The following is a 230686-nucleotide window of genomic DNA, read 5'->3' as shown; positions in this document are numbered from 1 at the left end:
GAGCATTTCGGAGAAGCCCTTCCAGCGTGGCAGAACCTGCGCCATGTAGAAACGGGCACTCTCCTGCTTGGCCTGCAGGTAGGGGTCGTCATCACCTTCCGCCGTCAGACGTACCGCCGCATCAGCCTGACGCAGCAACTGCCAGCCACCGCAGACGTAACCCGCCAGCATCATGAAGTTGTAGGCAATGGAGCCAGGCAGCAGTTCATCAGTTTCGGCACCCTTGAGCAGCAGCTCACGGGCGCTCTCCAGACCGGCAACCGCCTCTTCCACCGGCTTCGCCAGCGAGGTCAGCGAGGCATCACAGCGCTTCAGTGACTCTCGCATCTCGGCGATCAGGGCTGCCAGGGCTTCGCCCTTGTCCATCAGCGTCTTGCGACCCACCAGGTCCAGCGCCTGAATGCCGTTGGTACCCTCATAGATCGGCAGGATGCGAGCATCACGGTAATGCTGGGCAGCGCCGGTTTCCTCGATGTACCCCATACCGCCGTGGATCTGTACGCCCAGTGAAGTGACTTCCTGCGCGATTTCAGTACACCAACCCTTGACGATCGGCGTCAGCAACGCAGCACGGGCCTGCTCAACGGCTTTCTCTTCATCGCTTTCAGCCTTGACAGCAAAATCCAGGCTGCCGCAGGCATCATAGGCGATGGCGCGACCGGCTTCGGTCAGCGTTTTCATGGTCATCAGCATGCGACGCACATCAGCGTGGCGGATGATCGGACCCGCTTCCCTGGTACCAACAGCCGGACCCTGAATGCGCTCGAAGGCATACTCCAGCGCCTGCTGGTAGGCACGCTCGGAGATGGACACGCCCTGCAAACCGACGCTCAGACGGGCGTTGTTCATCATGGTGAACATGCAGGCCAGACCGCGGTTCGGCTCACCGACCAGGTAACCGATGGCGTTATCGAAGCCCATGACACAGGTCGCTGAGGCATGGATGCCCATCTTGTGCTCGACAGACAGCGGACCTGCCGAGTTGCGCTCACCAAGCGAACCATCTTCATTGACCATGAACTTGGGCACCAGGAACAGGGAGATGCCACGCACGCCCGGAGGCGCGTCCGGCAGACGGGCCAGAACCAGGTGAATAATGTTCTCGGCCATCTCGTGGTCGCCCCAGGTGATGAAGATCTTCTCACCACTGATGCGGTAGTGATCGCCCTCGGGCTCCGCCTTGGCACGCACGACAGACAGGTCGGAACCGGCATTGGACTCGGTCAGGTTCATGGTGCCGGTCCACTCGCCGCTGACCAGCTGGGGCAGGTACTTGGCTTTCAGTTCATCACTGCCGTTCAGGTCCAGACACTCGACAGCGCCCTGGCTCAGCATCGGGCACAGACCCCAGGCCATGTTGGCCGAATGCCACATCTCCATCACCGGCACCGACAGCAGGAAGGGCAAGCCCTGACCACCGTACTCGGGATCGAACTGCAGCGAGCCCCAGCCACCCTCGGCATACTGCTGGTAGGCACCCTTGAACGACTCGGGACAAATCACTGTGCCATCCTTGAGCTGGACGCCCTGCTGGTCACCTTCCACATTGGTCGGCCCCACCACATCACGGGCCACCCGAGCCGCCTCTTCCAGAATCGCATCCACCATGTCGGCAGACGCATCTTCGAACCCCGGCTTCTGAGCCAGTTCCGGCATGCGCGCGACATGATTCAGGGTCAGCTTCATATCCTTCAGAGGAGCGTTGTAATCAGCCATAGGTTACCTTCCAGACGATCAGTGTTCATGGATGAGCACCAGATCAGTTCAAGCTGGCACTCACAAAAATAAGGGAATACACTTATATTAACACGCAGTTTGGATTTGATAAGTAGGGAAACGTTCATTCGTGTGATTTACCATCCCCTACTTTGGTTATACTCCCACGAAACCTGACGACAAGAGAGTGATTCAATGCAGGAAATGCACGGTTACTACCTGGAAGACCTGGAAGTTGGCATGAGCGCTTCCTATGCCAAGACCATCACCGATGCGGATGTGGTGCTGTTCGCCGGCCTGTCCGGTGACAACAACCCGATTCACATCAATGATGAATACGCCAAAACCACCCCGTTCAAACAGCGTATCGTCCACGGCATGTTCAGCGCCGCGCTGATCTCGACCGTTGCCGGCACCCGCCTGCCGGGTCCGGGCGCCATCTACGTCGATCAGCAGCTGAAGTTCAAGGCACCGGTCCACATCGGTGACACCGCCACCGCCACCCTGACCGTCACTGAAATCGATGAGCGTCGCCGCCGTGTGAAATGCCGCACCGACGTACATGTAGGCGACAAGCTGGTTGCCACTGGCGAAGGTACCTTCATGGTGGATCGCCGCGAAGCCTGATTCGCGGGGCTGAGTCATAGCAGACCAGCTGTTGATAGCCGGCCTTTATTTTGGCAACCGCTCCAACAAGATGACCTCAGGCTTCGAAAACCGAAGCCTGAAGCCGGCCAAATACATCACGTGTTTCTATAGAAGTTTGGCAGCTTTATGCTGAACTGAATCGCCAGAGCCCGGAGTACGAAAGCCACTAAAAACCCGCCAACCAGGTCATAATTGTCCGGCAGTTTTGCAAGGCTGAGCATGTAATATACAAGCGCACCAGCCAGTGCCGTTGTAATGTACAACTCTTCATTCATCAATGTCAGGTTACTGCCACAAAGCACATCGCGGGCGATGCCACCGAAGGTTGCCGTCATGACTCCCATGCATATCGCAATGAGGGCTGGAGCCCCAAACTTGAGTGCGATTTCGGTTCCCACCACGGCAAACAGCGCAAGCCCCACAGCATCCATCCAGACCAGCGCACGCGTCAAAGAAGCCAGCCGGGGTGCAACAAAGTAGGTTATTGCAGCCGCAGTGAGACACACGACAATCCACACCGGGTCACGGACCCAAAAGACTGGCACTTTGCCCAGCAGTACGTCCCTCAGAGTTCCCCCTCCGATCCCCGTCGCCGTCCCGATCAGCATGAAGCCAAGAATATCCATTTTGTGACGCGCCGCATCCAGCGCTCCCGATATGGCAAAAACGGCTACGGCAGCCAGCCCCATGAGGTTCACTATAGCTGTGAAGTCAAACGACATAATCTCTTTTCCTGTCATGGCAGCTAACTGATTTTTCGCAAATAAAGCCACGACTGACGCAGATGCTCATGACGTGACGTCCTTTCATCTATAGCTGAAAGGTACACATGTGCCTAGCCCAAAACCCACTGGGGATATGTCAAACAGACGTAAACCGTCTCTCAATAAAGCAGCTAACTCTCTCCCGGCACTCAAGGAATTATGAGTGATTGGATATATTGTCAAGTCACATGCGCAAAATCACGCTATATTCCGGTGCCTGTCAGCCCCGCGCCTGCTCAAACTTGAGCATCGGATAGCCAACAGGCTGTCTTGACAGTTTGAAGACTCTGACTCGTCTTGAAGGGATAACGCATGAAAATAAAAACACAGTTAACCGCTACATTGACCGTCACCCTGCTATTGCTGTTGGCACTGGCTGCGGGTTCCTATTGGGCCACAAATAGTGTCAGAGCAATCAGTAATTATTATCCAACAGACCTCGTTCCTGCCCTTCGTTATTTCGAGCAGCTCAAGTCAGACACCAGCCGAATTAAACTGGCTGTCTACGAAAAGGACGCAAAGACCCTACAGTCTTTGGGGCCCGAGCTGTCAGAGCGTCTGATCGGATTCGCCAATGCCGCCACGGTTCCGCCTGATGGTCCGTTTTATAATGACTCGCATCTTCGAAATAACCTTCAGATTGTGGGCAGTACCATGAACCATTTTGTTGAAATGGCCATGCAGCAAGACCTCTCCCAATCTCAACTTTCTGCTGGTTTTCTGGAAGCAGAACGCAAACTGGATAGCCTTGAGCAGACCGTAGAGGAAACAATTCAATATTTGATCCATGAAACGACCGGCCTGATCGATGAAGGAATATCCACCATCGTCACCATCATTTTGACTGTCAGTATTCTTGCTGTGATTCTGGCTGCTGGGCTGGGAGGCCTGATCACTCGCAAGCTCGTCGTTGGCATAGATGAACTGTCTCACTCCTTCGCTCGTGTCAGCGCTGGTGATTTGACGGTCAAAGCCAATGAAGCACGCGGGGATGAGTTTGGTGGCCTGGCCATGAACTTCAACCAGTTGGCCTCGAATTTGAGAAATACCATCACGGAACTCAGTCGAGTTGTACATATGCTTGCCGAGTTGAGTCAGGAATTCAGGGTGGCTGGAGAGGCATTTCATGAAAGTGCCGCGGCCACCTGCTCGGAAACCCAGCTGCTCGCCACCGCCATGACACAGATGTCGGCGACCAGCGTCGATGTAGCCAAAAACGCGGAAATCACCTCAGGACAAGCATCTGAAGCCGTGAATCAAGCCAACTTCATTAATCAAATTGTGGCCACTTCTATTCAAGACTCTGAGACACTAGTGTCAAGGATGAATCAGGCAACAACACAAGTGGTTACGTTGAAAGAAAAGGCCTTGTCCATCTCAAGTATTGTCGATGTTATCCAGTCCATTGCCGAACAAACCAACCTGTTGGCCCTGAATGCTGCAATCGAGGCCGCACGAGCAGGAGACCAGGGGCGCGGATTTGCCGTCGTTTCCGATGAAGTAAGAAGCCTTGCCACCCGAACCGCCGACTCTACACAAGAGATCATCCGGGTCATCACAGAGCTGCAGAACCTGTCGGAAACGACTACGAGTAACATCGAGATCAGCTTGAGAGACGTTGAGAGCAACTTTGAAAACAGCAAACAGACTGGCCAGGCGGTAGACGCCATCCTGGCCACCATCAGCACCATATCTGATATGAACCATCAGGTAGCCGCTAACGCAACCGAGCAGAGCCAGGTTGCAGAAGACATGAATGCCAATGTGGTGCATATCAACCAGTTGTCCGAAGACAACACCAAGAGCTCTGAAAAAATCAGCCAGGACATCCTGGCGATAGAAACGCTTTCAAGCGATATCAAAAAACTGGTGAGTGCTTTCCAGGTGTGAAACCGAAAAATTGTGGCCATGGGCCCTAGACGGCTCTTTCAAGGAGCCCGAGTCTAGCCACCCGCTTCGACCGGTTCTGCCAGTGACGCAATAAAAAAGCCGCGACTCACTGGGCCGCGGCTTTTTTATACGGAGTCAGGGATCCCGTTATGCCGTCTCGTTCGCCTGGGTACGCAGTACGAACTTCTGGATCTTGCCGGTGGAGGTTTTCGGCAGGTCGCAGAACACGACACGCTTGGGCGCCTTGAAGCGCGCCATGCTGTCGCGGCAGAATTCGATGATGTCGGCTTCAGAGACATCAGCGCCGGCTTTCAGGGTAACGAAGGCACAGGGCACTTCACCCCATTTCTCGTCCTGCTGAGCCACAACGGCCGCCTCCATCACCTGAGGATGACGGTAGAGCACGTCTTCCACTTCGATGCTGGAGATATTCTCGCCACCGGAGATGATAATGTCCTTGGAGCGATCCTTGATGTCGACATAGCCGTCCTCATGCCACACAGCCAGGTCACCGGAGTGGAACCAGCCCCCTTCGAACGACTTGTCAGTGGTGCTCGGGTTCTTCAGGTAGCCCTTCATCACCAGGTTGCCGCGCATCATGATCTCGCCGATGGTCTTGCCATCCTGAGGCACTGGCTCAAGCGTTTTCGGGTTGGCGACCATCAGGCCTTCCAGCATCGGCGCCTTGACGCCCTGACGGGACTTGAGGCGAGCACGCTCTTCGACCGGCAGGTCATCCCATTTGTCGTGCCAGGCACAAAGGACGCAGGGGCCGTAGGTTTCAGTCAGACCGTAGACATGCGTCACACTGAAGCCCATCTTTTCCATACCTTCGATCACCGCCGCGGGCGGCGCTGCACCGGCGGTCATCACCTTGACCTGGTGCTCGATGCCGGCCTTCAGCTCTTCGGAAGCGTTATTGAGCATGTTCAGCACGATCGGCGCGCCACAGAAGTGATCGACCTTCTCTTCCTTGATCAGGTTGTAGATGTCATCGGCACGAACATGGCGCAGACAAACGCTGACACCGGCGGCCGCTGCGATCGACCAGGGGAAGCACCAGCCGTTGCAGTGGAACATCGGCAGTGTCCACAGGTAAACCGGACCATCGCCCATGTTCCAGGATACGACGTTGCTGATCGCATTCAGGTAGGCACCACGGTGGTGGTAGACCACGCCCTTGGGATCACCGGTAGTACCGGAGGTGTAGTTCAGGGTAATGGCATCCCACTCGTCCGCCGGCAGCGACCAGTCGAATTCGGGGTCACCGCTGGCGATGAAAGCTTCATAATCCATTTCGCCAATCAGTTCGCCGCCCTCGTAGGAGGGATCATCGATATCAATCACGATCGGGTTGATGCGGGCGATCTTGATGGCACGGGAGATGACATCGGAGAACTCGCGGTCCACGATGATCACCTTGGCTTCGCCATGCTGCAGGATGAAGGCGATCGCCTCGGCGTCCAGGCGGATGTTCAGGGCATTGAGCACCGCACCGGCCATCGGCACGCCGAAGTGCGCTTCGAACACTTCCGGCAGGTTTGGCGCCATCACTGCCACTGTGTCACCCTTGCCGATACCGCGCTTGCTCAGCGCGCTGGCCAGACGACGGCAGCGACTGTAGGTTTCAGCCCAGTTGCGGCGGACCTGATGATGCACAACCGCCGTACGCTCCGGATAGACGGCAGCGGTGCGGGCAATGAAACTGAGCGGCGACAAAGTCGCATAGTTGGCCGGGTTCTGCTCAAGACCCAGCATGTAAGGATTATGGTCATTCATTGTCATTATTTATTCCTCTCCACCGACCTGAGGGGGAGCCATCCTCTGTTGATTAGATTCCATCCAACTGCACCCCATCATACGTATTTTCCCTTATTACACAATAGGACCTAATCGTCATACTATTGTCGCCATTCACTGCCTGCCGACGCCGCATAAACCCCACCTGACACGCAGGCACCAAGTACAGAATAAGCAAGGAAACGGCATGCAACCACTGGAGCAGGAACTTAAACAATGCCTGCAGGAGGCCGACCGCTACCGTCTGCTGGCAGAGCAGTCCACCGACATGATCTCGCGGCATACGCCTACCCCCGAGTGGACCTTCATCGACGTCAACCCGGCGATCGAGCGACTGCTGGGTTACAAGGCTGAAGAGATCATTGGCACCCCCGGCTACGACCTCTTCCATCCGGATGATGCCGACAACCTGAAAAAACGTGCCGAATCAGTGCGCTACCGTCGCGGCATGTATACCAATGTCTACCGTTTCCAGCACCGCGACGGCCACTATATCTGGCTGGAAACCACCAGCCGCACCATCCGTGACGACGACGGCACCCCCCAGGAAATCATCTGCGTGTCCCGCGATGTCACTGAACGTGAGCTGGCCCAGCAGGCCACCCGCCGACTGGCGCGTGTCGTAGAAGCTTCGTCGGACCTGATCCTGTTCTGCAACCACCGCACCCTGCAACTGACCTACATGAACGAGACGGCCTATCGGACGTTCGGGGCCGAGCGGGAAAATCTGGCCGTGTTCTACTTGAACCAGATGTTCCCGCAGGAGATTCTGCACAATCTGGTTGAGCCGGCACTGCAGCATGCGGCCCTTTATGGCACCTGGTACGGTAGTATTCCGCTTTACCCGGCCGGCAACCCGGGGCGCATCGCCGAGATCCGCGAAATCATCGCCCACCGCAACCGCGCCGAGAACATGCAGGTGGAGTACTACTCGATCATCGCCCGTGACATCACGCTGAAACGCCAGGCCGAGGAGAAAGCCAAGCGCCAGCAGCTGGAGATGGCACACATGTCGCGACTGCTGTCGGTGGGCGAAATGGCGACCGAGCTGGCACATGAGGTCAACCAGCCACTGGCCACCATTATCAACTACTGCAATGGAACCTTCCGCCGCCTGGATGAAGGCCAGATCACCGAGATCGGCCAGGTCACCCGCGCGATGGAGCTGATCTCGACTCAGGCCAAGCGGGCATCCGAGATCATCAAGCGGATGCGCCGCTTCGTGCGCCGTACCGAGTTCCAGCGCGTTAGCTTCCCGATCAACGAAACCTGTGTCGAGGTCACCCGCTTCCTCAATCAGGAAGCGATCGATCATGATATCCGCTTCGAATTCGAACTGGATGAACAGAACCCCAACATCGAGGCGGACCGGCTCCAGATCGAGCAAGTGTTGCTCAACCTGATCCGCAACGCCATCGAGGCCTACAGCGAGTGTCCTCTCAGTCCAAGGCCGGTTAAAATTCGCACCCGAATCGAAGGACGGCGATTACAGGTGAGCGTGTCGGACCAGGGGCCTGGCATCAATGAAGAACAGCAGAAAACGCTGTTCGACCCCTTTTCCACCACCAAGGAAAACGGCCTCGGTATGGGGCTGTCGATTTCACATACAATTATAGAAAGCCATTCAGGCCGCCTCTGGGTCGAGAGCGACGGTAAAAATGGCACCTCTTTCCATTTTCAACTCCCGCTTAAGGGGCAGGCATGAGCATCAGTAACGCAACGGTTTTCATCATCGACGACGACGCCGACTTCCGCGAGTCGGTTCAGTGGCTGCTGGAATCTACCACCTACACCATCGAGAGCTACGCTTCCGCGCAGGCATTTCTTGACGACTACGACCAGCGCCCGGGCTGCATACTGCTGGACGTGCGCATGCCCGAGATCAGCGGTCTGGCACTGCAGCAGATCATGCAGGAACGCGATATTCGCCTGCCGGTCATCATTCTGACTGGCCACGGCGATGTACCCATGGCCGTCACTGCGATGAAGAACGGTGCCCTGGACTTCCTGGAAAAACCGTTCGATGACGATGTGCTGCTGAAGCTGGTCGACCGTGCCATGCAGGAAGCGCAGCAGCGCTTCAGCCAGCAGAACGAGGAACGTGAACTACGCGAGCTGTACGACACCCTGAGCCGTCGCGAACGCGAGGTAATGGATCTGGTCGTGACCGGCAACTCCAACCGTGAAATCGCCGAAACCCTGGGCATCAGCCCGAAAACGGTGGAAGTGCACCGTTCACGGGTGATGGGCAAGATGCGAGCTGAAAGCCTGGCTCAGCTGGTACAGATGCATAGCCGCCTGGCGCTTTAACTGTGCGCTCAGGCCGCTGATAATACCCCGATACGGCGCAGGAAATCGGTCGTCTGCGCCAACACCTCGGCGGGCTTTTCCAGATGCGGAACATGCCCGCAATCCCCTATGAAATGCGCTTCAGCATGGGCACCAATGGTGGCACAGGCATCGGTCACCTGTTCAGGCACGCCATATTCGTCACGGTCGCCCTGCATGATCAGCGCCGGGCACTGTATCTTCGCCAGCTGCGGCCGCAGATCCATGTTTTCATAGCAGGAGGGGCGCAACCAGGTTTCTGACCAGGCACGGAAGATCAGATCGGTACGCTCGCCGTGATAGCGGGCCAGCCGCTGTGGCAGGTCCGTGGTTTGATAACGTTCCGTTGCCTCGCGAATGCCTGCCAGGGTCAGGTGATCGACGTAGATGTGGGCCGCCAGCGTGATGATGGACACCACCTGTTCAGGACAGCTGGACGCCCCGATCTGGGCGACGGAACCGCCGTCACTGTGACCAAAGAGAATGACCTGCTCCAGACCAAGGCGGTCCAGCAGCTGCGGCAGCCAGACTTCGCCTTCTTCCAGCAGATAGTCATCCGGGCGTGGCAGGGCAATCGGTGTTGAGCGACCATAGCCCCGTCGCTCGTAAATCAGCACATCCAGTCCGGTCGCTTCCGCCAGTAGCTGCGGGAAGCGCTTCCACATATCGATACATCCCAGCGCCTCGTGCAACAGCACGATCACCGGCCGCCCCTCGCCTGACGGCTGACGCCCCCAGCGCAGTTGCAGGCTGACGCCATCGTTGAGTTGAACCTGCTGATCCTGCCACTCGATACTGCTCATGCACCCTCCGGAATTGAGTAGGTGATGGTAGCATGGGCCACCGGCTCGTCGTCACCCGCCGAGCGTACATACACCTCCCCCACTCCGAGTCGCTTGCCCACTTTAAGCATTTCAGCCCGCGCGAGCAGGTCAGCATCGGGACGTGGTTTGCGCAGGAAATTGATATTCAGATTGATCGTCACCGCCAATGCCACTGGACCAATTCGGCTCAGCAAGGCCGCATACAGCGCCACATCAGCCAGTCCCATCATGGTCGGCCCGGATACGGTACCGCCAGGACGCAGGTGATCATCGCCCACCGCCAGACGCATCACAGCCCAGCCATCACCCAGCTCTTCTACCTGCCCGTACTGATCCCCCTGCGGGAAGTGATCCTGCAGGAACAGCCGCATCTCCTCTAAACTCATCACCTGCATCATTTACTCCTTGTTCGCACTGACCACGGCCAGCGTCACCGTCGCTCGCGCCACCAGCTGCCGCTGTGCGTCGTCGACGGCGTAGACATCAGATTCAACTACAATCAGCATCCGCCCCGGCTTGAGCACGCGTGCCTGGCACTCCAGAGCCTGGCCCTTGGCCGCTCGGAGCAGATTGATTTTGAACTCGGCGGTCAACACCCTTTCCCCGGGACCGGTAAGGGTTGCCCCTGCCGTACCCGCCGTATGATCCGCCAGTGTCGCCTGCACGCCGGCGTGAACAAAACCGTCCTGCTGGCGATGCTCGACTTGCAACGGCAAGCGAGTGTGGCATTCACCCGGCTTGAAGTCGCACAGCTGCACCCCCAGCGACCGGATAAAAGGCGCCTCATCAAACACGCGCCGCGTCTCCCGCTCATATTCGGGATTGCGCGGCAAAAACCCCGGCTGCTCGCTCACTGATCCGCCTCCTCCCGTGCCTTGTTGCGCAGGATAAAGCGCTGAATCTTGCCACTGGGAGTCTTGGGAAGTTCCTGCACGAATTCGATCTCACGCGGGAAAGCGTGAGTGGACAGACGATTACGCACCAGCTCCTTAAGCTCATCCGCCAGGTTTTCATCGGCATCGTACTGGGGCTTGGTGACCACGTAGGCCTTGATCACTGCACCGCGCGAACTGTCCGGCTTGCCGACCACGCCCGATTCGGCCACCGCCGGGTGTTCGAGCAGGGTGCTTTCAACATCCGCCGGGCCAACACGATAGCCAGCCGTGGTGATAATGTCGTCGTCACGCCCGGTAAAGGAGAAACTGCCGTCACCGTGACTGATCACCACATCGCCCGTCAGGTAATAACGGTCATGGAAAGGGTCCTTTTCGCCCCAGGTGTAGCCCTGGAAGAAGAACAGCGGCGAGTTGTCTACATCGACTGCCAGCTGACCGGTTTCATCGGCCCCGACCTCTTTGAAATCGCCGTCCAGCGCGACCACGCGATGTCCCGGTAACGAGTAGCCCATGGAACCGACACGGACAGGATGATCCAGTGCGTGGTGGTTACAGCAGGTCATGCCGGTTTCGGTCTGGCCATAGCTGTCCATGACCGGGCAGCCCAGGCGACGGTTTACCCAATTGATCACTTCCGGATTCAGCGGTTCACCAGCACTGTTGGCAACTCTCAGTCCGAGATCCTCGCCCTCCGGCAGCACCTGATCCATCGCCATCAGCAGACGATAGGCGGTCGGTGCGGCGGCCAGGTTGGTGATCCTGTACTTGCGAATCATCGCGTAGGTACTTTCCGGCGTGAAGCCGTTCTCATTGAAATGAGTAGTCGTTCCCAGCAGCAATGGACCCAACACCGCATAATAAAGCCCATAGGCCCAGCCCGGATCTGCCACGTTCCAGTAGCGATCCTCTGGTTGCAGATCGATGGCATAGCGCATGTAGACATAGAAGGACAGCAGGGCACGCGCCGGTACTGCTACCCCCTTGGATTTGCCCACGGTACCAGACGTAAACATCTGCAGGATAGGATCATCCGCCTGTATCAACACCGGCTCAAACTGGTCCGGCTGAGCCTGCATCTGCTGCTGAAAGTCGAGATCCTGGTGACTATCGGCCCCCTTGGCCGTCACCCTGACGATGGGCGGACACTGTTGGACGGCATCAAGCTTGAAACGGTTTTGGTCGTCGGTCACGACCAGGCGGGTATCCGCCTTGTCCAGGCGATACTCGATCGCGCCGGAACCAAAGGCGGTAAACAGGGGCTGGTAGACCGCACCCGCCCTAAGCGTACCCAGGATGACGACCAACAGTTCAGGGGTACGCGGCAGCAGACCGGCGACTCGATCACCCTTGCCTACTCCCTGCTGTTTCAGCAGATTGGCAAAACGCGCAGCTGCCTGCTGCAGGCGGGCGAAGCTCCAACTTTCCGGGGCGCGTTCCACCCCCTCAAAGTTGAGTGCTATACGTTCGGGGTCAGAGGCCCATTTGTCACAGACCTCCTGACAGGCATTGATGCCAACGGACAAGTCACCTGTCAGTGCTTCCTGTGCCAGCCGATCAGCATCAAATTGATCATAGAACGGCTGATAAGCCTGTTTGCTCATTGAGTGCTTCCCTCTTCTTATCTTTATTATCGGAACTGAGGAGCTATGGTTTCCCTTAGGGGATATCCCGAATATATAACCGCTTTTCGTTGACGTAAACCTTCGCCCGGGATTTCATCAAATGCTGAGCTGATTTATGCAGTATGTGAGCAAATGATGTAAAAAGTGGATATTCATCGTCGCCATAACCCGCCAGTATCAGGTATTAGCCTTGGCCTGCTATTTGCAGATCTCGCTTGAATCAAGCTTGGAATGGATGACATGGACAATAACAAGAACCTATCAACTGATCGCCGCGAACTGATTCTGGTCACCAGCCCTTCTGGAGAAATACGTGAAGCCAGCGCGGCTTTGCTGAAACTATTTGGCCAATCCCGAGACGAGCTGGTTGACACTCGCCTGCAGAGCTTACGCCACCCGGATATGCCGGAAGGTCCGATGAAAGATCTCTGGCAAACTATCGCTGCAAAACAACCCTGGATGGGCATGCTGCAGCTGAAAGCCAGTAACGGCGCTTCACTGTGGCTGGACGCCTATGTCATTCCGCTGGTGGAAGACGGCCAGATCATCGAATGCCAGTGTATTCTGCGCCAGCCCTCTAGACTGGCCACTGAGCGGGCCGCCGAAATCTATCGGCTACGCCGTCAGGGCAAAACGCCTCGGGCCCTGCGCTGGCAGACCCCTAGCCTGCAACAGCGCATCCAGCTGTCCTTCTCTCTGGCATTGCTGCCTCTGGTTATTTGCCTCCTGCTGAGTCCGGAGACAACTGCGGCCATGTGGGCGGCGCTGCTGGCCTCCTGGCTACTGGGGCTTGGCTTGACCCATTGGCTGTGTCGTCCGCTAAACAGGCTGATCGGTTATAGCCGCACCCTGGTCAGTCATCCGATCAAGCAGATGATTTATACCGGCACCCATGATGACATCGGCCAGCTGCAACTGGCCGTTCACTTGCTGCAGGCACAACTGGAAGCCGTGCTGACCCGCATGCAATATTCATCCGATGAGGTGATGACCGGAGCTACCGAAACCGTCCAGGTGATGAACCGCACCTGCGAAGAGATCCAGCAGCAACAGGATTCACTGGTTCAGGTCGCCAGTGCGATGAGTCAGATCAACAGCACGATTGAGGAGATGAGCGCCAACACGGCTCAAACGGCCCTGCAAACACAGCAGGCACAGGACAGCTTGCGTCAGGGCCAGCAAGTCGTCACTCATGCAGTTGATAGTATCCGTTCTCTGGACTCATCAATTACCAACACGACCGAAAGGGTCGCAGACCTTCAACAGCACAGCAATTCGATAGGCACAATCACCAAAGTGATCGGAGACATCGCCGAACAGACCAACCTGCTGGCGTTGAATGCCGCCATTGAAGCCGCCCGGGCCGGGGAAAACGGTCGTGGTTTCGCTGTGGTAGCCGATGAAGTCCGGCAACTGGCCCAACGTACTCAGCAATCTACCAGTGAGATTCAGCAGATGATCGCAGCTCTGCAACAGCAGACCGAAGCCATTGTCATAGCCATGCATGACAAGCGTTCACTATCGGAACAGGGGGTCGACCATATTGAAGCGGCCGGTCGCGCCCTGCTTGAGGTGCTGAACTCCATAGAGCAGATCAGTGACATGGCCACCCAGATTGCCAGCGCCAGCGAAGAACAGAACAGCGTGACCCATGAAGTCAGCCAACGCATCCAGCAACTCAGCGACGGGGCTGGCCGCACGGTCGAGGGGGCCAACATGACCCTGGCGCTCAACAATCGCGCCACCCAGCTGGCCGAACGTCAGCGCTCACTGGTCAGCTGCATCCAGCAGGCCTGATGACTGACCAAAGTCAGGCCGGATCACCGGTCTGACTTTGGTTGTATTGCGTTAACGCAACACAGCCGTAAAATATGCGCACTAAAATAACAACAATCGTAACACTGCAAGAGTAAATCATGGCTAAAGTACTGGTCAGCGCCTGCCTTTTGGGCGCTAAAGTGCGTTATGACGGACGCGACAACCTGCTCGACCACCCTGTCCTCAAGCGCTGGCACCAACAGGGACGGCTGGTGGCGGCCTGCCCCGAGACACTCGGAGGCCTGCCAACCCCAAGGGCACCCGCTGAAATTCAGACCCGTTTCCCCATCCTGATCACCACCGATGCCGACGAGGACGTCACACCAGAGTTTCTCAGTGGCGCCGAACAGGCTCTGGACCTGGCACACCAGCACGATTGCTGCTGTGCCCTGATGAAAGCCCGCAGCCCGTCCTGCGGCAACCAGGAGATCTATGACGGCAGCTTCTCCGGCACTCTGACTACCGCACCCGGCGTTGCCGCTGACGAACTGCTGCGCAACGGTATCCCCGTATTCAACGAGCACCAACTGGGCGAACTGATCGACTTCGTCGAACAGCAAGGCGCCGCCGCTTGACGCTGCCCCCCCCATGCCATGCCCCTCCATTTCAGGGGGCCACTTGTTCGACTGACGCTGGCCCCCTAAAATGGGGGCCATTTTCATTATTAGACGGACCCTGGTTCTATGCGAGCAAGCCAATTCCTGATTGCGACCCTGAAAGAGACTCCTTCCGACGCCGAGGTGATCAGCCATCAGCTCATGCTGCGAGCGGGCATGATCCGCAAGGTTGCGGCTGGCCTCTACAGCTGGTTGCCACTGGGCCTGCGCACCCTGCGCAAGGTCGAGCGCATCGTGCGCGAAGAGATGGACGCCGCAGGTGGCCAGGAAGTCCTGATGCCGGCAATTCAGCCGGCTGAGCTGTGGGAAGAATCCGGCCGCTGGGAGCAGTACGGGCCTGAACTGCTGCGCGTCAACGACCGCCACAACCGCGAGTTCTGCGTCGGCCCGACCCATGAAGAAGTGATCACTGATCTGGTCCGCCGCGAAGTGAAGAGCTATAAGCAGCTGCCGGCCAACTTCTACCAGATCCAGACCAAGTTCCGTGACGAGATCCGCCCGCGCTTCGGTGTAATGCGCTCGCGTGAGTTCATCATGAAGGACGCCTACTCCTTCCACAGCGATCACGAATCCCTGGTGGAAACCTACCAGGTGATGCATCAGGCCTACACCAACATCTTTACCCGTCTGGGTCTGGACTTCCGCCCGGTACTGGCGGACACCGGTTCCATTGGCGGTGATGCTTCGCATGAATTCCATGTACTGGCCCAATCCGGCGAGGACGACATCGCCTTCTCCGACAGCAGCGACTACGCGGCCAACGTCGAGTTGGCAGAAGCGCTTCCGCTGGGCGAGCGCCAGGCGGCGTCCGAGGAGATGCGCCTTGTCGACACGCCGAACGCCAAGACCATCGCCGAGTTGGTGGAACAGTTCGAGCTGGCGATCGAGAAGACCGTGAAGACCCTGATCGTAGCGGCCAGTGAAGAGGTCGATGCCGACTTCGTCGCCCTGCTGGTCCGTGGCGATCACGAACTGAACGAGATCAAGGCGGAAAAACTGCCACAGGTGGAAGCGCCGCTGCGCTTCGCCACCGACGACGAGATCCGTCAGGTAATCGGCGCCGGCCCCGGCTCTCTGGGTCCGGTCAACCTGCCGATTCCGTGCATCATCGACCGCAGTGTTGAAACCCTGTCCGACTTCGGCGCCGGTGCCAACATCGACGACAAGCACTACTTCGGCCTCAACTGGGAGCGTGACCTGCCGACTCCGGAAGTCGCCGATATCCGTAACGTAGTTGAAGGCGACCCCAGCCCCTGTGGCCAGGGCAAGATCCAGATCCGTCGCGGCATTGAGGTAGGTCATATCTTCCAGCTCGGCACCAAGTACTCCGAAGCGATGAATGCCACCGTACTGGACGAGAACGGCAAATCGACCGTTATGTCCATGGGCTGCTACGGCATCGGTGTGACCCGTGTGGTTGCCGCTGCCATCGAGCAGAACTACGACGACAAGGGCATCATCTGGCCGCAAGCACTGGCACCATTCAGTGTGGCGCTGGTTCCGCTGAACTATGACAAATCTGAAGAAGTACGCGCCAAGGCTGACGAACTCTATGCTGCCCTGCAGGCTGCGGGTGTAGACGTACTGATGGACGACCGTAAGGAGCGCCCTGGCGTCAAGTTTGCCGACATGGAGCTGATGGGTATCCCGCAGCGCCTGGTCATCTCCGATCGCGGCCTCAAGAACGGCACCCTGGAATACAAGAGCCGTCGCGATGCTGAATCTCAGGACATCCCGGTCGACACCGCACTGGAATTCCTGCGCAGCCAGATGAGCTGATACTGATCTGATGCCCGGATAGCCATATCCGGGCATCAGGCTCACTGTCAAAATACTGATCCTGCTCAGCGACACCTGTGATCTGTTTCATTCCCCCCTCTTCGCACCACCCGAATCCCTGTTACACTCCGGTCAATATGAGCCCCAAGCTTTCGGAGTAGTAATGCCCAAACCGGCCCCCCACCCTTCTGAATGCCAGACTGCCGATCAACTGCAGCATCCACATGACTTTGGCCAGGGTGCCAAGCGCAAGGCTGAGCAACGCGCTACGCTGGTCACCCTGCTGACACTGGTGACCATGCTTGTGGAAGTCGTGGCGGGCATGATTACCGGCTCCATGGCCCTGCTGGCCGACGGTATCCATATGGCGGGCCACGCCATGGCGCTGGGACTTGCCGCACTGGCCTACTACCTGTCCCGCAAGCATGCCCATGACCGTCGCCTGAGCCTGGGCAGCGGCAAGATCGCCGACCTGGCCGCCTATACCAGCGCCCTGCTGCTCGGCGTATCCACGCTCTGGCTGGTTTATGAATCCATCCATCGCCTGCTTGCTCCTGCCGAACTAATGCCACAGGAAGCGATGATCGTTGCGGTGATCGGCCTGGCCGTCAATCTTATTTCGGCCTGGCTGTTGGCCGGCAAGCATGAGCATGTGCACAGCCAAGGGGACGAAGAGCACCATCACGACTCCAATCTCAGCGCCGCACTGGTCCACGTACTGGCCGACGCCCTGACATCGGTGGCCGCGATTGTCGGCCTTGCCGCCGCCTGGCTGTGGGGCTGGAACTGGCTCGACCCGGTGATTGCGCTGATGGCCGCCATGGTGATTCTGCGCTGGTCCTGGGGCCTGCTGCGCCAGACCAGCAGCGTGCTGCTGGACCGCGAAGGGCCGGACGAGATTCGCCGCTCGGCCCGCAAGCTGCTGCAGAAGGAAGGAGACACCGACATTGTCGACCTGCATATCTGGTCTGTTGGACAGGGCTCCTGGACCCTGGTTGCGGCAGTCGTTGCCCATGGCACGACCACGCCACAGCAGTACCGTTCCAGCCTGCGTTCGATCAAGAACCTGCACCACCCCATCATCGAAGTCAGTTATTGCCGTCAATGCGCCAAAGCTCGAGAAGAGGGCTAAGCATTCTCTCCACCAGCCCGGCTACCACCCCATTGCACCGGTAGCCGGCTGGCATCACCTGCTGCTTTCATGCTCCGCTTTACCGACGGATGCCAACACGCCCTGACAACAGGCATCAAGCACGTCAGCGGCCAACTCCGTATCGCTCAGTGCCCGCGCCACGGCCACTCCCCCTATCATCAGCACCGCCCTGCGCAACGCCTCTGCATCGGGCGATTGCTCCTGCGCGGCACCGATGTGACCGGCAAGCTTTCTGAAAACACGCGTATAGGCATCTCGTACCTGATCGTCCCCCTGGCCAATGTCCGTGACCAGAAATGCCAGTGGACAACCACCACCATCCCCCTGGACATGTTCTACGCTCAGATAGCGTTTAACCAGTTCGTTCACTGACAGCGGCTTATCGCCTACTCGCTGTTTTGCTGCCACCGGAATGGCCGCCGCATAGAGTTCCTTCTTGGAGCTGAAATGGGCATAGAAAGCACCGCGAGTCATACCCGCATCCTGCATCACTTGATCAATACTGACACCCGCAAAGCCACGCTCTGTAAACAAACGACCGGCACTGATCAGTATCCGTTCACGACTGGCAAGTCGATGCTCGGTAGGCCAAGGCATAGCTGAAGTCTCCTGTTGCAACTGCGAACCCGTTTTATCTCATACCAACACAATATGTTCTTTAACATATTTTGAACACGGATCAGACTGTTGACCAGTCACAACACCCTGTCACAAAAACTCGGTCACAACACCAAAGGGAATCAATATGAGCGATACAGTATATATCTACGGACTTGGCTTCAGCTCATTTGTGCGCAGCGTTCAGCTGTGTTGCGAAGAGAAAGGGCTGGCGTATCAATCAGGCCTCGCCCCCAATGGCATCGAAATCCCCTTCAAAAGCCCGGAGCACCTGAAACTGAACCCATACGGCAAAATGCCGGTACTGTTGCACAATGACCTGGTTCTGTTCGAAACCACCACGATCTGCCGCTATCTGGATCAGCAGTTCAGCGGCCCTGCCCTGCAACCGAGCGACACCCGGGCACGCGCCCTGGTCGACCAATGCTGCGCCGAAATCGCGCTCTACATCGACCAGGCTCTGGTGCGTGAGCTGCTGCTCGAGTTCGCGTTCCCCAAGGGGCCTGACGGCAGCGTACGCATGGATGTGGTCGAGGAGAAGTTACCGGCGGCACGCGTGGCTTTGACCCGGGTAAAGGAGCTGCTGGGCGAAAAACCCTTCATCTGCGGCGACTCCTACACCATCGCTGATGCACTGCTCACGCCGATGCTGGACTACATCGCCAAACTTCCCATGGGCCAGGACCTGATCAGGAATGGCAAATTACACGCCTATCTGGATCGCATGCGGACGCGCCCATCTGGCCAGAAGATACTTCGGTAAGGGAATAAAAGTTGAGGGATCAGGGCCGGCACTGGCCGGTCCTGATCATGCGAGGACTTAGCTGCGCGCGGAACGAATCGCCGCGGACAGCTCCCGGGTCAGCGCCAGTACCGCCTGGGTACCCGCTTCCGGGGAATCAGCCTTGGCAATGCAGTCAATCAGTGCAGAGCCAACCACGACGCCGTCGGCAAACTGAGCAATACGCGCGGCCTGTTCGGGGGTACGGATACCGAAACCAACACCGATCGGGATATCGGTATGGGCACGAATCGCCTCGACCTCAGCCTGCACTTTTTCCGGCGTCGGCGCTGCAGAGCCTGTCACACCAGTGCTGGACACGTAGTAGAGGAAGCCAGAGGTGTTGTTCAATACACCCGGCAGGCGCTTGGCATCGGTGGTCGGCGTCGCCAGACGGATGAAGTGAATGCCCGCCTCACGCGCCGGGATGCACAGTTCATCATCATGCTCGGGCGGCAGATCGACCACAATCAAACCATCAACACCCTCTTCCGCCGCTTCTTCGAGGAAGCGCTTCACACCATAGCGATAGATTGGATTGTAGTAGCCCATCAGGATCACCGGTGTGTCCTGGTCCTGCTCACGCAGGATGCGCACCATCTGCAGCGTTTTCAGCATATCCTGACCGGACGCCAGGGCGCGCTGATTGGCCAACTGGATCGCCGGACCATCAGCCATAGGGTCGGTGAACGGCATACCCAGTTCAATCACATCGGCGCCCGCTTCCGGCAGTCCCAAGAGGGTATCCAGGCTGGTGGCATAGTCCGGATCACCGGCCGTCACGAAGGTGACCAGTGCGGCACGGTTCTCCTGTTTCAGCGCGGCAAAGCGGCGCTCCATACGGCTCATGCTTGCAGTCATTGCTATCCCCTTATTCCGCCAGTTCGGCCGCCAGATGTTCGGTTACGGTTGCCATATCCTTGTCGCCACGACCGCTGAGATTGACCACGATGATGTGATCCTTGGGCAGGGTCGGTGCCAGTTTCAGCACATGGGCGATGGCGTGGGAAGACTCCAGTGCCGGAATGATCCCCTCGTATTTGCACAGCGCCTTGAAGCCTTCCAGCGCTTCTTCATCGGTCACGGCGACATATTCGACGCGCTTGATGTCATGCAACCAAGCATGTTCGGGACCGATACCCGGATAATCCAGACCGGCAGAGATGGAGTGCGCATCCTGAATCTGGCCATCCTCCGATTGCAGCAGGAAAGTGCGATTGCCGTGCAGTACACCCGGCTCACCGCCCTTGAGACTGGCGGCGTGGCGCTTGTCGAGGCCTTCACCGCCGGCTTCGACACCGATCATGTTCACGGACTCGTCATCGAGGAATGGATGGAACAGGCCCATGGCATTGGAGCCGCCACCAATACAGGCCACCAGGGTATCCGGCAAGCGCCCTTCCTTTTCCAGGATCTGTGCCTTGGTTTCTTCACCAATCACCGCCTGGAAATCACGCACCAGCGCCGGATAGGGGTGCGGACCGGCCACAGTACCGATGATGTAGAAGGTATCGTGCACGTTAGTGACCCAGTCACGCAGGGCTTCGTTCATCGCATCCTTCAGCGTACCGGTACCGCTGGTAACGGGAATTACTTCAGCGCCCAGCAGCTTCATGCGCTGCACGTTGGGCTGCTGACGGTGGATGTCAGTGCTACCCATGTAGATGACACAATCGAGACCGAAGCGCGCCGCCACAGTCGCAGTCGCCACACCGTGCATGCCGGCACCGGTCTCGGCGATAATACGCTTCTTGCCCATGCGCTTGGCCAGCAGGATCTGACCCAGGCAGTTGTTGATCTTGTGCGCGCCGGTATGGTTCAGGTCTTCACGCTTGAGGTAGATCTTGGCACCGCCCAGCGCCTCGGTCAGACGCTCAGCCAGATACAGCGGAGTCTGGCGACCGACATAGTCCTTCTGCAACTTTTCCAGCTCAGCGTGAAATTCAGGGTCCTGCTTCGCCTTCTCATACTCGGCCTGGAGGTCGAGGATCAGCGGCATCAGGGTTTCAGCGACGAAGCGGCCACCGAAACGGCCAAAGAATCCGCTGGCGTCGGGGCCCTGTCGCAGGGAGTTATCGGTGCTCATGGTTGCGACCTCTGTTGATCTTTTGATGGTTCCAGTCTAGAGCATGCGCCGAGCAGAAAAAACCGATAAAATCACACCAAACTGTGAGAAAAAGTAACAGCAAATGCCGTCACTCCTGCCCTCATTGAACGCGCTTCGCGCCTTCGATGCTACCGCCCAAACCCTGAGCATGACAGCAGCAGCGGAGCAGCTGCATGTCACTCACGGCGCGGTCAGCCGACAGATTCGTCAACTCGAGGAACAGCTTGGCCTGCGTCTGTTCGAGCGCGCCGGTCGGGGCGTGCGCCTGACCCCCGCCGGGGTACGTCTGGCCAACACCACCCAACAGGTTTTCTCCCAGCTTGAACAGACCTGCGACCAGTTGCGCCGTGAAGCAGAAGGAGCGCCCTTCGTACTCAGCTGTTCAGGCAGCTTTCTCGCGCGCTGGTTCATCCCGCGTCTGGATCAGCTCAAGCAGGACTGCCCCGGCCTGGAACTGCACCTGACCGCCGCCGACGAAGATCAGCCGATCCGCACCGGTGTCGATGCCGCCCTGCGCTTTGCCTCCCCGCCCTGGCCCGCCGGCAGCCGGGTGATCGAACTGGCTCCCGAACGCATTGGCCCGGTACTGCGACCGGATCTGCTGTCCGATGCCGATCAAGTCACGCCTGAGGTACTGCTGCGGCTGCCCTTGCTGGAAACCCTGTCACGCCCTCAGGCCTGGCCACAGTGGTGTCGCCAACAGGGCTTGAATCCGGCGGCGCTGAAAATTGCCCAGTCATTCGAGCATCTGAACTATATGCTGGAAGCGGCACTGGTAGGGCTGGGCGTAGCGATCGCGCCCGCCTATCTGGTGGAGGAAGATCTGCGGACCGGGCGACTGATTGCACCCTGGGGGTTTATAGAGACCGATGCCCTGCTATCACTGTGGCTGCCGGATACGGGGCAGGACCCCCGCGCCCGGCAACTGGCTGAGTGGCTTACACGAAAGCTCAATCAATAATTTCGAAGCCGATCAGCTCTTCGTTATATTCGGCGTCGGTGGAGGCCACCTCAGCCACGTTGGCCAATTCAGGGCCGCGACTGAGCCAGGCCTCCACATGGCGCACGGCTTTTTCTTCGCCACAGAGCAGCGCTTCAACCCGGCCGTCCGGCAGGTTACGCACCCAGCCGGTCAGCGCACTGGTTTCAGCCTGTTCACGGGTGAAGTGACGGAACCAGACACCCTGAACCCGTCCACTGATCAACGCATGTACACAGATTTTCGCCATCGTTAGTCCTGTAGCTGCTCAAGGGTCGGGATATGGCCCCGACGATAGAGATCCTGCAAGCTGATATTAAGTACCACACCCCGCTGACGTTGCAACATCTGCAAGCGACTGTGCAGCTCCTTCTGCCAGGGCTCATCACGGTCCGGCATGGGGTCGGGCAGCGGCCAGGGAAGCTCACGTTGCAACTGCAGCAGCGTATAGCGGCTGAGATCACGACTGAGCAGGTACTGCCCACCCTCAGTTCGCCGGATCAATCCGGCATCCATCAGCAGCTGCACATAATCATCCCAGCGCCCCTGATCCAATCCCGGGACCTCCTGCAGCAGCACCCGGTCAGGCACTGGCTCACCATCCTGCTGGGCGATCCAGAGTCGCTGTAGTACCGCCAGCACCGTATACAGATGCGGTTCGTTCATGCGGAACTTGTTGACGTGAGACACCGTCAGCAGCCGGGTCAACTCGGCACCCAGCAAAATGATGGTCCAGCTAATGAAGATCCAGACCAGAAACATGGGTACGGCCGCAAAGGCGCCATAGATCAGCTCATAGGAGGGGAACTGTGTGACGAAGAAGGCAAAGCCGCGCTTGGCCAGCTCGAACAATACTGCTGCAAATACCCCACCAATCGCCGCATTGCGCAGTGGCACGCGGCAGTTGGGTACGGCGACATAGAGCAGCATGAATGCCAGCGCCGAAAACAGTGGCGGCAACAGTGACAGTAGCCGGGCACGCCCCACCACCTCGGTGGCACTGCTGATGAACGGCAAACTGGCTATGTAGGAGGTCAGCAACAGGCCGAGGCCGATCAGAATCGGCCCCAGGCTCAGCACCGCCCAGTACAGCAGGAAACTGGACAGCCCCTTACGCGGTTCGGTGACGCGCCAGATACGGTTGAAGGCGGCCTCGATGTTTTTCATCATCATGATCGAGGTGACCACCAGGAAGACAATACCGATCACGGTCAGCTTCTGTGCCTGGGAGGCAAAGGTACTCAGGTACTCCTGTACCACCATGCCGGTGGCCGGAACGAAGTTCTCAAAGATCCAGCCTTGCACCTGCTCGCCGACACCCCGAAAATTGGGCACGGCAGCCAGCATCGAATAGGACACAGTCATCAACGGCACGACCGCAAACAGCGTGGTGTAGGTCAACGCCGCCGCGTTCAAAATGCCTTGATTGGTCGTGTACTGGCGCGCCAGAGCGCGAACAAACACCATTAGCGCCGGCAGGCTTCCCTTCTGCATAGTCTCTCTCTTAACTAACCAATGCTCTGTTCTATACAATAGGGCGCTCATCAGCCTATTGAAAGCCAGAAACGGAGCACTCATGTCGATTACCATTTATCACAACCCGCGCTGCTCAAAGTCTCGTGAAACCCTGAAACTGCTGCAGGAGCGCGGCATTGAACCCGAGATCCGTGAATATCTCAAGGACGTTCCCAGCAGCGACGAGCTGAAGTCCGTACTGGCCGCCCTCGGCATCAGCGCACGCGAACTGCTGCGCACCAAGGAAGCCGAGTACAAGGAAGCTGGCCTGGACGATCAGAGCCTGAGCGATGAAGCGGTGATCAAGGCGATGACCGAGTACCCGAAACTGATCGAACGCCCGATCGTGATCAACGGTGATCAGGCACGTATCGGCCGTCCGCCGGAATCCGTGCTGGAGATCCTCGCGTGAGCCAGCCTTACGTCCTGATCCTCTACTACAGCCGCACAGGCGCGACCCGGGCACTGGCACGCCAGATCGCCCGCGGCGTGGAAGAAGCCGGTATGGAAGCGCGCCTGCGCACTGTCCCGGCGATCTCCACCGTCTGTGAAGCCACCGAGCCCGAGGTGCCTGAGGCCGGTGCGATCTACTGCACCGAAGCCGACCTGGCCAACTGCGCCGGCCTGGCACTGGGCAGCCCAACCCGCTTCGGTAACATGGCGGCACCGATGAAGTATTTCATCGATTCCACCAGCAGCCTCTGGCTGTCCGGTGCCCTGATCGACAAACCCGCCTGCGTCTTCAGTTCCAGCTCCAGCCTGCATGGCGGCCAGGAGAGCACCCTGCTGAGCATGATGTTGCCGCTGCTGCACCACGGCATGGTGCTGGCCGGACTGCCCTACAGCGCCACCGAACTGCTCGACACCCAGGCGGGCGGTACTCCCTACGGCGTGACACATGTCAGCGGCAGCGACGGCAACCCGCAACTGGATGAACTGGAAGCCGCGCTGGCACTGAAACAGGGCAAGCGCCTGGGCCAGCTGGCCCTGAACCTGCTGCAAAAGGAGCCTTCTTGATGCAATCACTGGCCGCCAAAACCCGCCTCAGCCGCGCTCTGGTACTGCTGAGCTACTTCGGTTTGCTGCTGCTGTTCAGCCTCTGGTATCTCTGGCTGGTCCCGTCTCAGGGTGACAACCCCTGGGTGATCTGGCTGGTCCACCTGCTGCCGCTGCTGGCCTTTGCACCGGTTGTGATCAAGGGCACGCCGCGCGGCCACGCCTGGCTCTGCTTCGTGCTGTTGCTCTATTTCCTGGAAGCGGTCATCGCTGCGCTGATTCCGCCGCCCACCCGCTGGCTGGGACTGATCGACTGCGCATTGCTGATGACGCTGTTCACCTCGGCGATGCTGTACGCCCGCTGGCGCAGTCAGCTGGATCGTTCACTAGCGGCTGGTAGCGCTGCGTGAACCCTGTTGACCCCAAACGCTGGCGACGTGATTTCCCGCTGCTGTCCGTGCGCGTGCATGGGCAGCCGCTGGTCTATCTGGACAATGCCGCCACCACCCAAAAGCCACGCTCGGTTATTGATGCGGTCAACCGCTTCTACAAGACCGGCAACGCCAATGTCCACCGCGGCAGCCACGCGCTGTCAGCCCAGGCCACCACGGCTTTCGAGCAGGCTCGAGACCGGGTCGCCCATTGGCTGGGTGTAGATAACAGTGCCACCCTGCTCTGGACCCGCGGCACCACCGAGTCGATCAACCTGGTCGCTCAGAGCTGGGGGCGCCAGCACCTCCGTCAGGACGACCTCATCCTGCTGATGCAGAGCGCCCACCACGCCAACATCGTCCCCTGGCAGATGCTGGCGACCGCCACTGGCGCCCGCATTGAAGTGATTCCATTGCAGGCCGATGGCGATATCGACCTTGCGGCCTATCACCGGCTGCTTGGGCGGAAACCGGCACTGGTGGCACTCGGCCATGTTTCCAATGCGCTGGGGACCATCTACCCGGTTGAAACCTTGTGCCGTGACGCCAAGGCGGCCGGTGCGACCGTACTGGTCGACGGTGCTCAGGCGCTGCCCCATTTCGATGTCCGCCTGGACACACTGGGCTGCGACTTCTACGCCTTTTCCGGTCATAAGGTGTTCGGCCCGACCGGTATCGGCGCCCTCTGGGGCCGCCGTGAGTTGCTTGAGGCCATGCCGCCCTGGCAAGGCGGTGGCGAGATGATTGAGCAGGTCAGTTTTGATGGCACCCGCTATGCCGGCCTGCCATTCAAGTTCGAGGCTGGCACACCCAACATAGCCGGCGCCATCGGCCTGGCGGCTGCCATCGACTATCTCGACGCTCAGGATCGCCTGGCAATGGAGACTCATGAGCAGGCACTGCTGCAACACGCGCTTGACGCCTGCAGCCAGGTCCCCGGGTTCCGTCCCATCGCATCAGGCTCTCGCCGCGTCAGCCTGATCTCTTTCGAGCTGGACGGACACCACCAGCAGGATGTGGCTCACTGGCTGGACCGTCAGGGCGTCGCCGTACGTGCAGGTCACCACTGCGCCATGCCGCTGATGCAGTCTCTGGGACTTCCCGGCACCCTGCGGGCCTCCTTTGCCTTCTACAACACGCTGCAGGAAGCCGAACAACTGGCACAGGCGCTGGATCAACTGGCTCAGAGCCAGAAAAGCACCGTCCCTGTTGCAGATTTGGAACAAAGCGACTACCAAAGCGCGCTAAAAGGCGTATACTCTGCAACAGACTGGACCAGTCGCTACCAGGCCCTGATGCGTCTGGGGCAGGCGTCTCCGCCCTTGTCCCCCGCACTCAAGCAGGACCACTTCCTGCTGCCGGGCTGTGAATCCCGGGTATGGCTCATCACCGAGCTGGACGACACCGGACACCTGAACTGTCGCGCCGACGCCGATGCTCGCATCCTGCGTGCCCTGCTGACGCTGCTGCTGGATCAGGTCAACGGCCTGACACCCGCTCAGCTACTGGCCACCGACCTCGAAGACAAACTGAGTCAACTCGATATTCAGCGACACCTGAGCCCGTCTCGGGGCAATGGACTGCTGGCGATCATCCGTGCCTTGCAGGCATTTGCACGCACACAGGATTAATAACAGGGTGTTGAAAAGCGTTATCGAGGCAGCCGAGACACGCGGTACGCCGCCCGGGAAAAAACAGGCGAGCAAGCGCAGTTTAGTGAACTAAATGAGCATTGTGAGCCTGTTTTTAACGATGTATTCGGCCACGCAGATAGCTTTTCGACAGCCTGCCAAGCCCAGGCGCCGCCGATTAAGTTCTGGAGTACTAGATGAACCTTAACGACCTGAGTCTGTTTATTCGCGTGGTTGAAACGGGGAGTTTCACCGCCGCGGCTGAAAGCCTCAACGTGCAGAAATCCACCATCAGCCGCCGCATCGCCCAGCTGGAAGACACCCTGGGCATCCGACTGATTCAGCGCACCACCCGCAAGCTCAAGCTCACCCCGGAAGGTGAGGAGCTGTTCTCCCGCGCCCAGCCACTGGTGGATGACCTGGAAGCGGTACAGGACGACATCAGCGCCTCGAAAACCGAGCTGCGCGGTCGCCTGCGCCTGACCATGCCGACCGAGATCGGTGTTTTCATGATGAACGAGGTGATCTCCAGCTTCATGGAAGCCTACCCGCGCATCGAGGTCGATGTGGAGCTAAGCACGCGTACAGTCGACCTGATCGAAGAAGGTGTAGATTTGACCCTGCGACTGGGTCCGCTGCCCAATTCCAGCCTGATCGCGCGACATGTGGCCGGCCTGCACCGTGGCCTGTTCGCCACCCCGGACTACATTGAAAAGCATGGCATGCCGCATAATCCGGATGACCTGGCGCGCCACCAGTGCATCACCCTGCTCAAGCCGTTCGACCACCTGCGCTTCATCAACTGGAACAATCAGGAGCCGGTGACCATGGGCGGTCGCCTGCGCACCAACAGCCTTAGCTTCGTGCGTGAAATGATCCTGCAGGGCTACGGTATCGGTCGTTTACCGGAAGTGTTCTGCAGCGAGCTGGTACAGAACGGCACCATCGTACGCGTTCTCGGTGACTTTAACCTTGAGCCGCTGGAGATCAACGCGCTCTACGCCAGCCGGCGCAACCTGAACCCGCGTGTACGCGCCTTCCTCGACCACATGACCGAACGCCTGCGCGACCATCCCTGGGTGCAGAGCCGTCTGGTTCACCTGTCTGGCCAGTCCTGATCCCGCCAGACTTTTCAGAGCCTTAAACAGAAAACCCGGCCAGATGGCCGGGTTTTCATTATCCAGTCAGATCAGCTCCAGCCGGTCACGACCTTCACTTCCAGGTACTCTTCCAGTCCCCAGACACCGCCTTCGCGGCCATTGCCGGACTGTTTGTAGCCACCGAACGGTGCGCCGCCGCCCAGCATCTCGCCATTCATCTGCACCATGCCGGAACGCAGCTTGCGCGCCACCCGCTTCGCCTTATCGGCGTCCTGTGTCTGCACGTAGTGGGTCAGGCCATAAGGGCTGTCGTTGGCAATGCGCAGCGCCTCCTCTTCGGTGTCGAAGGGAATAATCGACAACACTGGGCCGAAGATCTCCTCACGGGCGATGGTCATCTCGTTGGTGACATCCGCGAATACGGTCGGACGCACGAAATAGCCATCGGTCATGCCGTCCGGCTTGCCCGGGCCGCCAGCGACCAGACGGGCACCTTCATCAATCCCTTTCTGGATCAATCCCTGGATCTTGTCGAACTGGGCAGCTGAGACCACCGGGCCGATATGCTTGCCTTCCAGTGACGCCTGGTTAACCTCGGTTTTCGCCGCCACATCGATCGCGGCCTGTACCGCCTGCTCGTAAATTGAACGCTCCACCAGCATCCGCGTCGGCGCATTGCAGGACTGGCCGGAGTTCATGAAGCAATGACGCACGCCACGCACCACCGCCTTCTCGTCCGCATCGGCAAATACGATATTGGCGCCCTTGCCGCCGAGCTCCAGGCTGACACGCTTGACGGTATCGGCCGCATTCTTGGAGATGGCAATACCCGCACGGGTAGAGCCGGTGAAGGAGATCATATCTACATCCTGATGACCTGAAAGCTGGGAGCCAACCCCCATACCGTCGCCGTTGACCAGGTTGAACACGCCCGCCGGGAAACCGGCCTCATCAATCATTTCGGCAAACAGCATCGCTGACAGCGGCGAGACCTCGGACGGCTTGAGCACCATGGTGCAACCGGCTGCCAAAGCAGCCACGACCTTCAGGGTGACCTGGTTCATCGGCCAGTTCCACGGCGTGATCAGACCACAAACCCCGATCGGCTCGCGCAGGATCTGGTTGCCCGGCGCATGCTCGCCCAGCGCCTCCTCGAATTCGTAGTCGCGCAATACCCGCATGAAGTTCTTCAGGTGGTTGGCACCTGTGCCCCACTGCGCCGTCTGTGCCAGCGCGATGGGTGCGCCCATCTCCAGCGAGATTGCCTCGGCCATCTCGTTGGAACGCGCCTTGTACAGGGCATAGAGTTTTTCCAGCAGCGCCAGACGCTCCTCTTTGCTGGTTTGACTCCAGCTGTCGAAAGCCTGGCGGGCAGCCGCCACGGCCGCATCAGTGTCAGCCTGACCACCCAGGGAGATCACCGCACACACCGCTTCGGTGGACGGGTCGATGACATCAAAATCATTCGCCTGTGCCGGCGCGACCCACTGGCCGTTAATATAGAATTCGCGTTTTTCCAGCATGCTCTTGGCCTCTGTTGTTATAACTTTTGCTGTCGCTCTGCAGATACTTAACCTGTTAACAGCCAAGAGTACCGACTCCTGGCCGCAAGGTCACGACCTGGCGAGCAGGACTCAGTTGCTTTTGGCCGTTTTGCGCCGTCCCGGCGTGGCTGCTTTCTTGCGTCCATAACTGCGCTTTTTGCCGCGAGCGGGTGCCTTGATGCCACTCAGTGCATCCGGCCGGATCTGGCCAATCAACTGTGGCAACGCCTGCTGCAACGGCTGCATAAAACCCTGATAATTGAACGCCTTGCGACTGATAGCATCGAGCTGGGACTCCCAGTGGGCGGTCATATCCGGCCGGCTCAGCTCCTCCGGCAGCGCTCCGATCAACGCTTTGCCCGCCTCGGTGGCATGGATCTGCTTGCCCTGACGCTGCAGGAAGCCGCGCTTGAACAACAGCTCGATGATGCCGGCACGGGTCGCCTCTGTCCCCAGGCCATCGGTTTCACGCAACACCTTACGCAGTTCCGCATCCTGCACGAATCGGGCGATCCCAGTCATCGCCGCCAGCAGACTGGCATCGGTAAACGCCTTGGGTGGCTGAGTCATTTTCTCCAGCAGCTCACCGCGCTCGCAGTGCAGCTGCTCACCCACCTTCAGCGGTGGCAGCTGGCCTTCATCCTCCTCCTGCGCCTCCTTGCCCATCAACGCCTTCCAGCCCGGATCGGTAATCTGGCGCACCTTGGCCACGAACTGGCCACCGGCGATCTCCACCTCGACACGACGATCCGCATAACGACAGGGTGGGTAGAACTGCATCAGATACTGACGTGCGATCTGGCTGTACACCTGCAGCTCGGCACGGCTGAGCCGTTCCGACGACACCGCCTTGCTGGTGGGGATGATCGCGTGATGGGCTTCCACCTTCTTGTCGTTCCAGGCCTTGGATTTGAGGCTCAGGTCGGCACTCTGCACCGCACCGCCCAGCTCCGGCTGGGTACGAGCGATCGCCTGAGTGACGCGAGCCGCCTCGGTAAAGTGCTCGGCAGGCAGATAACGGCAGTCGGAACGGGGGTAGGTGATCAGCTGATGTTTCTCATACAGCGCCTGGGCGGCATCGAGTACCTGCTGGGCGTTGAGGCCGAAACGCTTGGCACAGTCGATCTGCAGTGCCGACAGGTTGTAGGGCAGCGGCACCGCCTGCTGGCCGGTCTTGCGTTCGTCTTTGGTGACCACTCCCGGCTTGCCCGTGATCCGCTGCACCACGTTCTCCGCCAGCGGCTTCGACAGCACCCGCCCCTCTTCATCCTGATAACGAGCACAGGCCTCACTGGGCTGCCAGCGAGCGGTAAAGCGTTCGCCACGCTCCGTCAGCAGATGGGCATCCACCTCGTAATAGGGCTTGGGCACAAAGGCGTCGATCTCGGCATCGCGCTGTACCACCAGCCCCAGCACCGGCGTCTGCACCCGACCTACCGACAGCACACCATCGTAGCCGGCTCCCCGCCCTTTTACGGTCAGAGCACGCGTCATGTTGATACCGAACAGCCAGTCGGCACGGGATCGGGCCAGCGCCGATACCGACAGAGGTACAAACTCCCTGTTGGGCTTGAGGCGTGCGATGGCACGACGCACCGCCTCGGGGTTGAGGTCGGAAATCAGACAGCGCTGCACCTGGGATCGTTTGGCGGCTGGTACCTTGAGGAAGTCGATCACTTCATCCACCAGCAGCTGACCTTCGCGGTCCGGGTCACCGGCATGGATGATCTGATCGGCCGACTTGACCAGCTTGCGCAGCACCGACAACTGCTTGCTGACACCCTTGCGCGGCTTGAGCTGCCACTCTTCAGGCAGGATCGGCAGGTGCTCCAGTCGCCACTGCTTGTAGGCCGGGTCATAAGCATCCGGCTCCGCCTGCTCCAGCAGGTGTCCGATACACCAGCTCACCACCTGATCGCCGCCACAGCGGATCATCCCTTCCTCCTTTTTCTGCGGACCGGGCAGGACGGCGGCGATGGCGCGGGCAAGGCTGGGCTTTTCGGCGATGTAGAGCTTCATGGATCCAGAATGACTGTCAGTTAAACACCTAAGGTTACGCAATCGATCAAAACAAGTCGACAAAATACTGTATGTATTAACAGCACACAAACCCTGATGCTGCCATCTATGTCTCCACTCCACCAGAAACATCAAAAAAATCGATTAATAGTCGCAGATTTACCCTATGTTTGATCGACCATGCACTGACTATAGTGAAGACAACTGAACAACATCGTTTCTGGAGAAAAAATGAACGCCTCCCTGATCACCCGCCTTATGGCCACCTCAAACAGCCTGGCGCCTCTGGCCCTGCGTGTCCCCGCCGGTATCATTTTCATGGCCCACGGCGGACAGAAACTGTTCGGCGCTTTTGGCGGCTATGGCCTCGAAGGGACGGGTCAATGGATGGCCTCTATCGGTCTGGAGCCCGGTTTCCTGATGGCGTTGCTGGCCGGCAGTGCTGAATTTTTCGGTGGCCTGGCGATCCTGATCGGTCTGCTGGTACGCCCGGCCGCAGCTGCGCTGGCCTTTGCCATGCTGGTGGCGATCTTCGCTGTGCATATCGGTAACGGCCTGTTCATGAGCAACAACGGCTATGAATTCGGCCTGGCACTGCTGGCGATCTCCGCTTCCCTGCTAATCAGTGGCGGTGGCGCCCTGTCGGTCGACCGTGTACTGAATCAGCGCCGGGCATAAAACCTGGCAGGCCCCCACTTTGACAAACACTAACCACAGGAGAGCGACATGGGCTTGCTGATGGATGGCCACTGGGTCGACCAGTGGTACGACACTGAATCGACCAAGGGCCGCTTCGTGCGCTCGAAGTCACAGTTCCGCAATTGGATCACCGCCGATGGCCAACCCGGCCCCAGTGGTGAAGGCGGGTTTCAGGCTGAGGCCGGACGATACCACCTCTATGTTTCTCTGGCCTGCCCCTGGGCCCATCGTACGCTGATCTTCCGCATCCTGAAGGGTCTGGAATCAATGATCTCGGTCTCCGTGGTCAACAGTTACATGGGCGATCACGGCTGGACGTTCGCAGCCGAGCCTGGCGCCACCGGCGATGAGCTGTTCGGTCTCGACTATCTGTACCAGCTCTATCAGAAGGCCGATCCGAATTATTCCGGCCGGGTCACCGTGCCGGTCCTCTGGGACAAGCAAAGACAGGTCATCGTCAACAACGAGTCCGCCGAGATCATCCGCATGCTGAATTCGGCCTTCGATCATCTGGGCGCTAAAGGCGGTGACTACTATCCGCAACTGCTGCGCAGCGAGATCGACACGCTAAACAGCGAGATCTACGAGCGCATCAACAACGGGGTGTACAAGGCCGGCTTTGCCACCACGCAGGACGCCTACGAGCAGGCTGTCTTTCCCCTGTTCGAAGCCCTGGAGGCTCTGGAGCAACGGTTGAGCACACATCGTTACCTGCTCGGCGAGCATCTGACCGAAGCAGACTGGCGGCTGTTCACCACGCTGATCCGATTTGATGCGGTGTACCACGGCCACTTCAAATGCAACCTGAAGCGGATCGTCGATTATCCGAACCTCTGGGACTATGTACGCGAGCTGTACCAGTGGCCGGGGGTGAGCGCGACGATCAACATGGAACATATCAAGGACCACTACTACCGCAGCCATCACACCATCAACCCGGCCGGGGTGGTGCCGGCTGGCCCAATTCTGGATTTTGACCAACCCCATCAACGTGAGCATATCGGCCACTAGGCCCAAGGAGGCATACCTGTGAGCAAAATTCTGGTTCTTTACTACTCGTCCTACGGCCATGTCGAAACCCTGGCCCGAGCGATTGCCGAAGGCGCCATGACCGTAGAGGGCAGCGAAGTCATCATCAAGCGTGTACCCGAACTGATGCCGGAGAATGTGGCCCGCAACGCTGGCGTAAAAATGGACCAGTCAGCCCCGCTGGCCGATCCGAAAGAGCTGGCCGACTACGATGCCATCATCTTCGGCACCCCGACCCGTTTCGGCAACATGGCCAGCCAGATGCGCAACTTTCTCGACCAGACCGGTGGCCTTTGGGCGCAGGGCGCCCTGATCGGCAAGGTGGGCAGCGTTTTTACCAGCACCGGCACTGGTGGCGGTAACGAAACCACCATTCAGTCATTCCATACCACCCTGTTCCATCACGGCATGGTGGTGGTAGGCCTGCCCTATGCGCTGCCCGAGATGACCGATATCAGTGCCGTTCATGGCGGCTCACCGCTGGGCGCGGCTACTATTGCCGGCGGCGATGGCTCGCGCAGCCCCAGTGAGCAGGAGCTGACCATGGCCCATTATCAGGGCGCACATGTGGCCCGCATCGCGGCCAAACTCATCGCCTGACCACCCAAATCCTGGCGGGCCTCAGTAACAGGCCCGCACTTCCCCTCAACACGCTGCCACCACCACCGCCGTACGCAGACCTTCCTTGCCAAAACGCGCCATGCGCCAGAAGCGGCTGCGCGGTATGGGGACATTCTGGCTGTCGATCAGTGCCTTGTCCTCGTCTTTGTCCACTTCGGGGTCGTGCAGATAGACGTAATGATCATCGATGCCGGTCAGTACCACCCAGTGCGGACTCTTGTGACGGCTAAGGCTCCAGCAGCTGATCAGCATCAGCACATAGGCCCCTGACGCCAGCGCTTGTTCCAGCACTTCAAAGCTGACTTCCTCGGCATGCTCGACGATCCCGGATATCTCGATCTGTTCCTTGAAGTCCTGGTGCACAAGTTCCAGCACTTCCTTTTTCAGCTCGGTTCGCACGCCGTGGATGAACAGCGGCCCTTCACGATTGATATACAGCTCGACCCTGAAACCGCGTCTGAAGGCTGCCAGTGCCAGCCCACGCGGGCCGCAGCCACCGTGGCCGGTGGTCATGAAAATGGAAGTGGCTTCGCGCCAGAGCTGCAGTTCATGGCGACGGTCCATCTCAATCTCGGGATTCAGCGCCTTCATGGCCATCAACAGGGATGCCGGACCACAGGTAAACGGCAGGGTCTGGCCATACCAGGGCACCATCCCGGGACTGCGCGTTCGTACCGCCAGAATACGCTTCTGGAACCGAAGTGCCGGGGCATGATCCTCGTAATAATCCTCGTAAAAGCCGAACTGGCGATAGCCCAGCGTACGATAGAGCCGGATCGCAGCCTCGTTATCGCTGCGCACCTCCAGCCGCAGCGCGAGGCAGTCCTGTTCCAGCGCCGCCGTCTCAGCGGCTTCCATCAGTTGCCGTGCGACACCTTGCCCTCGCAGGCGACTCTCAACTGCCAGCGAGTAGATGCGACCCAGTGAAGTACCACGATGAAACAGCACAAGAATATAGCCAGCCGGAGACTGGCTGTCGGTTTCCCCCATAATCAAGGCGCAGTGACCACGCCTGAGCATCCAGCGAAACTGGCGACGACTGATGCGATCTTCGCTAAAGGATTGCTCTTCCAGCGCTACCAGCGCAGGCAGATCATTCATCAGGGCAGGACGTGTGCGGATGCTCAGAGACATGGCATGACTCCCGGGGGACAGACACCCAGATTAAGGCCTCTACGCCCGGGAATACCAGAGGTGAGAAATATTTTTTCGACCCGATTGCGCCCACTCTAAAAGGGGTCAATAGTGCAACCATATCAACCGGCAGGATGCACCATGAGCAAGCTGAAGATTGTTGTCGACAAGAAAGAGGACTGGCAGGCGTTCTACCCGGCGGAGCAGCTGGTGAGCGCCCACGAATATTTGGCCCAGGGCAGCCAGCGGGAGCGTACACCGGTACAGATCATCAACCTGTGTCGCAACTACCGCTACCTGAGTTACGGCTACTATATTTCGCTGCTGGCGGAGGCCCGAGGTCACAAGGTGATCCCGTCAATCCAGACCATCAACGATCTGGGCCGCAAATCGGTGTATGGGCTCGGCATGAAAGATCTCAACACCCTGCTGGGCAAACTGATCGACAAGCATGCCGACCTGCGCGCTCAGCTTGAGTCGGATCAGCGATTGCAGATCACCCTCTGTTTCGGTCAGACCCACTTCTTCCCCCTGCAGGATCTGGCACGTCAGATCTTCGATCAGTTCCCCTGCCCGATTCTGCACCTGACCTTTCGCAAGGGTCCGGTGTGGGAGATCGAAACAGTGAAAGCGGGCAACCTGAAGCAGCTGAGCGAGCAGGAGGAAGACCACTTCGCCGCTGCCATCGATGCCTTCAGTCGCAAGATTTGGCGCAAGCCGACGGCACACCGGCAATACCGCTATGATCTGGCCATTCTGGTGGACCATGACGAACAGTTGCCACCATCCGATGCCAAGGCGATCAAGCAGTTTATCCGTGCCGGTCGCCAGCTGGGCATCGATGTCAGTCTGATCGGCAAGAAGGATTATGGCCGTCTGGCCGAGTACGACGGGCTGTTCATTCGGGAGACCACCTCGATCAGCAACCATACCTACCGTTTTGCCAAACGGGCGGAACGTGAGGGACTGGTGGTGTTCGACGACCCCACCTCGATCCTGCGCTGCTGCAACAAGGTATTCCTGTCGGACCTGCTGGCCACCAACGGTGTCGCCATGCCGGAGACCCATTTTCTGTTCAAGGACCACCGCAAGGAGCTAAAGCTGCTGGCCGCTTCACTCAGCTACCCGAGGGTACTGAAGATTCCGGACGGCGCCTTCTCCAAGGGCGTGGTCAAGGTTAACTCCGCCGAGGAGCTGGTCACCCAGGCCGAAGAATACTTCAAGCAGTCCGCCATCGTGCTGGTTCAGGAGTTCATGTACACCGAATACGACTGGCGCATCGGCATTCTCAACAATAAGCCGCTTTATGCCTGCAAATACATGATGACCCGTGGTCACTGGCAGATCTACAACCACAGCGGAGCAGAAACGGAGTCCGGTGACTTCGAAACCCTGCCGGTTCATGAAGCACCCGCCAAGGTGGTGAAGACCGCGTTGAAAGCGACCAAGCTGATCGGCGATGGCCTCTATGGCGTCGACCTCAAGCAATCGGCTGACAAGGTGGTGGTGATCGAGGTGAACGACAATCCCAGTATCGACTCCGACGTTGAAGACCTCTACCTGAAAGAAAGCCTCTATCGCATGATCATGGAAGAATTTCTGCGCCGGATGGAGCGGCGCCGTCTGGGAATTGGGCACTGACGGCTGGACTCTGCGCAACAGCGTTCAGTTCGAAACGCCATCTCTGCAACCCGAGATGGCATTTATGTCAGCACAGCAGCAGCCTGTAGCTGTTACTGTGCCCCCCTCTCGCTAGAAGGTTCCCGGGTAGGCGCCACCGTCCAGCAACAGGTTCTGGCCGGTGATAAAGCCGGCCTGGCTACCGCACAGGAAGGCACACATGGCGCCAAACTCTGCCGGCGTACCGAAGCGCCCTGCCGGAATCTCCTCCATTTGCTGCTGACGCACCTGCGCGGCGCTGACGCCCAGCTTCTGCGCATAAGACTCAACCGTAGACGTTAAGCGATCGGTTTCGAAAGAGCCCGGCAACAGGTTGTTGATGGTCACGTTGTGCGCCACGGTCTCGCGCGCCAGTCCGGCAACGAAACCGGTCAGGCCGCTGCGGGCACCGTTTGAAAGACCGAGAATCGAGATCGGCGCCTTCACGGCAGAGGAAGTGATATTGACGATGCGACCGAAGCCCCGCTCCTGCATGCCATCCACCACCGCTTTCATCAGAAAGATCGGTGTCAGCATGTTGGCATCTACAGCTGCATGCCAGGCCTGCTCGTCCCATTGACGGAAATCGCCCGGAGGCGGGCCACCCGCGTTGGTCACCAGAATATCGGGATCAGAGCAGACAGCCAGCACTCGGGCACGCCCTGATTCGGTGGTGATATCGGCGGCAACGGCCTGCACCCTGACACCGGTCTGGGCATGTATCGCTTCGGCGGTTTTTTCCAGCTCCTCGGCGTTACGGGCGTTGATGACCAGGTCCACGCCTTCTTCGGCAAGCGCCAGGGCACAGGCACGTCCCAGACCTTTGGAAGCACCACAGACAATGGCCTTGCGACCGTTCAGGTTCAAATTCATAGCAGAGTTATCCTTTGGTGATTGTTGGCGGGAGTCGCGTCCAAAACGCTTAAGCTTGGTGTGCGTTGCACACCAGTTCCAGACAGTCGCTACTTGCAGTGGTGAGCCCTCAAATGCCCTCAACCACAACTACGCGACCCGAGCTGCACTCGTCACGAATGGATTTCAGCCCCTGATAGAGATCGCCGTAATAAAACTCCTCGGCTTTTTCCATCGACGGGAACTCAAACAGCACAATCCGGCGTGGCTCCCAGTCCCCCTCGAGGACTTTGTGCTCTCCCCCCCGCGCAAGATACTTGCCACCGGCAGCCTCTATGGCAGGTTTTGCCTGGGTCATGAAATCCTGATAGCGCTCAAGGTTAAAGATATCGATATCGAAAATAACATATGCGCTCATCTACATTTTCCTTATTGTTATGGCGAAATTCTGCATCCTGACGTTTCACCTCTGCCGACCGAACAGCTGAACTGTTTTGAAAGCGGCAGGCCGTATCGTCCGGAAAGTTCCGTGTGACTCACGGGTAAAGTCTCACCCCATTCTCTTCAGGGGTGGGGCTCCGTCATGAGCACTCCGCTGGATGACTGTCTCTTGATAGCCCAACCGGACAGTCTGAGCGTTGCACGACATAACCTGTCAGAGAGTAAGCAATCCCGCGGCTCGAGATTTGACTTGATACGAACCCGGTTTGATATCTTGTGACAGGATTGAGCCGCTAACGGCATGAGACCCTCTGCTACAAGCTACCAAACGCCCCCACTGCAGGCACAATGCGCTCCCTGTTCGCCCGATCCTGTCATACAATCGCAACTTCAGCCGGGCTATGATGCTCGTTTTGTCAGCAACCCGCCTCCCAAAATGACCCTAGAAAAACCCTCTTCCTTTGTTTCCATTCTGCTGATCTTTCTGCGCTTGGGCCTGACCAGCTTTGGTGGCCCCGTGGCACACCTTGGCTATTTCCGCGACGAGTTCGTCAGTCGGCGCAAATGGCTCAGCGAGCAGAGTTATGCTGACCTGGTGGCGCTGTGTCAGTTTCTGCCAGGGCCCGCCAGCAGTCAGGTTGGGTTGGCACTGGGGTTGTCCCGTGGCGGCTTCAAGGGGGCACTGGCCGCCTGGTGCGGTTTCACCCTGCCTTCGGCGCTGGTACTGATGCTGGTGGCCTATGGCGTGATGAGCCCTGATTCAGGCCTGCCGCCCGGCGTCATTCAGGGGTTGAAGCTGGTTGCAGTCGCCGTAGTGGCGCAGGCGGTTTGGGGTATGGCAAAAAGCATGTGCCAGGGCAAAAAGCAGGTCGCGCTGATGGTGCTGGCGGCCGGCTGTCTGCTGCTGGCGCCCAGCGTCTGGCTGCAACCGCTGGTTTTGCTGCTCGCCGGTATCGCTGGCATGCTGCTGTTCAAGGCCGCCGATAATGCCGATCACAGCCACCTGCCGTTACAGGTCTCCACCCGGACCGGCACCATCCTGCTGGCGGTGTTTTTTCTATTGCTGCTGGCACTGCCAGTAGCCGCCACAGCTCTATCCCTGCCGGCCCTGGATCTGTTCGATCTGTTCTACCGCGCCGGCTCGCTGGTCTTTGGCGGTGGCCACGTGGTGCTGCCCCTGCTGCAGGCGGAAACAGTCCTGCCGGGACATGTCAGTGAAGACGTGTTTCTGGCCGGCTACGGTGCCGCGCAGGCAGTACCCGGACCTCTGTTTACCTTTGCCGCTTACCTGGGCACCAGCATGCAGCAGTTAACCGGATGGCTTGGCGGATTGACGGCCCTGGTGGCCATATTCACGCCCTCCTTCCTGCTGGTGGCCGGCGTGCTGCCGTTCTGGAACCGGCTAAGCCGCAACCGGCCAATCCGTTCAGCTCTGACCGGCATCAATGCCGCTGTGGTCGGACTGCTGCTGGCAGCGCTCTACGACCCGATCTGGACCAGCAGCGTGCACTCCGGTGTCGATTTTGCGTTGGTGCTGCTGGCCTTTGCCGCGCTGCAGGTGTGGAAACTGCCGGTATGGCTGCTGGTGCCGCTGTTTGCACTGGGCGGCCTGGTACCCTGACGGCCGCACGCAGCATCGCTGTACAGCGTTTGAGGATTCGGCGTAATGCCAGGGCGCGCAGCATCCGCCCCCTGCCGTGGTAGAAGTTCATATCGATGCTGCCATCCTCAAGCCGACGGACCTTGCGTGCGTGTGAATCAATACTGGCGATCATAATCAAGCCCTCCTGACTGAGCGTTGCTGACAGCTTAGGATGGCTCTTGTATTATGAATAACGATTAATTCAGATCATTTTGATCGCCATTTGCGATGGATCATCACATGCCCCAGCCCAACCTGAGCACCGAGCTGCTGCGCACCTTCATCACCGTAGTGGACGAGGATGGCTTTATTCGCGCCGCCGAACGCCTGCACAAGACTCAGTCCACCATCAGCCAGCAGGTGCGTCGACTGGAGCAGGAGCTGGGCGTGGAACTCTTCCGTACCGAAGGGCGCAAGCGCGTGCTGACGCCCACTGGCGAAACCATGCTCGGCTATGCCAGACAGATGCTCTCCCTGCAGGAAGATGCCCTGGCCGCGATTACCGAGCAGAATGCCGAAGGGGAATTGAGAATCGGTGTTTCTCTGTCACTGACTGAAAGCATGCTGCCGTCCATCCTGGCCCGTTTCAAACGTCACAATCCCGGCATTCGCCTCAACGTGCAAACCGATTACAGCAACAGCCTCAGCCAGGACTACGATGATGAACAGTACGACCTGGCGCTGATCCTGCGCCGCGACCGCAGCCAGGTCAAAGGAGAGCTGCTCGGCTATGAACCGCTGATCTGGATCGGCCCCGCCGGCTATCAATGGTCTCGCAACCGACCGTTGCCGCTGGTACTGCTCAATGTTCCCTGCCTGTTCCGTGAGGCGACCATGAGCGCGCTGGACAGCACCAGCATCAGCTGGCGCACCGTCTACTCAACGACCAGTTTCACCAGCCTGATGGCCGCCGTCCGTGCCAGCCTGGGCGTAACCGTCAGAACTCAGGGCGCGCTGGCCGAAGGCACCGAGAACATCGGCTCGCGACTGGGATTACCGGAACTCCCCCCGGTCTATATCGAGCTGCGCTACCATCCGAAGACACCGGGCTGCGAGCAGCTCGCCCAGCTGATCCGCCACGAGCCGCTGCAGGCCTGTTAACGGGCTGTTGAGAAACGTTATCGAGGTAGCCGAGGCCAGCGGAACGCCGCCCGGGCAAAAACAGGCGAAAAAGCGCAGTTTAGTAGACTAAATGAGCATTTTGAGCCTGTTTTTAACGCAGCATTCGGCAACGCAGATAGATTTTCGACAGCCTGTTAGACTCAGCGTACCTCGGTTGGCACCCCCCGCTCCAATACTCGCCTGAGCACGAAACTGGAGTGCACACCGGTTACCCCCTCAATACGGGTGATCTTGTGCAGCAAGAGGTCGTGGTAGTCATCCATGTCCTTGACCAGTACCCGCAGCTGATAATCCGCATCCTGCCCGGTGATGATCAGACACTCGAGTACCTGCGGCAGCTGCTCGATCTCGCGTTCGAAGTTCTCGAACCGTTCCGGCGTGTGTCGGTCCATGGAGATATGCAGCAGTGCCATCAGATTCAGCCCCATGCGCTTGGCATCCACCAGCGCACGATAGCCGGTAATCAGGCCACTCTCTTCCAACGCCTTGACCCGGCGCAGACAGGGGGACGGTGATAGTCCTATTCGGTCCGCCAGCTCCTGGTTACTGATGCGCCCGTCCTGCTGCAGCTGCTGCAGAATTGCACGATCGTAGCGATCCAGTGCCGGTGCTTTTTGATCTGAAGGCATAATATTGCTCATATTTTGAAAAACAGGATTTTAATTGCCAAAACTATCGCAATTTATAGCAATTTAGCAATCCTGCTCCCGATCTATTGCTCTAACATATCTCCATCGTAAGGGACCTCGAAAACCGTAACGAGCGATTCAGAGGCAAGGCGCACGGCGCGCAGGAACCACAGTGTATGAGTGATACATGAGGATTCCGAGCACCGAGCAACGCAGCATATGAATTGCGCAGTAGGTTTTAGAGGTCCCCGCAAAGGTTAAGGCCCGCTGGAGACGCCAGGTCGCCTTACCCAGGCAACCAATGGCGGTGGCAACCCTTACCCAGGGCTCGACACAGCGGTCCACCCCACAACAATGGAGAGCAACACCATGGCAAGTGTCCAGTTCAACCATCGCAAGTATCAGCCGGTCGAACCCGTGACCGGTTTTACCCGTACCTGGCCCGATCGTCAGGTGACCGAGGCCCCTATCTGGGCCAGCGTCGACCTGCGTGATGGTAACCAGGCCCTGCTGGAGCCGATGAACGTGGCCCAGAAACAGCGCCTCTGGCACCTGCTGGTAAAGCTCGGCATCAAGGAGATCGAGGTCGGCTTCCCGGCTGCCAGCCAGCCGGATTACGATTTCACCCGCTGGTTGATCGAGGAAAACCAGATCCCGGACGATGTGCGTATCCAGGTGTTGGTGCAGGCTCGCGAAGAGTTGATCGCCAAAACCTTCGAGGCGTTGAAAGGCGCCAAGCAGGCGGTCGTGCATGTGTACAACTCCACCTCTCGCATCCAGCGCGAGCGTGTCTTCGGTATGAGCCGCGACGAGATCAAGACCATCGCCGTGCAGGGCGCCGGCTGGTTGAAACAATATGCCGCCAAGTACCCGGAGACCGACTGGACCTTCGAATACTCACCGGAGAGCTTCACCAGCACGGAGGTCGAGTACGCCGTCGAGGTCTGCGAAGCCGTGATGGATGTGTGGCAGCCAACCCCGGAGAAGCGCTGCATCCTCAATTTGCCGACCACTGTTGAAGTGGGTCCGCCGAACCACTTTGCCGACCAGGTGGAATACTTCTGTCAGCACCTGAGCCGTCGTGACAGCGCCATCATCTCGGTGCATACCCACAACGACCGTGGCGGCGCCGTGGCGTCGGCCGAACTGGCATTGATGGCTGGCGCCGATCGTGTCGAAGGCACCTTGCTCGGTAACGGCGAACGTACCGGCAATATGGATATCGTCACTCTGGCGATTAACCTGTACAGCCAGGGCATTGACCCGCAGCTGGACTTGTCCAATCCGGACGAGATCATTCAGACCTGCACCGAGTGCACCGGGTTGCCGATTCACCCGCGTCACCCCTGGATTGGGGAGCTGGTCTACACCGCCTTCTCCGGCAGCCACCAGGATGCGATCCGCAAATCGCTGAAGCAACAGCAGGAAGACGAACACTGGCAGGTGGCCTATCTGCCAATCGATCCGGCCGATTTGGGACGCGATTACCAGGCCGTCATCCGCGTCAACAGCCAATCCGGCAAGGGCGGCATGACCTTCCTGCTGGAACGTGATTTTGGCATCAGCATCCCGCGCTGGATGCAGCTGGAACTGGCGCCGATCGTGCAGAAAAAAACAGAAGAACAAGGCGGCGAAGTCGACAGCCAGATCATTCACGACCTGCTGATCAGCACCTTCGTTCAAGACAATGCACCGGTCAGCCTGGAGGGCTACCGCATCGAGCGCAGCGGTGATGCCGAAACACTGGCAGCTGATACCAGTATTGAGGGAGAGGTCGTCTGTATTGAAGGCAACGGCAAGGGCGCCATGGCTGCCTTCATCAATGCCTGGCAAGCTCGTACGGGCCTCAGCATCCATGTGGTCGACTATGCCGAACACGCCATGGGCGAAGGCTCGGATGTTGCCGCGGCCGCCTATGTACAGCTCAACGTGGATGGCCAGCGGGTCAGCGGCATGGCGGTGGATGCCGATACCGTCAGCGCTTCGCTCAAGGCGGTGGTGTCCGGCCTTAACCGGTCCGGCAAAGCGACCCTCAGGGCTCAATCAACGTCTGCAACGCAAGCCTGAATCCCGAGCGGGCACTGAAGCTTCCTTCAGTGTCCGCTTAATGCTGCTGTTTTCCGCTTACAACTCGGTCACATTCATGCCTCTACACCACGGTTTCCATCCGTGCCCCTTGCAGGACACCTCCCCCACTGTCTGTCTTTTATCACACCGACTTCACCAAAACCGTTAACTTGGGTTAGTCTTAACCATCAATGGAACACGAGTTCTGGTCTGCTGCGAATGGTATGCACGTGGATTGTTGACGACCCTCTTTCATTCACCGCACATGGACGTAAACGTGACTGCAATTGCCCGCGCCTTCAGCTTCATCCTGCTTCTGCTGTTGCCCCTGGTGCAAACAGCATGGGCCAGCCTGTCCCTAAGCCCCGAGGAGCAAGCCCTTGTTGACGGCCATCAACCCATCCACGTGGCGGTCATGTATGACTTCGTCCCTTTTTCCTATGTCGAGGGTGGCACACACAAGGGCTTCGTTGCAGACCTGTTGCGTTTAATCGAAACCAAAACGGGTGCCAAACTCAGAGCTCGCGTTGGAGAGTGGAGTGACAATCTGGAAGACCTGCGCCAAAAGCAGGTCGATGCCATTGCGGACGTATCTTTCAAGCCCGAACGCACCTCCTTCATCTTATACACCACACCTTACTTCGAAATTCCCACCGTCGTATTTACCGACAAGCGTTTTGGGGGTTATCAAGGGCTGGCGGATCTGTCAGGCAAGCATGTGGGTGTTCTACGCAATATTTTCTACATCCGAGAACTGCGCAAACGCCGTGATATTCGTATCAGCGAGTATGACGACTACGAAAGCCTGACCCGCGCACTGGCATTCGGCGAAATTGATGCCGCCATTCAGAATCTGACCTCCGGCTACCACTATGCCACCCAGAATGCCTACACCAACATCAAGATGGCGGCAGAGTTTCAGCTTGATAACGTTGGCCGGGAAGACCTGCGCTTTGGCGTAAGAACCGACAAACCTGCCATTCAGTCCCTGTTGCAAAAGGGGTTGGACAGCATCACCGAGTCAGAGTGGAGTGAGTTGACCAATCGCTGGGTCGGCACACGCTACAGCGAACTGGTTGATCGGCGTCAGACCGTTGCCCTGAGTACCCTTGAGCGGGAGTTTGTCCGCCAAAACCCGGTCATCCGCGTCCACAACGAGGACAACTTCGAACCTTTCAGTTTCTACGAGGATGGCCAGCCGGTCGGGCATTCAGTCGACTTTATCCGTATGTTGGCACAGCGTGTCGGCCTTGAAGTGGAGTTCGTCAGTGGTCATAGCTGGAACGACTATCTTGAGATGATACGTAGCGGGCAGATCGATGTCATGACCAACATCGTGCAGAGTCCTGACCGTGCGCGCCACATGCACTTCACCACCCCGTACCTGCGCCTGGCCCAGGGCATCTTTCGCCGCCAGGACAGTGCCCCCATCACGTCCGTGCAAGGGCTTAAATCACGGCGACTGGTGCTGCCCGAAGGCTTCTACACCTACGAACAGCTCACCCAAACAGAGGGCTTCCGTGTCGAGCCGGCAAAAGACTCCCTGGAAGCCTTGATGCGCGTCAGCACAGGCAACGACGAAGTCACCATCGAAGTCATGCGTGTTGCCGAGCACCTGCTGCAGAAATATGGCATCCCGGGCGTTGTCGGCTCGGCACCGCCCCAAGTGATTGCCTCCGAACCCCTTTCACTCCGCCTGGCCATTACACAAAACAAACCCATACTCAGACAAATCCTGCAGAAGGCGATGGACAGCCTGACCGAGCAAGAGAAGCGTCAGGTACTACAGAAATGGACCGGCAAGGGGGCTCAAGCAAGCAACTTCATTCACCTGACCGGTCAGGAACTGGGCTGGATGGAGTCCCGTGCCGCCATCCGTCTCTGCTCAACTCGCCAACAACTGCCCTATGAGGACCTGGTCAACAGCAACGACAAACACATCGGGGTCTTTGCCGAACTACTGGATGTCATGCGCCATAATGCAGGCCTGAGCGTACGGCTGGTTGGCGTTGATAATTTCCGTGAGGCTCTCGGCCTGCTCAAGCGCGGCGAATGTGACCTGATATCGCGAACGCCACCCGGATTTGAAGACCCGGACATCAGCCTGAGCCAGCCTCTTTTGGACGGTACGCTGGTCATCGCCACTGACCTCGATGAGGTCTATGTTCGAAGCTTTTCACAGCTTCAACCACACACGCTGGCCGTCATGGAAGGCAGTCATGTCCAGCTTTACCTGGAGCGAAATTACCCCGAACTGATATTGAAGCCCTACTCTGACATGGATGCAGCCATGAGTGCGGTCGCGGCTGGCCAGGTGTTCGGCCTGGTGGATACACTGCCTGTCATCAGCCGTGCCATCGTGACCAGCCACCACAGTGACATCAAGATTTCCGGCGAACTGGAGCCTGACTACCCTGCTCTGCTCGCGACCCGCAGCGATGAAACCCTGCTGCTGCAGATCGTGAACAAGGCTATTCAGTCAATTGAGGCCGAACAGTTCGAGACCGTGACCAATCGCTGGATGCAGGTACCCATTCTGGCCCAGCCCCCCGATTACCGCCTGATCACCCAGGCGGCACTGGCCACTCTATTTTTTGTGGCGCTGATTCTGCTCTGGAACCGCAAGTTGGCACAGCTCAATGCACGCATCCATGAGAGCCGCAACCAGCTGATGACTGCTCATGAAGAGCTCAAGATCAAGAATCGCATGCTGGAACAGCTGTCGACCACAGACCGACTGACGCGTCTAAAGAACCGCTTGTATCTTGAACGCGCCTTTGAACAACAGTTATTGCAGGCTGAGCAGTGCTCAACATACACCTTCAGCCTGCTGCTGATTGATATTGACCATTTCAAGCGTATCAATGACAGCTTTGGCCATGACCAGGGCGATGCTGTACTGACCGACTTTGCCGCCATTCTCAAAGGGAATAGCCGTGAACGGGATATCATTGCACGCTGGGGCGGTGAGGAGTTCATACTGATCTGCCCGAATACGGAGCTGAATGCGGCAACCCATCTCGCCGAGCATCTGCTGCAAGCGATTCGCCGACATCAATTTGCGGGTATTGGGTACTGCTCCGCCAGCATCGGCGTTGCCACCTGGGCCGCCGGCGATACCTACAAGAGCCTGTGCCGCCGGGCCGACCAGGCCTTGTACCATGCCAAACACAGTGGCCGCGATCAGGTCAGCCAGCAAAGGCCAACCACGAGCAAACCGTCGCCAACAACCACCACGATGCTGGAATAACCTGACGTACAGCAGGGAAAAAGTGTATTTTGTATATATTCACCAGACGAGACAGCCGTATGGCGACTGTTGTGACAGGCCTTGGTTACTTCAGCTCTGAAGAGGCTTGGTGGTAGTCAGGATGCAGAGGGGATCCAGCACACCCCGGATTTACTCTCGACCAGCTCCTCCTGACGTTCCGTAACGACCTGGTTACGACCATTCTTCTTGGCGCGATAGAGTGCATCATCCACTCGCTTCAAAAGCTCGCGCTCCTGGTCCCCCGGCCGTATGGCAGCAACCCCGAAGCTGCAGGTACGGTGACCAATCACCGGAAACTCGACTCGCTCAATGCGATGCCGCAGGTTCTCTGCCAGTCGGTGCGCACCTTCCAGGTCCGTATCGGGGCAAATAACCAGGAACTCTTCTCCACCCCAGCGCCCCGGGCAGTCCGTCAGGCGGGTGTTATCGCGCATCAAGTCGGCCAGCTGCCGCAGCACCTGATCACCGACGGCATGTCCACAGGTATCGTTGACCTGCTTGAAATAGTCGATATCCAGCATGATCACGGCAAAACCGATACCATAGCGTTCATACCGGTGCACTCCCTGGCTCAGCAAGGTCTCGACTCGACCACGATTGGCCAGCTGGGTCAGGGAATCGGTTGTGGACAGGCGTTCCAGTTCAATGTTTTTCCGCTCCAGTGCTTCCCGGTGCTCGACCTGCTCGGTGATATCCAGAACGATGCCGATATAGCGCACTTCACCTTCGCCGGCCCCTTCATAACGTCGCGCGGCACATCGGAACCAGCGCAGCTCGCCCTCCCGTCCGATCATTCTGGCTTCACAGTGCCAACCGGATTCCTGCTGCAGGATCATTCTTTTCCAGCTGCGGGCCACCGGCAGGCGGTCATCCGGATGAAGTATTCCCAGCCAGCCCTGTGCATTAAGCTGTTTGAGAGAACGGTCCAGCATCTCGCCCAAATACTCGTTGGCGTAAATGTTTTTACCCGCTGCATCCGCTTCGAAAATACCGATTGGTGAAAATTCCGACAGGGCGCGGAAACGCTCTTCACTGGTACGCAGTGCCTCTTCAGACTGCTTGCGCTTGGTCATGTCGGCCAGGTTAAAGACCAGGCTTTCAACGCTTCCATCCTGTCCAACAATCGGGTTACCGGTAATACGACAGAAGCGCCGCCCCATGCCATCAAACTCAAGCCAAGCCTCCATCACGAACGGCACACCCTTGAGCGCCGCTGCCAAGCGGGGTTGAACCAGGAGCGAAAACTGCTCGTCACCATAGAGCTCCCATAACGGATGCCCCTCAATATTCTCCCGTTCACGGTTGTGGTATTGAAGATAGCGGCTATTGACCTGCAGGTGATTGAAATTGGCGTCCAGCAACGCCATCAGCTCATCCGACGCATTCACGATCTCGCGATAGCGGAACAAGCGCTTCTCGTACTCACGCTTTTCAGTCACGTCAGTACTGATCGCAAAATAGCTGGCGACACGGCCATCGACATCGTATACGGGGGTAATAAGGGCCTTCTCAATCCGTTCTCTGCCATCATGTATCCGGTTGATGAATTCGCCTTCCCATGCCTGCCCGCGCTTCAGGCTGGCCCATAATTCATGATAGGTGGCGTCTGGCGTATGACCGGAGGAGAGAATACTGGGCTTTTGCCCCAGCACTCGTTCATAGGTGAAACCGGAACGCGACAGGTATGCGGCATTTGCATACATAATGCGGCTATCCAGATCAGTGATTGCAATGGCTGAGGGTATTTGCTCGATCGCCTGATGCAAATGAGCGAGATCATTGGCTGTTTTACGCTCACGGCGCAGGCTGTCGCGCCAGCGCTTGAGAAAAAACAGCGCCACCAACACCAGCATTCCCAGGCTCAAACTGGAGATCGCCGCCCTGAATATCCATCCCTCAAGTACGTCCCCTCGCTTGATTGCGGCAAGGGCTCTGACCGGCTGTTGACCCAGCTGTCGAAGTGCAAAAAGGTAATGCTCTCCAGGAACAAGGCGCGTTCCGAAAGCGTTGAACTCATCCAGTCCCGTATACTGCTGCAGCTCCTCCAGCAGCTCCAGTTGAGCCTGCCGAGATTCCGCATTGAGGACCAGCATCACACGGTTTTGACTATCCAGCAGCATCAGCTGCTGGTTTCCGTACCCTTCACCGTTCTCAAGCTCTGACTTGATCTGCTCACCTTCCAGCGTCGCCACAAGCGCCCCGGCCAAACTACCATCAGGCGCATATACCAGACGCGACGTGCCCAACTGGTCTGCCTGAACCCCCATCGCCGAACGCACACCCTTGGTCAAAGCATCACTGACCCAAAGCGGCGGTACAGCCTCTGCACCACTGGACTGACCAACACTGGCCACAACGCGACCGGCCTGATCATAGAACACCAGGCTGCCCAGGGAAGGGGCTTTCAGCATGGAGCGCAGCAGCAGCGGTCGAAACCTGGCCTGTTCCATCAGAAGTTCGGAATGTGACTCCAGCGCCAGGCTCGCATCATGCAGCACGTGATCCGCCGAGATGAAAGCGATATCGATGGCACTCCCGTAGGCACGCAGCTGGGTCTGCAGCCGTTCTCCCGCACTTTGCAGCGTATGCTCATAGTCCCGATAAAGCCCCCAGATCAGCATGGCAACCATAACGACCAGCAAGACCAGGGCCCCGGTGATAATGGAATGTCCTGAACCGCGGCCCCGGTGAGCCCGTCCAAACTGATCAAGGAGTTTGGCTGCCATCAGTTTTCCATTGCTTCTGCAGCTTTTTCAACCAGGGCAGGGTCCAGCCCCATCTGGCGTATTATGGAGGGCTCCTGCTGACGGGCGACTGCGCGCCACTCAGCCAGCGCTGCCGCATCTGGCACCATGACCTTGACACCCTTGGCCAGTAAAGCAGCCCTGGCGTCCAGCTGCGCGTTGGCCGCCGCATCTCGCTGGTCGTCCACGACCTCCTCCCAGGTATCACGAAGCAACTGCTGTAACTCGGGAGACAAGCTTTTCCAGAAGCGGGCATTGATTATCGGGACATACTGGGCGAAATACTCCATATCTTCGAAGCTGAAGCGAACGCCAGTGCGCCAGAGTTCAGCACTGCGTACCGTTTCATGCGTGGTTAACACCCCTTCAACCTGACCACGCTCCAGTGCATTGGGCAGATCTGGCCAGGCCACGACCAAGGGGTCTGCCCCAAAGGCTGCCAGCCGTGCCTGGTTCGCAACCCCACCGGGGATGCGAAGCTTCAAGCCGGCAAGATCCTCATGTCGCTTGACCGGTCTGTCGGTAAAGTACAGATGGGCATGACCCAGATCGAGCCAGCGCCCCAGCACCTCCACGCCCAGATCAGACTCCACCCGGCGGCTGACGAGATTGCCGACCTCGCCATCACGCAGCCGGTAGTTTTCCTCGGCCGTGCGACCATAGAACAGCGGCAACATATACAGGCCCACATCGGGGACATAGCGATCCAGCTGCCACATGCCGGGCACCGCCATCTCGACCTTGCCACTGCTGAGCGCGGCGATCACGTCACGATCACGGAACAGTTGCGCACTGTGATGAAACTGCACATCGATTCGGCCATTACTGGCCTGCTCGAGCCGCCGACCAAACCGCTCGATCGCCTGAGTCTGAACATGCCCGGCCGTATTTTCAGTGGAGATACGCAACAGGTATTGAGCAGCCTCCTGCGCGCTAACTGTGCCGGCCCCCATGGACAGGCTCAGGACAAAGCTCAGCAGCACGAGGCGAAGCCGGGTACTAATGGACACTTGCATGACTCTATTCCTTTTCCTGGTGGGCCAATCATCATGAAGCCGAGCAAAAGGCCCGCTCTTAAAGGCAGCCAAGTGTATAGTGTCGCTAATTACTTACTGGAATTCATTGACTTACATACTAATTATTGTGACTGCGACAGGCTACAGGCCCGATCCTCACAGTTGCTAGGCCAGCATTACACAGACAGCACCCACCACAATCAACGCCAGTCCGACCAGATCACGACTGCTGAGCGTCTCACGGAACCAGCGTGCCGAGATCATCAGTGTGAACAGTACTTCGATCTGCCCCAGCGTTTTAACCAGTGCCACCGTTTCCAGGCTCATCGCGGTGAACCAGCCCAGTGACCCCAGGCAACTGAACAACGAAATCGACACTATCTGTCCTGGGCGTTGCCACAGAGCCAACAGCGTGCCGCGTTCTCGCCAGGCCACCCAGGCTCCCAACAGCAGGGTCTGCACCAGGATGACCGCCAACAACACCCATGCTGCACTGTAGGGAAAGGGCAACCCCAGTGTCAGGCTCGCCTCGCGTACCCAGAGCGTGGTCAACGCAAAGGACAGCCCGCTGCCCAACCCCACCAGCAGCGTATTAAGTGACACTTTACGCAGGGCACCGGGGTTGGTCATCAGCCAGAACGCCAGTGCACCGATGATCACCCCTGCCCAGGCCAGCGCGGACAAGGGCGCACTGAAAAAGAGCGCGCCCAGCACCGCCGCAATCACCGCCTCACTCTTGGCCAGGCCAACACCAATGGCATAATTTCGCTGGCGAAACAGCACCACCATCAATGCTGTGGCTATGATCTGAGCCACGGCCGCCAGCAGAATCAACGCCACGAAGGAGCCAGTCACCACAGGCAACGCTACCGGTTTATACAGATAAAGCCCGGCCAGATAACAGGCCGCCAGCGGGCTTGCCCACAAAAATCGGGCCAGAGTCACCCCCGCGGTGCTGACTTCCTTGCTCAAACGGTTCTGAAAAGCATTTCGCCAGGCTTGCATGAACGCGGCAAAGATCGTGAAGGGTATCCAGAGCGCCATCGACTCCCCCATCGGCAGCAAAGTGAGCGCGCATTCTAGGCTTTTGTAGCAACAGGGCCAAACACAGATGGCTCAGAAAAAGTGTGTTCCAGGAGGATTGATTTAAAGATGTATTATGGATACTCTTTATATGTTTTCAAAATACATCAAAGGAATCCTCATGCTGAGCCAACAGACTATCGATATTGTCAAGTCCACTGCGCCCGTCATCGCCAATGCCGGCCCTGCCATGACCGCCCATTTCTATGAGCGCATGTTCCAGCACAACCCGGAGCTGATGGATATTTTCAACCTCAGCCATCAGCACTCCGGCCGCCAGCGTGAGGCCCTGTTCAATGCGGTACACGCCTATGCCGCCAACATCGACAACCTGGCCGTACTGTTGCCGGCAGTCGAAAAGATTGCGCACAAGCACGCCAGTTTCCAAATCACGCCGGCGCAGTACGACATAGTAGGTACCCACCTGCTGGCAACCATCGACGAGCTACTGTCACCGGGTCAGGAAGTTCTCGACGCCTGGGCTGAAGCCTACGGCGTATTGGCCCAGGTGTTCATCAACCGCGAGGCTGAAATCTATGACCAGAGCGCCGAAACCGAGGGCGGCTGGCGTGGTACCCGTGAATTCGAACTGATCGAGAAGCAGGCGGAAAGCGAGCTGATCACCAGTTTCGTGTTCCAGCCGGTTGATCGCGGTCCGGTGGCGGCCTATCAGCCGGGCCAGTATCTGGGTATCCATCTCAAGCCGGAAGGGTTCGAGTATCAAGAGATTCGCCAGTACAGCCTGTCCTCGGCTCCCCAGGCCGATCGCTATCGTATTTCAGTGAAGCGCGAGGATGGCGGCAAGGTATCCAACTACCTGCACCATGAACTGAAGATCGGGGACAAGGTGAAGCTGGTGCCGCCGGCGGGTGACTTCCACCTCAAGCGACAAAATGGGCAGCCTGTCACGCTGATCTCCGCTGGAGTCGGCCTGACCCCAATGCTGTCGATGCTGGAGAGCCTGCTCGATCATGATGCACCGGTGAACTGGTTACACGCAGCTGAAAACGGCCGGGTTCATGCCTATGGTGATCAGGTACAGCAGCTGGCCAACGAGCATGCCCATATCCGCAGCACCGTCTGGTACCGTGAACCGAGTGATGAAGATCGTCAGCAGGAGCGCTACAACTTCACCGGCCTGATGGACCTGAACGAAGTACGTGACCAGATCGACGGTCCGCAGATGCAGTTCTACTTCTGCGGCCCGCTGGCGTTCATGCAACATGTGGCCGCCCAGCTCGATGCGATGGGTGTCAGCAAAGACCGCATGCACTATGAGTGCTTCGGACCGCACAAAGTGATCTGATCGGGTTTGACCTCTGGCCGCCGACGGGTTAGGGTATGCTTTGTATATACAAAATACAGTGCATGTTTAGCATTTGTAATCGGCTGTTTTTGCTTTACTCTATAGCCATCCCGTCCGGCCGGAGTCGTGAAATGAGTGGCAGGAAGAAAAGCAAAACCAAGAACAGTCAGCTCGTGATTCGTATCAATGACGAAGAGCGAGACCAGTTTGTCGCCCTCTGCGATGAGTTGGATACCAGTGCCGCACGCGAAATCCGGCATTTTATCCGCCGCTTTCTGGCTGAGCACCAGCCCGAACGGCAGACAATGACTGATAACTGACAAGGAGTGCCACCATGGCCAAGCTGAAGACAAAAGAAGTCAAGAAACTGATCAAAGCCCGCAAAGCGAAAATCGCCAAGCACGAAGGCAAGCTGAAGAAGCTGAACAAGCTGCTGAAGAAAGCCAAGTAAGCGGCTACAGATACCAAAAAAGACGCCCAAGGGCGTCTTTTTTATTGCCTGCGACACAGGCCTGGAAGCGATAAAAGCGTCATACCCGAATATCGATTGTATGACCCAAGGGGCTGGACGGATCAGCCGCAGCAACCGGAGCCGCGCTCTCGATCAGCTGCAGTGCCTGCTGGCCCACCGCTTCCATCTGGTCTTTTACCATCCGATTGATTTTCACCGCATGCTCAGTCTGGGTTTGCAACTGGCTCATGCCGGTACTCATGCCTGCGATATCCATCGTTACTCCCAACGACTGGTCTACTTATGGGTACAGTCTAAGCTTTTTTGCTGACCGTACCCTGACACTGGTCAGCAAGACCGAAATTACTCACGCACCAGAATTACCCGGATCGCATCCAGCTTAAGCTCCATGGTTTGCAGCGAAGCTACCATCTGCTCTGTGTCGGCCTGCATGGCATCAAGCTCTTCCTGACGGATCATCGGGTTCACCTTCGCCAGCGCAACCAGACGCTCAAACTCAGCCGTACGCTGCTGCTGCAACGTTTCCAGCGCCTGCTGACGCAGCTTGTCCAGACGTTTGGCCACATTGCCGTCCGCCGCCTTGAGCTGCTGCACAATCTGCTCCCGTGCCAGGCGCACCATCTTCTGCCCGGTAGCCCGACTGACGGTCTGCAGCAGCTGATTCATAGGCTCATGGCCCAGAGCGCCCGCCAGGTCACGGCCTTCAGGGTCCACCAGCATGCGTACACTGCCAGTCGGCAGGTAACGTTCCAGTTGCAGGTAACGCGGCGCCGTACAGCGCAGTTCGTAGACCAGTTCCAGCAACAGGGTGCCGGCCTGCAGCGGCGGCAGTTTCAGGGTGCAGACAGTGCAGTTACCCAGTTCACCGGTGCTGATCAGCTCCATGGTACCGGTCAGCAGCGGATGCTCCCAGCTCATGAACTGGATATCCTCGCGAGACAATGCACGCTCACGGTTGAAGGTCAGAGTCACCCCTTCTTCCGGCAGCCCCGGGATGTGGCACAGCATGTGATCCCCTGGGTGCAGCACCAGACCATCCGGTCCGTGTGGCTGAATATCAACGCCAAAGCGATCGAAGAGTTTTTCCGCAAAGGCCTGCAATTGCTCGCTGCTTTCCGCCTCGGCAACTTCTTCCAGCAACTGGCCGGCCCGTTGCGGGTGACAGCTGCTGATCTCCAGCAGGCGGTCACGACCACGGGACAGATCCAGCTCCAGATTCTCGCGCGCCTGACGCGTCTCAGTGATCAGGGCCTCCAGGGCCTCGCCCTCTTCCGGCGCATGCAGGCACTGCAGCAGCTGAGGTGCAAAACGACGATAGAGGGCATCACCGACGGCGCAAACACGGCTGAATGCATCCAGCCCTTCGTCATACCAGCGCAGCAGTACTTCGGAGGTTCCGCCTTCGTATACCGGAACATGGATCTGGATATCTTCACGCTGACCGATACGGTCCAGACGCCCGATACGCTGTTCCAGCAGGTCCGGCGTCAGCGGCAGGTCGAACAGTACCAGACGGTGCGCGAACTGGAAGTTACGGCCCTCACTGCCGATCTCGGAGCAGACCAGCACCTGGGCACCCAGTTCTTCTTCGGCAAAGTAGGCGGCCGCACGGTCACGGTTGACCAGACTCATGCCCTCGTGGAACACGGCCGAACGCATGCCTTCACGCAGGTTAAGCTGATCTTCCAGCGCCACCGCCGTATCGGCATGCGCACAGATCACCAGCACCTTTTCGCTACGGTTCTGCTTCAGCCACTCAACCAGCCACTCGACGCGAGTATCAGCCTCAACCCAGTCGGCACCGATGATCTTTTCCGGGTGCAGCCAGGCTTCCGGCGCCACCTCTTCATCGAACAGTGCCAGTTCCGGCGGCATATCCAGTGTCTGCTTCTGCAACTGACGCAGCGGAAAGCCGGTCACGGTATCACGGGTATTGCGGAACAGGACACGACCGGTGCCCTGACGATCGATCAGCTGACGGATCAGTTCATCCAGCGCTGCCGGCTGGGCATCGGCATCCTGTTTCAGCCAGCGGGCAATAGCCTCGTTCCCCAGACGCTCCGCCAGGGCGGCCTGCAGATTCACATCGCCCGCCAGTACTTCCACGCCCTGCTCACTCAGCAGGGGCTCAATCAAGCTGTTGAGCTGGAAATAGGCATGCTCCTCATCGAGGAACTGCTGCAGATCCGGGTAGCGGGCCGGGTCGAGCAGACGCAGACGGGCAAAGTGACCTTCCGGCCCCAGCTGCTCAGGGGTCGCGGTCAGCAACAATACGCCGGGGGTTTTCTGCGCCAGCGCTTCGATGCACAGATAAGCATGACTCGGCGCTTCCTTGCTCCAGCCCAAGTGGTGCGCCTCATCGACAACCAGGATATCCCAGCCAGCCGCTTCCGCCTGCACCTGACGCGCTTCGGAGCGAGTCAGCAGCGATAGCGGGCAGATCACCAGCTGGCTGCTTTCGAACGGATTATCCTGGCCACTGGCCTCGATCTCGGCACAACGTGCCTCATCGAGCAGGGTAAACATCAGGTTGAAACGGCGCAGCATTTCCACCAGCCACTGGTGAATCAGCGTATCCGGCACCACAACCAGTACTCGACGGGCACGGCCGCTAATCAGGCGCTGGTGCAACACCAGGCCGGCCTCAATGGTTTTGCCGAGGCCCACCTCGTCCGCCAGCAATGCGCGCGGTGCCATACGACCAGTCAGCTCACCGGCGATATAAAACTGGTGCGGCAACAGCTGTACGCGCGCACCCAGCAGACCGTAGGCAGAAGAGGCACGCAAGCGGTGCTGGTGCTCCAGCGTCGCCACACGCAGCTTGAACAGGCCGTTGCGATCCAGCTGGCCGGCAAACAGGCGCTCCTGCGGTCGGCTGAAGTGGACGGCGCTATCCAGCTCCAGCTCAGGCAGAATCACCTCTTCGCCTTCGCCATCCTGTCCCCGATAGATGAAACAGCCGTTATGCTCAAAGCGCTCAACCACCTCCATCTCGTCACCCATCAGGTTGCAGATCCGGTCGCCCGGCTCATAGGCGACCCGACTCAGCGGTGCATTATCGGCGGCATAGGTGCGCGTTTCCTCGGCCGCTGGAAAGCGGATCTCGACGCGACGGTTTGCATATTCAACCACGATGCCGAGCCCCAGCTCGGCTTCACTGTTACTGATCCAACGTTGTCCGGGTACGAATGGCGTTTGTGACAAAATCTGACTCCCCTCAATACAGGGCGGCAATTTTAGGCGTTAAGCCCCCAAGACTCAAAGCCTTACATGGATTCATCTCAATAAAGCCCTGGTGATTCAGTATCAATAAAGACCGCGAAACTGTTCAATACGCTGACGCAGTTCAGGCAGCAGCTCCTGCTCGAACCAGGGGTTGCGCCGTAGCCAGAGGTTATTACGTGGACTTGGGTGCGGCAAAGGCACCTGTTGCGGCCACAGATCTCGCCAGTTTTGCACCCGCTCGGTCAGGCTAGTCCCCTTGCCCAGATACCACTCCTGAGCGTAACGCCCGACCAGTAAAGTCAGCTCGACATTGGGCAAGTGATCCAGCAACGGCTGCCGCCAGGCCGGTGCGCATTCCGGACGCGGCGGATTGTCACCCGACTTTCCTCTGCCGGGATAACAGAACCCCATCGGCAAAATTGCCACCTTCTCGGCGTCGTAGAAGTCGTCACGACTCATCCCCAGCCACTCACGCAGCCGGTCACCACTGGGGTCGTTGAAGGGAATGCCGGTTTCATGCGCCTTGAGCCCTGGCGCCTGCCCAACGATCAGTATTCGTGCCCGACTGTCCGCCTGGATCACCGGCCTTGGCTCCAATGGCAATACCCTGGCACAGATACGACAAGCCCTGACCTCCTGCAATAACTCGGGCAACAACATCAGAGCGCACCTTCCTCCTGCAATACCTGGTGGATGCCTTCGGCCAGAACACGATACCCCCGGGCATTGAGATGCACCGCATCAGATTTCATTGCCGGCTGGCGCAACAGGCCAGCCAGCAGATCTTCAATAAAGACCAGATTGTGCCGTTCCGCCAGTGCGGCATAGAGTGGCGCTGCATCGGAAAACAGCCGTTTTTCAGGCACTCCCAACAGCACCACGGGGATATTCTGCTGCTGCGCCAGGGAGATCATGGCCTCGAGATTGCCTTCCAGCTCCGTGGTCGAGCGGTTACGCAGGATATCGTTGCCCCCGTGAAGCAGAATCAGCAGGTTTGGCTGCACCCGGGCCAACTCCGCAGACAACCGCTTGAGCCCCTGAGCCGAAATCTCGCCCGACACGCCGGACGAGACTACCCGACGACCGCTCAGCTGGCCCAGAACCGCAGGATAGCTCTGCTCTGCCGAAGTGCCCACTCCCACTGTCAGGCTGTCACCAAACGCCAGGATCACCGCATTTTCGCTCAGCGGTTCCAGTCGACTGTCGCCGCACCCCTGGAGCAGCAACGCCGCAATCAATAAAACCGCCCCGACAAGTCGTTGCATATCGCCTCTATCCCTTCAGTACATGAGGGTTACATGAAATCGAGCACGAAGGCCGCAATGGTCAGGCCGAACACGAGTGTCCCGATCAACCTGAATACGAGTGGTAACCACCGAACCCACCCTGGCGGAGTGCGCCGCTGCAGCCGGTATTCATCCGGGTTGGGGCGGTGGGTGATACCGGTCACCTGGCTCAGCTGTTCCAGCAGCTGTTCAGCCTCCGTCTGACCCTGAATCCCATCCCCCAGCCGTACCCGCATGCCATCCTTGAGATAAGCATCGATGGCATATTCCAGCTCGGAATCGACACCCTGCCCCACGCGACCCACAATACGCTCAGCCATTCCGGCTATCTGTTCAACGGAAATTGAACGCTGTTTCGACAACCCCATGAACCGTCGTGTTGTCACCAGCTCTCGAGCGTTCGCCAGCAACCGCAGCCGGTTGCAGCGCATATAGATCCCGACCAGCAGCAGGCCGGGACTGAACAGGCCAAAACCCAGCAGAATCATCCCCTGCACCATCAGCGCAAAGTAGCTGATGCGCTCGGAGCTCAGTTCATCCACTACGTTATAGCCCATAAAAACGGCGACGCCGGTAAACACTAGCCCCACCAACATCAGAATCCAGGCTGCCTTACCACTGCGACCGGCTGGAAAGTCGATACTGATCCCCTCGGCCGACTCCGGCACCTGCTCCCAGGAGCGCACCGGCTCACTGGCGGCCTCCTGTGCTTGTTGCCTTTCCTGCTCACTGAAGTGGTAATTGGAGCGTTGCTGACGGGCATTCTGGCTGACTGGCACGGGAAAAACCGCATCAAACCCACTCTCGGCCTCTTCCACGCGGATCGCCCACCAGACCTTGCGCTTGCCTTCCGTAAAGCTGGTCGCCGGCTGCTCAGGCGACAGCCGGACGCAAAACTCGACCCGGGTACCCTTGATCGACCTCAGCGACCGGGTCACCGCTGGCGCCTGCCAGAGCAGCTCATCTCGTACACTGGCATTCTTGCCTTTGGTAATGACGCGGCGCATGCAGTTGAGGGTAACCCGAACCGGGGCATTGGCTGGCAGATGCAGCGGAATAATCAGGCTGCCGCCCAGCTCGCCATCCGGCGCAGCCGGTACCGGATCCAATGTCAGTACCAGCCCGCGCTGCCGACGCCAGCGCGCAAACTCCCGGGCCACACCGGGCAAACCCAGCAGGCCGAGCAGCAACATCGCCGGCAACATCAACAGCGGGTCGAAACGGCTGAATTCCGAAGCCCAGAGTCGGTACAACGACGACTCGACTTCGTTCTGATTGACCAGAATGAGCGCGACTACCACCCCGAGGTAGATCAGCAGTGCAGCCAGCGCCGAATAAAAACGGAGATTAACGTGTTCCGGTCGGCTTTGTCCTTTTTGCCAGTCCTGGTTGACCGGCCAGTCTGCTTCCAGCATGACAGTTCTATCCTGTTCTTTTCTCGTCCTGTTTAATCATGCAGTACAAACAATCGTGCAGAAAAAAACCGCTGCAATGCAGCGGTTTTGAAATGTCTTAGTCCTTGTTGGCTGAAGTGCTGGCTGCCGTCAGTAATCCGTCCTGCCGGAACATCGACTTGATACCCCGGACCGCCTGTCGAATGCGGTCCTTGTTTTCGATCAGCGCGAAGCGGACATAATCGTCACCGTAGTCACCGAAACCTATCCCGGGCGATACGCACACCTTGGCATCGGCCAACAGCTTCTTGGAGAACTCCAGCGAGCCCATATCACGGTATTCATCAGGAATTTTCGCCCAGACATACATTGATGCCTTGGGGTTGTCGACCATCCAGCCGGCTTCATGCAACCCTTTCACCAGTACATTGCGGCGCTGGCGGTACTGTTCGGCGATGTCGCGCACACACTGCTGATCCCCTTCCAGCGCTGCAATTGCCGCAACCTGCAGCGGCGTAAAGGTGCCGTAGTCGTGGTAGCTCTTGATCCGCGCCAGGGCATGCACCAGCTCCTTGTTGCCGACCATGAAACCGATACGCCAGCCCGCCATGTTGTAGCTCTTGGACAAGGTGAAGAACTCCACCGCCACGTCCTTGGCGCCCGGCACTTGCATGATCGAGGGAGCGGTCCAGCCGTCATAGACGATATCGGCATAAGCCAGGTCATGAACGACAATGATGTCATGCTCCTTGGCCAGCGCGACCACGCGCTCGAAGAAGTCCAGCTCGACGCACTGCGCCGTGGGGTTGGACGGGAAGCCGAGAATCATCATCTTCGGCTTGGGGATCGACTCGCGAATCGCCCGCTCCAGCTCGACGAAGAAATCGACGCCGGGCACCAGCGGCACCGAACGTACCTGGGCACCGGCAATCACCGCCCCGTAGATATGGATCGGATAGCTCGGGTTGGGTACCAGCACCGTATCACCGTGATCCAGGGTGGCCAGCATCAAGTGTGCCAGGCCTTCCTTGGAGCCGATGGTCACGATCGCTTCATCTTCCGGATCGATCTCCACCTGGTAGCGATCTTCATACCAGCGCGAAATGGCTCGACGCAGACGTGGAATGCCGCGCGATGTTGAGTAACCGTGGGTATCGTCACGCTGGGCCACGGTGCACAGTTTTTCAACGATATGCGGCGGCGTGGCGCCGTCCGGATTACCCATGCTGAAGTCGATGATGTCTTCGCCACGACGGCGGGCGGCCATCTTCAGCTCTGCGGTGATGTTGAATACGTAAGGCGGAAGACGATCAATACGGGAGAAGTGGCGTACGGGTCGCACACCGGATTTGTCTGTCATGTAAACCTCGATAAAACGTCAGCGCCCGGAACCGTCCGAGCGACGCCGGCCATGTCCTCATGGCCGTGTATCGAGCCTAACTGCAAACCGCGGATCGCGCCAGTATCAGCAGGCGTCTTTTTGTACCAATCTCTGTTTCACGAAACCGCCCTTGAACGGGCTGTAGCTATACTGATCAGACACCATGGCAACTCAATACTGTGCGGTCCCGGTTGACCAGGCCGGGATATTACATGAATATCACCTAATATTCATAACACGCACTCGTCCCAAGGAGCGGCACCCATGACCCTGCTGCGTACCCTGCCCCTGCTACTCTCCCTGCTGGTATCGCCCCTGATGGCAGCCGAAACATCCAACGCCTCAAGCCTTGTCGTGCAGCGACAAGCACTGGAAGAACACCTGCTGCTGGACGGCATCATCGAAGCGGTGCAAAAGAGCACCGTGTCGGCGCAAACCAGCGGCCGTGTCACCGCCCTGCCTTTCGACGTGGACGACTCCGTCCCGGCCGGCGCACTGATCGTGCAACTGGATGACAGCGAGCAACAGGCGCGCTTCAGTCAGGCACAGGCAGGCCTAGCAGAAGCCCGGGCAGGCCTGACGGATGCGCGTCAGCAGTTCAGCCGCACCCAGTCGCTGCATGAGCGCAAACTGGTGGCCAACCAGGCGCTGGACCAGGCTCGCAACCAGCTCAATGCCGCTCAGGCGCGCCTGGCCCGTGCCGAAGCGGGGCTGGCCGAGGCACAGAAGCAGCTCGATTACACCCGTATCACCGCGCCCTATGGCGGCATTTTGATCGAACGCCATGTGGAGCTGGGCGAGAGTGTCAATCCCGGCCAGCCGCTGCTGACCGGTCTGTCACTGGAACACCTGCGTGTGGTGGTGGATCTGCCGCAACAGTATGCCGGGCTGGCCCGTGAGCAGCGCCGTGCGCGGGTGACCCTGCCCGATGGCAGCGAACTGGAAACCGGCGAGATGACTTTTTACCCCTATGCCGACCCGGCCACCCATACCTTCCGCCTGCGCATGCCGCTGACCGAACCAGACGGCAAGCTCTACCCGGGCATGCTGGTCAAGGTCAGCGTCCCGGTGGAAACGCGCGAGGCACTGTGGATTCCCGCTGACGCCATCCTCCACCGCAGTGAGCTGCGGGCCGTCTTCGTACTGGATGGTCAGGGCCAGCCCCGCCTGCGCCAGATCCGCACCGGTATCCGCAACGGTGAACAGGTTGAAGTACTCGCAGGCCTGCAGGCGGGTGAGCGCATCGTTGCCCGGCCGCTCACCCTCAGCGGTGCCGCAGCCCTGACTCCGACCGAGGAGACCGCCCAGTGAGCCAGCCCTTGCCACCGGTCGGCCCGTCCGGCGCGATTGCCCGCGTATTTCAGGATTCCAAACTCACCCCGCTGCTGACCCTGATCGCCATCCTGCTCGGCGTTCTGGTACTGGTGTTCACGCCCAAGGAGGAGGAGCCGCAGATCGACGTGACCCTGGCCGATATCATCGTGGCACTGCCCGGCGCCAGCGTCACTGAGGTGGAGAGCGTCATCGCCACCCCCGCAGAACAGGTGATGAGCGAGATCGAAGGGGTTAAACACGTTTATTCCGTGTCCCGTCAGGGGATGGCGGTGATCACGGTCCAGTTCAAGGTCGGCGTGACCCGCCAGGAGGCACTGGTACGCCTGTATAACCAGGTCTACTCCAACCAGGACTGGTTGCCCGCCGACTTGGGTGCGACCCAGCCGTTGATCAAGCCGCGCAGTATCGATGACGTGCCGATCATGTCGCTGACTCTGTACGACCCTCAGCAGCGCTACGCTGGCACCGAGTTGACCCACATGGCCCACATGCTGGAAGTGGCGCTCAAGCGCATTCCCGGCACCCGTGACATCTACACCGTTGGCGGCGTGCCGGACCGTGTCGATATCCACTTCGACCCGGCGCTGCTGGCCGGCTACAGTCTGACACTGGACGATATCGGCATGGCCCTGCAGGCCGCCAACAGCAGTTCCCAGGGCCTGAGAACCACCCGTGACGGCCTGTCCATACCGGTGCAGGCCGGCCAGCTGCTGGAGCAGATCGATGACGTGCGCAACCTGGTCGTGGGTATGCATCAGGGGGCCGCCGTCTTCATGCGTGATATCGCCGAGATCAGCCGTGGCGAAACGGTACCGGACCGGAGCGTCATGCTCGGCTTCGGCCCCGGCAAGGCCGTTCATCGCTCAGGAGAGGTGGGCCAGATCTACCCGGCGGTCACGCTGGCCATTGCTAAGCAGCCGGGCCAGAACGCCATCAATATCACCACCGCCATCGAGGAACGGCTGGAGCTGTTGCGCAACCGCGCTCTGCCGCAAGGGGTGGAGCTGGTGATCACGCGCAACTACGGCGAGACGGCCTCGGCCAAGGCGAAAAATCTGATCTCTGACCTGATCTCGGCCACCGTCTGCGTGGTGCTGCTGGTACTGGCCGCCATGGGCTGGCGTCAGGCGACCATCGTCGGCATCGCCGTGCTCGTGACCCTGTTGCTGACGCTGGTATTTTCCTGGGCCTGGGGCTTTACCCTGAACCGGGTGTCACTGTTTGCGCTGATCTTCTCCATCGGCATTCTGGTCGATGACGGCATCGTCATTACCGAGAACATCAACCGCCGCATCCAGAACTCCACCCACCGCATCCGCGACATCATTCCGGTGGCCGTAGACGAGGTGGGCACACCCACCATCATGGCCAGCCTGACCATCATGGCGGCCCTGCTGCCGATGGCCTTCGTCACCGGCCTGATGGGGCCCTACATGAGTCCCATCCCGATCAACGCCTCCGCCGGCATGGTGCTGTCGCAGATCGTGGCCTTCGTGGTCGCCCCCTGGCTGGCCATGCGGCTTTTAACCTCGCGCACAAAGGATGTACAGGAAACCGGCAGTTCCGCCGATGGCGTCAGCCCGCTGTCGCTCAGGATTTTCCGTTTCGTACTGACGCCCTTCCTCGGTAACCACGGCTGGCGACGCCGCTTGCTCAGTCTGGGTGTCATCGGCCTGATGCTGCTGTCGATGGTCCTGCCTGTGTACCAGTATGTGATCCTCAAGATGCTGCCGTTCGATAACAAGTCCGAACTGCAAGTCGTGGTCGACATGCCGGAATCGACACCGATGGAAGAGACCCAGCGCCTGCTGCTGGCGCTGGGGGCCTACCTGGAAACCGTGCCCGAAGTGGCCAACTGGCAAAGCTACGCCGGCACCGCCTCGCCGATCAACTTCAACGGTCTGGTGCGCCAGTACTACCTGCGCGGCGATCCCTGGCACGGCGATCTGCAGATCAACCTGGTCGCCGACATCAACCGCGAACAGCAATCCCACGACATTGCCTCCTCGCTGCGCGCCCCGCTGCAGGTGATCTCCGAACCCTTTGACGCCTCGGTGAAGATCGTCGAGATCCCGCCGGGGCCACCGGTACTGTCGCCGCTGGTAGCCGAGATCTACGCCGCTGACGAACCACGCCGCACGGCCCTGGCCCAGCAGGTCGCGGCGCAGATGCAGCAGGTCGAAGGACTGGTCGATATCGACACCACGCTGGAAGCGCCTGTCGAGCAGTGGCAAGTTGTCGTCGACCGCGCGCGTGCCGCCCGTTACGGCGTCGCCCAGGGGCAGGTGGTACAGGCACTGCAGACCGCACTGGGAGGCCGTACCCAGAGTTACCTGCATGACGAACACGCCAAGTACCCGGTACCGATTCGGATAATCCTTTCTGAAGGAGACAAGGCACAGGCCTCAGCCCTGCTGTCGTTGCAGGTTCGCAACCGCGAGGGGCAGCTGATCCCGCTGGCCAGCATCGCCCGGATCGAACCGAGCGACTGGCCCGGCGCGCGCTACCACAAGGATCTGCTGCCGGTGACCTATGTCACCGCCGATATGGCCGGCGCCATCGACTCACCGCTGTACGGCATGTTCGCCATGGTCAACCGGCTGGACCAGCTGGCAGGTGCCCCGGAGCAGTTCTTCATTCAGCAGCCGCCACTGCCGGAACTGGGCACGCTGAAGTGGGATGGCGAATGGCAGATAACCTATGACACCTTTCGCGATATGGGCATGGCCTACAGCGTCGGCGTGTTCATGATTTTCCTGCTGCTGGTCGCGCAGTTCCGCTCCTACGTGCTGCCACTGATGATCATGGCCCCCATTCCGCTGACCCTGATCGGCATCCTGCCGGGCCACGCTATGCTGGGACGGGAGTTCACTGCCACCAGCATGATCGGCATGATTGCGCTGGCGGGGATCATTGTGCGCAACTCCATCCTGCTGGTGGTATTTATCCGTCAACTGCTGGACGAAGGCACTGCACTGGAAGATGCCGTCGTGCTGGCCGGTGCGGTCAGGATCAAGCCAATTGCACTGACCGCCATTTCGGCCATGGTGGGTGCCTACTTCATCCTTAACGATCCGATTTTCAACGGGCTGGCTATCTCGCTGGTGTTCGGCCTGGCGATGTCGACCCTGCTGACCATCATCGTGGTACCGCTGCTGTACTACACCCTGGCACGGTGCCGCTGGCTGTAGGTACTAATGAGTTTGTGCGGATGGCTTTCTAACCGAAGCTGATGACTTTGAAGATAGCGCTGATGGCTCTTTAGTTTGCGCTGATGGCTCTTTAGTTTGAGCTGATGGCTCTTCAGTTTTTGCTGAAGGCTCTGCCACAGCGCTGATTGACCACAGGCCCTCAGCCGCTAAGATGAGAGCTTGCTGCTTTCAGGGAATACGAGGATGAAACAGGCTATTGCCATTCGCCACCTGGCGTTTGAAGATCTGGGACTCTTGCAGCCTCTGCTGCAGGATCAGGGCTATGCAATTCGCTATCTGGATGCCGGCGTCGATCCGATCACACCTGAGCTGAATCAAGCCGACCTGCTCATCATTCTGGGCGGCCCGATCAGCGCCAATGATCAGGCGCTTTACCCCTTTCTGGTCGATGAACTGGCTCTGCTGCGCCAGCGGCTTGAGCAAAAGCGCCCCACCCTTGGCATCTGCCTGGGAGCCCAACTGATGGCACTGGCGCTGGGTGCAGAAGTGACGGCCATGGCCGGCAAGGAGATCGGCTATGGCTCTCTGTCCTTGACCGACGCAGGCCAGAACAGCCCGCTGGCTGCCCTGACTGAGACCGCCACCGTGCTGCACTGGCATGGCGAGCAATTCAGCCAGCCTGAAGGCGCACTCAGCCTGGCGCATACCGAGCTGTGCAACTGTCAGGCCTTTGCAGTCGGTAGCCACGCACTGGGTCTGCAGTTTCACCTCGAAGCGGATCCTTCACGGCTGGAGCAATGGCTGATCGGCCACTGTTGTGAGCTGTCACAAAACGGCCTCTCCCCCGCAATCATTCGCAACCAGCAAGACCGGTTCGGCGCAGAGGTTGCACGGGTCGGCCAGCAGGTGTTCCACCAGTGGCTGAAGGATCTGGATAATCCAGCCTGATATCCCGTCTCGATGACCCAACAGAATAACGAAGGCACCCCCATGGATACCCGTACTCAAGACAAGCTGTACTTTGACGATCTGAAGCCCGGCATGCGTTTCACCACCGACAGGCTCACGGTCAGTGCCGAGGAGATCAAGGCCTTTGCCGACCAGTTTGATCCCCAGCCGTTTCATCTGGATGAGGCCGCCGCCGAGCAAAGCCTGTTTGGCGGACTGGCCGCCAGCGGCTGGCACACAGCATCGCTGACCATGCGCTTGATGGTGACCAGCGGCATTCCGCTTGCCAACGGTTCCATTGGCGCGGGTGTTGAACTCAACTGGCCCAACCCGACCCGCCCCGGTGATGAGCTGCATGTGGTCATGGAGATACAGGAAATGATCCCGTCACGCTCAAAGCCCGACCGTGGCATCGTGGTGGTACGTAACGAAACACGTAATCAGCATGACCAGGTGCTTCAGGTGATGACCGCCAAAATGGTCGCGTTCCGACGTCCGGCCTGAGCCTCACATAACAACCGGGACCTGATATGAAAGCCGTTTTCCTCGATACCCAAAGTCTGGATGACCTGGACCTCTCCCCTATCGCCGACTGCGTGGATGAGTTGGTGTGCTACCCGACCACGGCGCCGGAGCAGGTTGCCGGGCGTATCGCCGGCTTCGAGCTGGTGATCACCAACAAGGTCGTGCTGGATGCCGAACGGATCCACGCCACCGAGGCACTGAAACTGATCTGCGTCGTCGCCACCGGCGTCAACAATATCGACCTGGATGCGGCTACGGCCAAGGGCATCGTGGTCTGCAACTCCCAGGGGTATGGCGTACATTCAGTGGCTCAGCATGTCCTGGGCCTGATGCTGGCGCTGCACACCCGGCTGCTGGACTATGATCGTGCCATCAAGAACGGAGACTGGAACCGCTCCAGCCAGTTCTGCCTGCTGGATTACCCGATTCTGGAACTCAACGGTCGCACCCTGGGTATTATCGGTTACGGCGCTTTGGGTCATGAGGTCGCACGACTGGCGCGCTGTTTCGGCATGCAGGTATTAATTGCCGCGCGTCCGGGCAGCAGCGATATTCCTGCCGATCGGGTTGCCATTGAGGAACTGCTGGAGCAGGCAGATGTGGTCAGCCTGCACTGCCCGCTGACCGAACAGACGCGTGACCTGATCGACGCTCAGGCGCTGGCACGGATGAAACCGGGCAGTTTCCTGATCAACGCCGCGCGGGGCGGCATCGTCAACGAAACAGCTCTGAAGGATGCACTGTGCAGCGGTCATCTTGGTGGCGCCGCCACCGACGTGCTCACTGAGGAACCGCCGCGCACCGGCAATATTTTGCTGGACCCGGCCATTCCGAACCTGATCATCACGCCGCACTCTGCCTGGGGCAGTATCCAGGCGAGGCAGACCATCATCAATCAGACCGTCGAGAATATCCACGCCTTCCTGCAAGGCGCCTGCCTGCGCCGCGTCAACTGACCCTCCAGTCAGCGCCCTGCTGCTATACCACTTCGGCAGCGGGGTACTGCTGGCGCCATTGCTCCAACCAGGCTGGCAGATCGGACGCCGGCATCGGCCGGGCAATGGCAAACCCCTGCCCCAGCTCACACCCCAGTGCCAACAGTTCGCGGCTGTGCTGTTCGGTTTCCACACCCTCGGCGATCACCTGGCGCCGGAACGCCCCGGCCAGTTGGATGACACCGGTCAGAATCGCCAGATCATCGGGATCCACCAGCATGTCGCGCACGAAGCTGCGGTCGATCTTGAGCAGCTGTGCCGGCAAGCGTTTCAGATAAGTCAGCGAGGAGTACCCCGTACCAAAATCGTCCAATGCGAAGCCAACACCCAACTCGGCACACGCCTGGATAATTCTGGACACCTGATCCACATCCTCAAGTGCAGTGGTTTCCAGAATTTCCAGCTCCAGGTCTCCCGGCCTGATATCAGGCCGCTGACTCAACAGGCCGGACAGGCTTTGGATGAAATTGGGTTGCTGCAGGTGGATTGCATCAATGTTGACGCTGACAGGAATCACCATGCCCATGTTCCGCCAGGACAGCACCTGGTCCAGCGCTTTGCGCAGTACCCAGTTGCCGACCTCAACCGCCAGAGGCTGATTTTCGATAACCGGCAAAAAAGCGGATGGCGGTAACAGGCCACGCTGCGGATGCTGCCAACGAATCAGCGCTTCACAGCCAACCAGCTCACCGGTACGCATGTTGACCTTGGGCTGATAGTAGAGGACCAGCTCGTCCTCCTGTATAGCCGTGCGCATACGAGCCAGACTATCGTGCTGGTTGCGTAATGCCCGATCCCGCTCGACATCGAACATCTGATAACGATTTTTACCTGCCTGCTTGGCCTGATACATCGCATGGTCAGCCTGCCGCAGCAGCTGGTCAGCATCCAGGTTGTCATGCTGCGGATAGAAAGCAACACCAATACTGGCCGATACTCTTAGTTCCGCACCATCGATCACGGCCGGTTCAGCAACCGTTTCAAGCAGTCGTCGAATCACGGGAAGGCTGGCTTCTGTCTGTTCAAGGTCAACCAGCACCGCGACAAACTCATCCCCACCCAAGCGAGCCAGTGTATCCTCCTGTCGGACCACCTGCTTCATACGCTGAGTCAGACTCACCAGGAGTTGGTCACCAACCGCGTGGCTGTAGGTGTCGTTCACGGCCTTGAAACCGTCAAGGTCGATGAACAATGTCGCAATATTGGTTTGCCGGCGCGCCGCCTGGGCCATCGCCTGCTGCAGGCGGTCCGCAAGCAACGTGCGGTTGGGCAACCCTGTCAGCGCATCAAAGTGAGCAATACGCTCCAGCTGGCGCTGATGATGCTTGAGTGTCGTAATATCCGACATCAGGGAAACATAGCCTTGCAGCTGTCCCCACTCGTTGTGAAAGGCATTGATCTTCTGCAGTACAGCGTAGCGCTCTCCCTCAGGGTGAAGGTTCCAGGCCTCACCTTTCCAGAAGCCATAATGTTGCAGCTGCTGCCACTGTTTTTCCGAGAAATCGGCCCCGTTTTGAAACACACCCATAAAGGACAGTGGCTGCCCCAGCGCATCCTCGCGGGTGTAACCGGTTGTGCGGGTGAAGGCTGCGTTTACCGAGACAATGCGCCCATTCGCATCCGTAATCATGATGCTTTCATCGGCATTATCGAACACGCTGGCCGACAATCGCAGCTGACTTTCCGCCTGCTGTCGCTGCCGCAGGTTGGCCAGCAGGTTGGCAAACAGCGCCAGCAGATCAACCGTTTGTTCCGTAAACAGCTCCGCCTGTCGGTGTGAAACCACACCAACAAACCCTATGCACTCGCCATTATTCATCAGCGGTTGATCGACCAGAGACTTAACCCCTTTGAGTCGCAGGATCTCGGCAATATAGGGCTCCTCTACTTGATCGATATCCGTAATAACGACCGCTTCACCCCTGTTATGCTTTTCCACCCAACCTGACAACCTGTCCAGCGGCAGATTCTGCATCCTGTTTCGAGTGTGGGGGGTGCCTTCGCGACACCACTCATGGGTCATGGAAACCTGGCCCGCGGCAAAGTCATAGGCAAAGAGACTGCAACTGTCTGAATCAATGAATCGACCAATCTCCTGCAAGGCATCCCGGATCGCCTGATCCCCTTCCGACAGGCTGAGATTGATAAAACGGTTGGCAAATTTCAGCACTATCTGTCGATAGCTATCGATCGATTCGATACGTTGTTCTGCCGCGGTTCTCTCCATCTCGGCACTGACCCGTTCGACAAAGACATTCAGCAGCTCCCGGGCCAGCTCCTGCTGAAGCAGCGGCTTACAACCAAGCCCCACCAGAATCCCCATGGGCTGCTGCTGTTTATCCAGCAACGAGCTGCCGATATAAGACTCAATGCCCTTTTCAACCAGTAGCCTGTCCTGCGGGTACGCCACTGTCACACCAGACTCATAAACCGAATGGAACGACTTCATGACATTGCTGCATGGCGTGCCCTCAAGGCTATAGCGAAACGGCTCCGCCTCGCCCTCGGGAGTGCAGCAAACAACGATATCGACCGCTTCCCCTTTGCCGGCCAGCTTGCCGACAAACACATAATCCAGCCCCAGGGCGTCCCGCAAATATCGACAGACAGCACGATAGAAGTCCTTACCGGAGAGCAAGGCATATTCGGTCGCGAGTAACGACAACGCTGACTGAACCAGGTACTGCCGTGTTACATCCTGCACGGTACCCACGGTGATGACATCACTGCAGTCTTCGGACAGACGGCTTTCACCTTTAACGTGGACATACTTGACCCGTCCATCAGGCATCAACAAGCGATGATCAAGCTCGTAAGCCGTACCCTGCGCAACAGCTTCGCGATAGCACTGGGTCACCAGTTCCAGATCATCAGGGTGAACGCGCTGGGCAATGCTGGCTGCTGACTGTTCGGGACGGTCGTTTTCCAGTTCAAGAATCTGCAGCATTTCGCTGGAGCACGAAAACACCTCCGCCTGGTGATCAATCTGCCAACTGCCGATGCGAGCAATGCGCTGTGCTTCTTCAAGCTGGAAACGACTGGCTTCCAACGCATGCTTGGCAGACCTGTTATGTTTTTCCAGCTCACGCCGGCGACGGATATTGCCTATCAGCAGCGTGATCACCAGCGCCTGGGCAAAAAGCGCTCCCGTAAACGTCCAAAGCTGCCACCGGCGCCCACCTTCAATCTGGCTGATCTGCTCATCGACCATCTGTTCCAGCTTATGCTGGTAGTGCCAAAGATCGGCCTCCTGATGTCGCCCAGGTGTAATGTCGCTGATGATAGAAAACAGCAGGGTTCTGCCTTTAAAGGTGTAGGGCCTGGAATGTACCTCAACCGTACGCACCTCATCGTTGGCCAAACGGTGTCTGAAAATAAAGTAGTTACGCCCTTCCGACTTGGCCAAATCCCGCTCGGCGGCAACCTGATCCGCCGTAAAGGTGTTGATCTGCTGGATTCCCATGCCGGTAAGCTGCTGGTCGCTGTAACCATAAAAGCGTGTCGCCGCCCCGTTAGCGGCCACAATGCGGCCGCTTTCAGGCTCGATCAGTAGCATGGGAATATTGGAGCCGGTGAATACCTGCTCGAAGCCGGGCCCCTGGGCAAGCGCGTCTTCAGCCAGCACAACCCCGCTAACGCCCAGTGTCATCAGCAGCGATAACACCAGCACCATGGCAACCTGGGCACGGTTATGGAAAAGACTGAGCGCAGAGGAGATCAAGCGGAAGGCTCCAACAGCTGTTTTATATTGAACACACGCTACAGAATATCACTGGCGTGAACAAGAACAGCAGACTGTCGCAGCCCTAATACAATTACAGACTTGACCAGCATCATGCTAGTTCCGGATGCACTGCAGCTCCGGAGTCTGGTAGCCCCAACGAATCAACGCCTCCCCCTGGTGCTCCCAAAGGCTTTCATTGCGGCCCTGATACTTTGCACCGCTGGCAGCGGGCTGACGGTACATCAGCGAAACGCTGTCGCCGCGTTCCACAATCGCCGTTTCAGGCTCGGTCTGAAAGAAGGTGGCAACAAACTCGTTCGCGGGGTTGTTGTTGCAAATAAAACGAACCGCCTCCGAGTGTTCCACAAGACGATACTGGGCCTGCAATGCCACAATGCGCGAACGGTAGGCGGTATCCATACACTGCGCGGAATCGCTCGCTTTCCAGCATTCGTCCCGCCCCTTGATCCAGCCACGCTGCTCTGCCTTCAACGCTGGACGGTAATGGCTGCCGCTGGCCTGGAGTGCCTGCTGGTACACCTGACTCAGTTTGCGATCCAGCGCGGCCAATCCGGAATCAGCGCAGACCCGCTTTTCCGCTGCGGACAGGTCAGCGCCATCACAGTTGAATGAGGGCCCCCTGAGATGCCTGCCGCTGCTGCAGTCGCTGCTCAATGTAACCACACCACTCAGCGCTTGCCGGGTCTGGCACACTGAGATCATCACGTACACCGAGCCTGAATTCGACCACCGACTTCCACTCGGCAGAGCCGAGATCAGGCCCGTGGCCCTGACCATCACCAGTGCCCAGGCGCTGCTCCACGGAGCCATACCAGGCCTCATCACAGGCAACAGACTGCTCTTCCGGTTGCAGGGGGGCAGTGGCAACACAGCCCAGGGTAGAGGCTACGGCCAGTGACAGGGTTAACCAGCGAAACATGTGAAGCTCCTTGTCATAAATGTACATGCAGACAGACAGGCCCTCTGTTTAACACGCCCATAGAGAATCTGATAGTGATAACGAAAAAAGCCCCATCGGCCAAAGCCGATGGGGCAAAGGATATCCCAGGCAAAGGGAATCGAGGCTTAAGAGGTAATTCGCTCAGCCACCTGGTCGACGATATGGGCGCCAATCGGAATGGCCGAAGTCGCCGCCGGAGACGGCGCGTTGCACACCACCAGCGCGCGCTCGGTATTGACGAACAGGAAGTCATCGACCAGAGAGCCGTCCTTCGCGACCGCCTGTGCACGCACACCGGCCGGATAGGGGGTGAGATCCTCAAGCGTCAATTGAGGACAGTACTTGCGTACCTGCTCCAGATAACCACGACGGAAAATACTGTTTTTCATCTCCATCAGGCCCGGCTTGAGATTACGCGCCAGCATCTTCAGCAGGCCCGGGTAGGTCAGCATCTCGGCCATATCCCTGAGGCTGATATCGGTCTTGCGATACCCCTCACGCTTGAATGCCAGCACGGCGTTAGGACCAACGGTAACCGTACCATCAATCATCCGGGTCAGATGCACGCCAAGGAACGGCAGGTCAGGATCAGGGATCGGGTAGATCAGGTGGTTCACAATGTGGTTATGCTCAGGCGGCAGCAGGAAGTATTCACCCCGGAAAGGAATGATCTTGAAGTCTGGCTTCTGACCCAGCATACGTACCACTCGATCTGACATCAGACCGGCACAGGACACCAGGAAGTTGCCGGAAAACAGCTCCAACTCGGTTTCCACTTCCACCCGATCTGTCAGTTCACGGATGCGCCGCACCTCGGCGTTGTAACGCACCTCACCACCCTCAGCCGCCACCAGTTCAGCCATCTTCTCGCAGATACGGGTGTAGCTGACGATGCCGGTCGAGGGCACAAAAATGCCCCCCACACCGGTAATATTGGGTTCACGCGCTTTAAGCTGCTCGGCATCGAGCACCTCGATCGGCAGCTCATTCTCGGCACAGCGGCCGATCAGGCCCTGCATCCGCTCCAGCTCCAGCTCGTTGGTCGCAACCAGCAGCTTGCCGCATTCGTCGAACGGGATGTCGTGTTCGCGACAGAACGCCTTGGTGGCCTCGTTCCCCTCCTTGCAGAAACGCGCTTTCATGCTGCCGGGCTTGTAGTAAACCCCGGCGTGGATCACGCCGGAGTTGTGCCCGGTCTGGTGCTGTGCCGGGCTGCTTTCCTTCTCCAGCACCAGCACACGCTTGCCAGGAAAGCGCTGCTGCAACTGGCGGGCGGTGGACAGGCCCAGAATGCCGCCACCGATAACAATAAAATCAAAGGTACTTTGCATGCTTTGCATCACTCATCCATTCAAACAGCTTCAGCCGGTGCCAGACGACGGCTATAGATAAACAGGGCGATAAAGGCCGCGGCGGCGATCAGGTCATAGGTCAGGTGTCCGTGCGGGTACAACAGTCCTGCCGCACAGACGCCACTGAACAGACGCAATGCGATATTCAGCGGGCCTTCCAGGTGACCTTCCATGAAGCCAACGAAGGCATAGAGACCCAAGATGCCGAAGATGAAGACGCTGATCACCTCTTCGACGCTGCCACCGATAAAGCCGGTGTAGGCAAACAGCAGTGGCACGATGTAGAGCCCCTTGGCGATCTTCCAGGCGGTGAAGCCGGTCATCATCGGCGGCGTACGCGCGATGGCGGCCGCCGCGAAAGCGGTCAGACACACCGGTGGCGTCACGTTGGAGTCCTGCGACAGCCAGAAGATAATCATGTGCGCTGCCAACAGGATCATCGCCAGCTTGTCTGCATCGATCGCCTGGTCCAGCAGCTGGCCCTTGAAGTCAGACGGAATCTGATCCACCAGTGCAATCGCCTGGGCCTCGCTCATCGGTGCCGCCAGTGCCGTCAGGCTGTTCGGATCGACCAGCATGAAGATGGCGCGCGCGGTTTCCGGCAGGTTACCGTTGACGATCAGCTCGATCAGCTCACGCTCGGCCATCAGGCTGTACAGCGCTGGCGCCGACAGCGTTGCCAGTACGATGTAGGCAGCGGTTACCGGCAGGCCCATACCCAATACCAGAGAGGCCAGCGCCACCAGTACCAGGGTGATGAACAGGCTGCCACCGGCCCAGTCGGTCACCATCAGCGAGAAGGTGTTGCCGATACCAGTCATCGCCACCACGTTGACCACCAGGCCAACCGCGACCAGCAGCATGGCGGTAGTAGCCATGTTTTTGGAGCCCTGTGCCAGCGCATCGAGGATGTCACGCAGGCCCATCTTGTTCGGCGAGATCCAGGACGCCAGCACCACCGAGATGATGGAGATACCGGCCGCATAGGTCGGCGTGAAGCCATAGATCAGCAGCCCCACCAGCACCACCAGCGGCAGCAGGCAGTGCCAGCCCTCTTTCAGCACCTCTTTCACCGGGCGGGTGTGCATCTCAACGGCATGAGCATGGCTGCGACGCGCTTCAACGCGCACATAGAAACCGACTGACAGGAAGTAGAGCAGCGCAGGCAGTGCGGCGATGGCAATGATTTCCACGTAGGGAATCTGGGTGTAGGACGCCATGATGAAGGCACCCGCGCCCATCACCGGCGGCATCAGCTGACCACCGGTGGAGGCCGCGGCCTCAACACCGGCCGCAAAACGTGCCGGGAAGCCCGCCTTCTGCATCAGCGGGATGGTGATCACACCGGTGGATACGGTGTTGGCCACGGAAGAGCCGGAAACGGAACCCATCAGGCCGGAGCCGAGCACGGCGACGAAGCCGGGACCGCCAACCATGCGACCAGCTGCACAGCGGGACAGCTCGATGATGAAGTCACCGGCGCCGGACTTGACCAGGAAGGCCCCGAAAAGGATGAACATGAATACGTAGGTCCAGGAGATACGGGCAATGGAGCCGAACATTCCCTCGGACGAGAAATAGCTGCGATAGAGCACGGTTTCCAGGCTCAGGCCCGGAAAGTTAAACATGCCCTCGACATACTGTCCCCACCAGAACACGTAGGTGAGTGAGAACACAATCAGGGACGGGATAAACCAGCCGGTGGTCCGGCGTGTCATCTCCAGCGCTACCAGAATAGCCACAATAGCCACAATCCAGTCAGTGGTGTCGAAATGCACCCCACGCGCATAGAGCGCGTCCTCGAACAGGATCAGGTAGGCGGTCGTGCCCAGGGCCACCAGGCCGATCACTACATCAATCGCAATCGTCCAGCGGGCTCCGCCGTGCTTCTTCGACAATGGCACCATCAGCGCACAGATCAGTGCAAAGCCGGAGAAATGGATCGCCGACACCCAGAGCTCGGACAGGGTACCCAACGTATTGAAATAGATATGCGCCAGCGCAAAGAGCACACCGGCCCAGTAGACAAAACGGCCCGTGCCGCACTGGTCGTCACGCTGGGTCAACTCCATCGCCTTCAACTGCTCGGCGGTTTGTTGATCGGTTTGAGTGGAAGCAGACATCACTTCATTCCTGATAGCTTGATACGAAAGAGATGCGATCGGCCAAAAATGGCCGATCGCGCCTGATACTGTTATTCAGCGATCAGGTGGTCCGGAATGGTCACGCCCATTTCACGGTAATAGCGTACAGCGCCCGGGTGCAGCGGCACCGGCAGACCGGCAATTGCTTTTTCCAGTGCCATCGCCTTGGTGGCCTTGTGAATGCTGTTCAGGAACGGCAGGTTTTCGTAGATGGTTTTGGTCAGCATGTAGACATCTTCTTCGCTGATATCATCACGTACGGCGAGGAAGTTCGGCTGCGCCATGGTGTTGATATCCTGGGTCTGACCCGGATAGGTATTGGCCGGGATCACGTAGCGGGTCCACAGCTGGTAATTGCCGTTGGCCTTCGCCATCTGCTCGTCGGTGAAATCCAGTACGCGGATATCGTTACCCATGGCGGCATAGGCACGGGTAATGGCTGACGCCGGCACCCCCGCCGGGATGTTCATACCATCGATGGTGCCGTTCTGCAGAGCATCAGCGGAAGGGCCATAGCCCATGTGGGCCAGGTTGAACTTGTCCACATCAATGCTCAGGTTGCCGAGGATGGTACGGCCTGAACCTTCGGTACCGGAGTTCTTCTTGCCGATGGAGAACTTCTCGCCTTCCAGCCCTTTCAGGTCGCTGATGGTGCCGGTCTGGGCGTACTTGCCACGTACCACGAAGTGTTCAACGTTCTGCCACAGCATGCTGACGGAGCGCAGGTTTTCCTGCTTGCCGGAAGAGGCCATGGCACCTTCACCGTTCCAGGCCCAGGCACCGTAAAGCCCCTGCAGGATGGCGAACTGGGCTTCGTTTTCGCGCAGCAGCTTGATGTTTTCACCGGAGCCTGCAGAGTTGATGGCGGACATGGAGATACCCTGCGTCGGTTCCAGCTTCACCTTGGTCAGGGTTGCCAGCGCCACACCCACCGGGTAGTAGGTACCACCGGTAGACGCAGTCGCCAGGATATAGGAACGGGTATCGGCCGCCTGCACCAGCGCACTGGATGTGGCCAGCGTGCCTAGAGTCAGTGTCAGGCCCAGTGCCTTGATCAGCGTGCGTTTGCTTTGCTTCATGGTGTTTTCCTTATACCTGTTGTCATTTCTGGTTGTTGTAGTGACATAACAGGTATAGCAGAAAACGGGCCAACTCTCGGAGAACACCTAAGTCATTGATTTATAAAACACCAGCCCGAGAAACAATCTCACAATAAGCAATATTTGGCCTATCTACCCCGGAAACCAATAAGCAAAAATCCGCCTATTGCGGGGTAAAATCACATCGATTGAGGCCGTAGCGCTGCATTTTCTGGTTCAAGGTACGTCTTGGCAGATCCAGCATTTCCATCACCGCCTTGATGTTGCCCTGATGCTGTTCCAGCGCATCACGGATCAGGCGTGCTTCGTACTCCGCCACCTGCACCGCCAGCGGCAGTGAAGCACGGTTCATCACCGGCGCACTCTGCAAGGGCTGCTGCCGTGACAATAACTCGACCAGACTGGCCCGCGGGTCGATGGCATAGCGAATGGCGATGTTTTTCAGCTCGCGCACGTTACCGGGCCAGGCGTAGGACTGGAGCGCATCCAGATCATGATCCGACAGCGGGCGCGCCTCGCGATCATGATCCAGCGCACCCCGGCGCACATAATGGGCGAACAACAAGGGCACATCCTCGATGCGCTCACGCAGCGGTGGAATATGCAGTTCGGACACACTGAGCCGGTAAAACAGGTCTTCACGGAAATTGGGTTCATCGCGCAGATCCACCTTGGCCGCCGCCACTACTCGCAGGTCCACCGGGATTGGCGTGTTGGCACCAAGGCGTTCGATGACGTGTTCCTGCAATGCGCGCAGCATCTTGATCTGCAGATGCAGCGGCATGCTCTCGATCTCGTCGAGGAACAGGGTGCCGCCGCTGGCATATTCGAACTTGCCGACACGACGCTTGGCCGCATGGGTAAAGGCACCCGCTTCGTGACCGAACAGCTCGCTCTCGATCAGGTTCTCGGGAATGGCACCGCAGTTGATCGGCACGAAGGGACGTTTGCTGCGCTTGCTGTAGTCGTGCAGGCACTGGGCCACCAGCTCCTTGCCGGTGCCGGTCTCGCCGTAGATGATCACATTGGTATCCAGCTCGGCCAAAGACAGTATCTCCCGCCGCAGGCGCTGGATCGCCGGGGAGATACCGATCATGCGACTATCGAGGCCGCTCTGGGTCGCCAGGTTCTGCTGCAGACGCAGGTTTTCCAGCGTCAACCGCCGCTTCTCGCAGGCGCGATGAATACGCTCGACAAGGCGGTCCGGAACATAGGGTTTCTCGATGAAGTCGTAGGCGCCATCGCGCATCGCCGCCGTGGCCATATCCACATCGCCATGCGCCGTCAACAGGATCACCGGCATGTCTGGTGCCCGCTTCAGCGTCTCCTGCATCAACTGGATACCGTCCATGCCCGGCATGCGCACATCAGTCAGCAGTATGCCGGCACAGAAAGGATCGATCTGCTCCAGCGCCGCTTCGGCACGGCTGAAACTGCACACTTCAAAACCGGACAGCTCCAGCCATTGCGCGGTCGCCTCTCGTACCATCGCCTCATCATCGACCAGCAGTACCAGCCCCTGTGTACTCATGACAGCTCCACCTCGTTGTTGTCTCGCTCAACCGCCGCGTATCGCGGCATGCGCACCTGGAAGCAGGCGCCACCCTCCCGGTCGGCGACGCGGATCTCGCCCCCCAGGTCACGCAGAATACTGCTTACGATGGCCAGTCCCAGCCCCAGCCCCTGCCCCACCTCCTTGGTGGTGAAGAAGGGTTCGAACAGCTGACCGCGAATCGCCGCCGCGATGCCCGGACCGTTGTCACGCACTTCGAACAGCAGCGACTGCTCACTGACCTCAACCAGCTCCAGCCAAAGCTCATGCACACCGGATTGCTCCGACATGGCATCGCAGGCATTCTTGATCAGGTTGATCAGCACCTGTTCGTAGCGGGCGTTGTCACCGGCAATGAGCAGCTCGGCCGGTGGTGGCTCGTAGTGCAGTTGCAGTGACAGTTCCTCGAAGCGGCCACGAAACATCTGCAGCACCTGGGCTGTTACCTGCTGCAGGGAGACTGGCTCGATCCGTTCCGGCTTGCGGTAGGCGAAGGTTTTCAGCTGACCAGTGATCAGTGCCATGCGATCCAGCAGCTGTTCCTGCAGTTTCAGGTTCTTGCGTAACGCTTCGGGATTCTCCAGCAGGCGATCGGCAATCGCCAGATAGGTGCGCATGGCGGTCATCGGCTGATTGAGTTCATGCACCACCGAGGCCGACATCCGCCCCAGCGCCGCCAGCTTGCCGGCCTGTACCAGTTCGGCCTGCGCCGCTTCCAGCGCCTGGGTACGCGCCTCCACTTTCTGCTCCAGCGACTCGTTGGCCTCGCGCAATGCCTGCTCCAGTCGCTTGCGACGACTGATATCGATCACTGTCACCAGGTAGCCCAGCTCAGGTTGTTGGCTCATCTGCCGGATGGAGATCATCATCGGGAAAGCGTTGCCATCACCACGCTGCCCCACCACTTCCAGCCCAGTCAGCGGACGGAAGCGATCCGTTCCCAGTGCCTCCAGCGCCTGCTGCAGCGGCAAGGCACTGAAGCCTTCGCCAAGCAGCCTGAGTACCGGCTGGTTACGCACCCGGTCGACTGATACGCCGAAAATCTGCATCGCCATCGGATTGATCAGCTGCACCCGACCACGCTGGTCGATATGGACCAGGCCGACCTGTGCCGTATTGATGATGTCGCGCTGCTGCTCTTCGCTGCGGGCACGTTCACGCATCCGCTCCAGCTGCAAACGACGCTTCTGTCGAGACTCCCGCAGATACAGCAGCAGCAGGCCCAGCGCCACCCCCCCGCCCAGCACACTGCCGACCACCACCCGCGAGCGGTACTGGGCCGGGCGGATCGCCGTCAGCACCGACACCGTCCAGCCCAGGTCATCGAGCTTCACCGACTGCAGCAGCGACAGCTCGCCATCAGCCCGCACCAATGACAGCTCCGTGCCGTTCCCCAGCTGCAGCGGCACGGCAGTGGACAACGGCCAGCGCGCTTCGGTCTTGAAGATCAGCTGGTCATCAGGGGAACGAACAATCAGCGGATATTCGATCGCCAGTTGCTCACGCAGCTGCGACATATCCAGACGCATCACCGCCACACCCGCCAGGCGGTCGGTATAGACCGGCGCCGACATGTACAGCCGCGCATGACCTGGCTTCTCATGAAACTGCAGCTCCAGCCCCTGCTCACCGGCAATCGCCTGCTGGAAATAGCCCTCGTTACGTTGGGGCTCGAGCGGAAACGCCTGTTCCTCACGCCAGTTACTGAAGGCCAGAGGCCGACCTTCGGCATCCAGCACAAAAAGCGCGGTGGACCCGGCCACCAGATTGATCTGCTCCAGCACCCGGTTGACCGTTGCCTGATGGCTATCACCCGGCTGCAGCAGCCGGTGTACATCGGTGTTCTGCGCCAGCAGGAAGGGCAGGTAGCTGTACTGATCCAGCGCCAGGCGCATCTGACTGACACTGGTCAGCAAGCGGTCCGCCCCCTGTGCCTGTAGCCGCGCCAGCGCCCAGTCCCGCGACAGGCTGCCGGCAAACCAGGCCAGCACACTCACCAGCAGGATGTACACCAGCGCGATCACGCTGATCGGGTAACGCTTTCGGGACGACGCCTCAGGGCGCATGGTGGCAGATCCTCGGTCCGGGTTCAGTCGCGGCTCGATGTGGGTGCATTACCCTGGGTCACCTGCTCGTTCCAGGCCTGAGGTGCCAGCATTTCGCCCACGGCATCGAATTCAGGATAGGCAAGATTACGCCGACGACAGAACTCCGCCACTTTGGGGTGACGCGATTCAAACATCTTGCGGGCGATCCATTCCGGCGGCATGCGGGATTGATCATAGAGCCCAGCCTTGAGCCGCTGGTCGACCGCTTCGGCCAGGATGATACCTGCAGCCGTGGAAACATTGAGCGAACTGACCACCCCCTGCATGGGGATGATGATGTGCTGATCGGCCAGCTCGGCCGCACGCGGGCTGATCCCTTCCTTTTCGGCCCCCATGATGATGGCACAGGGACGGGTGTAGTCGACCTCTCGATAGGGCAGCGCCTCGTCAGAAAAATGAGCAGCATAGATGGCCATGCCCTTTGCGCGCGCAGCCAGAATCGCCTCATCCAGGGTATCGTGCAACGCCATATCCACCCAACGATCCGACCCCAATGCCGTACCCCGATAGTGCTGAAACCCTTCCTTGGGCCGCACGACCTGCACTTCGGCAACGCCGGCCGCATCGCAGTTGCGGATCAGGGCAGAGATGTTTCGCGGCTTGTGTACCTGTTCGGCGATCAGGGTCAGATCGGGCTGGCGGCGCTGCAGAATCGACAGCAGTTTCTGTTCACGTTCCGGGGTCATGGGCTCTCTCCATTGCTGGCGCGCAGACCTTACCACAAAAGCGCAGTTTTTTTTCAGCCGCCCCTGCGGCTGTGCCATAATGTCCGCCTTTGTCTCACCTGTGAATGAATGGATACCATGACCGCCAACACCACCATCGCCTACCAGGGCCAACCGGGCGCTTACTCCCATCTTGCCTGCCGTCGGGTTCATCCCGAGCTGACGCCGAAGGCGTGCGAGTCTTTTGTGGAAGCGATGTTTATGGTCGAGCGTGGTGAGGCCAGGCTGGCGATGATTCCACTGGAGAACTCCACCGCCGGTCGTGTGGAAGAGATCTACCGTTTGATGCCGAAGACCCGCCTGCATGTGATCGGCGAGCACTTCGAGCCAGTCAACCACTGCCTGCTGGCGCTGCCGGGCACTCAGCTGGAAGAGATCAAGACCGTCTCCTCCCACCCCCAGGCACTGGCGCAGTGCGCCGAGAACCTGCGCATGCTGGGCATCGATCCGATCGCTGCGCTGGACACCGCCGGCTCTGCCGCCGAACTGGCGCAGACACAGCAACCGGGTCACGCCGCCATCGCCTCCAGCCTGGCCGCCGAGCTGTATGGCCTGGAGATCCTCAAGGACAACTTCCAGGACAAGACCGGCAACACCACCCGCTTCATGATCCTGTCCAGAGATCAGATGATACCGGTACTGGAACCGGAGGTGCGTTATCTCACCTCACTGATGTTCCGCGTGCGCAACATGCCGGCCGCGCTGTACAAGGCGCTGGGCGGCTTCGCCACCAACGGCGTCAATATGATCAAGCTGGAAAGCTACATGGCGTCGGAAACAATGACCGTCTCCAGCTTCCATCTGGATGTCGAAGGGCACCCGCACCAGCAGGCGATGAAGTTCGCCATGCAGGAACTGAACTTCTTCGCCGAGGAGGTAAGGGTGATCGGTACCTACGAAGCGCACCCCTTCCGCTTCAGCCACCTCAATCTGGAGCTGTAACAGCCCGAATTACGCTGGGGTACATTCGCCCCGCAAGGAGCCGGCCAGCGCCTGACGTATCTGGTCGGCATCCAGCCCCTGCGCCACCAGGTGATGCAGTTTGGCAAAGGCCGCTTCCGGCGTCAGATCCAGCCCCGGCACCACACCGACGCGATTCAGCAATGCACCGGTTGCATAGGCACCCTGGCTGACAGCACCCTGGTGACACTGAGTCAGATTCAACACCACCTGCCCCCGCTCACCGGCCCGCGCCAGTTCATCGAGCAGCCCCGACTCGGCCTCCGGCGGATTCCCGACCCCATAGGTCATCAGGACCAGCGCCTTGACCGCTGCCGGCGCCAACGCATCGCGCACCAGCCGCGCCGGCATTCCGGGGAACACCCCCAGCATCACGACTGCCTCAGGGTCGTAACGGCGGATATCGAAGCGCACCGGCTCCGGCGGCAATAGCAGCTCCTGACGCAGGCTGATCTCGATCCCCGCCTGCCCCAAACGAGGGAAGTTGGGCGAGTCGAACGCATCCAGGCCGCTGCTCTTCACCTTGCGCGCGCGGTTGCCGCGCAGCAGGCGGCGGTTGAAATAGATGCACACCTCAACCAGTCCCGGCTGCGACGCCAGCAACAGCGTGGTCACCAGATTGTCTACCGCATCATTGCGCAGCTGGCTTAGCGGAATCTGCGAGCCGGTCAGAATCACCGGCTTGTCCTGCTGCGGCAGCATGAACGAGAGCGCCGAGGCGGTGTAGGCCATCGTATCGGTGCCATGCAGCACCACGAAACCGGCATACTGATCCCAGTGTGCCTGCAGCGTCTGCGCAATCCGTTCCCAGTCGGCCGGTACCAGGCTGGCGCTGTCGAGCAATCGGTCGTATTCCAGCAGGTCGAACGGCGGCAGCTCGCGCTCGCCCAGCAGTGCCCTGAGCCGGGCTTCGAAACCCGGCTCAGGCACATAGCCATCCTCCGAAGGCACCATACCGATGGTGCCGCCGGTATAGATCACCAGTACCTTGCGACTCATGAAGCGACCGCCACCGGCGCCAGCATGGCGTGCGGGCTGAGAATGGCATCCAGCTGTGCTTCCGGCAACAGGCCCTCGGCCAGCACCAGCTCACGAACCGTTGCTCCCGTGTTCAACGCCTGGGAGGCGATACGGGTGGAGTTGCTGTAGCCGATATGCGGCACCAGTGCGGTGACGATACCGATGCTGTTGTCGAGATGGCGGGCACACTGCTCCTCGTTGGCACGGATACCCTTGATGCAGCGGTTCTCCAGCATGGTGCAGGCGGAGGTCAGCATCTTGATCGAGTTGAGCAGGTTGTACACGATCATCGGTTCCATGGCGTTGAGCTGCAGCTGACCCGCCTCGGCCGCCAGCGTGACCGCCAGATCGGATGCGATCACCTGATAGGCGGTCTGGTTCACCGCCTCGGGGATCACCGGATTGACCTTGCCCGGCATGATCGAGGAGCCCGGCTGCATCGGCGGCAGCATGATCTCGCCCAAGCCGGTACGCGGGCCACTGGAGAGCAGGCGCAGGTCGTTGCACATTTTGCCCAGCTTGATGGCAAAGCGCTTGAGGATGCCGGAGAACATGACAAAGGCGCCCATGTCCGAACTGGCTTCCATCAGGTTGTGGGCCGACACCACCGGCTTGCCGGAGATCTCTGCCAGGCGGCGTACTGCCAGCGACTGGTAACCCGCCGGCGCGTTAATGCCGGTACCAATAGCCGTACCACCAAGGTTAACTTCGCACAGCAGGCGGCCGGCCTCGTGCAGCCGGTCAATATCCTCGGACAGGTTGACCGCAAAGGCCTCGAACTCCTGCCCCAGGGTCATCGGCACCGCATCCTGCATCTGGGTCCGCCCCATCTTCACCACATGTGCAAACTCCTGCCCTTTCGCCTCCAGCGAAGCGATCAGACTGCGAATTGCTTCTTCCAACGGCTCGGCCGCAAACTGGACCGCCAGGCAAACCGCCGTCGGGTAGGCATCGTTGGTGGACTGGGAACGGTTAACGTCATCATTGGGGTGCAGGTGCTGATACTCACCCTTGTCATACCCCAGCTTTTCCAGCGCCAGGTTGGCGATCACCTCGTTGGCGTTCATGTTGGTCGAGGTACCCGCCCCGCCCTGAATCAGGTCGACCACGAACTGATCATGCAAATGTCCGGCATCGATCTCTTCGCAGGCCGCCATGATGGCGTCAGCCTTCTGTGCCGGCAGCACACCCAACTCCCGGTTGGCCCAGGCCGCTGCGGCCTTGACCTGTACCAGCGCTCGCACCAGCGCCGAGAAATGGCTGATCGGTACGCCGGTAATGGCGAAGTTATCGATAGCACGCTGAGTCTGAATGCCGTACCAGGCCTCGGCCGGAACTGCCAGATCACCCAGAAGATCATGTTCAATGCGTGTATTCATGGATTGCATCGGACCTTTGCAAAAGGAATAAAAAGGCTCCCGGGGTCGGCTGGATACCGGGAGCAAATTGGAGAAGAGGTAGTTTCAATAAGTAGTGACAAGAAGTGGTTACTTGCCCCGGGCAGCGGCTTCACGCTGCTGGATGCGTGCCAGATCTTCCGGCTCGATCTCCCAGGCGGCAGGATCCACATTCATATCGCGGAAACGGCTGGCATCGAACACCGGTTGATCGACACCTTCGGCAATCTGCTGATCGAAGTCACGCATGATGCGCAGCCCCGGCTTGACCAGGAACAACAGCGCCACCAGATTGACCAGCGCCAGCAGCCCCATGGTCACATCGGCAAAACCGAAGATGGTGCTCAGATCGGTGGTGGAGCCCCAGCAGACCAGACCGATGATCAGGACACGGAAGCCGTTGAACAGGTTCTGGTTCTCGGTGCTGAAGAAATTGAGGCTGTTCTCACCGAGGTAGTAGTTGTACAGAATGGTACTGAAGCCGAACAACAGCAGCGCAATGCTGACGAAGATACGCCCCCAGTCGCCCACATGATCGGCCAGCGCAGACTGGGTCAGCGCCACACCTTCGACGCTGGCACCGCTGCTCGGATCATAGACACCGCTGAGCAGGATGATAAAGGCGGTCGCCGAACAGATGACCAGCGTATCGATGAAGACCGAAAAAGCCTGAACAACGCCCTGGTTGGCCGGGTGCGGCACATAGGCGACAGCCGCCACGTTGGGCGCACTGCCCAGGCCCGCTTCGTTGGAGAACAGACCGCGCTTGACGCCCATCAGGATCGCCGCACCGATACCGCCACCGACCATCGGCTCCAGACCGAAGGCGCTCTTGACGATCAGCATGATCACATCGGGAATGCGATCAAAGTTCATGCCCAACACCACGAAGGCGATCAACAGGTAGCCGCCGGCCATTACCGGCACCAGCACCTCGGCCACTTTGGCGATACGCTTGACGCCACCGAACACGATCATGCCGACGATCATCGCCAGCGCGATACCGGTATAGAACACGGGCACACCGAAGGCGTCACCGACCGAGGTCGCCACCGCGTAGGATTGCAGCGCCGTGAAACAGAAACCGAAGGTCACCAGCAGCAACACTGAGTACAGCGCCGCCAGCCAGTTCCACTTCTTGCCCAGTCCTCGGGAAATGTAGTGCGCCGGGCCACCACGGTAGGTGCCATCCGGCTCGGCCTGCTTGTAAGCCTGGGCCAGGGTACATTCGAGGAAGCTGGTCGCCATGCCCATCATGCCAACCACCCACATCCAGAAAATGGCACCGGGACCACCCAGCGTAATGGCCACCGCCACACCGGCGATATTACCGCCGCCGACACGGCCGGCAACGGACAGCACCAAAGCCTGAAACGAACTCAGGTGACCATGTTTGTCATGCTTGAAGGCCTGGCTGGCGCCGAGAATACGGAACATGCGTCCGAAATAACGAAACTGAACGAATCGGGAGGCCACTGTGAAGCCGATACCGATGGTGATCAACAACGCAATCAGTATCTTGCCCCAGAGAATATCGTTGAGAAAATCCAACATTGATGTACTCCGCTATTCTTGTTGTAAGAAAGCGAGGCATTTAACCAGCCACGGAGCGCTGTTAAAATTTGTCACTCTTGCTACAGAGTGACGCATTTTGGCGCACTTTTAGCATCACCAAGCACTAGCGCGTTTTAGCGCATCCCTGAACGAATACATCCAATGCCCCACTAAGGAGATATAGCGATTGAATGAGGACTTTGCACAGAATCTGCGCCTGCTGTGCAGCTATCACAAATCGATAGCGGAGGTTTGCCGCCGCCTTGAGATCAACCGCCCCCAGTTCAACCGCTATCTGAGTGGACGCTTCAAGCCGTCTGCCAACACCTTGCGTCGCCTGTGCGATTTCTTTGGTGTGGAGGTCCATGAAATCATGCTGCCCCACGACCAGTTCCAGCGCCTGGTACAGGTTCGGCCCAGCAGCACTGCCAAACCCGCCAGCTCCGGCGACATCATCAGCGAACACGTGGACCACCTGTGCCACAGTGGCAGCAATGGCCTTGACCGCTACCTGGGCTACTACTTCGAGTATTACCTGTCGATGTCGACGCCAGGCAAGCTGATCCGCACCCTGATCAGTATTGAAAAGCGAGATGGCCGCTACCTGTTCCAGCGCACCGAACGCATGCAGCCGGAACAGGGCCAGCCGGCCTGCCACAATCGCTACCAGGGCGCGGCCTTCATGCTCAGCGACCGCCTGTTTCTGGTTGATTACGAAACTCTGAACCGACACGAGCTGACCCAGACCATCCTGTTTCCCAGTTTCAGGAATCGACTGACACGCCTGACCGGCTTGAGAATCGGGGTGTCGGATAACAGTGAACGCATGCCCTGCTGCACTCGGGTACTCTATGAGTATCTGGGCACCAGCGTCAGAGTGCGCAAGGCACTGGCGATGTGCGGTCTGATTGAGCCAGACAGCGAAGGGCTGGACCCGGCCATACTGACGGCCGTCAGGAATGATATGACGGAAGACGAGATCCACTTCCGGGCACGCCACCACAGGGGACGCTGAGGGACTCGAGGAACAGCCAAAGCAAAACGCTATTGCTGCATCGCACAAAAACCACGCCAATTAGAATACATTGATCTAATCACGCTATTGTGCAGCGCACAAAAAAGGACGATAGTTAAATTGTCCTGGCAACAGGACGCGAGAGAAACTGCTCTTCCTCAACGTCTCTCGCATTCCCGTTTCCAACTCTGGCCGTTTTGAGTTGTATGCACTTTGTTGCCCCTCTTCTTCGGAAGAGGGGCTTTTTTTCGCGTTTAGTCAGCCTGTTGACGCTGCTTCTGAGCCTCACGCTGCTCCGCCTTGAGCTGGCGGCGCTGCTCGATCACTGCATTGGCATCGGCTCCGATATGGGCTTCGCCGCGCTCACGGGCCAGCTGAGACTGCTTTTCGCGCTGCACAAAACGTTCACGCTGACGCTCGGTCAGGCGATCGTGACAGTGCGGGCAGCTAACACCCTTTTCATACTGCTCGCTGGCCTTGTCTTCTTCGGTAATCGGCATGCGGCAGGCGTGGCACTGATCGTACTCGCCCTTCTCCAGGCTGTGGTTGACCGATACGCGGTTATCGAAGACGAAGCATTCGCCTTCCCACATCGTTTCGGCTTCCGGCACCTCCTCCAGATACTTGAGAATGCCGCCTTCCAGATGGTACACCTCGTCGAAGCCCTGCTCCTTCAGGTAGGCTGTGGATTTCTCGCAACGGATACCACCGGTGCAGAACATCGCCACTTTCTTGTGTTTCTGCGGGTCCAGGTTGTCCTGCACATACTGCGGGAACTCACGGAAGGTTTCGGTCTCAGGGTTGACCGCATTCTTGAAGGTACCGATCTGCACCTCATAGTCGTTACGGGTATCGATCAGGATCACCTCAGGATCAGAGATCAGCGCATTCCAGTCCTGCGGCTTAACATAGGTCCCGACCACACGCTTGGGATCGATGCCTTCGACGCCCATGGTGACGATCTCTTTCTTCAGTTTGACCTTGGTGCGGTAGAAAGGATTGCTCTCGTCAAAGGACTCCTTGTAACCCAGCTCGGCCAGGCGCGGATCGGACTTGAGCCAGGCCAGGACGGCATCGATGCCTTCACGACTGCCGGCGATGGTGCCGTTGATGCCCTCTTTCGCCAGCAACAGAGTGCCGCGCACCCCCTGCTCGACCATCAGGTCATGCAGCGGCTGACGCAGCTGCTCGAAGTTTTCCAGAGTAACGAATTTGTACAGTGCACAGACAACAGTGCTGGACATGGTATTTTCCTGTTCTTGCGGTCCGGAGCGTAAATCCGGAGCATGAATGATGGGGTGAGCATGCTCACCCCAGGTGAATCAGAGCGCCTGCTCGCGAGCCGCGCGCTCCTGAAGCTTTTTCAATACGCGCGACACGGCAACGAAGCCGAAAGTCGCGGTAACACAGGTGGTGGCGCCGAAGCCGCCGGCGCAGTCGAGGCGTGTGCCATTTTCCATCACGCTCTTCTGCTGACAGACGCTGCCATCCGGCTGCGGATAGCGCAGCTGCTCTTCAGAGTAGACACACTCGACGGCGAAACGACGACCGCTGCTGCTGAAACGGTAGTGACGACGCAGGAAGGAGCGCACCTTGGCGGCCAGCGGGTCAGTCTGGGTACGGGTCAGGTCCGCCACGCGGATCAGGGTCGGATCGACCTGACCACCGGCACCACCAATGGTGATCACCGGCACCTTGTGACGCTTGCACCAGGCGATCACCGCCGCCTTGTCCTTGACGCTGTCGATGGCATCCACCACGTAGCTCAGGTCGTCATGCAGCAGCTCGTCCAGGTTTTCACGGCTGACAAAGGCTTCGACCTCATGCACCAGGCAGTCCGGGTTGATGTCACGGATACGTTCCGCCATAACAGCAACCTTGGACTGCCCGATGGTGGATGTGCGGGCATGAATCTGACGGTTGGTGTTGGTGACACAGATATCATCCAGGTCGATCAGCGTGATTTCGCCGATACCGGTTCGCGCCAGCGCCTCAGCCACCCAGGAGCCAACACCACCGATACCAATCACGGCCACGTGGGAACGCTGGAACAGCTCCAGACCGTCCAGACCATAAAGACGCGCAGTACCGCCGAAACGCTGATCTACCGCTTCACTCATCGTCAAATTCATCCTCGGTCAATTCGGTCAGCACGGCTTCACCGCACTGACAGCATTTGCCTTCTATAAAGATCATGCCGAACAGTTCGTACTCTTCGGGATCACGCATCCCCAGCCCCAGCTGCTGACAGTGGTCACACCAGGTGTCGGTCAGGAAGAGCTGCTGCTCTTCAGGGTCACGGGCATAAAAATCCCGCGGCACACGATTATCGTTCATTTTTTGATCAATCATCATAGGGCGCGCATGATAATTCAGTTGGAAGCACCATGCCAGCGCAGGGAAAAGGGCTCGGACCAGTCGCCCGACAACAGCATCGCCACTTCGGGCAGACTAAACAGCTCACCGATAGTTGGATCAGCTCGAAAGGCAAAGGTTTCACCGGCCAGTACGAACCTGAGCTGCCAGGCATGCAGGTAGCCTCTGTCTGGCTGCGTCTGGACCGTTTCGTGATAAATGGGATCACCGACGATCGGCGCACCGACACTCTTCAACGCCACCCGGATCTGGTGCGTCTTGCCGGTATAGGGACGACAGAGAAAGGCGCGCAGCCCGGGTTTCAGGGATGCGCTGTAAAATTCGGTACGGGCAAAATTGTCCGTGTCGCGTGTCAGCCGCCAGCTGCTTCGGCGACTGCGCACCATGCCACCTTCGATACGACCCTGTTTTTTAGACGGTTTGCGATCACTGAGCGCCAAATACAGCTTGCTGACCTGCTGTTCGGCAAAGGCAGCGGACAGCTCGGCGGCTACTTCAGCCGAGAACGCGAAGACCACCAGACCGGAGGTCATCTTGTCCAGGCGATGCACCGGCCAGACCTTCTGCCCCAGCGCCTGCTCCAGCAGCATCGCCAGACCCGCCTCCTGATCATCCTTGTGCATACTGATGCCCGGCGCCTTGTCGATCACGACAAAGCGCGGGTTCTGTTCAATGATCTGAAATGCAGGGCCGGTGCCGGGCAGGCTCACCAGTTCATTACCTGCTTGACGAAGGGTACGGTGATCTTGCGCTGCGCACTCAATGAGGCCACATCCAGCTTATCCAGCGTCACCAGCAGATGGGCCATGTTGCGGCTGCCGTGATGCATCAAATAACGGATTACATCATCACCCAGCTGCAGACCTCGCGCCTGAGCACGGGCCTTGAGCGCTACCACCTTGGTATCGTCGTCCAGCGACTGCAGCTGGAATACCATGCCCCAGTTAAGACGTGATTCCAGGTCCGCCAGCTTGATACCCAACTTGGCGGGTGGCAGGTTGGCCGACATGATCAGCACATGGCCGTTGGCACGCATGCGGTTATACAGGTGGAACAGCGCCTCTTCCCAGGCGGCATCACCGGCGATCTGCTCAAGGTTGTCGATGCAGACCAGATCCAGCTGATCGAAGTCCTCGAGAATACGCGGACCGTACTCTTTCAGCTCGGCAAGGGGAAGGTAAACGGCACTGCGACGCACCGGATCAGAGGCGTGACAGCAGGACTGCAACAGATGGGAGCAGCCGGTGCCGGCGTGTCCCCATATATAGAGGTACTGCTCACCGAAGCCGGACGCGGCCTTTTCCAGCGCAGCACAGACCAACCCGTTGCGACCACGCACGAAGTTCTCGAAGCGGGCATCATCTCTAAGAGTGATCCCGAGGGGCAACTGCATTGGAGCTGCGGTACGGCTTTTGTCTTTCTGTGTCACAGCGAGCGTCTTAACGGGTTCAGAAAACCTTGATTTACATCTGGCCAATAAATGACGCGCGTAACTCTAACACAGAGCGCCCGCAACCTGATAAACTAGCGCGATAATTTTTTACCGATTATCTCCCGCTTTAAAGGTTGACTCACCCATGTCTACAGGTTCTGAAAAAACTTCCCTGAGCTACAAGGATGCCGGCGTTGATATTGATGCAGGTAACGCCCTGGTCGAACGTATCAAAGGTGTCGCCAAACGTACTGCCCGTCCTGAAGTCATGGGTGGACTGGGTGGTTTCGGTGCGCTTTGCGAGCTGCCGGCCGGTTACAAGCAGCCGGTTCTGGTATCCGGCACCGACGGCGTTGGCACCAAGCTGCGTCTGGCGATGGACCTGAAAAAGCACGATACCATCGGTATTGACCTGGTCGCCATGTGCGTTAACGACCTGGTAGTTGCCGGCGCTGAACCGCTGCTGTTCCTGGACTATTACGCCACTGGTCACCTGAACGTGGACATGGCGGCTGACGTGGTCACCGGTATCGGTGCAGGCTGTGAACTGGCGGGTGCTGCCCTGGTCGGCGGTGAAACCGCTGAAATGCCGGGCATGTACGACGGCGACGACTACGACCTGGCCGGCTTCTGTGTCGGTGTTGTCGAGAAGGAAGAGATCATCGACGGCAGCAAGGTTCAGGTCGGTGACGCCCTGATCGGTCTGGCCTCCTCCGGCCCGCACTCCAACGGCTACTCCCTGATCCGCAAGATCCTGGAAGTGACCAACGCTGACCTGCAGCAGCCGATGGGCGACAAGACCCTGGCCGAAGCCCTGCTGGAGCCGACCCGCATCTACGTCAAGCAGCTGCTGAAACTGATCCGCGAGTCTCAGGTTAACGCCCTGTCTCACATCACTGGCGGCGGCCTGCTGGAAAACATCCCGCGCGTACTGCCGGAATCTGCCAAAGCCGTTATCGACGTGAAATCCTGGGAGATGCCGCCGGTATTCAAGTGGTTGCAGGAAGGCGGCAACGTGGAAACCCGTGAAATGTACCGCACCCTGAACTGTGGTGTGGGCATGGTCATCGCCGTTCCGGCCGACAAGGCTGAAGCCGCTATCGCCCTGCTGCAGGGTGAAGGCGAGAACGCCTGGCTGATCGGTCAGATCGAAGCCGCCGGCGAAGGCGAAGAACAGGTTGAGCTGCGCGGCCTGGAGGCCTGAGATGGCGCCAAAACGGATTGTAGTACTGATATCCGGCAGCGGCTCCAACCTGCAAGCGATTCTGGACCAGACGCTTGAGGGGCAGATCAACGGCAAAATCGCGGCGGTTATCAGCAACCGCCCCGATGCCTACGGTCTGACCCGGGCCGAACAGGCGGGTGTCGATGCCCGCCTGCTCGACCACAAGCAGTTTGCCGATCGGGAAAGCTTTGATGCAGCGCTGGTTGAACTGATCGACAGCTACCAGCCTGACCTCGTAGTGCTGGCCGGCTTCATGCGCATCCTGACGCCGGAACTGGTACGTCACTACCATGGTCGCCTGTTCAATATTCACCCTTCATTGCTGCCCAAGTACAAGGGACTGAATACTCATCAGCGCGCCATTGAGGCCGGTGATGATGCCCACGGCTGCACCGTCCACTTCGTAACGGAAGAGCTGGATGGCGGTCCGCTGATTGTTCAGGCACAGGTCAGCGTCACCCCGGACGATGATGCTGCAAGCCTGCAGCAGCGTGTCCATCAGCTGGAGCATCAGATCTACCCGCTGGCCGTACAATGGTTCTGCGAAGACCGCCTCAGCCTGAGCGACGCCGGCGTCGAGCTCGACGGTGAACTTCTGGCCTCTTCCGGTTACCAATACACCACCCGCTAATCACGGAGGTTGTATGCGTCTGACACTTGCCACTCTGCTGACCGGCTGCCTGCTCGGCAGCCTGCCAGCCCAGGCCGATACGGCCCAGCTGCCGGCCTTCAAGGCCACCTACACCACCGCCTTCGACATGGGCATCTCGCTCAGTGGCGAGGCGGTGCGCCAGCTGCAGCAGACCGCAAACGGCCAGTGGCGTTTCAGCTCCGAAGCCGCCGCCATGATGGCCGGCATCAGCGAAACTACCCGCTTCAACTACTATCCGTCCGAGCCGATCCAGCCGGTCAGCTACCGCTACCACCGCAAGGTGCTGGGCAAGAGCCGCAAGGCCAGCGTCGACTTCGACTGGGACAAGCTGTCGGTCACCACAGTGGTCAAGGACAAGCCCTGGAAGATGCAGGTGCCAACAGGTACTCAGGACAAGCTCAGCTACCAGCTGCAGATGCGTCTGGACCTGCTCGCCGGCAAGACCGAGATGACCTACTCGGTCGCCGATGGTGGCAAGCTCAAGGAATATCGCTTCAAGGTCACCGGTGAAGAAGAGATAGATACCCCCTACGGTCGCTACAACGCCGTACGCGTCATGCGTGACCGTGGCGAAGACGCTGACCGCGAAACCCTGATCTGGCTTGCGCCAGAACTGGATTACCTGATCGTGCGTCTGGAACAGACCGAATCCGACGGCAAGACCTACGCGCTGTTGCTGAAGAACCTGGAGACCCCATGAGCGAAAGCCTGATCGACCTGACCGAATCCCGCCTGTTGGCCCGTGAGCAGTCTGCTCTGGATAACCCGGACGAGCTGTTCTACTGCAGCTACCTGATCGGTCACCTCAACCTGGTTGCGGCCGAGCTGCCGGAGTCCAACGAAGCCTTCCTGCACAATGTACAGGAAAGCCTCGACAACGCCTTTGCCGTCGACCAGCTCAGCGATCAGGACAAGTCCGGCATCAAGTCACTGTGGAAGGATGTTTGCGGCGAAACCGAATCACCGGTTGCCAGCTGATCCTGCACATCGACCAACAACACGCGATGCTGGTCCAGCGCCAGCGTCAGCGTGAAACAGCGCTGACCGCCACTGATATCCATATAGGGCGCTGATCTCAGGATACGGCGGTCATAGTCACTGGACGCCACCAGCTGGTAGAACCAGGGCCGCCAGCTCCAGTTATGTCCCAGCACCGAACCATTCGCACTCCAACCATCCCCCCGGTATTCGTAGTTGGGTGAGATCTGAACTCCCTGACGGTCGCAGATAAAGCAGCGCAATACGGCCGGATCCGGCACATACTCCTGCAATACCTCGGGCCCATCTGCGGCCAGCAACAACTCACGCAGCGCCAGCAACTGCCCCTGCAGGCCCTCCAGATGCCACTGGCGACGAGCGGACTGCTCCACCATCAGCTCCAGGTATTGCTGCAACAGCTGCTCGACCTGTGCACTGTACCGGTCAACCTCGACAAAGCCCTCAACCGCCTGCTCAAAAATGAAACCCTGAACATAACTGGCATTGCATTGCAGGGCGATAAAAAACTCATCCGCCGTTTCAACGCCTTCAAAAATCAGCTTACAGCCCAGCCGCGCCGCCATATCACCAATCGCATGCAAGAGTGCACTCTCCTGGTGCCCGGTCGCACCGTTTCGGAACATGCGCATATCGACCTTGAGCAGGTCCGGTGTGAAGGCCAGCAGACGATCCAGATGCTGGAAGCCCGAGCCAAAGTCATCCAGCGCAATGCGCACCCCTTCAGCACGATAGCGCCGTGCCAGCCGGTTGATACACGCGATATCCCCGACCTGCTCGGTGATCTCTATCACCACCCGCGGATGGTCGATCCAGAGGCGATCCATCATCCCCAGCGTCGGCAGCGGATCACCGGGGTCCAGCCCCTCGATCCATTCAGGCGACAGGTTAAGGGTCAGAAAGGTGTCATCCGGCGCCTTTGCAAAGGCTTCAAGCGCCTGATTGCGCACGGTGCGGTCCAGGGCCCGCCGCTCCTCAACAGTGCAGGATGGGTCCTGAAACAGCATGCCTGCAGACACGACCTGCCCTGCTTCATTCCTTTGCCGGGCCAACGCCTCGTACCCCGCAATACGCCCGGTGGCAATTTCGACAATGGGCTGAAACCAGGGGAAGACAGACTGCTGCATGGAAACCTCGATAACAGATGGAACTGAATTGGTGCATAGACACAGCAAAACCCGGGCCAAAATAGTTCACCGAGTTTTATTTCAGTTCAATCTGCAGCAAGAATCAGATGCTGGGCACAGCGAGGAATGGGTTGGGGCAAAGCCCCATCGGGGGTAATGAGAGTGCTAGATCATTTTTTCCATATGAATATGCGGAATACCAGCATCCATGAACTCCTCGCCGTAAGGCGCAAAGCCCAGTTTCTGGTAGAACTCCACCGCCTGAATCTGCGCCCCCAGATATACCCGCTGACAGCCTGCCTTAGCGGCTTCATCGATCAGGGACAGCACAACCCTGGCACCCAGCCCCTGCCCCCGAAACGCCTTCATGATGGCGATACGGCCAATATGGCCATCCTCCAGCACACGCCCCGTGCCAACCGGCAGCCCCTCTACCAGCACCAGCACCTGCACTGCAGCTTCATCCAGACCATCAAACTCCAGCTCGGGCGGAACATGCTGCTCGTTGATGAACACGCTTTCCCGAATAGCACAGATCGCGTCCTTGTCCTTGCCGTCAAAACGGGCTTTTACTACTTCAGACATCAGTTTCTCTTTACGTTTCGAATCAGTGTTCGCTGCCGGCATAGATCCACATGGGCTCAGTCTTGCCAGCACGCTCAAAGCCAAGTGACTTATAGAACTCAACTGCTTGACCATCGGCTGTCAGCATCTGCTGATGGAAGTGCTTATAGACCGACTGCATAGCTGCCATCATCGCTCGGCCAATGCCCTGCCCCTGGTATTCAGGGTGAACGAGCATATGCGGATAATAAACGACCAGATAACCATCCGAGATGGCATTACCGATCCCGACCAGCCGCCCCTCAACCCTTGCCGTTACCAGTGTATGTGAATTCCTCAGAGCAGACATCAGCGCGTCCGGCTTATCCGCCGAAGACCACTCATTGGCACGGTACAGGGCTATAACCTCAGCCTCTTCAATAGCACCGTTGATGACGACTTCTACCATCATTTCCATGTAACTCGAATCCTGAAGAGCTGCGACTTTGTAGCTCTGATCACATTGCTCCCATTGGTTAACAAGAAAGCAAGGGAGACACACCAGTTTGACGCAGCTAACCTACTCTTCAAATACAAGCAATTCCATATCGGCTGCTTGCTCCCTGAGGGGAATCAATGATTGGTACTGAGGGGACTCATACCAACCCGTAACTTTTTCAATGCCTGGAAAGCGGATCACCACAGTATCGCTGTGCTCATGCTTGCCCGAGAGCACTGACGCTATTTTCCCTCGAAACATCAACTCCGCCCCCCAAGGTTCCAGCGTAGCGGGCACTTGATTTCGATATTGCTGCCATTTCCTGGAGTCTTTTACAGTGACATGGCCGATGACATATGCACAATTCATCCTCGAGCAATCTCCTTACATGTTATTCCTTAATGAAGGGTCCGAAAAACCCTAGCTTTTGAGGCCCCAGCTCCCTTGCGGGCAAATTTAATTTTTTGTTACGCATTTCTTGTATAGAAACATATTTTATTTTTGTCTAAATCTCTAACATAAGCCGAATGCATATTAGAGCGTATTCTAGGCTCACCTTCACTCACACCGCCTAAATCCAAGGCTTTTTGATGTAACCGATTCACTTCTTCGATTGAATCAACATGGAAACCGAGCATCGTACCATTTCCGTTCGACGCAGGGCTTTCATCGAATGGCTCTGCTATGGCAAACATAAAGTCTTCATTTCCCCAAAGTGTCATTCGTCCCTCCCCGTGAAGTTTTTTTAAACCACAACCATCAAAGAGAACATCATAGAACGCGACTGCTTTTTCTTTGTTATTTGTGCCAAAAACAAAATAATTCATTTTCATGTTGAATACTCTAATTAGGTGCCTAAGATGCTTTACGCTGAGTTAACCGACGCCGGGCAGCAGCAAAGGGGAGCAAAAGCAGTACGTTTTGGCGTCCGGCTGACTGTTTGGTCAAAGTGCATGATTTTCCACCCTCAGGTGAATCAGTGCCACTCGGTCACCGTTGTAATCAATGCGTTGCTCAATGTCGTAAGGCCGGAAACCAAACTTTGGATAAAAGAGTAATCCTGCTGCGTTTCGATTAAAGCACGAAACCGAAACTGCCTCCGCGTGATGTTTCTCAAACCCTAACCTGATCATATGGTTAATCAGATAGCGGCCCACACCTAAACCTCTGGCATCGGACGCCACAACAACATTACCGATTGAGCACAGCCCGTCTTTCCAACGGTAAAAATTCGCGAAAGCAACAACTTTCCCCGCGATTTCAATCACCGTTGAGTCAGAACGATTTTCGATGCCCTGACGTACCTCGTCTCCCGCCAGAGGGAAGGCTGCTCTTGGGAAGCAGTAAAAAAGCTCTTCTCGTGTTTTCGGGAGCTTACAAATCTCGGGGATATCTTCTGCCCTTACGTCTCGGAGATACACGGGTTCCCTCCATGCAATTTAACGCCTGCAGCAGCGACAGACAAAAATGGCGGTTGTTTTGCCGGCTCTTTGGCAAAACAAGTGACAGTTTTGGCTGCCCGTTGCCTGCACTTGTTAAGTTTTGAACGCACGATAGTTGACTGCATAGTAAATTAGAGCGCCTACACCGCCACTGTACATGCATAGCTTGTGTAATATTGTTACTGACACAATACCATGAAAGTCGTTAGCGAGTGTAATTGGGTAAAATGGCTCTACATCCGTGTGCATTATGCTGTCTAAAGAGACGTGACTAAAACTGCCAATGAATGCACTTAAAAAGGCCACCCACCAAGCAATTTTAATGCTTTGATATTTGTCGATGCCAAGAATTTTTAGGCCAAGCTCTGAAAGATACTTGCCGGTTAGAGCTGAGAAAACAGCTAGTAGAATTGCACCAACATATGTATGTGTAAAACCGTGAAGATGCCCTTCTCCGGTGATTAGGACAATTAAAGGCTGGATATCCATTACAATTTGAGTCCAGCCGAATACCATTAAACTAAAGCTACTTTGTAAGATCGCTTTAATTAAAATTCCTGGTCCCATGTGTATTGGAGTAAAGGGCATAACTATCCTAGAAACTTAACAGTCTGTTAATGAGATCTTCGATCTAATAATAATTATTATTGGGTATACCTTTTAATCTCGACGCCATCTTATAAGCAATTGATTAAAAAGACTTTTATCAGGATAAAACAGACAAAAAGGTATAGTCACGCAGCCCTCCAGCCTGGCCGGATACCGGCCAACCAGGCGTATGACAAAAAGCCAGCAGGAAGTAGCTTGGTAATTAAGTTGTGAAGCGATAGATATTGAGTGCGTATTCGGCAACCCTGTCATCGCCCCATCCCCTTTTCCCTGTCATTGTGGCTGCCGACGTCCTGCTGGCAGATTTCTAGAGTGCCTCAGACATTATGTATTGGCAACATTCTCTATTCTGGAAATAATGTTGCTCAAGCTAAGACCCGCTGGGCGTTTCAGCTGTGAGACAGCGGGCACTGTCGCTGTGCTGTTCTTGCCTTATTCCGACCGTCTTGTGCGCAGGCACAAACCTACTCTCAGTCAAGCGGCAGCAAGGGGCGAGGTCAGGTCTTGGAAGACAATTCAATGTTTATCTGGCTTACCCCAGACCTCCTCCAGCCGGCTGGCGCGACGGCACGCGGTTTTATAGAACTTATAGCGCCAGGGATTCTTAAGGTAGTAATCCTGGTGATATTCCTTCACCGGATAGAAGATCGAAGCGGCGAGGATCGGGGTGACGATCCTCAGATCAGGACGTTGTTCGGCGAACCGCCTGATCACCTGTTCCCTGGACAGGCGGGCCAGTCGGCGCTGTTCATCGTCAGCGACGAAGATCGCGCTGAGGTAACTATGCCCCTTGTCACAGAACTGGCCCTTGTCGTCGAACGGATCGATATTGCGCCAGTACACGTTTAGCAGTTGCTGATAGGTTATGGTTTGTGGGTCGTAGGTCACCTGTACCGCTTCGTAATGACCTTCATGGTTGCCGTTATAGGTGGGGTTTTTCAGGGTGCCGCCGGTAAAACCGGAAATCACCTCGCTGACGCCGTCCAGTTCCTGGAAGGCCTGTTCCATACACCAAAAGCAACCGCCGGCAAAGGTGGCCTGGTCGGCACGGCTGATGCCTGCGGTAAGGGCGGCGAGTGTGGCAATGCATATCAAAGCGAGAGGTTTCATAATGAACGCTTCTCCAGACTCAGGGGTCTGGTCGTCTGTTTCTCTTGATTTGACTGCGAGGCGTTGGGGTTGGTTCAGTGTCAGCGGGCACTGACGCTGCACCGTTCCTGCTTTAATCAGTTCAACCTTTACGCCAGCGCAGGCGAAACTGTTTCTCGGCTTCTATGATGACCAGCAACGCAATTCCCACGCAGACGATGTTAACACCGTCCTGGAGCGGAACGGCAACGGTGGCAAAAAGTGCCTGCAGGGGCGGCAGGTAGGTAATGGCGAATTGTGCTGCGGTCACGATAATCACCGTTGCCCAAACCGCTTTCGTACCTCTGACAGCCTTCCAGGTGAGCGATGTGCCATAGAAATTACGAATGAAGAACAGGTGAAAGATCTCCATCACCGCCAGGGTATTGAGCGCGATGGTGCGTGCCAGCTCAATGGAATATCCCTTGTCGACCGCGTTGGCATACATGCTGAATACCCCGGCGATGAACAGGGCTGAGACAAACACCGTATGCCAGGCCAGGTCGCCCGTCAGCAACGGTTCACTTTGGGGGCGTGGTGGACGGCGCATACTGTCCGCCTCGGTTGGCTCAAACGCCAGCGCCATTCCCAGTGTGACGGCGGTAATCAGGTTGATCCAGAGAATCTGGATCGGTGTAATCGGCAGTGTCATCCCGAACAGCAGCGCCACAACGATGGTCATGGCTTCACCGGTACTGGTTGGCAACGTCCAGCTGATAACCTTCTTGATATTATCGTAGACGGTGCGCCCTTCTCTGACGGCCGCAGCCAATGAGGCGAAGTTGTCGTCTGCCAGTACCAGTTCTGCTGCCTCCTTTGCGGCCTCGCTGCCTCTGAGCCCCATTGCAATTCCCACATCGGCACGTTTGAGTGCCGGCGCGTCATTCACGCCATCTCCGGTCATTGCCACCGTCATGCCATGCGCTTGCAGCGCCATCACGAGACGCAGTTTGTGCTCCGGGCTGGTGCGGGCGAAGATGTCCGTATCCAGCACCACAGCCGCCAAAGTGCGGTCGTCCATGCCGTCGAGTTCGGCCCCGGTCAGCACCCTGTCGGGATTTTGCAGCCCAATCTGTTTGCCGATCGCTGTTGCGGTGCCTTTGTGGTCACCAGTGATCATCTTTACGCGGATGCCTGCCCCCTGGCAGCCCGCGATCGCATCAATGGCCTCGGGGCGCGGCGGATCGATCAACCCGACCAGACTGACCAGCGTCAGCCCGTATTCCACATCCGAAAATTCAAGAATCGTATGTTCAGGTACCACCGGTTTTACGGCAAACGCCAGCACACGCATGCCCTGGGCTGCAATGGCCTCTGCCTGTTGATGCCAGTAGCCTTTGTCAAAGGCTTCACTGCAGCCTGCAACCGTAAGCTGGTGGTCGCACATCGCGAATAGCCGTTCGGGGGCGCCCTTCACGAACACCATGGCCTGTCCTTTATGGTCATGGTTGAGCGTCGCCATGAACCTGTGCTCGGCATCGAAGGGGATAACATCGGTTCGAGTCCAACCGGCGCGCACCTTGCCGATATCAAGGCCGACCTTGCCTGACAGTGACAGCAGGGCTCCCTCCATCGGATCACCTTCAACCGTCCAGATACCGCCTCTCTCGTGCAGTGCTGAATCGTTGCAGAGCACCGCCACACGGCCGAGCTCTTCAAGCAACTCATGCTCCTGCAGGCTCACGGAGATATCGTTAAGCAGGATATCCCCTGTGGGCGCGTACCCTGCCCCTTCCAGCGCAAAGACGTGCTCAACCGTCACTACGGATGCCACCATCATCTCATTGCACGTCAGAGTGCCCGTTTTGTCAGTACAGATGACCGATACAGATCCCAGGGTCTCGATGGCGGGCAAGCGGCGGACAATGGCATTGCGCCGCGCCATCGCCTGCACGCCCACAGCAAGCGTGATGGTCACCACAGCAGGCAAGCCTTCAGGAATAGCAGCAACCGAAAGGCCGACCACGGCCATGAACATATCAGCAAAAGCCAAACGCTCGACGAAATAGCCGAACACCAGCAGCATGGCTGCAACCAGCAGGATCAGCAGGGTCAGCCAGCGCGAGAACACGTTCATCTGCCTGGTCAGTGGCGTTGTCAGCATCTCAACGGTAGACAGCATACCGCTCATGCGACCGATCTCCGTGTTTAACCCCGTGGCCACAACAACTCCCCGCGCAAGCCCTCGGGTTACCAGCGTACCGCTGTACGCCATGCAAACTCGGTCCCCCAGCACCGCGGTTTCATCCACGGGTTGCGCCTGTTTTTCAACGGGTACGGATTCGCCGGTGATAATCGACTCCTGAACCTGAAGCCCACTAACGTGGATCAGCCTCAGGTCAGCCGGCACCTTGTCCCCGGCTTCAATCAGTACAATATCGCCAGGCACCAGCACTTCGCCCGCTACCGAACAGCGCACCTGGTCACGCAGCACCGATGCCTTCAGCGCCAGCATACGACGGATGGCATCCATCGCCTTTTCCGCTTTTCCCTCCTGGAAAAAACCGATTGCGGCATTGATCAAAACGACCGCCAGAATCACCAGGGTGTCCGCCAGATGCCCCAATATGGCCGTGATAACGGCCGAGCCAAGCAGCACATAGATGAGGATATTGTGAAACTGCAGCAGAATACGGATCAGCGGGCTGCGCCTGGCAGCTTCGGGCAGACGATTCGGGCCGTGGGCTTCAAGGCGCCCTGCCGCCTCTGCGGAAGACAAGCCGTTTGCATTACTATGCAGGGTATCCAGCACATCCTCGGATACCATCTGGTGCCACCTGCGGTCCACATGCCTGTTCATCGCCGTCTAAACGACCTGCCTTTTGGACTGAGAGAAAACAGTGTTCAGTAAGCAATTTAGACTTCAGACCCGCAACAGGCCATCTTGCTTCAACAGAGAGGCTGACTAACTCTCGACCTGATGCATGCTGTCAGCATTCGCCTTCAGGTGTGCCAGCGTATAGATCTGCCAGATGGCCAAGGGGAAAAATACAAAAACAAGCACAATAACCGTATTGAGGTAATTAAATACAAATTTCCGATTTTCCGGGAATCGATTCAACTCCCGTATGGACAACGCCGGAATCACGAGCATCGGCGTGGCCACAAGGGCAAAGCCAAACAGCGCTCCCATTATAAACTCCAGTGTGCCTGAAGTTGGCGAGTCTGTTGCCATGGTACCCAGTACCAGAGCCAATATACCTCCGGCTACAACGCCGATGAGCATTTCAACTTTTAGCGATATTTTCAGCCATTTGATCTGTTTATCCATAACATCTAAATCCATATTTATTTTAACTATTCCACAAGAGCATAGGGCCAGGCTTCACCACAATGAAAAGCAGGCATCCAGACTTTACGAAGAACGTCATCGCTACTCTTTAACTGTTTCAATTTTGACCGGCTTCCAACTGGCCACCTTATCGTTTACCGCTCTGACAATTTTCGGCCACTCTGTCATAAGGCTGCGCGAGAAGCGTATATTGATCACCAGTTCAGGCATGGTCGACAGGTTAAATTCCACTTCACACGCGGGTGATGGCGTGTATGGTAAGCACTCGAACAGATATTGCACGTCGCCGCTCGGATCTCTTGATATCAGATATTCTTGGGTCGATGTCATGCTGCCTTTTGACTTCGCTTCAATCACGGGATAGCGGATCTGAAAATGCTCATCGACACCAAACTCAGCATCCAGATCTTCAAATTGATACAGAGCGCTGTCCTGCTGCCGGTCATGGGCAATTCGCTCCAGTATGCGCCGATTCTTCTCATGTGCACTGCGTCGGCTTGGCTCGATGGATGCACGAACATAGCCCGCACAGTAGCCATTGCAGTTCGGCAGGTTCGCGTTTTCTGGATGAAACTTCCCGTTCAGCCCGGGGTAGTACATCGAGGCTGATACACCGTAGGACTTCAAGACGCGCTCAGTGGTATTCGACGGGTGAATGTAATGATTGGGCAGAGCCAGATGAATGACATAGGCATTGTCATCGTAATAGGGATACAGCAGATAGTTTTTCGCATTCGGAAGCGCCGTGACTGGCGGAATCGTCTCACTCCCCTTTGGGCCCAGCCGTTCAGGCTCCAGCCCATAGGGGTTTTGCATCCAGTTCGAGACAATTTTAGTCAGCACCAACGCCATGATGACCAGGGCGCCCAGGGTGATCGCTGTTTTGTTAAACATCGAATGCGGCCCGCTGACACAGAGATAGAGACCATGCAGCCCCAAGGTTTTCAAACCTCACAAGAGCCGCTTGAACAGGCATGTTCAAAGCCGGTGAATCAGCAGAAACAATCGTGAAGAGGCCTGGCGATTAAGCCAGAAAGCTGAACACTGCAAACCATCCCTGTCATTGACTCATCTCCCTGTTCCCTGTCGTTGTGGCTGCCAGCTTCCTGCAGGCAGACCTGTAGAGTGCCTCAGCGACACTCTATTGGCAACAATACGTCAGCCTACTGGGACTCGCTGTGATCAGGGATTCCCTGCCATCAAGGATAGGTGCGCAGGCGTTTCAGGTGGGATGACAGCGAGAAGCCCAGTTGCTGGCTGAGCTGGCGGGCACGCTTGTCGAGCTGGTTCTGGCTGATCTCGTGATCGTCCTCAGAAGCAAAGACCACCCAGTTGCCACTCTGGGTATGGCAACCGTAGATGGTGCCGAACTGCTGCAGCAGGAGTTCCAGGGTGTTCGGCCCCTGGTGTTCGCGCCAGAGGTTCATCACCAGCCATCCGCCCTGTTTCAGGCGGCGGGAACAGAGTTCCAGGTACTCTTCACCCAGCTGCTGGTCACTTAGCCCCTCGGCACCATAGATGTCGCTGAAGATGATGTCGGCCTTGCGGGTTTCCACATTGCGCAGAAAATCGAGCGCATCGGTGGTATGCACCTGAATACGCTTGCCGCGCGGCAGCTGGAAGAAGCGGTAGGCCACTTCGACCACTTCCGGGCGAAGTTCGGCAATCTGCTGCTTCAGGCCAGCAAAACGGCCATGCAGGCAGGTGTTCAGTGCCCCCGCACCCAGTCCCAGGCTGATCACCTGTTTGGGTTCGACAAACAGCAGCGCCAGCAGCATGGCGCGGACATATTCGTGTTCGGGAATCAGCGGTTCATGCTTGAGACAGCAGCTCTGCTCGTCCTGATCACCAAAGGCCAGGTAGCGCTTGTCACCATCATCGAGTACCCGCACGCTGCCGAACTGATCGTGACCTCGATAGATCTCTTTCCCCGGTAGCGACATGCTTTCCCCCTCTGCTGGCGCAAAAGGCCCGCATTATGCCTTGAACGCCCGCCAAAGTCCTGCCACCCCGATAGAGATCAAGTGCAACAACAACGTACCCGGTCTTGCCTGTCGTCTGCTGCCAACGCTTTAGGCGGCTATACTCGAAAGGGTCGGCTTTATCCTGACAGGCGTCACTGCGACAAACGCCCGTTGATACGTTCAGCATCCCGGCATGAAGGATTGGCAGCAATGGATACTCAATCATTACGAGATCTGCTGGAACAGTGGTTGACCGCCTCGCTGGCGTGGCTTACCAGTCCGTCGTCGTACTACCAGCTGTTACTGGTCCTGTTTGCGCTGTTATTTGCCTACCTGATCTCTCTGGCGGTGGGCAAAAGCATTGCCAGACCGATAAAGTCCACCGACTCCAGGCCTATCGGCTGGCTGCGGCGCTTCAGCTTCCGGGGGCGCAATCTCGCCCTGCCGTTGTTCAGTATCATTTTTCTGGCCATCGCCGCCGATATCAGCGACTACCTTTTCGGCAACAGCACCCTGATCCGGCTGTTCGAGATCATTGCGGTGGTATCGCTGGCGTACATCATCCTGTCCCGATTCGTCTCCAGTCTGTTCATCAAGAACTTCATCAAAATCGTCGTCATTCCCATCGTATTACTGCAGCTCTTCGGCCTGCTCGATACAGTGGTTGCTTACCTGGACTCCCTGGCACTTGAGATCGGCAATATCCGCATCTCTGCACAGGGGCTGATCCGGGTACTGATTTTCGGCAGCATTCTGTTCTGGCTGGGACGCATCTCCAACACGGCCGGACAGCGAATCATTCGACAGCAGCAGGTGTTGGATATCGGTACACGAGAGGTATTCGCCAAGCTTTACCAGGTTGCCCTGATCATTGTGATTTTCCTGCTGCTGTTACAAATCATGGGGATCAATATCACCGCGCTGGCGGTGTTCAGCGGTGCCCTGGGCGTGGGGCTTGGCTTTGGCCTGCAGTCCATCGCGTCCAACTTTATCTCCGGCCTGATCATCCTGCTGGACCAGTCACTATCGGTCGGTGACTACATCGAGCTTGATGACGGACGCACCGGCACCATTCGTGAACTGAACATGCGATCAACCACCCTCGAGACCTATGATGGCAAGGACATCATGGTGCCCAACGAGCGGTTTATTACCAACAACTTCATCAACTGGACGCACAAAAACAAGAAACAGCGCTATTCCATTACCTTTCAGGTAGCCTACGACACGGACCTGCACATGCTGTTCGATCTGCTGCGGCAAGTGGTCGCCAGTCACCCGCAGGTGTTGAACGGACAGGATGTGCCAATTGAAGAACGACCCGATGCCGAGATATGCGGCTTTGGCGAGTCCGGCGTCGATATACTGGTCGAATTCTGGATGGAGGGCATCGATGACGGTGTCAATCGTGTCGGCGGCGACCTCTACCTGATGATTTGGGACGCGCTGAAAGAACATCAGGTGGAAATCCCCTATCCTCAACGTGTGGTCAGGATGGCCGGCGAGGAGCCCTTGCCTGGCCACTCCCCCCAAAAACCTCAACATGGATGAATGCCCATGCCTTATGTACTGGTTGTTGACGATGAGCCCAATATCCTGCTGTCACTGGAGTTTTTGATGCAGCAGGCCGGCTTCAGCGTGGCGACCGCACCGGATGCGGAACAGGCGCTGGAGCTTATTGGCGAGCGCTGCCCGGATCTGCTGCTGCTCGATATCAGTCTGCCGGGGATGAGCGGTTTCGACCTGCTGGAGCGGCTCCGAGCCGCCGAGGCGACACGCGACCTGCCGGTGGTGATGCTGACTGCGCACGGGCGTGAAGTGGAAAAGGAGAAAGGGATGGCCCTGGGAGCCAACGATTACGTAACCAAACCTTTCTCGACCCGCGAGCTGGTCAGCCGCGTGCAGGCGCTGCTGGCCGACCAACAACAGGGAGGTTGAGCCATGCCATCCCGTCAGAACCTGCTTGGGCTCTGGCTGCTGCTTACCGGCATCTGCCTGGTGGTCGGCCTGGGTGTACTGATCTGGCTGGAAAGCGCCCTGCAGCCCTCGTCACAAACCCGCCCCGTTCTCTGGGTGCTCGGGCTGTCCCCGGCTTTGCTAAGCCTGATTGCTGGCTGGGCGCTGGAGCGGCGCCTGTTCCGTCCGCTGCGCCAGTTTCAGGTACTGCTGGCGCGGCTGGTAGCCAGCCCCGACGCTCAGGGCGACTACCCGCTTGACGGCTGGCTGCGCCCGCTGCAGCCGGACCTTGACCATATTCGCGATGGCTGGCGGCAGGACCGTGACCGGATTCGTGCCGCCCATGCACAGGGGGCAGAAGAAGCCGAAAGAATCAAACAGGAGCTGGAAGCGCTGCTTCAGGTGCTGGACCTGCCCCTGCTGATCTGTGATCGCCACCAGCGACTATTGCTGTTCAACCCCGCCGCAAGCGAGATGTTTCACGATCAGCCAGGCCTCGGACTGGGCCGCCCCCTGTCGCAGCTGCTGCCCCACCCCAGTCTGGCCGATGCACTGCAGCACCTGCCGGAAGATGGCACACCCCACCAGCTGCTGCTGCCCGGCGAGCACCACTGGCTGCGCTGCCAGTTGCGTCGACTGGGCGCCTATCACGGCGGCGCATTGATTACCCTACAGGACACCACCGCCGCGCTGGAACATGACCAGCGCTGGCGCCGCACCCTGGCCCAGCTGCTGCCCAGGCTGCGCGGCCATTGCGGCAGCCTCAACAGTGCCACCGAGGCACTGCTGCAGGTTGAGGACAACGCTGAGTTCAAGCAACGGCTGGAAAACGCCATCGAACAGGAGAGCCAGGCGCTGGCGGGCCAGGTGGAGCAGCTGACCCATCTGGTGGAAGCGCACCAGCTCAGTCAGTCCTCGCTTGAGGAGACCTGGTCCAACGACCTGTGCGGCGCACTTAAAGCGCAACTGGTACAGCAGAAAATCAGCCTGACGCCGGTCGGCATTCCCGCCTGGATGAAAGTGGACGGCCCCGCCCTGCTGGCGCTGCTGCAGCTGCTGATCCGCCAGCTGGGCCTGGCGCAGCAGGTGAAAACGGTAGAGCTTGAAGTGCTGCTGGGTAACCGGCGTGTCTATCTCGACCTGAGCTGGCCGGGCGAGCCTCTGAGCGAGCAGCAGTTGCAGCAGTGGCGTTCACTGCCATTGTTCGACGAGCCACTGTCGCCGCGCATCGAGGATGTGCTGGAACAGCACGGTGCCGACCTCTGGTCGCTGCCGCCGCAGCAACCCGGCGAGACACCCCGTTTGCGCCTGCCGCTGCCGGCTTCCAGCCGCGGTATTCAGCCGCTGCAACGCCCAACACCGCGTCCCGAGTTCCACGACTTCAGCATCGCCGACCTGCCAGCCCCCAGCAGTGACCTGGCCGGTATGCCCCTGCAACAACTGGAGATGGTGGTGTTCGACACCGAGACCACCGGGCTGGATCTGCGCCGGGGTGACAAGATCATCAGCCTGGCCGCCTGCCGTATCCTCAACGGCCGCCTGCTGGCCGACGATGCTTTCGACCAGCGGGTTAACCCGCAACGGCCAATCCCGCCCGAGAGTACCGCGATCCACCATCTGACCGATGCCGATGTGGCGCAATCCCCCCCGATCGAGGTGGTGCTGCCCCGCTTCCGCCATTATGTCGGTAACGGTGTGCTGGTGGCGCACAACGCCGTTTTCGACCTGCTCGCGCTACAACTGTCCGAAAGCGGCGAAAACAGTGTCTTCACCATGCCGGTACTGGACACCCTGTTGCTCTCCCGCGCCATCGACCCGTCACTGGAAGGCCACGGTCTGGATGCGCTGGCGGAGCGCTTCGAACTGAGCTTCCCGCCCGGTACCCGCCACACCGCTCTTGGCGATGCACGGGTTACGGCGGAGCTGCTGCTGGTGCTGCTGCCACGACTGGCCAGCCGCGGTGTGCTTACGCTGGGTGATGCACTGGCACTGCAGCGCAAGATCGAGCAGGAGCAACAGGGATGAAGCAGGCGCTCACCGGCCGTTTGGTCGCCCTCACCCTGCTGGCGCTGGCACTGTTCTCCCCCCCGCTGCTGCTGCTGTTCGACCGCCCTGCTGCCTGGGGGTTCTCCACACTGCCGGTCGTCATTTACCTGATCTGGGCGAGCCTGATTCTGCTGGCGGCGCTGGTTCTGGAGCGGTCCGATGCAGACTAATCTGGTAGTGCTGATCATCGCGTTCAGTTACCTGGCATTGCTGTTCATCATCGCTGCCTGGGGCGACCGGCGTGCCGAGCAGGGCCGCTCAGTAGTCAACTCACCGACCATCTATGCGTTGTCGATTGCGGTCTACTGCACCGCCTGGACCTTCTACGGCAGCGTTGGTCGCGCCGCCACCACCGGGCTCAGCTTCCTGCTGATCTACCTCGGCCCCACGCTGGCGATGCTATGCGGCTGGCTGGTGCTGCGCAAGATGATCCGCATCGCACGTTCACAACGCATCACCTCCATCGCCGACTTCATCAGCGCCCGCTACGGCAAGAGCGGCGGGCTGGGCATGCTGGTGGCGCTGATTGCCGTGATCGCGATCATGCCCTACATCGCACTGCAGCTGAAGGCGATCACGGTCAGCTACGGCATCCTGACCGAATACCCCAACCAGACCCCGCCGACCCTGTCGCTGCAGGATTTCTGGAACGACAAGGCGTTCTGGGTCGCGCTGGTGCTGGCGGTGTTCATCATCCTGTTCGGCACTCGCCACCTGGATGCCAGTGAACGCCACGAAGGCATGGTGACCGCCATCGCGTTTGAGTCGCTGGTCAAGCTGTTCGCCTTTATGGCCGTGGGGGTCTTTGCCTGTTTTGTCCTCTACCCAGGGCCGGAAGCCCTGTTAATGCAGGCCAATTCTGTACTGCCCGAAGCCGCCCGCCATTTCGGTCTGGATCAGATCCCCGGTGGCCCGCTGGGCTGGTTTGGCACCCTGATCCTGGCCACGCTGGCCTTCATTACCCTGCCACGCCAGTTCCAGGTACTGGTGGTGGAGAACGTCAACGAGCAACACCTGAGACGCGCCTGCTGGCTGTTCCCGCTCTACCTGCTGCTGATCAACCTGTTCGTAATCCCGATTGCACTGGCCGGGCTGATCGGTGGCAGTGCCACCGGCGAGCCGGACAACTTCGTGCTCACCCTGCCACTGTCCGCGGGCTTGAGCTGGCTGCCGCTGCTGGTATTCATCGGCGGCCTGTCGGCGGCGACCAGCATGATGATCGTCGAGACCATCGCCCTCTCCACCATGGTCAGCAACCAGCTGGTGATGCCTTTGCTGCTGCGCTGGCGCAGGCTTCATCTGGATCGCTCCCGCGATCTCTCCGGCTGGCTGCTGGGGATTCGCCGCATCGCCATCGTGCTGATCCTGATTCTGGGCTACCTCTACCATGCCCTGATCGGCGAGGCCTACAGCCTGGTTACCATCGGCCTCGTTTCCTTTGCAGCAGCAGCACAGTTCGCGCCCTCGCTACTGATGGGACTCTACTGGCGCGGCGCCAGCCGCAACGGGGCGGCGGCCGGCCTGCTGGCGGGCATTCTGGTCTGGGCCTGGACGCTGCTGATCCCGGGCTTTGCCCTGTCCGGCTGGATGAGTACCGGCTTCATCGAACAAGGCCCCTTTGGCTGGGCGCTGCTGCGCCCCTATGCGCTGTTCGGCCTTGAGGGCTGGGATATCTATACCCACGCGCTGTTCTGGAGCATGCTGGTCAACATCGGCCTGTTGATCAGCGTCTCCCTGTTCAGTCGCCAGAGCCACATGGAACAGACCCAGGCCGCGCTGTTCACCAATGCGCTGCGCCCTGAAGCGGAACAGGCGGCGATCTGGCAGGGCCAGGCCAACCGCTACGAACTCTATGGCCTGCTCAACCGCTATCTGGGCAGCAACGCCACACTGCGCCTGTTCAATGGCCAGATACCCGCGCCGCAGGACGACAGCCCGGCGCCGCCTGCCCTGATCGCCCGCGCCCAGCAGGAACTGACCGGTGCCCTGGGCAGTGCCACCGCGCGCATCCTGATCAACTCGGTGGTGCGTGGCGAGGCGCTGGATATGGCCTCCATCCTGAGCATCCTCGATACCACCTCGCAGACGCTGGAGTACAACCGCCGCCTGGAGCAGAAGTCGACCGAACTGGAGCAGATCGGCAACGAGCTGCGCAGTGCCAACGAACGCTTGCGCGAACTGGACCGACTCAAGGATGAGTTCGTGGCGATGGTCAGCCATGAACTGCGCACGCCGCTGACCTCGATCCGCGCCTTTGCCGAAATTCTCAGCGATGCCGAGGCTATGCCGGCCGCTCAGCAGCAGCATTTCCTGCAGATCATCGTGCGTGAGAGCGAGCGGCTGTCGCGACTGATCGAGGAGATCCTCGACCTGGCACGGCTGGAGTCCGGCCGCATGACCCTGCACCCGGAACGCTGCGACCTGGCCGACTCCTGCCGCCAGGCCGTGGAAGCGGTTACCCAGCTGTTCCAGCAACGCGCCGTGGAGTTGAAGCTGCAGCTGCCCGAGTCCTCCTGCCCGGTGATGGCGGATCCGGACCGCCTTCTGCAGGTACTGATCAACCTGCTCGACAACGCCAGCAAGTTTGCCGACAGCGACCAGCCACTGGTGCTGCTGGCGCTGGAGCCCAACAAGCGACGTTACCGGGTACAGGTGGAAGACAACGGCCCGGGTATTAGCGAAGCGGAGCGGGAGAAAGTGTTCGAGAAGTTTCACCAGATCGAACAGGGCGCCGAAGCCGGTGGCAGCGGCAACCGTCCACGCGGCACCGGGCTGGGGCTACCGATCAGTCGGGGCATCATCAACCATCTGGGGGGACGGCTCTGGGTGGACGAACCGCAACAGCTAAGCGGCGCCTGCCTGGTCCTGGAACTGCCGGCAGCACCGGAATTGAAAGATGGGGAAGCGGCGGAGACTCAGCTCAGTTCATAAGCGAGGTTGACCAGACCAGACAGCGGGCCCTGATCTTCATTGAGTTCACGCACGATACGACGTGCCTCACAGGCACATTTGCCACACTGGGTGCCCAGTTCGGTCTCTCTGCGAATATCGGCAAGCGACGTCGCGCCTTCGTCGACCAGACGTCGAATTTCACGATCACTGACACGTTTGCAGATACAGACTATCATCGCGGCTCATCACCCTGCATATGAGAATAGATATCATTAATGTCGAATATAAATGAAACATATTCTCATTACAAGCTGTGAATACGCTTGAATGCGTGGCTCACTTGATATGCCTCACATGACGCTGAAAGGCTCGCACCTGCAGCAGATCCCACTGCAGCTGGCGCAACTCGGCATCGCAGTACACGCCCAGGTCCAGCCAGTTGTCAGGCACCCCACCCGATGCAAGCGTCGCCAACTGTGCGTTCAGCAGTCGCTCCATCAGATGCTCGAAGGCACCGTTCAGGCGCCAGGCCATATCCCTGGTTAACAAATCATGCCGGCACATCCAGTCGATACGTGCGCGTGAGGCCACTTCGGGACAGTCGTTCTTCAGCGCCATTAGCCGCAGTGCGGCGGTCAATGGCAGCAGCCCCTGTCGCTTGAGATTGATCGCGTTGGGATGCGGGGCTTCACGGCCATCGCCCTGCAGCCGATCAAAGCGGTCCAGCGCGACGGGGGCTTCATCAAAGAGTTCCGCCATTTCATGCAGGAAGAGCCCGGCCTCGGGAACCTGCTGCTGAATACAGGTACGCAACCGGTCAGCCAGGGCAGCATCACCGTAGACCGGTGCAAAGTCGAACAGGATATTGCACATCTGTACCAGCTTGACCCGACGCTGTCCCATCCACAGCTGCATCTGGGCACACCACTCACGGATCGGCTTGCGCCAGAGGGGCCGTGACGCCATCACATCACCACGACAGAAGGGTATGCCGGCCTCGTCCAGCGTTGCCGTAAAGCGCTCGGCCAGGTTCAGAAACCAGGTATCGATCTCGGCATGACGCTCGGGGGGATAGTCATCCAGGATCAGCGCGTTGTCCTGATCCGGATGCAACAGGCTTTCATGACGGCCACCTGAGCCCATCACCAGTACGCAGAACCCAACGGGAGGCTCTCCCCAGCCCTGCTCCTGCATGGCGGCCAGCGCCTGCTCGATGGCCCGGCGATAGATCAGGTCGTTATGGTCGCTGATCAGTTCGGCTACCAGCCAGGCAGGCAGTTGCAACCGCAACAGCTCACGCGCCATTTCGGCCTGCCTTGCGCGCAACTCCGGAAGCGACTGCTCTTCCGGTCCCAGCAGCTGCTTCAGGGGGGCCAGTACCCGGTTGAAATCGACACTTTCCTCGGCAAACAGATCCCGCCATTGCGATCGCATCTTCGCTCTCCCTGTCCGATACAACCTTCAGCATAGAGGGGCCTGCCGGCAAGTCCAGTTTGCACAGCCGAGCGCCCCTTTGCGTGGACCTGCTCAGCTCAACAGCTGACAGCCCGGCCCCGCAATCCGGCTGCGACCGCCGTTCACCGGCTGTACCTCGATGCGGGTACTGATGCGGTCTTTCAGTGCCTGAACATGGGAGATGACACCGATCAATTTGCCCTCCTGTTGCAGGCCGGACAGGGTGTCCAGCGCCGTTTCCAGCGCTTCTTCATCCAGGGTACCAAAACCTTCGTCGAGGAACAGGGAGTCTACCCGCACGTTACGGCTGGCCATGCCGGACAACCCCAGCGCCAGCGCCAGACTGATCAGGAAGCTCTCGCCACCGGACAGGTTCTTGGTGGAGCGGACCTCGCCGGCCTGGTAGTTGTCGATCACGTTCAGCTCCAGCGGCTGCTCGGCATCACGCACCAGCAGGTAGCGGTCCGACATCTTCTGCAGCTGACGGTTGGCGTGCCCCACCATCAGCTCGAAGGTAAGCCCCTGGGCAAAGTTGCGGAATTTCTTGCCGTCGGCAGAGCCAATCAGCTCGTGCAGCTGGTCCCAGCGGCTCAGCTCGCGCTGCTGCGCCTCAATCGCCTGCTGCTGCTCACCGAACTGCTGCTTGAGTGACGCATTGCGACTCAACTGCTGCTGCAGGCTGCCGCGCTGTTCCAGCAGCTGCGCCTGGCGGGTTTTCAATTGCTGCAGCGTTTCGCCCAGCTGCTCGGCGGTTTCATCGCTCAGTGCCTGCTGCTGCAACACCTCCACCGCCTGTTCACACCGCTCTTTCAGGGTGTTCAGTTCGGCGGCCCGGGCGCTCAGCGCTTCAGCCTGCTGCTTCAGCTGTTGCAGACTGTCCAGCGGCATTAAGGCCGCCTGCAACTGCTCTTCATCGGCAAACTGGCTCTGCGCCAGTGCCTGTTTGAAGCCGGCTTCCATCTGCCCGGTTTCATCCTGCAGACGCTGGATCGCCGCTTCACTGTCACTGATCTGCTGACGGCGATGATTCATCGCCTGCTCGCTGCGTGCTGCCACTGCCCGCGACTGCTCCAGCGCTTCGCGTGCCAGCTCTACGGCGGTTTTCAACCCTGTTTCCCAGGCATCCGTATCCGGCTCGGGAGACAGCTCCGACCGCTGCTGTTGCAACCGGCTCAGTTCCGCCTCGAGCTGATCGACCTCCAGCCGTTGCTGCTGGCGCTGCTGCTCCTGTTGCTGCAGCTTCTGCTCCGCTTCCAGCTGATCGATCCGACCCAGCCGCTGCTGCAGTTGCTTCCACTGCTCGCCGGTGTCCCGATACGCCTGCTCCAGACTCTCCCACTCGGGGCACTCGGACCACCCCAGCTGCTGCAGGTTCTGACCGATAGACGGTTCAAGCGTGGCCAGTTTCTGCTGGATACTCTGCTCCCGCTGCTGCTGGCTGCGTGTTTGCGTCGTCAGTTCAGCCTGCCTGATCTCAAGTTGTTGCAGCTGCGCCTGCAGCTCCGCCAGCTGCTGCTCAACCGCTTGAAGACGTATCCTTTCCTCGCTCAATTCGGGCGGCTGTTCGCTGCGCCAGGGATGCTCCTCGGAACCACAGAGAGGACAGGGCTTACCGGGTTCCAGCTCATGGCGCTGTTGCTCCAGGTCGGCGATCCGCTCAGCCATCCGCTGGAGTTTCTGCAGGTCCTGCTGCTCCCGTTGCAGACTTTCGACCTGCTTTCGCCTCTGCTCGACCTGTTCAACTGCGCTCGCTTGCTGCTTCTGTAATTCGGCCAATGCCACAGCCAGTGCCTGGCGCTCCTGTTTCAGTTCGTCTGTCTGCCGCACCAGGCCACGCAGCTCACCCAGGCTTTCACCCTGGGTGCGTACCTGCTCCTGCTGCCGCTTCAACGCGTCCCGGCCACCCTCACTCAAGGCCTCACTCAGTGCCTTTTCCGTACTGGCCATGGCCACCTGCAGGGCAACAGGATCGGGGGCTGGTCCCTGCAACAGCTCAACGGGCAACTGCGCCCTTAACTGCTGCAGCGCACTGCGCTTAAGACTGATCCCGTAATCCTGCTCACGCAGCTGTCTGAGTAGCGGCTGCTGGCGCTCCAGTTCGTCGCCAGAGCGTTGATGGTTCAGCTGGGCCTGTTGCAACTGCTCACCCGCCTGCTGATGCGCCTGCTCCAGGGCCGGCAGGCCGGACTGAAGCTGCAGCTGCGCCTCCCGTGCCGCCTGGAGGTCGCGTCGACGCTGGCACAGGGGGGTATATTCCGGGCGCAGCGCCTCTGCCTTCTGTGCCTGTTCCAGTTTCTGCTGCTGAGGCTCAAACGCCTGCCGGGTGCTGTCCAGCTGCAGCTGATCCTGTTGCAGTCGCTGCAATTGCTCAGTTTCACGATCCAGCTGCTGACGCCAGTGGACCAGCCCCTGCTGATGATCAACCTGCCGTTGCTGCTCATGGGCCTGCTCATCGATGGCCGCCAGCTCACGGCTGAGGATGGCTTCTTCCTCGTCATCCAGCAACTGCAGGCCAGACTGGGCGGCTCTCAGCTGCTCCAGCTTCTGTTTCTCCTCACTGCGGCGCTGATGCACCGCAATGGAGATATCGGAGTAGATGGAAGTACCGGTGATCTGCTCCAGAATCGGCGCCCGAGCATCGGGATCGGCCTGCAGGAAGGCGGCAAAGCCCCCCTGGGCCAGCAGCATGGAACGGGTGAAACGATCAAAGTCCATGCCGGTCAGACGTTCAATAGTCTCGGCCACATCCTTGAGCTTGGTCACCAGCACCTTGCCGCTGTCCGCTTCCGAGACCTCATGTTTCGGCGGCTGCAGGGCGCCATCCGCTCGCTTGCGGCTGCGATGCTGACTCCAGTGACAACACCAGCGCCCCTGAGGCGTCTCGAACACCACCTCGGCAAAACACTCGCCGGTCTGGCGCGACATCACTTCGTTCTGGCTGGCATTGACCCGGCTCTGCCGCGGCGTGCGCCCGTACAAGGCCAGACAGATGGCATCGAGCAGCGTCGACTTGCCCGCTCCGGTAGGCCCGGTAATGGCAAAGATACCATCGGCGGTGTAGGCCGGATCGGTCAGGTCGATCTGCCATTCGCCGGCCAGGGAATTAAGATTCTTGAAGCGGATCTGGAGTATACGCATGAGGGCCCGGTTCGGTTGCTGTCAGTTGGTGTTACTATATTCGGTTTTTCTTATCTTGAACCGCGAGGAAGTATGCTGCAACGGCTACGCCATCACACTCACGGCCTGTCGCCCACGGAAAAGGGCATGGGCATCATCACTCTGGCCATGTTACTGATTCCCGGCATGGATGCCATCGCCAAGCTGTTGGCGCCCGCTCTTTCACCCGCGCAGATCGGCTGCCTGCGTTTCGCCATGCAGACGCTGCTGCTGGCAGGCTTCATGATGCGTGACCGCACCGGCCAGGCCATTCGGCCGGTGCTCGGCCAGCTGATGCTGTCGGGGCTGTGGATCGCGACTGCCCTGACCTTCCTGTTCTGGGGGCTGATATACCTGCCACTGGCCAACAACATCGCCATCTTTTTTGTCGAGCCGCTGATCCTGATGCTGATGTCGGCCTGGTTTCTAGGCGAGAAAGTCAGCCGCCACCAGTATGGCGCGGTGTTCGTGGGGCTGCTCGGAGCCCTGATCGTGATCCGCCCCAACTGGGAAGCCTATGGCTGGGTCACCGTGCTGCCGCTGCTGGCTGCGACCTTCTATGCTGCCCATATGGCGACGCTGCGCCACCTGTCCGGCCATATCAGTGGACTGGCGTCCCAGTTCTGGAGCGGTGTTTTCGCCGGCCTGTTTCTGGCGCTGGCCATGCTGGTCGGTGGCATCACCGGTTTCGAACAGCTGGAATGGCGCCCCAATGTCGCTGCACACTGGCAGCTCCTGCTGTTGATGGGCGTCCTCTCGGCCCTGGCGTTCGGCCTGATTAACGCCGCCTTCAAACACGCGCCTGCCAGCCTGCTCGCCCCTTTCCAGTACCTAGAGATCATCAGCGCCACCGCGCTGGGCTATCTGCTGTTCGGTGACTACCCCGATGCACTGACCTGGCTTGGCACCGCGATCATTCTCGGTTCAGGGCTGTACCTGTTTCATCGTGAACGCCGCACCCGCCAGCGTCTGGTCGAGGCCGGCATAGAGTCGCGCTGACTATTCAGCGCGATGATCCTGCTCCACCATCTGCTGCAGCAGGCCGTTGAACAACTGCTTCAACTCGGCCTGCTGGGCATCGGGCACCTGGTGCGCCACCAGGGCTCGCTCGAACACCTCGGCTGGCTGGAGATCATCCAGCGTTTCTTCGTCACCGCTACGAGACAGGATGCGATCCACTACCCGGTTGTTGCGCACCCTCAGCAGCACCAACGGGGTACCGTCCACCCGCTGTTCCAGCCACTGACGCAGGTCTGCCGCAATCTGGTCGCCCTCATAGAGCACTTCCAACCAGATCGACTCACCTTCTGCCGCAAGGCGGTCCAGCGCCGCTTCCAGCGCCGCCTGATCACCCTTGATCCTCTCCAGACGCTGAAAGCGGGGGATATCAACCAGCTGCAGACGAGGTGAGCGCCCCTCAAACTCGATCAGACAGAGGCTTTTCTGCTGCCGGGCCTCACCAAAGCCCATCGCCAATGGCGAGCCGCTGTAACGGATCTGCTCACAGCCGGCCACCGCCTGAGGCACGTGCAGATGCCCCAGCGCCACATAGTCGAGACTGGCGGGAAAGGCATCGGCTCCCACCAATGCCAGCGAGCCCACATAGAGGTCGCGCACACCGTCACCTTCCAGCGTTTTGCCCCCGGCGGCAAACAAATGTCCCATGCCGATCAACGGCACTTCGACCGCCAGCTCGTCACGCAACCGTTCTGCGGCAGTACACACCTGCGCATAGTGCTCACGGATGCCGACCACCAGCTTGCGATCCTTGTCCTCAAGGCTTTCACCCGCCTCGGCCTGACGAATGTCGCGGTCACGCAGATAGGGCACCGCGCAGATGATCGCCTCCGGCTGGCCATCGACATCACGCAGCAGCACGACCTCGTCGGCCGGATCCTCACAGGCGGCACCAACCACATGCACATCGAGCACTTTCAACAGCTGAGCCGGTGCGTTGAGAAAACTGGGGGAATCGTGATTACCACCGATAATGACCACATGGCGACAGCTCGACGCCGCCACCTTATTGAGGAAACGGTAGTACAGCGACTGCGCCCGGTTGCTCGGAGTCGTGGTATCGAAGAGGTCGCCGGCGATCAGCAGGATATCGATAGACTGCTCGACGATCTGCGCCTGCATCCAGTTGAGGAACGCTTCGAACTCTTCGTAGCGCTTCTGGCCATAGAGCAGCCGCCCCAGATGCCAGTCGGAGCTGTGCAGCACACGCAGCGGGCGGCCAGACGTTTTCATGATGGGCGTTGATTCGACAGTTTCAGGCTCTGCGGCCTCCTGAGCTTCAGACGGAGCATCAAACAGCGAAGGTTGTTCCGGCACGTTACTCTCCCTGCAAGGTGGCGATGATACGGCGGCTACCGCCGTGGTTACGGTGTTCACCCAGGTAGATCCCCTGCCAGGTACCCAGATTAAGACGACCGTCCGTGACCGGCAGCATCAGGCTGACACCGAGAATACTGCTCTTGAAATGGGCCGGCAGATCATCCGAACCTTCATAGATATGCTGGTAGTAGGGTTCGTCTTCAGGCACTGAGCGATTGAAGAAGGCCTCAAAGTCGGACCGCACCGTCGGGTCGGCATTTTCGTTCAGCGTCAGGCTGGCCGAAGTATGCTGCAACAGCAGGTGCAACAGGCCGGTTTTCACCTGGCGCAGCTCAGGCAAGGCCTGTTCGATCTCGTCGGTGATGAGGTGAAAGCCACGGGGGCGCGACTTGAGTCGGATGGTTTGCTGATGCCACATATCGGTCTCCTGCTCAGGCCGGCCAGTGTAACGCAAAACCGCCTGGCTCTGGAGCTAACCGATGACACAACCAGTGGCTGACGTTTAGCCCCCGATTGCATCATGGCAATGCAGGGGGAGTTCCGCCCCCCTTACCTCTTCGGTTGTTACTGTGCCTTCTGCTTGCCCAGCTCGACCCAGAGCACACCGCGCAAATCGCCAAGGGCATAGCCGGTTGCCTGGTCATTCGGGTAGTGCAGATCCAGCGCGGCCTTGACCTCAGCCTTGGGTTCACCATGGCAGGCAAGGCAGGGCTTCTGGATAAACAAGGGCTCGGCATAGAGTTGATGACCATCGATGGTGAGCAACTGAGGTTGCGGTTCTTGCTCAACCGCTGCCAGCAGCTGCTCCTGCCAGGGTTGAGGCGCGTTCGCCGGACTGCGGGTACGCGTCCCGATGCGACCCAGCTTTACCCCATGGCGCTGCGCCAGAGTATCGGCCAGGGGGCCTGCGGCACTGTTGCACACTGAAATACCATTCACCGGCCCACCTTCGGCGATGGCCGACTTCAGCGTCTGCATCAGTTCACCCTTGAATTCTGCCGCAATGGCCTTTCCCTGTTCCAGTTCACCCGCCGTGGCCATCATCGGCAACAGCAGCAACGCCGCCAGTCTTTTCATTGAATCTCCCGCTATATTGATGATTGAACCGGTACTCACGCGAAATATCTTCCATAAAGGTTAAGATATAACTTATACAGATACACCTAATATATGAATATATGGAGTACCATTCCAGTTAATCCTCACGCAGATTCAGGCCTGTTTAGGTACAGGGCTTCCTCCATCACTCTTATGGGCAGCGCCCTATTCGGCATTGACCTCGTCTGTGGTCAAAAGCCAAGCTCCCGGCGCAGCAAGGCAACAGCAGAACGCCAGTAATGCCAGCCCCAGGCACGCCGATCCCCATAGACCACCAACTTGCCACGTAACTCAGCCAGGTTCTGTTCCTGCAACCCGATATCGGCGCCTGGTGCCAATTCCAGTGTCAGGCGGTACAGCGCCTGTTCCGGGAACAGCAGATCACCCTGCTCACGCACCAGTAACTCCCCACCGCGCGTGGAGGCCAGCATTGCATCTGCAAGTACGCGAGTCGCATCAGTATCGATACGCCTGACCACTAGTTCCAATGGTGTCAGGTGCCCTGATTCCACGAAGAAACGTGCCCGATCACCTTCCTGCACTCGGTCACGCTCGGTTTCCGGCAGGTAGCCGTGAACCCGCCACAGGTTGGGCTGGATGATTTCCCCCAGGCGCTCGTTTTCCGCCACCCAACTGCCCGCTTTCAGATCCGGCGTAGCCGATTTGAACACCCCAGCCTGTTCAGCCTGAACGCGGTAACGCTTGAGCTGCTGTTCCAGACCTTCCAGCTCGGCCAGCACCTGACGCCTTTGCGACTCGATCACGGCCAGCTGCTGGTGCAGCTCGGGGTCGAGCCGGCTGGCGGTGCGTTGACGTTCCAGCCCCTGCAGCCGTGCCTGAGCACTGTGGTACTGTGATCGCAGATCAGGCGATTCCAGCAGGAACAGCGGCTGACCTGCTTCAACCAGGCTGCCATCCACCGGCAGGATAGCGTCTATGAGCGCATCACCCGGCACCAACACCGGCTGGCTATGTGCCGGGACAAGCAGCGCCTGAGTATGAATTCGACTGTCCCAGGGCAGCACCAGTACCAGCAGGGCCAGCACTAACAGGCCGAGGCTGCGAAGACTGCGTTTGCTGTTCATGATATCGCCATTGCGCTCCCGCCAGACATTAAGTTCATGAGCGACCGGTCGCAGGATGAACCAGCCGATTTCGATTACGGCCAACAGTGGCCCCAAGGGTTTGGGAAACATCAGGTACACCATGACCGCGATACCGACAAACACCACCAGCCGGTACAACCAGGTTCCCCAGGCAAAGAATATCAGTAGCCGGTGACGAGCCCGGCTGAAGTACTCCGGCTGCTCGTCCCCCAGTCCGAACAGGCGCTCGCGCAGATCCCAGCGGGCCAGCGCAAAGGCGCGCTGATGCAGATTGGGCAGGTCCAGCCAATCCATCAGCAGAAAATAGCCGTCAAAGCGCAGGAAAGGCGAGGCATTGACCAGCAGAGTCGAAATCCAGGTGGTGGTCGCCAGCAGGAAGATGCCGTTACGCAGAGGACCATCCGGCAGGAATCCCCAGACGAACGTGGCCCAGGCCGCTATCGTCAACTCGGTGCGAATGCCCGCGGCCCCCACCAGCAAGCGCTGCTTCCGTGATGGCAGTTTCCAGGCATCATTGACGTCGGTATAGGCCATGGGGAACATCACCAGAAATGCGATTCCCACGGTTGGCACACGGCAGCCAAGGTGTTTGGCAGTAAAGGCATGCCCCAACTCATGCAGAAACTTCACGCATACCAGCGTGACGCCATAGGCCAGCAGGCCCGCTGGACTGAACATATCCACCAATGTGGAGGTAAAGCCATCCCACTGGCGCGAGACCTCGAACAGCCCCAGCAACAGGGCCAGCAGGCTGATCAGAGCGAAGGTGCCACTGCCCAGCCATCGAACGCCGGGCAGAGTGCGCTCCAGCCAGGTATCGGGCCGCCACAGGGGCAAACGGAAAAACAGGTAACGGTGCAGCAGCCAGGTCAGCGGCGACGTTTTACGCTGAGCAAGACGATCACAAAAGCGCTCCGTACTGCTGGCCTGACCGGTTTTGACCAGTTCATGCTGGTGCAGAAACTTCACCACCTCTTCTACAGCATCGACATCGACGTTCAGGGTGGTGTCCTGCTTCAGGGATAACACGATCAGTGCCGGGTCAGCCAATGTCCAGCGACAGAGAATCTCGAATGTCAGCCAGTCGATACGGAAATAGAGGTTGCGCAAGGGATCATGCAGCGACCAGGCCGGCTCTCCCTGAGCAGAATCCGGCCCTTGATGCAGCCTTAATTCATCTCTCAACGCCGGCAGTGAAGACGTGGCCATGCGCGGTTGCCTCACAACCCAATCCAGCCACGCAGTGCACTCCAGGGGCGCCGTGCTATCCAGAAGATGAGCGACACCTGCTCACCCTCAAGCTTGGCGGTGCCTTTGAGGCCCAGCCGGGGGAGCAACGCTGCATCTGACGGTTCCAGCTGCGCCCGTACACGGTAGGCAAATTGCCCATCCGGCCGCTGTTCGGCCAGATGAGCGACATAACTGATTCGGGCGCTGACCGGATTAACCGGGTCGGCCGCCAGATACAGCCTGACCTCGTTGCCTGCCAGAAGGCTGACCATATCGGCCGGTGATACCCAGGCTTCAACCTGGGTTTTATGCTCATCGGCCACCACCATGATCCGTTCACCGGTCACCACCGGGCGTCCGATCAGCTCACCTGCATCCTCGAACAGCACCACACCCTCGCGAGGTGCAGGCACCTGACTGCGCTGGTTAAGCTCACGCAGGTATTCCACTTCCACCTGACGCTCGGCGATCTGACTCTGCAACACGGCAAGTTCGGATTTGCTCTCGGCATCAAACAGTGCGCGCTGAGCATTTCGCCGGTATTCAGCCTGAATGGTGAGCAACGAGCGCTCCGCCACTTCCAGTCGGCTCGCCAGAGAAACACGATCAAAAGCAAACAGGGGCTGCTCGGCATCGACCCGCTGGTTAGGGGATACCAGCACATCATCGATAATGCCATCCATCGGCGCGCGGATAATGGCCGGCTCCAGCGGTACCAGTTCCGCAGGCGCCAGAACCGTGAGCCGCACCGGCAGAGCCGCGATCACAAGTGTAGCCAGCGTCAGACCACCACGAACCAGCCAGCGCTTTCGGCTGCTCGCCCGAGGCGCCGGTCGCAGGCGGTGCAACCAGGAGCGAGGCTGATGAGCGGCATAGGCCTGAACCCAGGCATCACACCACTCCTGAAGCATGGAAACTTCTGCAGCCTTGAACGGCTGCTCCCGTGCCAGTACCAAACGTCCGCCGGCGAAACCTTCACGGCACGGCAGCTGAATCACCGCCAGAAACGGCGGCAGCCATTCCTGCCAGCCTGTCCATTCATCGACTCCTGACAGCGCCCGCAGATCCAGCGTAGCCGTCCCCGCCTCGGCAGCATTGGCCTGCCGACACCAACGGTCGAGCCAGTGCACGTAAGGAGCCTGACGCTCAACCGTCGACACCCCCGACAGAGCTTCTACCCCTTGGCTGCAGCTCCAGAAGGCTGCCTGCCGGTAAGACAGCAAAGCATGGCTTTCATTGACCAGTGTAAAACGCAGAGAAGCGGCAGATGCCGCTTCACGTGCCCGCCGCATCAGGTGCAGCAGGGTGGCCAGCATCGCCTCAGGGGCGTCCTGCTGGCCGGTTTGCTGTTGTAGCGCGTCAGGCATTACCACTCCGTTCTTCGGCGGCAGCACGTGCCAGCTCAATCAAGCGATCACGTTCCGCCTTCCAGGCGAACTGATTGTGAGTCTGCAACTGCTGCATCAATCCACCCTTGCCTTCATGGATGACCTCTGCCGTCTCCGCCTGCTCCGAGCGCACCTGGATCGTAACCATGGTTTCAACCTGGTCTCCATTTTGATCGCGTGCAATCACACGAATGATCAGGGTGCCATCGAAGCCCTTGGGTGCTACACCTCGGAACTCGCCTTTTTCCGGATCAAACACCAGCCAATCAGGTATCGGGCGCCCATCGGACAACACCGCCGACAGTGTGATTTCAGCCCCAGGCTCAGTATGACCAAAGGTATCGCTCGGAATGCTGAAGCTGATCAGGGTGATACCGTTGCTGGAGGCAAATGTCTGCTCCGGGATGTCACGCTGCACCAGAATCTGGCCTGTTTGCACCGGTTGACCCAACTCCACAGCAGGTGCTTCCTGAGGGGCTTCAGCCACTTCTGCCGGCGGTGGCGGTGGTGGCGGAATATCGGCCGACGGTGCAGGTGCAACCGGGGCGGGCGGCACCACGACAGGTTTGGGCGTTACTTCCACGTTGACGGTGATGGTATCGGTGCCACCCTTGCCATCGCTGACCATCACGGTGAAGCTGTCATTGCCGGAGTAGCCCGGATTCGGCGTGTACTCCCAGCCGCCGTCCGGGTTGATGGTGACAGTGCCATTAGCCGGATCGGTCGTTTTGCTGAACGTCAGCTCATCGCCGTCCACGTCCTCAGCTTCGAGCTGGCCGCTCACCGGGGTGTCTTCCGGCGTAATAACGCTCTGATCGTCACCCAGTGGGTCGCCGTTGCCATCGACCAGCACCGGGGCATCGTTCTCCGGGGTCACCGTGATACTGACGGTGATGGTGTCGGTATTGCCCGCAGGGTCACGCACTACAACGGTGAAGCTGTCATTGCCGTTGTAATCCGGATCCGGGGTGTAGGTCCAGTTGCCGTCCTCGTCTACAGTGACCGTCCCGTTAGCCGGATCAGATGCTTTCTCGAAAGTGAGATCATCGCCATCCGGGTCGTTCGCATCCAGTTTTCCATTAACAGGGGTGTCTTCCCGGGTGGTGACACTGACGTCTTCACCCAGCGGGTTGCCGCTTTCATCCACAAACTCGGGGACATCGGCGACAGGACTGACGGTAATCGTCAGGGTTGAAGTGTCATCCGTACCCGAGCCATCGGTGACCACGTAGCTGATCACCGGGAAGGCGCCGTTCCAGTTCGCCACCGGGGTGAAGCTGTAGCTGCCATCGGCATTGACGGTGATCGCGCCCTTGCCTGTCACAGAGTAGGCGTTGCCGAGAGTGAACGGGCCGGACTCGCCGACAAGGGCGAAGCTCTTCAACGTCACCGGGCCATCGACGCTGCTGGTACCGCTCAACAGGCTGCCGGTGGTTTCACCGCTGTCCTCGTTCACATTGAGGATTTCGTTGTCGTCGGTGAAGTCGTCATTCACCGGATCAACGGTAATCGTCAGGGTTGAAGTGTCATCCGTACCCGAGCCATCGGTGACCACGTAGCTGATCACCGGGAAGTCACCGTTCCAGTTAGCCGCCGGGGTGAAGCGGTAGCTGCCATCGGCATTGACGGTGATCGTACCCTTGCCTGCCACAGTGAAGGCGTTGCCGAGAGTGAACGGGCCGGACTCGCCGACAAGGGCGAAGCTCTTCACCGTCACCGGGCCATCGACGCTGCTGGTTCCGCTCAGCAGGTTGCCGGTGGTCTCACCGCTGTCCTCGTTCACGTTGAGGATTTCGTTGCCGTCGGTGAAGTCGTCATTCACCGGATCAACGTTAATCGTCAGGGTTGAAGTGTCATCCGTACCCGAGCCATCGGTGACCACGTAGCTGATCACCGGGAAGGCGCCGTTCCAGTTCGCCGCCGGGGTGAAGCGGTAGCTGCCATCGGCATTGACGGTGATCGTACCCTTGCCTGCTACAGTGAAGGCGTTGCCGAGAGTGAACGGGCCGGACTCGCCGACAAGGGCGAAGCTCTTCACCGTCACCGGGCCATCGACGCTGCTGGTTCCGCTCAGCAGGGTACCGGTGGTCTCACCGCTGTCCTCGTTCACGTTGAGGATTTCGTTGCCGTCGGTGAAGTCGTCATTCACCGGATCAACGGTAATCGTCAGGGTTGAAGTGTCATCCGTACCCGAGCCATCGGTGACCACGTAGCTGATCACCGGGAAGGCGCCGTTCCAGTTCGCCACCGGGGTGAAGCGGTAGCTGCCATCGGTATTGACGGTGACCGTCCCCTTGCCGTCCACACTGTAGGCACTGCCAAGAGTGAACGGGCCGGACTCACCAGCGATGGTGAAGCTTTTCACCGTCACCGGGCCATCGACGCTGCTGGTACCACTCAGCAAAGTACCGGTGGTCTCACCGCTGTCCTCGTTCACATTGAGGATCTCGTTGTCGTCGGTGAAGTCGTCATTCACCGGATCAACGGTAATCGTCAGGGTTGAAGTGTCATCCGTACCCGAGCCATCGGTGACCACGTAGCTGATCACCGGGAAGGCACCGTTCCAGTTCGCCGCCGGGGTGAAGCTGTAGCTGCCATCGGCATTGACGGTGATCGCCCCCTTGCCTGCCACAGAGTAGGCGTTGCCGAGAGTGAACGGGCCGGACTCACCAGCGATGGTGAAGCTTTTCACCGTCACCGGGCCATCGACGCTGCTGGTACCACTCAGCAAAGTACCGGTGGTTTCACCGCTATCCTCGTTCACGTTGAGAATTTCGTCGTCGTCGGTAAAGTCGTCATTTTCAGGCGTAACATTGACGGTAAGCGTATAGGCATCAGCACTGTAGGCGGTGCCGTCACTCACTTTAAAACCAACCGTTGTGTAAGGACTGCCGTTTTCATCCGTTCCGGGGACAAAACGCAACTTGCCTGCATCGATATCTGCCTTGGTGATCTCCTGATTCAGCGTCACCGGGTTCCAGTCTGTACCATCGAAGTACTCCAGGCTGCCGCTGGTTTCGAGAGTGGAAATCTGCACTTTAACGAGCGTATCACCGTCCACATCGGCAAAAGTACCGAAATCGTCCGCGGCCAAAACAACGGGAATATCCTCAGGTGTGGTGACGCTATCGTCTGTACCTGTCGGCAGGTCATTTACAGCCGTCACACTTGTGGAAAGCAAAACGGTATCGGCAGAGACGGCAGTAATACCACCATTGTTGCTGACATCCACAACTGCCGCATTGATGACGCTGGTGCTGCTGTCGATCAACCGTACAGTCACATCAGGGGCATCACCATGGTAATCGGCTGCCGGGACAAAACGCATCATGGCCGTTGCATCCAGCGTTAGCGCACTGGCATCGCCACTGATACTGCCTAGTGTGGTCCAGGAGCCACCAGCATCCGTGCTGTACTGCCACTGACCCTTGCCGGTGTCTTCGGTGTAGTCAATGATGGCAATGCCGGCGAGAGTATTGGCGCTGCTGCCACCGGATACTTCATCAGTCTGGTCATCAAAATTCGGGGTGAACAGGTTCGCAACCGTATCCCCTGGCGGATTGTCAGAATCTTCCGAAATGGATGGCAAGGAGCTGCTGCCGGAAGCCAAAGGTGCGTCGTTAACCGCCGTCACACTAACTCTGATGGTATCAGTGGCGGTACTGAATGGAGAGCCCTGGCCACTCATGGTCAGAGTTAACGTCCAGTTGGTAAGGCTTCCCCCCTCATCTGTGGCCACATCATCTGCAATATACAGCGTCCATGTACCGTTGGGATCTGTACCGTCAAAGGCTGCAAGTTGGCTGGCAAAGCTGCCGCTGATGCCATCGAAAGAGTCCAGATCGGACGAATCCTCATTATCAATCAAATTAGCCGGTTTATAGGCTCCGCTCGACAGAGCGCTTCCTGCCGGCGGCAGATCAGAACTTGCCTCATCATCAAAAGTCAATGTCAGGTCGGAAATGGCATTCGTGCCCTCTCCACCTGCATCTGACATCAGTATGACCTGTTGGCCTTCAGGGCCAACCAACAGGATATCCATATCCTGGGGCCAGGTATGACTGAGCCCATTCAGGGTAACGTTGATGTCAGCCAGCGTACCTGTGAGGCCCGAAATATCCAGCGTAGAGAGCTCCGTTATGCTTCCTGACCCTGTGCTGGGTATAACGATACCGCCAGTAGAGGTATAGCTGGAGGTTGCATCTGCAGGAGTCGTATCAACCTTTGTACCTGCCGTACCCTCCGTGCGATCCCAGGCCTTGAAGGTCAAACCGCTGGCAACATCACCATTGAAATTGGGGGTGGGTTGGAAGTAAAGACGGGTACTGCCGTCATCTGCCAACAGCAGCGCACTGGTTTCACTGACAGCACCAACTTCGCTCCAGGTAGCGCCATCATCTAACGAGTAGTACCAAGTCCCCTTGCTGGAGTCGATGCCGGTAACCGCAATCCCCTTAAGCGCACCGCCATCAGCATCGCTGATACCGCCGGTAAAATCACCCAGCAGAGAACCAACTGCTCCAGTGGGTGCAGCAGCATCCTCGGCTACAGTCAGAGTCAGGTTGGTATCGGCGAGTTCAGGCGGGGTGTTAGCCGCATCATTGTCACCAATCGTCGCTGTACCGGTTACTCCTTCCGCATTTGCAACCGTACCGGAGACAGTGCCCGTTGACAGGGTAAAGGTTTCAGCCACTTCAATTTCGGTATCGTCGCTTGTCCCAAGGCGGAGCAGGAGGCTTGTTTCACCTGCGGCAATGGTGACGTCACTAACCACCGTGGTCCATGTAGTACCGCCGTCAGTCGATACCTCAAGTGTATTGGCTGCATGGGTATCGGATCCAAGTGTAGCCGACACACCAGCAAGGCTCGGCGTAAACGTAATGTCCTCTGTTGAAGGATTCGACAGCTCAACCTTGAACTGAGCCACTCCTCCTTCGATAACGGAGGTGTTGTTAATGCTGATAACGGGACGGTCATCGTCCAGACCGGTAGTGTCCGTAGCCGGGGTGCCGCCCGGCATATCCGGGCCGTACTTGGTGCCACTACCATCATCGACGATCGCAGTCGAAGCGTTGTCGGTCAGGCTCGCCACGGCATCGGTCGCCACCAGGCTGAAGGTCTCGCTGCCTTCGTAGACGCTGTCATGCTCGCTGCTGATGTCGACGCGCACATACAGCGTGCCATTGGCCGGCATCACCGGTTCGCTGCCCACCGCATAGGGGGTCCAGCTGCTGCCGTCGGTGGAGTACTCGATGGTCGGACTGGTCAGCGTGGCAGTGCCGTTCTGAACTGTCAGCTCAACGGTCTGGCCGTTGTAGCCGGCCACTTCGAACATGGCGTACTGGGAGCCTTCGTTCACCGGACCATAGCCGGTCACCGCCAGACTGCGGTCGTCGTCCAGACCGCTGGTATCCGTAGCCGGGGTACCGCCCGGCATGCCCGGGCCGTACTTGATGCCGCTGCCATCATCCACGATGGCGGTCGACGCATTGTTGGTCAGGCCGGTCACGTTGGCATCGGTTGCCACCAGGCTGAAGCTCTCGCTGCCTTCGAAGACGCCGTCGTGCTCGCTGCTGATGTCCACGCGCACGTACAGGGTGCCGTTGGCCGGCATCACAGGCTCGCTGCCCACCCCATAGGCGGTCCAGCTGCTGCCGTCGGTGGAATACTCGATGGTCGGACTGGTCAGCGTGGCAGTGCCGTTTTGCACCGCAAGTTCGACGGTCTGGCCGTTGTAGCCGGTCACTTCGAACATGGCGTACTGGGAGCCTTCGTTCACCGGACCATGGCCGGTTACCGTCAGGGTCTCTTCGACAACGATTTCGACACTATCACTGTCGTTGGCAAAGTCAGAGTCCTGACTCATGATTGTCAGGTAGTCTGTACCCGCAAACGCGGTATCGGCTTGGTAAGCGAGGGTCGCCAACGCCGCATTAATTTCCGTCTGTGAACCACTGATGCGAAGTTCGTTTGTGCCCTCACCATCGACGCTGGCCGTCCCTGCCGTGACGTTCAGAACGCCATTATCGACTTTAAGCACGACCCAGGACAGGTTACCGTCCTGATCTGCCACACTGATTTCATTGCCGCCAGTAAAATTGATCAGGTCGGTTCCGGTTGTGGTGACAACGGCAGGATAGGCGTTAACCGGAGGCTCGTTACCACCGCTAACGGTAATAGTGAGGGTTTCAGTGGTTATACCGCCGTTGGTATCACGAACCTCGTAGGTAAAGACATCGTTCACATCCAAACCCGCTGCAATTTCGGCGGTTACCACATAGGAGTAACTGCCGTCAGCACCGATGGTCAGCGTGCCGTACGTCCCGATAACGTCTGTGCCATCCACAGCGGTTGTACCACCGGTAACAGCAGTATCTGCAGAGGTGGTCCCGATTCCTGTGACACTCAGAGAGTCTCCGTTATCAACGTCGGAATCGTTGCTGACTACGGAGCCAGTAATCGGCACCACAGCATTTTCACGAGTCGTATTGGTATCAGCAACTGCCACTGGAGCATCGTTTGAGCCGGAAATTGTGATCGTCAGCGTCGCCCAGCTGGTTTTAGAGAATCCATTAGTAACCTGGTAAGTGAAAACCTCGGTCAGTGACTCGCCTGGAGCCAGCGCATCTACGACGTCAAGACTGTCAGTCACTGCATAGGTGTAAGTACCATCCGAAGCCAGTGTCAGGTTACCGTACTCACCGCTGATTACCGCAGAACCACCACTCGAAATAGGACTGGCGCTTGAGCCTGGCACTGCAACTTGAGTGACTTCATTCGTACCGGGTGTGGTACCGTTAAAAATGTCCTCATCATTATCCAGCACGTTGCCGGTTGCATCAGAGCCTATAGGGCTTCCACCAACGTCAATGCCGGATTCAACTGCCGTGCCGTTATCATGCCCCAGGTAGGGATCGTTTGAACCTGTACCGTAAACAGTAATGTAAAGCGTGCTGGTGCTCTCCACACCGGCACTATCCTGCATGGTGTACACAAACTCTTCCACCACCGATTCACCCTCAGACAGGAGAGGGTTATCGGTAATCGGGGTATAGGTGTAACTGCCGTCAGCACTCAATACCAGAGTACCGTACTGGGTATTCACGGTATGGTCACTGCCCAGGCTGGCACTGCTGAACGTCAGCGTTAGCCCTGTTGGGTCGCCGGAAGGATCAAAGTCGTTGGATATGCTGATGGAGGTGATGTTACCACTGACGTCATACTCAATGCCGGTCACAGTGGTGCCCGCAGGTAGATTGGTAGCAGACACCTCCATACCTTCCCGGATGTGTCCACTGTAGGATGCGATATCGATCGCAACATCGACACTGGCACCGTCCACTACCAGCTCGCCGCCTTTTGCACTGTTCGCGGCTTCATTGCCGTTCGCCGAGCCGAATTCAAAGTAGCCCTGAAGCTGACTGGCCACATCCGTGAACGCGACCCATTGCGACGTCGCACTGTTCCAATAATGGGTGGGGGTCCCGCTGAGTGTAAAATCGGTGGTATTGGCTACCAGGCCATCAGCCTTGCCGAGGGCTGAAATAAGATTGTAGTTGGTACCGTCAAAGGCGGCCAATGCAACCGCCGTTGTACCACTTGCTGTATCCTGATCGTGATCCCAGAAAACGTAAGTCGAGGCACCGGGACTGACGGAATTAATGTTTGTACTGGTCGTAAAGGTCAGCGTGGTACTTGATCCACTGCCGGAATAGCTTCCAGCTGTCGCTTCACCCGTCAACTCCAGTCCCGAGATGGTTCTATCAATCTCGGAATCATCCACATCCGTATCGTTTGTGGTTACATTACCGCTTGCCGAGTAGCCGGTGTAGTCAAAACCACTGCCGCCTATAGTCGTTGACTCCTTGGCCTGGTTGTAATCGGGGTTGGCTGTCGGCGCATCATTGCGACCGTCAATCCGAATCGTCAGGATCGCACTGTCAGTCTCGCCCTTGCCATCGCTGATGGTGAAGGTGAATTGCTCGCTGAGCTGATCGCCAACATTCAGGGCGTCGACTTCGGGAAGCGCATTATTCAAAACATAGGTGTACGTGCCATCGGCATTCAGCGTCAACGTACCGTACTGGCCATTGAGTACAACAGATGTGTCACCGACTGCAGTCTGAACCGCACCATTTCCGGGTCCGACAGATATGACTGATAATGTGTCATTGTCAGCATCACTGGCAAAGTCGAGCACATTCCCCTCTGGATTCTGGCCCGCGACACCATACCCCTGTTCAATAGCCACGGTGGTAGCTGGGCTTGTAACTGGAGTCACGTCACCGGCAACCGGCGGCGTGTTGCTGTCGATCAGCGCATTCAGGGCGTTGTCGACCCGGTCTGAAGACGAGCCAATGACCTTGTAGGTATCGGATGTGACACCTGTGCGTGACACGAAACCAAGGCTGTCAAAGTACGCCTTGTCGACAGCCAGAATAAAGCCACGGTTATCTACCGTATTGCTGTCACCATCCTGGTTACCGTCGGCCTGCGCGGTTGCAAAATCAACGAACTCGGTATCAGTCCAGAAATAGAATCCCTTGACCTCGCCCTGCACCTTGATTGGGCGACTGATCCAGCCGAAATAAGTTTCACCACCGATGTTAATACCAATGGCAGAGACATCATTACCGCTGAAATAGCGGCTATCGGTATCATCGATGACCGTTACGGAGCCCAGGCCATCAGCCGTATAAATGAAGTTGTGGGTATTGGATTCCTTATCGATCGCATACTCGAAGTTTTCGTCCGGAATCCAGTCCTGGACTTCGCCGTCACTCTCGATATCAACGACGATTTCATATGCCGTCTGGAAGTCATAGGTGGCGAACTCCACTTCTACGGCTTCACCGTCAATGTCCAGCGTGGCTGAAGCATCAGTCGAGATCACGCCATCCTGATCTGTACCGGCAACCGCTGCAGCAAAAGCTTCACCCTCGTCCCCTGCGGTATCCCCCCCCGCATTGACCAGACTATCGATGCTGTGACCCAGTTCTTCCACCAGCACCTTGACGATATCCTGCTCGCCGGCAACGCCTTCTACCCAGTCTCTGTTCAGGTAAATCGTCGGCTCGCCATCCTTACCTTCGGCAGCAAAGGCACCCAGCCCCCCCTTGATGGTTTCGTTGTCCAGAAACTCAACTCTGACCTGGTACTCACCCGACAGGATCGACTGGCGCAGGGCTTCCATGGACTGCAGCCACTGGGCATCCAGAGTATCCTTACCGCCGTTGAACAGCTGAAACAGCTCCTCGGCGCTGGCGTTTTCCAGATAATCCTTGATCTGCTGCTGCGCCTGTTCTGTCGCCTGCTGGGTCTGGCCGTGGGCCACCGCCAGACTGAACATATCGTCAGCCGCTTCCACAACCTGATGGTCGTCAGCATGGTCAGCCAGAGTATCGATACTGGCTTCGACGGCAGCACCGTCAAACATGAGGCGTTGTTCCAGCTGCATCAGGTTGGGTAATACAGCACCGGGCTTGTTGTCGAGGGTAGACATCTTTCTGCTCCTTGAAAGGCTCGTCACTGCGGGGCCATTTCTAACAATTTTGAGAAATAGGGGGCTCAGGGTTTGGGTGGCGTCAACAGCAGGCGCCCGCTCATGCCGGCCAACAGCTCGTCGTATTGACCGTCAATGACCGCAACCGCCTTGACCGACTGGCTCAGCGGGTCAACCTTGGCAGCGGTATAAGCCAGCTTGACCGGATAGGTTTGTCCGGTGTCTTCGATGCTGACCTCAAAGGTGTAACCGGGCACCAGCCAGCTCAGCCAGCGGGATGGCACGATAAATTCCAGCTCCAGGGCGCTGTCATCCAGGATTTCCAGCAGCGGCTGTCCGGCCTGAACAAACTCCTGTTCACGCACCTTCTGTTCGCCGAGCACGCCGGCATACGGGGCCTTCAAGGTACAGCGCTGAATGGTGGCATCCAGATAGGCCACATCGGCCAAAGCCTTGTCCACCTCGGTCTTGCTGTTGTTCAGCTCGACACTGCCGATCGCATTCAGCTCGGCCATGCGTTTGCTCCCCTTGTAGGTGTTGCGAGCGCCGGCAAGCTGAGCACGGGCCTTTTGCAGCTGAGCGGCCTGCAGTGCACAGTCGAACTTGAGCAACAGCTGGCCCTTTTCAATGCGCTCACCTTCCCGTACAGGGATCTGGTCCACCTTGCCACCGAGTTCAGCAGACAGCATGGCGTAGCGAGCCGGGCTCAATTGAGCCCGCAACTCGCCCTGATCAAGCGCATACTCGCTTTGGGCGGCTGCCGGCACGGAAAGCACCAACAGCATCAATACGACTGGGGGTTTAATCCGCATAGCCATGGACTTATTGCGCTGCCGGCTGCGGGACATCAGCTTGCGCAACTGTCACCAGAGCAGACATATCCTGCTCCAGCCAGCCGCGAATCCGGGTCTGCAGCTCCTGCAGGCTGGTGCTGTCGAGGCTGTTCAGCTGTGGCTCCAGCCCGATACTGGCCTGCAGGCGCCCCAGAGACTCCTGCACCTTGGCCATGGCCTGATAGCGGCGCAGCTCACTCAGGATGGTGGTAACGTTGGCCGAAATACGCGCCTGCTCACCCACCATATTGCTCTGAAAACGTCCACGCACGATCTCTTCCAGTCGCGCATCGACCTTGTAGATCTGGTCGGCACGACCAAACTGGCGCAAGGAATCGTTGTACTGATGACGCGCCAGATGAACCTGCGTCAAGACGGACATCTGCAACGCCATGCGACGTGCTTCGGCCAGGGTTTCCTGGCGTTCGGCAGCATCCATTCGGCTGGGCGCCGAGATCAGGTTGAACAGGTTATAGCTGACCTTAACGCCAGCGGCACGCCACTGCTCATCGATCAGATAACGGTCGTTGTCATAGTAGCCGCCATACTCAAAGCTGATGCCCGGCAACAGTTTCAACAGCGCCTTGCGGGTGTCCTGAGCCGCGATACGGGCATTGAAAAACTGCTCACGCAGATCAGCGTTCTGCAGCAGCGCACGCGCCTCAAGCTGTTCGATATCGATCGCCAGAGGTGCTGCATGGGCTGCCGGCTCCTGCAGTTTGAAGCGGGTTCCCGGCAGCAGGCCAATCAGGTTGGCCAGTTCGATACGCGCACTGGCCAGCTCACGCTCAACACTTTCCAACAGACGCAGATTTTCCAGCAAATTACGCTGGTAACGCAGGGACTCATCCGGCGCACGTACCCGCTCATTGGCCAGTTTGACTGAATCGCCCAGCGCCTTCTCAGCCGACTGGATCGTCTGACCGACCCGCTCGCTCAGCTGCTCTGCCGCCAGTGCACGCCAGTAGGCGGTGCGCACATTCTGCATCAGCGTGTGCATCGCCTTGCGGCGCTTTTCGTTGGCGATCAGCAGCTTGTCGGCATTTTGCTTGGCGGTGTAGTAGCTGGCACCGAAGTCGAGCAGATTCCAGGACAGCACCAGGTCGGCCGTCTCGTGGGCCTTTTCGGATGAGATATCTACATCGCTGAAATCGCCTTCGGTGTAATCGGTCGGGTTGTCGTAAGGCGCTGAATAACGGCTACCGTAATTGTCACGCCAGCTGTAGCCGGCATTGGCCATCAGCTTCGGCAGCATGTCGTACTTGCCCGCTTCCAGCTCTCCAGCCGCCAAAGACTGTTCCAGCAACCGAACGCGCTGCTCCAGATTGTATTTGAGCGCCCGCGCTATCGCCTCTTCCAGCGAAATGATTTCACCATGCGGTTCCATTGCAGCAAACGCCATTTGCCTGTCGCTTGCATTGATCCGGTTCATGTCGGCGACACTGAAGTCTGTTGGCGTAACAGCACAGCCAGATACAACTGCAGCACCAGCCAGGACCAGAACCCGTCCCAGGGTTGAAACATTCTGCATCATTAACGTTTTACCTTTCCTGTAGAGTGTTGATCCATGTTTGTTGTCATTCGGCGACCTGATGATGCCTAGGATTGTATTGAAAGCGCACACGCAAACCTTTGCAGGAAAGGAAAGAAGCTTTTCCAGAGAGACGAACCAACAAGCCCCATGCTTTTTGGTAAACCGGGTGAACCACTTTCTGACTGGCAGCGTGAATAACTAATTGAAGCGCATGTCTTGATACAAAAGTGCAGACTTGCATTCAAACAGGTGTTATATACTATCGTTCGCGTATCCAATCACATACACCCAGCAAACCACCTGCTGTCCTGGATCAATAAAACCGGCATGGAAACCTCAAGACAAAAGCACATCCTGCTTTTAGATGAACTCCACAAAGAACGAAAACCCCTGACCAGCCTGCTGCGCGCCAACAGGTTTCGTGTTTCCTACGCGACCTCGACAAAACAGGGGTACATGATGGCTGTGACGTTGCAGCCCGACTTGATCCTGATACAGACATCGACGAGTACTGCGGACAGTTTTTCGATCTTTCGCAGGCTGCATGAAACGGTCAACTACCAGCTCCCTGCGGTCATTGTCTTAGCCTGCAGCAGCACGCTGGAGGTTCGTTTGGAAGCCTTCAGACTGGGCGCGGTGGACTTCATAACGAACCCCTGTGCTCCTGAAGAGGTATTGGCCCGCATACATGCCCAGTTGCGCCATGAGCGTGAAATGCGTGAAAGCAACAATGACAAAGTCCTGCAAACACCCCAATCGGAATCTGAGGTACTGCTGAGCGCCGCGGTGAGACAGATCAAAGAGGACCTTGCCGCCCCCATTTCCCTGAAGGCACTGGCCAGATCGATTGGCAGCAATGAGAAGCAATTGACGCAGCTGTTTCGTGAGCGGCTGGGCCTGACCGTATTTGCCTACATCAGGCAGCTAAGGTTGCAACAGGCGAAACGACTGCTGGCCGAGAGCCAACTGTCGGTCGAAAGCATCGCAGCACAGGTGGGCTACAGCAGTGCGGCCAACTTTGCCACTGCATTTAAGGCACACGAGACAATGACTCCCAGTGAGTTCCGCCAACAGCAAAGTGCACCACAGCCTGACGATCAGGTATTTGCCAGCTGCTCGGCCAGCGCTACCAGCATCTGATAGCCGTGTAGCTGACGCCGCCAGTCAACCGGAATCGCTACCTGCCCATAGTAAGCGCCGGCTAGCTGGCCGTAGATGGCACCCACCGTGTCGGCATCTTCGCCCAAATTGACCGCCTTCAGCATACCTTGCTCAAAACTGTCACTGTGGCTGAACGCCCAGAGGGCTGCCTCCAGCGAGTCAATCACATAACCGGTAGCGCGTATGGAAGGAGGCTCTCGCTCCAGGAAGGAGCCAAGGCAAACACCGATGACCTCAGCATCCAGCTCAGGCAGAAGCTCCGTCAACTCTGGATCCTGCCAAACCTCGGATGGATTCGAAGCCGTCAATGCCGCCTTGAGCATCAACGCAAAGGCACGGTTGGCGTCCAGGCAGCGGGGGTCGGCATGGGTCAGGCGCGCATGCTCTGCCGCCAGCGCAGGAAGTTCGGGACGGTCGCAGGCATGGATCACCAGAGGCGCAAGCCGCATCAAGGTGCCATTACCAGCCTGGTCCGTCGACTCCTCGCCGGCGAAGGGGTCTGCGGTACGCTCGTAACGCAGCAAGGCGCTGCGAGTGCGATTGCCGATATCGAAGCAGCGATCGGTCGATGAGCAGTAGCCTTCGCGGAACCAGCGAACGAAACGGTCCATCTGGTCATGGGGGTCAAACCCCTTGCGTTCGATCAGGCTGTAAGCCGAGCAAAGGGCCATCGAAGTGTCATCAGTCCAGTAGCCGGGCTCCAGCCCATGAGGACCGCCACCACGATAGCCGGTCACCGGCTCGAAGCTGCCCGGCGCCATGAATTCAACACTGGCCCCCAGTGCATCCCCCACGGCGAGCCCGATCAGCATTCCTGTCAGCTTATCCTGCATGCCTCTGCCCCTCCTTATGTCTGACCGCGCTTAATTGGCGGCCTGATAACGCCGTTGCAAGATCGCGATACGTTTCACATAGGCCCGGGTTTCGGCATAGGGCGGCACGCCGCCATACTCCTGGACGGCACCGGGACCGGCGTTATAAGCTGCTGTCGCCAGACTCATATCCTTGTTATAGCGCTCCAGCAACATCGCCAGATAACGCACTCCACCATCAATGTTCTGTTCCGGGTCGAAGGGGTTGCTGACACCCAGCTCGGCAGCGGTCTGCGGCATCAATTGCATCAACCCCTGAGCACCAACACGAGAACGAGCTTCAGGATTAAACGCTGACTCCGCATGAATAACGGCTCGCACAAGCGCCCCGTCGACCCCGTGCAATGCCGCTATACGGTCGATCGCCGGGCGGTAACGGTCAGTGAACAGCGGCGTAGTCTCCCAGTTGACCTCGGAGTCCACCCGACAGGCGAAACAGTCAAAGCGGATCGTTTCGTATTTAACGCCATTGGGCTTGGCATCACTGAAAGACAACACGCCGTTGGGACTGCGATATTTATAGTAGGTACTGACAACATCAGCCTTCTGCCGGGGCGCAAGATTGGTGTATTCCACCCGACCGTCGGGGTGCTCAATACGGCGAATTTCGGCTTCAGCCGTGAACGCCGGCAACAGCAATGCGGCAAGAATATACGGTGAGAAATGTCGATACATGGCAGCTGATCGGGTTTCAAATCCATTTGCCAGACTATTCTAGAGACCTGACGCCGGAAATGCTGCCATGCTGGGATAATTTGTTGCGGATAATTGATCGAATGCAACAACCGGGGCGGACAACCGCCCCGAGTCTCACCCGATCAGTCGAAAAGATCCCGATGCATCACGCCACGTTCGCTCCAGCGGGCCAGTTCGGCCTGAGCACCGTCCAGGGTCATACCCTGCCCCTGCAGCAGTCTGACCAATACCTCATCAATCCCCTTACCCAGGGTAGAGGCGCGACCACAGATGTACAGGCTTGCCCCCCGGCTGACCCACTCCAGCAGCTTGTCGCCGCACTGCTCAAGCCGCTCGGTAATATAGCGCTGGGGACCACCGTCGCGAGAAAACACGGTATCCAGCTCGGAAATGACCTTTTGCTCCACCAGGGTCTCAATCTGCACTCGATACAGATAGTCACCTTCATAATGGCGGTTGCCGAACAACAGCCATACCGGCCCAGTACGGCCAGCGGCGGCACGCGCTTCGAGAAAGCCGATAAAGGGCGCAATGCCACACCCGGTCGCGACCATGATCAGTGGCTGCTCGCTGTCCTGGGGAGGATTGAAACCCGGGTGTGCCACCAGCTCGATCTCCCGCGCCTCGCCCAGAGGCCAGTTCAGGCACAGCTCGCGACTGCCCAGACCCAGCACCTCGTTGCCCTGATCATCGAGATAGCGCAACAACCCGACCGTCAGGCGAATCCGACCCGGCGTCACCGCTGCGGCAGAACCCACGGAATAGGTCCGCGGCGCCGCATCAGCGCCTGGCAGAAACTGGAACAGGTCACCCGGTTCAAACATCACCTCATCAGGCACCTCGAAGATCAGGCTGTAGCTCTGCGGGCTATCATCACCCATTTCAGCATCCAGGCGTACCCGTTCGATCAAGCGGGCCTGACAGCGTTGACGCTGAGGCGCCACACCTTCGGCTTTCAGCACCCAGCCATGAAGGTTTGCCAACTGCTGCAACCAGACCGTCCATTCACCAGCCGGGTCACCATCGACTTCATGCAGGGGCAGCTGTTCTGCTGCACCTGCAGCCAGCAGGGTCTCGCCGAGCTGGTGTCCGCCTGCACAGAAGTGCTCATAGCGACGATCCCCCAGCGCCAGCAGACTGAACGGCACACCGCTCAGGGCCTCGGGTCGCAGATGCTTGACCCAGCCACGCGCCATTTCGGGCAACTCGCCCTCCCCCGTGGTCGAAGCAATCACCAGTACCTGCCGGTAACGCCTCCAGTCCGCCGGGCTGAACGCGGCGATCGAGCCCTGATCCACCGCAATACCGGCAGCCTCAAGCGAGCCCGCCGTGGCGGTTGCAAGCCCCTGAGCCGTGCCGGTCTGACTGGCAAATACCACCAGTACCTGAGCGCCATCCTTAATCTGACTGGCTCCGGCTGCACGCTGACGGCGCCACCAGCTAAGACCACCGCTCAGGGTCAGGCCCAACACGAGGCCGCCCACCAGGATATTGAAAACACCGGAAATCCACCCCGCCCATAGCCCTTCATGCAGCTGCTTGGGCAGGTTTGATGCCACATCTATGGCCGTTATCTGGTCACCGCTCACCACCAGAGCCTGACTCTGCGTCTGGATCAATACCGACCCCGCCTTGAAGCGACGCGCACTGACCAGCTCTGACAGGTTATGCTCGGCCGCAGCCTGCTGCAGTCCCCGCTCCAGTAATGTTGGCTCTGCACCGCGCTGCAGTCCCAGATCCGGGCGCCCTATATGCAATGACATCAGCACTGCCGTCAGGGGCAGCATAATCGCCAGCGGCAACAACCACACGCCCAGCCACTGGTGCCAGCCGATCAGTGAATGACGGAATTTCGGCCAGCCAAGCAACACACCCGCCACCATGATCGCCACCATGGCGTAGGTGACCCACTCCACCAGCCAGCCCGCCCCCATCAACAGATCCTTGTGCAGGCTCTTGACCCAGGCAAAGAAGTTGCCAACGGCATCGGCACCACTACCGACTCTTGCCCCATCGGCGAGACGGAATTCCCCGCTGCCTGGCAGTATCCACTGCCCTTGGGTCGAACTACGCTCGACACCTACTACTGACAGGCTGTCAGGCTGAGCATTCAACAGCGCCACAAGATCGCTCACCGCAACCGGCCCGGCGTAGGGAGCAGCCGTCAGATCGGCCACAACCGGCTTGAGCGCCAGCACCATGCCGGTCAGGACAATGAGTAAAAACAGGGGGGTCAGGAGCAACGCCAACCAGCGATGCACTTGTAATAGATACGTTCTCATGGGGACCATCCTTAGACTGAAACAGCTTGGATTCGGCAAGTCCCTCAGTGTATCCACCCCTTACTTAAACAAGGGTTAATTTAGCGTAAAGATATGTTAATTCTGGAAAGGGCACTGCCAACAAAACATACAGACAAAGATGTATAGATGTTCTTTCGTTCACCCGTGCGATAAACTAGCCCCCATTACTTGTACAGGTTTATGGGATTTTGAAGCAATGGCAAGACGCACCAAGGCAGAAGCCGCCGCAACGCGCGAAGCGCTAATTGATGCAGCTGAAGAGATGTTCATGGAGCACGGCGTTGCCCGTACGTCACTGGAACAGATTGCGCGCCACGCCGGCATGACCCGAGGCGCCGTTTACTGGCACTTCAAGAACAAGGCCGACCTCTTCCACGCCATGCTTGAACGCGTCCACATGCCCTTTCAAAACCTGTTTGATGAAGTCGACGACTCCGTGGCCGACAACTGCCCACTGGAAGCCATTCGCCAGGCCTGCATCAAGGGGTTTGCCCGGGCGGAACAGCCACGCAACAAGCGCGTTCACTTCATCCTGATGTATCGCTGTGAGTTTTTCAGCGATATCGATCCTCAGGCGATGCAGGAAGAGATCTCCCAGGATATCAACAGCGTATTGCTGAAGTACTTCCAGCTGGCCGCCGAAAACCGGCAGCTGGCCAGCCTGAGCCCTGAGGCCGCGACAGACCTTTTCTATGCAACGCTGACCGGCCTGTTCAATGGCTGGCTGCGCCACCCCGAGCTCTATTCGCTCGAGGCCCGTGGTACCCAGATGGTTGAAAACCTGCTGCATCTGCTGCGCAACGCCTGATCACCCCCTGCCCCCAAACTCCCTGCTTTCCCTGTTCTGCTGCAGCCTGCTGGCGCTCTGACATCTCAATATCCAGTTTCACCGGCCCTGAACGCAAAAGGGCCGGTCAGTGACCGGCCCCTGATTCATTGCATCATCTCTCAGTGCGCTTCAGCCACACCCCGCTTGCGGCTGATCCAGTCGGATATCGACGCGATCATCGCATAGAAGGTCGGCACGAAGCAGCTGCCGATAATCGCGACTGACGCCATGCCCACGGAGACCGCCGTGCCGATATGGTGACTGCTGGTATCACTGGCGCCGGTGGCCAGCGCCAGCGGCACAGTGCCCAGGATAAAGGCCAGCGAGGTCATGATGATCGGACGGAAACGCAGCTCCGCCGCGATAACGGCCGCTTCACGGATCGACTTGCCGAACTCACGCCGCTGCAGCTCGGCAAACTCGACAATCAGGATGGCGTTTTTCGCTGCCAGACCAACGACCACCAGCACACCAATCTCGACGTAGACACTGACCTCCAGGCTACGCATCATGATGCCGCCCACAGCGCCGAAGAAGGCAAAGGGAGTTGCGGTCAGTACCGCCAACGGCAGTGACCAGCTCTCGTACTGGGCTGCCAGGATCAGGAACATCATCAGGATACCAAAGCCCACGGCCAGTGAGGCCGTATTACCTACAGTGGTTTCCTGATAGGCAGTACCTGTCCAGCCCATGCCCCAGTCATCGCCAAGGGTTTCCTGCACCACCTCATTCATCGCCGCAACAGCCTGGCCGGAACTGTATCCTGCTGCCGGACCACCCTGGAACTGAGCACCGAGGTAGACACCAAAACGAGATACTACCGCCGGTGCTACCTGGCGCTCCAGAGTGACCAGCTCGGACATCGGGATACGTTCGCCACTATTGCTGCGCACGAAGATGGTTTTCAGGTCATCCGGCTTCTGACGGTATGCGTCCTCGTTCTGCAGGAACACCTGGAAATTGCGGTTCTGATAGCTGAAGTAGTTAACGAAACCGTTACCCAGGGTGTTGGACAGAGTCGCATTCAGGTCTTCCAGTGCCACGCCGTAGCTCAGCGCCTTTTGACGATCAATATCAGCACGGTAGGACGGCACGTTCACGTTGAAAGTGGTGAACACCCGATTCAACGCGGGGTGCTGGTTGGCCGCCTGCATGACCTTCAGCGATGCCTGATAAAGCTCTTCCGGCGAAGCGCCTGCGTAGGACTGCAGGTAGCCGGTGAAACCACCGGTGGTCGACAGCCCCATGATCGGTGGCATGTTGAAGGCAATCGCGCTGCCGCCCGGCGTCTGGGCACCGATCTGCATCACCTGACCGATCAACTGATCCACCTTGAGGTCACGCTCTTCCCAGGGCACCAGACTGACGAACATCACGCCTCGGGCACTGTTCACGGCACTGGTCAGGATGTCATAGCCGGCCACTGCCGCCACATGCGCAACACCCGGAATCTCCTGAACCTGATGGCTCACAGCATCCATGTAATCATTGGTACGATCCAATGATGCCGCGTCCGGCAGCTGCACACTGACCAGCACGATACCCTGGTCGGTCTGAGGTACCAGCGTCGTCGGGGTATTCGCGAACATCCACCAGGAGCCGTAGCTGAAACCGGCGGCCAGCAACAGGGCCAGTACCCAGCGACGTACCAGTACATCCACGATGCGGGTGAACAATGCAGTCAATGCACTGAAGCCGCGCTCGAACCAGCGCAGGGGGGCATGGAAGGCACGCATGAAGCCGCTTTCATGTTCACCGGGCTTGTGGTGCTTGATGAATACCGCCGACAGCGCAGGCGTAAAGGTCAACGCCATCAACGCCGAGAAGGCCACTGAGATCGCGATCGTCAGTGCGAACTGCTGGTAGATCTGCCCGGTAAAACCGCCCAGGAAAGCGACCGGCACAAACACGGCCGCCATGATGAAAGAGGTGGCAATAACAGGTCCACCGACCTCTTTCATCGCCAGCACGGTCGCATCTCGGACACTGATATTTTCATCTTCCGCCAGTACACGCTCGACGTTCTCGACTACCAGAATGGCGTCATCCACCACGATGCCGATCGCCAGTACCAACGCAAAGAGGGTCAGCAGGTTCAACGAGAAGCCAAACATGTAAAAGCCGGCAAAGGTGGCCACCACAGACACCGGCACCACCGACATGGCAATGACCGTAAAGCGCCAGTTCTGCAGGAACACGTAGAGAATCACGCCGACGATCAGGAAGGCCTCGATAAACGTCTTCACAACCGTATCCACGGACGCGGTAATGAACAGCGTGGTGTCATACGGCACTTCATATTCCAGCCCTTGCGGGAAACGGCCTGACAGCTCAGCCATCTTGGCCTTGACCGCATCAGCGGTTTCCAGCGCATTGGCGCCCGGCTGCTGGTTGATCACGATGGGCGCCATGGTGGCGCTGTTCAGGCGTGCCTCAACACCATAGAAGGAGGCACCCAGTTCGACTCGCGCCACATCCTTCAGCAGCAGTGAGGAACCATCGGGGTTGGTACGCAAATAGATGTTGCGGAAATCATCCGCACTGGACAGACGCCCGCCCGCATTGACCGTATAGGTATAGGCACGCGGGTCGCTCTGCGGCGTACCGGCCAGGTTACCCGCAGGCACCTCGGTGTTCTGCGCACGAATGGCGCGCGCCACTTCGGTCGGGGTCAGGTCATACTGTGCCAGTTTCTCCGGGTCCATCCACACGCGCATGGCGAACTCGCCACCACCCAGCACCTCAGCCGCACCAACACCTGGAATCTGGCGCAGTTCGTCGAGGATGTTTAGGGTGGCATAGTTCTGCATGTAGATATTGTCATAGTCACCCTCAGGTGAAGTCAGCGCCAGCAGCAGCAGAATAGAGGTAGAACGCTGCTCCACCTTGACCCCTTGCGCACGCACCGAGTCCGGCAGCTGCGACAGAGCACTCTGCACCCGGTTGTTGACGTTGACGGTGTTCTGGTCGCCATCGGTACCGATGTTGAACGACACCTCCAGCCTCATCAGGCCGTTATCCGCACTGGTTGAGGTCATGTAGATCATGTCCTCGACACCGTTGATCGCTTCAGCCAAGGGTGCAGCGACGGTCTGGGCCACGGTTTCGGCATTGGCCCCCGGGAACACCGCCTGGACAGAGACACTGGGCGGCACTACGCTCGGGTACTGTTCGATCGGCAACACGCGCAAGCTGACCATCCCGACCAATGTCAGGATGATCGCCAGCACCGTGGCGAAGATCGGTCGCTTGATGAAAAAGTTGGCGAAACTCATGCGTCATCACCCTGCTTGGCCGCCTGGTCGGCACGGGCGTTGATCGGTGTACCCGGCTTGACGCCGGAGGGATCACCGCTGACGACGGTGTCGCCCGCTTCCAGGCCACTGAGGATAATCTGCATATCACCGGCCACTTCCCCCAGTTCTACGGTGCGGGCACGGGCCTTGCCTTCTTCATCGACCACGAACACCTGCGGCCCCATCAGTCCCTGAGTCACGGCGATCTCCGGCACGGCAATCACGTTATAACGCATCAGCCCCTCAATGCTGACCCGCGCAAACTGACCCGGCAGCACCTTGGCATCAGGATTGGCAAAGCTGGCAGAGGCCTGCACTGTACTGGTCCGCTGGTCCACACGCACCCCGAGGAAGTCCAGCGTTCCCTGCAAACGAGTCGCAGGCTTACCTTCACGACCGCCGACCTCCAGGCTGGCATGAATTCGGTTCAGTTCGTCCAGTTCAAGCTGGCTGCGCAGTTCAAGCGCATCCGTGAGCGGCATCTGGAAGCGCACCTCCAGCGGATCCAGCGGAGTGATCGTCACCAGCTCGGTACCGGCATTGACCAAATTGCCCAGATTGACCTGACTCAGGCCGATGCGCCCGGAAACCGGCGCCGTCACCTGGGTATAACCAAGATCAATTCGGGCACTCGCCAGTGCCGCCTCGGCCTGGGCAACCTTGGCCCGGGCCACCTGCTGTTCAGCCAGCGCCTGGTCGTACTGCTGACGGCTTACCGAGCTGCGCTTGAGCAGCGATTCATAACGTGCTGCGTCACGGCCGGCACGAGCCAGCTCGGCCTTGGCGCTCTGCAGGTCAGCTTCACGCTGCCTGGCCTGTGCCTCATAGTGTTCAGGTTCGATGGTATAGAGCACCTGATCCTTACTGACCTGATCACCCTGCTCAAACTGACGCGTTTGCAGCGTGCCTGTGACTCGAGCCACCAGAGTCACCTCGTTGTCACTGCGCAGCAAAGCGGAATAGGTCTTGTCCAGTGACAGATCCTGACGCTCGATAAGGGATACATCTGTCATGACCGGCGGCAGCGGGCGTGCGCCTGCAGCTGATTTCTGGGTCTCATCACTGCATGCGCTCAGCACCAGCGCCATGCAGGTCAGCAAGAGTACACGCCCTTGGGCAACTAATGTCTTCATCACAAGATTCCTGATGACTGAAAGGCAAAGCAGGATTTTACATCCATACATGCATGGATGTAAATTAGACCGCTGTTCTATTAATACAATTTCCGGCACTGTCAGTGCTGTTCACACGCCGCACCCAGACCCTGACCTGAAACAATGCATCCGCGCCCCTGTTCAGAGATGCTAGCTGATTCCTATTGGTGACACTTTGGCAACCTGGACGCTCAATGACCTGCATGGAACCCGACACCATCAAGCGCACGCTGACTGGCCTTGAACTCAGAATTGGCTCACGTCTGCCCTGGTCTGTTTATAGCCCACAGGGCACGCTGCTACTGACCGAAGGCACACTGATCCGCAGCGAAAAGCAGATCGAAAGCCTGCTTAACATAAAGGCGCATTATTACCGCTCGACGCACCCGGGCGTTTTCGCCCCAAGCGAGGAGCCGAAAAGCGCGACCCTGAAGGCCGGCACCTTCGTCATCACTCATACGCTGCTCGAACGACTGGAGGACACCTTCGAACTGCGCCACCAAAAAGAGGCTGGCAGTGCGTTCATCCGCCGGATCATGCAACTGGTATTTGATATCCAGGCGGTCTGCGAAGAAAACCCGGATGCCATGCTCGGCACCATGCAACTGATTGTCGAAGCGCCCCACGGATTGGTGCACCCGCTGCACGCGGCCATGATGTGCGAGGTGGCCAGCTGTCGCATGGGGCGGGGACCGCTGGATCGCTTCCCGCTGGTTGCCGCGGCACTGACCCATGACTTGGGCATGTATGAGCTTCAGCAGGAGCTGTTCGAACAATCCTCTCCTCTCACGCCGCAGCAACGGCAGATCATCGATGAACATCCGCAAAAGGCTTACGATCTGCTGCTGCAGCGAGAAGTGACCGAGTCACGCTGGCTGTTACCGGTGCTGCAACACCATGAGCGGATTGATGGCAGTGGTTACCCGGCAGGCCTGGTTGGCAACAACATCTGCCGGGATGCCCGTCTGCTGGCGATCACCGACTGCTATTCAGCGATGATCCGTCCGCGCGCCTATCGTAATCAGGTATTGCCTCGCGATGCCCTGCGCGAGATTTTCCAACAACGCGGCAGCACCATAGATGCCGCACTGGCGCGTCTGTTTATTGATGTGATGGGTATATTCGCACCAGGGACACTGGTGCAGTTGAGCGGTGGAGAGCTGGCACTGGTAACCGGGAGAGGTGACAACCTGGATCAGCCGAAGCTGGCTCTGATCACCAACCGGCTGGGCGCCAGGCTTGATTCCCCCCGGCCATTCACGCTGGAAGACAGTCGAGAGATCAAGTCGATCGAGCGTATTCAGGACCACGCCGAACTGATCGCTCTGCTCGGTCATGTCTGGCCGGCCATGACGCCCATCCCTTCAGCCTTTTGAGGGCACCTCGGGCCAGTTGTTCGGCACCACGAAGAGACGCTCGACCTCCACCCAGCCGGTTGGGGCCGCCACCACTCGGGCCAGCAGGCAGGCACGGCCGGACTGCTGCACCTCGGCCGCTGCTTGCAACAGTCTGCCCGGCAGCGGCGCCTCGGGCTGCTGCCAGTCTACCAGCCAGTGCGGCTTGTGCAGCACCACCCAGCCTTCAGGCTCCAGTGCCAATACCTCACTGGCATAACACCAACGCCCCTGGCCATGGTCTGGATCAGCCTGCTCCGGTGCCGGCAACTTGCCCTGACAGGGATAGAACAAATAGCCCGGCATGAAGATGCGCGGAGTGGGCGGAGCCTGCAGCCCCAGTGACTCGAGCACAGGCTGTGCAGCAGGCTGTGCCGCTAACCGGGTCTGGTGCTGCAGCAGGCGTGCGGTTTTCAAATCCAGCCGGTCCCGGCTGTTGGGACCGAACCAGTACGGCTGCCGGGTCTCGGCATCGGTATGCCCCAGATAGAACTTGACCGCAATCTCATGATGCTCCACGTCACCGGTCTGCGGATTGCGCACCAGAAAATCCAGCTCGCCCAGCGTACGCTGCTGATCCCGGACCTGAAGGTTGCGCGCCAGCAGCGGCCAGCCGAGCAGGTCTTGCAACAGGCAGGCGTAAAGCTGTTCGAAATACAATCCCAGGCGACGAGGTGCTGCTTGCCGCAGCAGATCAGGCATGGACTCAGGGTGCCGATCCCAATACTGCAACTGCTGGAGATAGTCGTTTGGCAGCCAGTCGACCGGATCGAAGGTCAGTGCGCCACGGTACAGCTGAGGAGCGCGACACAGCCAGGCCAGATGACGGATGACCGGCTGTTGAAAGGGATCGCGCTCAACACCGGTTTTCATCGACGATCAGGCCAACGGCAGAGGCTTGCGAGATGGCAGGCAAGCCCACAAGCGATGTAATCGCTTGCAAGGCAAGCTCCTACGCCATGGTGAATTGTCGACGGCCGGCAGGCGATAGCCATATTCAGCGCTGGCGTTCATAGACACTGAGACTGACCGCCGTGCCCAGATTAAGCGACTCGATCAACCCCGCCCCCGGTATGGTGAATGCCCGGGCATTAAGCTGCTCCAGCTGGTCACGCGGCACCCCTCGCGCCTCATTACCAAACAGGTAACAGTCACAGGCCTTGAAGGCCTCAGAGCTGAGCGCATCACCCTGCATATCCAGGCAGCCGATGCGCTCGTAGCGCTCGCCCAGGCTATCCAGCGACACATCCAGCTCCAGCGGCACATGGAAAATCGCGCCCATGCTGGCACGAATCACCTTGGGGTTGAACGGGTCAACACTGCCGGGGCTGAGCAAACAGCGGTAACCGCCAAACCAGGCCAGGGTACGCAGGATTGTGCCCAGATTGCCCGGATCCTGGATTTCGTGAAAATAGATCGCCACTTCCGGTTTACCTGAAGCCGGCTGAATCGCCGCCATCGGCAGCACCGCCACGATGCCCTGGGGGCTCTTGGTGGCACTGATGGCACTCATCTGCTTGCCAGTGACTTCATGCACCTTGAACTCGGTTTGCCAATCGGCGTATTGATCAGTCAGATAAAGCTCTGCAGCCTTGAGCGTCGGCTGATGAATGGCTGCTTTCTGCAGCTCCAGCACCAGGTGCTCCCCCTCCACCAGACAGCAGCCGGTTTCAGTGCGATATTTTTTCTGCTGCAGCTTTTTGATCAGATCCAGTTTCATGCCAGTCCCGCCTTGAATTGTGGCGGCATTATAGCCCCGCTCCCGGGTGAAGTCAGTCGGCCCTTGGCGTGGTACCAGGCCAGCACGTACAATATGCGACTCAGTCACAATGATGGTTCCTGTACACTATGGCCCGTTCCAAAAGCAGCGCCCGTTGGCTCAAAGAGCATGTCAACGACCCCTTCGTTAAACAGGCACAGAAGGATGGCTACCGTTCGCGTGCCAGCTACAAGCTGCTGGCCTTGAACGACAAGGACAAACTGATCAAGCCCGGCATGCTGGTCATCGATCTGGGCTCGGCCCCCGGCGGCTGGTCACAGATCGCCTCCCAGCTGGTCGGCGAACAGGGCAAGCTGATCGCCTCCGATATCCTGCCGATGGATGCTCTGCCCGATGTGGACTTCATCCAGGGTGACTTCACTGAAGAGAGCGTGTTCAACGAGATCATGGGCGTGATCGACGGCCGCCCCGTTGACGTGGTGATCTCCGATATGGCGCCCAACCTGAGCGGCGTGGCATCCGCCGACCAGGCTGGCTCCATTTACCTGATTGAGCTGGCGCTGGATATGGCCCAGCAGGTGCTGAAACCCAAGGGCAGTTTTGTAGCCAAGGCGTTTCAGGGCGAAGGTTACGAAGAATTCGTCAAACAGGTGCGTGAACACTTCGATACCGTGCTGATCCGCAAGCCTGATGCTTCCCGTGCCCGTTCACGCGAGGTGTATGTAGTCGGCAAGGGCTTCAAGGGCTGAACGCCCCCTCATACAGGAGCAATGACAGGATCCGTGGCCGCCTGGGCTCTGCATGGTCTAAGCTCCATATGGTCTCATGCTATTGGCTGAATAAAACATCGGAAAGGAGGGAGCCTCATGTCGACAAGGTCTATTGCAGCAACTGGCCTGCGTCATCGCCCCCATCTTTCCCTGTCCTGGCGCTTTCTGCTCTTTGCCATTGGGGTCATGCTGCTCAATGGGTTGCTGCTGTCATCGAGAACCGACCATACGATCGAAACGGCCTTTCTGCACCAGGCAGATCAGAAAATCCACCTGCTCCTGGATCAGATCAAGCGCAATGTTGAGCAGGGCCGGCTGACACTGGATGACAGCACGCTGGCGCAAGAGGTCATTTATCTCAACCAGCACTCGCGTTTCAGTGACCAACTGAACGTACTGGCGCTGTATGCATTTAACGACCAGGGCGAGGTCATCGCCCACAGTGCAGGCAATCGCGCCCCCAAGGACATGTCTGCCGATTCACCCTACTATCGCGTCGTTATCGAGGGCCTCACCTCTTTGGGAGAGGCCCATGAAGTCAACCCAATGACCGGTAAACTCAAGGGGGACTATTTACTCCCTATGATGTTGCCCGATGGTACCCGCGCGGGCATTGAGGCTGAAATTGACATTACCGGTCTGGAGGCTGCCATCAGCAGCTTCGACGCCCCTTTCGAACAGTCAATGTGGATCAGTATCATCTTGAGCAGTCTGCTGCTGTTACTAGCCCTTGGCGGGCTGATCTACAAACGGCTGACCAAGCCGGTCGAACACCTGCACCAAACCGTCCTTGCTCTTTCGGCAGGCAACCTGGAAAGCCGGGTAAAGCATGGATCTAGCGATGAAGTGGGCCAGCTCGGAGCCGGCATCAACCACCTGGCAGACAGCATCCAGTCGTTGTTGCGCGAACAGGAAGAAACCTACCTGGCAACGCTGAGTTCACTGGCAAAGGCTCTACAGGCCAAGGACCCCTATACCGCAGCACATTCTGGCCGCGTTTCACGTTATGCGGTTCGACTCGGACAGCAGATCGGGTTGGACGATGTACAACTTGAATTATTGAAGAAAGGCGCCCTGATGCACGACCTTGGCAAGATCGGCATTCATGACACCATTCTCAATAAGCCGACAGCCCTGACCGACGAAGAGTATCGGGAGATGCGCAAACACCCGGTGATGACCGCGGCCATAATGAAGCCCCTCAAGCACTTCAGAGCCTTCGCCGAGATCGCGGCCTGGCATCATGAGCGCTGGGACGGCAAGGGCTACCCGGACGGGCTTGCTGGGGACAAGATACCACTGCTGGCCAGAATCGTGGCTATTGCCGACACCTGGGATGCCATGACAGGGGACCGGGTCTACCGGCGAGGGATGCCGAGGGCCAGGGCGCTTGATATTCTGGAATCAGAACAGGATCAGGGACAGTTCGACCCTGAGCTGATTCGAGCATTCATAAGCATGATCAAAGCCGAGCTGGCCGCTGCCCCCACCGATGCGGAGGCGGATGCATGCAGGGTTTCTCTGACTGAGTGACCTGATGCCTCACCGGGAGCCTCAGTCCACCCGGCTCATCCGCACCTTGGCGAAGCCGTTTCCCTGCTCCAGAGTCTTGTCATTGATGATTTTCCAGGCTTCTTCTTTGCCTTTCTCCTTGAAAACCAGATAGCGACTGCCGCCGCTTTCACGCACGAAGATCTTGTCCATGTCGGTACGCTCACCATCGGACTCCAGATAATCGCTGCCGATAACGAGGCGGTTATCCGGAATCAGGTCGCCCAGGTTCACACCCACGCTGGACACCTCAATTTTGTAGGTGCCCTCAAAACCATGACCGCAGCCAACGAGCACCAGTGCAAACAGCGAAATCAGCAGCAAACGCAGTTTTTTCATCGTTTCTTTCCTTGTTAAGAAGCAAGCCCGCACCGGATGCGCAACAGAGCGCGGGAATATGGATCAATACATCCTGATCAGCACCACTCCAGCCAGCAGGCAGAGCACACCGAGAATACGCCCCAGATTAATTTCATGCTGCGGGAAAGTGGCCCAGCCGAAATGATCCAGAATCACCGACATGATCAGCTGACCGGCCACCAGCAGCGCAATCATCGTAGCGGCGCCAATGCGAGGCGCCAGAAAGGCACCGGTGGCGACGAACAGTGCTCCCATGAAGCCGCCGGTCCAGGCCCACCAGGGGGCCTGTTTCAGCTGTGCGGCCACGGGCCAGTCATAGCGCATCGCCAGCACTACGCCCAACAGTGCGGCTGTACCGACAGCAAAGGAGATCAGAGAAGCCCAGAGCGCACCATTGCTCTGCAGCGCCAGGGTGCTGTTCACCCCGGCCTGCAGCGGCATCATCATGCCGGCCACGAACGCCAGCGACAGCCAGAAATAGAGCATGGAGCCTCCCTTCATGATCCGTGTGCTCAGCGGCGAGTCAGGTAGACGCCGCACTCCAGGTGATCGGTATAGGGGAACTGATCGAAGATCGCGAACCGCTCCACCTTGTGGGTCTTGCTGATCTGCTGGAGGTTGTCGTGCAAAGTATCAGGATTGCACGAGATGTAGAGGATATGCTCATATTCGCAGATCTGCTCCACGGTATGCTCATCCAGGCCACAGCGCGGCGGGTCGACGAATACGGTGCTGAACTCGCACTCTTCCAGCGCCAGCCCCTGTACCTTGCGGCTGGTCTTTTCACCCTTGAGGATCAGCGACAGGTCTTCCGACGGCATGCGCAGCACGTCGATGTTGTCGATGCCGTTCTCCTGGATGTTCCACTCGGCAGAGCGGACCGACACCTTGGAGATCTCGGTGGCCACCACGCGACGGAAGTTCTGTGCCAGCGGCAAGGTGAAGTTGCCGTTACCGCAGTAGAATTCGACCAAGTCTCCACCAGCATGGGACGAAGCATCGATCGCCCACTCGATCATCTTCTCGCAGACATGACCGTTGGGCTGGGTAAAGCCGTTTTCGGTCTGCTGGTAGCGATAGACACGCCCCTTGATGTTCAGCTCTTCCACGACGAAATCGCGGTCCAGCAGGATCTTCTGCTTGCGGGCGCGGCCGATGATGTCGATGTTGAACTGCTCGCGCAGCGGCTTGACGCGCTCGACCCACTCGTCGTCCAGCTGGCGGTGATACAGCAGGCTCACCAGCAGCTCACCGGACAGGGTACTGAGGAAATCCACCTGGAACAGCTTGAAGCGCAGCACAGGATCGGGGCGGATCACGTCCAGCAGCTTGAACATCACGTCATGGATGCGCTCGGACACCATAGGACAGCTGTCCAGGCGCACGGGAGTGCGCTTGTCGCCATCGAACATCACGTAGTAGAGGTCATCCCCTTCGTGCCAGGTACGAAACTCGGCGCGCAGGCGGTAGTGCTCCGGCTGCGAGGTAAACACCTCGATTTCGGGCAGATCGAACTCGGCAAACTGCGCGGCAATTCGGGCTTTCTTGTCCGCCAGCAAGGCGTCGTACTGTTCAGGCTCCACGCGGGGAAGGGCCATCGGCTAACCTCTGTGTTCTCTAGGGTAAATCGGCAAGGATCGTTCGGGCGGCGGATTTTAGCACAGCTGCTGTCAGCCTTCATTCGGCGATCAATCAGGCGTAGAATGATCCACTTTATTTTTCAACCGACTCAGAGCCAACGATGTCCGACAGCAAGCGCAAGATTCTCGTCACCAGTGCCCTGCCCTATGCCAATGGCCCCATCCATCTGGGCCATCTGGTCGAGTATATCCAGACCGATATCTGGGTTCGTTTCCAGAAACAGCGTGGTCATAACTGCACCTACGTCTGTGCCGACGACGCCCACGGTACGCCGATCATGCTCAAGGCCGACCAGATGGGCAAGAGCCCGCAGGAACTGATCGACCAGGTCAGCGCCGAGCACCAGCGCGACTTCGCCGGCTTCATGGTCAACTTCGACAACTACTACTCCACCCACTCGGAAGAGAACCGTCAGTTCTCCGCGCTGATCTACGAGCGCCTGCGTGATGCCGGCCATATCAACCGCCGCACCATCACCCAGGCCTACGATCCGGTGAAAAACATGTTCCTGCCGGACCGCTTCATCAAGGGTGAGTGCCCCAAGTGTGGCGCCAAAGACCAGTATGGCGACTCCTGTGAGGCCTGTGGTGCCACCTACCAGCCCACCGAGTTGAAGAACGCCTATTCCGCCATCTCCGGCGCCGCCCCGATCGAGAAGGAGTCCGAGCACTTCTTCTTCAAGCTGGGTGACTTCGAAGAGTTCCTGCGCGGCTGGGTCAACGAGCACGTGCAGAGCCAGATGATCCACAAGTTGAACGAGTGGTTCGAATCCGGCCTGCAGGAGTGGGACATCTCCCGCGATGCGCCCTACTGGGGCTTCGAGATCCCGGATGCACCGGGCAAGTACTTCTACGTCTGGATGGACGCACCGATCGGCTACATGGCCAGCTTCAAGAACTGGTGCGACAAGAACGGCGTCGACTTCGACGAGTACTGGCAGGAAGGGTCCGATGCCGAGCTGTATCACTTCATCGGCAAGGACATCGCCTACTTCCACACCCTGTTCTGGCCGGCCGAGCTGAAGGGTGCGGGTTTCCGTACACCTACCGGCGTTTTCTGCCACGGCTTCCTGACCGTCAACGGCCAGAAGATGTCCAAGTCTCGCGGCACCTTCATCATGGCCGAGACCTACCTGAAGCACCTGCGCCCGGAATACCTGCGCTACTACTTCGCCGCCAAGCTGGGCTCCGGTATCGACGATATCGACCTGAGCCTGGACGACTTCCGCCTGCGCGTGAACGCCGACCTGGTCAACAAGGTGGTCAACATCGCCAGCCGCTGTGCCGGTTTCATCAAGAAGAAATTCGATGGCAAGCTGGGCGCCGAGCTGACCTATGCATCGCTCTATCATGAAGCCGTTGCCGCCGGCCACAGCATCGCTGAAGCCTACGAGAAGCGTGAGTACGGCCGCGCCATGCGTGAGATCATGCACATCGCCGACAAGGCCAACCAGTACATCGACAGCGCCGAACCCTGGGCAATCGCCAAGGATGAGTCACGCGCCCAGGAAGTACAGGACTGCTGCACCCTGGGTATCAACCTGTTCCGCGTGATCATCAGCTACCTGGCACCGGTACTGCCGGAAGTGGCCGAGAAGGCATGCGAGTTCCTCAACATCGATACCCTGGCCTGGGATGCAATCGAGCAGCCGCTGCTGGACCACGAGATCAACAAGTTCAAACCGCTGATGCAGCGAGTGGACGAAGCTACCGTCGAAGCCCTGATCGAAGACTCCAAACAGAGCCTTCAGGCCCAGCCGCAGGTTCAGTCCGCCGAACCGGCTGCCGCTGAGACCGAACTGAGCAAGGCACCGATCGCCGATACCATCGAGTTCCCGGACTTCGCCAAGGTCGACCTGCGTGTCGCCAGGATCGCCAAGGCCGAGCACGTGGAAGGTGCCGACAAGCTGCTGCGCCTGACCCTGGATCTGGGCAGCGAGACTCGCAACGTCTTCGCCGGCATCAAGTCCGCCTACAAGCCGGAAGACCTGGAAGGCAAGCTGACCGTAATGGTCGCCAACCTGGCGCCGCGCAAAATGAAGTTCGGCATGTCTGAAGGCATGGTACTGGCTGCTGGCCCCGGCGGTCAGGATCTGTGGATTCTGGAGCCGCACGAAGGTGCCCAGCCGGGCATGCGGATCATGTAACCGCTTAAACGGAGCAGCCGAACAGCTCCTTCCTTCAAATAGCCGGCCTCGTGCCGGCTATTTTGTTTTCGCCTTGTTCCCGATCCGGAAAATGGCTCAGTACTCTTCCCCTGCCTCTTTATGTAATATCGCAACGCCAGAAACAGACATGACCCCAAATTAATCAAACCGTTGATTACGCTATTAGACGGACTTGGACCGTACACATACCACTCCCTCGCTTTGCGAGGTCTTCTTCCCTGGAGTCAACATGAACAGCCCCCACGCCGAGCTGCACCAGCTCAGCCGTCAACTTATCTGGACCGGCTTCAAGCAACTGGTTCCGATCTCCCTGTTTGTCATCGCCTTCGGCATCGCATTTGGCCTGGCCGCTATACAAACCGGACTCAGTGAAGCTGAAAGCGTCTTGATGAGCACCCTGGTCTTTGCCGGTGCATCTCAATTCGCCTCGCTGGAGCTGTGGGGTCCCCAGGTGCCACTGTTCACTGTTCTCTTGACTGTGTTTGCCATTAACGCCCGACATTTGTTGATGGGGGCCACCCTTTACCCCTGGCTGCAGCATTTGCCTCCGGGGAAACGGTATGGTGTCATGATGGTCGCTTCAGATGCCAACTGGGCCATGGCCATGCAAGCCTTTACCAAGGAACAGCCGGGCCTGGGCCTGCTGTTCGGTGGCGGGCTCGCTCTTTGGTCCTGCTGGATTCTGGGCACCTGGCTGGGCATTTTCTTCGGCAGTGCCATACAGGAGCCACAAAGCCTGGGACTGGATATGGTGATGGGCTGTTTCCTGCTTGCCATGGTCGTTGGCGGTGACAAGAACCCGAGAATGCTGGTCATCTGGTCGGTTGCCGCAAGCTCATCCCTGCTGGCTTACCGGTATTTACCTGAAAACAGCCATGTCATTGTGGGTGCACTGGCCGGCGGCCTGCTTGGTGCTTTCTGGATGGAGTCAGGCGATGAGCATTGAAACAGCCGGCATGGGACCGATGGTCATTATCCTGGCCATGGCACTCGTCACCCTGGCTACACGATGGGGTGGCGTGTATGTCATGTCCTTTGTACCAATCAGCTACAGGGTCAAGCAATTCATTAACGCCATGTCCGGGTCGGTACTGGTTGCGTTGATAACCCCCATGGCCGTTGCCGGTGACAATGGGGCACGGCTGGCACTCCTGGCCACAGCAATCATGATGCTGCTCACCAGAAAGCCCCTGCCAGCCATCGCTGCCGGTGTACTGGCCGCCGCCCTCTTTCGGCAACTATAGTCCCCATATTGCTCAGGAGCAGTCATCATCCGGGTTGGCCAGCTTGACCTCTAACGGCGCTGGCTTTTCACCCCCTGGCATCCCGATCATCTCGTTATAGGCGCTTTCATGCAGCAACACCGTGTCGGTGATCCCTAGCCCCTTGAACGGGAACTTGGCGTCCAGCTGGCTGGTAAAGCGCATGATCCTGCCTTCGTCGTCACAGACATTCAGCACCCCCTCTCGTTGCGCCAGCTGTACCTGCACCAGGTACATGCTGCTCTCAAACGCCCTGAGCACCAGCTGTTCAATCTGCCCATACTGTTTTTTGACTTCGCTAAGTGAGATTTTCATCGCCTGCCTCCTGTTGCATATATGCACTTACGCGCGCCCACCCAAGACGGTTTATCTACCGCATCATTTAGGGTACAAACAACCCTCCTGATCAAAGGAGGTACAGGATGAAGTTTCTGATTATCGGCGCCGGAGGAATCGGCTGCTATTACGGCGCGCGCCTGCTGGAAGCCGGCCATGCAGTGACCTTCATTGCACGCGGCGCCCACCTGGAGGCAATGCAGCAGCAAGGGCTGACCGTGGAGCATGAGGCAATGCAGTTCAACGCCGCGGTGGATGCCATGAGCATGGATACACTGATAGCCCAGCACAGTTGTGCCGATTACGACCTGATCATGCTGGCGCTCAAGTCAGGCGCAACCGCCGGCTGGCTGGCAGAATGCGGCCCATGGCTGAAGCACGCCGACACCCCTGTATTGTCGCTTCAGAACGGTGTCGACAACGAGCCCCTGATCGCCGAAACGATTGGTCAGACGCGTACGCTGGGCGGTCTGGCGGTACGCATCGGCGGCCATATCATCGCACCTGGCCATATCGAAGCCAAAGGCCCGGCACAGGTGGTGATGGGACGCTGGCCGCGAATTGCAGCCCCCGATCCGGCACTGGAGCAACTGGCCGAGACGCTGAACGCGGCCCAGATCCCGACTCGCGTGACTGACAACATCCGTTACGAGTTGTGGAAGAAGCTACTGATCAATAACGGCGTTAATCCGCTCAGCGCCCTCACCGGACTGGATACACGCAGCCTGACGGCGGATCCTGCTCTGGGTAAAGCGGTGTATGCCATGATGCAGGAAACGGCTGTTGCTGCCCGTGCGGATGAAGTCGAGCTGACACCGGCTGACGTGGATGAGATGTTTGCCCTGATCAGCCAATTTGATGCTATCAAGACTTCGATGCTGGTTGACCGTGAAAAGGGACGTCCTCTGGAGCTGGACGATATCAGTGGCGCCGTGATTCGCCGCTGTCAGCAACAGGATGAGCCCGCGCCCAATACCGAACTGGTGCAGCGGCTGCTGCAGCTCGATATCCGCCCTGTGCAATGGCAGCCACTGACGGCATAATGCCCGGCCATAATTGCGTGACCCGATAATCTGAAGAGGATAACGAAATGACTCCGGAAGCCTTTGCCGCCCGTATCGGCCAGGATGAAAACCTGGATTTCGAAGACACCCAGGCGGTGATCAGCGAATACTTCGACTACGCGCCCTGCGCGTTCAATAATGGCGAAGTGTTCAATGAAGCCGGCCAGAACGAGGGCTCCTGCAAGATCTTCGGTTTCGGCCAGCTGATGCAGCTGAACAAGGAACAGACCCTGGCCTGCTTCGGTCGCTTCTACCGTGACGTATTGAACACGCCGGACGGTACCGATCACGCCAACATCCGCAACTTCATGGTGAGTGGCTGGGACGGTATCAAGTTCGAAGGTCAGCCGCTGCAGCGCAAGGCTGACTGATCAGAACAGCGGAAGCTGCTCGGCTTCCGCCTCCCCCTCTTTCGCTCCCAGACGGTAACCAACCCCCAGCAGGCGCACCGGTCGCGCACCACGGTGCCAGGCCTCCTCCATCAGGGATGCAAACACGCCCTTGTGAGGCTGATCTGCACGACACTCGGCCGTGGTCTGGGCAAAATCGTTGAACTTGACCTTCACCACCGCTCCCAGAATCTGGCGGGACTCGCGATGACGCTCATAGCGTTGCTCCAGATCCTCCATCAGCGACTCCAGCTGATCGAGACAACTGGCCAGATCGGGCAGATCCTGGCTGAAGGTATGCTCCACACTGATCGACTTGCGCTCGCGGTGGGTACGCACTTCTCGTGTATCCTCACCTCGTGCCAGCTGCCAGAGGCGCTCACCGAAACGACCGAAGTGATTCTGCAACTCGACCAGCGAAAGTGACTGCAGCTCGGCACAGGTCCCAACACCCAGCCCCATCAGTTTTTCCTGGGTACGCGGCCCCACCCCCGGAATCTTTTTCACCGCCAGTTGAGCGACAAAATCAGCCTGTTGCTCGGGAGTGATCACACAAAGGCCGTCCGGCTTGTTCCAGTCACTGGCCACCTTGGCGAGGAACTTGTTCTGTGCCACACCGGCCGATACGGTGATCCCTGTTTCCTCCTTGACCTGCTGCCGTATGGCTTCGGCGATCCGCGTAGCGCTGCCATCCAGCAAAGCGCTGTTGCTCACATCCAGATAGGCCTCATCAATCGAGACCGGTTCGATCAGGTCGGTAAAACGGCGATAGATCGCAAAAATCTGATCAGCCACTTCACGATAACGGGCCATGTTGCCGGACACCAGCTTCAGCTTCGGGCACAGCTGCAGCGCACGCGCACTGGGCATGGCAGAGTGGATACCAAAGGCTCTTGCCGGGTAGTTGCACGTGGAGATCACACCTCGCCGTTCGGCAGCACCGCCAACCGCCAGAGGAATATCCTGCCACTCGGGATGCTCCAGCATCTCCACGGCCGCAAAGAAGCAGTCGCAGTCCAAGTGGATGATTTTTCGAGCAGAAAGCTGTGGATCGGAGGCGGGGTTTGCAGGTTTCATCGGGGCACTTCTGTTATACAGTGTATATATTCACGCATGAAACTCGCCCTGGAGCAAGCCGATGTCAGAAGAACAAGAATGGAATGGCCGTGAACGACGCAAAACATCCGATCGACGTCAGACGCCCGACCGACGTCAGGATATCCGCTTCGAACCCGGCAACCCTGACCGTCGCAAGAACCGTGGACGCCGCAAGGAAGACAAGGACCCCTGGCAGAAAAGCCTCGAAGGCTAACCAGACTGTCACCGCCCGGTCATTTTTCAGTCACCCCGCTGTCACCTGATCGCCATAGTGTATGGGTCAGTTGATAGAGGTGACTGAACATGCAAATCGATGTAGAACAGGTACTGGTCAATAAATACCCCGCGTTTGCGCACAAGCCCGCTCCGGTCCGCCGCTCCACCCTTTTTTGCCTTCGCCGCCTGGTGCGTGAGCAGGAGATCAATCGCTTTCTGGAAACCCACAAGGGCACCCGCGGGTTCGAGTTTGTCGACGAAGTCCTGGACTACTTCAACTTCAGCTACACCGTCAGCCACAAGGAGCGGATGAACATCCCGTCCTCGGGGCGTGTAATGATTATTGCCAACCACCCGCTCGGCGCTCTGGATGGCCTGGCCCTGCTCAAGCTGGTCGGTGAAGTTCGCCGGGACGTTCGTATCATCGCCAACGATGTGCTGATGAATTTTGATGCGCTGGAAAACCTGTTCCTGCCAGTCGACAACCTGGGCAAGAGCACGCGCAAGGCCAACATCGCCCGTATCGTCGATGCACTGCAGAACGAGGAAGCCGTCATTGTATTTCCCGCCGGCGAGGTGTCACGCGCCGGCCTGACAGGCATCAAGGACGGCAAGTGGAACAGTGGCTTTATCCATTTCGCGCGCAAGGCCAACGCTCCGATCCTGCCGGTGTATCTCGGCGGCAAGAATTCCCCGCTGTTTTACGGCCTGTCCTACATCAACAAGTCGATGTCGACCCTGATGCTGGCCCGTGAGATGTTCAACAAGCACTCGGTTACCCTGCCGGTGCGGATTGGTGAGCCGATCGCCTTCAGCCAACTCGATGCTCTCCCGGTCTCCAACCGTGATAAGGCCAGGCTGCTGAAGAAACACCTGTACCGTATCGCCCGAAACAAGGCACCGCTATTCCTGACCGAAAAGACCATCGCACACCCGCAAAGCCGCCAGGCACTGAAGCAGGAGCTGAAGAAGGCCGAATTGCTGGGCGAAACCTCAGACGGCAAGAAAATCTATCTGTTCAATTACCATCCTGATTCGGTGGTGATGCAGGAGATCGGTCGCCTGCGTGAAGTGGCTTTCCGCACGGTTGGCGAAGGCACCGGCGAAAAACGCGACCTGGACCGCTACGACCAGTACTATCGCCACTTGATTCTCTGGGATGAAGAAGACCTGGAGATTGCCGGCGCCTATCGCATCGGCGAGGGGTCTCGACGCATGCAGAGCAAGGATTATCAGCTCTACAGCGAGTCCCTGTTCAACTACAGCGAACAGATGGACGAGATCTTCGAACAGGGAATTGAGCTGGGCCGCAGCTTTGTGCAGCCACGCTACTGGGGCAAGCGCTCACTGGACTATCTCTGGTACGGCATCGGTGCCTACCTGCGTCGCCACCCGGAAGTACGCTACATGTTCGGCCCCGTCAGCCTGAGCAATAGCTATCCGAAGCGCGCTCGCGATCTGCTGGTCTGGTTCTACCGGCATTACTTCCCTGATCAGGCCTGGCTGGCCCGCTCACGCAGTCCCTACCAGCTGGACAGCGATGCCGAAGCGACCATCCATCAGCTATTCTCGGGCAACGACTACAAGGAAGACTTCGCTCGGTTGCGCGAGCAACTCGACTTTCTCGGCGTATCCGTACCGACTTTGTACAAGCAATACAGTGAACTCTGCGAGCCGGGCGGGGTCAGTTTCCTTGACTTCGGCATCGACGCCGACTTCAACTACTGTATCGACGGGCTGGTACTAGTGGATACCCACAAGGTGAAAGCGCGCAAGCGTGACCGTTATATCGGCAGCCATGGCTAATTTCCCCCACTGAGGTAAAGTACCTGTCCGTCGTTGTAATGCTGGAGACAGGATGCACCCTTTAGGACTGGTACTTTTCGCCATCATTGCCCTGGGCAGTTGGTACTGGTGGCAGGCGCAACCGCTTGAGCAGCGTCGCAGCGCCAGCTGGAAGATCTTTCTGCTGCTGGTCATCATCGGCCTGCTCTTCCTGGCGATAACCGGCCGGATGCACTGGCTGGGGGCCTTGATCGCACTGACACTGCCCTTCCTGAAAAAGCTGTTGCCTTTGCTGCTACGCTTTTTTCCGTTCCTGGCACGCTGGTGGCAGTCACAGCAACAGCAGAAAAAACAGCAAGGTCAGTCACGCCGACAGCAGCGCAAGCCCAACGGCAACAGCAGAATGAGCAGCGCTGAAGCGCTGGAGGTTCTTGGGCTCAAGCCCGGCGCCAGTCGTGAGGAGATTATCCGGGCTCACCGCCAGCTGATTCAGAAATTGCACCCGGACCGCCAGGGCAGTGCCTGGCTGGCGGCCCGAGTCAACGACGCCCGGGACCGCTTACTGCACGACTAGGAAGCAGCCATCGGACGGGTCACTGCCACCAGTCCAGTTCGCCGCTGGAAATACGTAACATGTCACCTGCAGGCTGCAGCTCCAGTGAGCGACCATAGGCCGGATGAAACCCTTCGAGCTCAAGCCCGCCATCCGCATCCAGGCCGAAGTGGATTGGCTGCAGCTCCAGCCCCTCGGGATAAAGACTCAGCAGCTCCGAGGAGCTCCGCTCCCAGCGACCCTGATACTCAATCACCGGCTGGTTGTTGAGATAATCTTCGGTTAAACGAAAGCGCCCCTCACGCGCCAGGGCAAGACTGAGACGGCGAGTACTGATCGTCTCAGGCGTGACGTATAGGGCACGTAGCGGCCAGTGCTCCAGGTCACCCAACCGGGCACAACCGCGGGAATAATTGCCGTTGATTTCCGCTTCCATGCTGAGGGCATACCAGGCCCCGGACTTGCCACGACAGGGTTTGGCCTCAACCTCAAGCAGCAATTGGTGCTCCTTGCGACCACCACCACTCGCCATGGTCTGCTGCCAACGACGCATCCTGGCCAAACGCTCAGCCTCCGGCCGCTCAAATCCCAGCTGCAGTAAACGCCCCGGGTAATGCACGCGCACATGGCGCTTTCTCAGGTCGAGAATCACCTTGCCATCGTCGGATACTGCCCTAAGCTCGATCGCGGGCAAGGTGTACTCACAAGCAGCCAGAGAACCACCGATCACCAGGGGCTGCTTCAACACCAACGGCGACGCCCCCACTGCGGCTTGCGCTTCTACATAGACAGGCCAACCTTCGCCAATACTCTGGGCCGCATATTCCCGCTTCAGCAGATCAGATGCCACCTCAACACTCAGGGTATCCTTCGCCCCACAGACGGAAAAACGGTAACCCTCCCCTTTCTTACTCAGCGTACCGCGCACAAGCTGATCGCGTTCTCCCGGCTTGACCGACTGCAGCCCGCAACCCGTTATCAGCAAGGGTATTACAACTGCCCATGCCGATATCCATTTACACCGCATTAACTCCCACTCCGTTATTTTAAACACGCGTTTAGAGCATCTGATATTCAGCGCAACAGTCTACCGGCTCGATGCTTAAATCAAAACGAAAGCGCCCCCTTTTTTAAAGCTGTCGTCCAAGCGCGACTGCTTTATCTCGACTAGACTCAACAGACTTAATCTGGACAGAGGAGAGCTCACATGAGTGACCATATCTATAAAATCGTCGAAGTCGCCGGTTCCTCTACGGAAAGTCATGACGACGCCATTCGGCAAGCCATTGCCAAAGCGTCCGAAACCATTCAGCACCTGAACTGGTATGAAGTCAAAGAGATGCGTGGACATATTGCAGACGGTCAAGTGGCCCACTATCAGGTCGTCGTTCGACTGGGTTTTCGTCTCGACTAGAAAGTATCCAAAAAGAGACATTTTAAGTCATTGAAATATAAAGTATTTGTCAATCCAAACACCAAAGTGTATGCAATTTACCGACAGTATAATCCCAACAAATACTAACAACACCCGGCAAAAAATAAATAACCTACTGATAGTAAAGGACTTGCCAACAAAAGGAACAATACTTGCTAAGGCGCTGGATGCCCAGACAAGCCCTTCGGCATCACTGGGTACATGGCTACCGCTGCCTGACGGTGAGTCTGTTTAATGGAATAATCGCGTCCACACTGGCTGAGCGACACAGACACTGATGATCCGTTTCAAATGGCATACCCACTCACTCAAGCAGCTGGTACTGCTGGCTTTCTTTCTTGCCGCCATTCCCCTGGCCATATTGATCTTTCAATCCGGTAACGCACTGGTTGATCAGTCCGAGCGCTCCCGCACACTGGCCCGTGAAATGCTGCAAAGCAGCCAGCAAACCGAAGAGCTGCGCATTCTTGCCGAAGACGTCACCCGCGCGGCGCGGCAGTATGAGATCGTTAAACGCCCAGAGCTGCGTAACCGGCTCGAACAGCAACTGGACGCCTACCGCGCCCTGCTGCAGAAACTCAGGCTCCCACCACAACTGTCGCCCACAGCGAACAATTTGGATGACCTGCTGGACAGCCTGAGCCTGCAGGCAGAGGATGAGGCTGCGCCACACTTCGAACCGGCCGACCTGGACCGCCTGATCACCAGCACTCAGGAGCTGATCAGCGCCATCGACCAGATGTTCAATTCCCGCTTGGCCGAACTCGAACAACAGGTCAAGGCAGAGCAACAGCGCACAGGCTGGCAGGCATCTGCACTGATGTTGGCCTCTACCATCCTGATTCTGTTTTTCAGCGCCCGAATCAACCGTCCGGTACAGCACCTCATCCAGCATATCCGTGCATTGGGAGAAGGCGAACGCAACCCGTCTCCCCAGCTATCGGGGCCGGTCGAACTGGTCCAGGTGAATGAACAATTGAACTGGCTGGCCGAACGCCTGACAGCACTGGAAGAAGACAAGGCCCGTTTTTTGCGTCATATTTCACACGAATTAAAAACACCACTAACGACCCTGCGGGAAGGTGCTGATATTTTATCAGAGGAGCTGGCTGGACCCCTGACTAAAAACCAGCACGAGATCGTTCACCTGCTTCAGCAAAATAGCATTACCCTGCAGGAGTTAATCGAACAACTGTTAGATTACAATCGCTTACAGCAGCCTCACCGGCTTCAGATAGAAACAGTTGCAATACACTCTCTACTCGAGCGTATAATCGCGCCCTTCAAGTTACAGATCGAGCAAAAAAAATTGCAGCTTGAGCTGGAACTTAATAATATCGACGCTTGGGACACCGATGCGCATATGTTGCAACGTATATTGGCGAACCTGATTTCGAACGCTGTACATTATTCGAATGAGGGCGGCACTATCTGCATCAAAACCTGCCAAACCGGTTCTGAACTGGAACTTGAAGTGGCTAACACCGGCCCTCAGATTCCGGACACCGATATCCCGCAGTTATTCGAGCCCTTCTATCAGGGCAAGAATCGTCGGCGCGGCCCATTGAAGGGCTCAGGAATAGGATTAAGCATAGCGGCCCAGGCCAGCAACGCGCTGAATGCTCAACTGCAGGTCAGTCGCAACAGCGACGGCTGGGTAGCATTCAGTCTTTTATTACCATCACTGGAACACTGAAGCGATGCGTCAGCTTTTACTCTGTACCTTGATGATGCTTCTGGCAGGGTGCCAGCTGCTGGAGCGCTCTGTGCTGCGTCCGGCAGCCAGCGATAACGTTCAAACTCGAGCCTGCGATATTGACGACGCGCAGGTGATTGAGTGGTTAAATTATGAACATCGTTATATTTCGTCTACACTTGAACAGAAGCGAAAGCTTCTTATTGACGCAGAACGAAGACAGCAAAGGACATTGCACGCACTCTTGCTGAGCACACCGGGCCAGTCACCTGAACAACTGCGACGAGCTCTTGAGTACCTGAGCACGCTTGGCACGCGCTCCTCCTGCAGCTCCAGCCAGTATATCGAGGTACGCACCCGCCAGCTGCAGTTGCAGCTGGACCTGCTGGAACAACGCCAGACGCTCGAGCAGCAGGTAGACGAATTGCAGCGTCAGGTAGACGCCCTAACCGATTTGGAACGACAGATTACGCGACAGCGTGAGGAGCACTGACAGATGACGTCAACCCCCCATATCCTGCTGGTCGATGACGATACCGCCCTGCTGAGACTGCTGGAGATGCGGTTGCAGGCAACCGGTTACGAGATCAGCTGTGCTGAAAGCGGTGAAGAGGCCCTGAGCCTGGTCCGCCAACGCAGCTTTGACCTGGTACTCACAGACCTGAGAATGGATGGCATGGATGGCCTGACGCTTTTTTCTCGCATTCAACAGGAGCAGCCCGACCTGCCGGTCATCATCATGACCGCACATGGCTCCATTCCTGAAGCGGTAGAAGCGACACAGAAAGGTGTTTTCGGCTTCCTGTCCAAGCCCATCGACAAGCAGCACCTGCTGGATACGGTGCGCGCAGCCATCAAGAGCTCGCAGCGCAGCCAGGACCAGAGCTGGCGCACTGGCATCATCAGCCACAGCGACCGCATGGAGCAGATCCTGGATCAGGCCCAGCGTGTGGCAGCATCCGATGTCAGCGTCCTGATCACAGGTCCCAGCGGCAGCGGCAAGGAACTGGTTGCCAAGGCGATTCACAAGGCCAGCATTCGTGGTGACAAGCCGTTCGTGGCGATCAACTGCGGCGCCCTGCCGGAACAACTGCTGGAGTCCGAGCTGTTTGGCCACACCAAGGGCGCTTTCACCGGCGCCGTCAACCAGCACGAAGGCCTGTTCCGCGCGGCTCAGGGCGGCACGCTGTTCCTTGACGAGATCGGCGACATGCCGGTCACGCTGCAGGTCAAGTTGCTGCGTGCCCTGCAGGAACGCACAATCCGCCCGGTCGGCTCGACCCAGAGCGTACCAATTGATGTACGTATCATCTCGGCCACCCACCGCAATCTGGAATCCGCCATGCTGAGCCAGGAGTTCCGAGAGGACCTCTACTACCGCCTCAACGTGGTCAACCTGGAACTGCCGCCGCTACGCGAGCGTCCGGAAGACATTCCGTTGCTGGCGCGCCACTTCCTGTCCCAGGCGGCACAGAAGCACAACCGCAAGGTCCGCGGCATTTCACCGGGTGCACTGCACCTGCTGGCCCAGGCCGCCTGGCCCGGCAACGTGCGCCAGCTTGAAAACGTGATGGAACAGGTCGTGGCGCTGAGCCCTTCACCCATCATTCCTGAAGGCCTGGTCTCCAAGGCGCTGACCAACCAGGAGCGAGTAATTCCTTCGTTCAACGAGGCCCGCGCCGACTTCGAACGTCGCTACCTGATCAAGGTACTGCAGATCACCGAAGGCAACGTGACCCATGCCGCGCGTATTGCACAGCGCAACCGCACCGACTTCTACAAGCTACTCAACAAGCACGATCTGGAAGCGGCGCAGTTCAAGGCCAGCGCCAAGGCAGCGCTTGCCGCCCAGCAGGAAGCACTGAAGCAGGCTGACAAGAAAAGAAAGGCAGGCTGAACACCTGCCCTCTGGGGTAACTGAGCAGGCAACCTCTCAGTTACCCAACACCTCCAGCGCCTTATCGGTCAGCTCGACCACATCCAGCACGGTTCCCCGCCCTTCGGCAACACGCACAATCCGGTCACCCAGTACAATCAGTTCAACCGCCTCTGAGCCATGTCCAAGTTGCTCCAGATAGCGATGCGGCAGGCGCTCGCCATGACGATACAGATCGGCGTCCAGCACCTCACCTCGGCGCACCTTGTCCTGCCAGCCTGGCGGCAGCTCACCACCCCGTGCCAGCTTCTTCTGCAGCCCCGGCGGCAGCGATTTGTGCTTACCCCCTTCAGGGTGATAGCCATAATGCTCTTCCAGTACCAGGTCTCGCAGCAGACGGCGCTCGCGCTCACTCAGCGGCAGAAAACGGTCTTCATCCCGATCAGAACGCTCATCTCGCTCCCGCACTTCACGGCGATCGCTTTCGCGGGTTTCACGAGTGTCGGCTTTGCCTTTGTATGCTTCTTTTGCCTCTTTCGGTTGACCGGCCCACTCCGGCTTCTGGGCCACCACCGGCGTTGCCAGCAGGCTCAGCGTTAGCCCGATTATCGCTGCTTTCATATCAAACCTTCCTCTGTTGATCGGGGAGTTCCAGTACCATCCGGCATTGGCATTTTAGCTCGGCTTGACTAGTATCTCCCTGTTTTCGTGTTATGTTCGATGAGTCCGTCATGTCAGTACCCAGCCTTAACGAAGCCCTCGCGCTGATGAACCAGAGCGCTTTTCCCGTTGCTCGCGCTATCTGTCAGCAGCACTTGGCCCAGCGTCCCGATGATTTCAACGCCCGCCACCTGCTTGGGCTGATCCAGTTCAAGGCCGGCAACCTGCTTGGCGCCACCAAGGAACTGACCAAGGCCAGCAAACTCAACCCCGGCCCCCGCTTCCAGGCCCAGGCCCTGAACAACCTGGCCCTGGTTCTCCAGGCCAGAGGCAAGCGGGAACAAGCAGTCGAGGCCTGCCGTACTGCCCTGCAACTGCAGCCGCAGGAGCTCGCCTTCCACCTGAACCTGCTGGGCCTGCTGGAGCAGCTGCAGTGCTGGCATGACATTGTCGACCACCTGAAGGGCAACCCGGAACTGGCTCACAATGATGAGGCTCAGCTCTGTCACGCTGTGGCGGCACGCCACCTGGACCATCACCAGACGGCGCTCGACATTCTGGCCAGGCTTAGGAACAGTGTAGAAGTGGAATCTGAACGGGCATTGAACCTGTGCCTGCTGGGCAACAGCCAGGCTGCCATTGCCAACTGGAAGGCGACGGGTGCGTCCCCCGAATTTCTGGTTCAGCTGGCTGACTATATCGCCGAAGAGGGCTTTGCCACGGCGGCCACACCGCTGTACCAGGTGGCAGCCCTGACCGAACCGGACAACCTGAGCGTTCGCCACATGCTCGACGCCGCCCAGGGCCAGTGTACTCCCGAGGCACCGTCGGATTATGTACGCAACCTCTATGATACTCATGCCGAGCAGTTCGAGTCGCGCCTGCAGGACCGACTGGGCTACAACGCACCGGAAAGACTATGCCAGCATCTGACGCACCTGATTACGGCAGATGTCCCCATAGATGCCGTTGACCTCGGCTGCGGTACCGGCCTGTGCGGAGTTGAGCTGCGCAAACAGCTGCCGATAGCCAACCTGAGCGGCTGTGACCTGTCGCCGCGAATGCTGCAACTGGCCGCCAGCAAAGAGGCATACGACACCCTGAGCTGCAGCAGCTTGCTGGATTATCTGGCCAGCGTTGAGCCGGTGCAGCTGATTACGGCGACCGATGTCCTCATCTATACCGGCAACCTGAAACCGGTGATTGAGACCCTGCCCCGAGCACTCAAGCCCGGCGGTTATTTTGCGTTCACCGTGGAGCTAAATTCGGACGATTCAGACGTTAGCCTGCACTCTTCCGGACGCTACCGCCACAGCCAGCATCATATCGAAGCACTGGCTACCCAATACAGCTGCTCAATCCAGCTGCTCGAAGCCTTCCCGCTGCGGACGGAAAACGATGTCGTTATCGAAGGATTGATGGTTATTCTGCAGCGAGCCTAGCCAGCAGGGTTTGGCATAGTATACGCAACCGCTCCAGTTGCGCTCGCTTGCCAGCGGGTTCAGCCACCGCGCCGGACGGCAATTGACGCAGGATACGGTCGCAAAGCAGGCGCTGATCGGCTACTGACAACTGCCAGTCATCCCAACGATGCACACTGGCCTTAAGCAACTCGCTCAGCGGCAACAGGCTGCTCTCAAGGCTGCGCTGGGCATCGCTGAAGCCTCGCAGCCGCTGCACCATCATGACCGACAGCAAGGGCAGCTCTGCAGGATTGCTCAGCAAGGCCGGCAGACGCTCCGCTTCCAGGTCACGCAGTACGCCCGGCAGGCGCTGCAGCAAACTGCGCCGATACCAGCACCGAGCCTGCGGCATCCAATGCTGAACCTCCGCGGTCAGCGGCTTGAGTACCAACAGAGCATGGGTACCGGCCACAGGGTCGCGCTGCTCACCCAAACGCAGCGGGCTGTAACCATTGTTGCGCCAGAACTGCAGCAGTTCATCACTGGCGGCAAAACTGGCTCCAAGATAGTCGATCTGCTCGGCACGCGCGTCCTGCTCGATCCACTGCAGCAGCTGACTGCCAACGCCCTGCTGCTGTACATCGGGATGCACGGCAATACGCACGACCCGCAACGACCGCCAGGGAGCTACCTCGCGCCAGCCTTCCTGTGCAATCAGCGTCTGCGGCAGCAGATGACCACGGGGACGCCGGCGCCCCTGCCAGATCGCGTCCGCAAGTTCATCGGGCAAGGGCCCCTCTTCGGCCAGCAGTGCGCACGCCACGGGAACACCGGCTGCACGCACCATGTAGATTCTCATATTGGGGCTGTCAAGCAGGATACGCAGGTCACCGGGCGTGGTACGGTAGTGCGCCAGTACCAGGAGGCCAAACAGATGGCGTAGAAGCCTGGTGTCCTGCGCCAGCGCAGCCTGGCCCATTCGGACCACTTCCAGCTCAGACGCCTCTCCTCCCGGCTCGCCAGCATCCACATCGAGCAACAGCATACGGTTGCTTAACTGCTCCAGCGGGTCGGGTGCTGCCCAGCGAATCGGGGTGGTCAGGCGATACTCGCAGCAGCGTGGATAACGGCTGCGCAGCTGACGCAGAAACCGCAATGCAAACCCCTGACCATTGCCTTCATAGCCATGCAGAGTGGTCGCAAACACCGCACGTGGGTAAGTATTCACCAGCTGCAACAGTAGTGGCGTCGGAATCGTGGCCGCCTCGTCCACCAACAAAAGGTCTGCCTGTACATCGGCATGCAGCAGTTCATCCGGACGATAGTATTGCAGGCGCGGGCTGAGCTCCGGCACCAATGCCTCCACCCGCTCCAGCAGGGATGCTATGGCGCCCCGAGAGAACGCCGTCACCGCCACCTTCTTTCCTGCCTGGAGCAACCGCGCGGCCGCAATTCCCAGCGCCGCGCTCTTGCCCCGCCCTCGGTCGGCACTTAGCACCAGCGGTTGCTGGCGTTTGGCCGCCGAGTCCAGTATCAGCTCAACCGCCGCTGTCTGATCCACACTGCGAAACGGAGCTTCCACCACCGGCAGCGGTACCACCGGCGGCAGCAGTGGAATGATCGGAGCCTCGCCCTGAGCCCAGCGAACCAGCTCATCAGAAGCACTTAAGACCCGTATCAGATGGGAAAGGTAGTGACCACGCAGTTGCTCAGGTGAGTAGGGTTCAACACAGAGGGAGGCATATTCGGGATCGGCAAAGCCGGCCCACTCGCTGGCCGAAGGAGTCAGCAGCACCACGCAGCCGCCCCCCTCCACTGTGCCGCAAAGTTGACCAAAAGTGTTGGGATTAAAACCGGCAAATGCATCGAACACGGCAAAATCCAGCGTCTGACCCAGCAGTTCAGTCGCCTGACGGGCACTGACCGGCACCAGTTCTGCCGCTGGCTGGCCTCCCACCAGCACGCCCCGCCCCTGCAACCAGTCTGACAGGGGGCCGGCAAGCTGCTCTCGGCACCAGTTTTCCTCTCCACAGACCCAGATCAGGACACGCTGGCGAGACCGGCGCAGCTGCTGATACAGCTGCACCAGAGACGTTGCACTCATTGATCGGTATACATCATTCCGGGGCTGGCCGGCTCGTTACTCTCTTCAGCCTTGAAGAATACACCTGGCGGCTGCTGCAAGGCTTCCTGAAGTTGCTGTTCCAGGTGTTGCTGCACCTTGCCCAGACTGAGTTCACCCCGGGGCTGGAAGGTCTTGGCCACGATACGCAATGGCAGGGTCGCCGTGAGCTCATGCCCCTGCACCCGGGCAAAACAGCGCTCGACCAGTTTGCGGGCATTTTCATTGGTGGACGGCAGTACTGCGCCGATCACACACCCCTGTTCCCAGCCGATCAAATCGCCCGGGCGGGAGAACTCCTCCCCCAGCACTCGCACCAGCTCCAGCAGGTGCTCACGCCGTACCTGCTCACCAAGATGAATACGCAGCACAGTCAACGGCGCAAACTCGCGCACCGATCGCCGGCACTCCAGCGCCAGCATGTGACGGTACCAGCTCTCGGTGGCGATGCCCGTATTGGGGTCCAGTGCCAACACTGGCTCCTGTGCCCGTGTAACCGCCCAGACCATGCTGCGGCTGCGCAAAACCACCATTAGCAGCGTGGTTGCCAGCAACAATACAATCAACAACACCACCAGCGTGATGCTGGAACCATTGGCAGCCGCCAGAGCCAAAGCGACCACGTTCAACAAAAACAGCAGCACTGTCAGGTAGCGGATGCGCTTCAACTGCTCGACGAACACAGAGTCCATAATCGGTCTTTCCTTTACCCTATTTCCCACACCAGTAAAGCGACTTTTAACGCGCAATGCAATTGCGCGCACGCCCGCCGTTGTCAGCGTCGCTTCTGGTGTTTCTCCCAGTTATCCTGACGAGCCTGATCGCTCTTGCGCAACATTACGTAGATTGCGCCCGTACCGCCATGCTGGGGCTGGGCAGAATGAAAGGCCAGCACCTGATCCAGCAATGGAAGCCACTCATTAAGATAGGATTTCAGTTGGTTACCCACGCCATCCGCACGATTGCTGCGACCATGCTGTATCAACACGGTACGGATGTTGAGATCACAGCTTTGGCGCACAAAGCTGGCAACCTCATCACGCGCCTGGGCCAGAGTACAATGCTGCAGGTTAAGGCAGGCATCGGTGCTGTAGCGTCCAAGACGCAGGTTACGAAACACCCCTTCCTGCACGCCATCCCGTTTCCAGCTAACCGGGTCAGCCGGGTGCAGCCATTCCACCGGATTCAACGTCAGCCCCTCAGGCGAGCCCTGAGCAAGACGTCGCCGGATGCTTTTGCCGGGATCAGCCTTGAGGGGGCGGCGCGACGCATTTTCATTCACCGTTTTTGCCTGGGGATTGCGCCGCACACCTTCCGCCTGCATCAAGGTACTGAAGTCGGTGTCATTGTCAGATCGCATATTTCCCCCCCCCGTGTAACCGTATACATCATGACCTGTGCAGTCATTTTGACAGGCGCTCTGATTCAATTGAACGCTTTTCGCCTGCAGAGTTCTCATTTAAGGTATCCATTGCCCTTAATTTTGAGGTAGCACCCCGATGCAACGACTGGTCATACTCCTCACCGTGATTGTCTCCGCCCTGGCCATTTACCTGTTTATCGTTCCTGAACAGACAACGCTGGATCCTTCTTCCCCGACGCCCGTATCCGAGAGCACCCGACTGGAGGCGCGAGAGCATATCAAAAGCCTGACGCAACAGGCAGCCGAAGATACCCTTGATGTGGCCGCTGCGAATCACTTCGTCACTGGCAGCCAGTTGCTGCAGTTGCCGGAGACCAAGCAGGAAACGGAGCAAGCCATTGCTCTGAACCCGACGGACTCAGACAGTGCCACCAGCTTTGCCGTAGACCTGCCGACCCCAACCAATACAGACTCCGGACTGGAAGCACAGTCACCCATATTGACGCCTCAGGATCGCCTGCGCTTGCAGGAGTTGCTCAACAACCCCAACCAGGCAGCCGACGAGATATTCTACGTCCATTCGGTGCGCAACTCTGACCAGCAGGGGCTCTGGGGCATCATTCATCAGGGCCTGATTGAAACCTTCACCCGCGGTATCCGTATCGAAGATCGCTCGCGCCTGCTCAGCGCCCATATTCCCGCCGATGCCGACGAGCCCCTGACCGACCAGCGCAGCTCCTGGCTGGGCCACTTGCTCAAGCGCAAGGTGGAGGAAACCTGGGTATTCAACTACCAGCAGGGGCTGCTGGGCCGCAATCCGAACGTGATTCACCCCGGCCAGCAGCTGGTGATTGTCCGCTTCAGTGAAGATGAACTGATCGATATCTATAACCACTTTACCCACTCCGGGGCGAACTGATCGCCCCGGCCTGCCGGTTTCAGTGGACGCAGTCAACCAAGACGCGTATAATTTAGTTCTTATTTTCAGAAAGCGTTGCCCCTGATCAAAAGCACTCGCAGCCTTTCTCCTCCTCTTAAGACCCAGGTATAACTCACAGCATGTCCAACACTGATACCAGCCCCGCCAACTTTGGCGATTTGGGACTGTCCGCTCCTATTCTTAATGCACTGACCGAAGTTGGCTACGAAACTCCCTCGCCGATCCAGGCCCGGAGTATCCCGCCACTGCTTGAGGGGCGGGATCTGCTTGGCATGGCACAAACCGGCACAGGTAAAACCGCCGCCTTCGCACTGCCGCTGCTACAGCGCATCGATACAGCCGCAACCCACCCGCAGCTGCTGATCCTCGCTCCGACTCGCGAGCTGGCACTGCAGGTGGCGACTGCCTGTGAAAAATATTCCAAGCACCTGCCGGGGCTGCGTACCCTGTCGATCTACGGTGGCCAGGGCTATGACAGCCAGATCCGCGGCCTGCGCCGTGGCGCCCAGGTGATCATCGGTACTCCGGGCCGCGTCATGGACCACATCCGTCGCGGCACCCTGCAGCTGGATCGACTGCAGGCGCTGGTACTGGACGAAGCGGATGAGATGCTGCGCATGGGCTTCATCGATGATGTGGAATGGGTGCTGCAGCACACCCCGGCCCAGCGTCAGATTGCCCTGTTCTCGGCTACCATGCCGCAGGCAATCCGTCACATCGCCGAAAACTACCTGCAGGATCCGGCCGTCATCAAGATCCAGGCCCAGACTGCTACCGCCAGCACCATTCGCCAGCGTGTCTGGGTGGTGCGCGGCATGAGCAAGACTCAGGCGCTGACCCGCATTCTTGAGCAGCACGAGCATGAAGCAGCACTGGTGTTCGTACGCACTAAAACAGCCACCGAAAGCCTGGCTGAAGAGCTGACCCGCGCCGGCTTCCCGGCCGCCGCCCTGCACGGCGATATCGCCCAGGTACAGCGTGAGCGTATCGTCAGCAAGCTGAAAAAAGGCGAACTGGACGTAGTAATCGCCACCGACGTAGTCGCCCGTGGTCTGGACGTGGAACGCATCAGCCATGTCATCAACTACGATATCCCGTACGACAATGAGTCCTACATACACCGTATCGGTCGTACCGGTCGTGCTGGTCGTAACGGCGATGCCATCCTGTTTGTAGCACCGCGTGAACAGCGCCTGCTGCGTCAGCTGGAACGTACCACACGCCAGCCACTGGAGACCCTGAAGCTGCCGACCGCCAAAGAGATCAACGCTCTGCGTGCCGAGCGCCTGCAGGCCCAGATCCTGGCAGCCGCTGAAAAGTCCAACCTGGACGAGTACATGCCGTTGATCACCAAGCTGCAGGAAAGCTCTGAACTGAGCGCCGAGCAGCTGGTCGCGGCCACGATCGCGTTGATGCACAGTGACAAACCGCTGTGGATGGATGAGAACGAACCCGATCCCAACACCCGCCCGGCACCGCGTGAGCGTCAGGACCGTGGCGAGCGTGGTGAGCGCGGCGAACGTCCGCGCCGCAACCAGCGCAACGAACCGGTAGCAGCCGGTATGGAACGCTACTGGATCGGCGTGGGCCATCTGCACGGCGTCAAGCCGGGTAACATCGTTGGCGCCATCGCCAACGAAGCCGGTATCGAAAGCCGCCTGATCGGGCGCATCAACATCGCCGACGAATTCAGCTGCGTCGACCTGCCGGCCGACCTGGAAGCCAACCAGCTGCAGACCCTGAAACGAGCCCGAGTGTGTGGCCAGCGCCTGGATATCCGCCCCTGGCAGGAGAACGGCAACGCTCAGCGCCGTCCCCGTGGCAAGGCACCGGTACGCCGCCAGCCGCGCCACTGATCACGCGACTCATCGCTGATCACCTTATCAGGCCGCGCGATACCTTCGGGTACGCGCGGCCTGTTTGTTTCCAGGCTCTTCCGGTCGGCTCAATACCCACCCCCAACTCACCGTCCAGGGCACTAGCACCTGCGACCGGTCAGGGGTGCGTCAACACAGGATGGGCATCGAACGGATCCAGCTGGTGCTTTGCCTCGGTGACCAGCGCCTCGGTCAACTGACGAATGAGTCGCGAGCCGAGATTCCACACATGCCAGTACAACGGCACAGCCAGATAACGCCCCGGCGTCATGTCTACCGCCTGTCCCGCTTCAATCATCCCCCACCCCTGCTGGTCCGGCACCATGCCACAAGCCAACCCACGCACGATCAGATCACAGAAGGCCGAAGATGATGGGATACGATGACGTGAGTACTCATGTGCCTCCAGACCGAAGAACTGTTGCAGGTAGCGGTTCTGTAACTGATCCTTATAACTGTACTCTGCTACCGGCGCGCGCCGGAAGCCGCCCGCCACCACCCCCTCGGGAAAATGACGCGCCAGGTAAGCGGGGCTGGCCAGACAGCGGTAAGGCACCACCCCCAGCGGAACACACAGACAACCTGGCATCGCCTTGGGTGAAGAGGTAATGCACCCGATCACCTCACCGTTTTTGAGCAACTGATGTGTCACATCCTGGTCGTCCACCTTGAGATCCAGTAGTAGCCGCTGCTCGGTTACCAATGATGCCACGGCATCTGGAAACCAGGTTTCCAGACTGTCAGCATTGAGTCCAAGCGCGACCCGGGTGAACCCCTGGATATCCTGTTGCGAAAGCGCCTGGTGCAGTTCCTGCTCAAGCAGGCTGATCTGACGATAATGCTTGAGCACCTGCTGACCGGCCTCAGTCGCGTGGATCGGCGCCGTGCGAACCACCAGCACCTGGCCGAGCCTTTCCTCCAGCTGCTTGATCCGTTGTGACACGGCAGACTGGGTCACGTGCAAACGCTGCGCGGCACGTTCAAAACTGCACTCCTCTACCACCGCGGCCAGGGCTGCCAGCTGTCGCAAATCGATCATCATTAATCTATCTAATCAGTAATTAAAAAGATTAGTTTTACTTACCCTCAACAGGATCGCAACATACGCAGCCTTTGACACCCACCCCGTCTGAATTCGCCATCACGGAGGAACGCACATCATGAGCCCACTACTGACACTGGAATGGCTGGCCTGGAGCAAAGGCCTGGCCACATCGGCCGGCCTGATCATGGCGATTGGTGCGCAAAACGCCTTTGTGCTGACACAGAGCCTGCGACGCGAATTTCACTGGCCGATCGCTCTGCTGTGCATGTTTTTTGATGCGGTGCTGATGACCGTCGGCGTGATTGGACTGGGCGTTGCACTCAGCCAATCCCCACTGCTGCTGGAGATTGCGCGCTGGGGCGGAGCTTTGTTCCTGTTCTGGTTCGGCCTGCAGGCGGCACAAAGGGCACTGGGCAGCCACAGCCTGACCACCGGCGGCCAGGGCGTTAGCAGCCTGAAACGCGCCCTGCTGACCACCGCAGCCGTCACCCTGCTCAACCCCCACGCCTATATCGATACCATCGTACTGATTGGCGGCATAGGCGGCCAGTACGAGCCAGGCTTGCGCATCTGGTTCGCCGTTGGCGCCATCACCTTTTCGGTGATCTGGTTCAGCAGCCTCTGCTTCGGTGCCCGCTGGCTGGCCCCCCTGTTTCGCAAACCGGTTGCCTGGCGAATTCTGGACGGCCTGATCTGCCTGATGATGTGGAGTATTGCCGTCAGCCTGCTGGTCGCGCTCTAAGCACTGGCGCCAATCTGCTGATCGCCCCTGAAAGCCGGACATAAAAAAGGCTGCCCGTTATGGGCAGCCCGACCGGGCCGGTAGGGCCCTATCAAGACCATACCTGAGGGTATGGAGCGAAGAACACCGCTTACCAACCCAGTATAGTTGGCTCGGTGGCCTTTACCGCCTGCACGGCCCTATAATGCGTGAAACATTTTCAATTTGGAGCTGACCGGCCATGACCACACTGGGCACACCACTTTCAGCCAGCGCGACCCGCGTTCTCATGTGCGGCGGCGGTGAACTGGGCAAGGAAGTTGTTATCGAACTGCAGCGACTGGGCGTTGAAGTCATCGTCGTCGATCGCTACGCCAACTCCCCCGCCATGCAGGTTGCGCACCGTTCACACGTGATCTCCATGCTGGACGGTGACGCCCTGCGGGCGGTGATCGAGCAGGAAAAACCGCACTACATCGTGCCCGAAATCGAAGCCATCGCCACTGACACCCTCGCGGAACTGGAAGAGGAAGGCTTCACCGTCATTCCCACGGCCCGCGCAACCCAGCTAACCATGAACCGCGAGGGTATTCGTCGTCTGGCCGCCGAAGAACTTGGTCTGAACACCTCTCCCTACCGCTTCGCCGGCAACTTTGTGGAGTTCAAGCACGCCGTCGAAGCGATCGGCATGCCCTGCGTGGTCAAGCCGATCATGAGTTCATCCGGCAAGGGCCAGAGCACCATCAAGCAGGCCGATCAGATCGAGGCGGCCTGGGAATACGCTCAGGAAGGCGGCCGCGCCGGTGGTGGCCGCGTGATCATTGAAGGTTTCGTCGAATTCGATTACGAGATCACCCTGCTGACCGTGCGCCATATCGGCGGCACCAGTTTCTGCGAACCGATCGGTCATATCCAGGTGGACGGAGATTACCGAGAATCCTGGCAGCCACAGGCGATGAGCCCGGCGGCACGCCAGGCGGCCGAGAAGATTGCCGAGAAAGTCACCCACGCCCTGGGCGGCCACGGCCTTTTCGGCGTAGAACTGTTCGTGCGTGGCGACGAAGTTATCTTCAGCGAAGTCTCACCACGCCCGCACGACACCGGCATGGTAACCCTGATCTCTCAGGACCTGTCAGAGTTTGCGCTGCATGCCCGCGCGATTTTGAATCTGCCGATTCCGCTGATCCGCCAGCACGGGCCTTCAGCCTCGGCGGTAATCCTGCCGACGGGCGAATCCAGCCAGACCAGTTTCGCCCACCTGCAGGCAGCACTGGCCGCGCCGGATACCGACCTGCGCCTGTTCGGCAAGCCCGAAATCCATGGTCGTCGTCGCATGGGGGTTGCTCTGGCTCGGGCCGAAGACGTGGACAGTGCCCGTGAAAAGGCGCGTCAGTGTGCGCAGACGGTTCGCGTCGAGTTCTGATCAGTCGCGCACTTCAAACCATGGCAAGCGGCTGTCCCCGTCGGGATGGCCGTAGCCCGGATAAAAACGATTGTCTCGCTCGACATACCAGGGGGCGCCGGGCAAACCGAGATCACGCTGCTTCAAAGGCAGCAGTTTGCCCTGCTGCACGATAAATTCGGCGCTGTTCGAAACCCCATCCGGGTGGCCGTAACTGCGGAACACCTTTCCCCCAACCTGCTCATACCAGGGCAACACCCCCCTTCCCTGAGGGTGACTGCTGGTGGGGAACAGTTTTTGCCGTTTGATTGTGAACATGCTGTATCAAAACCTGCGCTAAGCGATTGTTATCGCAATGATAACACCTTAAGTGTCTCTTTTTGAATACAGGTGATTTTCAATCAGTTGTTCCTTGTCAACTTTCCGCAGTTTTTTCAGCGCATACTCTCTCCTGAGTGCCGAGCTGCGATCGTGCCCCGCCTCCTGCCAAACCAGCTCAACCGGCCGCCGCACACGGGTATAACGCGCCCCCTTGCCCGCGCGCGTACCATTATGCTCCTCCACGCGGCGGGCCGTATCCGTCGTCACGCCGGTATAGAGACTGCCATCAGCACACCTGAGCATGTAGACCGACCAGTACTTTTCCACTCTTTTGGTACCATCTGCCCTGAAGCCTCTGTCACTGTTGGCAGCAGAGGCGTAATATTCTGCTTCCACACAATTCTGGGGGCACGGTCAAGCCGATGCAAACACTATTACTCGCGATCGCAGGGCTCGCCTTCCTGATGATCGTGCTGGAGGATGTGATTCACATCAACAAGGCGAAAACGACACTCTTCCTCGGCACTCTTGCCTGGTTACTGCTCTTTCTCTTCCCTCCCCACGGCGCCGACAGCCACCTGATTCAGGAAAAGCTCGACGAGAACGTTCTCGAAATCGCCAGCCTCTGGCTGTTCCTGATGGCCGCGATGACCTTTGTGGCCTTCCTCAACCATCAGGGCCTGATTGAAACGCTGATCTACAAGGTTTTGCCCAAGCAGCTCAGTGAGCGCAAGCTGATGTTCCTGGTGGCAGGGTTTGCCTTCTTCTTCTCCTCCCTGTCCGACAACATTACCGCAACGCTGATCTCCATCGCGCTGGTACTGTCATTGAAAATGGAAGCGAAGAAGACGGTGCGCTTTGCCGTACTGGTGGTGTTCGCGGTCAACTCAGGCGGGGTAGCCCTGATCACCGGTGACGTCACCACGCTGATGATCTTCATGCAGCAGAAAGTGGCCATCGACGACCTGCTTTGGCTCAGCATGCCAGCACTGGCCAGTGTGATGCTGCTGGCCACTCTGCTGTCCTTGAAGCTCAAGGGAGAGGTGGTGATCAGCCCCAGCCCCCGCCGGGACGACAAGGTCGGCATGATGATCGCGTGCATTTTCCTGCTGACCATCATCTCCACCATCATTCTCAACGTGATCGCGTCGGTTCCGCCGCTGCTCACCTTCCTGTTCGGCCTGTCGATCATGTTTCTGGTCGGACGGCTCTGCTACAAGGATGACGAACGAGAGAGTCTGCTCGACTATATCCGCGTGATCGAGTTCGATACCCTACTGTTCTTCCTCGGCATCCTGCTGCTGGTCGGCATGATGAAAGAGATCGGCGTGCTGGACTCGCTGGTGCGCGTCTATGAGGTACTGCCCACCACCGGCGCCAACTTCGTCATGGGCCTGCTGTCTTCACTGGTGGACAACGTACCGCTGACAGCAGCATTGTTGAAATCCGATATCGGCATGGATGCAGCCAGCTGGCTGACCCTGACCTACGCCGTTGGCGTTGGCGGCTCACTGCTGGTGATCGGCTCTGCCGCCGGCATCGTCGCCATGAGCAAGGTGGAAGCGATCACTTTCATCAGCTTCATGCGCTACTCCGGCATCATCATGGTCGCCTACACGGCGGGCTTTGCCGGCAGCTATCTGGTCGGGCACACCCTGCACTGACCGCTGTGCTCACCGGTCATGGATGACAGGTGAGCTCTCCTCGCCAAACCAGGACAGCTGTGACTGCAGCGCGACCACTTCACCGACAATCACAATCGCCGGAGCCGGTAACTGGGCTTGTGCCTGCAACTGCGGCAGGGTTTCCAGCGTACCCACCAGCACTCGCTGATCTTGCGCCGTGCCGCGCGATACGATTGCCGCCGGTGTATCGGCCGGCTTGCCATGCGCCACCAACCCGCTGCACAACTGATTCAGGGTATGCAACCCCATGTAGAACACAATGGTCTGGTTGGGCTGAATCAACTCGGCATAGTTGAGTTCAGTGGTGCGGTGCTTGAGCTGTCCCGTGACAAACTTCACTGACTGGGCGTAATCCCTGTGGGTCAGCGGAATACCGGCATAGGTAGAACAGGCACTCGCCGCGGTGATGCCCGGTACCACCTGGAAAGGAATTCCCGCCTGCTTGAGCTGCTCCAGCTCCTCACCGCCACGGCCAAAGATGAAAGGATCGCCCCCCTTGAGACGTACCACTCGCTTGCCTTGACGGGCGTGATCAATCAACAACTGATTGATCCCCTCCTGAGGCACGGCGTGGTTATCACGCTGCTTGCCGACATAGATCAGATCCGCATCACGGCGACACAGATCCAGCACTTCCGGTGATACCAGGCGATCATAGAGCACTACATCAGCCTGCTGCATCAGCCGCAGCGCCTTGAAGGTCAACAGTTCGGGATCACCGGGACCAGCCCCGACCAGATAGACTTCACCGGTTTGATGTGACGCATTACCGGCCCGAATCTGCTCATCCAGCAGCGCCTCGGCATCCGCATCACGGCCGGCAAACACCCGCTCGGCCACCTGGCCCTGAAGAACCGACTCCCAGAATACTCGGCGCTCGTTGACCGTGCCGAAGCGCGCCTTCACCTGATCGCGGAAACGCCCCACCAGTTGTCCCAGACGGCTGTAGCCGCTGGGAATCAGGGTTTCCAGCTTGGCCCTTAACAGCCGTGCCAGCACCGGCGACTGACCACCGGAACTGATACCGATCACGATCGGCGAACGATCGACAATGGCCGGAAAGACGAAGGTGCAGAGCCTGGGATTATCAACCACGTTGACCGGCACATTGCGTGCAACAGCATCGTAATGAACCCGCTCATTGAGCACGTCATCATCCGTTGCGGCCAAGGCCAGCACCTTATCGTCGAGCAGCTCGGGATGGTATTCACCGACCAGTACCTGTCCCTGATGCAGCTCCAGCATCTCCTGCAGCTCAGGCAAGACACGGTGGGCAATCAGGGTGATATGAGCACCGGCGCGAATCAGCAAACGCGCCTTGCGCAGGGCAACATCGCCACCGCCCACCAGCAGGACGGGGCGTTGTTTCAGGTCGAAGAAAAGCGGCAGGTAATCCATCGTCGTGGCTCCAGTGCAGTACAGCTTGGGACTGTCACAACTATAGCCACTTTAATGGTAATAAAAAACAATTTATTGATAGCTTTTTAGAATAAAAGATCACTTCTGCAGTGCAAAGCGTCCTTCAAGGAACGCCACGATGTCACTGGACTCGTACATCCATTCACTGTGACCATCCGCATGATCGATGCGCAGGCAAGGCACCTTCATCTTGCCACCACCACTGATCAGATCCTGACGGTGACGACCATCGGAACGCACGTCACGCAGTTCGAGCGGCAGATTCAGGCGGCGCATGGAACGGCGTACCTTGACGCAGAAGGGGCAAGTCGGCAGCTGATAGAGGGCATACCCGGCCAACGCCTGCTCCACCTGCTGTTGCGCCTGCGGCGAACGCTTGCCGCGACGTGGCAATGTCAGAAAATGCAGACCCATGACGATCAGACCCAGAACCCAGCGAACAGCTTTCATAGTGACTTCAGCCCCCGTTCAAAATTGATGGCGCAGTTTACTACAATGACCAGGATCAACAAACTGAATAGGGCCTACTGACGCCTGTCAGCACCCCGCCGTTACGTGATATGGTTAGCCCCAAACATTTTCAGGAAGTTCAACCACAGGGACTTCTCCGTGAGCGAAACGACCCCGATGGCCCAAGCCATGAACCAGGAACCCGAGACCCGCTGTTTTCAGTTCAAAAGCACCCGCGCGGCGCTGAATGAGCTGATCCTGACCACCAGCGATACCGAGCTGCTGAAGCCGCAACTGGCCAGCCACGCGGCCAAGGTGCCCATGCTGTTCAGCAACATGCCGGTTATCCTCAACCTGCAGCAGCTGACCAATACACCCGACATCGACGCCCTGCAGTCACTGCTTGCCCTGTGCCGCGAGTTGTCACTGGTCCCTGTCGGCCTCAAGGCAGACCCGGGCACCTCCGCTGAACTCTGCACTGCGCTGCAACTGGCCGATTTCAGCCATCAGCGTCGCAACGCCAGGGAAAACGACAGCGAGCCAACCCAACCAGCACCGGAAGCGGCCGAGCCAGCGGCTGCCCCTGAGCCGGCAGCCCCCGTTGCGGCCAAAGTGATCACCACGCCGGTACGCTCCGGCCAACAGGTCTACGCCCGCGGTACCGACCTGATCATCCTGGCCCCGGTCAGTGCCGGTGCCGAGGTGATGGCCGACGGTCATATTCACGTATATGGCCCCCTGCGCGGCCGCGCCATGGCCGGCGTGACCGGCAATGCTGACGCGCGCATTTTCTGCCAGTCGATGGAGGCCGAGCTGATCTCCATCGCCGGGTACTTCAAGACCAGTGAAGACCTGCATGCCGAGTGCTGGCAACAGCCCATTCAGGCATTGCTACGCGGCTCTCGACTGGATACAGTTTCACTTTAATTAACCGCTTCTTCAGATTGATGGATACAGATGCATGGCTGAAATAATCGTTGTCACTTCCGGTAAGGGGGGCGTTGGTAAAACCACCAGCAGCGCCGCGATCGGTACCGGTCTGGCCCTGAGAGGGTTCAAAACCGTCCTGATCGATTTTGACGTAGGCCTGCGTAACCTGGACCTGATCATGGGCTGCGAACGCCGTGTGGTCTATGACTTCGTCAATGTCATTAACAAGGAAGCGACCCTCAATCAGGCGCTGATCCGTGACAAGCGCAACGACAACCTCTACATCCTGCCGGCGTCTCAGACCCGCGACAAGGATGCGCTGAGCGTTGAAGGCGTAGAAGCGGTTCTGAAGGAATTGTCCGAGAGTTACGACTACATTGTCTGCGACTCACCTGCCGGTATCGAGAAAGGCGCTCAGCTGGCACTCTACTTTGCCGACACAGCCATCGTGGTGACCAACCCTGAAGTCAGCTCGGTACGCGATTCCGACCGTATCCTCGGGGTATTGCAGAGCAAGTCACGCAAGGCGGAAGAAGGCGGAACGGTCAAGGAGCACCTGCTGCTGACCCGCTACAACCCGAATCGCGTTGATGCCGGCGAAATGCTGAGCGTGGACGACGTCAAGGAGATCCTGGCGATCCCGCTGCTGGGTGTGATCCCTGAGTCCGAAGCGGTACTCAAGGCCTCCAACCAGGGCGTTCCGGTCATCATGGATGCTGACAGTGATGCCGGCCAGGCCTATGACGACGCCATCGCCCGCTTCCTCGGCGAAGATCGCGAACACCGCTTCCTCAACGTGGAGCGCAAAGGCTTCCTGAGCCGGGTATTTGGACGGAAGGGCTAATGGGTATTCTGAGTTATTTTCGACCGAAGAAGCAGACCTCGGCCAGTGTCGCCAAGGAGCGCCTCCAGGTGCTGGTCGCCTACGAACGCTCTCAGCGCACGCAACCCGACTACCTGCCACAGATGCAGCAGGAGATTCTGGCGGTGATCGCCAAGTACGTCGATGTTTCTACTGACGATGTACAGATCAACCTGGATGAAGACTGCTCCATCCTGGAGCTGAATGTCACGCTGCCCGAAAAGGGCTGAGCCTTATCCGCTCCCGGAGCTGGTAACTGGGCATATGCTGGTTACACTGGCAAAAAAGGGGCTCTCCAGCCCCTTTTTTACACCTGCCAGCAATTAACTAATCACAGGCAGCTCTGACCAGGCTCGCTTGTGCAACATCTCGCATCCCTCCTCGGTAATCAGGATGTTCTCTTCATGCACCATCATTTTGCCAGGTGCAAAGGTCATACCCGGCTCAAGGGTAAGAATCATACCGGGCTTCAGTACTACGTTCCCGTCAGGCACATTGGAGGGCCATTCCGTCAGTTGCATACCCAAGCCATGCCCCATTCGGCCGACGTCATTGCCCAGTGCTCCAGCCTGCTCAAGCACATCCCACATGGCCTGCCAAACCTCCCCGGTTGTGCGCCCCGGTGCCGCGACACTTAAACCCGCCTCGGTGGACTGATATACCGCCTCATATGCACGAGTCGCGAGCGCATCACCCCGGCCAAATGCATAGTTACGATCAAAGTCGCTGAAGTAGCCATCAAAGGTTGCGCCTGTGTCGATAATCAACACATCGCCATTGCCAAGCTCGCGATCTGTGGGTCCCATGATGATATTGTCATAGCCGCCCTGTCCTGACGCCGAAATCAGGTATGGGCAAGCATCGGCACCCAGCCGCAGCATCTCAAGGTGCATCGCCTTACAGGCTTCCCGCTCAGTCATACCAAGGCGCAGATGTTCCAGCAAGTAGTCAAACCCGGCAGCCGTCACTTCACAGGCAAAACGGATCTTAGCTATTTCCGCCTCAGATTTGACACTGCGCAATTCTCGAATGATCAGCGATACATCCACCAAAACATGCTGGCTCAGACGATCCTGCAATGCGGCAAAGTTTGCAGCCGGCATGCGCAAGTGCGTTTCCGGTCCCAGCATCGCGCCTATTCGTCCATGGCGCGTTGCACAAGCTGCCAGTGTATCGGCCAGCAGCGAAATGCCGTCATCCTCAGGACGGGGTGATGGCCAGCTGCGCACATCGTCAATCCAGGTCTGATGCAGGCCAGCAGCCCCAATTTCAGGCACCACAGCAATCGGCTTCCCGCTGGCAGGTACGACCAGAAACCACGGTCGTGTCGGGCTTTCCCAAAACTGAGACTTGAAGCCGCTGAAGTAACGAAACTCAGGCTCCGTGGTCAGAAAAACCGCATCGATCTGCTGCTCTGCCATGCGAGCCTGCAGCTTCTCTGTACGAGCTTCGAATTCGGATATTTCAAACCCTCGGGGAGGCGCTATCAGGGTGTTGGTCATCTTGGCTACTCTTGTTGTTATGGCCTGAGGCCCTCGATTAACGGATCAGGCTGGAGAAGCCCCCAGCCATAAACAAATATTTAGTTGAAGGCCAGATCTCGCAGCAACAGGGCAATACCCGGGAAGAAGATCAGAATGGCGGTCATTGCGAACAGGATCAGGATGAACGGTAGAGTACCGCGAATAACATCCATATAAGGCCTGTTAAAGATTGCAATCGCTGTAAAGATGTCGCAACCGAACGGAGGTGTCGCTGAGCCAATCGCCATCTGCAAAGTCACCATAACTCCGACGAGTACCGGATCCAGGCCGACGCCATGCACGATCGGCATAAAGATCGGGGTCAGGATCAGCAACACCACCAGCGAGTCAACAAACATGCAGCCGACAAAGAAGGCCAATGCAATAACGAACAGCACGAATTCAGGCGAAGCATCCTCCAGGCTCAGAGGCGCCAGCAGCTCCTGCGGGATCTGCTCGAATGAGATATACCAGGAGAAGGCCTGACCAATGCCCACCAGAATGAATACCACCGCTGTAATCAGGCCAGTGCTCAAGGCAGAATCCATCAGGTCGCGAACATTAAGTTGGCGATAGATCACACACTCCACCAGCACGGCATAGAGCACTGCAAAGGATGCAGCTTCAGTCGGTGTCATGATTCCTGAGTAGATGCCACCGACGATCAGGACAGGGAAACCCAGTGGCAAGATCGACTTTTTGAGAGCTTCAAGCTTCTGTGCCCAGTCTGTTTTCTCGACCAGAGCAATAGAGTCGCCATGCTTGATGCTGTAGAGATAACAATACACCGAGAACATCAGCGCCAGCAGAAGCCCCGGGCCAATACCGGCAATAAACAACTCGCCCACACTGGCATTGGCCAGCGTACCGTACAGAATCAGTCCGATGCTGGGTGGTATCAGGAAGGCAATATCACTGGCATTGATGATAAGCGCCATGACAAAGCTGTCCTTGTAGCCCGCCTGCAGCAGCTTGGGACGCATGATCTGACCAACCGATACCACCGTAGCCTGGGTCGAACCTGACACCGAACCGAACAACGTGCAACTGATACAAGTCGTAATAGGCAAACCGCCACGCATATGACCCACAAATGCCTGAATCAGGCTGAGCAGGTTATGCGCCGTATGACCACGTGTCATGATGTCCGCCGCAAGGATAAACATCGGCACGGCAATCAGTGCATTGGGAGAAATTCCGGTCACCATCTGCTGGATGATCACCTGAGGGTCCGTTCCCGAGAAATGAACCAGACCGATCAAGGCTCCCACAGCCAAGGGCACAACCATGGGAAAGCTCAGAAACAGGAGAATGATCATTACCGTGACCAGCGTGAAGGTGATCACATAGATATCCAGCTCGCCAGCAATGATATCCGCAAAAAACTGGGCAACAGAACTCATACCATATCTCCCTGCGAATCGGCGTTGTCTTCGGTGACTTCATACGAAAGGTAGATATCGCGGTGAGTCAGATTCATGATCAGACTGATCAGGTACTGGATACCGGCCATTGCCAGGCCCAGCGGAATAACCGAGTAGATGATATAGACAGGAAACTGCAACGCCGGACTCAGTCGGTTGATTTCCTTAAGCTCCACCACATAGTGGAATGCCAGATAGGCAAGAAAAAACATGAGCGCTGACGTACAGGCCGCGATCAGAATTGAAATGACCTTCTTCGCATTGTGATTCAAGGCATCGTATACCGCCGTCATGCGGATGTTTCGCCCCTTACGCACGGCATAAGCGAAGCCGATAAAGGTAACTGATACGATCAGGAACTGATTCAGCTCCTCGGCAAAGAAAATGCTTTGGTTGAAGAAATAGCGACCGATCGCATTTGCGGTTGAGTTCAACATCATGAGCACAATGGAAAAGCACACGATGTATTTTTCGATTTTTTCGGTAATGGAGCTGATTTTGCTAAGCAGGTGTTTCATGGCCGCATCCCCTGGCCACCACTCCCTTGGCAGCCACTTCCGGTGAATGAGTTGTTATTGGTTTGCTCCTGAAGCTCAGGAGTTTTTGGCCGCTTCTACTTCTTCCATCAGGCTCTCCAGAATGTTGCGCGCACCTTCGCGAGCGGCTGCCTTCTCGCTGTCGTCATAGGCATTTTCGACGACGTTGTAGTAGGTTTCATGCAGGCCTTCAGCCAGTTCCTTGAAGCGACTACGCTCCGCTTCATTCAGGACCACCACCTGCATCGACGGCTGCTCTTGCATGATACGATCCATATGCTCCCTGTTAATACGGGTCTGATATTCAAAGGCAGCCTGCTCAGCAGCGACCGACGCCTTCTGGATCATCGCCTGCTTTTCCGGGCTCAGGTTGTTGAACCACTTGTTATTGGTCGAAACAGTACCGACATACGGCTGCTGCCCCGGGAAAATCAGGTGGCTCTGCACTTCATGCCACTTTGCGTTGTAAATGAAGTAGATCGGGTTAACCATGCCATCGATGGTTTTCAGCTGCAGCGAGCCATACACCTCACCCCAGGACAAAGGTGTCGGTGTCGCACCAAAGGCCTTGTAGGTTTCAACCGGAATAGTCGAGGTGAACGTACGGATCTTGTGATTGGCAAAGTCTTCCGGGCTACGAATGGGCTTGTTGGCGCCCCATACCATCTCGCCTTCAGAGAACATGGACAGCAACTTGAGGTTCACGTCTTCAAACTTGTGCGCCAGATCCGAGTAAATGGTCTTGCTACCCGTCAATACCTTACGAGTAACTGTCTCATCGGTACCCAACACGTAGGGCAGACTGATTGCCTGCACCTCAGGTACATAGGACCCCAGATGCCCGGTCCCCACGGATACAAACTGGATAGTGCCGTTTGCTGCCAGCTCGACGACATCATTCTCGGTTCCCAGCTGGCCGTAGTAGTAGACTTTGACCTTGATATCGCCATCTGACTCCTGCTTGATCACATCGGCAAAGGTTTTGGCATAGATCGCCTGCACATCTCCCTTGTCCTCTTCACTGGCAAACTTCCAGGTTTCTGCTTGCACTGCACCAGCAATGCCAAGGCTGAGACCAAGGGTGAGAAGGGGTGCAAAGAACTTTTTCATGTGAGTACCTCTCGTTGTACTTATTATGTTTGGTAGTGCGATTAGTTAGGCCGTTCCTGGCCAGCCTACTGCAATTGGTTTTGCACCAGCGTGACCCAATAGGCTGCGCCACTTTGCAGGATGTCATCATTGAAATCGTATTTCGGGTTGTGCAAAGCACAGCCTCCCACCGAGTCGATACCGTTACCCAACAACGCGTAACAGCCCGGCTTGACTCTCAGCATGCTGGAGAAGTCCTCAGAGATGGTGAACGGGTCACAACTCGGGTTGACCCGTTCGGCCCCCAGAGCCTGCTGCGCCGCCTCGACCGCATGCTGGGTCTCTTCGGCACTGTTGACGGTGGGATAGAAGGTATTGATGAATTCGAACTCGTACTGCGCCCCTGCCGCCTGACAGATACCGCCGACGATCTGCTCCATGCGCTGCTCAATGCGAGCCAGTGAGTCTTCAGTGAAACAGCGGCAGTCACCCTTAATCACCACATCAGATGGGATCACATTGACGGTACCATTGGTGATGAACTCGGTAGCCGATACCACCGCCGTTTCATGAATGGCACTAAGGTTACGTGAAACGATCGTCTGCAAACCCAGAATGACCTGAGAGCCCACCACAATAGGATCTACTCCGGTGTGTGGCATGGCGGCATGGCCACCTACGCCCTTAATACGGATCTCAAAGCTGCTCTCACTTGCCATCAGCGAGCCCGGGCGGACGGCAAAGTGGCCGGCTGGCAGCCCCGGCAGGTTGTGCAAACCGTAGACGGCATCTATTTCGAAACGCTCAAACAGACCATCATCAATCATCGCCTGAGCACCACAGCCATGCTCTTCATCAGGCTGAAAAATGAAATAGACGGTTCCATCGAAGTTACGGTGCTGCGCCAGATGACAAGCAGCCCCTAGCAGCATGGTGGAATGACCATCGTGACCACAGGCATGCATGCGCCCCTGATGACGAGAGCAGTGGTCAAAGGTGTTCATCTCCTGAACGTGCAGCGCATCCATGTCCGCACGCAGGCCGATACTGGCACAGCTGTTACCGTTGCGCAGAATCCCTACGAGGCCTGTCTGGCCGATATTCCGTACGACCTCGATTCCCCAGGAAGCCAACTTCTCAGCAATAAAATCCGCGGTCTGGTGAACATCGAAACCACACTCCGGAAAACGGTGCAGGTGTCGTCGCCATTCGGTCATCGCGGCAATCAGGTTGGAATCGAACTCAATCATGACGTGACCTCCAGCACCGAAGCCTGATCAGTCAGGTGTTCAATACCTGACTCTGGGGATAAATGGCAGGACAAAAGATGACCATAGCCATGCACTGCAGCGGGATACTGCAACAGGCGCAGGCTGTGCCAAGCCAGAACCTGGTTACTGGTGATCACCGGTTTACCCAAACGCTCCTCTATACGCTCAACCACCTGCGCACTTCTCAGCGCCGTGCAGGAGATGAATAGAAGATCGGCATCAGGATCACAGACTTTGATCGCTGCTTCTTCAATATCCCGCGGGCTAATGAAGGTCATCTCGGTATCGTCTTCAAACCCAAAGCCGGCAATATTGATAACTTCGCAGCCAGAACCGGTAAAGACGCGAGCCACATCTTCATTAACTGTTTCGGTATAGGGCGTCAGCACCGAAATGCGTTCTGCATTAAGCTCTGTGAAGGCGGCAAATGCTGCCGTAACGGGATTGGTGACCAACGCACCGGGACGGGTAGAGTGGATCAGCTCGGTCACCCGCTCGCTACCGATCGCTACCGTACCCGAGGTACAGGCATAGATGATCACATCCAGCTGCGTGCCCGGCAGGATCGCATCGGCCGCAGCACTGATACCCGGCGCCATGGTCCGCAGGTTCTCAATAGTTAGCGGATTGTAGTTGCGTACCCGGCTGGTAAACATCTCCACACCATCCGGATAGATACGCCGCAGGTCCTGCTCGATATTGAAATCGGTCGCCAGAGTGATCACTCCGACACGCCCCATAGGAGCCAGATGATCCAGTTTGTAACGTGGCGATAGCGTTTCGGTTTTCATTATTCTGTTCTCACGCGCCTTATCGGTTTTATTGGTGATCTGGTCGTGCCCGATATCCCGACCTAGACTCATGTTACGCACCAGGCTTGCAGGCATTCATACAATTTGCGCCCGCAGATGAGGAAAATATGCAAATCACCCCGCAGATGTGTTTTCATCACTCACCCGGTACCAATGACGGAGTACCACCAGAAAGACGCGTTTAACCGTTCACGGTGATGACCGATCCATCACCGCAGCGACACTGATAACGAAGGGTTACCCATGCCGCCATCCAGCACGCTGTCACTCGACAGCTTCGATCGCAAAATTCTCAAGATCATGCAAACCTCCAATCGCACGACCTCTGACCAGATTGCCGAGCATGTCGGCCTGTCACCGGCAGCCGTTCAGCGGCGCGTCAAACGGATGCGCGAACAGCAGATCATCAGTGCCGATGTGTCCGTGGTAAATGCCAAAGCGCTTGGCCGCAACATGACGCTTATCGTGCAGGTCAGCCTGGAGCGTGAACGCGCTGATCTCATCGACCTGTTCAAGAAAGAGATGAAAAAAAGGGAGGAAGTGCAGCAGTGCTACTATGTCACCGGCAGTGCCGACTTCATGCTGGTGGTTACAGCTTTCGACATGGAAGAGTATGAGCAATTCACCCGGGAAGCCTTTTTTGATAATACCAACGTACGCAGTTTCCAGACTCATGTAGTCATGGATCCGGTAAAAGTCGGTTTGACCGTGCCTGTTGATGAAAAGCAGGACTGAAGCAGAACTCAGCCAATTATGGCTATTGGACAATAAAAAATGGGCGGCCACTGCCGCCCATTCTCTCTTGCTGAATCAGCCTACAAGCTGCTGATATACTTCGGGGTCTGTCGCTCCTTCGGTGCCGATCACCAGGATCTTGCTGTCTCGATCCAGACCCAGCGCAGCCGCAAACTCGCTGCTCTGACGAGCCCGAATCGCCGCAGCCAGCCCCGGCACCGCAGATTCACCCGCCTCGACAGCCGGATCCTGGCGGTAGCCCTTCGCCAACATGCGCATGGTTACTGGAACCGCATCTTCGCTCAGTGTCATGAAGTCATCGGCCCCAGTCGCCAGTATTTCCCACGCCAGCAAAGAGACTTCACCACAGGCCAAACCCGCCATCAAAGTTTCCAGGTCGCCTTCCACCACTACCGGCTCTCCGGATTTGGCGCTTTGCTGCAGGCAGTTGGCCTTCTCAGGCTCAACCACTACAAAACGCGGGCGACGCTCGCCCCAAAGATCCCAGAAATAGCCACATACAGCCGAGGCAAGGCCACCTACTCCCCCCTGAATAAAGACATGGGTCGGAATCTCCCCATCAAGCTGCTCAACAAGCTCCGACAACATCACTGTATAGCCCAGAGCCACATCCTTGGGAATCTCCATGTAGCCTTCATAACTGGTATCAGAGACGATGATACGGCCATGCGCCTTGGCATCGGCATCCGCCTGGCGTACTGAGTCGTCATAGTTGCCAGCAATCCGGATCACCTCAGCACCGTACGCTTCCATCGCCCGCTTGCGCCCTTCCGACACATCACGGTGCACATAGATCACACAGCCACAGCCAAACATCTGGGCGCCCCAGGCTACAGAACGACCGTGATTGCCATCGGTCGCGCAGCTGACCACCATTTCAGCCACTTCTTTTTTCCAGCGGCCGTCCAGCAGCTCGGCAATACTGGGACGTGTGCCGGATTTCTGTTCCAGTGCCAGCTGCAACTGACGTGCAACCGCATAAGCGCCACCCAGCGCTTTAAAGCTTTTCAAGTCAAAGCGCTTGGATTCATCCTTGTACCAGATACGAGCCAGATCAGTATCGGCCGCCAGTGAATTGAACGAATACAGCGGTGTTACCGAATAGCCTGGCCAGGTTTTGATATCGCGAATTGCTTCATCAGCAGCATCTACACAAATCACATTCTTTTGAACCTGGCTGTATGCACGTGAACTGTCCGCCTTGGGGTTGGCAAAGTGTGTCAGTCTTCCTGTGAGATCTAGCATAGCTGTCGATGCCCTCTTTATTATTAGCAGGTGTGCCCGACTGCACTGAGACGCTGCAGCTGCCCCCGTCAGGGATACGGCAAGGCCAATCCTGTTCTGAAAATGACTCGCCCGTATCTATTCGGGCCCATAACTGTCAAGCAAAGCCGCTACACGCCTGTCTTTTAGTGAAGGAGCACTGCCTTGAACCAGTTGAAAACAGTTTAAGGAGCTGAGGAGCGGCCGTTCTGCGTATTGCCTCTGCCGGCTGAGGGAAAACAGCACAATGGAAGTGTTAGCCGCGGAAAGTCTGCACAGAGCACAACACATGAACAGTTGAAAAGCCCAATACAGGCGCCCAGGCCTCACCAGAACTACTGGAGCCAAGGTGCTTTCTCTGGACGGATAAATGAAAGATAAATGAAATAAAGCTTTGACGCCGGGCCCAACTGGTGTACTCTGGACAGGCTTAAGAGTAACACAAGCATTTATGCACCATTTCGACGTCCTGCCTAATAGTAAGTACCTCGTTCTGTATTCATAAGTACCAACATTACCTAAGCATTACCTGACCCTTATTGGCGCTTATGCCTCAGGGTTCAATTTTTTACTCAGATCGAGATAAATATCATGTCAAACACTACTACTGGCACCGTTAAATGGTTCAACGAAACTAAAGGTTTCGGCTTCATCGCTCAGGAAAACGGTCCTGACGTATTTGCTCACTTCAGCGCTATCTCCGGCAGCGGTTTCAAGACCCTGGAAGAAGGCCAGAAGGTTGAGTTCACTGTTACTCAGGGCCAGAAAGGTCCTCAGGCTGAGAACATCGTCGCTATCTAAACCCTTGGTTTAGACGACACCTGATCGGCTAAGCCCTGCGCTTCCGATCAGTACAAGAGATCCGGACTCCTCTCGAGGACTCCGGATTTTTTTGTGCCTACCGTCTGACTCAGCCCGCTCTGGACTGCCATCACACCCGAAACTCGGCTAGAAAGGGCCCGTCCCGACATGGAAGGGGCGCATCATCTCATGGTCCTCGTGCGAAAGAATGTGACAATGCCAGACAAAACGACCGGGCTTGTCGAACCGCATCTTGATCCGGGTCACCTGCCCCGGTAGCGCCGTAACAATGTCACGCCGGGTCAGCTCCTGTGGCTCTGGAGAGACAGGCTTGCCAAGCAGTTTGATATTCTCTAGCCGATAGCCACTCCCTTCCTCACCGTTGTGCTGCAACACCGGCTGCGCAACCAGATCCGCCTTGAACGCCTGACGATCCAGTATCTGGAAGTAGACCAGATGCACGTGTACGGGGTGGGCATCGCCAGTCGCATTGTAGATTTCCCAGATTTCGGTGGAGTTGAGCTCCGGGTTTTCGGTGATTGGACTGTGCCATGCAAGAGCTCCCTGCACCTCGCGCCCTGTAACGTCCATGACAGGCTCGGCCGTTCCGAGCAAAGGCTGCAGCCGCCCAAACTCATCGGTACCCTCGAACAGAGCAAGCCGGCGTACTCCGGGCACAGCAGGAGGTGGCGGGTCTTCTACATTTATTCCTCCTCCAAGAGCACTTGCCACACTGATATCGGTATCAGGAACAGATGAACGAGGAAGTACCACATCAAAGGCCAGAATGCGGTCGGTACGTCGGTTCGGGAAGAGGTCCTCCTTTTTCGGCAGCTCACCACCGAAGGGCGCATCACCAAGCAGGTTTTCGATAATTACCCTATACCCCATGGGCACACGCTTGAAATCCACCACCAGATCAAGGCGCTCTCCGGGTGCGAAGCCCACCTCATCCACCTCGACGGGTTGCTCAAGCAGGCTCTGGTCTGAACCGATCACGTAAAAAGGGACCGGCTCGCCAGGCCCTGGATCAATCTCGCCAGCTGGCACCACCTTTAATCGTAATCGCATGAACCGGCTGTCGCAGCCATTCAGCAACCTCACCCTGTATTGGCGCTGCTCCACCTCATACTTTGGCCAGATCACCCCGTTGACAACCATATGATCACCGAAGAACTCGGCCAGCGCGGTTGGACCTCCATCAGGAAAGAGCTGCTCCGGTAGCACGACGCCCTCTTCTTCAATGAATTCACTGTAGAAAGGATCACCCGGAAAAGCCGGGTAAAAAAGCTCGCCAGTGTGGCGGAACATACGATCCTGCACCGCGAACCCCAGTTCATAGGGCGCTGCCGGAAGGCCCAACACATTATCCGGCAGCCCATCATCATCTTTGTCCCGAACGATGAAGAAACCTGCCAACCCCGCGTAGACATTGAGCCTGGTAATACCGAGAGCATGATCATGGTACCAACAGGTACCGGCCACGTCGTTCCAGTCAGAGCCACCATAGCGGTAATAACGAGCCTCCCAACGAGGCCCCAGTACCCTGAAGCGAGGCGAAAAGAAATATTCGGGATTGCCATCAAAAGGACTGTCGTTCCGGCCACCATGGACATGGGTCACAATCGGAACACCATCATCCGCCAGAGTGTAGTGCGCATATTCATTCAGAGAGTAGGCCCAATGCAGGCTGGAATCGACCGGCAGCAGGTGTGATACAACCTGACCACCTTCGATCAGATCGTTTTCCCAGCTGATCTCGAGGGGTTCCTGCCGGGCAGCAAGCTCAATCGTGCGTCCGGGCCAGGATACCGGACCGTTATGAACCCCGTAGCCCCAGACGGTTGTGGGCACAGGAGTAAAGCCATCCATACCGACCAGACCGGTCATTTGCACTGTCCTTGCCGCACGGATCCGCAGGCGCCCGCTATTGGGCACATATTTGAAGCCGGTGTCCAAGGCATTGGGTGCCGGATTCATGAATAGCGGTTGCATGGCCGGATCAGACAAACCCACCGCCAGGCTCGCGGCCTGAAGCGTATGGGCATGCAGGAGGTCAACCGGAATACTGGCGGTCAAGCCTGCTGCCATGGCAGACCTGATACTCAGAGTAAGAAAGTCTCGACGCTTCATAGCCCTCACTCTCCGAATAATTGGCGGAAAGAGCAGGTACCTGCAACACCCCGGAACCGACCCCAGCCCTTACGATGTAGTGAATACTTTCCAGCCCAGCAAAAAGGATGCCGCTCTTCCTTAATCCTTTTATCTCATGAATTTATGCAGCCAGAGGGGGCGATCTTACCAAGGGAGCTGTAATGGAGGAGTAACAGATGCGGGCAGGGAAAATATCCCCTGAGACAGGAAAACCCGCCTCGACGGGCTTTCCTGGATGAGCAGAACCATGACAGGATCGCCGTCCGCCTAACGACCTTGCTGCCTTGTCACAGCATCCGCACCTCTGAACGAGGGCCATCCGTGTACATCGCGACCAGGGAATAGTCCATAAACCCGGTACACGTGGACAGGTAATCCTTGGCGCAAAAATTGACCTTGTCTGAGCAGGCTTCAACAGCGGCCTCGTCTGCAGTCTGCAACCGCTGCTGCAGCGCCGCGAAGCGGCACGTCACGACATCAGCCGCATCCTGCTCCTTGCGATCGTTCGTCACCGCCAGCCGTAGCACCGCATTCTCCCGATCCCACTCAACCAGGAAATAACGCGACTCGTTTTTGACATTGGCATTGAGCAAGGCCATCGCCTTCTCCAGCGCTTCTTCCATGTCATCCTTGAGCGCCCCGTCCTCGGTGGCACTGGATTCCGCAAAGTGAAAACGGTTGGTTGCGCATTGCTCTTCAGGAGCAAAGGGATTTTCACCTTCGCTCAGACTCCAGTTCAGACTCATCTTGTCCTCAAACTCTTGATAGGTTAAACACCTGATTACTCATACTTGTCCGTATCGGACTGCTGCAAGCGCTCATAGCGAATTTGCAGCAGCGACAGCCGGGCGCTAGTACCCGCTTCCAGGCTGTGCGCCAGCAGCTGCTCCAGCACCTGCCGCGTCTTGCGAATACGGGGTGAATAATGACCGAACTGGATATTGCGTGACAACATCATGAACAGGTGTTGGCTGTTCGGGCTCAGCCGTTTACTGGCCGTAACCGCCGCCAGGTATTTATCCATGACGTCCGGTAACGGAGCTGCTCCGTGAAATACCGCTTCGGTATCGGCATAGCGACGCGAGAACGCCAGACGCACATGCTCACTGCTGGGCAGGGTATGGATCAGGTCCATCAGGAACAGGGCACCGCTGTTGAAGAAACTGCGCCCATCCGCCGCCCGAGGGCTGGCATGGGTCATCAGGAAGTAACCAGCCAGCAGCACCTCAATGTACCAGTCACCTCCCCCGGCACGACGCTTGTAGTCCTGCAGTTCGGAAACATATAGACAATACGGCAGCAGCGGGTGAACGCTGTCGTGCTCGGTGGCGATAGCATCCTGAATCTGGTGCAAGTCGAGCCGCTCCAGAATTTCGTTTTTCGCTTCCAGCAGCCAGTCCCGCCCGTCCTTGGCATCAGCGAACGCGCCCGTGCAGAGCTGCATCTCGCACGCCTCTGTCAGCAGGCTGGAGTAGCTCGGATCCGAGGACGCCAGTTCCCAGGTCTCATTGACGGCCGCGTGCTTGAAGGCCAGATCGACCGCTTCCAGCAACTGGTGGATCTGTTCGCGAATCTCTTCATGCAAGGCGCCCAGCTTGTCGCTGATGCCATCACGGTTCTGCTCCAGCATCTCCTGGATGTAGCGGCGACGATGATCCTCATCGACGAAGTTGATGAAAGCAAAGCGGGACGAGGTTTCATGCCGCAGCCGCCCCTGAAAGGCTTCCTCGAAACGGTTGGCCGCCGATACCAGACGATCAGCCGCTCGGCTGATCTCGAAGTAGTTATCGATCAGCTGCTCGTGCAGTTGCTCGTAATAGTGGTGATCCTGCTGCGACTGCTGTTTTTCGGACAGATCCTGGGTTCGGCTGGCAATCGAGATGGCCACATAGGCCCCGGCAAAAGCGATCGGCAAACCGATCACCAGATTGATCGCATCACTGATACCCGACCAGCGTGTAAAGGTGAGCAGGTCTGGCATTTCCGGCCCCAGCTTAAGCACCATCAGCGTGACCAGAAACAGTACCAGGGCAATACAGAGGGAATAGAAGATGCCCGACGTGAAGTTCCGGAACTCCTGGTTATTGCGCTTTTTACTAGCCATCAGCCCTACCCGACCTGATTACGCCGCTTGATCTCGACCAGCAGCTCAAGCTGTTGATCCGGAGAAAGCTTGGTGATTTCGTGGGTCAGATCGGCCTTGTAATCGATAAACGGCAGTTCTCCCCGCTCGACAGCCCCCCGGACCGCTTCTTCGTTGGCATCGATATGCATCAGCATCGCCTGCACGATACGCTTGATCTGGCGCTCGGTCAGACAGGCATCTTCCAGCGGCAGGTCGAGCAGCATGCGGATCTCGCCGTCGCGGTGATCGTAGTCGTAGAAGCAGAGTTTCTTCTCGAAGGTCTTGCGAATCGCCACCTCGAAGAAGGCGCGACGGAACTGAGGGTTGATGCAACTGTACAGCCGGGGTACCACAATCTTGATCAGCTCACCCGACTCCTGCACGTTGAAGATAAAGGTGACCATGGAGTCACCATCAGCATCACGATAATGCTTGGTCGGGAAAGCCGAATACAGATAGCCGTCAGCACTATCCTGCTCTTCCTGTCGGCACTTGTACTTCCAGCCGATGGACTGGAACAGGGCTTCCAGTTCCTTTAGCGTTGTAGCCAAAGCGTGTTCCTCATTATTCAGGGTAGACCGGGGACCTGCTCACCAGCCCCCGGGAAAATAATCAGATACCGGTACCGTCTTCAAGCGCACGCAGCTGGGCCAGCAGTTCCTGGCGCTTTTGTTCGACAGGATCGATAGCCGCTTCATTGATGCCCAGCACTTCCTTCATTTCAGGGATCAGAGAAGCACTCTTGGTCAGCACACCCAGCATGCGCAGGAACTGCTTGTAGGTCAGGTCACCATCTTCGATCACATGACCGATGGACAGGTGATGATCGTGGTCATCCGGGTCGTACTCCCAGGAACCTGTCTTGGTGGTGTAGTTCTTGTTCAGCATCCACTTCAGCAGCTCGGTACGCTTCTCCGGATCGGCCTCTTCCACCAGCTCATCAAGGTGCTTGAGGGTACGCATCTGCAGAAATTCGCCATCTTCCATCAGGCGGATGACAATCATGACCCGGTTGCTATCGTCGTCGGTGAAACCGGTCACAATGGTATCGCTATCCCGTTCCTGGTATTTGAAGTCGACCTCGTCGAGATACTGTTTAATCTTGGCTGTGCTAATGGCCATGTCCGTTTCACTCCATGAGTTGCTGTAAAGTCGCAGCATCGATGATTTCGTCACTCAATACCTGCTGAGCAACGCGATCGATCTGACGCCAATGAGTGTCGACCAGCGAGGCGGTGTGAGCCGTTGCCTCATCCAGCCAATGTTTGATTCGCTCTTCAACCTGTGCCGCAAAGGGCAGGCGTTTAAGCCAGTCTTGCAGGGCCGGGATCGACAGGTTATACAGCTGCTCATCCATGCCCCATTCGGCGATGGCATGCCAGGCATAGCTGGCCGCCTGCTTCAGGTCGCCGGCCGCACCACTGTCGAGCCCCTTGTCACCGAACTGCTTGATCTGTGCAGCCCGCCCCGCCAACGCCACACAGGTGAGGTTGAACAGAAACTCGCGGGTGTAGTCGTGTTCCTGCTCGTTGTCATAGGCGACCATACCGAGAAAGTTGGCCCTGGCCACGACTGTCACCTGTTCAATACGGCGCTCCGGCAGCAGCACCCGTGAGATCACGGCATGTGCTGCTTCATGGTAAGCCGTTTCCAGCAGGTGCTGACGACCATCCTCCAGGTTAAGTGGCGCACCGTATTTCTGCGTATTAATCTGCTCGGTCACCAGCTCAGGCCCTATCGCCTCCAGCCCTTCACGCAGCGCCAGCAGCACAACCTCCCGACTGACCTTTTCCAGATCAGCACCACTGAAACCGGCCGTCAGCATCACCAACTGATCCACGTCGATTCCCTGACTGAACAGGGGACGCGCCAGCATCCGCTCGATAAACCAGCGCCGCGCCTCCTTGTCGAGCTGGGGCACCTCAAAGTGCAGGTCGATACGGCCCGAGCGCAGAATCGCCGGATCGATCAGGTCCTTGCGGTTAGTCGCCGCGATGATGAAGATATCGTCACCGCCAGCAAAACCATCGATTTCCACCAGCATCCTGTTCACCAGCGCATCAGCATGTGGCCCCGCCGTACCCCGACGCGGCAGCGCATCGATCTCGTCGATAAAGATGATCGCGGGTGCATATTCGCGGGCGCGGGCAAACAACTTGCGAATGAAGGATTCGTTCAGCAGGTCATTACCGGCACAGGCGATGAACGGCAGGCCCGCCTCATGAGCAAAGGCCTTGGCCAGCATCGTTTTGCCCGTACCCGGCACCCCGTAGAGCAGCATGCCACGGGGTACACTGATGCCCTGCGCCTTCAGCTGTTCGCGCTGGCTCACCAGATTGATGGTTTCACTCAGCCGCGCCTTGATCTGCACATGACCGGCGATCTGTTCGAAAGACACCTCGGGCAGATCCACCTGGATGCCTGAAGCATCCGTGAAATCCTCACCCCGTGCCAGCTTCTCGATGCGCGCATCGGTCAGGACCACCTTCAGCCGAGTGTCCTCAAGCGCGAGCTGGTGCCGAAAATAGACCCGCTGATGCTTGGTCGCCATCTGCTGCGGCAGTTTGCCCATGTCCTGAGACTGCAAAAAGACTTCAACGCCAGCATCAATACTCAGCTCAACCTGTTCGACATGGGCATTTTCATGCGCCAGCAGATAGTCGGTCACCGGGTCGTACACCTGATCGGTCAAGCGCGACTTCACCGCCCGAGTATCAAAACCGGGGGCAAAACCCAACACCAGCAGGCGTACCAGCAGATCGAACTGCTTGAACTCGACCGACAGGCCCAGCTTGTCCTCAAAGGATTTACGCTCATGCTGGATCTGCTCCTGGGCGATCCGGGCCAGCGCATCGATGCTGAGTTTGTTGAACAGAATGATGCTGCCCTGAGACAGCCGCGAGATCATCTCGGGCGGAATGGCGGCCACCTGATGGCCATCCTCGATCTTGGTTTCCTGACTGATCGCCTGTAACAAATGCTCGCGCGCCTGGTGCGGTTGCTTGCGGGCCTGCTCGGCGAACGTCCGGTTGGAATAGATACTGCTGCCCAGGTTCGACGTGAACACCACAATGGTCTGGCGGAAATCGATCTCTTCGCCGCTGTATTCATCCCTCAACCAGCCCTCCGACAGCAGGCGCAGCAACGCGGTCTGCACACGGCTGTGGGACTTTTCCAGCTCGTCGAACACAATGATCGAGCGCGGGTGCTGCTTGACGAAATCGGTCAACAGGCCGGTGGTCGCATCACTGAACCCCTTGCGCAGGCCCACCAGGCCGAAACTTTCTTTTTCGGAGGAGAACTGGGTCATATCGAAGGATCTGAGAGCATAGCCCTGCAGCCCCTGCCCCATCAGCTGGGCCATATAGGTCTTACCCGTCGCGGCGGGCCCCAGGAAGGAAAAAATCGCCTGAGGGCGGTCGCTGAGCTCGCTCCAGCTCATTCGCATCACGGCATCGCTGACCGCTTCAACAGCCGCATCCTGATCGAAAATACGGCTGCTCAACAGCGCCTTAAGTTCCGCCACGCTGGACACCACCGTATGGTAGCGGCCCTTGCGATCTCCCAGATTGACGTACGGCTCGGTGACACGACTGGAAAGATCCAGCCCTTGCTGCTTCAGGCGCTCCAGCAGCCGGATTACATCCGGTGCATAGGGCACTCGGGGCAAGGAGGCGGTTTCTTCAAGCAGACTGGTTGTGAAGCGCTCGGTACGCGGCCCCTCTTCGGGCACATTCAGGCTATCGCACAACCGGGAATAATCGCTATCGGATAATGGCTGAAGAGACTGGAGTGCACTGCGCAGGTGGTCAAGCGTGATCGAGCCCTCACCCGACTCGATTGCGAGCAGTTTCCCGCCCAGAAGCATGTTTCGCATTAAAGAGTATCCCTACCGCTTTCGGTCAACGCTAGCAGTATCCAGCAGGCTTTGTGGGGGAGAAAGCACCTGGAAACGTCTTGCTTTGTGTTTCAAATGACTGACATTTCCAGCCAATATACGCAATTTACCTAACCTTGAAAACCGAGACATTTCCAAAATGTCGAAGCACAACAAGGCCATATACAACCCAGCCGCATTCAGATCAAAGAGCGCCCCGGTACCGGGCTGTACTGCAAGTATTCCTCAGCCATGTTACGAGACAAGGCTCACAAGATTTCAGTGCTCCATCCCGCCTTCACAGACACTATTGTGCGGCGCTGGCGGCCTGGCAACGTTTCTCCAGCAAGTCGACCAGTATGCGTTCCACATTACTGCCTCCGATACTGATGCGCGCGCCTTCAGACAGGGCGGACAATGTCTGCGTTGCACGCGGGTAATCGGCCTGCACATAATCGTTAAGGGCGGATACCAGGGCCAAGGCGAGATCTCGATTGGCTCCTGCAGGTTTAGCCGCGATTGCGCTCCTGCAACGCTCAAGTCCGGCAGTATCTTCCGCCGATGCATAGAGTCCCGCCACATGCAGTGCAATGAAAGGATGACCGATCATCGACCAGACATGTTCTATATGCCGGACAACATCAGGCTGTAAGGGGTTAGCCTGACCGCTTTTCAGATAATCCCGGAGCAGGAAGCCGCCACAATCAGCCAGCGTCAGTACAGGACCACAAGTGGTTGTATCCGGAGCACAATAACGCAGATAACGCTGCATCGCGGCATCACGTTCATCCATTTGCCACTCCGATAGCGCCAGGTGCCACTGAACATGACCATACATCTGGCCTTCCCGAGCCCCAGCCCCATGGATAGCCAGCCAGTCGTGAAGCAACTGCGCCGATTCTTCAGCCTCTCCTTCATCATGCAGCAAATGGGCCAGGGCGTGAATGGAGTAAAGCGCCTGCGGCCGAATCGCCAGTGCCCGCTCAATCAGTTCACGCCCCCGCTTGCGCTGGCCGGCTTCACTGGCCGCAAACCCGAGCCGGGCGAGCAAGGCCCAATCATCCTTCAATGCCGCTTCAACGGACTCGAAGATAGCGAGCACAGTCTCCAGCTTGGTCGCACCGCCGTAAAAGAACAGATTTCCCGCCAGCTTGGAGACCACCAGCAGATCAGCAGGCGATGTTGCGATATGGTCCAGCGCACGGGCCTGGGTCGCCTGAAAATTGTCGATCAAGCCGATCAGCACCTCGACATGCTCACGCTCCCACTCAGTCGCGTTCTGCACCGCCAGCTCGGCACGCTCGCGATAGGCTTCAGCGCCGGGCTCGCCAACATCCTGGGCCACGAAGTAACGCGCAGCCGCTGCCAATGCAAAGTTCTCATCAAGCGCCAGCGCCCGATCAAGCGCTTCGGCCGCACCGGATTCTGAGCCCAGAATCAGGTCGATCGCGTCTTGATACAGGTCTGCCGCCTGAGCAGACTGGCAAGTCAGTGTATTGCCGGTTCGAGATTCAAGCATTGGACAATGCCTCTTTCAGTGATGGGGTAACTGCGTCCAACTCGGATATGCGCGCATGCCTTCATGGCATACCTCCTGGCCAGTGCAGGGTCGCCGTGCTCTAAGCATAGGTGACTGAGCCGAACTCCCCAATGCTGCACCTGGATCTTGCCCCTTGTTCGGACAAAAAAGCCCTTCCGAAGAAGGGCTCTACTGGCCAGCAAGGTTGGATCAGGCGGCAGGCGGTGTATTGAGCAGTCGCACCTCGCGCTGCGGGAAGGGAATCTCGACGCCCGCTTCTTTCAGCGCATTGAACAGCGCCAGATTGATGCGATACAGCAGGTCGTAGTAGCGCTCGGTCGGAATCCAGACACGCACGCCCAGAGTAATGCCGCTCTCGCCGAAGGCCTCGATGCCCACCTGAGGCGCCGGGTCCTGACAGATCTCGTCACCGAACGTCGCCAGCACGGACTTGAGCAGTTCGCTGGCCTGCTCCGGGTCGGCGCTGTAGGCGATATCGATGGCCACTTCCGCCAGCGTATTGGCATGGGAGTTATGGATGATCTCTCCCACCACATGCTTGTTGGGGATGGAGATCTCGACGCCGTCTTCATTGGTCAGCAGCGTGTGTGACAGGTGAACCTCTTTCACCAGCCCGCTCACGCCCTGCACCTGAATGGTGTCGCCCACCACGTAGGGGCGTGTCAGCACGATGGTCAAGCCGGCGCTGTAGTTGGACAGCAGCCCCTGGATCGCCAGGCCAGCCCCCAGACCGACAGCACCGATCATGGCTATCAGCGGGGTGACGCTGATGCCCAGCTTGCCAAGTGCCACGATCGCCACCATGGCGACAATCAGAATCTTGACACAGCTGGCAATGAAGCGGCTCAGCGTGACATCCAGGTTGTGTCGCTGCATCAGCGCCAGCGACCAGTTGGACACCTTGCCCGCCACCCAGAGCCCCAGCAGCAGGGTGATCAGCGCACCGATGATCTGGAAGCTGTAGTTGACGAAGAACTCCACCACCAGATTATAAATTTCCTGGAACTGCACCAGCTCCTGCTTTACCGACTCTTCCATTCCTTACTCCATTTTCAAACAAGAACTATCCGGCTGCCGAACCGACTCCGCCTGTGTCAGCCGACGCAGACGGCGAGACAGGCTGTCGACCAGCACATTCAGCAGCGCCGTGACCGCAATCAGCAGGAAAGCGCGGTCATAGCGAATCTCCTCGAACGCCGAATCGATATAGAACCCGAGCGTGGCAATACCCAGTATCCCCATGATGGCACTTTCTCGCAGGATAACCTCCCAACGATAGAACAGGAACGCCAGCATTGCCGGAAAGCGCCGCGGTGTTTCGATATAGGCATAGCGCAGCAGCCCCTTGGGCTCATCGGGTCGCTCTTGTCGAGAGCCATGTTCCGCATCGCTGGCATTGGCCACCAGAAAGGCGATCAGGCCGCCGTTATGCAGCGCCAGCGCCAGCACCGCCGGCAGTCCTGAAGGGCCACATAGCAGCATGAACACGAACGCCAGGATCATCTCCGGTGTCGAGCGCAGCACCAGCAGCAAAAAGCGCCCCGGCCAGCGCATCACGGCTCCCGCCATCGAACGGGTCGCCAGCGGGTAGACCAGCAGGACCACCAGACCGGTCAGCACCAGCGCAATCTGGGTCAACAGCAGTGTCTGCACCAGGCCGGGCCAGACCTGCTCACTGAACATCTGACCATACCAGTCCAGTGCGCCGGCAAGATCACCCTCACGCAGTGCTCGAGGCCAGATATCCTGGCTGATGAACTGCCAGAAATAGCCGCTGTTACTGAAACCGACCGTCTCCGGCAGCAGCCAGATCGCCAGTATCATGTAAAAAGGAATCAAACGCGGACGCACCCAGAAACGGATCGTCGCAATCAGCAGCAGGAACGCCCAGAGCAGCGCCCCCGCCTCAGCGTACTGGCCCTGCTTGAAAGCAGTCTCAAGATGAAAACCCAGCGTCGGCAGGCCGATAAAGCCCAGAATGGCGCTGGAGCGCAGTGCGCACTCGAAGCGATAGCGGGTATAGCTGAGCAGTGCCGGCCAGGCCTGGGGGATCAGGGTATACAGATAGCGCTTGAACGGGTTCAGCCCGGGGGCAAGTGTCAGCTCAGGGTCACGCGACTGCTGCTCGAAAATCTCGGCAAACACCTTGGCGAACACCCCGGCAAAGGGCACCAGAATCGCCAGCAGACCAGTGGTAGCGCTGAGCCCGTAGAGCTGCATGAAGATCAGCCCCCAGAACAGCTCATGCACTGAGCGCACCGAGGCACAAAGAAGACGCACCAGCCGCCAGCGGAACAGCATCGATAGCAGCAAGCCCAGTGGCGCCGAGATCGCCACCGCCAGCAACGCAAAGGCAACCGTCTGCCCCACGGCTTCAATCAGCACCACCGGCTCATCCCAGCGCGGCAGCAACAGCCCCTGCCCGATTCTGCCCAGCTCCTGCCAAGGGTCGACGGGATAGACCGCCAGATCGGCGCCGAACAGGCACAGCAGCGCCACCACCAGCAGCAAGCCACAAACCCCGTTAAGAGTTCTGGCACTGGAGCGATACGGGTACAGCGGTAAGGGTTGGTCGCCGAAGATCATGACCGGACCATCGCCCAGCCGTCCGTTTCCTGCACCGGGCTCGGTGCCAGCAGGGAACTTTCCTGCTGATACCATTCGTCCAGCCTCTGCTCAGACAGCTCGCGGGCCGGGCAGTCGCAGCAGATACGGCCATCGCGCATGACGATGATGCGTTCGAAATGATTCAGCGCCAGCTGACGGTTGTGCAGGCTTACTACAGCGGTCTCGTGCTGCTCGAGCAGATACTCCAGCAGCAATTCCGCCTGCAGCGGGTCCACCGAGGACACCGGCTCATCACCGAGGAACACCGGCTGCTGGCGATAAAGGGCACGGCCGATGGCCACGCGCTGCCGTTGGCCCCCTGAGAGCCGGTCCACCGACTGCCACAGCTTGTCCTCCAGCCCGAGCGTCTGTACCAGCTCGGCAATCCCCTGGCGATGTGCCGCAAGCGGCCGCACCAGATTCCACAACGCCGGTAAGGTGCGCACCCGTTCCAGCCCACCGATAAAGATGTTCTGGTACACCGACAGCAGATCCACCAGCCCGCCGGACTGCGGCTGCAACGCCACCCGCTCCGGCTGCTGCTGGTACAACAGATGTAACAACGAGGTCTTGCCCGCGCCCGAAGGGCCGAGCAACGCAACCTTTTCGCCGCGATGGATCTGCAGGCTGATGTTGTCCAGCACCCGGTGATCGCCATAAGACAGCGATTGGCCGGAGAGCTGGAACAGAACGGATGACTGGCTCATTCGCGGTCAGTCATCCAGCAGACCAATCGCCTTGGCGGTTGCCTCGATCGGGCCGTAATCATCGTTGCTTGCCGGTACAAAGCTCTGACGCGGGAAGCTGGCCAGCAGGTCAGGATCCTTCATTTCCAGCAGCGCAGCACGCACCTTCTCCTTGAAGCCGTCACCAAAGTGTTCATTCACATCACCACGAACAGTCCACTGGTAGTCCGGATAGGTCGGCGTGGTCCAGATTACCTTGACCTTCGAGGTATCGATCTTGCCCTCTTCCAGCTCCTTCTCCCAGACCGCAAAGTTCACCGCACCAACCTGCCAGGCACCCGCCTGTACCTGAGCGATGGTACGGCTGTGGTCACCGGAGAAACCGACACGCTCAAAGATCACTTCAGGCGCAGCACCGAATTGTTCACGCAGATAGAACTCCGGCATCAAACGACCGGAAGTGGAGCCCTTGGACCCGAAGGTAAAGGTCTTGCCCTTGAGCACATCGCTCAGGCTGTCGGACGGCTCCAACCCTGTGCTGGTGTTGGCAATGATATAGCTTTTGAAAAACTGATCCTCGTAGCCCTGCGCCAGCGCCTCGGAACCCGGCACCAGACGACGTGCCTGCACACCAGACAAGCCACCGAACCAGGCCAGCTGCACCTGATTGTTGCGGAACGCCGTGATCGCCGCCGCGTACGACTTCACCGGGATGTACTTCACCTCAACACCGAGCTGCTCGGTCAGATAATCAGCCACCTTGCCGAAACGCTGCTGCAGGCGAGATTCGTCGGCGTCAGGAATCGCCGTAAACACAAAGGTTTCAGCCTGGGCCAGAGCCGGCAGCGCCAGCAGGACCAGCGCCATCATTCGGCGCAGAAAGGACATGATGCTTCCTCGTCACATTGGGTTAGGTTGGCGTCGTGCCGCCAAGGGGAGTGGAATGATACGAACTGGCGGGACATTTGTCAGCGGCTGAGCCGGGCTGACAGACGAAAGGACTCGGTCATCGAAGGTCTGTCAGACCAGTTGACGGCGAATGGCGTAGCTCCAGTTTTGGGAATACACCCTTTTATCACCCTCATAGGCATCCAACTCGGCATCAAGGTAGAAATAGCCGGGATCACACGTCAGCACCGTGCGTGTCAGGGTTTTGATCTGCCAGTCATCCCGAACCAGACTGCGCTCCCAAAGCGTCTCACCCCGGGCAGAGCTGAAGTCGTCCCCCTGGTAGGAGTACCATTCCTGAGTCTTGCGCTGGACCACCGTCCCGATCGCCTCCAGCTTCTGAAAGCCGCCGTCGTTGATCACCTCCAGGGTGGAAACGTCTTCATCCAGTTCACGGATCACACGCCAATCGTGAAGCTCCTCGGAGAGCCGTTGCGCCTGGCTGCTGGCTGACATCTCCACCTCCGGAAACACGACCTTCTCCTCGCGCGATTGATGCAGCGGCAACAGCAGGCGGCTCTTACCCGTATGGATGTGCAGCCGGGTGGAGTTCGGTGTCGGCCAGGCAAGTGGAAAGTAGGATGACGAAATCGCGAGCCGAATACGGTGGCCCTTGGGGAAGGATTGGGCGATCTGGTTGAGCTGAACCCGCACCCGGTAGGGCTTACCCGGCTCCAGCGGAGTCGGATCGGCGTGGCTGTCGCGGTGGGTCAGATTGAGCAGGCCATAACTGACCCGTGTTACCTTGTTGTCGGGCTGCATATCGGAGAGGCGCACCGCGACCATCGCCACCGGCTCACTGGCAGAAATATGGAGTTCGACTACCGGCGCCCCCAGGATTTCCAGCGTTTCCTGCAGAGGTTCCGAATTGAACACCAAAGCGCCGCCATCCTCTTCGCGCTGATCGTGTGGCAGGTCCGGCGTCGCACTGTAGGAGCACCACTTGCCGGCAAACAGACCGTTACTCAGTGGCGACTGCAGCGAGAGCCACTTATCCTCGACCGCAGTGCCTTCGTCGACGAGGCGATACTCAGTGAGCCGGAAGGCCTGCTCCCGCGCCTCCTGCGGAGGCCAGTGCGGCTCACTCACCCAACGGCCGTAGCGCTGGCTGTAGGCAGTGGAAGGCGGCATGGTGTCGAGCATCCAGGCGCGCAACATCGGCTCCTCCATAATGCCGGTGTCGCGGTCCTTGAGCCACTTGTCCCACCAGCGCAGACACTCCTGAAGAAAACCGATCGCCGGCCCGGGCACCCCCAAGTGCGGGTAGCGATGGCTCCAGGGACCGATAAGCCCCAAACGTGGCCCCGGCAAGTGTGTCAGCAGCCGGAAGACCGCATTGGAGTAACCATCAGCCCAGCCACTGACCGCCATCACCGGCACCTGTACCCGGGAGAAGTCCTCGCAGATGGAGCCGTGCTTCCAGTAGTCGTCACGGTGCTGATGCTCAAGCCAGGTATGCAGCCATAGCCCGCTTCCTTCCAACCGATCGAACCACATCTCGCGCCAGCGCTCACCGACGACAGCCGGGTCCGGCGGCAGTGAGTTAAAGGCAAACATGGTCGACGCCCAGGAAAGATTGTCACCCAGCAGACAGCCGCCCATATAGTGCACATCATCAGCGTAGCGGTCATCAGTGGAGCAGACACTGACGACTGCCTGCAGTGCGGGCGGTTGCATCGCGGCGATCTGCAACCCGTTGAAGCCTCCCCAGGAGATACCGATCATCCCCACCCGGCCATTACACCAGGGCTGCTCGGTGAGCCATTCGATGATCGAAACGCCATCGTCCAGCTCCTGCTGCAGATACTCGTCGGTCAGTACGCCCTCCGAGTCACCGCTGCCACGAATATCGACCCGGATGCAGGCATATCCGTGGCCGGCAAAATAGGGATGGAAGGTTTCATCGCGCAACCGAGAACCATCGCGCTTTCGGTAGGGAATATATTCCAGAATCGCCGGCACCGGTTCACGTTCTGCACCCTCCGGCATCCAGACCCTGGCCGCCAACCGAGTGCCATCCGGCATCGGGATCCAGGTATTCTCGATATGGCGAATGCGGTTCGGAAACGTCTGCTGGATTTTCATATCGCCCCCTCGCTCTCAGCCGACCGGCACCACCTGCAACGCCACCGCCTGCTTTATCTCCTCATAGGTATCCAGCAGCTCCGGCTCCGTGTTGCCACCAATGTAAATATTGGCGATCTCATAACTGTAACTGTCCTGCCCTTTCAGATCCGACAGCCTCTGCCCTTCGTGGGCGATGAAGTGAAAATCCACGTTGGCAAAGCGGCGCTTGATGTGCTCCAGCTCTTCCCGGTTCGGTAGATGCGTGACCAGGCCGTCTTCCATGTGCAGGCGCCACATGAACTTCGCCGCCAGTCGGCAAGTCCCCACCCCTTGGGGAAAGTCGGGCTTGCGGCCGAGTCCCAGGTCGATCATCACCTTGTGATGGCTCAACCCATCCACATCCCGAAACAGTGGGCAGTGAGACTGAGAGATACGTGGATTAACCTCGAGCAACCGAATCGCGCCGGTTTCCGGGTTCCAGAAAAACTCCACGTTGAACGGGCCGTTATCGAAACCGATATGCTTGAAGAACCGCTCACAGGCCACAGCCATCTCCTGCTTCACTGGCTGCGGCAGCTTAGACGGGTATTGATAGCGCGAGAAGCAGGAGTGATGGAGCCCTTCCCGCAGCGAATCGACCACGCCATAGACCACCACCTCACCATGGTAGACATAACCTTCCAGCGTGCACTGATCCCCTTCAGAGATGATCTCTTCAATAACACAGTGTTTGCCATCGATCGGGGCGATTTCGTCCGGGATATGGGCAAACTTCAGCAGGTCGTTGAAGGGACGCCCCATGATGTGAATATCGCGGCGGATCGCAGCGATCGCCTCGTCCAGTTGTTCATCGGACGCAACCCTGAAGCCGAGCATCGACGCCACCGACTTTACGGGCTTGATCCAGAACGGATACTCCAGGCTGACCTGGTCCCGATAGTCATCAACGAACGGATCGATCACGCCGAACGCCGGCACATACTCCGGGACCGCCCGTTTCTGCTCTACACGGCTCCAGTACTTGTGCTCGCACTTCAGCAACGCCTCGAGACTGGGCGATGGCATGGCGTAGGGTGCACGCAACAGCGGCAACATGGTACTAACCGGAAAGTCCCAGTAACCTACGATGGCATCAACGGAGCCCTCAAACCGGTCGAGCCGTGCGAGGGCTTCCTCGTATAGCTGTTCGATTGGAAGTCGGCCACCCAGCTTGACCTCTTCTGCGCGAAAAAGGGGATGAAAACGGTAAGGTTCAATCTCTTGCAGAGCCTCCATCTGCTCCAGGTTGAAGCTATCCTCACCGAAAACGAAGATATTCTTTGTGGAACTCATGGCTCTAAGGCTCTTTGATGCAGCGACGCCACCGGAACGCGCCCACTGCCAGTTGGGCTTGGCAGATGCCTCTATCCAACTCGTTGCTGAATAGCCCCGGCCCCCTGTTGACTCCAGAGAAACGAAGGAAGCGCCCGTAATGACTCAGGCGCGATGGAATAAACCATGTTTCTCTGGGAATTTGCCTACCCCTAATATAGACGACATAAACCAGTTAGATAGCAACGGCGGCGAACCGCTCTTAAAACAGGATTAACGACACCATTCGGCGTAAACAAGGGCCCCGCCACAGCTTGCGAAAACCGCCACCTCCACTATATTCACAAGTTGGGGGTGGAGGTTAAGCAGTATTCCGCTTACCACTTTTTTCAAACAAAGGATTCTGCGTGATGAAAAAGTTGATCCCTGTAGTTGCTGCATCTGCTCTTCTTCTGAGTGCCACGTCTGTGCAGGCGGCTGGAACCTACGCCTTCGTGGGCGTTGGTCAGGCAGAATACGATGATGTCAGTATTCCTTCCGGTACCGGCATCAAGGTTGATGACAATGACCTGACCTACAGCTTCGGTATTGGCTACCGATTTAACGACAACTTTGGCCTGGAAGGCGGGTATACGGATCTGGGTGATTTCAGCGCTTCAACCGCAGGCGGGCCGGTTACCGTCACGGATGGAGCTGATACCTTAACCCTCGACGGCAAGTTCAGCGCCGATGCGGCCGGTTTCTTCCTGGGTGTCAGGGGCATGATGCCGCTGCATGAAAAGGTCGGCGTCTACGGTCGTGCCGGGTTCATCAACTGGGAGTCTGATGCCAAGCTGTCGGGCACTGCCACATTGAACGGCGTGAGCGCTGCAGGCTCGTACAGCGGTGAAATCGCCGATGGCACTGACCCCTACCTCGGTTTGGGGATCGAATACAAATTTGCCAAGGTCGCTTCGGTCCATGCCGACTGGTCACGCTACATGCTTGATTTCGAAGGTGAAGATATTGACGTCGATGCCCTGACTCTGGGTGTTACACTGTATTACTGATTGATCACGCCTATGAGAGACGAAGCCCATGGCTTCGCCTCTCTTCCTCAGATGCCCTTCAACCAGAAAGACTTTCACTCCACTGCACAGGCCGACAGAAGCGGTAACAGATCAAGCCCCAGATCAGACCGGCAAACCCTCCACTGAACGCCATCCCCCCAAGCGCCGGAGAAAGCAGAAGAAATAAAACATAAAAACCATGACGGACAAACAATATTATAATTTATCTTATACAATATAAAATGCAATTGGATTATTACTTTAAAAACAAATTCAGGAAACTACACAATCGAAAATAATTAAAACAAAACCGATAATTAACCTCCACAACCATGCTGTGTTCACAACTACTATACTTGATTAAAAACTAATGGTTGTTAATTTTTGTAAAACCAACAGAATTCAATCTCTGCCATCACCTGCTTGTGTTACTGAAGTGTTCACTCATCTTTCGTATAAAGTTCGCAAATAATATCATCATGATTCCCATCAAGATCGAAACACCGGCAATAAGCCAAACCAATATTCTCGGTTCAAATATAATCAGCACGCCGACTAAGACAAGAAGGAAACCGGGGAGCATCAACAGGTACACTGAGCCAGGCTTTTGTGCCATTCCTTTACAGGTTGATGCCATTGGGCACATTCTAACATTGTTTATAGATTGAGTTTTATCTTCACTGCCCATCTTCATTACCTCTCAAGTATGTAAAATTTCAACTCGAGCCATATAAAATATAATTCAACCTTCAAACCCCTGTTTATTGGTATTTTCCGACGACCATTTCAACCGAACCGTCCATAGAAGATTGATTATCGTGGTTAAACATGGAACACTTCCTTAAAGATAAAATATATCTATAAATTCGCTAACTTCGGATATACATACTCAACACTAATCGATATATCCGGGTGAAAACTTGATTTTATTGGACATAATCCAGCCGCACCTTCCAGCTTTTTACGCTCTGGTAGCGGAAAAGCATGAGGCATATTTACAACAAGAGAAATTGATTCAATGCGCTTTTCTGACTGCTCTACATCAATGTCAACAGTCGTTCCATCAATATCAATTTTATCTCTTATTGCCACCATCCCCATCGATATAAGCATACAACCTGCCAGCCCCGAACCCACCATATTTTCTGGAGAGAAATTTTCTCCCTTTCCGCTATATGGGCAATCCATTTCGACCATTTTGTCCTGAGGACCTTTGATAGCTGTACAATGCTGATATCCATCATATATTACTTTTAAACTTACCATCCTCCCCTCTCCTTGTGCTTTGCGTAATTAGCCATTAATAGAACCTCATTGGTTGTACCGAGGTGTCTACTGTTCGTGGGCCACTTGAACAGCTAATGGCGCATTAGCCGGCGCTGCCACCGGGCGTTTCCGCACCAGCATGCCAGCAACACTTCCTGCGGCCGGTTTAAAGGAAGGTTAGGACACCTTTACGAGAATCGCCAAGTCATTCAACTTAAAGCCTCTATAGCTTCACTCATTGCCTGCCGGGCATCCTCTGAATCCAGGCGGTATATTCCACGCCAGCCGGTTGCAGCCGTTTCAATGCGGACTCGGCTACGGAACAAATCTCTTACGTGATCCTGAACCTGGACGCGCAACGCGACCTGCCTTATTCGTTTTCTGTTCTTTCTTGTGCCGTGGATTGGGCAGCCGGCGGACACCGGCCGCGTATTGATAAGACAATTTATCGATCAGCGCTGCAACACCCTGATCCTTGCTGAATGGGCGGACAGGGCACAGTGCCATAAGAACAAAAGACACAGCAGTCTCCCGGTTTGGGCTTCAGCAAAGCATGGCAGGATTCACACTCGTAGAAGTACTGACAGGCATCGGTTGGCATGGTTTCGGTTTTCCGATGACCACAGTGGGGACATTCGATTGTGGACTCCAAAACTATCTCGACCATTACGCCCCTCCCACAATAGAAACTTCAGTTAGAACGTCTATACACTGATAGCAAAGCCATTCACCTTAGGGCCTCAAGCGCATCTTTCAGTGTCCGTCGGACGACCTCTGAGTCCAGGCGGTAATAATTCATGCCATGAATTGTTCGATGCGTGACCGTCCCGCGAGAGGCAAATCGTTCCAGTTGTCGGATCACCTCCTCCTCGGACAGCCTCGTCAGAGTCGCGACATCGCATTCGCACAATTCCGCAGTGTAGAGACCTGCCAGGACCTTCATCCCATTGGCATCTTCGGCCTCTGGCAAGAGCCCTGTTAATCGGGACGCCAGATCATCACCGATCAGGAGGATCGATTCTGTCTTTCCGGAGATTTGGCACGTATAGGAGACCCACTCCACGCCTTCCGGCTGCAACCGCTTCAAAGCGGCCCCGACCACGGCAGGGTCCATGCAACGAATCTCGCAGGTGATACTGGACCTGGATTTGCAGTCTGACATAGAGTCCTCGCATACTGATCTTGCTTGTAAACAAGTCTAGTTAAGTCACCTGCCGGAGCGCCATTCATTGAGTGCAGGGGCTCTGAATACCCTGGTTCAGTGCGCTACGTGGCAGCCGGGGGCTCCACAACAAGTTCCGCTGGAACCTTCGAGAACACACTCAGGGCGGTAACGGTTAACAGAATCAACGCCATGCCGACGATCTGAACAACCGCCAGATTCTCATTTAACACCACGACGCCAAAGAGCGCTGCCGTGACTGGCTCGACCATGGCCGCAATTGAGGCCACCGCAGGCGCCGTATGGTTGAGGCCAATAATATAGAGAATGAACGACACCCCCGCGCCAAACACTCCCAGAATCACGAAAAGTGGCCAACTCGGTGTACTGAGTACGGCCAGTGCCTGCTCAGTATCGTTAAGGCCAATCAGTATGCAGGCAAGTACCGCGAAAGCTATCGCCAGAATCGCCTGGGGACTGCCGTGCGGTGCCGCATACTTGAAGCCGAAAATGAATACGGCATAAGACAGCCCGGCCAGCAGCCCGGCGAAAGCCCCTGCCGGCGTAACACCACCCGCCCCGGTTTCGTAAACACGCGTCAGCAGCACGATGCCAACCATGACCATCACTATCGCGGCCCACTTAAGCCGGGTCGGGCTTTCGAGCTTGAGCGTGAAGGAGGCAAGATAGACGAACACCGGTGCGCAATACATCAGCGTCGCTGCAACCGCAACACTCCCCTCTGCAATACTCACGAAATAGAAAGCGAAGTTGCCTGCTACGCCGACACCCGCGATCACCGACCAGAACCACATTCGTCCGCTGGCCAGCCCGCTGCCCTGCGGACGCAAGGCCAGCCACACAAGCACGAACAGCAGCCCGATTGCGCCGCGAAAGAACGACACCACGAGCGGGCTCCAGCCATCGCCCATGAGCATCCCGCCGATCCCGCCGGATAGCCCCCAGCATAACGCCGCCAGCACCACGAATGCCGTACTCATACTCGCCAACTCAACTCTTGCGTACCTGCACGCACAGTACGCAGCACTGTCTCTGCTTCAACCTATCAATACACGGACCAGTGTGTAGACCACCATAACGAGTACTGACACCGAACTGACTGACCAAAGCGTTGCCCTGATATCATGCAGTTGTCCCGTCGCATAGGCGATGAAGTGTGCTGCCCGGGCAATCACGTACAGCCATATCAGTAATTGAGCCAGAACAAGCGGCGGATCCATGAGAACAAACAACAGGCCAGCAACCAGGAACGCGGGAATACTCTCCAGGTCGTTCAGATTCATTCGTCGCGAGCGCTCTACATATTCATTCGGCTCCAGCTGACCGGGCTCAGGGTTCGGATTGATAGGACTCTTCTTGGCATCCTCGGGACTCCGAAAACCAGCGCGAACCTTCATCATTCGGTAAACCGTCATCCAGGGCTGCAGCAGAAGCTTCAACAGCATGATCGACGCAGCGAGCACATACGCCGAGAAAGCCGGGTTATCGAGACTCAGGATCGCCGTTTCAAGTGTCATCAGATATCTCCTTAGAACGCACTCTTCCACTGCTCGGTGTCGATAAACCAGCGCTCCTCGCAGATCTTGTCCCCAGTGAATTTGAACAGCACCGCAAGCTGTGACCCAGTGACTTTCGCCGACTTCCATTCAACGATCGAAACGACCTCGTCTGTACCTTGAATCTGCCGTAGAGCTGTAATTTCGAAGCCTGGCGGCAAAAGTGTTGCCAGGCCATCCAGTGCTGCACGGAATGCCGCCCGGCCTTCAAGAACATCTGCCTGACCAGGCATAACGAACCTCATATCCTCCATGTAATCGGCAACCAGAGTATCGAAATCTCCGGTACCAACGGCGTCCCAGCCTCTTGCCACAATATTTGCCAAGTTCATCGCTGATCCACCTCAGTATCTAATTTAGAGCCGCTCACGCTTTGCTTGCCTGAGCACGAATTCCGGACCTCCTTGCAAGGGATAACCTAACTATAGATGGCTCTACCGTTCGTGGGTAACTCGAACATATAACGCTTAAACCATCCTTCCCTTAAGCCTGAATTGGAATGCGTGTATGGATAGATGATCCCCCCATTTGGGTTATTAAACAGCCCAAAAATATCTCTACTCTGAACTGAAACAACAGTTAACCGGGGCTTTAAGATGCAATTTGATTTCACGGGCAAACGTGTACTTGTAACCGGCGGTACACGAGGTATTGGAAAGGCGGTGGTCAATGCTTTTCATAAAGCAGGTGCCTGCGTCGCCATCAATGGCCGTACGGTCGAATCGGTTGCAAGTGCAATCGACAGGATTGCTGATACCAGCCGGCTGGTATCAGCTCCCGGGGACATCGGATCCGTATCCGGTTGCGAAACAGTGGTAAAAGCTGCGATTGAAGGGCTTGGCGGGCTCGATGTGCTTGTAAACTGTGCAGGGGTCGGTATCTCGGTTGCAATAGAAGCTAGCGATGAATCCCTATGGGACAAAACCCTGAGCGTAAACCTGAAGGGAACCTTCTTCTGCATTCAGGCAGCACTGGAAGCCCTGCGACTGAGCAAGGGCTGTATCATCAACATCGCCTCAGACGCAGGACTGATGGGCAACCACAACTCTTCCATCTACTGCGCCTCCAAAGGCGGTGTCGTCAACATGACGCGAGCCCTGGCCCTGGAACTGTCCCCCCAGCTACGCATTAACTGTGTATGCCCGGGATATGTCGATACCGATATGGTGCGTCGTGACTGGATAGACCAGCACCACGACCCTGAACGATTGGAGAAAATAGTCTGTAACTATGCGCCACTGAAACGCATGGCCACACCTGCCGAAATTGCAAACTCCATTCTGTACCTGGCAACACCCGAGGCTGGCTTCATTACCGGATCGGCCTTGCAAATCGACGGTGGCTCAACCGCGGGGCACTGACATATCGGCTGCTTTACTAGCTGATGCTCAGCCACGTAACGCCGTGACAAGGTGCCGGTTTGAAGGTGCACCGCGCCGGAAAGCCGGCACCTTTGAGGCCCTCAGGCCGGAACGAACTTGAACGACTGGTTAAATGCCGTAGTCTCGCTCAACTTTGGCAATTCCCACTTTGAACGCTGAATACCATTGTTCGTGGCCCAGCCTCTGCGCCTCCCGGTGCTCAGCGTTACTCTTCCAATTTTTGATAGCTTCAAGGCTGCCCCAATAGGACACAGTAATACCCAACCCGTCGCGAACCGATTCGACACCCAGAAAACCCGGCTGCTCAGAAGCCAGCGCCACCATGCGGTCAGCCATTTCAGCGTAACCCTTGTCGCCTTCAGTACGGTGGTTGCTGAAGATGACCGCGTAATAGGGCGGTTCCGGTGTTTGAGCAATATCTGACATAAATCCCTCTATAGATTTAGTAACGCACAGCAGAGCAGCCCGAGCTTACAAGCCTCCGGCCTATCAGTATATCCAGGGAATCAACCGATAACGTACGCGTTGAGCATAGTCGCGATAGCCCGGCAGCTCTTCCTGCAAAGTCTGGTCTTCAAGCGCGGTTCTAATCACCGCGATGATTGTTGCCATCGCTGCCGGAATCAGTGTCCATAGGGATCCCAGCGCAAGAACAATAGCGAACAGTGCAAGAATATTTCCGGCATACCCCGGATGCCGCACAAATTGGTACGGGCCCGTGTCACACACCACATGCCCACGATCCGTCTGAATGCGCACCACGCTGGAGAAAAAGCGGTTCTCTGCCACTGCCCATGCAGCGAAAGCGTATCCGAGCGAGATCAAAATGAAACCAGTCACGATGAGCCATAGCGGAAACTCGGGAGACCAGTTAAAGCGATGATCCATCCCTGCCACGATGACCGTAGGAAACGCGATACTCACCGCCATCAGCGGAGCAAGCACTTTGTCCCAGGCTTTTGCCTTTTGGAAATTATTCTTATTTTGTCTCTCGGATATTAACCCGGGATTCCGTTGTTCCGCCCATATGCGCCCACCAATGCCAGCGGCCAGGATCAGCACGGAGTACAGCCACGCCTGCCACCAATCAAAATCCCCTCCGCACACCAAAAGAACCAGTGGTATGCAGAGATACAGGATAACTACCCTGATCCACTGGCGAGGGGACCCTGCCTGAGCCGCATTTGGGACATCTTCATTCGAAGACACGATAATCCCTCAAATCACATGAAGTTTTCTGGCCATCTTGCACCTCCTCGTCAGGGGTAACCTAACTATAGAAGGTGTCTACTGTTCGTGGGTAACTCGGAAACTTAACGTTTTGCTAGAGGGCGCGTAGCAGCAACGCTGTGGAGCGTCCCGTGGAGGCCGCTTGCGGCCGGAGTGCACCTGAGCAATTGGTTAGGCCGGTAATCATGCTTTGACACCAGATATTTCATAAATCATGCCGCCGTAGCGTGTATTGAATATTGTATTAGAAAAAAGCCTCTCTACGGATTTCCACGGTGAAACTTGAAAATACTCATCGGTATAGCCGTATTGCTTGCCAATAGCTAATACAAATTTGAAAACAAAACCGGGGAGGCTCTCTGGTTTTTTTCCATCCAGAATAGCAAATCGGCCACCTGATGGGAGCGCGATATAGGCCTTTTCTATCACGCTTTCATATTCTGGTATGTAGCCAAAAACCCCTGTGGAAAATATTGCATCTAATCCAGCTGGAAAATTGAACAGCGTCAAATCTGATTCTATAAGTTCAATATTATCCCAGTTATTCCTGCGAGCTTTCTGGCGAGCTACTTCAAGCATTCCAGGAGCGATATCAACGCCAATGATCTTTCCTTGCGGCCCGACTTTTTCCAAGATGAGAGGAAAATTCAATCCTGTACCGCACCCTAGCTCTAAAACGGTATCTCCCGGATTCAAATCAAGACACTCTACGATCTCAGACCGGTATGTTTGCATTCTGAGCCCCGCCAGCCTGAACAGGGTAGTTGCAAAATCGTAGCTTTCAGCGCCCTTATCGTACAAATACTTAACTTTCTCTCGAGGTATAGCCATGGGTTCTCCGTTAGCCTAACGCCGCGGTTAAAGGGCCAAAAAAGCGTAGCTTTTGAGATCTCAGTGAGCAAAGCGAACGATTTTCAATCGCTTTGATATGTTGAACTCCGCTCAAACAAAGCCAACCGGCATCCAGGTTCATGCCAGGTAACTCAGGGCGTAAAACGCAACAAGAACACCCAAGCAACCCATTGCAATGTAGCTCGCGAAGTAAACCTTCTGCTGCGCGCGCGCTCCAACCCTTAAGCCTTCGTGTCTGAAGCTCAGGTTCTTGACAGCCTCCCTTCCCGCGACATCAAAATAGATGGCGCCGGCGACAAGGGAGAAATACGGCCAGCTTTCACTCCCCAAAATCATGAGCGCACCGCTAACCGGCATCCATATAAGAGTAAGAAGATCCCAATAGGCGACGTAAAGTTCAGAGCGCTGGATCAGAGAATCAGTGTAATCAGGGTCCTCCTGGATCCCTAGGGATTGTGCCAACTTAAAATTAATAGAGGAAATCAGCTGCACGATGTACATCGCACCTCCGAGCAAGAGTTGCATCCACGCTAATAGCTCAAACACATCTGATTCCTAGTTTTCAACATAACGCTTTTGTTTAGCGGCGACTACGGAGCGCAGCGTACTAGGCGTCCGGTGTAGGGCCTCCAGGCCCGGAACGCACTACAACAATTTGTTATGCAATGCCCAGTCGTCGCACGTCATTCGATAGCCCCGCACTGGTCGGGCATGGAACTCTCGAAGTGTATAGTCTCCGAACCCGACCTTCTCCGTCACCCTAACGGAGGCTGTATGCTCCGGCTCTATAATAACAATTACCGACTCGCAGTGTTTTTGGTCGAAAGCATACTGGAGAACACCTTTGACAGCTTCTGTCGCATACCCCTGATGCCAGAACCTACGCGCCAGACGATAACCTAGGTTGATTTCTTCAACATCGCCAACCAACTCCGGTCCAACGCCACAGAAGCCGATAAAATTCCCTGATTTCTTCTCGCACAATGCCCATGGCCCGATTCCGTGAGAGGCATAAGACTCAAGGCACCAATCAACAAACTTTCGGGTCGCTTCTTCGTCGCAAACTCCACGGACGGAGAACTTCATGACTTCCGGATCACTGAGCATTGCGGTGAGTACCGGAACGTCTTGATGGGACAGCCTCCTTGCAATCAACCTCTCTGTTTCAAACAATGGCACCAATCTCTTCCTGTGCATAACGCCTTACACAGCGGTGCGAGGTACGAGCGTCCGGCACCGTAGGCGTGAACTGCTGTAACTTGTTATATGCCATTAGTGCAATACACCCCAAGACTCACACACCCCACGATAATTAGACATTAACTTAGTAACCTGTTGCTGGGTGGATACGACCAATTCATAAGAAAGCAATCCATGCCGCGTGAATAGGACATAACCATCATACCCATCTTCTGGCTCAAATATTTCAATAGAGCCCACCAGCTCCTGTAACTTAGCTAGTGCTTCTTTCGACGGAGGCCACGCATCGAAATCAACATTAAAATCGACAGATTGTGGTTGAGAAAAATCTACTCCAACCTCTTCAAGCTTACGAAGCACATCCCCGTCTGCATCTTCTGGAAAATTCACCTAAGTCTCCATGGCATATAACGCCGCCGTAACGGGCCGAAGCTGCGCAGCAGCGAAGGTCCGAGCCCAACGCAGTTGGGCTGAACGTTGACGGCCTTGTTAGCGAATTTCATTGGTACGCGTACTCCGCGAGTATTGTCTTAGGTTCACCATGCTTTGTTGAGTAAGCATGAAGATATACCGAAACCGTCGGCATCTCAGTCCGGCGGCTACTGATGGACGAATGCAATGCTTGAACTATTGCTTTCCCGGTGATTTGGTAAACGCTGATGTTAACGCCACCACCAGACCATGGACCGAAAGACCACCCTCCGGCTTCAAACTTAACAAGCTGCTTATTCGAACAATCTTGTTTGTTATCGCACATGCCGTTACTGATGAGTATGTGCTGAACATCACCAAGAAATATCTGTGCTTCATCATAATAAGCATGTGAGCTACAACCTGACAGAAGGTTTGCGCCAATCGCTATGAACAGAATGAGCTTCATAAGTATCTCGCTAACGCCGCGCTCTGCGGCAAATTTGGAGCGCAGCGGAAAATTTGTCCGACAGCAGCGCTTTGTTAGTTGCGTTGAATGCCATATGCTCTGCGCCATTGGGTTCTAGGTTTACACTGGACATTCGTCAAATGGTCATTGAGGTGATTAAGACTCCTTCCTTTCCGCTCGATGAACTTCCTACCTTTACGCGCTTATCGATTGTATCGAAACATTCTGCATAAAATGTTTTGACAACATTTGGTGTGTTCGGCTTATAGCCTTTTTCAATTTCCAAGAATCTACGGATACACAATGCCACAAGATCAGAAAGCTGGATCATTGGGTTTTTTCTTGAGTCAATAGGATAGCTAAACTCTACTATCCATTTCACTTTTTGGTTGTTTGGAACTTCAAACCGTCTATTTTGGATGATTGCTTCAACACTTTCGTGATGCTCTTCTTTTTCGTCCAGAACAATCATACCGCGAGCCGACTGCCCGAGATTTTCCTTTACGTGCCAATTCATGTAAGTAATTAGGTAGTCAAAGGATAGAAGGTACGGGTGATTACTGTCATATACCGTATTAAAGGCGCATTCTGCGTTCAACAAAGACTCTTTCTCTAATGCGAAGAAATGGACGTGATGACCAAGTTCATTAATTAGGCCAAGTAAATCTCGAACCAGTTGCAATCTATCCTGGATAGGATGCCCATCAAAAGGGCCTTCGCCATTTGGAGATAGAAGCTCATTTGAGTGCACCTCAAACCCCGGTGGTACATTGCCGTTAAAATAATCAGAAATTATTCGATCAAGACTCTCTTTAGTGTTATTCCATTTTTTATCTGCCACGCTAAGTCCAGCAAGCACAAAAATTGGCTGCTGTGCATCCTGCAAATTCGCCCCAGTATCACCACTTTCATCTAGATAGAAAAAATGCACTCGATATTCTCCTTGTGCGAGCAACTAACGCCGCCGTAACGGGCCTAAGCTGCGCAGCAGCGAAGGTCCGAGCCCAACGCAGTTGGGCTGAACGTTGACGGCCTTGTTAGCGTTCCTTACTTGCATAAGTACCAATTCCTAAATGAAATTGAACCTGCCAAATAGCAAGCACAACTCCTGGAATAAAAAACCAAAACCAAATGAGCATCGCAGGCAAAGCGAGCGGGGCTGCTATTAATGTTCCTACAATAGGCCAGAACCTACTCACACGGACATCTCGAACCCAACCAGCCACCATGACGCCAAGGGAGATCCATGGAAAGACCACCACCAGTGCTCCAATAGCTTTATCGGTGATGACCAGTTCTGAGGCGCCATTCAGTGTTGCCCATAGTGCTGGCAGAGAGGCCAGCCCCATAACTGCGGCCCATATGACTCGGTGCTTAATCATCTTTCAACGCTAACGCTCAGCTCACGCGCCGTTGTGTAGCTGCGAAGCAGCGGAAAAACGGTCGCCGTGCAGCTGCTTGTTAAGTTTGTCTTTGCTAAATGTAATGCCCGATCCAATATCATCTGCCACTCTTACAAAGATTTTTGTAATACAAAAATCAACTATTCTTACTATAGAGTCCTTCACATCCCGATCATATACAGTATCGTCTCCATGTTCTAAAGCCCCTTTATATCTTGCAGACATGCTAAAGTCGTGATGTGCAATATCAGACAAGAAAGCATAGACATCTTTATAATAAGCTTCACCAAAAGGGGAAAGCCTAGCCTTCTCTATAACCGATTTAGTAATGTTGAACTGATACAGTTTAGCTTCTTTGATTTTTTCAGCAGAATTCCTATCGAGCTTATTGGCAACCTGCTCTTTGAGTGTTTTATCACATTCCTTTTTCCACTCGTTTTCAGACATCACGCTTGATAATTGAATCATCCGTGTGATTTCGTGCGGGCTTAACCAGCACATGTAAAAATTCAGCGAAAGCTCATACAAACTCCTCACTATATTTGCTGACTGAATAACTAGATCTTCATCTATTAGAATTCTAATTGACTTCAACATTTCAGATGCTCTTGCGAGGATGCCAAAAATTATCTGGTGGTAGCTTACATCAGATCTTTCATTTGAATGGAATTGTCGAAACTCACCTTTAAGGACCTCAATATAGTTTTCTAGCTTTGTTAATTCTAGAGATATGTCATCGCTTACATCAGTTCCTAATAATGAAAGGAATGAGTCTCGGTTGACTTTTTCCATTGAAAATATGAAGTGAGTGTAAGGATTATAAGTACATTTAAAACCCTTAATTGTTAGCGCAGATTCTTCCAAGCCTTTTTTAGATCCGAGAACAATAACTGGAGGCTTACTGACTCCTAAAGATAGATATGCATGATAGGTTGCCACATCATCAGCGCACACGAAGTCAAATCCACTGTCTTTATTGAGATTCTGATAAATATGTAGTGCAGGTCGATACCCCCCGCGTATTGTAGATGCTACATAATCAATATCTTCTTGAGATGGATTATCTGTAATGTGCTCCCACCCATTTTTTGTACGCTTATAAAACCCTGGCTCAATTCGTGAAATTGATACTCGGGTTATATAGCCTTTGACTTTTCCTTCAAGATAATCACAATACTTTTTAAAGAAAAAATCATCTTGCTCTACTTCCCGAGCTATCAACTCATTAGGATCAACCTTAATCGTTTTTGGCGAGACCAAAAGTGATAAGGGATTATTTGAGATATCTAGTTCACTCATAGAAACTTAACAGTCTGTTAATGAGGTCTTCGACCTCATAATAATTATTATCGGGTATACCTTTCAATTCCGACCACTGCTCGGCAACTCATTGAAGTACAAAGACTTCGAACTTTGGCAACCGGATAAAAAGGTACTTTTCTCGACATCACGCCACCCGGCGGGTATAACGATTTGCATACATTTCATGGATGAGGTGTTGTACATGTCGAGTTCTCCTTTTCTCAAGTCCGTTGAGGACTTCATGCTGGTCCAGCGCTACAGCCGGCGGACGATCAGCACTTATCTTTACTGGATCAAGTACTTCATTCTGTACAGCGGCAAGCGCCATCCTCGCCAGCTGCATGATGAAGACATCATTCGGTTTCTGACCTTTCTTGCCGTTGAGCGCAATGTTTCTGGCGGCACCCAGGCACTGGCGCTGAACGCGATCGTTTTTCTCAAAGCAAAATTCCTGGGCCAAACGGTGGGGGACCTTTCCAGCTTTAGCCCATCCCGCAAGCCGCGAAAACTGCCTGTCGTGCTGACCAATAAGGAAGTGGCCGCCCTGCTCGGCCAGCTGACTGGAGTCCGCTATCTGATGGCCGCCATGCTGTACGGCTCGGGATTGCGACGCATTGAGCTGGTGCGCCTGAGAGTCAAGGATATCGATTTCGACTATCGGCAAATTCGGGTGTTTAACGGCAAGGGTGGCAAACACCGGCTGGTGACGCTTGCGGAGGAGCTGTTGCCCCTGCTGGCTCAGCAGGTGGAGCGGGTAGAGAACTATCTCAAGCAGGATTTGATGTGCGAAGGTTACGCGGGTGTGTGGCTGCCTGATGCACTTGCGCGCAAGTATCCCAATGCGCCGTTTGAGTCTGGCTGGCATTATCTCTTCCCTGCTTCTCGCCTGAGTATTGACCCTGCCAGCAAACTCCTGCGCCGGCACCATTACGATGAGAGTAACCTGAACAAACTGATAAGAAAAGCGGCGCGGGATGCTGACATTCGCAAGCAGGTGTCATGTCATACCTTGCGGCATTCATTCGCAACGCACTTGCTGCAGTCTGGAGTGGATATACGGACGGTACAGCAGCAACTCGGCCATGCTGATGTGAAGATAACCGAGATCTATACTCATGTATTGAAACAGGGGGCTCAGGGCGTCAGAAGCCCGTTAAGCACCCTGTGAAGGTCTCGCCCGCAAATCGAGACCGAAGCGCGAGACCGGGTAGCGGGATTACAGCTGCATACCTTCCCGCTTCCCCTGAACTGCTAAGCTTGTGACAGGTACCTAATCCTTTAACCAGGAGAGAAGTGATGAGCTACCGACATGTTCTGGTCACCGTGGACTTGTCTGAAGCAAGTAAAACACTTATCGATAAAGCCATCGAGCAAGCCAAACCGGCGAATAGCAAGCTTTCGATTGTGTATGTCGAAACGGACCGTCTGACGGAAGACCCAAAAGAGGAGCAACGTATACAGGCGCAGCTGCACAGCCTTGTTGATGAGTGTGGCTATCCTGTGACGGACACTTTGTCAGTCATCGGTGATTTACATATGAAGGTGGCCGGTTTGGTCAATACCAGTGATGTTGACCTGGTTGTATGTGGCCACCACCACAACCTGGTTAGCCGCCTATTCAGTTCAGTACCCAAACTCGTCAACAATGTGAAAGCAGACTTGCTGATCGTTAATCTCGGTTCATAGCATGTTCGGTGAATACCCATGGGGGACGGCTATAACCACCAGGTTGATCACGCAAAGGTAAATGCTTACTCCGCCGCAGGCCTGTGGCTGATAAAACCCCGACTTGTTGATACTTCTTTCAGACACCAAAAAGCCCGCTATTGCGGGCTTTTTCAACTACCACGAGCGAATGTGATTACAGCTGCGTATGCAGGCCGCACTCACGCGTTTCGAGCGCCTTGGTCGGGTCGAAGTAGTCGTGCTCGTTGGGCAGGTTATGCTCGGCCAGGTAGGCGTCCATATCCGCTTCGGTCCAGTTGAACAGCGGCGCCACCTTGATGATGCCGTCCTTGCTGGCAGAGACGATATCCAGTGACTGACGGAATTCGGTCTGATCCTTGCGGATGGCGTTCAGCCAGAGGTCCGGCTTCAGCTCCCCTAGCGCGCGCTGGAACGGCTCCAGTTTCACCTGACGGGTAAACTCTTCGTGCTGAGGATCGTCCACGTCCGGGATGCCGCCCATCAGCACGTTACGGCGTGCGGCGCTCATCTCGGGGATGTAGGTGACGATGTTCAGGTTCAGGTCCTTGATCAGCTTTTCCGCGAAGCGGTAAGTCGCCGAGGTGTTGTAACCGGAATCCACCCACAGCACCTTGATGTCAGGCTTGGCCTGCACCGCCATGTGCAGGATCACCGACTCGTAGGGACGGAAGTTGGTGGTCACCAGCGGCTTGTCGCTGTTGGCGATGGCCCAGGCAACAATTTCCTGAGGAGTCTTGCCGGCCAGTTCGGCGTTGGCGGCTGCCAGATCGATGCTCATTCCTGTTCTCCTTGTCAGCTTTGCGGATAGGCCGGGCGGGTTACGGAGGCGCCACCCTGATAGCGAACGCTCATTTCGTCGAAGGCGTTCAGCACTTCCGGCGTGTAGCGATCTTCCGGTACCAGCAGGGCGTCGAAGCCACAACGTTCCAGATGTGCCAGACGGTCGCGGGTCACGTCACCCACGGCACGCAGCTGGCCCTTGTAGCCGTCACGACGCAACAGGCGCGCGATGCTGAAGCCACGGCCATCGGTGAAGGCCGGGAATTCCACGGCAATCAGTTCAACCTGGCCGTTCAGCGCCAGCACCTGGTCCAGGTCGTCGTCGCCGTTGACCTGGACGCCAACTTCACGACCGGCCAGGGCTTCGCGGTTTTCCAGCCACTGCGCCAGCGGCAGGATGATGGCACCGTCTGCGGGGATCGACTGATCCTCCGCAACCGTGATCCACTTGTCTTCAGCTACCGGGGTGCGATCAATGATCAGCGGCATATACGGCCTCCTTGAACGGCTCTACTCCGACACGACGTACCACTTCCAGGAAGCTTTCTGCTTCGGAGTCGCGCTGGTCGATGTAAGTCAGCAAAATCTTTTCGATGGTGTTGGCCACTTCGTCAGCGGCGATCGCCTTACCGATGGACTTGCCCAGTGACGCTTCCGCCTCGGATGAGCCGCCCAGGGTGAACTGGTACCAGTCCTCGCCTTTCTTGTCGACGCCGAGGATACCGATATGACCCACGTGGTGGTGCGCACAGGCGTTGATGCAGCCGGACATGTTGAGACGGATCTCACCTATGTCGTGCATGTAGTCCACGTTTTCGAACTTCTCGTTGATCTGTTCGGCGATGTTCAGGGTCTTGGCGTTGGCCAGGCCGCAGAAATCGAAACCGGGGCAGACGATCATGTCGGTCAGAGTACCGATGTTCGGGCGCGCCAGGTTGTTAGCGTTGAGGCTGTTCCACACTTCGTGCAGATCGCTCTGTTTCACGTCCGCCAGCACCAGGTTCTGATGATGGGTGGCACGGATCTCGCCGAAGGAGAAGCGGTCTGCCAGGTCGGCTACAGCTTCCATCTGCAGGTCGGTGATATCACCCGGCGCCTTCAGGTACGGCTTCAGCGATACGACAACGATGCGGTAACCCGGCACCTTGTGCTCAACGGTGTTGCGCTCGTACCAGGCACGGAAGTCATCGTTCTGGGCCAGCAGTGCATCCAGGTTGCTGTCGGCGGCATCGGCCTCATAAGCCGGCGGTGCAAACTGCGCCTTAACCTTGTCGATCTCTGCCTGCGACAGACGCAGGTCAGACTCGCGAATCTCGGCCCACTCGGCTTCTACCTGTTCGCGGAAGGCGTCGATACCCATGGCGTTCACAAGGATCTTGATACGCGCCTTGTACTTGTTGTCGCGACGACCGTTCAGGTTGTACACGCGGATGATCGCTTCCAGGTAGGAGAGCAGATCCTGCGGTGCCAGGAACGGGTTGATCTGCTTGCCGATCACCGGAGTACGGCCCAGGCCGCCACCGACCAGCACTTCGAAGCCGATCTCGCCAGCGTCGTTCTTGACCAGGTGCAAGCCGATATCGTGAACCTGAGACGCGGCACGGTCTTCAGGACCGCCGGTGACGGCGATCTTGAACTTGCGCGGCAGGTAGGCGAATTCCGGGTGCAGCGTTGACCACTGACGAATGATCTCACACCAGGGGCGTGGATCTTCCAGTTCACTGGCGATCACACCAGCGTAGGGATCAGTAGTGGTGTTACGGATACAGTTACCGGAGGTCTGGATGGCGTGCATCTGCACTTCGGCCAGCTCGGCCAGAATATCAGGCACAGACTCCAGCGTCGGCCAGTTGTACTGAATATTGGTGCGCGTGGTGAAGTGGCCATAGCCCTTGTCGTAAGTACGGGCGATGTGGGCCAGCTTGCGCAACTGGGTAGAAGAAAGCAGACCGTAGGGAACAGCCACACGCAGCATCGGTGCCTGACGCTGTATATAGAGGCCATTCATCAGGCGCAGAGCACGAAACTCCTCGTCGGGCAGTTCGCCAGCCAGAAAACGACGGGTCTGGTCGCGATACTGCGCCACCCGTTCGTCTACCAGCTTCTGGTCCACTTCGGTGTATTGGTACATGTCAGGTCAACCTTGTTATTGACAGGGTGCTGAAAACCTAGGTGCGTTTTCCAACACTCTGATAAGCGTCATTGAAACAGGCTGCCATGCTACCCATGCAGCTTTATAACGTAAAATACTAATTAATAATTTTGTTATTCCTTTATGGAACTTAGGACCTTAGACTATAAAAGGTATGGATACGCGGCCCGCTTATTCTTTTCTGACATATAAGAATGCATATATATTCTTTTTTATTTTATAACCTCTTCGCCATAATGCCGTTCAGTTATGAGCCCACCCTTAACTCCGGGCTCTGTGTACCAACCAAGTGAAAGAGTCGCACGATGAATCTGTTGCCGGAACACCGCCTGACCCATCTGAAACAGCTCGAAGCTGAAAGCATTCACATCATCCGCGAGGTGGCTGCCGAGTTCGATAATCCGGTCATGCTCTACTCCATCGGCAAGGACTCATCCGTGATGCTGCACCTTGCCCGTAAGGCCTTTTTCCCGGGCAAGCCGCCCTTCCCTCTGCTGCACGTGGACACCACCTGGAAGTTCAAGGAGATGATCCAGTTCCGTGACAAGATGGCAGAAGAAGCCGGCATGGACCTGATCGTGCACATCAACCCGGAAGGCGTTGAGATGGGCATCAGCCCGTTCGAGCACGGCTCTTCCAAGCATACCGACATCATGAAAACTCAGGGCCTGAAGCAGGCACTGGACAAGTACAAGTTCGACGCAGCCTTCGGTGGTGCCCGCCGTGACGAGGAGAAATCCCGCGCCAAGGAGCGTGTATTCTCCTTCCGTGACAAGCACCACCGCTGGGACCCGAAAAACCAGCGTCCGGAGCTGTGGAATACCTACAACACCCGCGTTGACAAGGGCGAGAGCATCCGCGTCTTCCCGCTGTCCAACTGGACCGAGCTGGATATCTGGCAGTACATCCACCTGGAGCAGATCCCGCTGGTACCGCTGTACTTCTCCGCGGTTCGTCCGGTCGTCGAGCGCGATGGCATGCTGATCATGGTGGATGACGAACGTATGCCGCTGGCTGACGGTGAAGTGCCGATGATGAAGAACATCCGCTTCCGTACCCTGGGCTGCTATCCGCTGACCGGTGCCGTTGAATCCGACGCCGACACCCTGCCGGAGATCATCCAGGAGATGCTGCTGACCACCACGTCAGAGCGCCAGGGCCGCGCCATCGACCACGACAGCGCCGGCTCCATGGAGCAGAAGAAGATGGAAGGTTACTTCTGATCTCGGCTTAACAAGCGGCTACAGCATTCATTGTGAGAGCGCGCCCTGAGCGCAGGTACAACTCGAGACGCGCCGGACGCGCTCCACATACAGAACACGGGAAGAGATAAACATGTCACACCAATCCGATCTGATCGCAACTGATATCGATGCTTACCTGGATCAGCACGAGAACAAGGAACTGCTGCGCTTTCTGACCTGTGGCAGCGTGGACGACGGCAAATCCACCCTGATCGGCCGTCTGCTGCACGATTCCAAGATGATCTACGAAGATCAGCTGGCCGCGATTCAGAGCGACAGCAAGAAAGTCGGCACCACCGGTGAAGAACTTGACCTGGCACTGCTGGTTGATGGTCTGCAGGCAGAGCGCGAACAGGGCATCACTATCGATGTTGCCTACCGCTACTTCTCTACGGCCAAGCGCAAGTTCATCATCGCCGACACCCCGGGACACGAGCAGTACACCCGCAACATGGCGACCGGTGCGTCTACCTGCGACCTGGCGATCATCCTGATCGACGCCCGTCACGGCGTCCAGGTACAGACCCGCCGCCATAGCTTCATCGTTTCTCTGCTGGGCATCAAGCACACGCTGGTGGCCGTCAACAAGATGGACCTGGTGGACTTCAGCGAAGAACGCTTTGAAGAGATCAAGAAGGACTACCTGGAATTTGCCAGCGGCCTGGGCCTGAAGGATATCCACTTCGCCCCGATCTCCGCGCTCAAGGGCGACAACGTGGTCAACCCGTCCGAGCACATGCCCTGGTATAAGGGTGAGTCACTGATGGAAACGCTGGAGAGCGTTGAGATCGCCGGCGACGCCAACTTCGATGAGCTGCGCTTCCCGGTGCAGTACGTCAACCGCCCGAACCT

At 57.7% G+C, this 230686-nt stretch carries 204 protein-coding genes and 1 other RNA gene (2 of these 205 only partly in view); 76 read left to right on the top strand and 129 right to left on the bottom strand.

The window, feature by feature from the left end; all coding sequences use genetic code 11:
* Positions 1 to 1716, bottom strand: the 5' portion of a protein-coding gene (locus ABD013_RS02310) for an acyl-CoA dehydrogenase C-terminal domain-containing protein (RefSeq protein ID WP_343801662.1). It extends 63 nt beyond the left edge of the window; only the first 1716 of its 1779 coding nucleotides appear in the window; it begins with the start codon at positions 1714 to 1716; its stop codon lies off the left edge, out of view.
* 195 nt (positions 1717 to 1911) lie between these two features.
* Here ABD013_RS02310 and ABD013_RS02305 point away from each other — a divergent pair, with 195 nt between their 5' ends.
* Positions 1912 to 2343: a MaoC family dehydratase gene (locus ABD013_RS02305; RefSeq protein ID WP_343801660.1), complete on the top strand. Its 432-nt coding sequence runs from the start codon at positions 1912 to 1914 to the stop codon at positions 2341 to 2343.
* Between the two features lie 116 nt (positions 2344 to 2459).
* Here ABD013_RS02305 and ABD013_RS02300 read toward each other — a convergent pair whose 3' ends face one another.
* The gene (locus ABD013_RS02300) at positions 2460 to 3086 is read right to left on the bottom strand and encodes a trimeric intracellular cation channel family protein (RefSeq protein ID WP_343801657.1); all 627 of its coding nucleotides are present in this window, start codon (positions 3084 to 3086) and stop codon (positions 2460 to 2462) included.
* A 354-nt stretch (positions 3087 to 3440) separates the two neighbouring features.
* On the opposite strand from ABD013_RS02300, the gene ABD013_RS02295 reads away from it, so the two are divergent.
* Positions 3441 to 5018 (top strand): methyl-accepting chemotaxis protein, encoded by a 1578-nt coding sequence (locus ABD013_RS02295; RefSeq protein ID WP_343801654.1) that lies wholly within the window; start codon positions 3441 to 3443, stop codon positions 5016 to 5018.
* 147 nt (positions 5019 to 5165) lie between these two features.
* Here the strand turns inward: ABD013_RS02295 and ABD013_RS02290 are convergent, their stop codons facing one another.
* Complete coding sequence (locus ABD013_RS02290; protein WP_343801651.1) at positions 5166 to 6803, bottom strand: acyl-CoA synthetase; 1638 nt, start codon at positions 6801 to 6803, stop codon at positions 5166 to 5168.
* A 202-nt stretch (positions 6804 to 7005) separates the two neighbouring features.
* On the opposite strand from ABD013_RS02290, the gene ABD013_RS02285 reads away from it, so the two are divergent.
* Entirely contained in the window at positions 7006 to 8523 is a 1518-nt protein-coding gene (locus tag ABD013_RS02285; RefSeq protein ID WP_343801649.1) for a PAS domain-containing sensor histidine kinase, read from the top strand.
* On the top strand, positions 8520 to 9128 hold the full coding sequence (locus tag ABD013_RS02280; RefSeq protein ID WP_343801647.1) for a response regulator transcription factor: 609 nt from the start codon (positions 8520 to 8522) through the stop codon (positions 9126 to 9128). The genes ABD013_RS02285 and ABD013_RS02280 overlap by 4 nt, the downstream gene beginning before the upstream one ends.
* An 8-nt stretch (positions 9129 to 9136) precedes the next feature.
* Here ABD013_RS02280 and ABD013_RS02275 read toward each other — a convergent pair whose 3' ends face one another.
* The 4 genes from ABD013_RS02275 to ABD013_RS02260 are packed head-to-tail and all read right to left on the bottom strand — an operon-like array spanning position 9137 to position 12467.
* Positions 9137 to 9949, bottom strand: a complete 813-nt coding sequence (locus tag ABD013_RS02275; RefSeq protein ID WP_343801644.1) for an alpha/beta fold hydrolase — start codon at positions 9947 to 9949, stop codon at positions 9137 to 9139.
* Positions 9946 to 10365 (bottom strand): PaaI family thioesterase, encoded by a 420-nt coding sequence (locus ABD013_RS02270; protein WP_343801641.1) that lies wholly within the window; start codon positions 10363 to 10365, stop codon positions 9946 to 9948. The genes ABD013_RS02275 and ABD013_RS02270 overlap by 4 nt, the downstream gene beginning before the upstream one ends.
* 3 nt (positions 10366 to 10368) lie before the next feature.
* Positions 10369 to 10824: a PaaI family thioesterase gene (locus ABD013_RS02265; RefSeq protein WP_343801638.1), complete on the bottom strand. Its 456-nt coding sequence runs from the start codon at positions 10822 to 10824 to the stop codon at positions 10369 to 10371.
* The gene (locus ABD013_RS02260; RefSeq protein WP_343801635.1) at positions 10821 to 12467 is read right to left on the bottom strand and encodes an AMP-binding protein; all 1647 of its coding nucleotides are present in this window, start codon (positions 12465 to 12467) and stop codon (positions 10821 to 10823) included. The genes ABD013_RS02265 and ABD013_RS02260 overlap by 4 nt, the downstream gene beginning before the upstream one ends.
* A gap of 261 nt (positions 12468 to 12728) precedes the next feature.
* Here ABD013_RS02260 and ABD013_RS02255 point away from each other — a divergent pair, with 261 nt between their 5' ends.
* From ABD013_RS02255 to dmeF, 4 genes are all read left to right on the top strand, one after another.
* On the top strand, positions 12729 to 14285 hold the full coding sequence (locus ABD013_RS02255) for a methyl-accepting chemotaxis protein (RefSeq protein ID WP_343801633.1): 1557 nt from the start codon (positions 12729 to 12731) through the stop codon (positions 14283 to 14285).
* A 119-nt stretch (positions 14286 to 14404) separates the two neighbouring features.
* Complete coding sequence (locus ABD013_RS02250) at positions 14405 to 14881, top strand: 2-thiouracil desulfurase family protein (RefSeq protein ID WP_343801631.1); 477 nt, start codon at positions 14405 to 14407, stop codon at positions 14879 to 14881.
* A gap of 108 nt (positions 14882 to 14989) precedes the next feature.
* The gene (locus ABD013_RS02245; RefSeq protein WP_343801628.1) at positions 14990 to 16702 is read left to right on the top strand and encodes a proline--tRNA ligase; all 1713 of its coding nucleotides are present in this window, start codon (positions 14990 to 14992) and stop codon (positions 16700 to 16702) included.
* 163 nt (positions 16703 to 16865) lie between these two features.
* Positions 16866 to 17834, top strand: a complete 969-nt coding sequence (dmeF, locus tag ABD013_RS02240; RefSeq protein ID WP_343801625.1) for a CDF family Co(II)/Ni(II) efflux transporter DmeF — start codon at positions 16866 to 16868, stop codon at positions 17832 to 17834.
* A gap of 54 nt (positions 17835 to 17888) precedes the next feature.
* Here the strand turns inward: dmeF and ABD013_RS02235 are convergent, their stop codons facing one another.
* Positions 17889 to 18452 carry a TetR/AcrR family transcriptional regulator gene (locus ABD013_RS02235; RefSeq protein WP_343801622.1) on the bottom strand — a complete coding sequence of 188 codons (564 nt, stop codon included), beginning with the start codon at positions 18450 to 18452 and terminating at the stop codon, positions 17889 to 17891.
* Between the two features lie 148 nt (positions 18453 to 18600).
* Between ABD013_RS02235 and ABD013_RS02230 the strand changes: the two genes are divergently transcribed.
* Positions 18601 to 19236, top strand: coding sequence for a glutathione S-transferase family protein (locus ABD013_RS02230; protein WP_343801619.1), 636 nt, complete (start codon positions 18601 to 18603; stop codon positions 19234 to 19236).
* A 57-nt stretch (positions 19237 to 19293) separates the two neighbouring features.
* Here the strand turns inward: ABD013_RS02230 and trpA are convergent, their stop codons facing one another.
* Together trpA and trpB are read right to left on the bottom strand one after the other, a co-directional pair.
* Entirely contained in the window at positions 19294 to 20115 is an 822-nt protein-coding gene (gene trpA / locus ABD013_RS02225) for a tryptophan synthase subunit alpha (protein WP_343801616.1), read from the bottom strand.
* Between the two features lie 10 nt (positions 20116 to 20125).
* Positions 20126 to 21340 (bottom strand): tryptophan synthase subunit beta, encoded by a 1215-nt coding sequence (gene trpB / locus ABD013_RS02220; RefSeq protein WP_343801614.1) that lies wholly within the window; start codon positions 21338 to 21340, stop codon positions 20126 to 20128.
* A 103-nt stretch (positions 21341 to 21443) separates the two neighbouring features.
* Between trpB and ABD013_RS02215 the strand changes: the two genes are divergently transcribed.
* Positions 21444 to 22322 (top strand): LysR family transcriptional regulator, encoded by an 879-nt coding sequence (locus tag ABD013_RS02215; RefSeq protein ID WP_343801611.1) that lies wholly within the window; start codon positions 21444 to 21446, stop codon positions 22320 to 22322.
* On the opposite strand, the gene ABD013_RS02210 is transcribed toward ABD013_RS02215, so the two are convergent.
* Positions 22312 to 22590 carry an acylphosphatase gene (locus tag ABD013_RS02210; RefSeq protein WP_343801608.1) on the bottom strand — a complete coding sequence of 93 codons (279 nt, stop codon included), beginning with the start codon at positions 22588 to 22590 and terminating at the stop codon, positions 22312 to 22314. The genes ABD013_RS02215 and ABD013_RS02210 overlap by 11 nt on opposite strands.
* A gap of 2 nt (positions 22591 to 22592) precedes the next feature.
* Positions 22593 to 23834, bottom strand: coding sequence for a YihY family inner membrane protein (locus tag ABD013_RS02205; RefSeq protein ID WP_343801606.1), 1242 nt, complete (start codon positions 23832 to 23834; stop codon positions 22593 to 22595).
* Positions 23835 to 23916: 82 nt separating this feature from the next.
* On the opposite strand from ABD013_RS02205, the gene arsC reads away from it, so the two are divergent.
* From arsC to ABD013_RS02180, 5 genes are all read left to right on the top strand, one after another.
* The gene (gene arsC, locus ABD013_RS02200; RefSeq protein ID WP_343801603.1) at positions 23917 to 24267 is read left to right on the top strand and encodes an arsenate reductase (glutaredoxin); all 351 of its coding nucleotides are present in this window, start codon (positions 23917 to 23919) and stop codon (positions 24265 to 24267) included.
* Positions 24264 to 24872, top strand: a complete 609-nt coding sequence (gene wrbA, locus ABD013_RS02195; RefSeq protein WP_343801599.1) for an NAD(P)H:quinone oxidoreductase — start codon at positions 24264 to 24266, stop codon at positions 24870 to 24872. Before arsC ends, wrbA (ABD013_RS02195) begins: the two co-directional genes overlap by 4 nt.
* Positions 24872 to 25261, top strand: a complete 390-nt coding sequence (locus ABD013_RS02190; RefSeq protein ID WP_343801597.1) for a DUF2069 domain-containing protein — start codon at positions 24872 to 24874, stop codon at positions 25259 to 25261. The genes wrbA (ABD013_RS02195) and ABD013_RS02190 overlap by 1 nt, the downstream gene beginning before the upstream one ends.
* A complete protein-coding gene (locus ABD013_RS02185; protein WP_343801594.1) occupies positions 25258 to 26913 on the top strand; it encodes a SufS family cysteine desulfurase in 1656 nt (551 codons plus the stop codon). Before ABD013_RS02190 ends, ABD013_RS02185 begins: the two co-directional genes overlap by 4 nt.
* Positions 26914 to 27110: 197 nt before the next feature.
* Positions 27111 to 28031 (top strand): LysR family transcriptional regulator, encoded by a 921-nt coding sequence (locus ABD013_RS02180; RefSeq protein WP_343801591.1) that lies wholly within the window; start codon positions 27111 to 27113, stop codon positions 28029 to 28031.
* A gap of 71 nt (positions 28032 to 28102) precedes the next feature.
* Here the strand turns inward: ABD013_RS02180 and ABD013_RS02175 are convergent, their stop codons facing one another.
* Both ABD013_RS02175 and ABD013_RS02170 read right to left on the bottom strand, forming a co-directional pair.
* Positions 28103 to 29536, bottom strand: a complete 1434-nt coding sequence (locus tag ABD013_RS02175; RefSeq protein WP_343801588.1) for an aldehyde dehydrogenase family protein — start codon at positions 29534 to 29536, stop codon at positions 28103 to 28105.
* A 111-nt stretch (positions 29537 to 29647) separates the two neighbouring features.
* A complete protein-coding gene (locus ABD013_RS02170; RefSeq protein ID WP_343801585.1) occupies positions 29648 to 31576 on the bottom strand; it encodes a DNA topoisomerase III in 1929 nt (642 codons plus the stop codon).
* A gap of 231 nt (positions 31577 to 31807) precedes the next feature.
* Here ABD013_RS02170 and ABD013_RS02165 point away from each other — a divergent pair, with 231 nt between their 5' ends.
* The 3 genes from ABD013_RS02165 to wrbA (ABD013_RS02155) are packed head-to-tail and all read left to right on the top strand — an operon-like array spanning position 31808 to position 33904.
* Positions 31808 to 32254 carry a DoxX family protein gene (locus ABD013_RS02165; RefSeq protein ID WP_343801582.1) on the top strand — a complete coding sequence of 149 codons (447 nt, stop codon included), beginning with the start codon at positions 31808 to 31810 and terminating at the stop codon, positions 32252 to 32254.
* 48 nt (positions 32255 to 32302) lie between these two features.
* Positions 32303 to 33286, top strand: coding sequence for a glutathione S-transferase family protein (locus ABD013_RS02160; RefSeq protein ID WP_343801579.1), 984 nt, complete (start codon positions 32303 to 32305; stop codon positions 33284 to 33286).
* Between the two features lie 18 nt (positions 33287 to 33304).
* Complete coding sequence (wrbA, locus tag ABD013_RS02155) at positions 33305 to 33904, top strand: NAD(P)H:quinone oxidoreductase (protein ID WP_343801576.1); 600 nt, start codon at positions 33305 to 33307, stop codon at positions 33902 to 33904.
* 45 nt (positions 33905 to 33949) lie between these two features.
* Here wrbA (ABD013_RS02155) and ABD013_RS02150 read toward each other — a convergent pair whose 3' ends face one another.
* Positions 33950 to 35059, bottom strand: coding sequence for a GNAT family N-acetyltransferase/peptidase C39 family protein (locus ABD013_RS02150; protein ID WP_343801573.1), 1110 nt, complete (start codon positions 35057 to 35059; stop codon positions 33950 to 33952).
* Between the two features lie 141 nt (positions 35060 to 35200).
* Here ABD013_RS02150 and ABD013_RS02145 point away from each other — a divergent pair, with 141 nt between their 5' ends.
* Positions 35201 to 36700, top strand: a complete 1500-nt coding sequence (locus ABD013_RS02145) for a RimK family protein (RefSeq protein WP_343801570.1) — start codon at positions 35201 to 35203, stop codon at positions 36698 to 36700.
* Between the two features lie 111 nt (positions 36701 to 36811).
* Here ABD013_RS02145 and ABD013_RS02140 read toward each other — a convergent pair whose 3' ends face one another.
* Positions 36812 to 37591, bottom strand: coding sequence for an SDR family oxidoreductase (locus ABD013_RS02140; RefSeq protein WP_343801567.1), 780 nt, complete (start codon positions 37589 to 37591; stop codon positions 36812 to 36814).
* A gap of 109 nt (positions 37592 to 37700) precedes the next feature.
* Complete coding sequence (locus tag ABD013_RS02135) at positions 37701 to 37988, bottom strand: DUF1330 domain-containing protein (RefSeq protein ID WP_343801564.1); 288 nt, start codon at positions 37986 to 37988, stop codon at positions 37701 to 37703.
* 459 nt (positions 37989 to 38447) lie between these two features.
* Here ABD013_RS02135 and chrA point away from each other — a divergent pair, with 459 nt between their 5' ends.
* Together chrA and ABD013_RS02125 are read left to right on the top strand one after the other, a co-directional pair.
* Positions 38448 to 39632 (top strand): chromate efflux transporter, encoded by a 1185-nt coding sequence (gene chrA, locus ABD013_RS02130; protein ID WP_343801561.1) that lies wholly within the window; start codon positions 38448 to 38450, stop codon positions 39630 to 39632.
* A 261-nt stretch (positions 39633 to 39893) separates the two neighbouring features.
* On the top strand, positions 39894 to 40754 hold the full coding sequence (locus ABD013_RS02125; RefSeq protein WP_343801558.1) for a LysR substrate-binding domain-containing protein: 861 nt from the start codon (positions 39894 to 39896) through the stop codon (positions 40752 to 40754).
* Between the two features lie 161 nt (positions 40755 to 40915).
* Here the strand turns inward: ABD013_RS02125 and ABD013_RS02120 are convergent, their stop codons facing one another.
* Positions 40916 to 41404, bottom strand: coding sequence for an Lrp/AsnC family transcriptional regulator (locus ABD013_RS02120; protein ID WP_343801555.1), 489 nt, complete (start codon positions 41402 to 41404; stop codon positions 40916 to 40918).
* 114 nt (positions 41405 to 41518) lie between these two features.
* A non-coding RNA gene (locus ABD013_RS02115) (sX9 sRNA) lies at positions 41519 to 41593 on the bottom strand.
* A gap of 180 nt (positions 41594 to 41773) precedes the next feature.
* On the opposite strand from ABD013_RS02115, the gene leuA reads away from it, so the two are divergent.
* Together leuA and ABD013_RS02105 are read left to right on the top strand one after the other, a co-directional pair.
* Positions 41774 to 43471 carry a 2-isopropylmalate synthase gene (gene leuA, locus ABD013_RS02110; RefSeq protein ID WP_343801552.1) on the top strand — a complete coding sequence of 566 codons (1698 nt, stop codon included), beginning with the start codon at positions 41774 to 41776 and terminating at the stop codon, positions 43469 to 43471.
* Between the two features lie 277 nt (positions 43472 to 43748).
* A complete protein-coding gene (locus tag ABD013_RS02105; RefSeq protein ID WP_343801549.1) occupies positions 43749 to 46721 on the top strand; it encodes a transporter substrate-binding domain-containing diguanylate cyclase in 2973 nt (990 codons plus the stop codon).
* A 116-nt stretch (positions 46722 to 46837) separates the two neighbouring features.
* On the opposite strand, the gene ABD013_RS02100 is transcribed toward ABD013_RS02105, so the two are convergent.
* From ABD013_RS02100 to ABD013_RS02090, 3 genes are all read right to left on the bottom strand, one after another.
* Positions 46838 to 49468 (bottom strand): sensor domain-containing diguanylate cyclase, encoded by a 2631-nt coding sequence (locus ABD013_RS02100; protein WP_343801546.1) that lies wholly within the window; start codon positions 49466 to 49468, stop codon positions 46838 to 46840.
* Positions 49468 to 50502, bottom strand: a complete 1035-nt coding sequence (dctP, locus tag ABD013_RS02095) for a TRAP transporter substrate-binding protein DctP (protein ID WP_343801543.1) — start codon at positions 50500 to 50502, stop codon at positions 49468 to 49470. Before dctP ends, ABD013_RS02100 begins: the two co-directional genes overlap by 1 nt.
* A 165-nt stretch (positions 50503 to 50667) precedes the next feature.
* A complete protein-coding gene (locus ABD013_RS02090; protein ID WP_343801540.1) occupies positions 50668 to 51546 on the bottom strand; it encodes an EamA family transporter in 879 nt (292 codons plus the stop codon).
* Between the two features lie 160 nt (positions 51547 to 51706).
* Here ABD013_RS02090 and hmpA point away from each other — a divergent pair, with 160 nt between their 5' ends.
* Both hmpA and ABD013_RS02080 read left to right on the top strand, forming a co-directional pair.
* Positions 51707 to 52891, top strand: a complete 1185-nt coding sequence (gene hmpA, locus ABD013_RS02085; protein WP_343801537.1) for an NO-inducible flavohemoprotein — start codon at positions 51707 to 51709, stop codon at positions 52889 to 52891.
* Positions 52892 to 53022: 131 nt separating this feature from the next.
* Entirely contained in the window at positions 53023 to 53211 is a 189-nt protein-coding gene (locus ABD013_RS02080; protein ID WP_343801534.1) for a hypothetical protein, read from the top strand.
* Positions 53212 to 53421: 210 nt separating this feature from the next.
* Here ABD013_RS02080 and ABD013_RS02075 read toward each other — a convergent pair whose 3' ends face one another.
* The 6 genes from ABD013_RS02075 to alaC all read right to left on the bottom strand — a co-directional run bounded on the left by ABD013_RS02075 (position 53422) and on the right by alaC (position 60628).
* Positions 53422 to 53619 (bottom strand): YjfB family protein, encoded by a 198-nt coding sequence (locus tag ABD013_RS02075; protein ID WP_343801531.1) that lies wholly within the window; start codon positions 53617 to 53619, stop codon positions 53422 to 53424.
* An 86-nt stretch (positions 53620 to 53705) separates the two neighbouring features.
* Positions 53706 to 56567 carry an RNA polymerase-associated protein RapA gene (rapA, locus tag ABD013_RS02070; RefSeq protein WP_343801528.1) on the bottom strand — a complete coding sequence of 954 codons (2862 nt, stop codon included), beginning with the start codon at positions 56565 to 56567 and terminating at the stop codon, positions 53706 to 53708.
* 102 nt (positions 56568 to 56669) lie between these two features.
* Entirely contained in the window at positions 56670 to 57248 is a 579-nt protein-coding gene (locus ABD013_RS02065) for a uracil-DNA glycosylase family protein (RefSeq protein WP_343801525.1), read from the bottom strand.
* Entirely contained in the window at positions 57248 to 57853 is a 606-nt protein-coding gene (locus ABD013_RS02060; RefSeq protein ID WP_343801522.1) for a GDSL-type esterase/lipase family protein, read from the bottom strand. The genes ABD013_RS02065 and ABD013_RS02060 overlap by 1 nt, the downstream gene beginning before the upstream one ends.
* A gap of 29 nt (positions 57854 to 57882) precedes the next feature.
* The gene (locus tag ABD013_RS02055) at positions 57883 to 59289 is read right to left on the bottom strand and encodes a hypothetical protein (protein WP_343801519.1); all 1407 of its coding nucleotides are present in this window, start codon (positions 59287 to 59289) and stop codon (positions 57883 to 57885) included.
* Positions 59290 to 59386: 97 nt separating this feature from the next.
* Positions 59387 to 60628 (bottom strand): alanine transaminase, encoded by a 1242-nt coding sequence (gene alaC, locus ABD013_RS02050; RefSeq protein WP_343801516.1) that lies wholly within the window; start codon positions 60626 to 60628, stop codon positions 59387 to 59389.
* Between the two features lie 285 nt (positions 60629 to 60913).
* Here alaC and ABD013_RS02045 point away from each other — a divergent pair, with 285 nt between their 5' ends.
* The 5 genes from ABD013_RS02045 to ABD013_RS02025 all read left to right on the top strand — a co-directional run bounded on the left by ABD013_RS02045 (position 60914) and on the right by ABD013_RS02025 (position 67565).
* The gene (locus ABD013_RS02045; protein ID WP_343801513.1) at positions 60914 to 61960 is read left to right on the top strand and encodes an efflux RND transporter periplasmic adaptor subunit; all 1047 of its coding nucleotides are present in this window, start codon (positions 60914 to 60916) and stop codon (positions 61958 to 61960) included.
* Positions 61957 to 65175 carry an efflux RND transporter permease subunit gene (locus ABD013_RS02040; protein ID WP_343801510.1) on the top strand — a complete coding sequence of 1073 codons (3219 nt, stop codon included), beginning with the start codon at positions 61957 to 61959 and terminating at the stop codon, positions 65173 to 65175. Before ABD013_RS02045 ends, ABD013_RS02040 begins: the two co-directional genes overlap by 4 nt.
* Before the next feature lie 204 nt (positions 65176 to 65379).
* Positions 65380 to 66084: a glutamine amidotransferase gene (locus tag ABD013_RS02035; protein ID WP_343801507.1), complete on the top strand. Its 705-nt coding sequence runs from the start codon at positions 65380 to 65382 to the stop codon at positions 66082 to 66084.
* 12 nt (positions 66085 to 66096) lie between these two features.
* Positions 66097 to 66588 (top strand): MaoC family dehydratase, encoded by a 492-nt coding sequence (locus tag ABD013_RS02030; protein WP_343801504.1) that lies wholly within the window; start codon positions 66097 to 66099, stop codon positions 66586 to 66588.
* Positions 66589 to 66614: 26 nt separating this feature from the next.
* Complete coding sequence (locus tag ABD013_RS02025; RefSeq protein WP_343801501.1) at positions 66615 to 67565, top strand: 2-hydroxyacid dehydrogenase; 951 nt, start codon at positions 66615 to 66617, stop codon at positions 67563 to 67565.
* Between the two features lie 22 nt (positions 67566 to 67587).
* Here the strand turns inward: ABD013_RS02025 and ABD013_RS02020 are convergent, their stop codons facing one another.
* From ABD013_RS02020 to trmH, 9 genes are all read right to left on the bottom strand, one after another.
* A complete protein-coding gene (locus ABD013_RS02020; protein WP_343801498.1) occupies positions 67588 to 71325 on the bottom strand; it encodes an EAL domain-containing protein in 3738 nt (1245 codons plus the stop codon).
* Between the two features lie 117 nt (positions 71326 to 71442).
* Entirely contained in the window at positions 71443 to 71898 is a 456-nt protein-coding gene (locus ABD013_RS02015; protein ID WP_425543376.1) for an MliC family protein, read from the bottom strand.
* A 49-nt stretch (positions 71899 to 71947) separates the two neighbouring features.
* Positions 71948 to 72268 (bottom strand): hypothetical protein, encoded by a 321-nt coding sequence (locus ABD013_RS02010; protein ID WP_343801492.1) that lies wholly within the window; start codon positions 72266 to 72268, stop codon positions 71948 to 71950.
* 146 nt (positions 72269 to 72414) lie between these two features.
* Positions 72415 to 73620, bottom strand: coding sequence for an L-2-hydroxyglutarate oxidase (gene lhgO / locus ABD013_RS02005; protein WP_343803947.1), 1206 nt, complete (start codon positions 73618 to 73620; stop codon positions 72415 to 72417).
* A 20-nt stretch (positions 73621 to 73640) separates the two neighbouring features.
* Positions 73641 to 75764 (bottom strand): TRAP transporter permease, encoded by a 2124-nt coding sequence (locus ABD013_RS02000; RefSeq protein ID WP_343801489.1) that lies wholly within the window; start codon positions 75762 to 75764, stop codon positions 73641 to 73643.
* Between the two features lie 71 nt (positions 75765 to 75835).
* Complete coding sequence (locus ABD013_RS01995; RefSeq protein ID WP_343801486.1) at positions 75836 to 76864, bottom strand: TAXI family TRAP transporter solute-binding subunit; 1029 nt, start codon at positions 76862 to 76864, stop codon at positions 75836 to 75838.
* Between the two features lie 184 nt (positions 76865 to 77048).
* Positions 77049 to 78416: a sigma-54-dependent transcriptional regulator gene (locus ABD013_RS01990; protein WP_343801483.1), complete on the bottom strand. Its 1368-nt coding sequence runs from the start codon at positions 78414 to 78416 to the stop codon at positions 77049 to 77051.
* Positions 78413 to 80503, bottom strand: coding sequence for a sensor histidine kinase (locus tag ABD013_RS01985; protein WP_343801480.1), 2091 nt, complete (start codon positions 80501 to 80503; stop codon positions 78413 to 78415). The genes ABD013_RS01990 and ABD013_RS01985 overlap by 4 nt, the downstream gene beginning before the upstream one ends.
* Before the next feature lie 23 nt (positions 80504 to 80526).
* Positions 80527 to 81231 carry a tRNA (guanosine(18)-2'-O)-methyltransferase TrmH gene (trmH, locus tag ABD013_RS01980; RefSeq protein WP_343801477.1) on the bottom strand — a complete coding sequence of 235 codons (705 nt, stop codon included), beginning with the start codon at positions 81229 to 81231 and terminating at the stop codon, positions 80527 to 80529.
* 117 nt (positions 81232 to 81348) lie between these two features.
* Here trmH and ABD013_RS01975 point away from each other — a divergent pair, with 117 nt between their 5' ends.
* A complete protein-coding gene (locus ABD013_RS01975; protein WP_343803944.1) occupies positions 81349 to 82212 on the top strand; it encodes a prephenate dehydratase in 864 nt (287 codons plus the stop codon).
* Between the two features lie 9 nt (positions 82213 to 82221).
* On the opposite strand, the gene ABD013_RS01970 is transcribed toward ABD013_RS01975, so the two are convergent.
* The 3 genes from ABD013_RS01970 to ABD013_RS01960 form a co-directional block, all read right to left on the bottom strand.
* A complete protein-coding gene (locus tag ABD013_RS01970) occupies positions 82222 to 83229 on the bottom strand; it encodes a type I asparaginase (protein ID WP_343801474.1) in 1008 nt (335 codons plus the stop codon).
* On the bottom strand, positions 83226 to 84629 hold the full coding sequence (locus tag ABD013_RS01965) for an aspartate ammonia-lyase (RefSeq protein WP_343801471.1): 1404 nt from the start codon (positions 84627 to 84629) through the stop codon (positions 83226 to 83228). The genes ABD013_RS01970 and ABD013_RS01965 overlap by 4 nt, the downstream gene beginning before the upstream one ends.
* Before the next feature lie 108 nt (positions 84630 to 84737).
* Positions 84738 to 86201 (bottom strand): alanine/glycine:cation symporter family protein, encoded by a 1464-nt coding sequence (locus ABD013_RS01960; protein WP_343801468.1) that lies wholly within the window; start codon positions 86199 to 86201, stop codon positions 84738 to 84740.
* A 187-nt stretch (positions 86202 to 86388) separates the two neighbouring features.
* Here ABD013_RS01960 and ABD013_RS01955 point away from each other — a divergent pair, with 187 nt between their 5' ends.
* Positions 86389 to 87216, top strand: a complete 828-nt coding sequence (locus tag ABD013_RS01955) for a helix-turn-helix transcriptional regulator (RefSeq protein WP_343801465.1) — start codon at positions 86389 to 86391, stop codon at positions 87214 to 87216.
* A 254-nt stretch (positions 87217 to 87470) separates the two neighbouring features.
* On the opposite strand, the gene trhO is transcribed toward ABD013_RS01955, so the two are convergent.
* The 5 genes from trhO to hda all read right to left on the bottom strand — a co-directional run bounded on the left by trhO (position 87471) and on the right by hda (position 90985).
* Positions 87471 to 88460 (bottom strand): oxygen-dependent tRNA uridine(34) hydroxylase TrhO, encoded by a 990-nt coding sequence (gene trhO / locus ABD013_RS01950; RefSeq protein WP_343801462.1) that lies wholly within the window; start codon positions 88458 to 88460, stop codon positions 87471 to 87473.
* 78 nt (positions 88461 to 88538) lie between these two features.
* On the bottom strand, positions 88539 to 89336 hold the full coding sequence (tcdA, locus tag ABD013_RS01945; protein WP_343801459.1) for a tRNA cyclic N6-threonylcarbamoyladenosine(37) synthase TcdA: 798 nt from the start codon (positions 89334 to 89336) through the stop codon (positions 88539 to 88541).
* The gene (locus tag ABD013_RS01940) at positions 89329 to 89553 is read right to left on the bottom strand and encodes a hypothetical protein (RefSeq protein ID WP_343801456.1); all 225 of its coding nucleotides are present in this window, start codon (positions 89551 to 89553) and stop codon (positions 89329 to 89331) included. Before ABD013_RS01940 ends, tcdA begins: the two co-directional genes overlap by 8 nt.
* 35 nt (positions 89554 to 89588) lie before the next feature.
* Positions 89589 to 90302 carry a TIGR01621 family pseudouridine synthase gene (locus ABD013_RS01935; RefSeq protein ID WP_343801453.1) on the bottom strand — a complete coding sequence of 238 codons (714 nt, stop codon included), beginning with the start codon at positions 90300 to 90302 and terminating at the stop codon, positions 89589 to 89591.
* Positions 90299 to 90985 carry a DnaA regulatory inactivator Hda gene (hda, locus tag ABD013_RS01930; RefSeq protein WP_343801450.1) on the bottom strand — a complete coding sequence of 229 codons (687 nt, stop codon included), beginning with the start codon at positions 90983 to 90985 and terminating at the stop codon, positions 90299 to 90301. Before hda ends, ABD013_RS01935 begins: the two co-directional genes overlap by 4 nt.
* A gap of 184 nt (positions 90986 to 91169) precedes the next feature.
* Between hda and purM the strand changes: the two genes are divergently transcribed.
* Genes purM through ABD013_RS01910 form a run of 4 tightly spaced genes read left to right on the top strand, consistent with a single transcriptional unit; the run spans position 91170 to position 93879 of the window.
* Entirely contained in the window at positions 91170 to 92228 is a 1059-nt protein-coding gene (gene purM / locus ABD013_RS01925) for a phosphoribosylformylglycinamidine cyclo-ligase (RefSeq protein ID WP_343801447.1), read from the top strand.
* A gap of 1 nt (position 92229) precedes the next feature.
* Positions 92230 to 92880, top strand: coding sequence for a phosphoribosylglycinamide formyltransferase (purN, locus tag ABD013_RS01920; protein ID WP_343801444.1), 651 nt, complete (start codon positions 92230 to 92232; stop codon positions 92878 to 92880).
* Positions 92881 to 92893: 13 nt separating this feature from the next.
* Positions 92894 to 93601, top strand: coding sequence for a DUF3108 domain-containing protein (locus ABD013_RS01915; protein ID WP_343801441.1), 708 nt, complete (start codon positions 92894 to 92896; stop codon positions 93599 to 93601).
* A complete protein-coding gene (locus ABD013_RS01910; RefSeq protein ID WP_343801438.1) occupies positions 93598 to 93879 on the top strand; it encodes a YfcL family protein in 282 nt (93 codons plus the stop codon). The genes ABD013_RS01915 and ABD013_RS01910 overlap by 4 nt, the downstream gene beginning before the upstream one ends.
* Here ABD013_RS01910 and ABD013_RS01905 read toward each other — a convergent pair.
* From ABD013_RS01905 to ABD013_RS01850, 12 genes are all read right to left on the bottom strand, one after another.
* Positions 93807 to 95024 (bottom strand): EAL domain-containing protein, encoded by a 1218-nt coding sequence (locus tag ABD013_RS01905; RefSeq protein WP_343801435.1) that lies wholly within the window; start codon positions 95022 to 95024, stop codon positions 93807 to 93809. The two genes, ABD013_RS01910 and ABD013_RS01905, sit on opposite strands and share 73 nt — an antisense overlap.
* Before the next feature lie 165 nt (positions 95025 to 95189).
* Positions 95190 to 95609, bottom strand: coding sequence for a GNAT family N-acetyltransferase (locus ABD013_RS01900; RefSeq protein ID WP_343801432.1), 420 nt, complete (start codon positions 95607 to 95609; stop codon positions 95190 to 95192).
* A 22-nt stretch (positions 95610 to 95631) separates the two neighbouring features.
* The gene (locus tag ABD013_RS01895) at positions 95632 to 96045 is read right to left on the bottom strand and encodes a GNAT family N-acetyltransferase (RefSeq protein WP_343801430.1); all 414 of its coding nucleotides are present in this window, start codon (positions 96043 to 96045) and stop codon (positions 95632 to 95634) included.
* Between the two features lie 102 nt (positions 96046 to 96147).
* Complete coding sequence (locus ABD013_RS01890) at positions 96148 to 96435, bottom strand: DUF1330 domain-containing protein (protein ID WP_343801427.1); 288 nt, start codon at positions 96433 to 96435, stop codon at positions 96148 to 96150.
* A gap of 98 nt (positions 96436 to 96533) precedes the next feature.
* Positions 96534 to 96899 carry a VOC family protein gene (locus ABD013_RS01885; protein WP_343801424.1) on the bottom strand — a complete coding sequence of 122 codons (366 nt, stop codon included), beginning with the start codon at positions 96897 to 96899 and terminating at the stop codon, positions 96534 to 96536.
* Between the two features lie 111 nt (positions 96900 to 97010).
* A complete protein-coding gene (locus ABD013_RS01880; RefSeq protein WP_343801421.1) occupies positions 97011 to 97487 on the bottom strand; it encodes a GNAT family N-acetyltransferase in 477 nt (158 codons plus the stop codon).
* 114 nt (positions 97488 to 97601) lie between these two features.
* On the bottom strand, positions 97602 to 98096 hold the full coding sequence (locus ABD013_RS01875; RefSeq protein ID WP_343801418.1) for a metal-dependent hydrolase: 495 nt from the start codon (positions 98094 to 98096) through the stop codon (positions 97602 to 97604).
* 537 nt (positions 98097 to 98633) lie between these two features.
* On the bottom strand, positions 98634 to 99227 hold the full coding sequence (gene msrA, locus ABD013_RS01870; RefSeq protein WP_343801415.1) for a peptide-methionine (S)-S-oxide reductase MsrA: 594 nt from the start codon (positions 99225 to 99227) through the stop codon (positions 98634 to 98636).
* Between the two features lie 121 nt (positions 99228 to 99348).
* Entirely contained in the window at positions 99349 to 102012 is a 2664-nt protein-coding gene (locus tag ABD013_RS01865) for a cation-transporting P-type ATPase (protein WP_343801412.1), read from the bottom strand.
* A 138-nt stretch (positions 102013 to 102150) separates the two neighbouring features.
* On the bottom strand, positions 102151 to 102516 hold the full coding sequence (locus tag ABD013_RS01860) for a hypothetical protein (protein WP_343801409.1): 366 nt from the start codon (positions 102514 to 102516) through the stop codon (positions 102151 to 102153).
* 102 nt (positions 102517 to 102618) lie between these two features.
* Complete coding sequence (locus tag ABD013_RS01855; RefSeq protein WP_343801406.1) at positions 102619 to 103431, bottom strand: hypothetical protein; 813 nt, start codon at positions 103429 to 103431, stop codon at positions 102619 to 102621.
* A gap of 305 nt (positions 103432 to 103736) precedes the next feature.
* Positions 103737 to 104480, bottom strand: coding sequence for a spermidine synthase (locus tag ABD013_RS01850; protein ID WP_343801403.1), 744 nt, complete (start codon positions 104478 to 104480; stop codon positions 103737 to 103739).
* 231 nt (positions 104481 to 104711) lie between these two features.
* Here ABD013_RS01850 and ABD013_RS01845 point away from each other — a divergent pair, with 231 nt between their 5' ends.
* Genes ABD013_RS01845 through ABD013_RS01825 form a run of 5 tightly spaced genes read left to right on the top strand, consistent with a single transcriptional unit; the run spans position 104712 to position 111434 of the window.
* Complete coding sequence (locus ABD013_RS01845) at positions 104712 to 106052, top strand: mechanosensitive ion channel family protein (protein ID WP_343801400.1); 1341 nt, start codon at positions 104712 to 104714, stop codon at positions 106050 to 106052.
* Positions 106053 to 106058: 6 nt separating this feature from the next.
* Positions 106059 to 106439, top strand: coding sequence for a response regulator transcription factor (locus ABD013_RS01840; RefSeq protein ID WP_343801397.1), 381 nt, complete (start codon positions 106059 to 106061; stop codon positions 106437 to 106439).
* Between the two features lie 3 nt (positions 106440 to 106442).
* The gene (locus ABD013_RS01835; RefSeq protein WP_343801394.1) at positions 106443 to 108482 is read left to right on the top strand and encodes a 3'-5' exonuclease; all 2040 of its coding nucleotides are present in this window, start codon (positions 106443 to 106445) and stop codon (positions 108480 to 108482) included.
* Positions 108479 to 108673 (top strand): hypothetical protein, encoded by a 195-nt coding sequence (locus ABD013_RS01830; protein ID WP_343801392.1) that lies wholly within the window; start codon positions 108479 to 108481, stop codon positions 108671 to 108673. The genes ABD013_RS01835 and ABD013_RS01830 overlap by 4 nt, the downstream gene beginning before the upstream one ends.
* Positions 108663 to 111434, top strand: a complete 2772-nt coding sequence (locus ABD013_RS01825; protein WP_343801389.1) for an ATP-binding protein — start codon at positions 108663 to 108665, stop codon at positions 111432 to 111434. Before ABD013_RS01830 ends, ABD013_RS01825 begins: the two co-directional genes overlap by 11 nt.
* Here ABD013_RS01825 and ABD013_RS01820 read toward each other — a convergent pair.
* The 3 genes from ABD013_RS01820 to ABD013_RS01810 form a co-directional block, all read right to left on the bottom strand.
* Positions 111419 to 111631 carry a (2Fe-2S)-binding protein gene (locus ABD013_RS01820; protein ID WP_343801386.1) on the bottom strand — a complete coding sequence of 71 codons (213 nt, stop codon included), beginning with the start codon at positions 111629 to 111631 and terminating at the stop codon, positions 111419 to 111421. The two genes, ABD013_RS01825 and ABD013_RS01820, sit on opposite strands and share 16 nt — an antisense overlap.
* Before the next feature lie 100 nt (positions 111632 to 111731).
* Positions 111732 to 112829, bottom strand: coding sequence for a DUF294 nucleotidyltransferase-like domain-containing protein (locus tag ABD013_RS01815; protein ID WP_343801383.1), 1098 nt, complete (start codon positions 112827 to 112829; stop codon positions 111732 to 111734).
* A 93-nt stretch (positions 112830 to 112922) separates the two neighbouring features.
* Entirely contained in the window at positions 112923 to 115988 is a 3066-nt protein-coding gene (locus ABD013_RS01810) for an AAA family ATPase (RefSeq protein WP_343801380.1), read from the bottom strand.
* A 72-nt stretch (positions 115989 to 116060) separates the two neighbouring features.
* On the opposite strand from ABD013_RS01810, the gene ABD013_RS01805 reads away from it, so the two are divergent.
* Positions 116061 to 117005, top strand: a complete 945-nt coding sequence (locus ABD013_RS01805) for a DMT family transporter (protein ID WP_343801377.1) — start codon at positions 116061 to 116063, stop codon at positions 117003 to 117005.
* Here ABD013_RS01805 and ABD013_RS01800 read toward each other — a convergent pair whose 3' ends face one another.
* The 8 genes from ABD013_RS01800 to ABD013_RS01765 all read right to left on the bottom strand — a co-directional run bounded on the left by ABD013_RS01800 (position 117006) and on the right by ABD013_RS01765 (position 135034).
* Positions 117006 to 118340 carry an exonuclease SbcCD subunit D C-terminal domain-containing protein gene (locus tag ABD013_RS01800; RefSeq protein ID WP_343801374.1) on the bottom strand — a complete coding sequence of 445 codons (1335 nt, stop codon included), beginning with the start codon at positions 118338 to 118340 and terminating at the stop codon, positions 117006 to 117008.
* Between the two features lies 1 nt (position 118341).
* Entirely contained in the window at positions 118342 to 118761 is a 420-nt protein-coding gene (locus ABD013_RS01795; protein ID WP_343801371.1) for a secondary thiamine-phosphate synthase enzyme YjbQ, read from the bottom strand.
* Between the two features lie 146 nt (positions 118762 to 118907).
* Positions 118908 to 119420 carry a Tll0287-like domain-containing protein gene (locus ABD013_RS01790; protein ID WP_343801368.1) on the bottom strand — a complete coding sequence of 171 codons (513 nt, stop codon included), beginning with the start codon at positions 119418 to 119420 and terminating at the stop codon, positions 118908 to 118910.
* A 212-nt stretch (positions 119421 to 119632) separates the two neighbouring features.
* Complete coding sequence (locus ABD013_RS01785) at positions 119633 to 121756, bottom strand: site-2 protease family protein (protein WP_343801365.1); 2124 nt, start codon at positions 121754 to 121756, stop codon at positions 119633 to 119635.
* A gap of 11 nt (positions 121757 to 121767) precedes the next feature.
* Complete coding sequence (locus tag ABD013_RS01780) at positions 121768 to 123144, bottom strand: efflux RND transporter periplasmic adaptor subunit (RefSeq protein ID WP_343801362.1); 1377 nt, start codon at positions 123142 to 123144, stop codon at positions 121768 to 121770.
* Positions 123137 to 132667 carry a tandem-95 repeat protein gene (locus ABD013_RS01775; RefSeq protein ID WP_343801359.1) on the bottom strand — a complete coding sequence of 3177 codons (9531 nt, stop codon included), beginning with the start codon at positions 132665 to 132667 and terminating at the stop codon, positions 123137 to 123139. Before ABD013_RS01775 ends, ABD013_RS01780 begins: the two co-directional genes overlap by 8 nt.
* A 65-nt stretch (positions 132668 to 132732) precedes the next feature.
* Positions 132733 to 133479, bottom strand: coding sequence for an efflux RND transporter periplasmic adaptor subunit (locus ABD013_RS01770; RefSeq protein WP_343801356.1), 747 nt, complete (start codon positions 133477 to 133479; stop codon positions 132733 to 132735).
* A 10-nt stretch (positions 133480 to 133489) separates the two neighbouring features.
* A complete protein-coding gene (locus tag ABD013_RS01765; RefSeq protein WP_343801353.1) occupies positions 133490 to 135034 on the bottom strand; it encodes a TolC family protein in 1545 nt (514 codons plus the stop codon).
* A 327-nt stretch (positions 135035 to 135361) separates the two neighbouring features.
* Here ABD013_RS01765 and ABD013_RS01760 point away from each other — a divergent pair, with 327 nt between their 5' ends.
* Positions 135362 to 136174, top strand: a complete 813-nt coding sequence (locus tag ABD013_RS01760; protein ID WP_343801350.1) for a helix-turn-helix domain-containing protein — start codon at positions 135362 to 135364, stop codon at positions 136172 to 136174.
* Here ABD013_RS01760 and ABD013_RS01755 read toward each other — a convergent pair.
* The 3 genes from ABD013_RS01755 to ABD013_RS01745 all read right to left on the bottom strand — a co-directional run bounded on the left by ABD013_RS01755 (position 136132) and on the right by ABD013_RS01745 (position 140045).
* The gene (locus ABD013_RS01755) at positions 136132 to 137028 is read right to left on the bottom strand and encodes an ADP-ribosylglycohydrolase family protein (protein WP_343801347.1); all 897 of its coding nucleotides are present in this window, start codon (positions 137026 to 137028) and stop codon (positions 136132 to 136134) included. The two genes, ABD013_RS01760 and ABD013_RS01755, sit on opposite strands and share 43 nt — an antisense overlap.
* Before the next feature lie 30 nt (positions 137029 to 137058).
* Entirely contained in the window at positions 137059 to 137742 is a 684-nt protein-coding gene (locus ABD013_RS01750; protein WP_343801344.1) for a lytic transglycosylase domain-containing protein, read from the bottom strand.
* Between the two features lie 143 nt (positions 137743 to 137885).
* Positions 137886 to 140045, bottom strand: coding sequence for a PepSY domain-containing protein (locus ABD013_RS01745; protein ID WP_343801341.1), 2160 nt, complete (start codon positions 140043 to 140045; stop codon positions 137886 to 137888).
* A 217-nt stretch (positions 140046 to 140262) separates the two neighbouring features.
* Between ABD013_RS01745 and ABD013_RS01740 the strand changes: the two genes are divergently transcribed.
* Positions 140263 to 140874: a TetR family transcriptional regulator gene (locus tag ABD013_RS01740; protein ID WP_343801338.1), complete on the top strand. Its 612-nt coding sequence runs from the start codon at positions 140263 to 140265 to the stop codon at positions 140872 to 140874.
* A 140-nt stretch (positions 140875 to 141014) separates the two neighbouring features.
* Here ABD013_RS01740 and ABD013_RS01735 read toward each other — a convergent pair whose 3' ends face one another.
* Together ABD013_RS01735 and ABD013_RS01730 are read right to left on the bottom strand one after the other, a co-directional pair.
* Positions 141015 to 144170, bottom strand: a complete 3156-nt coding sequence (locus tag ABD013_RS01735) for an efflux RND transporter permease subunit (RefSeq protein WP_343801335.1) — start codon at positions 144168 to 144170, stop codon at positions 141015 to 141017.
* Entirely contained in the window at positions 144167 to 145324 is a 1158-nt protein-coding gene (locus ABD013_RS01730) for an efflux RND transporter periplasmic adaptor subunit (protein ID WP_343801332.1), read from the bottom strand. Before ABD013_RS01730 ends, ABD013_RS01735 begins: the two co-directional genes overlap by 4 nt.
* Positions 145325 to 145539: 215 nt before the next feature.
* Here ABD013_RS01730 and ABD013_RS01725 point away from each other — a divergent pair, with 215 nt between their 5' ends.
* The gene (locus ABD013_RS01725) at positions 145540 to 146721 is read left to right on the top strand and encodes an HD-GYP domain-containing protein (protein ID WP_343801329.1); all 1182 of its coding nucleotides are present in this window, start codon (positions 145540 to 145542) and stop codon (positions 146719 to 146721) included.
* On the opposite strand, the gene ABD013_RS01720 is transcribed toward ABD013_RS01725, so the two are convergent.
* Positions 146710 to 147612 carry a DUF1853 family protein gene (locus ABD013_RS01720; protein ID WP_343801327.1) on the bottom strand — a complete coding sequence of 301 codons (903 nt, stop codon included), beginning with the start codon at positions 147610 to 147612 and terminating at the stop codon, positions 146710 to 146712. The genes ABD013_RS01725 and ABD013_RS01720 overlap by 12 nt on opposite strands.
* 124 nt (positions 147613 to 147736) lie before the next feature.
* Positions 147737 to 148459, bottom strand: coding sequence for a TrmH family RNA methyltransferase (locus ABD013_RS01715; protein ID WP_343801324.1), 723 nt, complete (start codon positions 148457 to 148459; stop codon positions 147737 to 147739).
* Between the two features lie 128 nt (positions 148460 to 148587).
* Here ABD013_RS01715 and rlmE point away from each other — a divergent pair, with 128 nt between their 5' ends.
* On the top strand, positions 148588 to 149208 hold the full coding sequence (gene rlmE / locus ABD013_RS01710) for a 23S rRNA (uridine(2552)-2'-O)-methyltransferase RlmE (RefSeq protein ID WP_343801321.1): 621 nt from the start codon (positions 148588 to 148590) through the stop codon (positions 149206 to 149208).
* Positions 149209 to 149325: 117 nt separating this feature from the next.
* Positions 149326 to 150762: an HD domain-containing phosphohydrolase gene (locus tag ABD013_RS01705; RefSeq protein WP_343801318.1), complete on the top strand. Its 1437-nt coding sequence runs from the start codon at positions 149326 to 149328 to the stop codon at positions 150760 to 150762.
* Between the two features lie 21 nt (positions 150763 to 150783).
* Here the strand turns inward: ABD013_RS01705 and ABD013_RS01700 are convergent, their stop codons facing one another.
* From ABD013_RS01700 to trmA, 3 genes are all read right to left on the bottom strand, one after another.
* Positions 150784 to 151119, bottom strand: a complete 336-nt coding sequence (locus ABD013_RS01700; RefSeq protein ID WP_343801315.1) for a hypothetical protein — start codon at positions 151117 to 151119, stop codon at positions 150784 to 150786.
* Between the two features lie 63 nt (positions 151120 to 151182).
* Positions 151183 to 151626, bottom strand: a complete 444-nt coding sequence (locus tag ABD013_RS01695; RefSeq protein WP_343801312.1) for a DMT family transporter — start codon at positions 151624 to 151626, stop codon at positions 151183 to 151185.
* Positions 151627 to 151652: 26 nt separating this feature from the next.
* On the bottom strand, positions 151653 to 152738 hold the full coding sequence (gene trmA, locus ABD013_RS01690; protein WP_343801309.1) for a tRNA (uridine(54)-C5)-methyltransferase TrmA: 1086 nt from the start codon (positions 152736 to 152738) through the stop codon (positions 151653 to 151655).
* A gap of 143 nt (positions 152739 to 152881) precedes the next feature.
* Here trmA and metG point away from each other — a divergent pair, with 143 nt between their 5' ends.
* The 3 genes from metG to ABD013_RS01675 all read left to right on the top strand — a co-directional run bounded on the left by metG (position 152882) and on the right by ABD013_RS01675 (position 156192).
* Positions 152882 to 154927 (top strand): methionine--tRNA ligase, encoded by a 2046-nt coding sequence (gene metG, locus ABD013_RS01685; RefSeq protein WP_343801306.1) that lies wholly within the window; start codon positions 152882 to 152884, stop codon positions 154925 to 154927.
* A gap of 250 nt (positions 154928 to 155177) precedes the next feature.
* Positions 155178 to 155894 carry an AzlC family ABC transporter permease gene (locus tag ABD013_RS01680; RefSeq protein WP_343801303.1) on the top strand — a complete coding sequence of 239 codons (717 nt, stop codon included), beginning with the start codon at positions 155178 to 155180 and terminating at the stop codon, positions 155892 to 155894.
* Positions 155884 to 156192 (top strand): AzlD family protein, encoded by a 309-nt coding sequence (locus ABD013_RS01675; RefSeq protein ID WP_343801300.1) that lies wholly within the window; start codon positions 155884 to 155886, stop codon positions 156190 to 156192. The genes ABD013_RS01680 and ABD013_RS01675 overlap by 11 nt, the downstream gene beginning before the upstream one ends.
* A gap of 12 nt (positions 156193 to 156204) precedes the next feature.
* On the opposite strand, the gene ABD013_RS01670 is transcribed toward ABD013_RS01675, so the two are convergent.
* A complete protein-coding gene (locus ABD013_RS01670) occupies positions 156205 to 156525 on the bottom strand; it encodes a DUF6482 family protein (protein ID WP_343801298.1) in 321 nt (106 codons plus the stop codon).
* Positions 156526 to 156632: 107 nt separating this feature from the next.
* Here ABD013_RS01670 and ABD013_RS01665 point away from each other — a divergent pair, with 107 nt between their 5' ends.
* On the top strand, positions 156633 to 157589 hold the full coding sequence (locus ABD013_RS01665) for a ketopantoate reductase family protein (RefSeq protein ID WP_343801295.1): 957 nt from the start codon (positions 156633 to 156635) through the stop codon (positions 157587 to 157589).
* Positions 157590 to 157636: 47 nt separating this feature from the next.
* The gene (locus ABD013_RS01660) at positions 157637 to 157981 is read left to right on the top strand and encodes a HopJ type III effector protein (protein ID WP_343801292.1); all 345 of its coding nucleotides are present in this window, start codon (positions 157637 to 157639) and stop codon (positions 157979 to 157981) included.
* Here ABD013_RS01660 and dinB read toward each other — a convergent pair whose 3' ends face one another.
* The gene (gene dinB / locus ABD013_RS01655) at positions 157982 to 159076 is read right to left on the bottom strand and encodes a DNA polymerase IV (protein WP_343801289.1); all 1095 of its coding nucleotides are present in this window, start codon (positions 159074 to 159076) and stop codon (positions 157982 to 157984) included.
* A 61-nt stretch (positions 159077 to 159137) separates the two neighbouring features.
* Between dinB and ABD013_RS01650 the strand changes: the two genes are divergently transcribed.
* The 3 genes from ABD013_RS01650 to ABD013_RS01640 all read left to right on the top strand — a co-directional run bounded on the left by ABD013_RS01650 (position 159138) and on the right by ABD013_RS01640 (position 161672).
* Positions 159138 to 159311 carry a hypothetical protein gene (locus ABD013_RS01650; RefSeq protein ID WP_343801286.1) on the top strand — a complete coding sequence of 58 codons (174 nt, stop codon included), beginning with the start codon at positions 159138 to 159140 and terminating at the stop codon, positions 159309 to 159311.
* A gap of 89 nt (positions 159312 to 159400) precedes the next feature.
* On the top strand, positions 159401 to 161119 hold the full coding sequence (olsF, locus tag ABD013_RS01645) for a bifunctional ornithine lipid synthase OlsF (RefSeq protein ID WP_343801283.1): 1719 nt from the start codon (positions 159401 to 159403) through the stop codon (positions 161117 to 161119).
* 52 nt (positions 161120 to 161171) lie between these two features.
* Entirely contained in the window at positions 161172 to 161672 is a 501-nt protein-coding gene (locus ABD013_RS01640; RefSeq protein ID WP_343801281.1) for a DnaJ domain-containing protein, read from the top strand.
* A gap of 19 nt (positions 161673 to 161691) precedes the next feature.
* Here the strand turns inward: ABD013_RS01640 and ABD013_RS01635 are convergent, their stop codons facing one another.
* Positions 161692 to 162636 (bottom strand): hypothetical protein, encoded by a 945-nt coding sequence (locus ABD013_RS01635; RefSeq protein ID WP_343801278.1) that lies wholly within the window; start codon positions 162634 to 162636, stop codon positions 161692 to 161694.
* Between the two features lie 222 nt (positions 162637 to 162858).
* Here ABD013_RS01635 and ABD013_RS01630 point away from each other — a divergent pair, with 222 nt between their 5' ends.
* From ABD013_RS01630 to ABD013_RS01615, 4 genes are all read left to right on the top strand, one after another.
* Positions 162859 to 163065 (top strand): dodecin, encoded by a 207-nt coding sequence (locus ABD013_RS01630; RefSeq protein ID WP_343801275.1) that lies wholly within the window; start codon positions 162859 to 162861, stop codon positions 163063 to 163065.
* 298 nt (positions 163066 to 163363) lie between these two features.
* On the top strand, positions 163364 to 164782 hold the full coding sequence (locus tag ABD013_RS01625) for a sensor histidine kinase (RefSeq protein WP_343801271.1): 1419 nt from the start codon (positions 163364 to 163366) through the stop codon (positions 164780 to 164782).
* A gap of 232 nt (positions 164783 to 165014) precedes the next feature.
* A complete protein-coding gene (locus ABD013_RS01620) occupies positions 165015 to 165275 on the top strand; it encodes a hypothetical protein (RefSeq protein ID WP_343801268.1) in 261 nt (86 codons plus the stop codon).
* A gap of 3 nt (positions 165276 to 165278) precedes the next feature.
* Positions 165279 to 166679, top strand: coding sequence for a sigma 54-interacting transcriptional regulator (locus ABD013_RS01615; RefSeq protein ID WP_343801265.1), 1401 nt, complete (start codon positions 165279 to 165281; stop codon positions 166677 to 166679).
* Positions 166680 to 166715: 36 nt separating this feature from the next.
* On the opposite strand, the gene ABD013_RS01610 is transcribed toward ABD013_RS01615, so the two are convergent.
* The gene (locus tag ABD013_RS01610) at positions 166716 to 167279 is read right to left on the bottom strand and encodes a hypothetical protein (RefSeq protein WP_343801262.1); all 564 of its coding nucleotides are present in this window, start codon (positions 167277 to 167279) and stop codon (positions 166716 to 166718) included.
* A 110-nt stretch (positions 167280 to 167389) separates the two neighbouring features.
* Here ABD013_RS01610 and ABD013_RS01605 point away from each other — a divergent pair, with 110 nt between their 5' ends.
* Positions 167390 to 168760, top strand: a complete 1371-nt coding sequence (locus ABD013_RS01605) for a methyltransferase (protein ID WP_343801259.1) — start codon at positions 167390 to 167392, stop codon at positions 168758 to 168760.
* Here the strand turns inward: ABD013_RS01605 and ABD013_RS01600 are convergent.
* The 3 genes from ABD013_RS01600 to smrA all read right to left on the bottom strand — a co-directional run bounded on the left by ABD013_RS01600 (position 168741) and on the right by smrA (position 172203).
* Entirely contained in the window at positions 168741 to 170825 is a 2085-nt protein-coding gene (locus ABD013_RS01600) for a tRNA(Met) cytidine acetyltransferase TmcA (protein ID WP_343801256.1), read from the bottom strand. The genes ABD013_RS01605 and ABD013_RS01600 overlap by 20 nt on opposite strands.
* Positions 170822 to 171535 (bottom strand): hypothetical protein, encoded by a 714-nt coding sequence (locus tag ABD013_RS01595; RefSeq protein WP_343801253.1) that lies wholly within the window; start codon positions 171533 to 171535, stop codon positions 170822 to 170824. Before ABD013_RS01595 ends, ABD013_RS01600 begins: the two co-directional genes overlap by 4 nt.
* Positions 171536 to 171618: 83 nt before the next feature.
* On the bottom strand, positions 171619 to 172203 hold the full coding sequence (smrA, locus tag ABD013_RS01590; protein WP_343801250.1) for a DNA endonuclease SmrA: 585 nt from the start codon (positions 172201 to 172203) through the stop codon (positions 171619 to 171621).
* Positions 172204 to 172342: 139 nt separating this feature from the next.
* Between smrA and ABD013_RS01585 the strand changes: the two genes are divergently transcribed.
* Both ABD013_RS01585 and ABD013_RS01580 read left to right on the top strand, forming a co-directional pair.
* Positions 172343 to 173125, top strand: a complete 783-nt coding sequence (locus tag ABD013_RS01585; protein WP_343801247.1) for a hypothetical protein — start codon at positions 172343 to 172345, stop codon at positions 173123 to 173125.
* A 140-nt stretch (positions 173126 to 173265) separates the two neighbouring features.
* Positions 173266 to 175002 (top strand): DEAD/DEAH box helicase, encoded by a 1737-nt coding sequence (locus ABD013_RS01580; RefSeq protein ID WP_343801244.1) that lies wholly within the window; start codon positions 173266 to 173268, stop codon positions 175000 to 175002.
* 139 nt (positions 175003 to 175141) lie between these two features.
* On the opposite strand, the gene ABD013_RS01575 is transcribed toward ABD013_RS01580, so the two are convergent.
* Positions 175142 to 176065, bottom strand: a complete 924-nt coding sequence (locus ABD013_RS01575) for a LysR family transcriptional regulator ArgP (protein WP_343801241.1) — start codon at positions 176063 to 176065, stop codon at positions 175142 to 175144.
* Between the two features lie 118 nt (positions 176066 to 176183).
* Between ABD013_RS01575 and ABD013_RS01570 the strand changes: the two genes are divergently transcribed.
* Together ABD013_RS01570 and purT are read left to right on the top strand one after the other, a co-directional pair.
* Complete coding sequence (locus ABD013_RS01570; protein ID WP_343801238.1) at positions 176184 to 176810, top strand: LysE/ArgO family amino acid transporter; 627 nt, start codon at positions 176184 to 176186, stop codon at positions 176808 to 176810.
* 220 nt (positions 176811 to 177030) lie between these two features.
* Positions 177031 to 178212: a formate-dependent phosphoribosylglycinamide formyltransferase gene (gene purT / locus ABD013_RS01565; RefSeq protein ID WP_343801235.1), complete on the top strand. Its 1182-nt coding sequence runs from the start codon at positions 177031 to 177033 to the stop codon at positions 178210 to 178212.
* On the opposite strand, the gene ABD013_RS01560 is transcribed toward purT, so the two are convergent.
* Positions 178213 to 178509: a hypothetical protein gene (locus tag ABD013_RS01560; protein WP_343801232.1), complete on the bottom strand. Its 297-nt coding sequence runs from the start codon at positions 178507 to 178509 to the stop codon at positions 178213 to 178215. It abuts the gene before it with no gap.
* Between the two features lie 48 nt (positions 178510 to 178557).
* Positions 178558 to 178839: a GIY-YIG nuclease family protein gene (locus tag ABD013_RS01555; RefSeq protein WP_343801229.1), complete on the bottom strand. Its 282-nt coding sequence runs from the start codon at positions 178837 to 178839 to the stop codon at positions 178558 to 178560.
* Between the two features lie 95 nt (positions 178840 to 178934).
* On the opposite strand from ABD013_RS01555, the gene nhaD reads away from it, so the two are divergent.
* A complete protein-coding gene (gene nhaD / locus ABD013_RS01550) occupies positions 178935 to 180176 on the top strand; it encodes a sodium:proton antiporter NhaD (RefSeq protein WP_343801226.1) in 1242 nt (413 codons plus the stop codon).
* A 9-nt stretch (positions 180177 to 180185) separates the two neighbouring features.
* Here nhaD and cysG read toward each other — a convergent pair whose 3' ends face one another.
* Together cysG and ABD013_RS01540 are read right to left on the bottom strand one after the other, a co-directional pair.
* A complete protein-coding gene (gene cysG, locus ABD013_RS01545; RefSeq protein WP_343801223.1) occupies positions 180186 to 181595 on the bottom strand; it encodes a siroheme synthase CysG in 1410 nt (469 codons plus the stop codon).
* Positions 181596 to 181694: 99 nt separating this feature from the next.
* The gene (locus tag ABD013_RS01540; protein WP_343801220.1) at positions 181695 to 182066 is read right to left on the bottom strand and encodes a glutaredoxin family protein; all 372 of its coding nucleotides are present in this window, start codon (positions 182064 to 182066) and stop codon (positions 181695 to 181697) included.
* Between the two features lie 159 nt (positions 182067 to 182225).
* On the opposite strand from ABD013_RS01540, the gene minC reads away from it, so the two are divergent.
* Genes minC through minE form a run of 3 tightly spaced genes read left to right on the top strand, consistent with a single transcriptional unit; the run spans position 182226 to position 184088 of the window.
* A complete protein-coding gene (gene minC / locus ABD013_RS01535) occupies positions 182226 to 182993 on the top strand; it encodes a septum site-determining protein MinC (protein WP_343801217.1) in 768 nt (255 codons plus the stop codon).
* A gap of 34 nt (positions 182994 to 183027) precedes the next feature.
* A complete protein-coding gene (gene minD, locus ABD013_RS01530; protein ID WP_343801214.1) occupies positions 183028 to 183840 on the top strand; it encodes a septum site-determining protein MinD in 813 nt (270 codons plus the stop codon).
* Positions 183840 to 184088 carry a cell division topological specificity factor MinE gene (minE, locus tag ABD013_RS01525; protein ID WP_343801211.1) on the top strand — a complete coding sequence of 83 codons (249 nt, stop codon included), beginning with the start codon at positions 183840 to 183842 and terminating at the stop codon, positions 184086 to 184088. The genes minD and minE overlap by 1 nt, the downstream gene beginning before the upstream one ends.
* A 93-nt stretch (positions 184089 to 184181) precedes the next feature.
* On the opposite strand, the gene ABD013_RS01520 is transcribed toward minE, so the two are convergent.
* From ABD013_RS01520 to ABD013_RS01495, 6 genes are all read right to left on the bottom strand, one after another.
* Complete coding sequence (locus ABD013_RS01520; protein ID WP_343801208.1) at positions 184182 to 185360, bottom strand: M24 family metallopeptidase; 1179 nt, start codon at positions 185358 to 185360, stop codon at positions 184182 to 184184.
* An 80-nt stretch (positions 185361 to 185440) separates the two neighbouring features.
* Positions 185441 to 186724, bottom strand: a complete 1284-nt coding sequence (locus ABD013_RS01515; RefSeq protein WP_343803941.1) for a TRAP transporter large permease — start codon at positions 186722 to 186724, stop codon at positions 185441 to 185443.
* A gap of 56 nt (positions 186725 to 186780) precedes the next feature.
* On the bottom strand, positions 186781 to 187323 hold the full coding sequence (locus ABD013_RS01510) for a TRAP transporter small permease (RefSeq protein ID WP_343801205.1): 543 nt from the start codon (positions 187321 to 187323) through the stop codon (positions 186781 to 186783).
* Positions 187324 to 187398: 75 nt separating this feature from the next.
* Entirely contained in the window at positions 187399 to 188451 is a 1053-nt protein-coding gene (locus tag ABD013_RS01505; RefSeq protein WP_343801202.1) for a TRAP transporter substrate-binding protein, read from the bottom strand.
* Between the two features lie 65 nt (positions 188452 to 188516).
* A complete protein-coding gene (locus ABD013_RS01500; protein WP_343801200.1) occupies positions 188517 to 189680 on the bottom strand; it encodes a M20 aminoacylase family protein in 1164 nt (387 codons plus the stop codon).
* Positions 189677 to 190564 (bottom strand): maleate cis-trans isomerase family protein, encoded by an 888-nt coding sequence (locus tag ABD013_RS01495; RefSeq protein WP_343801197.1) that lies wholly within the window; start codon positions 190562 to 190564, stop codon positions 189677 to 189679. Before ABD013_RS01495 ends, ABD013_RS01500 begins: the two co-directional genes overlap by 4 nt.
* Positions 190565 to 190756: 192 nt before the next feature.
* Here ABD013_RS01495 and ABD013_RS01490 point away from each other — a divergent pair, with 192 nt between their 5' ends.
* On the top strand, positions 190757 to 191248 hold the full coding sequence (locus tag ABD013_RS01490; RefSeq protein WP_343801194.1) for an Lrp/AsnC family transcriptional regulator: 492 nt from the start codon (positions 190757 to 190759) through the stop codon (positions 191246 to 191248).
* A gap of 75 nt (positions 191249 to 191323) precedes the next feature.
* On the opposite strand, the gene ABD013_RS01485 is transcribed toward ABD013_RS01490, so the two are convergent.
* Positions 191324 to 192514 (bottom strand): diaminopropionate ammonia-lyase, encoded by a 1191-nt coding sequence (locus ABD013_RS01485; RefSeq protein ID WP_343801191.1) that lies wholly within the window; start codon positions 192512 to 192514, stop codon positions 191324 to 191326.
* Positions 192515 to 193123: 609 nt separating this feature from the next.
* On the opposite strand from ABD013_RS01485, the gene cspE reads away from it, so the two are divergent.
* Positions 193124 to 193333 (top strand): transcription antiterminator/RNA stability regulator CspE, encoded by a 210-nt coding sequence (gene cspE / locus ABD013_RS01480; protein ID WP_343801188.1) that lies wholly within the window; start codon positions 193124 to 193126, stop codon positions 193331 to 193333.
* A gap of 147 nt (positions 193334 to 193480) precedes the next feature.
* Here the strand turns inward: cspE and ABD013_RS01475 are convergent, their stop codons facing one another.
* From ABD013_RS01475 to ABD013_RS01415, 13 genes are all read right to left on the bottom strand, one after another.
* Positions 193481 to 195466 (bottom strand): multicopper oxidase family protein, encoded by a 1986-nt coding sequence (locus ABD013_RS01475; protein WP_343801185.1) that lies wholly within the window; start codon positions 195464 to 195466, stop codon positions 193481 to 193483.
* Between the two features lie 308 nt (positions 195467 to 195774).
* The gene (locus tag ABD013_RS01470; protein ID WP_343801182.1) at positions 195775 to 196233 is read right to left on the bottom strand and encodes a hypothetical protein; all 459 of its coding nucleotides are present in this window, start codon (positions 196231 to 196233) and stop codon (positions 195775 to 195777) included.
* Positions 196234 to 196268: 35 nt separating this feature from the next.
* Positions 196269 to 197591, bottom strand: a complete 1323-nt coding sequence (locus ABD013_RS01465) for a hypothetical protein (RefSeq protein WP_343801179.1) — start codon at positions 197589 to 197591, stop codon at positions 196269 to 196271.
* Positions 197592 to 197596: 5 nt separating this feature from the next.
* The gene (locus ABD013_RS01460; protein WP_343801176.1) at positions 197597 to 198163 is read right to left on the bottom strand and encodes a hypothetical protein; all 567 of its coding nucleotides are present in this window, start codon (positions 198161 to 198163) and stop codon (positions 197597 to 197599) included.
* A 61-nt stretch (positions 198164 to 198224) separates the two neighbouring features.
* Positions 198225 to 198734 (bottom strand): hypothetical protein, encoded by a 510-nt coding sequence (locus ABD013_RS01455; RefSeq protein ID WP_343801173.1) that lies wholly within the window; start codon positions 198732 to 198734, stop codon positions 198225 to 198227.
* Positions 198735 to 198741: 7 nt separating this feature from the next.
* Positions 198742 to 201489 (bottom strand): AAA family ATPase, encoded by a 2748-nt coding sequence (locus ABD013_RS01450; protein ID WP_343801170.1) that lies wholly within the window; start codon positions 201487 to 201489, stop codon positions 198742 to 198744.
* Between the two features lie 307 nt (positions 201490 to 201796).
* A complete protein-coding gene (locus ABD013_RS01445; RefSeq protein ID WP_343801167.1) occupies positions 201797 to 203008 on the bottom strand; it encodes a tetratricopeptide repeat protein in 1212 nt (403 codons plus the stop codon).
* 210 nt (positions 203009 to 203218) lie between these two features.
* A complete protein-coding gene (locus ABD013_RS01440) occupies positions 203219 to 204067 on the bottom strand; it encodes a mechanosensitive ion channel family protein (RefSeq protein WP_343801164.1) in 849 nt (282 codons plus the stop codon).
* 3 nt (positions 204068 to 204070) lie between these two features.
* Positions 204071 to 205690 (bottom strand): PhnE/PtxC family ABC transporter permease, encoded by a 1620-nt coding sequence (locus ABD013_RS01435; protein WP_343801161.1) that lies wholly within the window; start codon positions 205688 to 205690, stop codon positions 204071 to 204073.
* A complete protein-coding gene (locus ABD013_RS01430; RefSeq protein WP_343801158.1) occupies positions 205612 to 206343 on the bottom strand; it encodes an ATP-binding cassette domain-containing protein in 732 nt (243 codons plus the stop codon). The genes ABD013_RS01435 and ABD013_RS01430 overlap by 79 nt, the downstream gene beginning before the upstream one ends.
* A 6-nt stretch (positions 206344 to 206349) precedes the next feature.
* Positions 206350 to 207210 (bottom strand): putative selenate ABC transporter substrate-binding protein, encoded by an 861-nt coding sequence (locus ABD013_RS01425; RefSeq protein ID WP_343801154.1) that lies wholly within the window; start codon positions 207208 to 207210, stop codon positions 206350 to 206352.
* A 132-nt stretch (positions 207211 to 207342) separates the two neighbouring features.
* Positions 207343 to 209355: a CocE/NonD family hydrolase gene (locus ABD013_RS01420; RefSeq protein ID WP_343801151.1), complete on the bottom strand. Its 2013-nt coding sequence runs from the start codon at positions 209353 to 209355 to the stop codon at positions 207343 to 207345.
* A gap of 15 nt (positions 209356 to 209370) precedes the next feature.
* The gene (locus ABD013_RS01415; protein ID WP_343801148.1) at positions 209371 to 210669 is read right to left on the bottom strand and encodes an ATP-grasp domain-containing protein; all 1299 of its coding nucleotides are present in this window, start codon (positions 210667 to 210669) and stop codon (positions 209371 to 209373) included.
* 389 nt (positions 210670 to 211058) lie between these two features.
* Between ABD013_RS01415 and ABD013_RS01410 the strand changes: the two genes are divergently transcribed.
* A complete protein-coding gene (locus tag ABD013_RS01410; RefSeq protein ID WP_343801145.1) occupies positions 211059 to 211697 on the top strand; it encodes a porin family protein in 639 nt (212 codons plus the stop codon).
* A gap of 858 nt (positions 211698 to 212555) precedes the next feature.
* On the opposite strand, the gene ABD013_RS01405 is transcribed toward ABD013_RS01410, so the two are convergent.
* The 6 genes from ABD013_RS01405 to ABD013_RS01380 form a co-directional block, all read right to left on the bottom strand.
* Entirely contained in the window at positions 212556 to 212963 is a 408-nt protein-coding gene (locus tag ABD013_RS01405; RefSeq protein ID WP_343801142.1) for an OsmC family protein, read from the bottom strand.
* A gap of 445 nt (positions 212964 to 213408) precedes the next feature.
* Positions 213409 to 213630, bottom strand: a complete 222-nt coding sequence (locus ABD013_RS01400; RefSeq protein ID WP_343801140.1) for a GDCCVxC domain-containing (seleno)protein — start codon at positions 213628 to 213630, stop codon at positions 213409 to 213411.
* 60 nt (positions 213631 to 213690) lie between these two features.
* Entirely contained in the window at positions 213691 to 214077 is a 387-nt protein-coding gene (locus ABD013_RS01395) for a hypothetical protein (protein ID WP_343801137.1), read from the bottom strand.
* 152 nt (positions 214078 to 214229) lie between these two features.
* Complete coding sequence (locus ABD013_RS01390; RefSeq protein ID WP_425543375.1) at positions 214230 to 215126, bottom strand: EamA family transporter; 897 nt, start codon at positions 215124 to 215126, stop codon at positions 214230 to 214232.
* A gap of 57 nt (positions 215127 to 215183) precedes the next feature.
* On the bottom strand, positions 215184 to 215663 hold the full coding sequence (locus ABD013_RS01385) for an MAPEG family protein (protein WP_343801131.1): 480 nt from the start codon (positions 215661 to 215663) through the stop codon (positions 215184 to 215186).
* A gap of 11 nt (positions 215664 to 215674) precedes the next feature.
* Entirely contained in the window at positions 215675 to 216034 is a 360-nt protein-coding gene (locus tag ABD013_RS01380; RefSeq protein ID WP_343801129.1) for a nuclear transport factor 2 family protein, read from the bottom strand.
* A gap of 264 nt (positions 216035 to 216298) precedes the next feature.
* Between ABD013_RS01380 and ABD013_RS01375 the strand changes: the two genes are divergently transcribed.
* Complete coding sequence (locus ABD013_RS01375; protein WP_343801127.1) at positions 216299 to 217063, top strand: SDR family NAD(P)-dependent oxidoreductase; 765 nt, start codon at positions 216299 to 216301, stop codon at positions 217061 to 217063.
* A gap of 129 nt (positions 217064 to 217192) precedes the next feature.
* On the opposite strand, the gene ABD013_RS01370 is transcribed toward ABD013_RS01375, so the two are convergent.
* The 10 genes from ABD013_RS01370 to ABD013_RS01325 all read right to left on the bottom strand — a co-directional run bounded on the left by ABD013_RS01370 (position 217193) and on the right by ABD013_RS01325 (position 223948).
* Positions 217193 to 217510 (bottom strand): antibiotic biosynthesis monooxygenase family protein, encoded by a 318-nt coding sequence (locus ABD013_RS01370; protein ID WP_343801125.1) that lies wholly within the window; start codon positions 217508 to 217510, stop codon positions 217193 to 217195.
* 63 nt (positions 217511 to 217573) lie between these two features.
* Positions 217574 to 218146 carry a methyltransferase family protein gene (locus ABD013_RS01365; RefSeq protein ID WP_343801122.1) on the bottom strand — a complete coding sequence of 191 codons (573 nt, stop codon included), beginning with the start codon at positions 218144 to 218146 and terminating at the stop codon, positions 217574 to 217576.
* 351 nt (positions 218147 to 218497) lie between these two features.
* On the bottom strand, positions 218498 to 219145 hold the full coding sequence (locus tag ABD013_RS01360) for a class I SAM-dependent methyltransferase (protein WP_343801119.1): 648 nt from the start codon (positions 219143 to 219145) through the stop codon (positions 218498 to 218500).
* A gap of 138 nt (positions 219146 to 219283) precedes the next feature.
* The gene (locus ABD013_RS01355) at positions 219284 to 219667 is read right to left on the bottom strand and encodes a hypothetical protein (protein WP_343801116.1); all 384 of its coding nucleotides are present in this window, start codon (positions 219665 to 219667) and stop codon (positions 219284 to 219286) included.
* Between the two features lie 144 nt (positions 219668 to 219811).
* The gene (locus ABD013_RS01350; protein WP_343801113.1) at positions 219812 to 220345 is read right to left on the bottom strand and encodes a GNAT family N-acetyltransferase; all 534 of its coding nucleotides are present in this window, start codon (positions 220343 to 220345) and stop codon (positions 219812 to 219814) included.
* A 93-nt stretch (positions 220346 to 220438) separates the two neighbouring features.
* Positions 220439 to 220756 carry a ribonuclease E inhibitor RraB gene (locus tag ABD013_RS01345; protein WP_343801110.1) on the bottom strand — a complete coding sequence of 106 codons (318 nt, stop codon included), beginning with the start codon at positions 220754 to 220756 and terminating at the stop codon, positions 220439 to 220441.
* A gap of 109 nt (positions 220757 to 220865) precedes the next feature.
* Positions 220866 to 221246, bottom strand: coding sequence for a hypothetical protein (locus tag ABD013_RS01340; protein ID WP_343801107.1), 381 nt, complete (start codon positions 221244 to 221246; stop codon positions 220866 to 220868).
* 136 nt (positions 221247 to 221382) lie between these two features.
* Entirely contained in the window at positions 221383 to 222177 is a 795-nt protein-coding gene (locus tag ABD013_RS01335; protein WP_343801104.1) for a DUF3800 domain-containing protein, read from the bottom strand.
* A 106-nt stretch (positions 222178 to 222283) separates the two neighbouring features.
* Positions 222284 to 222628, bottom strand: coding sequence for a hypothetical protein (locus ABD013_RS01330; RefSeq protein ID WP_343801101.1), 345 nt, complete (start codon positions 222626 to 222628; stop codon positions 222284 to 222286).
* A 21-nt stretch (positions 222629 to 222649) separates the two neighbouring features.
* Positions 222650 to 223948 (bottom strand): DUF5677 domain-containing protein, encoded by a 1299-nt coding sequence (locus tag ABD013_RS01325; protein ID WP_343801098.1) that lies wholly within the window; start codon positions 223946 to 223948, stop codon positions 222650 to 222652.
* 91 nt (positions 223949 to 224039) lie between these two features.
* Between ABD013_RS01325 and ABD013_RS01320 the strand changes: the two genes are divergently transcribed.
* A complete protein-coding gene (locus ABD013_RS01320; RefSeq protein ID WP_343801095.1) occupies positions 224040 to 225119 on the top strand; it encodes an integron integrase in 1080 nt (359 codons plus the stop codon).
* 128 nt (positions 225120 to 225247) lie between these two features.
* Positions 225248 to 225637 (top strand): universal stress protein, encoded by a 390-nt coding sequence (locus ABD013_RS01315; protein WP_343801092.1) that lies wholly within the window; start codon positions 225248 to 225250, stop codon positions 225635 to 225637.
* Between the two features lie 175 nt (positions 225638 to 225812).
* Here ABD013_RS01315 and ABD013_RS01310 read toward each other — a convergent pair whose 3' ends face one another.
* From ABD013_RS01310 to ABD013_RS01300, 3 genes are read right to left on the bottom strand one after another with little or no spacing between them, the layout of a single operon-like run.
* On the bottom strand, positions 225813 to 226436 hold the full coding sequence (locus tag ABD013_RS01310; RefSeq protein WP_343801089.1) for a phosphoadenosine phosphosulfate reductase domain-containing protein: 624 nt from the start codon (positions 226434 to 226436) through the stop codon (positions 225813 to 225815).
* 14 nt (positions 226437 to 226450) lie between these two features.
* Positions 226451 to 226927, bottom strand: coding sequence for a DUF934 domain-containing protein (locus ABD013_RS01305; RefSeq protein ID WP_343801086.1), 477 nt, complete (start codon positions 226925 to 226927; stop codon positions 226451 to 226453).
* Positions 226911 to 228569, bottom strand: coding sequence for a nitrite/sulfite reductase (locus ABD013_RS01300; protein WP_343801083.1), 1659 nt, complete (start codon positions 228567 to 228569; stop codon positions 226911 to 226913). The genes ABD013_RS01305 and ABD013_RS01300 overlap by 17 nt, the downstream gene beginning before the upstream one ends.
* A 326-nt stretch (positions 228570 to 228895) precedes the next feature.
* Here ABD013_RS01300 and cysD point away from each other — a divergent pair, with 326 nt between their 5' ends.
* Complete coding sequence (gene cysD, locus ABD013_RS01295; protein ID WP_425543374.1) at positions 228896 to 229813, top strand: sulfate adenylyltransferase subunit CysD; 918 nt, start codon at positions 228896 to 228898, stop codon at positions 229811 to 229813.
* A 112-nt stretch (positions 229814 to 229925) separates the two neighbouring features.
* A protein-coding gene (gene cysN / locus ABD013_RS01290; RefSeq protein WP_343801080.1) for a sulfate adenylyltransferase subunit CysN crosses the window boundary here: on the top strand, positions 229926 to 230686 show its start. The gene runs 901 nt beyond the window's last position; only the first 761 of its 1662 coding nucleotides appear in the window; it begins with the start codon at positions 229926 to 229928; its stop codon lies beyond the right edge, outside the window.

It is taken from the genome of Marinobacterium maritimum, from assembly GCF_039523155.1.
Taxonomy (GTDB): Bacteria; Pseudomonadota; Gammaproteobacteria; order Pseudomonadales; family Balneatricaceae; genus Marinobacterium; species Marinobacterium maritimum.
Note: the sequence above shows the minus strand (reverse complement) of the source record. Positions and strands in the feature narration are given on the sequence as shown.

Coding starts and splice junctions, on each gene's coding strand:
- ABD013_RS02270 (WP_343801641.1), bottom strand. CDS start 10,365: ATGCAGGTGATGAGTTTAGAGGAGATGCGGCTGTTCCTGCAGGATCAC.
- ABD013_RS01760 (WP_343801350.1), top strand. CDS start 135,362: ATGGAAACCTCAAGACAAAAGCACATCCTGCTTTTAGATGAACTCCAC.
- ABD013_RS01970 (WP_343801474.1), bottom strand. CDS start 83,229: ATGAGTCGCAAGGTACTGGTGATCTATACCGGCGGCACCATCGGTATG.
- ABD013_RS02215 (WP_343801611.1), top strand. CDS start 21,444: ATGCCGTCACTCCTGCCCTCATTGAACGCGCTTCGCGCCTTCGATGCT.
- ABD013_RS01815 (WP_343801383.1), bottom strand. CDS start 112,829: ATGCGATCGCAATGGCGGGATCTGTTTGCCGAGGAAAGTGTCGATTTC.
- ABD013_RS01485 (WP_343801191.1), bottom strand. CDS start 192,514: ATGCTAGATCTCACAGGAAGACTGACACACTTTGCCAACCCCAAGGCG.
- ABD013_RS02065 (WP_343801525.1), bottom strand. CDS start 57,248: ATGTTGTTGCCCGAGTTATTGCAGGAGGTCAGGGCTTGTCGTATCTGT.
- ABD013_RS02190 (WP_343801597.1), top strand. CDS start 24,872: ATGCAATCACTGGCCGCCAAAACCCGCCTCAGCCGCGCTCTGGTACTG.
- ABD013_RS01440 (WP_343801164.1), bottom strand. CDS start 204,067: ATGGAAGAGTCGGTAAAGCAGGAGCTGGTGCAGTTCCAGGAAATTTAT.
- ABD013_RS01830 (WP_343801392.1), top strand. CDS start 108,479: ATGAAGCAGGCGCTCACCGGCCGTTTGGTCGCCCTCACCCTGCTGGCG.
- ABD013_RS01755 (WP_343801347.1), bottom strand. CDS start 137,028: ATGCAGGATAAGCTGACAGGAATGCTGATCGGGCTCGCCGTGGGGGAT.
- ABD013_RS01705 (WP_343801318.1), top strand. CDS start 149,326: ATGTCGACAAGGTCTATTGCAGCAACTGGCCTGCGTCATCGCCCCCAT.
- hmpA (WP_343801537.1), top strand. CDS start 51,707: ATGCTGAGCCAACAGACTATCGATATTGTCAAGTCCACTGCGCCCGTC.
- ABD013_RS01500 (WP_343801200.1), bottom strand. CDS start 189,680: ATGATTGAGTTCGATTCCAACCTGATTGCCGCGATGACCGAATGGCGA.
- ABD013_RS01510 (WP_343801205.1), bottom strand. CDS start 187,323: ATGAAACACCTGCTTAGCAAAATCAGCTCCATTACCGAAAAAATCGAA.
- ABD013_RS01885 (WP_343801424.1), bottom strand. CDS start 96,899: ATGAAAATGAATTATTTTGTTTTTGGCACAAATAACAAAGAAAAAGCA.
- ABD013_RS01895 (WP_343801430.1), bottom strand. CDS start 96,045: ATGGAAATGATGGTAGAAGTCGTCATCAACGGTGCTATTGAAGAGGCT.
- ABD013_RS02100 (WP_343801546.1), bottom strand. CDS start 49,468: ATGGCAGCCAAACTCCTTGATCAGTTTGGACGGGCTCACCGGGGCCGC.
- ABD013_RS01990 (WP_343801483.1), bottom strand. CDS start 78,416: ATGAGTACACAGGGGCTGGTACTGCTGGTCGATGATGAGGCGATGGTA.
- ABD013_RS01580 (WP_343801244.1), top strand. CDS start 173,266: ATGTCCAACACTGATACCAGCCCCGCCAACTTTGGCGATTTGGGACTG.
- ABD013_RS01605 (WP_343801259.1), top strand. CDS start 167,390: ATGTCAGTACCCAGCCTTAACGAAGCCCTCGCGCTGATGAACCAGAGC.
- ABD013_RS01675 (WP_343801300.1), top strand. CDS start 155,884: ATGAGCATTGAAACAGCCGGCATGGGACCGATGGTCATTATCCTGGCC.
- smrA (WP_343801250.1), bottom strand. CDS start 172,203: ATGCGATCTGACAATGACACCGACTTCAGTACCTTGATGCAGGCGGAA.
- ABD013_RS01985 (WP_343801480.1), bottom strand. CDS start 80,503: ATGCGCCCTGAGGCGTCGTCCCGAAAGCGTTACCCGATCAGCGTGATC.
- chrA (WP_343801561.1), top strand. CDS start 38,448: ATGACCCTAGAAAAACCCTCTTCCTTTGTTTCCATTCTGCTGATCTTT.
- trmA (WP_343801309.1), bottom strand. CDS start 152,738: ATGGCCCTTCCCCGCGTGGAGCCTGAACAGTACGACGCCTTGCTGGCG.
- ABD013_RS02280 (WP_343801647.1), top strand. CDS start 8,520: ATGAGCATCAGTAACGCAACGGTTTTCATCATCGACGACGACGCCGAC.
- ABD013_RS01630 (WP_343801275.1), top strand. CDS start 162,859: ATGAGTGACCATATCTATAAAATCGTCGAAGTCGCCGGTTCCTCTACG.
- ABD013_RS01435 (WP_343801161.1), bottom strand. CDS start 205,690: ATGGTATCAGCAGGAAAGTTCCCTGCTGGCACCGAGCCCGGTGCAGGA.
- ABD013_RS01680 (WP_343801303.1), top strand. CDS start 155,178: ATGAACAGCCCCCACGCCGAGCTGCACCAGCTCAGCCGTCAACTTATC.
- dctP (WP_343801543.1), bottom strand. CDS start 50,502: ATGCAAGTGTCCATTAGTACCCGGCTTCGCCTCGTGCTGCTGAGCTTT.
- ABD013_RS01975 (WP_343803944.1), top strand. CDS start 81,349: ATGACCGCCAACACCACCATCGCCTACCAGGGCCAACCGGGCGCTTAC.
- ABD013_RS02260 (WP_343801635.1), bottom strand. CDS start 12,467: ATGAGCAAACAGGCTTATCAGCCGTTCTATGATCAATTTGATGCTGAT.
- alaC (WP_343801516.1), bottom strand. CDS start 60,628: ATGACAGACAAATCCGGTGTGCGACCCGTACGCCACTTCTCCCGTATT.
- ABD013_RS01560 (WP_343801232.1), bottom strand. CDS start 178,509: ATGTTCACAATCAAACGGCAAAAACTGTTCCCCACCAGCAGTCACCCT.
- ABD013_RS02295 (WP_343801654.1), top strand. CDS start 3,441: ATGAAAATAAAAACACAGTTAACCGCTACATTGACCGTCACCCTGCTA.
- ABD013_RS02080 (WP_343801534.1), top strand. CDS start 53,023: ATGAGTGGCAGGAAGAAAAGCAAAACCAAGAACAGTCAGCTCGTGATT.
- ABD013_RS01715 (WP_343801324.1), bottom strand. CDS start 148,459: ATGAAACTGGATCTGATCAAAAAGCTGCAGCAGAAAAAATATCGCACT.
- ABD013_RS02125 (WP_343801558.1), top strand. CDS start 39,894: ATGCCCCAGCCCAACCTGAGCACCGAGCTGCTGCGCACCTTCATCACC.
- ABD013_RS01835 (WP_343801394.1), top strand. CDS start 106,443: ATGCCATCCCGTCAGAACCTGCTTGGGCTCTGGCTGCTGCTTACCGGC.
- ABD013_RS02230 (WP_343801619.1), top strand. CDS start 18,601: ATGAGCGATACAGTATATATCTACGGACTTGGCTTCAGCTCATTTGTG.
- nhaD (WP_343801226.1), top strand. CDS start 178,935: ATGCAAACACTATTACTCGCGATCGCAGGGCTCGCCTTCCTGATGATC.
- purN (WP_343801444.1), top strand. CDS start 92,230: ATGGCGCCAAAACGGATTGTAGTACTGATATCCGGCAGCGGCTCCAAC.
- ABD013_RS02140 (WP_343801567.1), bottom strand. CDS start 37,591: ATGAATTTGAACCTGAACGGTCGCAAGGCCATTGTCTGTGGTGCTTCC.
- ABD013_RS01395 (WP_343801137.1), bottom strand. CDS start 214,077: ATGGACCCTGCCGTGGTCGGGGCCGCTTTGAAGCGGTTGCAGCCGGAA.
- ABD013_RS02275 (WP_343801644.1), bottom strand. CDS start 9,949: ATGAGCAGTATCGAGTGGCAGGATCAGCAGGTTCAACTCAACGATGGC.
- ABD013_RS02090 (WP_343801540.1), bottom strand. CDS start 51,546: ATGGCGCTCTGGATACCCTTCACGATCTTTGCCGCGTTCATGCAAGCC.
- ABD013_RS01390 (WP_425543375.1), bottom strand. CDS start 215,126: ATGAGTACGGCATTCGTGGTGCTGGCGGCGTTATGCTGGGGGCTATCC.
- ABD013_RS01455 (WP_343801173.1), bottom strand. CDS start 198,734: ATGGCCATTAGCACAGCCAAGATTAAACAGTATCTCGACGAGGTCGAC.
- ABD013_RS02300 (WP_343801657.1), bottom strand. CDS start 3,086: ATGTCGTTTGACTTCACAGCTATAGTGAACCTCATGGGGCTGGCTGCC.
- ABD013_RS01505 (WP_343801202.1), bottom strand. CDS start 188,451: ATGAAAAAGTTCTTTGCACCCCTTCTCACCCTTGGTCTCAGCCTTGGC.
- ABD013_RS02305 (WP_343801660.1), top strand. CDS start 1,912: ATGCAGGAAATGCACGGTTACTACCTGGAAGACCTGGAAGTTGGCATG.
- ABD013_RS01775 (WP_343801359.1), bottom strand. CDS start 132,667: ATGTCTACCCTCGACAACAAGCCCGGTGCTGTATTACCCAACCTGATG.
- cysD (WP_425543374.1), top strand. CDS start 228,896: ATGAATCTGTTGCCGGAACACCGCCTGACCCATCTGAAACAGCTCGAA.
- ABD013_RS01495 (WP_343801197.1), bottom strand. CDS start 190,564: ATGAGTCTAGGTCGGGATATCGGGCACGACCAGATCACCAATAAAACC.
- ABD013_RS02235 (WP_343801622.1), bottom strand. CDS start 18,452: ATGCCTTGGCCTACCGAGCATCGACTTGCCAGTCGTGAACGGATACTG.
- ABD013_RS02120 (WP_343801555.1), bottom strand. CDS start 41,404: ATGCCTTCAGATCAAAAAGCACCGGCACTGGATCGCTACGATCGTGCA.
- ABD013_RS01570 (WP_343801238.1), top strand. CDS start 176,184: ATGAGCCCACTACTGACACTGGAATGGCTGGCCTGGAGCAAAGGCCTG.
- ABD013_RS01915 (WP_343801441.1), top strand. CDS start 92,894: ATGCGTCTGACACTTGCCACTCTGCTGACCGGCTGCCTGCTCGGCAGC.
- ABD013_RS01415 (WP_343801148.1), bottom strand. CDS start 210,669: ATGAGTTCCACAAAGAATATCTTCGTTTTCGGTGAGGATAGCTTCAAC.
- ABD013_RS01300 (WP_343801083.1), bottom strand. CDS start 228,569: ATGTACCAATACACCGAAGTGGACCAGAAGCTGGTAGACGAACGGGTG.
- ABD013_RS01805 (WP_343801377.1), top strand. CDS start 116,061: ATGCTGCAACGGCTACGCCATCACACTCACGGCCTGTCGCCCACGGAA.
- ABD013_RS01665 (WP_343801295.1), top strand. CDS start 156,633: ATGAAGTTTCTGATTATCGGCGCCGGAGGAATCGGCTGCTATTACGGC.
- ABD013_RS01960 (WP_343801468.1), bottom strand. CDS start 86,201: ATGTTGGATTTTCTCAACGATATTCTCTGGGGCAAGATACTGATTGCG.
- ABD013_RS01850 (WP_343801403.1), bottom strand. CDS start 104,480: ATGTCGCTACCGGGGAAAGAGATCTATCGAGGTCACGATCAGTTCGGC.
- ABD013_RS02165 (WP_343801582.1), top strand. CDS start 31,808: ATGAACGCCTCCCTGATCACCCGCCTTATGGCCACCTCAAACAGCCTG.
- olsF (WP_343801283.1), top strand. CDS start 159,401: ATGCAAATCGATGTAGAACAGGTACTGGTCAATAAATACCCCGCGTTT.
- ABD013_RS01330 (WP_343801101.1), bottom strand. CDS start 222,628: ATGATTAAGCACCGAGTCATATGGGCCGCAGTTATGGGGCTGGCCTCT.
- purT (WP_343801235.1), top strand. CDS start 177,031: ATGACCACACTGGGCACACCACTTTCAGCCAGCGCGACCCGCGTTCTC.
- ABD013_RS01600 (WP_343801256.1), bottom strand. CDS start 170,825: ATGAGTGCAACGTCTCTGGTGCAGCTGTATCAGCAGCTGCGCCGGTCT.
- ABD013_RS01360 (WP_343801119.1), bottom strand. CDS start 219,145: ATGGCTATACCTCGAGAGAAAGTTAAGTATTTGTACGATAAGGGCGCT.
- ABD013_RS01640 (WP_343801281.1), top strand. CDS start 161,172: ATGCACCCTTTAGGACTGGTACTTTTCGCCATCATTGCCCTGGGCAGT.
- ABD013_RS02035 (WP_343801507.1), top strand. CDS start 65,380: ATGAAACAGGCTATTGCCATTCGCCACCTGGCGTTTGAAGATCTGGGA.
- ABD013_RS01385 (WP_343801131.1), bottom strand. CDS start 215,663: ATGACACTTGAAACGGCGATCCTGAGTCTCGATAACCCGGCTTTCTCG.
- ABD013_RS01585 (WP_343801247.1), top strand. CDS start 172,343: ATGCAACGACTGGTCATACTCCTCACCGTGATTGTCTCCGCCCTGGCC.
- trpB (WP_343801614.1), bottom strand. CDS start 21,340: ATGAGCACCGATAACTCCCTGCGACAGGGCCCCGACGCCAGCGGATTC.
- ABD013_RS01845 (WP_343801400.1), top strand. CDS start 104,712: ATGGATACTCAATCATTACGAGATCTGCTGGAACAGTGGTTGACCGCC.
- ABD013_RS01745 (WP_343801341.1), bottom strand. CDS start 140,045: ATGAGAACGTATCTATTACAAGTGCATCGCTGGTTGGCGTTGCTCCTG.
- ABD013_RS01325 (WP_343801098.1), bottom strand. CDS start 223,948: ATGAGTGAACTAGATATCTCAAATAATCCCTTATCACTTTTGGTCTCG.
- ABD013_RS01795 (WP_343801371.1), bottom strand. CDS start 118,761: ATGTGGCATCAGCAAACCATCCGACTCAAGTCGCGCCCCCGTGGCTTT.
- ABD013_RS01825 (WP_343801389.1), top strand. CDS start 108,663: ATGCAGACTAATCTGGTAGTGCTGATCATCGCGTTCAGTTACCTGGCA.
- ABD013_RS01490 (WP_343801194.1), top strand. CDS start 190,757: ATGCCGCCATCCAGCACGCTGTCACTCGACAGCTTCGATCGCAAAATT.
- ABD013_RS01790 (WP_343801368.1), bottom strand. CDS start 119,420: ATGAAAAGACTGGCGGCGTTGCTGCTGTTGCCGATGATGGCCACGGCG.
- ABD013_RS02060 (WP_343801522.1), bottom strand. CDS start 57,853: ATGCAACGACTTGTCGGGGCGGTTTTATTGATTGCGGCGTTGCTGCTC.
- ABD013_RS01865 (WP_343801412.1), bottom strand. CDS start 102,012: ATGGTATCCGAGGATGTGCTGGATACCCTGCATAGTAATGCAAACGGC.
- ABD013_RS01750 (WP_343801344.1), bottom strand. CDS start 137,742: ATGTATCGACATTTCTCACCGTATATTCTTGCCGCATTGCTGTTGCCG.
- ABD013_RS01340 (WP_343801107.1), bottom strand. CDS start 221,246: ATGAAGCTCATTCTGTTCATAGCGATTGGCGCAAACCTTCTGTCAGGT.
- arsC (WP_343801603.1), top strand. CDS start 23,917: ATGTCGATTACCATTTATCACAACCCGCGCTGCTCAAAGTCTCGTGAA.
- ABD013_RS01355 (WP_343801116.1), bottom strand. CDS start 219,667: ATGTACATCGTGCAGCTGATTTCCTCTATTAATTTTAAGTTGGCACAA.
- trmH (WP_343801477.1), bottom strand. CDS start 81,231: ATGACCCCGGAACGTGAACAGAAACTGCTGTCGATTCTGCAGCGCCGC.
- ABD013_RS01625 (WP_343801271.1), top strand. CDS start 163,364: ATGATCCGTTTCAAATGGCATACCCACTCACTCAAGCAGCTGGTACTG.
- ABD013_RS01375 (WP_343801127.1), top strand. CDS start 216,299: ATGCAATTTGATTTCACGGGCAAACGTGTACTTGTAACCGGCGGTACA.
- ABD013_RS01670 (WP_343801298.1), bottom strand. CDS start 156,525: ATGAAAATCTCACTTAGCGAAGTCAAAAAACAGTATGGGCAGATTGAA.
- ABD013_RS01595 (WP_343801253.1), bottom strand. CDS start 171,535: ATGGACTCTGTGTTCGTCGAGCAGTTGAAGCGCATCCGCTACCTGACA.
- ABD013_RS02145 (WP_343801570.1), top strand. CDS start 35,201: ATGAGCAAGCTGAAGATTGTTGTCGACAAGAAAGAGGACTGGCAGGCG.
- ABD013_RS02285 (WP_343801649.1), top strand. CDS start 7,006: ATGCAACCACTGGAGCAGGAACTTAAACAATGCCTGCAGGAGGCCGAC.
- ABD013_RS01855 (WP_343801406.1), bottom strand. CDS start 103,431: ATGTTTAACAAAACAGCGATCACCCTGGGCGCCCTGGTCATCATGGCG.
- ABD013_RS01470 (WP_343801182.1), bottom strand. CDS start 196,233: ATGAGTCTGAACTGGAGTCTGAGCGAAGGTGAAAATCCCTTTGCTCCT.
- rlmE (WP_343801321.1), top strand. CDS start 148,588: ATGGCCCGTTCCAAAAGCAGCGCCCGTTGGCTCAAAGAGCATGTCAAC.
- ABD013_RS02045 (WP_343801513.1), top strand. CDS start 60,914: ATGACCCTGCTGCGTACCCTGCCCCTGCTACTCTCCCTGCTGGTATCG.
- cysG (WP_343801223.1), bottom strand. CDS start 181,595: ATGGATTACCTGCCGCTTTTCTTCGACCTGAAACAACGCCCCGTCCTG.
- ABD013_RS02160 (WP_343801579.1), top strand. CDS start 32,303: ATGGGCTTGCTGATGGATGGCCACTGGGTCGACCAGTGGTACGACACT.
- ABD013_RS02150 (WP_343801573.1), bottom strand. CDS start 35,059: ATGTCTCTGAGCATCCGCACACGTCCTGCCCTGATGAATGATCTGCCT.
- ABD013_RS01905 (WP_343801435.1), bottom strand. CDS start 95,024: ATGCAGCAGTCTGTCTTCCCCTGGTTTCAGCCCATTGTCGAAATTGCC.
- ABD013_RS01400 (WP_343801140.1), bottom strand. CDS start 213,630: ATGGTCGAGATAGTTTTGGAGTCCACAATCGAATGTCCCCACTGTGGT.
- ABD013_RS01740 (WP_343801338.1), top strand. CDS start 140,263: ATGGCAAGACGCACCAAGGCAGAAGCCGCCGCAACGCGCGAAGCGCTA.
- ABD013_RS01315 (WP_343801092.1), top strand. CDS start 225,248: ATGAGCTACCGACATGTTCTGGTCACCGTGGACTTGTCTGAAGCAAGT.
- ABD013_RS01695 (WP_343801312.1), bottom strand. CDS start 151,626: ATGCTCTATTTCTGGCTGTCGCTGGCGTTCGTGGCCGGCATGATGATG.
- ABD013_RS02255 (WP_343801633.1), top strand. CDS start 12,729: ATGGACAATAACAAGAACCTATCAACTGATCGCCGCGAACTGATTCTG.
- ABD013_RS01610 (WP_343801262.1), bottom strand. CDS start 167,279: ATGAAAGCAGCGATAATCGGGCTAACGCTGAGCCTGCTGGCAACGCCG.
- minD (WP_343801214.1), top strand. CDS start 183,028: ATGGCTGAAATAATCGTTGTCACTTCCGGTAAGGGGGGCGTTGGTAAA.
- ABD013_RS01405 (WP_343801142.1), bottom strand. CDS start 212,963: ATGGTAAGTTTAAAAGTAATATATGATGGATATCAGCATTGTACAGCT.
- ABD013_RS02055 (WP_343801519.1), bottom strand. CDS start 59,289: ATGCTGGAAGCAGACTGGCCGGTCAACCAGGACTGGCAAAAAGGACAA.
- ABD013_RS01575 (WP_343801241.1), bottom strand. CDS start 176,065: ATGATGATCGATTTGCGACAGCTGGCAGCCCTGGCCGCGGTGGTAGAG.
- ABD013_RS02210 (WP_343801608.1), bottom strand. CDS start 22,590: ATGGCGAAAATCTGTGTACATGCGTTGATCAGTGGACGGGTTCAGGGT.
- ABD013_RS01700 (WP_343801315.1), bottom strand. CDS start 151,119: ATGAAAAAACTGCGTTTGCTGCTGATTTCGCTGTTTGCACTGGTGCTC.
- ABD013_RS01730 (WP_343801332.1), bottom strand. CDS start 145,324: ATGAAGACATTAGTTGCCCAAGGGCGTGTACTCTTGCTGACCTGCATG.
- ABD013_RS02250 (WP_343801631.1), top strand. CDS start 14,405: ATGGCTAAAGTACTGGTCAGCGCCTGCCTTTTGGGCGCTAAAGTGCGT.
- leuA (WP_343801552.1), top strand. CDS start 41,774: ATGGCAAGTGTCCAGTTCAACCATCGCAAGTATCAGCCGGTCGAACCC.
- ABD013_RS01425 (WP_343801154.1), bottom strand. CDS start 207,210: ATGTCCTTTCTGCGCCGAATGATGGCGCTGGTCCTGCTGGCGCTGCCG.
- ABD013_RS02205 (WP_343801606.1), bottom strand. CDS start 23,834: ATGCAGAAGGGAAGCCTGCCGGCGCTAATGGTGTTTGTTCGCGCTCTG.
- tcdA (WP_343801459.1), bottom strand. CDS start 89,336: ATGAGTGAAGCGGTAGATCAGCGTTTCGGCGGTACTGCGCGTCTTTAT.
- ABD013_RS01410 (WP_343801145.1), top strand. CDS start 211,059: ATGAAAAAGTTGATCCCTGTAGTTGCTGCATCTGCTCTTCTTCTGAGT.
- cspE (WP_343801188.1), top strand. CDS start 193,124: ATGTCAAACACTACTACTGGCACCGTTAAATGGTTCAACGAAACTAAA.
- ABD013_RS01840 (WP_343801397.1), top strand. CDS start 106,059: ATGCCTTATGTACTGGTTGTTGACGATGAGCCCAATATCCTGCTGTCA.
- ABD013_RS01660 (WP_343801292.1), top strand. CDS start 157,637: ATGACTCCGGAAGCCTTTGCCGCCCGTATCGGCCAGGATGAAAACCTG.
- ABD013_RS01465 (WP_343801179.1), bottom strand. CDS start 197,591: ATGGCTAGTAAAAAGCGCAATAACCAGGAGTTCCGGAACTTCACGTCG.
- dmeF (WP_343801625.1), top strand. CDS start 16,866: ATGCCCAAACCGGCCCCCCACCCTTCTGAATGCCAGACTGCCGATCAA.
- msrA (WP_343801415.1), bottom strand. CDS start 99,227: ATGAAACCTCTCGCTTTGATATGCATTGCCACACTCGCCGCCCTTACC.
- trpA (WP_343801616.1), bottom strand. CDS start 20,115: ATGACTGCAAGCATGAGCCGTATGGAGCGCCGCTTTGCCGCGCTGAAA.
- ABD013_RS02245 (WP_343801628.1), top strand. CDS start 14,990: ATGCGAGCAAGCCAATTCCTGATTGCGACCCTGAAAGAGACTCCTTCC.
- trhO (WP_343801462.1), bottom strand. CDS start 88,460: ATGTCCAGCACTGTTGTCTGTGCACTGTACAAATTCGTTACTCTGGAA.
- ABD013_RS02175 (WP_343801588.1), bottom strand. CDS start 29,536: ATGCTGGAAAAACGCGAATTCTATATTAACGGCCAGTGGGTCGCGCCG.
- ABD013_RS01540 (WP_343801220.1), bottom strand. CDS start 182,066: ATGAAAGCTGTTCGCTGGGTTCTGGGTCTGATCGTCATGGGTCTGCAT.
- ABD013_RS01310 (WP_343801089.1), bottom strand. CDS start 226,436: ATGAGCATCGATCTGGCAGCCGCCAACGCCGAACTGGCCGGCAAGACT.
- ABD013_RS01900 (WP_343801432.1), bottom strand. CDS start 95,609: ATGTCTGAAGTAGTAAAAGCCCGTTTTGACGGCAAGGACAAGGACGCG.
- ABD013_RS01450 (WP_343801170.1), bottom strand. CDS start 201,489: ATGCGAAACATGCTTCTGGGCGGGAAACTGCTCGCAATCGAGTCGGGT.
- metG (WP_343801306.1), top strand. CDS start 152,882: ATGTCCGACAGCAAGCGCAAGATTCTCGTCACCAGTGCCCTGCCCTAT.
- ABD013_RS01735 (WP_343801335.1), bottom strand. CDS start 144,170: ATGAGTTTCGCCAACTTTTTCATCAAGCGACCGATCTTCGCCACGGTG.
- ABD013_RS01965 (WP_343801471.1), bottom strand. CDS start 84,629: ATGAATACACGCATTGAACATGATCTTCTGGGTGATCTGGCAGTTCCG.
- ABD013_RS01430 (WP_343801158.1), bottom strand. CDS start 206,343: ATGAGCCAGTCATCCGTTCTGTTCCAGCTCTCCGGCCAATCGCTGTCT.
- ABD013_RS01380 (WP_343801129.1), bottom strand. CDS start 216,034: ATGAACTTGGCAAATATTGTGGCAAGAGGCTGGGACGCCGTTGGTACC.
- ABD013_RS01785 (WP_343801365.1), bottom strand. CDS start 121,756: ATGGCCACGTCTTCACTGCCGGCGTTGAGAGATGAATTAAGGCTGCAT.
- ABD013_RS01890 (WP_343801427.1), bottom strand. CDS start 96,435: ATGAATTGTGCATATGTCATCGGCCATGTCACTGTAAAAGACTCCAGG.
- ABD013_RS01445 (WP_343801167.1), bottom strand. CDS start 203,008: ATGCTTGAATCTCGAACCGGCAATACACTGACTTGCCAGTCTGCTCAG.
- ABD013_RS01810 (WP_343801380.1), bottom strand. CDS start 115,988: ATGCGTATACTCCAGATCCGCTTCAAGAATCTTAATTCCCTGGCCGGC.
- ABD013_RS01995 (WP_343801486.1), bottom strand. CDS start 76,864: ATGAAGCAAAGCAAACGCACGCTGATCAAGGCACTGGGCCTGACACTG.
- ABD013_RS01765 (WP_343801353.1), bottom strand. CDS start 135,034: ATGATGCAGAATGTTTCAACCCTGGGACGGGTTCTGGTCCTGGCTGGT.
- ABD013_RS01520 (WP_343801208.1), bottom strand. CDS start 185,360: ATGACCAACACCCTGATAGCGCCTCCCCGAGGGTTTGAAATATCCGAA.
- ABD013_RS02180 (WP_343801591.1), top strand. CDS start 27,111: ATGAACCTTAACGACCTGAGTCTGTTTATTCGCGTGGTTGAAACGGGG.
- ABD013_RS01650 (WP_343801286.1), top strand. CDS start 159,138: ATGTCAGAAGAACAAGAATGGAATGGCCGTGAACGACGCAAAACATCC.
- ABD013_RS02170 (WP_343801585.1), bottom strand. CDS start 31,576: ATGAAGCTCTACATCGCCGAAAAGCCCAGCCTTGCCCGCGCCATCGCC.
- hda (WP_343801450.1), bottom strand. CDS start 90,985: ATGCAGTTGCCCCTCGGGATCACTCTTAGAGATGATGCCCGCTTCGAG.
- ABD013_RS02135 (WP_343801564.1), bottom strand. CDS start 37,988: ATGAGCGCATATGTTATTTTCGATATCGATATCTTTAACCTTGAGCGC.
- lhgO (WP_343803947.1), bottom strand. CDS start 73,620: ATGCAAAGTACCTTTGATTTTATTGTTATCGGTGGCGGCATTCTGGGC.
- purM (WP_343801447.1), top strand. CDS start 91,170: ATGTCTACAGGTTCTGAAAAAACTTCCCTGAGCTACAAGGATGCCGGC.
- ABD013_RS02075 (WP_343801531.1), bottom strand. CDS start 53,619: ATGGATATCGCAGGCATGAGTACCGGCATGAGCCAGTTGCAAACCCAG.
- ABD013_RS02025 (WP_343801501.1), top strand. CDS start 66,615: ATGAAAGCCGTTTTCCTCGATACCCAAAGTCTGGATGACCTGGACCTC.
- ABD013_RS01780 (WP_343801362.1), bottom strand. CDS start 123,144: ATGCCTGACGCGCTACAACAGCAAACCGGCCAGCAGGACGCCCCTGAG.
- ABD013_RS01420 (WP_343801151.1), bottom strand. CDS start 209,355: ATGAAAATCCAGCAGACGTTTCCGAACCGCATTCGCCATATCGAGAAT.
- ABD013_RS01305 (WP_343801086.1), bottom strand. CDS start 226,927: ATGCCGCTGATCATTGATCGCACCCCGGTAGCTGAAGACAAGTGGATC.
- ABD013_RS01860 (WP_343801409.1), bottom strand. CDS start 102,516: ATGGATAAACAGATCAAATGGCTGAAAATATCGCTAAAAGTTGAAATG.
- ABD013_RS02030 (WP_343801504.1), top strand. CDS start 66,097: ATGACCCAACAGAATAACGAAGGCACCCCCATGGATACCCGTACTCAA.
- ABD013_RS01940 (WP_343801456.1), bottom strand. CDS start 89,553: ATGAACGATAATCGTGTGCCGCGGGATTTTTATGCCCGTGACCCTGAA.
- ABD013_RS01725 (WP_343801329.1), top strand. CDS start 145,540: ATGACCTGCATGGAACCCGACACCATCAAGCGCACGCTGACTGGCCTT.
- ABD013_RS01475 (WP_343801185.1), bottom strand. CDS start 195,466: ATGAAGCGTCGAGACTTTCTTACTCTGAGTATCAGGTCTGCCATGGCA.
- ABD013_RS02010 (WP_343801492.1), bottom strand. CDS start 72,268: ATGTTTCGCTGGTTAACCCTGTCACTGGCCGTAGCCTCTACCCTGGGC.
- ABD013_RS01615 (WP_343801265.1), top strand. CDS start 165,279: ATGACGTCAACCCCCCATATCCTGCTGGTCGATGACGATACCGCCCTG.
- ABD013_RS01720 (WP_343801327.1), bottom strand. CDS start 147,612: ATGAAAACCGGTGTTGAGCGCGATCCCTTTCAACAGCCGGTCATCCGT.
- ABD013_RS01770 (WP_343801356.1), bottom strand. CDS start 133,479: ATGCGGATTAAACCCCCAGTCGTATTGATGCTGTTGGTGCTTTCCGTG.
- ABD013_RS01910 (WP_343801438.1), top strand. CDS start 93,598: ATGAGCGAAAGCCTGATCGACCTGACCGAATCCCGCCTGTTGGCCCGT.
- minE (WP_343801211.1), top strand. CDS start 183,840: ATGGGTATTCTGAGTTATTTTCGACCGAAGAAGCAGACCTCGGCCAGT.
- ABD013_RS01820 (WP_343801386.1), bottom strand. CDS start 111,631: ATGATAGTCTGTATCTGCAAACGTGTCAGTGATCGTGAAATTCGACGT.
- dinB (WP_343801289.1), bottom strand. CDS start 159,076: ATGAAACCTGCAAACCCCGCCTCCGATCCACAGCTTTCTGCTCGAAAA.
- ABD013_RS01875 (WP_343801418.1), bottom strand. CDS start 98,096: ATGCCCTTTACTCCAATACACATGGGACCAGGAATTTTAATTAAAGCG.
- ABD013_RS02000 (WP_343801489.1), bottom strand. CDS start 75,764: ATGTCTGCTTCCACTCAAACCGATCAACAAACCGCCGAGCAGTTGAAG.
- ABD013_RS01370 (WP_343801125.1), bottom strand. CDS start 217,510: ATGTCAGATATTGCTCAAACACCGGAACCGCCCTATTACGCGGTCATC.
- ABD013_RS02290 (WP_343801651.1), bottom strand. CDS start 6,803: ATGACAATGAATGACCATAATCCTTACATGCTGGGTCTTGAGCAGAAC.